Source organism: Pseudomonas sp. PLMAX, assembly GCF_046042685.1.
Classification (GTDB): domain Bacteria; phylum Pseudomonadota; class Gammaproteobacteria; order Pseudomonadales; family Pseudomonadaceae; genus Aquipseudomonas; species Aquipseudomonas putida_AE.
Map to the genome: position 1 here is coordinate 1118187 of NZ_CP064949.1, position 229452 is coordinate 1347638.

Annotated in this window: 212 protein-coding genes, 1 tRNA gene and 4 pseudogenes (2 of these 217 running past the window's edge); 130 read left to right on the forward strand and 87 right to left on the reverse strand. The window is 60.8% G+C overall.

The genetic code is table 11. The features are described 5' to 3' along the window. Positions 1-95, reverse strand: the 5' portion of a protein-coding gene (locus DKB71_RS04995; RefSeq protein WP_408599768.1) for an S-type pyocin domain-containing protein. Its footprint begins 2014 nt before the window's first position; the window shows 95 of its 2109 coding nt (coding positions 1-95); it begins with the start codon at positions 93-95; its stop codon lies beyond the left edge, outside the window. A 719-nt stretch (positions 96-814) separates the two neighbouring features. Between DKB71_RS04995 and DKB71_RS05000 the strand changes: the two genes are divergently transcribed. The 4 genes from DKB71_RS05000 to DKB71_RS05015 all read left to right on the forward strand — a co-directional run bounded on the left by DKB71_RS05000 (position 815) and on the right by DKB71_RS05015 (position 9328). Beyond that, complete coding sequence (locus DKB71_RS05000) at positions 815-2608, forward strand: DUF1302 domain-containing protein (RefSeq protein ID WP_408599769.1); 1794 nt, start codon at positions 815-817, stop codon at positions 2606-2608. Positions 2609-2632: 24 nt separating this feature from the next. Continuing rightward, positions 2633-4003, forward strand: coding sequence for a DUF1329 domain-containing protein (locus tag DKB71_RS05005; protein ID WP_274073974.1), 1371 nt, complete (start codon positions 2633-2635; stop codon positions 4001-4003). Between the two features lie 139 nt (positions 4004-4142). After that, complete coding sequence (locus DKB71_RS05010; RefSeq protein WP_408599770.1) at positions 4143-6698, forward strand: LuxR C-terminal-related transcriptional regulator; 2556 nt, start codon at positions 4143-4145, stop codon at positions 6696-6698. Positions 6699-6886: 188 nt separating this feature from the next. After that, entirely contained in the window at positions 6887-9328 is a 2442-nt protein-coding gene (locus DKB71_RS05015) for a dermonecrotic toxin domain-containing protein (protein WP_408599771.1), read from the forward strand. 5 nt (positions 9329-9333) lie between these two features. Here DKB71_RS05015 and DKB71_RS05020 read toward each other — a convergent pair whose 3' ends face one another. After that, positions 9334-10128, reverse strand: coding sequence for an IclR family transcriptional regulator (locus tag DKB71_RS05020; protein WP_274073971.1), 795 nt, complete (start codon positions 10126-10128; stop codon positions 9334-9336). Between the two features lie 159 nt (positions 10129-10287). Here DKB71_RS05020 and hmgA point away from each other — a divergent pair, with 159 nt between their 5' ends. Genes hmgA through maiA form a run of 3 tightly spaced genes read left to right on the forward strand, consistent with a single transcriptional unit; the run spans position 10288 to position 13548 of the window. Further along, positions 10288-11592, forward strand: a complete 1305-nt coding sequence (gene hmgA / locus DKB71_RS05025) for a homogentisate 1,2-dioxygenase (protein ID WP_274073970.1) — start codon at positions 10288-10290, stop codon at positions 11590-11592. A gap of 3 nt (positions 11593-11595) precedes the next feature. Beyond that, on the forward strand, positions 11596-12900 hold the full coding sequence (gene fahA, locus DKB71_RS05030; RefSeq protein ID WP_406592230.1) for a fumarylacetoacetase: 1305 nt from the start codon (positions 11596-11598) through the stop codon (positions 12898-12900). 12 nt (positions 12901-12912) lie between these two features. Next, positions 12913-13548 (forward strand): maleylacetoacetate isomerase, encoded by a 636-nt coding sequence (gene maiA / locus DKB71_RS05035; RefSeq protein WP_323605595.1) that lies wholly within the window; start codon positions 12913-12915, stop codon positions 13546-13548. 93 nt (positions 13549-13641) lie between these two features. Here maiA and DKB71_RS05040 read toward each other — a convergent pair whose 3' ends face one another. Continuing rightward, on the reverse strand, positions 13642-14445 hold the full coding sequence (locus DKB71_RS05040; protein ID WP_274073967.1) for a SirB1 family protein: 804 nt from the start codon (positions 14443-14445) through the stop codon (positions 13642-13644). A gap of 182 nt (positions 14446-14627) precedes the next feature. Here DKB71_RS05040 and DKB71_RS05045 point away from each other — a divergent pair, with 182 nt between their 5' ends. Then, complete coding sequence (locus DKB71_RS05045) at positions 14628-15647, forward strand: Glu/Leu/Phe/Val dehydrogenase dimerization domain-containing protein (protein ID WP_008054432.1); 1020 nt, start codon at positions 14628-14630, stop codon at positions 15645-15647. Positions 15648-15835: 188 nt separating this feature from the next. Here the strand turns inward: DKB71_RS05045 and DKB71_RS05050 are convergent. Next, positions 15836-16075 (reverse strand): annotated as a pseudogene (locus tag DKB71_RS05050) (YebG family protein); the annotation flags it as partial. 278 nt (positions 16076-16353) lie between these two features. Between DKB71_RS05050 and DKB71_RS05055 the strand changes: the two are divergent. Beyond that, positions 16354-16854, forward strand: a complete 501-nt coding sequence (locus tag DKB71_RS05055) for a phosphate-starvation-inducible protein PsiE (RefSeq protein ID WP_274073966.1) — start codon at positions 16354-16356, stop codon at positions 16852-16854. Here the strand turns inward: DKB71_RS05055 and DKB71_RS05060 are convergent. Continuing rightward, positions 16851-17168, reverse strand: a complete 318-nt coding sequence (locus tag DKB71_RS05060; RefSeq protein ID WP_274073965.1) for a DUF3509 domain-containing protein — start codon at positions 17166-17168, stop codon at positions 16851-16853. The genes DKB71_RS05055 and DKB71_RS05060 overlap by 4 nt on opposite strands. A gap of 244 nt (positions 17169-17412) precedes the next feature. After that, the gene (locus tag DKB71_RS05065; protein ID WP_408599772.1) at positions 17413-18789 is read right to left on the reverse strand and encodes an L-serine ammonia-lyase; all 1377 of its coding nucleotides are present in this window, start codon (positions 18787-18789) and stop codon (positions 17413-17415) included. A gap of 135 nt (positions 18790-18924) precedes the next feature. On the opposite strand from DKB71_RS05065, the gene DKB71_RS05070 reads away from it, so the two are divergent. The 8 genes from DKB71_RS05070 (at position 18925) to DKB71_RS05105 (ending at position 27082) form a co-directional block, all read left to right on the forward strand. Further along, complete coding sequence (locus DKB71_RS05070; protein WP_274073963.1) at positions 18925-19872, forward strand: LysR substrate-binding domain-containing protein; 948 nt, start codon at positions 18925-18927, stop codon at positions 19870-19872. Positions 19873-20086: 214 nt separating this feature from the next. Then, positions 20087-20497 (forward strand): HPF/RaiA family ribosome-associated protein, encoded by a 411-nt coding sequence (locus DKB71_RS05075; protein WP_274073962.1) that lies wholly within the window; start codon positions 20087-20089, stop codon positions 20495-20497. Positions 20498-20681: 184 nt separating this feature from the next. After that, positions 20682-20981: a DUF3649 domain-containing protein gene (locus DKB71_RS05080; protein WP_274073961.1), complete on the forward strand. Its 300-nt coding sequence runs from the start codon at positions 20682-20684 to the stop codon at positions 20979-20981. Further along, a complete protein-coding gene (locus DKB71_RS05085; protein ID WP_408599773.1) occupies positions 20978-22558 on the forward strand; it encodes a PepSY-associated TM helix domain-containing protein in 1581 nt (526 codons plus the stop codon). The genes DKB71_RS05080 and DKB71_RS05085 overlap by 4 nt, the downstream gene beginning before the upstream one ends. After that, on the forward strand, positions 22559-22885 hold the full coding sequence (locus DKB71_RS05090; RefSeq protein WP_408599774.1) for a DUF3325 domain-containing protein: 327 nt from the start codon (positions 22559-22561) through the stop codon (positions 22883-22885). 4 nt (positions 22886-22889) lie between these two features. Beyond that, a complete protein-coding gene (locus DKB71_RS05095; RefSeq protein WP_274073958.1) occupies positions 22890-23456 on the forward strand; it encodes an RNA polymerase sigma factor in 567 nt (188 codons plus the stop codon). Continuing rightward, complete coding sequence (locus tag DKB71_RS05100) at positions 23453-24442, forward strand: FecR family protein (protein ID WP_408599775.1); 990 nt, start codon at positions 23453-23455, stop codon at positions 24440-24442. Before DKB71_RS05095 ends, DKB71_RS05100 begins: the two co-directional genes overlap by 4 nt. Positions 24443-24655: 213 nt before the next feature. Further along, a complete protein-coding gene (locus DKB71_RS05105; RefSeq protein WP_408599776.1) occupies positions 24656-27082 on the forward strand; it encodes a TonB-dependent siderophore receptor in 2427 nt (808 codons plus the stop codon). An 82-nt stretch (positions 27083-27164) separates the two neighbouring features. On the opposite strand, the gene DKB71_RS05110 is transcribed toward DKB71_RS05105, so the two are convergent. Both DKB71_RS05110 and DKB71_RS05115 read right to left on the reverse strand, forming a co-directional pair. Then, a complete protein-coding gene (locus DKB71_RS05110; RefSeq protein WP_408599777.1) occupies positions 27165-27620 on the reverse strand; it encodes a hypothetical protein in 456 nt (151 codons plus the stop codon). Between the two features lie 136 nt (positions 27621-27756). Beyond that, complete coding sequence (locus DKB71_RS05115) at positions 27757-28632, reverse strand: helix-turn-helix transcriptional regulator (RefSeq protein WP_408599778.1); 876 nt, start codon at positions 28630-28632, stop codon at positions 27757-27759. A gap of 138 nt (positions 28633-28770) precedes the next feature. Here DKB71_RS05115 and DKB71_RS05120 point away from each other — a divergent pair, with 138 nt between their 5' ends. After that, complete coding sequence (locus DKB71_RS05120) at positions 28771-29673, forward strand: DMT family transporter (RefSeq protein ID WP_323625995.1); 903 nt, start codon at positions 28771-28773, stop codon at positions 29671-29673. A gap of 12 nt (positions 29674-29685) precedes the next feature. Here DKB71_RS05120 and DKB71_RS05125 read toward each other — a convergent pair whose 3' ends face one another. Further along, entirely contained in the window at positions 29686-30195 is a 510-nt protein-coding gene (locus DKB71_RS05125) for a DUF2165 domain-containing protein (protein ID WP_323625994.1), read from the reverse strand. Positions 30196-30371: 176 nt separating this feature from the next. Continuing rightward, positions 30372-31346 carry a D-glycerate dehydrogenase gene (locus tag DKB71_RS05130; RefSeq protein ID WP_323605602.1) on the reverse strand — a complete coding sequence of 325 codons (975 nt, stop codon included), beginning with the start codon at positions 31344-31346 and terminating at the stop codon, positions 30372-30374. A gap of 199 nt (positions 31347-31545) precedes the next feature. On the opposite strand from DKB71_RS05130, the gene DKB71_RS05135 reads away from it, so the two are divergent. After that, complete coding sequence (locus DKB71_RS05135) at positions 31546-31803, forward strand: hypothetical protein (RefSeq protein ID WP_408599779.1); 258 nt, start codon at positions 31546-31548, stop codon at positions 31801-31803. 28 nt (positions 31804-31831) lie between these two features. On the opposite strand, the gene DKB71_RS05140 is transcribed toward DKB71_RS05135, so the two are convergent. Both DKB71_RS05140 and norR read right to left on the reverse strand, forming a co-directional pair. Next, positions 31832-32581, reverse strand: coding sequence for a YkgJ family cysteine cluster protein (locus DKB71_RS05140; RefSeq protein ID WP_408599780.1), 750 nt, complete (start codon positions 32579-32581; stop codon positions 31832-31834). Positions 32582-32668: 87 nt separating this feature from the next. Further along, positions 32669-34231, reverse strand: a complete 1563-nt coding sequence (gene norR, locus DKB71_RS05145) for a nitric oxide reductase transcriptional regulator NorR (protein WP_274073948.1) — start codon at positions 34229-34231, stop codon at positions 32669-32671. Between the two features lie 156 nt (positions 34232-34387). Between norR and hmpA the strand changes: the two genes are divergently transcribed. After that, complete coding sequence (gene hmpA, locus DKB71_RS05150) at positions 34388-35569, forward strand: NO-inducible flavohemoprotein (RefSeq protein WP_274073947.1); 1182 nt, start codon at positions 34388-34390, stop codon at positions 35567-35569. Between the two features lie 424 nt (positions 35570-35993). Here the strand turns inward: hmpA and DKB71_RS05155 are convergent, their stop codons facing one another. The 5 genes from DKB71_RS05155 to DKB71_RS05175 form a co-directional block, all read right to left on the reverse strand. Next, positions 35994-36635 (reverse strand): transcriptional regulator, encoded by a 642-nt coding sequence (locus tag DKB71_RS05155; protein WP_274073946.1) that lies wholly within the window; start codon positions 36633-36635, stop codon positions 35994-35996. A gap of 92 nt (positions 36636-36727) precedes the next feature. Further along, the gene (locus DKB71_RS05160) at positions 36728-37855 is read right to left on the reverse strand and encodes an FAD-binding oxidoreductase (RefSeq protein ID WP_274073945.1); all 1128 of its coding nucleotides are present in this window, start codon (positions 37853-37855) and stop codon (positions 36728-36730) included. Between the two features lie 144 nt (positions 37856-37999). Next, positions 38000-38944 carry an ornithine cyclodeaminase family protein gene (locus tag DKB71_RS05165; protein WP_408599781.1) on the reverse strand — a complete coding sequence of 315 codons (945 nt, stop codon included), beginning with the start codon at positions 38942-38944 and terminating at the stop codon, positions 38000-38002. Positions 38945-39082: 138 nt separating this feature from the next. Further along, positions 39083-40570 (reverse strand): ATP-dependent RNA helicase RhlB, encoded by a 1488-nt coding sequence (gene rhlB / locus DKB71_RS05170; protein ID WP_274073943.1) that lies wholly within the window; start codon positions 40568-40570, stop codon positions 39083-39085. 98 nt (positions 40571-40668) lie between these two features. Beyond that, a complete protein-coding gene (locus DKB71_RS05175; protein WP_274073942.1) occupies positions 40669-41325 on the reverse strand; it encodes an alpha/beta hydrolase in 657 nt (218 codons plus the stop codon). A gap of 466 nt (positions 41326-41791) precedes the next feature. Between DKB71_RS05175 and DKB71_RS05180 the strand changes: the two genes are divergently transcribed. The 4 genes from DKB71_RS05180 (at position 41792) to DKB71_RS05195 (ending at position 45956) form a co-directional block, all read left to right on the forward strand. Continuing rightward, positions 41792-42823, forward strand: a complete 1032-nt coding sequence (locus tag DKB71_RS05180; protein ID WP_408599782.1) for an amino acid ABC transporter substrate-binding protein — start codon at positions 41792-41794, stop codon at positions 42821-42823. 65 nt (positions 42824-42888) lie between these two features. Beyond that, entirely contained in the window at positions 42889-44070 is a 1182-nt protein-coding gene (locus DKB71_RS05185; protein ID WP_408599783.1) for an amino acid ABC transporter permease, read from the forward strand. A 10-nt stretch (positions 44071-44080) separates the two neighbouring features. Further along, positions 44081-45178, forward strand: a complete 1098-nt coding sequence (locus DKB71_RS05190; RefSeq protein WP_274073939.1) for an amino acid ABC transporter permease — start codon at positions 44081-44083, stop codon at positions 45176-45178. Positions 45179-45191: 13 nt separating this feature from the next. Continuing rightward, the gene (locus tag DKB71_RS05195) at positions 45192-45956 is read left to right on the forward strand and encodes an amino acid ABC transporter ATP-binding protein (protein WP_003171943.1); all 765 of its coding nucleotides are present in this window, start codon (positions 45192-45194) and stop codon (positions 45954-45956) included. Positions 45957-46026: 70 nt separating this feature from the next. Here the strand turns inward: DKB71_RS05195 and DKB71_RS05200 are convergent, their stop codons facing one another. Then, a complete protein-coding gene (locus tag DKB71_RS05200; protein ID WP_274073938.1) occupies positions 46027-46995 on the reverse strand; it encodes a LysR family transcriptional regulator in 969 nt (322 codons plus the stop codon). Between the two features lie 194 nt (positions 46996-47189). On the opposite strand from DKB71_RS05200, the gene DKB71_RS05205 reads away from it, so the two are divergent. The 4 genes from DKB71_RS05205 (at position 47190) to DKB71_RS05220 (ending at position 52083) form a co-directional block, all read left to right on the forward strand. Next, positions 47190-48689: an efflux transporter outer membrane subunit gene (locus DKB71_RS05205; RefSeq protein WP_408599785.1), complete on the forward strand. Its 1500-nt coding sequence runs from the start codon at positions 47190-47192 to the stop codon at positions 48687-48689. A 146-nt stretch (positions 48690-48835) separates the two neighbouring features. Continuing rightward, positions 48836-51028 (forward strand): FUSC family protein, encoded by a 2193-nt coding sequence (locus tag DKB71_RS05210; protein WP_408599786.1) that lies wholly within the window; start codon positions 48836-48838, stop codon positions 51026-51028. Next, positions 51018-51218, forward strand: a complete 201-nt coding sequence (locus DKB71_RS05215; RefSeq protein ID WP_015096751.1) for a DUF1656 domain-containing protein — start codon at positions 51018-51020, stop codon at positions 51216-51218. Before DKB71_RS05210 ends, DKB71_RS05215 begins: the two co-directional genes overlap by 11 nt. 10 nt (positions 51219-51228) lie before the next feature. Further along, positions 51229-52083, forward strand: coding sequence for an HlyD family secretion protein (locus DKB71_RS05220; RefSeq protein WP_274073935.1), 855 nt, complete (start codon positions 51229-51231; stop codon positions 52081-52083). Between the two features lie 151 nt (positions 52084-52234). Here DKB71_RS05220 and DKB71_RS05225 read toward each other — a convergent pair whose 3' ends face one another. The 15 genes from DKB71_RS05225 to yaaA form a co-directional block, all read right to left on the reverse strand. Continuing rightward, positions 52235-53059, reverse strand: coding sequence for an SDR family oxidoreductase (locus DKB71_RS05225; RefSeq protein ID WP_408599787.1), 825 nt, complete (start codon positions 53057-53059; stop codon positions 52235-52237). Positions 53060-53093: 34 nt separating this feature from the next. Further along, positions 53094-53558 (reverse strand): multidrug transporter, encoded by a 465-nt coding sequence (locus tag DKB71_RS05230; RefSeq protein WP_274073933.1) that lies wholly within the window; start codon positions 53556-53558, stop codon positions 53094-53096. A gap of 265 nt (positions 53559-53823) precedes the next feature. Beyond that, on the reverse strand, positions 53824-55275 hold the full coding sequence (locus tag DKB71_RS05235) for a mannose-1-phosphate guanylyltransferase/mannose-6-phosphate isomerase (RefSeq protein WP_408599789.1): 1452 nt from the start codon (positions 55273-55275) through the stop codon (positions 53824-53826). A 226-nt stretch (positions 55276-55501) separates the two neighbouring features. Next, complete coding sequence (locus DKB71_RS05240) at positions 55502-56158, reverse strand: alginate O-acetyltransferase AlgF (RefSeq protein WP_274073931.1); 657 nt, start codon at positions 56156-56158, stop codon at positions 55502-55504. 17 nt (positions 56159-56175) lie between these two features. Beyond that, positions 56176-57351 (reverse strand): alginate O-acetyltransferase, encoded by a 1176-nt coding sequence (locus DKB71_RS05245; RefSeq protein ID WP_408599790.1) that lies wholly within the window; start codon positions 57349-57351, stop codon positions 56176-56178. A gap of 11 nt (positions 57352-57362) precedes the next feature. Continuing rightward, positions 57363-58928, reverse strand: coding sequence for an MBOAT family O-acyltransferase (locus DKB71_RS05250; RefSeq protein WP_408599791.1), 1566 nt, complete (start codon positions 58926-58928; stop codon positions 57363-57365). Between the two features lie 215 nt (positions 58929-59143). Beyond that, a complete protein-coding gene (locus DKB71_RS05255; RefSeq protein WP_408599792.1) occupies positions 59144-60256 on the reverse strand; it encodes a mannuronate-specific alginate lyase in 1113 nt (370 codons plus the stop codon). A gap of 8 nt (positions 60257-60264) precedes the next feature. Then, positions 60265-61713, reverse strand: a complete 1449-nt coding sequence (locus tag DKB71_RS05260; RefSeq protein WP_408599793.1) for an alginate O-acetyltransferase — start codon at positions 61711-61713, stop codon at positions 60265-60267. 10 nt (positions 61714-61723) lie between these two features. After that, a complete protein-coding gene (algG, locus tag DKB71_RS05265) occupies positions 61724-63298 on the reverse strand; it encodes a mannuronan 5-epimerase AlgG (protein WP_274073926.1) in 1575 nt (524 codons plus the stop codon). Positions 63299-63324: 26 nt separating this feature from the next. Beyond that, entirely contained in the window at positions 63325-64809 is a 1485-nt protein-coding gene (locus DKB71_RS05270; RefSeq protein WP_274073925.1) for an alginate export family protein, read from the reverse strand. Continuing rightward, a complete protein-coding gene (algK, locus tag DKB71_RS05275; protein ID WP_408599795.1) occupies positions 64806-66311 on the reverse strand; it encodes an alginate biosynthesis TPR repeat lipoprotein AlgK in 1506 nt (501 codons plus the stop codon). Before algK ends, DKB71_RS05270 begins: the two co-directional genes overlap by 4 nt. A 15-nt stretch (positions 66312-66326) precedes the next feature. Further along, a complete protein-coding gene (locus tag DKB71_RS05280) occupies positions 66327-67496 on the reverse strand; it encodes an alginate biosynthesis protein Alg44 (protein ID WP_274073923.1) in 1170 nt (389 codons plus the stop codon). 36 nt (positions 67497-67532) lie between these two features. Continuing rightward, positions 67533-69014, reverse strand: coding sequence for a mannuronan synthase (gene alg8, locus DKB71_RS05285; RefSeq protein WP_406592065.1), 1482 nt, complete (start codon positions 69012-69014; stop codon positions 67533-67535). 198 nt (positions 69015-69212) lie between these two features. Further along, positions 69213-70529 carry a nucleotide sugar dehydrogenase gene (locus DKB71_RS05290; RefSeq protein ID WP_274073922.1) on the reverse strand — a complete coding sequence of 439 codons (1317 nt, stop codon included), beginning with the start codon at positions 70527-70529 and terminating at the stop codon, positions 69213-69215. A gap of 811 nt (positions 70530-71340) precedes the next feature. Beyond that, positions 71341-72120 (reverse strand): peroxide stress protein YaaA, encoded by a 780-nt coding sequence (yaaA, locus tag DKB71_RS05295; protein WP_274073921.1) that lies wholly within the window; start codon positions 72118-72120, stop codon positions 71341-71343. A gap of 287 nt (positions 72121-72407) precedes the next feature. Between yaaA and DKB71_RS05300 the strand changes: the two genes are divergently transcribed. The 6 genes from DKB71_RS05300 to DKB71_RS05325 all read left to right on the forward strand — a co-directional run bounded on the left by DKB71_RS05300 (position 72408) and on the right by DKB71_RS05325 (position 77742). Beyond that, positions 72408-73532: a polysaccharide deacetylase family protein gene (locus DKB71_RS05300; protein WP_408599796.1), complete on the forward strand. Its 1125-nt coding sequence runs from the start codon at positions 72408-72410 to the stop codon at positions 73530-73532. A 335-nt stretch (positions 73533-73867) separates the two neighbouring features. Continuing rightward, complete coding sequence (locus tag DKB71_RS05305; RefSeq protein WP_046820461.1) at positions 73868-75262, forward strand: PhoH family protein; 1395 nt, start codon at positions 73868-73870, stop codon at positions 75260-75262. Between the two features lie 226 nt (positions 75263-75488). Next, positions 75489-75962: a cyclic pyranopterin monophosphate synthase MoaC gene (gene moaC, locus DKB71_RS05310; protein ID WP_408599797.1), complete on the forward strand. Its 474-nt coding sequence runs from the start codon at positions 75489-75491 to the stop codon at positions 75960-75962. Further along, the gene (moaD, locus tag DKB71_RS05315) at positions 75959-76201 is read left to right on the forward strand and encodes a molybdopterin converting factor subunit 1 (protein ID WP_046820459.1); all 243 of its coding nucleotides are present in this window, start codon (positions 75959-75961) and stop codon (positions 76199-76201) included. Before moaC ends, moaD begins: the two co-directional genes overlap by 4 nt. A gap of 3 nt (positions 76202-76204) precedes the next feature. Beyond that, positions 76205-76657 (forward strand): molybdopterin synthase catalytic subunit MoaE, encoded by a 453-nt coding sequence (moaE, locus tag DKB71_RS05320; protein ID WP_274073918.1) that lies wholly within the window; start codon positions 76205-76207, stop codon positions 76655-76657. 308 nt (positions 76658-76965) lie between these two features. Next, complete coding sequence (locus DKB71_RS05325) at positions 76966-77742, forward strand: ABC transporter substrate-binding protein (protein WP_323625979.1); 777 nt, start codon at positions 76966-76968, stop codon at positions 77740-77742. Here DKB71_RS05325 and DKB71_RS05330 read toward each other — a convergent pair whose 3' ends face one another. Beyond that, on the reverse strand, positions 77743-78681 hold the full coding sequence (locus DKB71_RS05330) for a DMT family transporter (RefSeq protein ID WP_408599798.1): 939 nt from the start codon (positions 78679-78681) through the stop codon (positions 77743-77745). It lies immediately after the preceding gene. A gap of 122 nt (positions 78682-78803) precedes the next feature. Here DKB71_RS05330 and DKB71_RS05335 point away from each other — a divergent pair, with 122 nt between their 5' ends. The 9 genes from DKB71_RS05335 (at position 78804) to DKB71_RS05375 (ending at position 86753) form a co-directional block, all read left to right on the forward strand. After that, on the forward strand, positions 78804-79697 hold the full coding sequence (locus tag DKB71_RS05335) for a LysR family transcriptional regulator (protein WP_408599799.1): 894 nt from the start codon (positions 78804-78806) through the stop codon (positions 79695-79697). A gap of 108 nt (positions 79698-79805) precedes the next feature. Beyond that, positions 79806-80315 (forward strand): disulfide bond formation protein B, encoded by a 510-nt coding sequence (locus DKB71_RS05340; RefSeq protein WP_274073914.1) that lies wholly within the window; start codon positions 79806-79808, stop codon positions 80313-80315. Between the two features lie 805 nt (positions 80316-81120). Continuing rightward, positions 81121-82056, forward strand: coding sequence for a ubiquinol oxidase subunit II (gene cyoA, locus DKB71_RS05345; protein ID WP_046820452.1), 936 nt, complete (start codon positions 81121-81123; stop codon positions 82054-82056). Positions 82057-82059: 3 nt separating this feature from the next. Beyond that, positions 82060-84090 (forward strand): cytochrome o ubiquinol oxidase subunit I, encoded by a 2031-nt coding sequence (gene cyoB / locus DKB71_RS05350; protein WP_077182475.1) that lies wholly within the window; start codon positions 82060-82062, stop codon positions 84088-84090. Between the two features lie 3 nt (positions 84091-84093). Continuing rightward, the gene (locus DKB71_RS05355) at positions 84094-84717 is read left to right on the forward strand and encodes a cytochrome o ubiquinol oxidase subunit III (RefSeq protein ID WP_033038499.1); all 624 of its coding nucleotides are present in this window, start codon (positions 84094-84096) and stop codon (positions 84715-84717) included. After that, positions 84717-85052, forward strand: a complete 336-nt coding sequence (gene cyoD / locus DKB71_RS05360) for a cytochrome o ubiquinol oxidase subunit IV (protein WP_007916940.1) — start codon at positions 84717-84719, stop codon at positions 85050-85052. Before DKB71_RS05355 ends, cyoD begins: the two co-directional genes overlap by 1 nt. A 10-nt stretch (positions 85053-85062) precedes the next feature. Further along, positions 85063-85950 carry a heme o synthase gene (gene cyoE / locus DKB71_RS05365; protein ID WP_274073912.1) on the forward strand — a complete coding sequence of 296 codons (888 nt, stop codon included), beginning with the start codon at positions 85063-85065 and terminating at the stop codon, positions 85948-85950. Positions 85951-86097: 147 nt separating this feature from the next. After that, complete coding sequence (locus tag DKB71_RS05370; protein ID WP_408599800.1) at positions 86098-86442, forward strand: toxin; 345 nt, start codon at positions 86098-86100, stop codon at positions 86440-86442. After that, entirely contained in the window at positions 86439-86753 is a 315-nt protein-coding gene (locus DKB71_RS05375; protein WP_323625976.1) for a helix-turn-helix domain-containing protein, read from the forward strand. Before DKB71_RS05370 ends, DKB71_RS05375 begins: the two co-directional genes overlap by 4 nt. 60 nt (positions 86754-86813) lie before the next feature. On the opposite strand, the pseudogene DKB71_RS05380 reads toward DKB71_RS05375, so the two are convergent. Beyond that, positions 86814-87084: pseudogene (locus DKB71_RS05380) on the reverse strand (DUF3077 domain-containing protein). A gap of 227 nt (positions 87085-87311) precedes the next feature. Then, positions 87312-88730 carry a PLP-dependent aminotransferase family protein gene (locus tag DKB71_RS05385; RefSeq protein ID WP_274073910.1) on the reverse strand — a complete coding sequence of 473 codons (1419 nt, stop codon included), beginning with the start codon at positions 88728-88730 and terminating at the stop codon, positions 87312-87314. A gap of 148 nt (positions 88731-88878) precedes the next feature. Between DKB71_RS05385 and DKB71_RS05390 the strand changes: the two genes are divergently transcribed. The 10 genes from DKB71_RS05390 to DKB71_RS05435 all read left to right on the forward strand — a co-directional run bounded on the left by DKB71_RS05390 (position 88879) and on the right by DKB71_RS05435 (position 98182). Continuing rightward, positions 88879-89979, forward strand: coding sequence for a hypothetical protein (locus tag DKB71_RS05390; RefSeq protein WP_323605641.1), 1101 nt, complete (start codon positions 88879-88881; stop codon positions 89977-89979). A 42-nt stretch (positions 89980-90021) separates the two neighbouring features. Further along, positions 90022-91302, forward strand: a complete 1281-nt coding sequence (locus DKB71_RS05395) for an acetyl-CoA carboxylase biotin carboxylase subunit family protein (protein WP_408599801.1) — start codon at positions 90022-90024, stop codon at positions 91300-91302. Positions 91303-91350: 48 nt separating this feature from the next. Further along, positions 91351-91845 (forward strand): RidA family protein, encoded by a 495-nt coding sequence (locus DKB71_RS05400; RefSeq protein ID WP_408599802.1) that lies wholly within the window; start codon positions 91351-91353, stop codon positions 91843-91845. Positions 91846-91929: 84 nt separating this feature from the next. Beyond that, complete coding sequence (locus DKB71_RS05405) at positions 91930-92415, forward strand: cupin domain-containing protein (protein WP_408599803.1); 486 nt, start codon at positions 91930-91932, stop codon at positions 92413-92415. Positions 92416-92614: 199 nt separating this feature from the next. Then, on the forward strand, positions 92615-93271 hold the full coding sequence (gene yfcF / locus DKB71_RS05410) for a glutathione transferase (protein ID WP_408599804.1): 657 nt from the start codon (positions 92615-92617) through the stop codon (positions 93269-93271). Positions 93272-93305: 34 nt separating this feature from the next. Then, positions 93306-94658 carry a KamA family radical SAM protein gene (locus DKB71_RS05415; RefSeq protein WP_408599805.1) on the forward strand — a complete coding sequence of 451 codons (1353 nt, stop codon included), beginning with the start codon at positions 93306-93308 and terminating at the stop codon, positions 94656-94658. Positions 94659-94689: 31 nt separating this feature from the next. After that, positions 94690-95562, forward strand: a complete 873-nt coding sequence (locus DKB71_RS05420; RefSeq protein ID WP_408599806.1) for a branched-chain amino acid aminotransferase — start codon at positions 94690-94692, stop codon at positions 95560-95562. A 21-nt stretch (positions 95563-95583) separates the two neighbouring features. Then, entirely contained in the window at positions 95584-96342 is a 759-nt protein-coding gene (locus tag DKB71_RS05425) for a TauD/TfdA family dioxygenase (protein ID WP_408599807.1), read from the forward strand. 65 nt (positions 96343-96407) lie between these two features. Next, positions 96408-97367 carry a diiron oxygenase gene (locus DKB71_RS05430; protein WP_408599808.1) on the forward strand — a complete coding sequence of 320 codons (960 nt, stop codon included), beginning with the start codon at positions 96408-96410 and terminating at the stop codon, positions 97365-97367. A gap of 14 nt (positions 97368-97381) precedes the next feature. After that, positions 97382-98182 (forward strand): N-acyl homoserine lactonase family protein, encoded by an 801-nt coding sequence (locus DKB71_RS05435; RefSeq protein ID WP_408599809.1) that lies wholly within the window; start codon positions 97382-97384, stop codon positions 98180-98182. 109 nt (positions 98183-98291) lie between these two features. Here DKB71_RS05435 and DKB71_RS05440 read toward each other — a convergent pair whose 3' ends face one another. The 4 genes from DKB71_RS05440 to DKB71_RS05455 all read right to left on the reverse strand — a co-directional run bounded on the left by DKB71_RS05440 (position 98292) and on the right by DKB71_RS05455 (position 103169). Beyond that, positions 98292-99722: a PLP-dependent aminotransferase family protein gene (locus DKB71_RS05440; RefSeq protein ID WP_408599810.1), complete on the reverse strand. Its 1431-nt coding sequence runs from the start codon at positions 99720-99722 to the stop codon at positions 98292-98294. 200 nt (positions 99723-99922) lie between these two features. After that, positions 99923-100627, reverse strand: coding sequence for a hypothetical protein (locus tag DKB71_RS05445; RefSeq protein WP_274073898.1), 705 nt, complete (start codon positions 100625-100627; stop codon positions 99923-99925). 305 nt (positions 100628-100932) lie between these two features. Beyond that, positions 100933-102453, reverse strand: a complete 1521-nt coding sequence (locus DKB71_RS05450; RefSeq protein ID WP_408599811.1) for a sensor histidine kinase — start codon at positions 102451-102453, stop codon at positions 100933-100935. After that, complete coding sequence (locus DKB71_RS05455) at positions 102450-103169, reverse strand: response regulator transcription factor (RefSeq protein ID WP_274073896.1); 720 nt, start codon at positions 103167-103169, stop codon at positions 102450-102452. The genes DKB71_RS05450 and DKB71_RS05455 overlap by 4 nt, the downstream gene beginning before the upstream one ends. A gap of 285 nt (positions 103170-103454) precedes the next feature. Between DKB71_RS05455 and msrB the strand changes: the two genes are divergently transcribed. Beyond that, a complete protein-coding gene (msrB, locus tag DKB71_RS05460; RefSeq protein ID WP_408599812.1) occupies positions 103455-103973 on the forward strand; it encodes a peptide-methionine (R)-S-oxide reductase MsrB in 519 nt (172 codons plus the stop codon). A gap of 30 nt (positions 103974-104003) precedes the next feature. Beyond that, positions 104004-104711, forward strand: coding sequence for a peptide-methionine (S)-S-oxide reductase MsrA (gene msrA, locus DKB71_RS05465; protein WP_408599813.1), 708 nt, complete (start codon positions 104004-104006; stop codon positions 104709-104711). Between the two features lie 6 nt (positions 104712-104717). On the opposite strand, the gene DKB71_RS05470 is transcribed toward msrA, so the two are convergent. Together DKB71_RS05470 and DKB71_RS05475 are read right to left on the reverse strand one after the other, a co-directional pair. Further along, positions 104718-105731 (reverse strand): diguanylate cyclase, encoded by a 1014-nt coding sequence (locus tag DKB71_RS05470; protein WP_408599814.1) that lies wholly within the window; start codon positions 105729-105731, stop codon positions 104718-104720. A 78-nt stretch (positions 105732-105809) separates the two neighbouring features. Further along, complete coding sequence (locus DKB71_RS05475) at positions 105810-106715, reverse strand: LysR family transcriptional regulator (protein ID WP_408599815.1); 906 nt, start codon at positions 106713-106715, stop codon at positions 105810-105812. A gap of 102 nt (positions 106716-106817) precedes the next feature. Between DKB71_RS05475 and DKB71_RS05480 the strand changes: the two genes are divergently transcribed. Beyond that, positions 106818-108005 (forward strand): aspartate aminotransferase family protein, encoded by a 1188-nt coding sequence (locus DKB71_RS05480; RefSeq protein ID WP_408599816.1) that lies wholly within the window; start codon positions 106818-106820, stop codon positions 108003-108005. Here the strand turns inward: DKB71_RS05480 and DKB71_RS05485 are convergent. From DKB71_RS05485 to DKB71_RS05500, 4 genes are all read right to left on the reverse strand, one after another. After that, complete coding sequence (locus DKB71_RS05485) at positions 107973-108227, reverse strand: Txe/YoeB family addiction module toxin (protein WP_274073890.1); 255 nt, start codon at positions 108225-108227, stop codon at positions 107973-107975. The two genes, DKB71_RS05480 and DKB71_RS05485, sit on opposite strands and share 33 nt — an antisense overlap. Next, a complete protein-coding gene (locus DKB71_RS05490; RefSeq protein ID WP_020795569.1) occupies positions 108224-108478 on the reverse strand; it encodes a type II toxin-antitoxin system Phd/YefM family antitoxin in 255 nt (84 codons plus the stop codon). Before DKB71_RS05490 ends, DKB71_RS05485 begins: the two co-directional genes overlap by 4 nt. Before the next feature lie 153 nt (positions 108479-108631). After that, the gene (locus DKB71_RS05495) at positions 108632-109114 is read right to left on the reverse strand and encodes an adenylate kinase (protein ID WP_408599817.1); all 483 of its coding nucleotides are present in this window, start codon (positions 109112-109114) and stop codon (positions 108632-108634) included. A gap of 125 nt (positions 109115-109239) precedes the next feature. After that, entirely contained in the window at positions 109240-111159 is a 1920-nt protein-coding gene (locus DKB71_RS05500) for an alkaline phosphatase D family protein (protein WP_408599818.1), read from the reverse strand. A gap of 148 nt (positions 111160-111307) precedes the next feature. On the opposite strand from DKB71_RS05500, the gene DKB71_RS05505 reads away from it, so the two are divergent. From DKB71_RS05505 to DKB71_RS05525, 5 genes are all read left to right on the forward strand, one after another. Beyond that, on the forward strand, positions 111308-111760 hold the full coding sequence (locus tag DKB71_RS05505; protein WP_408599819.1) for a hypothetical protein: 453 nt from the start codon (positions 111308-111310) through the stop codon (positions 111758-111760). Positions 111761-111777: 17 nt separating this feature from the next. Then, positions 111778-112146, forward strand: coding sequence for a PH domain-containing protein (locus tag DKB71_RS05510; RefSeq protein ID WP_408599820.1), 369 nt, complete (start codon positions 111778-111780; stop codon positions 112144-112146). Between the two features lie 235 nt (positions 112147-112381). Continuing rightward, a complete protein-coding gene (locus DKB71_RS05515) occupies positions 112382-113269 on the forward strand; it encodes a nitrilase family protein (RefSeq protein WP_408601059.1) in 888 nt (295 codons plus the stop codon). Positions 113270-113286: 17 nt separating this feature from the next. Next, a complete protein-coding gene (locus DKB71_RS05520; protein WP_408599821.1) occupies positions 113287-114486 on the forward strand; it encodes a hypothetical protein in 1200 nt (399 codons plus the stop codon). Between the two features lie 77 nt (positions 114487-114563). Then, positions 114564-115559: an asparaginase gene (locus DKB71_RS05525; protein WP_408599822.1), complete on the forward strand. Its 996-nt coding sequence runs from the start codon at positions 114564-114566 to the stop codon at positions 115557-115559. Positions 115560-115678: 119 nt separating this feature from the next. Here the strand turns inward: DKB71_RS05525 and DKB71_RS05530 are convergent, their stop codons facing one another. The 10 genes from DKB71_RS05530 to DKB71_RS05575 form a co-directional block, all read right to left on the reverse strand. Continuing rightward, positions 115679-115894, reverse strand: a complete 216-nt coding sequence (locus DKB71_RS05530) for a formate dehydrogenase subunit delta (protein ID WP_248687421.1) — start codon at positions 115892-115894, stop codon at positions 115679-115681. After that, on the reverse strand, positions 115891-118773 hold the full coding sequence (gene fdhF / locus DKB71_RS05535) for a formate dehydrogenase subunit alpha (protein WP_408599823.1): 2883 nt from the start codon (positions 118771-118773) through the stop codon (positions 115891-115893). The genes DKB71_RS05530 and fdhF overlap by 4 nt, the downstream gene beginning before the upstream one ends. Beyond that, complete coding sequence (locus tag DKB71_RS05540) at positions 118770-120329, reverse strand: formate dehydrogenase beta subunit (RefSeq protein ID WP_408599824.1); 1560 nt, start codon at positions 120327-120329, stop codon at positions 118770-118772. The genes fdhF and DKB71_RS05540 overlap by 4 nt, the downstream gene beginning before the upstream one ends. After that, positions 120329-120805 carry a formate dehydrogenase subunit gamma gene (locus DKB71_RS05545; protein WP_408599825.1) on the reverse strand — a complete coding sequence of 159 codons (477 nt, stop codon included), beginning with the start codon at positions 120803-120805 and terminating at the stop codon, positions 120329-120331. The genes DKB71_RS05540 and DKB71_RS05545 overlap by 1 nt, the downstream gene beginning before the upstream one ends. Positions 120806-121147: 342 nt before the next feature. Further along, positions 121148-122092 (reverse strand): PDR/VanB family oxidoreductase, encoded by a 945-nt coding sequence (locus DKB71_RS05550; RefSeq protein WP_408599827.1) that lies wholly within the window; start codon positions 122090-122092, stop codon positions 121148-121150. Further along, positions 122089-123519, reverse strand: coding sequence for an amidohydrolase family protein (locus DKB71_RS05555; protein ID WP_408599828.1), 1431 nt, complete (start codon positions 123517-123519; stop codon positions 122089-122091). The genes DKB71_RS05550 and DKB71_RS05555 overlap by 4 nt, the downstream gene beginning before the upstream one ends. A gap of 40 nt (positions 123520-123559) precedes the next feature. Beyond that, entirely contained in the window at positions 123560-124363 is an 804-nt protein-coding gene (locus tag DKB71_RS05560) for an ABC transporter permease (protein WP_408599829.1), read from the reverse strand. A 20-nt stretch (positions 124364-124383) separates the two neighbouring features. Next, entirely contained in the window at positions 124384-125226 is an 843-nt protein-coding gene (locus DKB71_RS05565) for an ABC transporter ATP-binding protein (protein WP_408599830.1), read from the reverse strand. 60 nt (positions 125227-125286) lie between these two features. Then, positions 125287-126312 (reverse strand): Rieske 2Fe-2S domain-containing protein, encoded by a 1026-nt coding sequence (locus DKB71_RS05570; RefSeq protein ID WP_406591658.1) that lies wholly within the window; start codon positions 126310-126312, stop codon positions 125287-125289. 75 nt (positions 126313-126387) lie between these two features. After that, positions 126388-127410, reverse strand: coding sequence for an ABC transporter substrate-binding protein (locus DKB71_RS05575; protein ID WP_408599831.1), 1023 nt, complete (start codon positions 127408-127410; stop codon positions 126388-126390). A 669-nt stretch (positions 127411-128079) separates the two neighbouring features. Between DKB71_RS05575 and DKB71_RS05580 the strand changes: the two genes are divergently transcribed. The 5 genes from DKB71_RS05580 to DKB71_RS05600 all read left to right on the forward strand — a co-directional run bounded on the left by DKB71_RS05580 (position 128080) and on the right by DKB71_RS05600 (position 133243). Beyond that, a complete protein-coding gene (locus DKB71_RS05580; protein WP_408599832.1) occupies positions 128080-128895 on the forward strand; it encodes an outer membrane protein OmpK in 816 nt (271 codons plus the stop codon). A gap of 344 nt (positions 128896-129239) precedes the next feature. Continuing rightward, positions 129240-130652: a PAAR domain-containing protein gene (locus DKB71_RS05585; protein WP_408599833.1), complete on the forward strand. Its 1413-nt coding sequence runs from the start codon at positions 129240-129242 to the stop codon at positions 130650-130652. Next, positions 130649-131032: a hypothetical protein gene (locus DKB71_RS05590; protein WP_408599834.1), complete on the forward strand. Its 384-nt coding sequence runs from the start codon at positions 130649-130651 to the stop codon at positions 131030-131032. The genes DKB71_RS05585 and DKB71_RS05590 overlap by 4 nt, the downstream gene beginning before the upstream one ends. A 752-nt stretch (positions 131033-131784) precedes the next feature. Then, positions 131785-132168: a hypothetical protein gene (locus tag DKB71_RS05595; protein WP_274077276.1), complete on the forward strand. Its 384-nt coding sequence runs from the start codon at positions 131785-131787 to the stop codon at positions 132166-132168. A 490-nt stretch (positions 132169-132658) separates the two neighbouring features. Next, a complete protein-coding gene (locus tag DKB71_RS05600; RefSeq protein WP_408599835.1) occupies positions 132659-133243 on the forward strand; it encodes a hypothetical protein in 585 nt (194 codons plus the stop codon). 194 nt (positions 133244-133437) lie between these two features. On the opposite strand, the gene DKB71_RS05605 is transcribed toward DKB71_RS05600, so the two are convergent. Beyond that, positions 133438-133767, reverse strand: a complete 330-nt coding sequence (locus tag DKB71_RS05605) for a hypothetical protein (protein ID WP_408599836.1) — start codon at positions 133765-133767, stop codon at positions 133438-133440. 163 nt (positions 133768-133930) lie between these two features. Continuing rightward, positions 133931-134015 (reverse strand) — tRNA-Leu (locus DKB71_RS05610). 106 nt (positions 134016-134121) lie between these two features. Between DKB71_RS05610 and queA the strand changes: the two genes are divergently transcribed. The 6 genes from queA to DKB71_RS05640 all read left to right on the forward strand — a co-directional run bounded on the left by queA (position 134122) and on the right by DKB71_RS05640 (position 140226). Further along, positions 134122-135186, forward strand: coding sequence for a tRNA preQ1(34) S-adenosylmethionine ribosyltransferase-isomerase QueA (gene queA, locus DKB71_RS05615; RefSeq protein WP_046820403.1), 1065 nt, complete (start codon positions 134122-134124; stop codon positions 135184-135186). A 14-nt stretch (positions 135187-135200) separates the two neighbouring features. Beyond that, positions 135201-136316 carry a tRNA guanosine(34) transglycosylase Tgt gene (tgt, locus tag DKB71_RS05620; protein ID WP_274077280.1) on the forward strand — a complete coding sequence of 372 codons (1116 nt, stop codon included), beginning with the start codon at positions 135201-135203 and terminating at the stop codon, positions 136314-136316. 43 nt (positions 136317-136359) lie between these two features. Then, positions 136360-136698, forward strand: coding sequence for a preprotein translocase subunit YajC (yajC, locus tag DKB71_RS05625; RefSeq protein WP_016773317.1), 339 nt, complete (start codon positions 136360-136362; stop codon positions 136696-136698). 63 nt (positions 136699-136761) lie between these two features. Continuing rightward, the gene (gene secD / locus DKB71_RS05630; protein ID WP_408599837.1) at positions 136762-138630 is read left to right on the forward strand and encodes a protein translocase subunit SecD; all 1869 of its coding nucleotides are present in this window, start codon (positions 136762-136764) and stop codon (positions 138628-138630) included. A 9-nt stretch (positions 138631-138639) separates the two neighbouring features. Then, on the forward strand, positions 138640-139554 hold the full coding sequence (gene secF, locus DKB71_RS05635; RefSeq protein WP_408599838.1) for a protein translocase subunit SecF: 915 nt from the start codon (positions 138640-138642) through the stop codon (positions 139552-139554). Positions 139555-139674: 120 nt separating this feature from the next. Then, positions 139675-140226, forward strand: coding sequence for a glycine zipper 2TM domain-containing protein (locus tag DKB71_RS05640; RefSeq protein ID WP_323605688.1), 552 nt, complete (start codon positions 139675-139677; stop codon positions 140224-140226). Between the two features lie 46 nt (positions 140227-140272). Here the strand turns inward: DKB71_RS05640 and DKB71_RS05645 are convergent, their stop codons facing one another. Together DKB71_RS05645 and DKB71_RS05650 are read right to left on the reverse strand one after the other, a co-directional pair. Beyond that, positions 140273-140869, reverse strand: a complete 597-nt coding sequence (locus DKB71_RS05645) for a transposase (RefSeq protein WP_408599839.1) — start codon at positions 140867-140869, stop codon at positions 140273-140275. A gap of 393 nt (positions 140870-141262) precedes the next feature. After that, positions 141263-141577 carry a hypothetical protein gene (locus tag DKB71_RS05650; RefSeq protein ID WP_408599840.1) on the reverse strand — a complete coding sequence of 105 codons (315 nt, stop codon included), beginning with the start codon at positions 141575-141577 and terminating at the stop codon, positions 141263-141265. A 393-nt stretch (positions 141578-141970) separates the two neighbouring features. On the opposite strand from DKB71_RS05650, the pseudogene DKB71_RS05655 reads away from it, so the two are divergent. Together DKB71_RS05655 and DKB71_RS05660 are read left to right on the forward strand one after the other, a co-directional pair. After that, a pseudogene (locus tag DKB71_RS05655) lies at positions 141971-142921 on the forward strand (IS110 family transposase). Between the two features lie 154 nt (positions 142922-143075). Further along, positions 143076-144399, forward strand: a pseudogene (locus DKB71_RS05660) (IS4 family transposase). Positions 144400-144441: 42 nt separating this feature from the next. Here the strand turns inward: DKB71_RS05660 and suhB are convergent. Beyond that, positions 144442-145260: an inositol-phosphate phosphatase gene (gene suhB, locus DKB71_RS05665; RefSeq protein ID WP_034150845.1), complete on the reverse strand. Its 819-nt coding sequence runs from the start codon at positions 145258-145260 to the stop codon at positions 144442-144444. A 146-nt stretch (positions 145261-145406) separates the two neighbouring features. Between suhB and trmJ the strand changes: the two genes are divergently transcribed. The 21 genes from trmJ (at position 145407) to DKB71_RS05770 (ending at position 164381) form a co-directional block, all read left to right on the forward strand. Continuing rightward, positions 145407-146177 (forward strand): tRNA (cytosine(32)/uridine(32)-2'-O)-methyltransferase TrmJ, encoded by a 771-nt coding sequence (gene trmJ, locus DKB71_RS05670; protein WP_408599841.1) that lies wholly within the window; start codon positions 145407-145409, stop codon positions 146175-146177. A gap of 2 nt (positions 146178-146179) precedes the next feature. After that, positions 146180-146956, forward strand: coding sequence for a serine O-acetyltransferase (gene cysE / locus DKB71_RS05675; protein ID WP_046820397.1), 777 nt, complete (start codon positions 146180-146182; stop codon positions 146954-146956). A 238-nt stretch (positions 146957-147194) separates the two neighbouring features. Continuing rightward, positions 147195-147686: a Fe-S cluster assembly transcriptional regulator IscR gene (gene iscR, locus DKB71_RS05680; protein WP_007903581.1), complete on the forward strand. Its 492-nt coding sequence runs from the start codon at positions 147195-147197 to the stop codon at positions 147684-147686. Positions 147687-147736: 50 nt separating this feature from the next. Next, a complete protein-coding gene (locus tag DKB71_RS05685) occupies positions 147737-148951 on the forward strand; it encodes an IscS subfamily cysteine desulfurase (protein ID WP_034150842.1) in 1215 nt (404 codons plus the stop codon). A gap of 100 nt (positions 148952-149051) precedes the next feature. Further along, on the forward strand, positions 149052-149438 hold the full coding sequence (gene iscU / locus DKB71_RS05690; RefSeq protein WP_046820395.1) for a Fe-S cluster assembly scaffold IscU: 387 nt from the start codon (positions 149052-149054) through the stop codon (positions 149436-149438). 34 nt (positions 149439-149472) lie between these two features. After that, the gene (iscA, locus tag DKB71_RS05695; RefSeq protein WP_003227904.1) at positions 149473-149796 is read left to right on the forward strand and encodes an iron-sulfur cluster assembly protein IscA; all 324 of its coding nucleotides are present in this window, start codon (positions 149473-149475) and stop codon (positions 149794-149796) included. Positions 149797-149804: 8 nt separating this feature from the next. After that, positions 149805-150326: a co-chaperone HscB gene (gene hscB, locus DKB71_RS05700; protein ID WP_323605699.1), complete on the forward strand. Its 522-nt coding sequence runs from the start codon at positions 149805-149807 to the stop codon at positions 150324-150326. 51 nt (positions 150327-150377) lie between these two features. Continuing rightward, positions 150378-152240, forward strand: a complete 1863-nt coding sequence (gene hscA / locus DKB71_RS05705; protein WP_408599842.1) for a Fe-S protein assembly chaperone HscA — start codon at positions 150378-150380, stop codon at positions 152238-152240. 2 nt (positions 152241-152242) lie between these two features. After that, on the forward strand, positions 152243-152584 hold the full coding sequence (fdx, locus tag DKB71_RS05710; RefSeq protein WP_274077266.1) for an ISC system 2Fe-2S type ferredoxin: 342 nt from the start codon (positions 152243-152245) through the stop codon (positions 152582-152584). A gap of 14 nt (positions 152585-152598) precedes the next feature. Beyond that, positions 152599-152799, forward strand: a complete 201-nt coding sequence (iscX, locus tag DKB71_RS05715) for a Fe-S cluster assembly protein IscX (protein ID WP_274077265.1) — start codon at positions 152599-152601, stop codon at positions 152797-152799. 195 nt (positions 152800-152994) lie between these two features. Further along, on the forward strand, positions 152995-153420 hold the full coding sequence (gene ndk / locus DKB71_RS05720; protein ID WP_024014216.1) for a nucleoside-diphosphate kinase: 426 nt from the start codon (positions 152995-152997) through the stop codon (positions 153418-153420). A gap of 28 nt (positions 153421-153448) precedes the next feature. Continuing rightward, positions 153449-154591, forward strand: a complete 1143-nt coding sequence (rlmN, locus tag DKB71_RS05725; protein WP_274077264.1) for a 23S rRNA (adenine(2503)-C(2))-methyltransferase RlmN — start codon at positions 153449-153451, stop codon at positions 154589-154591. A 16-nt stretch (positions 154592-154607) separates the two neighbouring features. Then, entirely contained in the window at positions 154608-155366 is a 759-nt protein-coding gene (pilW, locus tag DKB71_RS05730; RefSeq protein ID WP_408599843.1) for a type IV pilus biogenesis/stability protein PilW, read from the forward strand. Next, positions 155366-156355 carry a RodZ domain-containing protein gene (locus DKB71_RS05735; RefSeq protein ID WP_408599844.1) on the forward strand — a complete coding sequence of 330 codons (990 nt, stop codon included), beginning with the start codon at positions 155366-155368 and terminating at the stop codon, positions 156353-156355. Before pilW ends, DKB71_RS05735 begins: the two co-directional genes overlap by 1 nt. A gap of 3 nt (positions 156356-156358) precedes the next feature. Next, positions 156359-157468 carry a flavodoxin-dependent (E)-4-hydroxy-3-methylbut-2-enyl-diphosphate synthase gene (gene ispG / locus DKB71_RS05740; protein ID WP_003185136.1) on the forward strand — a complete coding sequence of 370 codons (1110 nt, stop codon included), beginning with the start codon at positions 156359-156361 and terminating at the stop codon, positions 157466-157468. 34 nt (positions 157469-157502) lie between these two features. Continuing rightward, positions 157503-158792, forward strand: coding sequence for a histidine--tRNA ligase (hisS, locus tag DKB71_RS05745; protein ID WP_110660895.1), 1290 nt, complete (start codon positions 157503-157505; stop codon positions 158790-158792). Between the two features lie 41 nt (positions 158793-158833). Further along, the gene (locus DKB71_RS05750; RefSeq protein ID WP_274077261.1) at positions 158834-159475 is read left to right on the forward strand and encodes a tetratricopeptide repeat protein; all 642 of its coding nucleotides are present in this window, start codon (positions 158834-158836) and stop codon (positions 159473-159475) included. Further along, positions 159468-160619 carry an outer membrane protein assembly factor BamB gene (bamB, locus tag DKB71_RS05755; protein WP_408599845.1) on the forward strand — a complete coding sequence of 384 codons (1152 nt, stop codon included), beginning with the start codon at positions 159468-159470 and terminating at the stop codon, positions 160617-160619. The genes DKB71_RS05750 and bamB overlap by 8 nt, the downstream gene beginning before the upstream one ends. A 241-nt stretch (positions 160620-160860) precedes the next feature. Further along, positions 160861-162330 carry a ribosome biogenesis GTPase Der gene (gene der / locus DKB71_RS05760; protein ID WP_274077259.1) on the forward strand — a complete coding sequence of 490 codons (1470 nt, stop codon included), beginning with the start codon at positions 160861-160863 and terminating at the stop codon, positions 162328-162330. Between the two features lie 123 nt (positions 162331-162453). Then, on the forward strand, positions 162454-163602 hold the full coding sequence (locus tag DKB71_RS05765) for a pyridoxal phosphate-dependent aminotransferase (protein ID WP_274077258.1): 1149 nt from the start codon (positions 162454-162456) through the stop codon (positions 163600-163602). Further along, complete coding sequence (locus DKB71_RS05770) at positions 163590-164381, forward strand: amidohydrolase (protein ID WP_408599846.1); 792 nt, start codon at positions 163590-163592, stop codon at positions 164379-164381. The genes DKB71_RS05765 and DKB71_RS05770 overlap by 13 nt, the downstream gene beginning before the upstream one ends. A gap of 201 nt (positions 164382-164582) precedes the next feature. Here the strand turns inward: DKB71_RS05770 and leuA are convergent, their stop codons facing one another. Beyond that, on the reverse strand, positions 164583-166262 hold the full coding sequence (gene leuA, locus DKB71_RS05775; protein ID WP_274077256.1) for a 2-isopropylmalate synthase: 1680 nt from the start codon (positions 166260-166262) through the stop codon (positions 164583-164585). Between the two features lie 389 nt (positions 166263-166651). Between leuA and DKB71_RS05780 the strand changes: the two genes are divergently transcribed. Continuing rightward, a complete protein-coding gene (locus DKB71_RS05780; RefSeq protein ID WP_274077255.1) occupies positions 166652-167008 on the forward strand; it encodes a hypothetical protein in 357 nt (118 codons plus the stop codon). A 109-nt stretch (positions 167009-167117) separates the two neighbouring features. On the opposite strand, the gene DKB71_RS05785 is transcribed toward DKB71_RS05780, so the two are convergent. Next, positions 167118-167939 (reverse strand): peptidoglycan DD-metalloendopeptidase family protein, encoded by an 822-nt coding sequence (locus DKB71_RS05785; protein WP_408599848.1) that lies wholly within the window; start codon positions 167937-167939, stop codon positions 167118-167120. 3 nt (positions 167940-167942) lie between these two features. Next, positions 167943-169322 (reverse strand): exodeoxyribonuclease VII large subunit, encoded by a 1380-nt coding sequence (gene xseA, locus DKB71_RS05790; protein WP_408599849.1) that lies wholly within the window; start codon positions 169320-169322, stop codon positions 167943-167945. 133 nt (positions 169323-169455) lie between these two features. Here xseA and DKB71_RS05795 point away from each other — a divergent pair, with 133 nt between their 5' ends. The 6 genes from DKB71_RS05795 (at position 169456) to tadA (ending at position 176258) form a co-directional block, all read left to right on the forward strand. Continuing rightward, positions 169456-170220: a sulfite exporter TauE/SafE family protein gene (locus tag DKB71_RS05795; protein ID WP_408599850.1), complete on the forward strand. Its 765-nt coding sequence runs from the start codon at positions 169456-169458 to the stop codon at positions 170218-170220. A 61-nt stretch (positions 170221-170281) separates the two neighbouring features. Further along, on the forward strand, positions 170282-170830 hold the full coding sequence (locus DKB71_RS05800) for a sugar ABC transporter ATPase (protein ID WP_274077251.1): 549 nt from the start codon (positions 170282-170284) through the stop codon (positions 170828-170830). 207 nt (positions 170831-171037) lie between these two features. Continuing rightward, positions 171038-172507 (forward strand): IMP dehydrogenase, encoded by a 1470-nt coding sequence (gene guaB / locus DKB71_RS05805; RefSeq protein WP_274077250.1) that lies wholly within the window; start codon positions 171038-171040, stop codon positions 172505-172507. Between the two features lie 99 nt (positions 172508-172606). Then, on the forward strand, positions 172607-174184 hold the full coding sequence (guaA, locus tag DKB71_RS05810) for a glutamine-hydrolyzing GMP synthase (RefSeq protein WP_408599851.1): 1578 nt from the start codon (positions 172607-172609) through the stop codon (positions 174182-174184). A 200-nt stretch (positions 174185-174384) separates the two neighbouring features. Then, positions 174385-175761, forward strand: coding sequence for a multicopper oxidase family protein (locus tag DKB71_RS05815; RefSeq protein WP_408599852.1), 1377 nt, complete (start codon positions 174385-174387; stop codon positions 175759-175761). After that, positions 175761-176258: a tRNA adenosine(34) deaminase TadA gene (gene tadA / locus DKB71_RS05820; protein WP_103394327.1), complete on the forward strand. Its 498-nt coding sequence runs from the start codon at positions 175761-175763 to the stop codon at positions 176256-176258. The genes DKB71_RS05815 and tadA overlap by 1 nt, the downstream gene beginning before the upstream one ends. 131 nt (positions 176259-176389) lie before the next feature. On the opposite strand, the gene cmoB is transcribed toward tadA, so the two are convergent. The 7 genes from cmoB to DKB71_RS05855 all read right to left on the reverse strand — a co-directional run bounded on the left by cmoB (position 176390) and on the right by DKB71_RS05855 (position 183316). Further along, on the reverse strand, positions 176390-177346 hold the full coding sequence (cmoB, locus tag DKB71_RS05825; protein ID WP_408599853.1) for a tRNA 5-methoxyuridine(34)/uridine 5-oxyacetic acid(34) synthase CmoB: 957 nt from the start codon (positions 177344-177346) through the stop codon (positions 176390-176392). After that, a complete protein-coding gene (gene cmoA, locus DKB71_RS05830; RefSeq protein WP_408599854.1) occupies positions 177343-178086 on the reverse strand; it encodes a carboxy-S-adenosyl-L-methionine synthase CmoA in 744 nt (247 codons plus the stop codon). The genes cmoB and cmoA overlap by 4 nt, the downstream gene beginning before the upstream one ends. 202 nt (positions 178087-178288) lie before the next feature. After that, positions 178289-178924, reverse strand: a complete 636-nt coding sequence (locus DKB71_RS05835; protein ID WP_408599855.1) for a lysoplasmalogenase — start codon at positions 178922-178924, stop codon at positions 178289-178291. Positions 178925-178926: 2 nt separating this feature from the next. Next, complete coding sequence (locus DKB71_RS05840; protein ID WP_323605722.1) at positions 178927-179319, reverse strand: protease inhibitor I42 family protein; 393 nt, start codon at positions 179317-179319, stop codon at positions 178927-178929. Between the two features lie 216 nt (positions 179320-179535). Next, the gene (gene lon, locus DKB71_RS05845) at positions 179536-181953 is read right to left on the reverse strand and encodes an endopeptidase La (protein ID WP_408599856.1); all 2418 of its coding nucleotides are present in this window, start codon (positions 181951-181953) and stop codon (positions 179536-179538) included. A 183-nt stretch (positions 181954-182136) separates the two neighbouring features. Beyond that, a complete protein-coding gene (locus DKB71_RS05850; protein WP_274077241.1) occupies positions 182137-182640 on the reverse strand; it encodes a murein L,D-transpeptidase family protein in 504 nt (167 codons plus the stop codon). A 124-nt stretch (positions 182641-182764) separates the two neighbouring features. Further along, positions 182765-183316, reverse strand: coding sequence for an NUDIX hydrolase (locus DKB71_RS05855; protein ID WP_323605726.1), 552 nt, complete (start codon positions 183314-183316; stop codon positions 182765-182767). Between the two features lie 147 nt (positions 183317-183463). On the opposite strand from DKB71_RS05855, the gene DKB71_RS05860 reads away from it, so the two are divergent. The 5 genes from DKB71_RS05860 (at position 183464) to purT (ending at position 186770) form a co-directional block, all read left to right on the forward strand. Next, positions 183464-184063, forward strand: coding sequence for a CoA pyrophosphatase (locus tag DKB71_RS05860; RefSeq protein ID WP_274077239.1), 600 nt, complete (start codon positions 183464-183466; stop codon positions 184061-184063). Positions 184064-184118: 55 nt separating this feature from the next. Further along, positions 184119-184643, forward strand: coding sequence for a gamma carbonic anhydrase family protein (locus DKB71_RS05865; protein ID WP_323626767.1), 525 nt, complete (start codon positions 184119-184121; stop codon positions 184641-184643). Continuing rightward, positions 184640-184855 carry a DUF1289 domain-containing protein gene (locus tag DKB71_RS05870; protein ID WP_408599857.1) on the forward strand — a complete coding sequence of 72 codons (216 nt, stop codon included), beginning with the start codon at positions 184640-184642 and terminating at the stop codon, positions 184853-184855. Before DKB71_RS05865 ends, DKB71_RS05870 begins: the two co-directional genes overlap by 4 nt. Before the next feature lie 167 nt (positions 184856-185022). Next, a complete protein-coding gene (locus DKB71_RS05875) occupies positions 185023-185490 on the forward strand; it encodes a preQ0 transporter (protein ID WP_274077236.1) in 468 nt (155 codons plus the stop codon). A gap of 98 nt (positions 185491-185588) precedes the next feature. Beyond that, the gene (gene purT, locus DKB71_RS05880) at positions 185589-186770 is read left to right on the forward strand and encodes a formate-dependent phosphoribosylglycinamide formyltransferase (protein WP_046820365.1); all 1182 of its coding nucleotides are present in this window, start codon (positions 185589-185591) and stop codon (positions 186768-186770) included. A 119-nt stretch (positions 186771-186889) separates the two neighbouring features. Here the strand turns inward: purT and DKB71_RS05885 are convergent, their stop codons facing one another. The 3 genes from DKB71_RS05885 to DKB71_RS05895 form a co-directional block, all read right to left on the reverse strand. After that, complete coding sequence (locus DKB71_RS05885; protein WP_323626764.1) at positions 186890-188206, reverse strand: MFS transporter; 1317 nt, start codon at positions 188204-188206, stop codon at positions 186890-186892. A gap of 312 nt (positions 188207-188518) precedes the next feature. Further along, positions 188519-189763, reverse strand: a complete 1245-nt coding sequence (locus DKB71_RS05890) for a transporter associated domain-containing protein (protein WP_408599858.1) — start codon at positions 189761-189763, stop codon at positions 188519-188521. A gap of 12 nt (positions 189764-189775) precedes the next feature. Then, positions 189776-190588: an inner membrane protein YpjD gene (locus DKB71_RS05895; RefSeq protein ID WP_274077232.1), complete on the reverse strand. Its 813-nt coding sequence runs from the start codon at positions 190586-190588 to the stop codon at positions 189776-189778. Positions 190589-190783: 195 nt separating this feature from the next. Here DKB71_RS05895 and ffh point away from each other — a divergent pair, with 195 nt between their 5' ends. The 10 genes from ffh (at position 190784) to DKB71_RS05945 (ending at position 199788) form a co-directional block, all read left to right on the forward strand. Continuing rightward, the gene (ffh, locus tag DKB71_RS05900) at positions 190784-192160 is read left to right on the forward strand and encodes a signal recognition particle protein (RefSeq protein ID WP_056726162.1); all 1377 of its coding nucleotides are present in this window, start codon (positions 190784-190786) and stop codon (positions 192158-192160) included. Positions 192161-192410: 250 nt separating this feature from the next. Then, complete coding sequence (gene rpsP, locus DKB71_RS05905) at positions 192411-192662, forward strand: 30S ribosomal protein S16 (protein WP_003198088.1); 252 nt, start codon at positions 192411-192413, stop codon at positions 192660-192662. Between the two features lie 5 nt (positions 192663-192667). Then, positions 192668-193204: a ribosome maturation factor RimM gene (gene rimM, locus DKB71_RS05910; RefSeq protein WP_323605734.1), complete on the forward strand. Its 537-nt coding sequence runs from the start codon at positions 192668-192670 to the stop codon at positions 193202-193204. A gap of 2 nt (positions 193205-193206) precedes the next feature. After that, positions 193207-193959 (forward strand): tRNA (guanosine(37)-N1)-methyltransferase TrmD, encoded by a 753-nt coding sequence (gene trmD, locus DKB71_RS05915; RefSeq protein ID WP_046820359.1) that lies wholly within the window; start codon positions 193207-193209, stop codon positions 193957-193959. 45 nt (positions 193960-194004) lie between these two features. Next, a complete protein-coding gene (rplS, locus tag DKB71_RS05920) occupies positions 194005-194355 on the forward strand; it encodes a 50S ribosomal protein L19 (protein WP_003175895.1) in 351 nt (116 codons plus the stop codon). Between the two features lie 99 nt (positions 194356-194454). After that, positions 194455-195351: a site-specific tyrosine recombinase XerD gene (gene xerD, locus DKB71_RS05925; protein ID WP_408599859.1), complete on the forward strand. Its 897-nt coding sequence runs from the start codon at positions 194455-194457 to the stop codon at positions 195349-195351. Between the two features lie 236 nt (positions 195352-195587). Further along, the gene (dsbC, locus tag DKB71_RS05930) at positions 195588-196319 is read left to right on the forward strand and encodes a bifunctional protein-disulfide isomerase/oxidoreductase DsbC (protein ID WP_408599860.1); all 732 of its coding nucleotides are present in this window, start codon (positions 195588-195590) and stop codon (positions 196317-196319) included. A 133-nt stretch (positions 196320-196452) separates the two neighbouring features. Beyond that, positions 196453-197757, forward strand: a complete 1305-nt coding sequence (locus DKB71_RS05935) for a homoserine dehydrogenase (protein ID WP_046820355.1) — start codon at positions 196453-196455, stop codon at positions 197755-197757. Positions 197758-197823: 66 nt separating this feature from the next. Beyond that, positions 197824-199233 (forward strand): threonine synthase, encoded by a 1410-nt coding sequence (gene thrC, locus DKB71_RS05940; protein ID WP_408599861.1) that lies wholly within the window; start codon positions 197824-197826, stop codon positions 199231-199233. A 267-nt stretch (positions 199234-199500) separates the two neighbouring features. Next, positions 199501-199788 (forward strand): DUF3509 domain-containing protein, encoded by a 288-nt coding sequence (locus tag DKB71_RS05945; RefSeq protein WP_274077228.1) that lies wholly within the window; start codon positions 199501-199503, stop codon positions 199786-199788. Between the two features lie 169 nt (positions 199789-199957). Here DKB71_RS05945 and DKB71_RS05950 read toward each other — a convergent pair whose 3' ends face one another. Then, a complete protein-coding gene (locus DKB71_RS05950; RefSeq protein WP_408599863.1) occupies positions 199958-200926 on the reverse strand; it encodes a TIGR02285 family protein in 969 nt (322 codons plus the stop codon). Then, a complete protein-coding gene (locus DKB71_RS05955; protein ID WP_408599864.1) occupies positions 200880-202079 on the reverse strand; it encodes a CaiB/BaiF CoA transferase family protein in 1200 nt (399 codons plus the stop codon). The genes DKB71_RS05950 and DKB71_RS05955 overlap by 47 nt, the downstream gene beginning before the upstream one ends. Before the next feature lie 147 nt (positions 202080-202226). Here DKB71_RS05955 and DKB71_RS05960 point away from each other — a divergent pair, with 147 nt between their 5' ends. The 3 genes from DKB71_RS05960 to DKB71_RS05970 all read left to right on the forward strand — a co-directional run bounded on the left by DKB71_RS05960 (position 202227) and on the right by DKB71_RS05970 (position 205898). Continuing rightward, positions 202227-202769, forward strand: coding sequence for a YaeQ family protein (locus DKB71_RS05960; protein WP_008057823.1), 543 nt, complete (start codon positions 202227-202229; stop codon positions 202767-202769). Between the two features lie 57 nt (positions 202770-202826). Further along, entirely contained in the window at positions 202827-204536 is a 1710-nt protein-coding gene (recJ, locus tag DKB71_RS05965; protein ID WP_408599865.1) for a single-stranded-DNA-specific exonuclease RecJ, read from the forward strand. Positions 204537-204791: 255 nt separating this feature from the next. Beyond that, positions 204792-205898, forward strand: a complete 1107-nt coding sequence (locus DKB71_RS05970) for an NADH:flavin oxidoreductase/NADH oxidase (RefSeq protein WP_274077224.1) — start codon at positions 204792-204794, stop codon at positions 205896-205898. Between the two features lie 102 nt (positions 205899-206000). Here the strand turns inward: DKB71_RS05970 and DKB71_RS05975 are convergent, their stop codons facing one another. After that, positions 206001-207626, reverse strand: coding sequence for a glucan biosynthesis protein D (locus tag DKB71_RS05975; protein WP_323609410.1), 1626 nt, complete (start codon positions 207624-207626; stop codon positions 206001-206003). A 412-nt stretch (positions 207627-208038) separates the two neighbouring features. On the opposite strand from DKB71_RS05975, the gene DKB71_RS05980 reads away from it, so the two are divergent. Further along, positions 208039-208224: a hypothetical protein gene (locus tag DKB71_RS05980; RefSeq protein WP_274077222.1), complete on the forward strand. Its 186-nt coding sequence runs from the start codon at positions 208039-208041 to the stop codon at positions 208222-208224. A 53-nt stretch (positions 208225-208277) separates the two neighbouring features. Here the strand turns inward: DKB71_RS05980 and DKB71_RS05985 are convergent, their stop codons facing one another. The 10 genes from DKB71_RS05985 to DKB71_RS06030 all read right to left on the reverse strand — a co-directional run bounded on the left by DKB71_RS05985 (position 208278) and on the right by DKB71_RS06030 (position 219042). After that, the gene (locus DKB71_RS05985; protein ID WP_408599866.1) at positions 208278-208568 is read right to left on the reverse strand and encodes a type II toxin-antitoxin system RelE/ParE family toxin; all 291 of its coding nucleotides are present in this window, start codon (positions 208566-208568) and stop codon (positions 208278-208280) included. Further along, entirely contained in the window at positions 208546-208794 is a 249-nt protein-coding gene (locus DKB71_RS05990) for a CopG family ribbon-helix-helix protein (protein WP_274077220.1), read from the reverse strand. The genes DKB71_RS05985 and DKB71_RS05990 overlap by 23 nt, the downstream gene beginning before the upstream one ends. Positions 208795-208997: 203 nt before the next feature. Continuing rightward, positions 208998-210482, reverse strand: a complete 1485-nt coding sequence (locus tag DKB71_RS05995) for an APC family permease (protein ID WP_274077219.1) — start codon at positions 210480-210482, stop codon at positions 208998-209000. Between the two features lie 226 nt (positions 210483-210708). Beyond that, positions 210709-212133: a gamma-aminobutyraldehyde dehydrogenase gene (locus tag DKB71_RS06000; RefSeq protein ID WP_408599867.1), complete on the reverse strand. Its 1425-nt coding sequence runs from the start codon at positions 212131-212133 to the stop codon at positions 210709-210711. Between the two features lie 175 nt (positions 212134-212308). Beyond that, positions 212309-213118 carry an ABC transporter permease gene (locus DKB71_RS06005; RefSeq protein WP_046816458.1) on the reverse strand — a complete coding sequence of 270 codons (810 nt, stop codon included), beginning with the start codon at positions 213116-213118 and terminating at the stop codon, positions 212309-212311. Continuing rightward, positions 213108-214055, reverse strand: a complete 948-nt coding sequence (locus DKB71_RS06010) for an ABC transporter permease (protein WP_408599869.1) — start codon at positions 214053-214055, stop codon at positions 213108-213110. The genes DKB71_RS06005 and DKB71_RS06010 overlap by 11 nt, the downstream gene beginning before the upstream one ends. Before the next feature lies 1 nt (position 214056). Further along, positions 214057-215094: an ABC transporter ATP-binding protein gene (locus DKB71_RS06015; RefSeq protein ID WP_408599870.1), complete on the reverse strand. Its 1038-nt coding sequence runs from the start codon at positions 215092-215094 to the stop codon at positions 214057-214059. A gap of 209 nt (positions 215095-215303) precedes the next feature. Next, positions 215304-216455, reverse strand: coding sequence for a putative ABC transporter substrate-binding protein YdcS (gene ydcS / locus DKB71_RS06020; protein WP_408599871.1), 1152 nt, complete (start codon positions 216453-216455; stop codon positions 215304-215306). 83 nt (positions 216456-216538) lie between these two features. Then, positions 216539-217996, reverse strand: a complete 1458-nt coding sequence (locus DKB71_RS06025; protein WP_323629008.1) for a gamma-aminobutyraldehyde dehydrogenase — start codon at positions 217994-217996, stop codon at positions 216539-216541. A gap of 131 nt (positions 217997-218127) precedes the next feature. Then, the gene (locus DKB71_RS06030) at positions 218128-219042 is read right to left on the reverse strand and encodes a LysR family transcriptional regulator (protein ID WP_323608722.1); all 915 of its coding nucleotides are present in this window, start codon (positions 219040-219042) and stop codon (positions 218128-218130) included. A gap of 189 nt (positions 219043-219231) precedes the next feature. On the opposite strand from DKB71_RS06030, the gene DKB71_RS06035 reads away from it, so the two are divergent. From DKB71_RS06035 to prfB, 9 genes are all read left to right on the forward strand, one after another. Beyond that, positions 219232-219954, forward strand: coding sequence for a tellurite resistance TerB family protein (locus DKB71_RS06035; RefSeq protein WP_408599873.1), 723 nt, complete (start codon positions 219232-219234; stop codon positions 219952-219954). A 198-nt stretch (positions 219955-220152) separates the two neighbouring features. Beyond that, complete coding sequence (locus tag DKB71_RS06040; RefSeq protein WP_274077206.1) at positions 220153-221775, forward strand: methyl-accepting chemotaxis protein; 1623 nt, start codon at positions 220153-220155, stop codon at positions 221773-221775. After that, positions 221775-222311, forward strand: a complete 537-nt coding sequence (locus DKB71_RS06045) for a chemotaxis protein CheW (RefSeq protein WP_408599874.1) — start codon at positions 221775-221777, stop codon at positions 222309-222311. Before DKB71_RS06040 ends, DKB71_RS06045 begins: the two co-directional genes overlap by 1 nt. Then, positions 222308-223579, forward strand: coding sequence for a CheR family methyltransferase (locus DKB71_RS06050; RefSeq protein WP_408599875.1), 1272 nt, complete (start codon positions 222308-222310; stop codon positions 223577-223579). Before DKB71_RS06045 ends, DKB71_RS06050 begins: the two co-directional genes overlap by 4 nt. Then, positions 223576-224259 carry a chemotaxis protein CheW gene (locus DKB71_RS06055; protein WP_274077203.1) on the forward strand — a complete coding sequence of 228 codons (684 nt, stop codon included), beginning with the start codon at positions 223576-223578 and terminating at the stop codon, positions 224257-224259. The genes DKB71_RS06050 and DKB71_RS06055 overlap by 4 nt, the downstream gene beginning before the upstream one ends. Continuing rightward, positions 224256-226529, forward strand: coding sequence for a hybrid sensor histidine kinase/response regulator (locus DKB71_RS06060; protein ID WP_408599876.1), 2274 nt, complete (start codon positions 224256-224258; stop codon positions 226527-226529). The genes DKB71_RS06055 and DKB71_RS06060 overlap by 4 nt, the downstream gene beginning before the upstream one ends. Next, positions 226526-227536: a chemotaxis response regulator protein-glutamate methylesterase gene (locus DKB71_RS06065; RefSeq protein WP_408599877.1), complete on the forward strand. Its 1011-nt coding sequence runs from the start codon at positions 226526-226528 to the stop codon at positions 227534-227536. The genes DKB71_RS06060 and DKB71_RS06065 overlap by 4 nt, the downstream gene beginning before the upstream one ends. Positions 227537-227582: 46 nt before the next feature. After that, positions 227583-228584 (forward strand): PleD family two-component system response regulator, encoded by a 1002-nt coding sequence (locus DKB71_RS06070; protein ID WP_323608729.1) that lies wholly within the window; start codon positions 227583-227585, stop codon positions 228582-228584. A 246-nt stretch (positions 228585-228830) separates the two neighbouring features. Then, a protein-coding gene (gene prfB / locus DKB71_RS06075) for a peptide chain release factor 2 (RefSeq protein WP_109790603.1) occupies positions 228831-229452 on the forward strand; the annotation gives its coding sequence in 2 pieces (ribosomal slippage) (positions 228831-228902 and positions 228904-229452; 1095 coding nt in all); it runs 474 nt beyond the window's last position.

A 229452-nucleotide genomic window follows, 5' to 3' on the forward strand; every position in this document is an offset into this window, starting at 1 on the left:
TCGGGTGCTACCCCGATTGTTACCAGCGGCGTGTCTATTTCAAGAAAGCCGGGTCTTGAATTTTTGTCCTTGGGGCGCGCTGGTGGCCTTTGCATATTAAAATCCTTTTAGTAGGAGCGTGTTTGGGACGCAAACATGTTGGCGCGGTTACGCTACCAACCGTCTCGTCTGGCCACTAAAAAGTTACAGCTAAATTAAAAGTAAGGGGTCTGAGAAGTGCGTAGGCTTTTACAGAGGAAATTGAGAGAGGTTTCGATCCGGCAGGAATATATGCTGGATGATCTTTCTGTGTGGAAAGCTATTTCTTATAGTGTTATAGGAAATTCTTGTAGGACGTACGTTTTAAATTTAGTGGTTGGGAAATTCCGCACAAACCACCGCCCATAAAAAAGGCCGCTGCAAACGCAGCGGCCAAAGAAGACGTTGGATCCAGGAGCTACAAATCAACGTCGATGTACACGGGGTGATGACTCGATACGATCAAATCATCTGAAATCTGTCGCGAACCGCGAGGGCGCTTTGCGGCTGCTTTCCCGAAAGCGCAGGGCAAGAATAAGTCTTTGCCTGCCAAGGAAAAATAGCGATCGCGAAGATGCACCGTTACGGTTGGTGCAACAGTCCTGCCTGCCAGCAGCGTAGACCATGTTTCTGAATGATGCCTTCACATCCAGTGTGTCTATGCCCCGCGCAATCCCCCCGTGCCACGCAGCCATTCATCCTTTCGAGCGACACCACGAATACCTCCTTGGTGCGCTTATCGCTCCCGGCGCTCGGCAGTAGGGTGTGGCCTTCTGTCACTCACCGGGGAAGACGCATGACAAAAACAACAATGCGCGCCATCTTCACACCGCAGGCGCTGGCCGTTGCGGTGGCCTTGGGGTGCTGTGCCCAGGCGCAGGCGCTTTCATTCAACATTGGCGAAATCGAGGGCACGTTCGACTCTTCGCTGTCGGTCGGTGCGAGCTGGGGCATGCGCGATGCCGATGATGCCCTGGTCGGCATCGTCAACGGTGGCAGCGGGCAGGCGTCGACGGGTGATGACGGGCGGCAGAATTTCAGCAAGGGTGAAACTTTCTCGAAGATCTTCAAGGGTATTCACGACCTTGAACTCAAGTACGGCGACACCGGTGTGTTCGTCCGTGGAAAGTACTGGTACGACTTCGAATTGAAGGACGAAGACCGGCCGTTCAAGCCGATCAGCGATCACAATCGCAAGGAGGGTGCCAAGTCGTCCGGCGGGCAGATCCTCGACGCCTTCGTCTATCACAACTATTCCATCGCCGATCTGCCAGGCACGGTGCGCGCCGGCAAGCAGGTGGTCAGTTGGGGCGAAAGCACCTTCATCGGCAACTCGATCAACAGCATCAATCCGGTCGACGTCTCGGCTTTCCGCCGTCCCGGTGCCGAGATCAAGGAGGGCCTGATTCCGGTCAACATGCTGTTCGCCTCCCAGGGCCTGACGGACAAGTTGACGGTGGAAGGCTTCTATCAGCTGGAGTGGGACCAGACCGTCGTCGATAACTGCGGCACCTTCTTCGGCACCGACGTGGTGGCCGATGGGTGTGACAAGGGCTACACCGTGGCCAGCCCGGCCATTGCGCCACTGCAGCCGATTGCCGCTGCGTTTGGCCAGGGTTTCGAGGTCACCCGCGAAGGCGTGGTCGTTCCTCGTGGTCAAGACCGCGATGCCCGGGATTCCGGGCAGTGGGGTACTGCGCTGCGCTGGCTGGGGGATGACACCGAGTACGGTCTGTATTTCATGAACTACCACAGTCGTACGCCCAACGTCGGTACCACGACGGCCGGCCTGTCCACACTGGCGAGCATTCCCGGAATTGTCGCGGCCGCCAACCGTATCGCTCCCGGTAGCGGCTCAGGCCTGGCGCAAAGCGTAATGCTCGGTCGCGGCCAGTATTACCTTGAATACCCGGAAGACATTCGCCTGTATGGCGCGAGCTTCTCCACCACCTTGCCCACCGGCACGGCGTGGACCGGCGAGATCAGCTATCGCCCCAACCTGCCGGTGCAGATCAACAGCACCGACCTGACCCTGGCGATGCTCAACCCGATTGCCGGTGGCGCCGCGTCGCCGATCCAGACTTCACCGGGTGCCGACAACAAAGGCTACCGGCGCAAGGAAGTGACCCAGGTCCAGAGCACCCTGACGCACTTCGTCGACCAGGTCGCGGGTGCGGATCGCCTGACCCTGGTGGGTGAAGCGGCCGTGGTCCGGGTCGGTGGCCTGGAGGCGCGCAGCAAGTTGCGCTACGGCCGCGACTCGGTGTACGGCCAATACGGCTTCGGCGGTGACACCGATGGTTTCGTCACGTCGACCTCCTGGGGTTATCGCGCCCGCGCCATCCTCGATTACAACAACGTCATCGCCGGGATCAATTTCCGTCCCAACCTGTCGTGGTCCCACGACGTCGCCGGCTACGGCCCCAACGGGCTGTTCAATGAAGGGGCCAAGGCGGTCAGCCTCGGCGTCGATGCGGACTACCGCAACACCTACACCGCAAGCCTCAGTTACACCGACTTCTTCGGCGGTGACTACAACGTGCTCGAAGACCGCGATTTCGTCGCGTTGAGCTTTGGCGTGAACTTCTGACCTGGCTGAAAAAGGATGAATTCAATGCGCAAGATGATTCTGCAATTGGGCACCGCCCTGGCCCTGAGCCTGCTGGCCGTCAACGTGATGGCGGCGGTATCGGCCGAAGAAGCCAACAAGCTCGGCACCAGCCTCACGCCCCTGGGCGCCGAGAAGGCCGGCAATGCCGCCGGTACGATTCCAGCCTGGACCGGTGGTATTCCCAAGAATGCGGGTGCGGTGGACAGCAAGGGCTTTTTGGCCGATCCGTTCGCCAATGAAAAACCCTTGTTCATCATCACCGCCGCGAACGTCGACCAGTACAAGGACAAGCTGTCCGATGGCCAGGTCGCAATGTTCAAGCGCTACCCCGAGACCTACAAAATACCGGTCTATCCGAGCCATCGCACGGCGGCACTGCCGCCGGAGGTTTACGAGGCGGCCAAGCGCAGCGCACTGAATGTAACGCCGACCAATGACGGCAACGGCCTGGCCAATTTCACCGGCAATCGCTACTACGCCTTTCCGATTCCGAAGAACGGGGTCGAGGTGATCTGGAACCACATCACCCGTTATCACGGCGGCAACCTGCGTCGCACCATCACCCAGGCCACGCCCCAGTCCAATGGCGATTTCACGGTCATCCGCTTCAAGGACGAAGTGGCGGTGCCGTCACTGCTGGGAGACCTGAAGCCAGGCAGCGATGAAAACGTCCTCAACTATTTCAAGCAGGAAGTCACCGCGCCGGCGCGCCTGGCGGGCAACGTGCTGCTGGTCCACGAAACCCTCGACCAAGTCCAGGAACCCCGCAAGGCCTGGATCTACAACGCCGGTCAGCGCCGTGTGCGCCGGGCACCGCAAGTGGCCTATGACGGCGTGGGCACCTCGTCCGACGGGTTGCGCACCACGGACAACTTCGACATGTTTTCCGGAGCGCCGGATCGCTATGACTGGAAGCTGATCGGCAAGAAGGAAATGTACATCCCCTACAACAGCTACAAGCTCGACTCGCCTAACCTCAAGTACACCGATGTGATCAAGGCCGGGCACATCAACCAGGACCTGACCCGCTATGAGCTGCATCGGGTCTGGGAGGTGGTTGCCACGGTCAAGCCCAATGAGCGGCATGTGTATGCCAAGCGTCACATGTACATCGACGAAGACACCTGGCAGGTGGCCCTGGCCGATCATTACGACGGTCGTGGCCAGCTCTGGCGGGTGGCTGAAGGGCACGCGCAGTTCTACTACGATCATCAGGTCCCGGCCTACACCGTTGAAGCGCTGTACGACCTGATTGCCGGTCGTTACATCGCCCTGGGGATGAAGAACGAGGAGAAGCGCAGCTTCGAATTCAACATCGCCGCCAAAGCCGGGGACTACACGCCTGCAGCATTGCGGAGTACAGGTGTGAGGTAGATTTCCTACAGCGTTTGCACAAAAAGGTGACCTCGTGGTCACCTTTTTTATAGGGCTCGATAAGTGTGTTGAATACTTCTTCAATAAGCGCTCGACAGGGGGCTAGGGTGGCGCCACAAAAATAAAAAGGCGCACCACTATGACTGCCATGACGACGTGTCTGGACCGTCCTGGACACCTGCCCCGATTGTCTCCACATCACTTGTATCGCGCGCGCCTGGTCGAGCCGTTGCTGGCCTCGACGGCGCGGGTGAAATTGCTCTGCGCGCCGGCCGGCAGTGGCAAGAGTGCGCTGCTCGTCGAGTGCATGCTCAATGCGCCTGCAACCTGCCAGGTCCGCTGGCTGCCAATGGCGGGGGAGGCGCTCAGTGTCGATGGCTTTTGCCAGCGCCTGGCGCAGGCGCTGGGACTGGCAACGGCGGATGAGTCGGTATTGTTGGAGTACCTGGCTCGATTACCGACCGCAACCTGGCTGTTTATCGATGACTACTGTCGTGTTCCTCACCCGGCGCTGGACCTGTTGCTCGATCGCTTGCTGGCCGGCAGCAGCCCGATGATCACCTGGTGGTTGAGTGGGCGGCGACGTGCGCAATGCAACTGGCCACGGCTGCTGCTCGGTGACGAGCTGTACGATGCCGAGCCTGCCGCACTGGCGTTCAATCAGGATGAAATCGAAAAACTCTTGCATCACCTGGAGCCGGCCCTGGCCGCGAAAGGTGCCGAGAGAATTTTCAGGAACAGTGGTGGCTGGTGCGCCGGGGTGCGGATAGCGCTGCTGCAAAAATGCGACTGGACCCGCTACGACACCCCAAACGGTCGACCGGATACCCTGCACGACTACCTGGAGCATGAGCTCTTCGCCCATCTGGCGCCGGAGCTTGCCGAGGCCTGGCGGGTGCTGGCGCAGTTGCCACGGTTCAACGCTCGGCTCAGCGATCACCTGTTCGGCGCTGGCGAGGGCGCGCAATACCTGAGTGCGTTGCAGGAGCGGGGCTGTTTCATCGAGCCCTGGCAAGACTCCACAGACTGGTTGCAGGTCTTCGCTCCCCTGAGCCGTTTGATGCGCGATGAACAATGGCCGGCCGCACGCTTCTGGCATCGTCGTGCCTGCCAGTGGTTCGTCGCCGAACAGGACTGGAAGGCCGCGTTTGAACAGGCCTTGCTGGCGCAGGAGTTCGAGGTCGCCGTCAGCCTGTTGCAGCATTTCGGTTTCGAGCAGTTGTTCGAAGAGCAGACCGTCGTTTTGCTCCTGCGTTTGCACGAGCAACGCGGCGAGGAGTTGCTGTTTGGCTCGCCGCAACTGGTCGGCTTGATCACCGCGGCCTTGTTGTTCGCCGGGCGCTTCGAGCAGGCCGCCGAGTGCATCGAACAATTGTCGCGATTCAGCCCCCAGCCGTCGGCATTTCTGCAACGGCAATTGATCGCACGCTGGCAGGCTCAACAGGGTTGGCTCCTGCATTTGTTGGGGCGCATGGATGCGTCCCGGGCGCACTTGCTCGAGGCGCTCGACGAGCTCGACCCCGAATGTTGGCCTGCCCGGCTGATGTGCCTGTCCGGGTTGACCCAACAGGCCTTGCTGCGGGGCGAACTCGACGTCGCACAGGCGCTCAGCCGGGAGGCGTTGTGTCTCGCCCGGGCGCACGGCTCACTGGTATTCGAAGGCTTGCTGGAGCTCGATCACGCGCAATTGCTCGAGCAGCGCGGAGCGTCCGGCAGGGCCGATGACCTGCTCGCCCACATGCACGGCCTGCTCTGCAGCCAGCATGGCAATGCCGGACCCTTGTTGGGGCGGATCGCCCTGCGTCGCGGCCGCTTGAACCTGAGCCTGGGCCGCGAGCAACAGGCGGCCATGTACTTCGAGACCGGTCTGCAGATCTGCTTGCGCAGCCAGGACAAACGCGCGCTGTATGGCTTCCTCGGGTTGGCCCAGCTGGCGGCGAATCGCCTCGATTACGCCCAGGCATTCGACCAGCTGCGCGACGCCGAACGGCTGATGCAGCAACGGCGGATTCCCGAGACCGTGTATCGCGGAGTCTTGCTGCACACCAGTATCCATTTCTGGTTGCAACAAGGGCGACCGCAACTGGCGTACCAGGCCCTGACCCGGGTGTTGCGTCACTATCATGGCCCCTGTGCACGCCAGGCCCCTCCGGCCACGCTGGAGCTGATTGACGGCCTGGAATTCCTGCTGGTCCTGACCGAGGTTTACCTGGGGCAGGCGCAAACGCCCCTGGAGCGGCTTGAAGGGCAACTGCAACGGGCCAGGCAGCGGGGGATGACGGCGCTGCAAGGGCAATTGCATCTGGCGCTGGCTGAAGTCGCCTGGCTTGCAGGCGATGCGGACGCTGCCCGGCAAGCACTGGCGCAAGGACTGGCACTGGTCGAGCGGTGCAACCTGCAACAGGCCCTGCGCGATCTGCAGTTGCGCCAGGCGCAGCTGCCGCAAGCCATTGGCCTGACCGAGTCGCGCGATGATCCCCAGGCGCCGGGTGCGGACCAGAACCGCTTGAGCCAACGTGAAATACAGGTTCTGCGGCTAGTGGCGCAGGGCAACTCCAATCAACAGATTGCCGATCTGTTGTTCATTTCCTTGCATACGGTCAAGACCCACGCGCGACGCATCAACGGCAAGTTGGGTGTGGAGCGCCGGACGCAAGCCGTGGCCAGGGCGAAAGAATTGGGTATTGTTACTTGATGTTTGAATTGGCAGGTACTTTGTCTGTTCATGAATGCACACAAGTTTCGGGGTGTACTTCGCTGGCTGGAGTGTTTATAAAATTTGAATCACCCCGGTAGTGACAGTCATTCAGTTTGAGTTTTTGAACAGGATTGGGGAGTTCGCAGTAACAATCTGCATAATGATGGATGCAAAAAGGACAGTGCATGAATATTAATGGATTAACCAATGAGGCCAAGTACAGGCTTCAAGAAGAAGTGTTACGCCCGACCAGGCAAACACAACAGCTGCCGGATTGGCTGCAGCGTGCAAGTGAGGAGGATCGCCAATACTACTTTGATGCCGAGCAGTCCCTGACAGAAAGTGAACAGGCGCTGGACAAACTGCTGGGGGAAACAAAATCCTTCAAGGCGTTCGCCCGATTTTATGCGCAGGAAGTTGTACGGATTCTCACCGGTGAAGTTCTCGAGCCGGAACATGTTTTCGTCAACGCTCGCCACACATTCTTTGTCGGCAAGCAAAAGGTCGTGCAGGGCAATCGCGTAACGCTTCCCGAATTCATGCTCAACGGATTGTACGGATCCACCGCAATCCCGCTGGAGATCAAACTGGAAGGGGAGGCGCTGCCGTCCGGCATGGATGAGGAAGATCTTCTGGAGCTGATGCTCGACGCAAGCATGCGCAAGCTCTATGCGGAAAAATTCGAAAAGAAATACGCGGATGAAGCCGTGCTTCAGGTCCTACAGCTTCTTTTGGGTTGTCGTATAGCCCTGAGCTCGTTCAGTGCGAAGCTGCAGAGACAAATTAATGACGATAGCCTGAAAATCGTCGCTATTGCCACGCAGGGTGACGAGCAATATTCAATGGGAGCACTCTCGATCGTTGATTCGAAAAGCGGTTTCGAGGGGATGATTGTCTATTGCGGGCCACAGGGTGAAGAAGGCCCTTGTGTACTTTATGCTCCGCAGGGTCCGGGTGGCCGGAGCTGGTATGAGTTCCCGAGCTTCAGGCAGTTGACTTTCCATCTGGCTGACTGGATCGCTCAAGCCGAAGGGCGCAGTTACCTGAGCCGCCAGACCTTCGCCAGTGAACGCGCCAGCATCGACGCGTACATGAGACTCGTACAAGACCTGCCGACTCAGTGGCGTGGCATCCAGCGCAGCCCTTGGTCGAATAGTGCAGAGGGTGCATTGCACAAGGCAGTTATGCAGCATGTCGATTGGCTGCAGGGAGAAATGGACGCGGTAGTGCCCGCAGGCTATCGCTCGGCTACCGCAGCCCAGCGCCAATGTTATGCCCGGCTGAACACCGAGCTCAAAGGTTTAACCCGACTTGCAAGCCGCGAGGCAGCGCTGATCAGTTACGAGGAATTCGCCTATGGGCTGATCAAGAAGTGTGCAGAGGAGGTCCTGGCGCAAAACGGCGAAACAGTCGACATCGATCCTGACCTGATTGTGGTAAGGCTTGATGCCTCGAAAGAGATGACCTTGTCCCGGATGATCATCGAGGAACATCACATTACCGAAGCCAGTGGTCCGGCCCACAACCCCGGAATCTACCCGTCCATTCGTCTATCTCCCGGTCATCCGCCTGTTTCCGACCTGCTGATCGAGTATTTGCCGGGCTGGTCAAGAACGTTGCGCCCAGGTGAGCAGTACATCGCCATGTTGAGGCGCGACTATCTGGATCAGGGCGCCCCGGGTTATGCCTTGAAGCGCGACGTCTTCCTGGATCTGCGGCGACATGAAATGCATCGATCAGCATTGGAAGAATTGTTCAGTGGTCATCTTGAACGCCAACAATTTGAGCAGCTCGAACGGCTCATTGATCAGCTGCGCGAAGCGGAACCTGGCGCAAGCCCTGATTCTGAAGATCCTGATTCCCCTCAACGCGAGGGTGTCTACACGTTTTATCTGCAAGATCGCCAGGTCGACGGCGTTTATATTTTCCGCATCATGCGCAATGGCGTCGCCGAGGATCTGCTGTATACCCCCTATGCACCGGATTGCAGATCGTTCAGACCCTTGGCCGAGTTTGCCAAATCGGTAAAAACGGCGGGCCTTGGCAGTTATTACAGCAAGCGAGTCAAGTACACGCAGCAGAAAGTCGTCGGTGCATACCTCGAGAAAGTGAAGCGCAGCAGCATCGAGGACATCCCTCATTTGCAGTTCGATAGTCGAGTCCGCGATTTCTCCCGTTGCTACACCGATGCAATCGCTCAAATCATTGACGACGTTGATGCCAAGACTACCAGCCTTGGGGAGATCGTCGGCAAGCTGATCTACGATACTGCCGTCGCGGCGGTCGCCATTGCCAGCATTCCTTTTGCACCCATCGGACTCGCATTGAGTGCAGTCGTGATGACGAAAGCGGTATTTGAGGGGGCTAAGGCGTATCAGGAAGGGGACTACGAGAAGTTGTTCTCAAGTTACCTCGATTGCATGATGGAACTGGCCACCATGCGCATCGGCAAATTGGGGTTCTCGGTGGCGCAGAAGGCCATTGCCAAACAGCTCGGGAATGTTAATACCTGCATGGGGGCAATCTCTGCGTGCACCGGCACAACGGTGGATCTGGCCGTTGTCAGCGAACTGATGAAGCAGTCGCTCGCCGAGCCTGATTCCAGCGAGCGAACGATCTTGATGTAATCCGGCTAGCCGATGACGGTGGACGGTTCATACCCCATCCGCCAACTGACGGCCCGGGTCGCCGCCAGCAAGCGCTGGGCCGCCGGGCCGTTTTCGTCGGCATGGAACAACGAGGCCGGGCCGACAATGGTCATCACGGCAGCCACCTGCCCGACGGCGTTGAACACTGGCGCGGACAGGGCATCGACCCCGGGCATCAACAAGCCGTGCACGTGATGCAAGCCGCGGTCGCGGATCTGCCCGCAGAGCGTTTCATAGGCCTGATCATCGCCGAGGGGATGGGCGCTGACGGATTGCAGTTCCTGCTCGCGCAACTCGACGGTTTCGCGCTTGGGCAGGTAGGCGCCGAAGACCAGGCCGGTCGATGAACTGAGCAACGGCAATACCGAGCCCAATTGGGTCACCACCGTCACCGCGCGCACCGCCGGTTCGATATGCACCACGGTCGCGCCCTGGTTGCCCCACACCGCGACAAAGCAGGTTTCGTTCAAGTCGTCGCGCAGTTCGGCCAATGGCAGGGCAGCGACTTTCAGCACGTCCATACTGTTGAGTGCCGCCAAACCGACGCGCAAGGCTTCGCGGCCGAGCCCGTAATGGTTGGTCGCGGCATTCTGTTCGGCAAAACCACTGGCGATCAGCGCCTGCAGATAGCGATGAACCTTGCTCGCCGGCATTTGCACGTGCTCGGCCAGGCGCGACAGCGAAGTCGAGGGCGACAGCTCGGCGAGCGCCTTGAGGATGTCGGTACCCACCTCGGCGGAGCGGACTTTCTGTTTACCGTTGCTTTCAGGCTTTTCCATGGAGGGATCCCGGGACGAATGGGCGTCTTTATAGCTTGACGGTCAATACCAATCAAATTACGTTATGCGTAATTAGATTACGATAAAAACAACCCCGGCGTGCCATGATCGCTGTCATAGCGTGAAGGGCCATTGCCGACTCCCTGTTCAGGAGGCTCCATGAACTCCGATTCAAACGTCCAGGCGCTGGCCTATCAGTCAGGCTTTGGCAACGAATTCAGCAGTGAGGCATTGCCCGGCGCACTGCCCGTCGGCCAGAACTCCCCGCAAAAAGCGCCGTACGGTCTCTACACCGAACTGTTCTCCGGCACCGCCTTCACCATGGCCCGCAGCGAAGCGCGGCGGACCTGGATGTACCGCATTCAGCCTTCGGCCAATCACCCGGCATTCGCCAAGCTCGATCGGCAACTGGCCGGCGGCCCATTGGGCGAAGTGACGCCCAATCGCCTGCGCTGGAACGCGCTGGATATGCCCGACGAGCCGACCGATTTCATCGACGGCCTGGTGAGCATGGCGGCCAACTCTGGCGCGGATAAACCGGCGGGGATCAGCATCTACCAGTACTGCGCCAACCGCTCCATGGAGCGCGTGTTCTTCAACGCCGACGGCGAGCTGCTGCTGGTGCCGCAACAGGGCCGTCTGCGCATCGCCACCGAACTGGGCGTGCTGGAAGTGGCGCCGCTGGAAATTGCCGTATTGCCTCGCGGGCTGAAATTCCGTGTCGAACTGCTCGACCCGCAAGCGCGCGGCTACATCGCCGAGAACCACGGCGCGCCATTGCGCCTGCCGGACCTGGGGCCGATCGGCAGCAACGGCCTGGCCAATTCGCGGGACTTCCTGACCCCGGTGGCGGCCTACGAAAACCTGCAACAACCCACGACCCTGGTGCAGAAATTCCTCGGTCAGTTGTGGGCTTGCGAGCTCAATCACTCGCCGTTGAACGTGGTTGCCTGGCACGGTAACAACGTGCCGTACAAATATGACCTGCGCCGTTTCAATACCATCGGCACGGTCAGCTTCGATCACCCGGACCCGTCGATCTTCACGGTGCTGACCTCGCCGACCAGCGTCCACGGCCTGGCCAACCTCGACTTCGTGATCTTTCCGCCGCGCTGGATGGTGGCCGAGAACACCTTCCGTCCACCGTGGTTCCACCGCAACCTGATGAACGAGTTCATGGGGCTGATCCAGGGCGAGTACGATGCCAAGGCCGAAGGTTTCGTGCCCGGCGGCGCGTCGCTGCACAGCTGCATGAGCGCCCACGGGCCTGACGGCGAGACCTGCACCAAGGCGGTCAACGCCGACCTCAAACCGGCGAAAATCGACAACACCATGGCCTTCATGTTCGAGACCAGCCAGGTGTTGCGCCCGAGCCGCCATGCCCTCGATTGCCCGCAACTGCAAACCAACTACGATGCTTGCTGGGCCACGCTGCCCGCCACTTTCGACCCGACCCGGAGATAGCCCATGACGCAAACTTCCATCACTCGCAGCTGGGTTGCTTCGGCCAACGATCATGCGGATTTCCCGCTGCAGAACCTGCCGCTGGGCGTGTTCAGCGTGAAAGGTTCGGCGCCGCGCAGTGGCGTGGCCATCGGCGACCATATCTTCGATCTGCAAGCGGCACTTGAGGCCGGTCTGTTCGAAGGCGCTGCAAAAGTTGCGGTCGAAGCCACCCGTGGCGGCCAGTTGAATGCGTTCTTCGAGCTGGGCCGCGAGGCTCGCGTGGCCTTGCGTGAACGCTTGATCGAACTGCTCAAGGACGGCAGCACCCTGCACGGCAAGATCGAAGCCCAGGGCGCAAAACTGCTGCCTCTGGCCGCGGATTGCGACATGCACCTGCCGGCGAAAATCAACGACTACACCGACTTCTACGTCGGCATCGAGCACGCGCAGAACGTCGGCAAACTGTTCCGCCCGGACAACCCGTTGCTGCCGAACTACAAGTACGTGCCCATCGGCTACCACGGCCGCGCCTCGACCATTCGCCCGTCGGGCACCGACGTTCGCCGTCCGAAAGGCCAGACGCTGCCGGCCGGCCAGACCGAGCCGACCTTCGGCCCGTGCGCGCGCCTGGACTATGAACTGGAGCTGGGCATCTGGATCGGCCAGGGCAACGACATGGGCGACTCCATCGCCATTGGTGATGCCGCCGATCACATCGCCGGTTTCTGCCTGCTCAACGACTGGTCGGCACGCGACATCCAGGCTTGGGAATACCAGCCGCTGGGGCCGTTCCTGTCGAAGAGCTTCATCACCAGCATTTCACCCTGGGTCGTCACCGCCGAAGCGCTGGAGCCGTTCCGCCGTGCCCAGCCTGCACGCCCGGAAGGCGATCCGCAGCCGCTGCCGTACTTGTTCGACCAGCGCGACCAAGCCGCCGGCGCTTTTGACATCGAGCTGGAAGTGCTGTTGCTGACCGAAGCCATGCGCGAACAGAACCTGCCTGCCCATCGCCTGACCCTGAGCAACTCCAAACACATGTACTGGACCGTAGCGCAAATGGTCGCGCACCACAGCGTCAACGGCTGCCAGTTGCAGGCCGGTGACCTGTTCGGTTCGGGCACCTTGTCCGGGCCGGAAAACGGTCAGTTCGGCAGCTTGCTGGAGATTACCGAGGGCGGTAAAAAACCGATCGAACTGGCCTCGGGCGAGGTGCGCAAATTCCTTGAAGACGGCGACGAAATCATCTTGCGTGGCCGTTGCAGCCGCGAAGGTTTTGCCTCCATCGGTTTCGGCGAATGTCGTGGCACAGTCGTGTCGGCGCGTTAAGAGGATCGGGTCATGGAGCTCTTTACCTACTACCGCTCGACTTCGTCCTATCGGGTGCGGATTGCGTTGGCGTTGAAGGGCCTGGATTACCAGGCCCTTCCGGTCAACCTGATCGCGCCGCCAGGTGGCGAACATCGGCAGCCGCCGTATCTGGCCATCAATCCCCAAGGCCGAGTGCCGGCCTTGCGCACCGATGAAGGCGACCTGCTGATCCAGTCACCGGCGATCATCGAGTACCTGGAGGAACGTTATCCACAGGTGCCGCTGCTGTCCACGGACCTCGCGGCCCGCGCCCGTGAGCGTGGCGTGGCGGCGGTGATTGGCTGCGATGTGCATCCGCTGCACAACGTCAGCGTGCTCAACCGGCTGCGCCAATTGGGTCACGAAGAACCGCAGGTGGTGGAGTGGATCGGGCACTGGATCACTCAAGGCCTCGCGACCGTGGAACAATTGATTGGGGAGGAGGGTTACTGCTTCGGGCCTGAGCCAGGTCTGGCGGATGTCTACCTGATCCCGCAGCTGTACGCGGCTGAGCGCTTCAACATCGCCCTTGAGGCGTATCCACGGATTCGTCGAGTGGCGGGGTTGGCGGCGGCGCATCCGGCGTTCATCAAGGCGCATCCGGCTAACCAGCCAGACACCCCATAAAGCCTCGCATGTACCTGTAGGAGCCCGGCTTGCCGGCGAAGAACGATGACGCGGTATGACAGGTACACCGCAGCGCCGGGTACACCCGCAGGTTCAATGAACGATGGAATTGGGCGGCAGGTGCCCCAGCCGCTCAGTCAGGCGAATCCGCTGGATCGGGTCGTCGCTGAGCAACAGCGCATGTTCCAGGTCGAAGCGCTCGGCATTCGGGCAGTCCAGCCGTTGGTAGAGGCTTGCCCGGGCCAGGTAGTCGGAGGCGCTGGCGTTGCCCAGTTCCAGCACGCGTTCGGCGTCGACCAGCGCGCCAATGTAATCGTCGTGGGAAAGGTGCAGCTGGCGCAAATTACGTGACAGGCGCTGGAGCATTTGCGCGGGGTCGGCGGTGAGCAGGTGCTCAGCGTTGAGTTTCAGGTTCGGGCCGTACTGGCGGTGCAGCAGTTCCCGGCAATCATTGGGGTACAGGCGCCGGCCGCCGCAGGGGTCGAGCAGATGATCGGCGCCTGGCACCCGCAGCAGGAAATGCCCGGGGAAGTTGACGCCGACCAGGGGAATCTCCAGGCCTCGGGCCAGTTCCAGGGCGATCAGCCCCAGGGCCAGCGGTTGCCCGCGGCGACGCTCCAGGACTTTATCGAGCAAGGCCACTTGCGGTCGCAAGGGCGCGAAGTCGTCCTGGGCGAACCCCAACTCGACCATGCGCCTGAGCAGGGGTTGCGCCAACTCGCTCACCGGCAGCATTGGCAAGCCGCCACTGATTCGCTGTTGCAGCTCCTTGAAGTGCGCCAATACCGACTCGGGGTTCACCTGGTTGTCATGTTCGACGGCAATCCACAGCGCCGCCTCGAACAGCGCAGGCGGTGATCGTTGCAAGCAGGCGAAAAACGATTGGCGCGGCGTCATCACAATCTCCGGGCTATGCCTCGTTTTAGACCGGTCTATGCCTTTCGTCCAGTACCGCACAGGCGCAATTGCGGTTATTTCCTAAAGCTTGTCTGGCGCCCTCGCTTATTCCGGTGCGCTTCTGCAATTTTTGGGCGCAAGCCTATACTGGCGTCTACAAGAAGTGATTCGGGAGCCCTACGATGTTCGCTCTCATGCAAAGCACTCGCCTTGAATCGCTGCATCTGAGCGTCGACCCGGCCACCGGGTTGAAGGCGGTCATTGCCATTCATAACAGCCGTCTCGGGCCTGCCCTGGGTGGCTGTCGATACCTTGCCTATCCCAGCGACGAATCTGCGGTCGAGGATGCCGTGCGCCTTGCCCAAGGCATGAGCTATAAGGCGGCGCTGGCCGGGCTGGCCCAGGGCGGCGGCGTGGCGGTGATTATTCGCCCCGTCCATGTGGCCAATCGCGCTGCGCTCTTTGAAGCCTTCGGACGTTGTATCAATCAGCTCGACGGGCGCTACATCACCGCCATTGACAGTGGCACCTCGGTGGCGGACATGGATTGCATCGCCCAACAGACCCAACACGTCACCAGCACCACGTCTGCCGGCGACCCCGCCCCTCACGCGGCGATGGGCGTGTTTACCGGCATTCGCGCCACGGCGATGGCCCGGCTGGGCAGCGATAATCTCGAAGGCCTGCGCGTCGCCATCCAGGGCCTGGGCAACGTCGGTTTTGCCCTGGCCGAACAGTTGCACGCCGCCGGTGCCGAGCTGCTGGTCAGCGACATCGACCACGGCAAGGTCCAACTGGCGATGGAGCAGCTCGGTGCGCACCCGATAGCCAACGATGCATTGCTTAGCACGCCTTGCGACATTCTGGCGCCGTGCGGCCTGGGTGGGGTGCTTAACAGCCACAGCGTGACGCAACTACGCTGCTCGGCGGTGGCCGGTTCGGCGAACAACCAACTGACCCATCTGGACGTCGCCGATCAGCTGGAACGGCGGGGCATCCTGTATGCGCCGGATTACGTGATCAACGCCGGTGGATTGATCTATGTTTCGCTCAAGCATCGTGGTGAAGAGTTGGGAACCATCACCGCGCATTTATCGAAAATAAGCTCGCGACTCACTGAAGTCTTCGCTCATGCCCAGGCGGAAAAACGTTCGCCGGCTCGAGTGGCGGATGAGCTGGCGGAGAAAGTGTTGTATCGATAAGAAGACCAAAAAGATCGCAGCCTGCGGCAGCTCCTACAAAGGCTGCGATCTTTTGATTTTTACGACGTTGACTTCGCTGCTTTTGCAGCCTTGGCAGGCTTGGCCGGTGCCGTTTGTTCGGCAGCTTCAACCCCTTCAGGTACTTCAGGCACTTCAACCTGCGGCGCAGCTTCCGCTGGCGCCGTGAGCAGTTCGGACAAGGCGTCCGGCTGGCTCTTGAATGCCTTGGCGAACACATCGCGGTTCTTCGCCATGTAGATCCCGGCCTCTTCCACTTGCTGTTCGGTCAGGGACGGTACGGCTTTTTGCAACACTTCAGCCAGCAATTCGGCCAGCTCGAGCATTTTGTCATGACGGTCAGCTTCGGCTTTATCCATGAACAAGCGCTCCAGATCTCGGCTGCTGCGGTATACCACTTCGACGGCCATTCACCACCTCACATGCCTTCACATTTGTCAGTCTGATTCGACTACTGTATCTATATACAGCTAAGGATAAGCGAATCCCCGGGGTTTGGGTAGTGGCTTTTCAATGTAGGCCGATTTCGGGATTTGTCAGGCCTCAGGTATGGGTAGCTGCGACCAAACGCCACGGAGCGCAGTTAACAGCGACTCGCCATCATGGTCGTGGCCTTGTTTCTGCATGCAGAACAACCGTCACGTCCAACCTGCATTATCCGGTCGAGTCGACCTAAGGAAGCATCATCGTGAAAATCAACTGGGCCGAAAAGCTGCGGCAGAACGTGCATGAACTGGCCGAGTCGCTGGGCAACCTGTTCGTCGAAACCTTCCACTACCTGGCGCTGTTCGCCATTGGTGCGGTGACCGCGTGGGCCGCGGTGATGGAGTTTCTCGGGATGCTCGAGAAGGGGGATATCAAGATCGATGACATCCTGCTCCTGTTCATCTACCTGGAACTGGGGGCGATGGTCGGGATTTACTTCAAGACCAACCACATGCCGGTGCGTTTCCTGATCTACGTGGCGATCACGGCGCTTACGCGACTGCTGATTTCCAACGTGTCCCATCACAGTCCACCGGATCTGGGGATCATTTACCTGTGCGGCGGTATTCTGCTGCTGGCGTTTGCGATCCTGGTGGTGCGCTATGCCTCCTCGCAATTTCCGTCGGTGAAGATCGAGCATCCGCACCGTAAGACGGGTGCGGGCTCGGGTGAACATCCGGAAGTGGAGAAGGGCGAACTTTAGAGCCTGATGGACGGGCGCGGCCGGTTTTTTACAGAGGGTGGCGGCAGGCTGCGCGTGCCGTCATCGGTCATGGCTTCGAGGATGGCCACCGCGCTGTGGCCCTGTTCGATCGCAATGCCGAACTGAATGCTTTGTACCAGGCGTTTGAGGCGTTGGGGATCGTTGCGTTGCTCGGCACTGATCATGCGTTTGGCTACTACGCGGCCACTGTTGGAGAGGGTCAGCATGATGCTGCCGTCCAGACCCTGAATGCTCAGGTTGATCTGATAATCCGCTGCAAAAGCATCGGTAATGAGCTGAAAAGGGTTGTCCATGATGCGTCACCGCTTGATTGAACGTGCAGTTGTTGACCGGCCATGATCGGGTTGGTTCGCACACCCGGACCATCGGCCATTTCTCGTCAAATCGCCATCATTGTTCCAAGCGGGATGTAGCAAGGGGCATGCCGGAAAGATTGTCGGACAACAAACGGGGGCAAAAACACGGCGGGCACTGTGGTCCGCCTTGTTTTTGCCTACCCGTTTCAGGGCACTGACTGCCCGCATGCCACCAAACCGGTCAGCACTCCACCCAGTTCACTGCCAGGCCGCCACGGGATGTCTCTTTATACTTGTCGTGCATGTCGGCACCGGTGTCGCGCATGGTGCGGATCACCCGATCCAGGGAAATGAAGTGCTTGCCGTCGCCGCGCAGGGCCATCTGCGTGGCGTTGATGGCCTTGACCGCAGCAATCGCGTTGCGCTCGATGCACGGCACTTGCACCAACCCGCCGACCGGGTCGCAGGTCAGGCCGAGGTTGTGTTCCAGGCCGATCTCGGCGGCGTTTTCCAATTGCTCCGGCGTGGCGCCGAGCACTTCTGCGAGACCGGCGGCGGCCATGGCGCAGGCTGAGCCGACCTCGCCCTGGCAGCCGACTTCGGCGCCGGAGATCGAGGCGTTTTTCTTGCAGAGAATGCCGACGGCGGCCGCGCCCAGAAAGAACGCCACGACGTCATCGTCCGACGCATCAGGGTTGAATTTCATGTAGTAGTGCAGCACCGCCGGAATGATCCCCGCTGCGCCGTTGGTCGGCGCGGTCACCATGCGCCCGCCGGCGGCGTTTTCTTCGTTGACGGCGAGGGCGAACAGGTTCACCCATTCCATGGCCGACAGGGTCGAAGTGATGACGTTCGGCTTGCCGATTTCCAACAGGCTGCGGTGCAACTTCGCCGCGCGTCGCGGCACATTCAGGCCTCCAGGGAGGATGCCTTCGTGCTCCAGCCCCTGCTCGACACATTCGCGCATCACCGACCAGATGTGCAGCAAGCCCTGGCGTATTTCTTCGTCACTGCGCCAGGCCCGTTCGTTGGCCATCATCAGTTCACCAACCCGCAGACCGTGCTGGTTGCAAAGCTTGAGCAGTTCGGCGGCGCTGGAGAAATCGTACGGCAACACCACATCGTTGGCAGGCGCCACACCGGATTCGGCTTCGGCCGCCTCGATGATGAAACCGCCGCCGATCGAGTAGTACGTTTGCTCGAACAGTTCGCCAGTCTCGCCAAACGCGGTCAGGGACATGGCGTTTGGATGGTAGGGCAGGCTCTCGTCGAGCAGCAGCAGATCGCGGGACCAGTCGAACGCGATGCTCGCCTGGCCGGCCAGGGACAACTCGCCGGTTTCCCGCAGGGTATGGATGCGGCTGTCGATGGTGGTGGGATCGATACGGTCTGGCCATTCGCCCATCAGGCCCATTACGCAGGCACGGTCGGTGGCGTGACCGACGCCGGTGGCCGACAAGGAGCCGTAGAGGCGAATCTCCACTCGCCGCACATCGTTCAGCAGCGCCTGGTCGACCAGCGCTTGGGCGAAGATCGCCGCGGCGCGCATCGGACCGACGGTATGGGAACTGGACGGGCCGATGCCTACTTTAAAGAGATCGAAAACACTGATAGCCATGCTAAAGCCTATTCCTGCAATGGGAGATGAATCGCTGCCATTTTTGTAGGACAAGCGCAATTTCAGCGATACTGCCTCCCTCGGTCCTACGTGACCAACGAAACTTCCTAAGAGAGCCTTTAGCAGGACTAAACGATGAGCCGTCAATTACACGCCCAGACTTATGTCTGGCTGCAGGTGTTTTCCTGTGCCGCACGGCACTTGTCGTTCACCCGTTGCGCCGAAGAACTGCACATAACGCCGGGGGCGGTCAGTCAGCAGATCAGGCAACTGGAGGAGCGCCTGGGTTTTCGCCTGTTTCACCGGCGTGCCCGGGGCGTGGAACTGAGCGCCGAAGGCCAGCGATTGGCCATAACCGTCAACGAGGCCTACGGCAGCATCGATGCGGAATTGCGCCGGCTGGACGCGGGCATGATCAGCGGCACGCTGCGGGTGCGTTCGATCCCTTCCTTCCTGAGCAAATGGCTCACGCCGCGCCTGCCGCGCTTGCAGCAGCGCTTTCCGGACATTCAGTTGCGCCTGGTGGCCGAAGACAGCAGCGTGCCGTTGCACGAAGGCGATTTCGACCTTGCCATCGACCTCAACGACGGCAGCTATCCGGGCCTGTTATCCACAGCCTTGCTCGACGAGCAGATTTTCCCGGTCTGCGCCCCGAGCCTGTTGCGCGGGCGTCCGCCGTTGCATGGCCCGGCGGACCTGCTGCATTTTCCGTTGCTGCATGACATCACTGCCTGGCGCGGCAGTTACGAATATGCGGAATGGGAGTTTTATCTGGATGCCATCGGCTTTGAAGGCGCGGATGTGCGGCGCGGACACACCTTCAATCGCAATCACCTGACCATCGAAGCGGCCATCGCCGGAATGGGCGTGGCCATCGCCCGACGCACGCTGCTCAATGACGAGCTGGAGCGGGGCGCATTGATCGTTCCGTTCGGCCTGGCGGTGCCCAATCACAAGCGCTACATGGTGCTCTACGCGCCAGGGGCGCTGAGTCATCCGGGGGTGCGGGCGGTGCACGACTGGCTGGTGGAGGAAGCGGGGATTTTTCGCGGCCTGCACCCGCTGTCGGAGGGGCAGATGTGAGGATTAGTGACGAAGGAGCGGGGCGACCCAACTCCCGACCTTAACAGCGCATTTACCGGTTGTCCGGCTTTTTTTGCGAATAGATATTTATCTTTTTCTAGGGGTTGAAATGTTCATCGTACAGACCGATTGTGTAACCAAGAGGTCACGGTGATGACGCCCAAGGGCTTAGCTGACCGGCCTCTCGCGAGCTAGCTGAAATAAGGGATGAACTATGCAAATCCAAGTCAATAGCGATAACCATATTCAAGGCAGTAAACGACTGGAGGAGTGGGTACGTACTACCATTGAGAGCACGCTCGAACGCTACGAAGAGGACCTGACACGCGTCGAGGTCCACCTGCGGGACGAGAACGGCGACAAGCCTGGTCCCCACGATATGCGCTGCCAGCTGGAAGCGCGGCCAAAAGGCCACCAACCGATTTCTGTCACCCATAAAGCCGCCAGCCTGGAACTGGCGATCGACGGAGCCGCCGAGAAACTCGAGCATGCGCTGGAACACCTGTTCGGCAAATTGCGAGGCAAACCACGCGCCGCTGTAGTGCCGTTCGAGCCGAGGGCTCGCGCTGATGTGCTCCTGGAAGAAGAGTTTCTTGAAAACGAACAGGCTGCGCAAAACGCCTGACGCCTGATTCACTTTTTACCTTCCCACCGAAAACGGGCCTGCATTGCAGGCCCGTTTTGTTTTTTGTACCTGCTGGAACCTGATCTCATCCGACAGTTTTGCGTATGAGAATATTTATCATTAATATTGCGCCTTGCTGGCCCCGTGACGTTCATGGGGCCTCACCCGGTTTCAAGGTCGCGACATGAAAGCCAAGACACTCCCTGTTTCCTATCGCCTGGCGGTCACTTCGCGGGTGCTGGCTGCCGTGTTCGGCGGCTATCTGGTGACCACGTTGGCCAGCGTGTGCCTGACGCTTTGGGCCCCCATGGCCCGCACCGAAGCGGTAGTGACCGGGATGATGAGCTCGTTCGTGGTTTATCTGCTGGCGGTGATCTGGTGTTTTGCCTGTCGCTCAGCGTGGCGGGCCTGGTTCGGATTGATCGTGACGGGCCTGGTTTTGGCAGCGGCAGCGGGGATGGGGTACTGGATGGAGCGGTCATGAAAGAGGGCTTTCGCCAGGCCATGGCCTGGCTGCACACCTGGGCCGGCTTGATTTTCGGCTGGCTGCTGTTTGCGATTTTCCTGACCGGCACTCTCGCTTATTTCAAGGACGAGACCAACCACTGGATGCAGCCGGAAATCCCCGCCCGTCCAGTGTCCACCGAGGCCAGCCTGGCGCTGGCCCAGGCCTATCTTGGGCAGCACGCCCCGGGCGCTGCGCGCTGGATCATCGATTTACCCAGTGCCCGCGATCCCCGCCTGTCGGTGCGCTGGCAGCAGACGCCGGCCAAGCCCGGCGAGCGCGGCCAGCTCACGGAGAAACTCCTCGACCCGCAAACCGGCAACCAAGTGCAGGGCCGCGACACTCGGGGTGGCGAGTTCTTCTACCGCTTCCACTTTCAACTGCAAATGCCTTATCCGTGGGGCCGCTGGTTGTCGACCCTTGCGGCCATGGTGATGTTTGTCGCGCTGATCAGCGGCATCATCACCCACAAGAAAATCTTCAAGGACTTCTTCACCTTCCGTCCGCGCAAGGGCCAGCGGTCATGGCTCGACGGGCATAACGCGGTGGGGGTGCTGGTATTGCCGTTCCACCTGATGATCACCTATAGCAGCCTGGTGATTTTCATGGCGATGGTGATGCCGGCGAGCATCGTTGCCGCCTATAAGGGCGATGCCCAGGCGTTTTACAGCGAAGTTTTTCCGGCGGCCAATACGCCGCCATCGGCTGGCAAACCTGCGCCTTTGGTGGCGTTGGCGCCCTTGCTGGAGCAGGCTCGCGGGCAGTGGTCGGGCGGTCGGGCCGCACGCGTGACGGTGAGCAATCCTGGCGATGCGAATGCCTCGGTGATCCTGGCCCGGGAAAGCGCGGACCGGGTGGTCTACGACTATGGCAGCGCCGTGACCTTCAATGGCGTGACCGGTGAACTGCTCGACTCGACACCACCACGAACCCTGCCCATGGCGATAGCCGGCGGATTCTATGGCTTGCACATGGGGCATTTCGCCGGCCCGCTGTTGCGCTGGCTGTATTTCATCTGCGGACTGGCGGGCACGGCAATGATCGGCACCGGGCTGGTGATCTGGCTCGGCAAGCGTCAGCTCAAGCATGCCAAAAGCGGCGTGCTGCCATTTGAGCTGCGGCTGGTGGAGGTCCTTAACATCGCCAGCATGTCGGGGTTGCTGGTCGCCGTCGCCGTATACTTCTGGGCCAACCGGCTGCTGCCGGTCGGCATGGTCGGGCGAGCGGATTGGGAGGTCGACAGCTTCTTTATCGTGTGGGGCTTGAGCCTGCTGCATGCCCTGGTCCGCCGGGGTCGCGCCGCGTGGGTGGAGCAGTTGACGCTGGCGGCGGCGCTGTTTGCCGCGGTGCCGTTGCTCAACGCCTTGACCACGCCCTGGCACCTGGGCGTCTCGCTTGTTGAGGGTGATTGGGCCATGGCCGGTTTCGATCTGGCGTGCCTGGCCAGCGGCCTGCTCCTCGGATGGGCCGCTTGGAAAATGCAGCGCGCAGAGCGGGCAAAAGCCCGTGGACAGCAACGCGCCCGATCGACCCATCTTGAGCAAGAGGCGAACTGAATGTTGCTGGTCTCGTTGCTCTGCTACGCCGGTTTCACGGCACTGTGTTTATCCATGGATCGGCACCATGCCGACTTGCTGGGGCGCAAACCGTCGCAGCGCTTATGCCTGGGATTGAAGCTGGCTGGCGGGCTGTTGCTTGTGCTGTCGCTCTGGATCGCGGTGTCGGTCCCAGGCTGGGCGTTGGGATTGGTGGAGTGGTTCGCGGTGCTGATGCTCAGTGCCTTGCTGCTGGTGTTGTTGCTGCCGTATCGACCGCGCCTGGCGTTGGCGCTGGCTGCGGTGAGCCTGCTGGCCAGCCCGGTGGCCACCATGGCGCAGTACTGAATCGATGACGCCCCCCGAATCCCCTGAGATCGAGCACGCCGAACCACGCTGCGCCCGTGCGCATTTTCTCCAGGTGTTTCTCTCCCAGCGTTCGCAAATGGAAGCGCTGGTGAATCGTCGCGTCGGTTGCCGGGCAACGGCGGCGGACCTGGTGCAGGACCTGTTCGTCCGTTTCTGGCGCCGCCCCCTGGTGCAGGTTGAAGAACTCAGTACCTACCTGTTGCGCTGCGCCGGCAACATCGCCATCGACCATTTGCGCAGTGAAGGCACGCGGGTGCGGGCCAACGAAGGCTTGATGGCGCAACCGTCGGACAGCGTGGGCGGTGAACCGCAAGCGGCGCTGGAGGCGGGCAACGATCTGCGCCATGTCGAAGCGGCATTACGCGCGTTGCCCGAGCGCACGCGGCAGATCTTCCTGCTCAACCGCATCCATGGCCGCAAGTACGCCGAGATCGCCAAGGCCATGGGCCTGTCCCAAAGTGCCGTGGAAAAACATATGATGCGCGCGCTCGAGGCCTGCAAGGCCAGCCTGCGGGAGCCCGACCCGCGCACGCCAGGGAAAGCACCGTGAATAGCATCGAACGCGTCATGCCGACGCCCGCTCAGGAACAGCAAGCGCTGGCCTGGCTGAGTCTGTTGCATGACCAGCCCAGCAGTGGTGATCAGGTCACCTTCAGCCAGTGGTTGCAGGCCGACCCGGCCCATGCCGAGGCGTATGCCCGTGCCCAAGTGCTGTGGGAGTTGAGCGAGGTGCCGGCGCGCACGCTTGCCGATGAGGACGCGCTGGCCTTGCAGGGTTACCTCAACGCGATGAATCGCTCAGGCCGCAGCAGCGTCCGGCGTTGGTCGGGCGCACTGGCCATGGCGGCTTGCCTGCTGCTGATGATCAGCCTCGGCAGCGGTTGGCAGCCGTTGCGCTGGATCGATGACCTGGGCGCCGATTATGTCTCGGCACCGGGACAAACCCGCACCGTCACCCTGGCCGACCATTCGCAAGTCACTCTCGATGCTGACAGTGCGATTGCCGTGGATTTCAGCGGTGGCGAGCGGCATGTGCAGGTGCGGCGCGGCGCCGGATTTTTCAGCGTGGTCCACACCGGAGAGCCCTTTGTGGTCGACGCCGAGAAGGGGCAGGCGCGGGTGCTGGGCACGCAGTTCGAGGTGCGCCTGCAACCCCATGGGGCGCAGGTGACGGTGTTGTCGGGTCGGGTTGGGGTGACGGCGGACAGGAATGCGGAGCAGCAGATCCTGACGGCTGGCCAGCAGGTGGCCTATGGCGAAGGTTCGGCGCAGAAGCTCCATGCGGTGGACAGCGAAGCACAGTTGGCGTGGCGCCAGGGGTGGCTCAATTACTACAAGGCGACGCTGGCCGATGTGGTTGAGGATTTGCAGCGGTATTACCCCGGGCGGATCGTGTTGCTCAATGATGAGCTGGCCAAGCGAACGGTTAGTGGCAGTTTCCCGAGCAAGAATCCGCAGGCGGTTTTGAGTTCCTTGCAGGGGGTGTTGGGGTTTGAGCAGCATCAGGTTCTGGGGCGTCTGATCATTTTGCGGTGAGGCGACTGGCCCTTTCGCTGGCAAGCCAGCTCCTACAGGTTGAACGCGGTCCCCTGTAGGAGCTGGCTTGCCAGCGAAGGCGTCAGATCAAACACCTCAACGTCCAAAAAAAATATTTCAACTTTCTGCTGAGGTAAACCCGAATGCCATCCGTGTAGTGACTGAAACTGCGAGTCATTCGCATCCGTTGCGGTTCTACACAGGTCATGAGTCATGAAGTCCAGGGCAATATCGGGTTCGGTCAAACAGTGGTTGGGTGTGTCTGCGTTGAGCTTCGCGGCGTTGGCGCTGCTGCCGTTGAATGGGGTGATGGCCGCGCAGGCCAACGCCCGGCAAAGTTCGCTGTTCAGCTTTTCGATGGCCGCCAAACCACTGCCCCAGGCCTTGAGCGACTTCAGCCAAGTCACCGGCATCAGCGTGGTCTACACCGATGAAGCGCCTTACGCCCTCAATGCCCCGGCGCTCAACGGCCAGTTGAGTGCCGAACAGGCCCTGCAGCGTCTGCTCAGCGGTTCTGGCTTGACCTTCCGCCGCATCGATGGCCACACCATGGCCCTGGAGCCGCTACCGATCGAGGGCGCGCTGAACCTGGGTGCCACCACCATTACCTCGGTGATGGATCAGTCCACCAGCTACCAGCCGCCACCCACCAGTTCGGTGATGCGCACCTCGACGCCGCTCCAGGAAATTCCCCAGACGGTCAACATCGTCCCGGCCCAGGTCATTCGCGACCAGGCGCCGCGCAACCTCGACGACGCGCTGGCGAACGTCAGCGGCATCACCCAGGGCAACACGCTGGGCAGCACCCAGGATTCGGTGATGACCCGCGGTTTCGGCGATAACCGCAACGGCTCGATCATGCGCGACGGCATGCCGGTGGTGCAGGGGCGGGGCATGAACGCCACGGTGGACCGGGTTGAAGTGCTCAAGGGCCCGGCCTCGTTGCTCTACGGCATTCAGGATCCCGGCGGAGTGGTCAACATGGTCAGCAAACAGCCGCAGCTCGATCCGTACAACGCCCTGACCTTGCGGGGCTCGACCTATGGCGAAGGCAAGAACGGCAGCGGTGGCACCTTTGACAGCACGGGCGCCCTGGGCGATTCCGGCTTCGCCTACCGCATGGTGCTGGACCACGAAGACGAAGAGTACTGGCGCAACTACGGCGTGCACCGCGAGACCCTGGTGGCGCCGTCGCTGGCCTGGTTCGGTGAAAGCACCAAGCTGCTGTTCGCCTATGAACACCGGGAGTTCCTGACCCCGTTCGACCGAGGCACGGTGATCGATCCCCGGGACAACCATCCGCTGGACATCCCCCGGGATCGCCGGCTCGACGAACCCTTCAACAACATGGAAGGGCGCTCTGACCTGTATCACTTCCAGGCCGATCACGAACTCAACGACAACTGGACAGCCCATTTCGGCTACAGCTGGAACCGCGAAACCTATGACGCCAGCCAGGTGCGCGTGACCGCCATCGACACCAACAAGGGCACGCTGACACGCAGCATGGACGGCACGCAGAATGCAATCAGCACCGACCGTTTCACCACCGCCAGCCTCGAGGGCAAGGTCGATGTCGCGGGCATGCAACATGACCTGGTGTTCGGGATCGATGACGAATACCGCAAGATCTACCGCGCCGACCTGATCCGCCAGAAAAGCCTGACCACCTTCAGCTACCTCGACCCGGTGTACGGCCGTGAAGTGCCAGGCACCACGGTCAGCCCGGCCGACAGTGCCCAGACCGACAAGCTGCGCAGCGATTCGGTGTTCATGCAGGACTCGATCCACCTCACCGACCAATGGATCCTGGTGGCGGGCGCACGTTTCCAGGAGTACGACCAGTACGCCGGCAAAGGCGTGCCGTTCAAGGCCAACACCGACAGCAACGGGCAGAAATGGGTGCCGCGCGCCGGTCTGGTCTACCGCTACACCGATGAGCTGTCGTTCTATGGTAGCTACACCGAATCGTTCAAACCCAACTCGACCATCGCGCCGTTGAGCGGCAGCAGCACAGTGCTCGATGGCAGCATTGCGCCGGAAGAAGCCAAGTCCTGGGAAGTCGGGGCCAGGCTGGAAATGCCGGGCCGCGTAACGGGCAACATCGCGCTGTTCGACATCAACAAGCGCAACGTCCTGGTGGCCAATTCCGAAGGCCCGGTGACCCTCTACAGCGCGGCGGGCGAAGTGCGTTCCCGCGGCCTGGAAGTGGATTTGAGCGGCCAGCTCAGCGACCGTTGGAGCATGATCGGCAGCTATGCCTACACCGATGCCGAAGTGACCGAAGACCCGGTCTACAAAGGCAAGCAGCTGCAGAACGTGGCCAGGAACAGCGGCTCGCTGTCGGCGGTGTACGACTTTGGCAGCCTCATCGGTGGCGATCAGTTGCGGGTGGGCGCAGGCGCGCGTTATGTCGGGGAGCGAGCGGGCAATGCCGTGAATGATTTCGACCTGCCGAGCTATACCGTCGCCGATGCGTTCGCCACGTACGACACCCAGCTCGATGGGCAGCGGGTCAAGTTTCAGCTCAACGTGAAGAACCTGTTTGACCGCACCTACTACACCTCGGCGGCGAGCCGGTTCTTCGTGTCGATGGGGGATTCGCGGCAGGTGACGTTGTCGAGTACGTTGGAGTTTTGATGAGGGCCTTGAGTCTTTTTGTACTGCCACTGAGCACCCTCGTCGCGTGGCGACAAGGGTGTCGAGCGCTACTTGCAGTGGGTTACAGCTGAGTTCGATTCAGGTCCCAAACATCAATCGTTCCTTTCGCGTCAGCAATTGAATCCTGGCCTTGCGATTCACGCCAAATGGAAAAATCAAAATGAGCTTTGAGTATCCCTTTCGCAAGATCAATTTCGATAATCTGAATTTTCCCAATGATGCGGGCGGGTGTATAAATCTGATTTGGGTTTTCTTGGACGTACCAGATTCGTTTAATCGCCTGATCCCCAATAAGATAGGTATTGGGTGTGATGCTTTTATCGAAGTTGAAAACCCAATGTCGGTCATTGTCTACGGCTGAAATTTCAACTTGATCGAATTGGGTGGTTCGAAAGAAAACTTTTTGGCTTTTGAACGTTGGGTGGTGGGCGCCAAATACTGCATCCAAAGAGCCGGACGCAGGAGGGAGGTTGGCTAATACTGTAAGGTTTGTTTCGAATTGTTCAGTTTTGGACATAATATATAACTCCGTTGGGGAGTTATAATAATCGGTCCTCAGTGCTGTCATGGCTACTGTCATATCTGACAGGTTTTCAATGAAAACGAATAATAGTTCGCGATAAGTGATCCAATTATTGTCGTGAAAATTCGATCTACCGCAACCAGACCTGCCGATACTCCCCCGGAGTTCCACCTGAAGCCTGCCGAAAGCGATTGGTAAAATGACTCGCACTGGCAAACCCACACGCCAACGCAATCTCCCCCAACGGCTGGGAAGTTGAGCGCAACAATTCCCGCGCCCGGCTCAAGCGCCGTGCCAGCACATACTGATGCGGCGGCAACCCAAAGCTCTCACGAAACATCCGCGCAAAGTGGTACTCCGACAGCGCACACAGCGCAGCCAACTGTCCCAGGCTGATGGCCTCGGCCAACTGACTGTCAATGAACTCCACCAACAGCCGGCGCTGGTGTGCAGCCAAGCCACCCTTAAGACGCAAATCCTGACGAGAACCGACCTGGCTGAGCAGCGCATGGGCGAGCATCTCGTGGGCCAGGCTGCTGGTGAGCAGGCGTTCGCCCGGTTCGTCCCAATTGAGGGTGATCAGCCGCCGAAAACGCGCCGCCTGTTGCGGGTCATCAAGGAAAGTTTGCTCGCGCAACTGCATTTGCCGGGGCTCGCGATCAAGCAGGGTGACGCAGCCGAGGGCAAATTGTTCGGGGCTGAAATACAGGTGGGCCAGGCGAATGTCGCCGTTGATCACCCAGCCTGACTGATGCTCGGCCGGCAGGATGCACAGTTTGTCCGGGCCGCCCTTGGTGCCGGGCTGGTCACGGCGGAAGGTGCCGGTGCCGCCGGCGATGTAGCAGGACAAGGTGTGGTGACTCGGCGCTGCGTAGTCCTGGGCGTCGTGATGGTTGCTCCACAGGGCCGCAGCCATGCCGTCACCGAGCTCGGCGCTGTGCTCCAGGCGAGCATTGGGTGAGCGGTTGAGGGCTTGAAAGACTTGCAGGGTTTCCAGTGCGGGCATGATCGTTCTCTCCAACGCCTTGCATCCTACTCCGTAGGCGTTCGCCTGCCAGCCCGTCGCCGGACAAAAGCGCAAGATTATGCAAGTGCGGCGCATCGTGGCGCAGGACACTGGGCACCTAGCCGAGGAGCCTTTGTCATGAACCTTTCGTTGTACCTGCTGACTGTGTTGATCTGGGGCACCACCTGGATTGCCCTGAAATGGCAACTGGGCGTGGTGGCGATTCCCGTGTCCATTGTCTATCGCTTTGGTTTGGCGGCGCTGGTGCTGTTCGTGATCCTGTTGCTCAGCCGCCGCCTGCAAGTGATGAACCGCCGCGGGCACCTTATTTGCCTGGCGCAGGGGTTGTGCCTGTTCTGTGTCAACTTCATGTGTTTCCTCACCGCCAGCCAGTGGATCCCCAGCGGCCTGGTCGCCGTGGTGTTTTCCACGGCTACGCTGTGGAATGCGCTGAATGCACGGGTGTTCTTCGGCCAGAAAATCGCCCGTAATGTGCTGATGGGCGGCGCCTTGGGCTTGCTCGGCCTGGGCCTGTTGTTCTGGCCCGAGCTGGTCGGGCACACCGCCAGCCCGCAAACCTTGCTCGGCCTGGGCCTGGCCCTGTGCGGCACCTTGTGTTTCTCGGCGGGGAACATGCTGTCGAGCCTGCAGCAAAAAGCCGGGCTCAAGCCGCTGACGACCAATGCCTGGGGCATGGCCTACGGCGCGGCGATGTTGTGTGCGTGGTGCCTGGCCAAGGGCATTGCCTTCGACATGGAATGGAACGCACGCTACATCGGCTCGCTGTTGTACCTGGTGATCCCCGGTTCGGTCATTGGGTTCACCGCTTACCTGACCCTGGTCGGGCGCATGGGGCCCGAGCGCGCAGCCTATTGCACGGTACTGTTTCCGGTGGTGGCGCTGAATGTCTCGGCGTTTGCCGAAGGCTACCAATGGACCGCCCCGGCACTCGTGGGCCTGGTGATGGTCATGCTGGGCAACGTGCTGGTGTTTCGCAAGCCCAGGGCGAGCGCCCACCCCGTGCCGGGAAAGCTGGCTTGAGCAGCAGGCTGTTCAGTTGTCTTTTACGGCGGTGAGATAGATAAGGGCGAGAAACATGTATTCAATGTTTCTTTGTGCCCAATCATTGGCGTAGCGTTGAGCAGAGTACTCCAGGTCAAACCATTCATTGAGTATGGTGACGTATAGAAGTTGATAAACAATGATGCCTATCACGAGACCGGCGATCGCGTATTTTTTTGCCTCGTGAAACTCTGGGCGTGGTGCATCGACTTTTCGGCAAAGCTGATAGGTCCCCACCAGGCAGCTGAAAGTAGAAAGGGTCTCGAGCGAAATGATTGCCCAGTAAAAGCGATGATGAAACATATTTGAGCTGATTGCCCTGTAGCGTCGGGAGTCATTGCCTTCGGTATTGCTCATGCTGATGATGCGCCCGATATAGTCGGCGTATGCCGCATAGTCGGTGACATTGTTAATGAGCGTCATCAGTCCGAACAGTGCCGCTGTCAAGACAATCAGTATTTTGCTCCGCCTTATCACACAGATGGTGGTTAGTTTATTCATGGGGGTATTCTCCGAGTGCACGTTTGGTGCTCTTTTAATCGCTCGGAGTTTATAACTGTTCAGACAAGTTCGGCCGGAGACTGCATTGCAAGTTATGTCGTCTTTCAATAGCCATTCAGCGTTTTTTTAATGTTGCGAAAAGTGGCACGTCCAGCCAGAGACGTGCCATCGTTCAATCAGCCTTTCCAAACCTGCGGGTTGACCAGATCTTGTGGGCGCTCGCCCAGCAAGGCACTGCGCAGGTTCGCCAGGGCACGGTTGGCCATGGCGTCGCGGGTTTCATGGGTGGCCGAACCGATATGCGGCAAGGTCACGGCGTTTTTCAGTTGAAACAGTGGTGATTCGGCCAGCGGTTCTTTTTCATACACATCCAGCCCGGCGCCGCGGATGCGGTTGTTTTGCAGCGCCTCGATCAGTGCCGGCTCATCTACCACCGGACCACGGGCAATGTTCACCAGGATCGCGCTCGGCTTCATCAGGGCCAGTTCGCGATGGCTGATGAGGTGCCTGGTTTTCTCGCTGAGCGGGACCACCAGGACGACGAAGTCGGCTTCAGCCAACAGCTCGTCCAGGCTGCGCATCTGCGCGCCGAGTTCCTGTTCCAGCGAAGTCTTGCGGCTGTTGCCGCTGTAGATGACCGGCATGTTGAAACCCAGGCGACCCCGGCGCGCGATGGCCGCGCCGATATTGCCCATGCCGACGATGCCCAGGGTCTTGCCGTGGACGTCGCAGCCGAACAGCGGGGTACCGACGCTGGCTTGCCATTGACCTGCCTTGGTCCAGGCGTCGAGTTCGGCGACGCGGCGCGCACTGCTCATCAGCAAGGCGAAGGCCAGGTCGGCGGTGCTTTCGGTGAGCACGTCCGGCGTGTTGGTGAGCATGATCCCGCGCTCGTTGAAATAGGCCACGTCATAATTGTCATAGCCCACCGAGACGCTGGACACGACTTCCAGCCGGGCGGCGTTTTCCAGTTGTGCGCGACCAAGCTTGCGGCCGACCCCGATCAAGCCGTGGGCATGGGGCAGGGCTTCGTTGAACTGGGCGTTGATGTCGCCCTTTTTCGGGTTCGGCACGATGACGTCGAAGTCTTGTTGCAGGCGTTCAACCATTTCTGGCGTGACGCGGCTGAAGGCGAGGACGGTCTTTTTCATGGGCAAAGGGCTCTTCGGGCGCAGGAGAATGGGTGGAAAGCTACAAGCTTCAAGCGCCAGGCCGCAAGCTAAAAGCCACCCGCAGCGCTTTTGACTTGAAGCTTGCAGCTTGGAGCTTGCAGCTGCCATTCCGCTATACTGTCGTCTTTCGCGGCTCGCTGACCGGGCCCGTCACAGTGTGCATCACCCGGAGCTTTTCATGACTTCCCCGAAACAACCGCCGGTAGCCGACGCCTTGGGCGCCGAACAGGCAGAGCTGCCAGACAGCGTCGACTCCAGCGCTGACAGCGAGAGCAAACCCGCGATCCCGACGTTCAAGTTCCCCTTCAAGCCGGGTGAGCTGCAGGCCAACAAGGACGCCAGCCAGCCGTGGTTCAAGAATGGCGCAAAGAATGGCCACACCAAGACACCGGGGATGGCGCCTCCGGGTACACGCCGTTCGATGGGCAAGCGTTAGTTTCAGATTTTTCCAGCGGGCCGTGGATTCAAGCCGCCCGCAACGGAATAAACGTGTAGTCGGCGGGTGTCTCGGTTACCACCTGCGCACCCGCAGCCAATACATGCCCCGCCACATCGTCCCCCGATACATGAAACTGCCATTCGCTTTCCCATACCGGTAACGTCTGCCCGGCCAATTCGTCGATGATCGTGGCGAACTCGGTCATGTCCGGCAGGTAAGCGGTAAACCCGTCGCCCTTGAGGGCCGTGGTTCGAATCCCCAATAAGGCGCAAATCGCATCCTTGATGCGGATGTCGTCGCGATCCGCCTGGCGGGAGCGCTGGATAAGTTGTGCCAGTTCCGGATCCACCAGTTGGCCACCGACAATCAGCTGCGGCCCTGTTTCCCACGATTGCGGCGGGCATTCCTTTGCGGCGATGTTCAGGGGAATGTGCGGATTGATCTCCATCGGGTAGATGCGGCACACCAGCGGCCGGCGTTCGTAGATGCGGCACAGGTTGTCCTGGTCCAGATGACGGCAGGCACCGGTGCTATAGGCGGCAAAAGTGATGGCCACGTAAACCTCGCAGGCGCCGCTGCGCACCAGCGCCGAGCGCGCTTCGGCATGCTCGCGTTGCTGCGCCGACAGGCCCAGGCCATTGCTCAGGAAGGCTTCCACCAGCACTATCACCTGGCCACCGTCAGCTGCCCACATCCGGGCTTCGGGCAGGGTCAGGGGCACGTGGTGATCATTGCAGCATTTGCCACAGCCTACACAGGAAAACGTCGTATTCATTGAGCAGTCAGTCGCATCCGAGGACAGTCAGCGGCGTCGGAATGTCGCCGCGAAGGGGGCTCTCGAAGCAAGTTATGCGCCACGGTGCTATTTCATCCCCAGGCGCTTGGCCATCCGCCCGAGATTGGCCCGGTCCAGGCCCAGCTCCCGGGCAGCGCTCGCCCAGTTGTGATGGTGGCGCTCCAGGCAGGCGCCGATCAATTGGCGCTGGTAACGCTCGGTGGCTTCGCGCAAATCTCCCGTCACCGATTCGACGTCGACAACGGCGGGTTGCTCGGCGCTGACTTCGACGCCGGCTTCGACACGGGCATGGGGCAGGTCGAGGTCGGCGGCACTCAAACTGAGGATCTTCGGCCGATCCTTGCAGTTACCCAACGCCTTCAATGCACTGCGGCCGATCAGGTGTTCCAGCTCGCGCACATTGCCGGGCCAGTCGTAGGCCAGCAACGCCGCTTGGGCGTCGGTGCTCAGGCGCAGGCTGTTGAGGCCCATGCGCGAGCGGTTCTGCTCGAGGAAAAAACCGCTGAGCAGCAACACATCCCGCCCGCGATCCCGCAGCGCCGGGACCAGCAGGGGATAGACACTGAGGCGGTGATAGAAGTCGGCGCGGTAACGGCCACTGCGCACTTCCTCGGCCAGGTCGCGGTTGGTCGCCGCGATCAGTCGCACGTCGACCTGATGCTCCTTGTCCGAACCCAGTCGCTGCAGCTGGCCGCTTTGCAGCACCCGCAGCAGTTTGGCCTGCACCGTCAGCGACAGTTCGCCGACTTCATCGAGAAACAGCGTGCCGCCGTTGGCCAGTTCAAACTTGCCACGGCGATCGTTCAGCGCCCCGGTAAAGGCGCCGCGGACATGCCCGAACAGTTCGCTCTCCACCAGCGTATCCGGCAACGCCGCGCAGTTGAGGCTGATGATCGGTTTGTCGGCGCGAGGCGAGGCGGCATGGATGGCCTGGGCCACCAGCTCCTTGCCGACCCCGGTTTCCCCGGTGATCAGCACCGTCAGATCGCTGCCGCCCACCAGGTCGATCTCTTCCACCAGGCGTTTGTGCGCCTTGCTTTGGCCGATCATCTCGCGGTGTTGCTGGCCGCTGGCCTGGCGGTAGACCTCGGCGCGCTGGTGTTCGTCTTCGACTCGGTTGTTCAACCGCTCGATGCGTTCGGCGGCGTTGACGGTGGCCGCGGCGAGGCTGGCGAAGGCTTCCAGGGCATCCAGCTCGACCGGTTCGAACTGTTCCGGATTGAGCGCGTCGAGGGTCAGCAGGCCCCACGGCCGCTCGTCGATGAACAGCGGGCAGCCCATGCAATCGTGGACTTCCAGGTGATCATCGAGACCATCGACCAAGCCGTCATAGGGGTCAGGCAGGTCGCTGTCAGCGGCGAACCGGGTGGGACCGGTGCTGCCGAGCAGGGCCTGGAAACGCGGGTGCTCGCTGACTTTGAAGCGCCGACCGAGGGTGTCGGTGCTCAACCCGTCGACGGCCAGCGGCACCAGCCATTCGCCATCGAGGCGCAGCAGGGCGGCCGCGTCGCAAGGGAGCAGGGCACGCATGGCCTCCAGCAGGCGCCGATAGCGCTCGCCTTCGGGGAGTTCACGGGACAGGTCGGAGACCAGGGGCAGCAGGGCGGTTAACAGGGATTTTGCAGTCATAGTGACTCCATGTAGTCGATGTGACTATAGATCACGCTATGTCGATATGACTACTGTGTCATTAACTCATTGATTTATATGGTTTTAATTCTTGGCACGGAAACTGATAAGCATAGGGCAACTGTTAAGAAACCCTCGTTGCCCAGGAGTCACTCTATGCTCAGCGTTCAAGACCGTGCCATCGTCAAATCCACTGTGCCGCTGCTGGAAAGCGGTGGTGAAGCGTTGATCACCCACTTCTATCGCATGATGCTGTCCGAGTATCCAGAAGTGCGCCCGCTGTTCAACCAGGCCCACCAGGCTTCCGGCGACCAGCCGCGCGCCCTGGCCAATGGTGTGTTGATGTACGCCCGCCACATCGATCAGCTCGACCAACTGGGCGACCTGGTGGCCAAGATCATCAACAAGCACGTGGCCCTGCAGATTCTGCCGGAACACTACCCGATTGTCGGCAAGTGCCTGTTGCGTGCCATTGCCGAAGTGCTGGGTGAAGAAATCGCCACCCCTGAAGTGATTGCGGCATGGGCGGCGGCCTACGGGCAACTGGCGGACATTCTGATCGGTGCCGAAAAAAGCATCTACGACCAGAAAGAGCAGGCACCGGGCGGCTGGCGCGGGGCGCGGGAATTCATTGTGGTGGCCAAGGTCGAGGAGAGTGCGGAAATCACCTCGTTTTATTTCGAGCCGGCCGACAAGGGGCCGATTCTGGCCGCCGAGCCAGGCCAGTACATCGGCATGAAACTGATCCTCGATGGCGAAGAGATCCGTCGCAACTATTCGCTGTCGGCCTTGGCGAACAAGGGCCAGTACCGCATCAGCGTCAAGCGTGAAACCGGTGGTCGGGCCTCCAATCATTTGCACGATCAACTGCAGGTAGGGGCGAGCATCCAGCTGTTCCCGCCATCGGGCGAGTTCACCCTGAGCGCCAGCGACAAGCCGCTGGTGCTGATCAGCGGCGGTGTCGGCATCACCCCGACCCTGGCGATGCTGGAAGCAGCGTTGCAAACCGAGCGGCCGGTGCACTTTATCCACTGCGCGCGCAACGGCAGCGTCCACGCCTTCCGCGACTGGATCGACGGGCTGGCCGAGCGTCATCCGCAACTCAAGCGTTTCTACTGCTATGCCGAGGATGACGGCGTCAGCCCGGCGGCGCACAAGGTCGGGATGTTGAGCCAGGAACAACTGGCCGCCTGGTTACCCGAAGAGCGCGACCTGGACGCTTACTTCCTCGGGCCGAAGGGCTTCATGGCGGCGGTCAAGCGTCACCTCAAGGCGTTGGGTGTGCCAGAGAAGCAGAGCCGTTACGAGTTCTTCGGCCCGGCTTCCGCCTTGGAGTAAACATCGCTCTGTAGGAGCCGGCTTGCTGGCGATGCAGGCACCGCGGACTGTCAGGAACCGTGGAGATGCAATCGCCAGCAAGCCGGCTCCTACAGGCGATGCGGGCACCGCGGACTGTCAGGAACCGTGGAGATGCAATCGCCAGCAAGCCGGCTCCTACAGGCGATGCGGGCACCGCGGACTGTCAGGAACCGTGGTGATGCGATCGCCAGCAAGCCGGCTCCTACAGGCGATGCGGGCACCGCGGACTGTCAGGAACCGTGGAGATGCAATCGCCAGCAAGCCGGCTCCTACAGGCGATGCAGGCACCGCGGACTGTCAGGAACCGTGGTGATGCCGATCGCCAGCAAGCCGGCTCCTACAGGCGATGCGGGCGCTGCGGTCTGTCAGGACGACCGTGGTGATGTGATCGTACGGTATGATTTCAGCCTTTGAGTTCCTTCAAATGCTTGTACACCGTCGCCCGCCCCATGTTCAGCACATTGGCCACATAGTTGGAGGCGCTTTTGCCTTTGAAGGCGCCTTCGGCGTGCAGGGCCAGCACCAGTTCGCGTTTGTGATCGCGGGTCAACAGGTTCAGGCTCAGCTGGCGTTCGCGCAGCCAGGCGTGGAGAAAGGTGTTGATCCGTTCCTGCCAGTCATCGCGGAACAGTGAGTCCGGCTGCGGAATCAGCTTGGTCGGCGACAGGAACAGATCCAGCGCGGCCTTGGCATTCTCGAACAGCGAAATATTCAGGTTGATGCACAGCACTGCCAGCGGGAGTCCCTCACGGTCGCGCAGCACGGTGCTGAGGCTGCGAATCTTCTGACCATCCCAATTGAGCTTTTCGTACGGCCCGATGTTACGTTCGCCGACATCGTCGCCGAGCATGTCATCCAGCGCCGAATCGTCACCGATTTCCCGTTTCGACAGGTTGTTGGCGATGTAGTCGACCTTTTGCGTGCGCAGGTCGTGCAGCACTACTTCGGCGTGGGGAAAAAACAGCGTGGCGATGGCATCGGCAATCGCCCGGAAGTTATCCAGGGACGTGTCGTTCAGGGCAGGATCTTGTTCAGGTGCGTTCATACAATGGGGCTCCGGGGCAGCTTCAGCGCCCCGTTATTCAGGACGCTGAAAGTGTGCCGCAATCGAGTCGGCGCGTCACCTGAGGACAATAGTCAGCCCAGGCGGGCAGGGGACAGCATGCCGGCGTTCAGACCGAAACGGCTGAGGGTTTCGGGCAGGGCTTCACCGCGCACGAGCGCAGCACTGGCCTGGCCCATGGCCGGCGAGGTCTGGATGCCGTAACCGCCTTGTGCCGCCACCCAGAACAGCCCCGGCACCTGCGGATCGAAACCGGACAGCAAGTCGCCGTCGCTGACGAAACTGCGCAGGCCGGCCCAGGTTCGGGTCGGGCGGCGGATGGTCAGGGTGGTGGCTTCTTCGATCTGGTAGATGCCCATGGCGATGTCCAGTTCTTCGGGCTGCACGTCGTGGGGTTCCACCGGGTCGGCGTTGGCCGGCGAGCCGAGGAACATGCCGGCGTCGGGTTTCATGTAGAAGGATTCGTCGAGGCTGACCAGCATCGGCCAATGGTGGATGTCCACGCCTTCGGGGCCGGCAAAGATGAAGGCCGCGCGGCGCTTGGGTTGCAGGCCCAGCGGCCGGGCGCCGGCCATTTCACCGATCTTGTCGGCCCAGGCGCCGGCGGCGTTGATGATGACTGGCGCGCTGAAGGTCTGGTCCTTGGTTTGCACCTGCCACAGGCCTGCGCCATCACGGGTCAGGCTCAGGACTTCGCTGTCGGTATGGACTTCGCCCTGGTTACGGCGGATTCCCCGCAGGTAACCCTGATGCAGGGCATCGGTGTCGATGTCGCTGGCGGTCGGATCGTAGATCGCGCCGTGGACTTTTTCCCGGCGCAGGATCGGCACGAGCGCGCAGGCTTCGTCGGCGCTGAGCAACTGCATTTGCGGCACTGTGGCTTTGGCACTCAGGTACTGGTTATTCAGTTCGGCCGGGTCACCGGTCAAGTCCACGGTCATTTCGCCGCGTGGGGTCAGCAGCGGGTGTTCGCAGAAACCGGTCGGAGGGGCGTCGAAGAAATCCCGGCTGGCCTGGGTCAACGCCCGCACTTGCGGGGTGCCGTAGGCGGCGGTGTACAGCGCCGCCGAACGGCCGGTGGAGTGATAGGCCGGATGGGATTCGCGTTCGAGCACGATGACGCGTGCGTGCTGCGACAGCCAGAAACCGGTGGAAGCGCCGGCTATCCCGCCGCCGATGATGATGAAGTCTGCCTGGCTCATGAATGTCTCCTGTGAAACACAAATGCCGAAGGTTCGATGATCCCTGTAGGAGCCGGCTTGCTGGCGATGCAGGCGCCGCGGTCTGTCAGGAAAACCGAGGTGATGCGATCGCCAGCAAGCCGGCTCCTACAGAGATGTGTGGTGTCAGGGGTGCAGGCGGTAGATGGCATTGGCCAGTGCGATGTCTTCCAGGCCCAGGCCGATGGAGCGGAAAAACACGTGACGGTCGTAGCCGGGGCGCTGCACCTTGTCGCTGAGCAGGTCGGGCAAGTCGCCAACAATCGCCTTGTTATCCCAGCCATGCTGTTCGCCGGCAATCAGCATTTCACCCGCCGAGCCCGGGGTGGTCACTCGGTAGTCGCAGAATACCTGCATGTCGTTGAGGCTTTGCGGCGGCACCTCGTGGGCGCGCGGGGCGTTGGTGCTGATCGAGGTGATCAGCGCCGGTTTGCGCAAGCTCGACGGATCGATCACGGGCCCTGCGGACGAGGTGCAGAGCATGATCACATCGGCGTCCTGAACGGCGGCCTCGCGACTGTCGACGATGTTCAGGCGCGGCTCGATGTTTTTCAGCAGGCTCACCGTTTCAGCATCTTCGCTCAGGCTTGGCGAGTACAGGCTGATGTTCTGCCATTCGCGCAGACCTTTAACGTAATGCAGGTGCGCCTGGGCCACTTTGCCGCTGCCGATGATTGCCAGGCGACTCGCTGTGAGCGGCGCCAGGGCATCGACCGCCACGGCTGTGGTCGCGGCAGTGCGGGCAGTGGTCAGTTCGCCAGCATCACACAACAACAGCGGCTGGCCGGTCTGCATCGACATCAGCAAGGTCCACGCGGTCACCAGCGGCCCTTGCTCGCCCACGATGTAGGGCGAGGTCTTGACCCCGTACACGCCATCTTCGGCCAGCACGCCCAGGTAGTTGATGAAGTCGCCGGCACCCCGGGGAAATTCCACCAGTTGCTGTGCCGGTTGCACGGCTTGCCCGGCAGCCAGGTCGCGGAACAGTTTGCGCAGGATCTGCGGCACGTCGACCTGGGCCAGCAACTCGCGGGCCTGGGATTGGTTGATCACGTAGGGGGTGCTGGCCATGGTGGCTCCGGGAGTGGCGAGTAAACTAATTTGTCCATTATGGACTTTTAGTTATCGCGAGCAAGCGCCTGTTGAAAAAACCAGACGAAAAAAAAGCGCAGTCCGTTTCCGGCTGCGCCTTTTCCTGCAAGTCGCCCGTTACGGCCGCTTGCGCTCAACCGCCCGCAATAGATGCGTCGGTGGGGTTTCACAGCTGATCTTGCGACCCAGTTTTTCTTCGATGGCCGGCAGCTGGTAGGAGTCGTCTTCACCGGCAAAACTGATGGACACTCCATCGGCGCCAGCGCGACCGGTACGGCCGATGCGGTGCACGTAGTCGTCCGGGACTTCCGGCAACGTGAAGTTGATCACGTGGCTGATGCCGTCGATGTGGATGCCGCGACCGGCCACGTCGGTGGCCACCAGTACGCGGATCTTGCCTTCGCGGAAACCTTCCAGGGTCTTGATGCGCTTGTGCTGCGGCACGTCGCCGGACAGCTGCGCGGCGTTGACGCCATCGCGCACCAGGCGTTCTTCGATGCGCCGCACTTCATCCTTGCGGTTGGCGAAGACGATGACCCGCTCCCAGCCGTTGTCGCTGACCAGGTTGTAGAGCAGTTTGTATTTGTCGGCACCGGCTACGGCGTAGATGTGCTGTTCGACGTTTTCGCTGGCCACGTTCTGCGACTCGATCTCGACGATGGCCGGGTCGGTGGTCCATTGCTTGGCCAGGTTCATCACGTCTTCGGTGAAGGTCGCCGAGAACAGCAGGGTTTGACGCTCGTTCTTCGGCGGCGTCTGTCGAATGATCTGGCGTACCTGGGGGATGAAGCCCATGTCGAGCATGCGGTCGGCTTCGTCCAGCACCATGACTTCGACCATGTCCAGGTGCACGTCGCCGCGCTGGTTGAAGTCCAGCAGGCGGCCCGGCGTGGCCACGAGGATGTCGCAGTGGCGAGCCTCGAGGTGCTTGAGCTGCTTGTCGAAGTCCATGCCGCCGACGAACGTCATGACGTTGAGGCCGGTGTACTTGGTGAGGTCAGCGGCGTCCTTGGCGATCTGCACCACCAGTTCGCGAGTCGGGGCGATGATCAGTGCGCGCGGCTCACCCATGTAGCGCTCTTTCGGCGGCGGGGTCTGTAGCAGCTGGGTGATGATCGAGATCAGGAACGCCGCGGTCTTGCCGGTACCGGTCTGCGCCCGGCCGATGGCGTCTTTGCCGGCGAGGGTGAAGCCCAGCACCTGGGCCTGGATCGGCGTGCAATACGGGAAGCCCAGGTCCTGGATGGCGTGCATCAGTTCGGGGGCGAGTTTGAAGTCGTGGAAGCGGGTCTTGCCTTCCTGGGGTTCGACGACGAAGTCTTCGAGTTTCCAGGGAATCACCGGCGCCTTGGGCTTGGGTTCGCGGCGCGGCTTGGCGGGTTTTGGCGCTTCGCTGCGCGGTTGCTCGGCGGCGGTTTGCACAACGGGCTCGGCGACCGCTGCGCTCTTTGGCTCGTGTTTCGGTGCCGCTACCGGGGCGGCCCGACCAGACTGATGACCGTCGGTGCGGTGGCTGGATGTGTGAGACGGAGCGCTGGGGACTGGCGCGAGTTGCTCAGTCTCGCTTTTACCGAACATTTTCTTGAGTGCTTTGAGCACGGTCATCTCATCAATTGGTTAAGGAATGTACGCCGGCCAGTGTAATGCAAGAATCGGGCGCGGCGTAGAGGGATGGATCAAAGGGCGTTTTTAAACATCGATGTCTAGCGCAAACGCTCGGTCAGCCACACGCCGATGTCGCGAATCTCCTCGGGTAACACTTCGTGCCCCATTGGGTATTCCTGCCATGTCACGGTGACACCACGCTGCTTCAGATGCTCGTAGGCGCTACGCCCCATCGAGTTCTGCACCACGTCATCGTACTGGCCATGCAACGACAGCACCGGAATGCGCTGCTGGCTGGCGGACAGTTCCAGCTCATCGCTGAAGGTCGGTGCATAGGTGGAGAGGGCAAGTACGCCACCCAGGGGGCCCTGCCAGTTCAGAAACGCGGTGTGTAGAACCACGGCGCCGCCCTGGGAAAAGCCGGCCAGGAAAATTCGCGAGGCGTCTATTCCGATGGCTCGCTGCACGTCGATCAAATTAACGATCCTCTGCGAGGACTCTTCCAGCTGTTCGCGATTGATCGCCCGCGCCGGGCTCATGGCCAATATGTCGTACCAGCTCGGCATCTCGTAGCCACCATTGATGGTGACGGCACAGGTCGGTGCCTGAGGGAAAACGAAGCGCGTGGTCAGCAGGTTTTCCTGCAACGCTTCGGCCACCGGCAGGAAGTCGTAGCGGTCGGCGCCGAGGCCGTGGAGCCAGATGACGCAGGCATCTGCGGGCTTGATGGGTTCAAGAATCAAGGGCTCGGTCATGGTTGCTCCAATTTTGTGCGGGCGCTCTCATTGAGTGCGAGGGCTGAGGGCGCCTCTGGTTGATCAGTTACGAAGATGTCGCAAGGTTACAAGTTTTGCTATTGACCTGTCGCTTAACCGCTTTAGCAGCCGGTGTGGTACGGGCTTTGCTATGGGGAAGCGGTGCAACTCATCTCGCGCCTGGCGGTAACACTATCAGTGTACGACTGGCCGCGGGATAGCAAAAATCCGGTAATGGATGTTCGCCAGTGGCCGCTACGGGCTTCGCGAACGAGAAAGGGCTACAGCCCGTTCGGCCGATTGGTGAGAAGTGAGTTGTCCATTATGTGGATTTTCTCCTACTAGACTCATGGCTACGGTCCTACGTCGGTTGACCCTAAAAAAAGCCAACACGGGTCACCACCGCCTCAAAAGGGTGCGACTGGACTCACGCTCCGACACAACAAGAGCAAAACTGGAGGTTTGAATGAAGATGTTGAAATCCACCCTGGCAGTCGTGACTGCAGCCGCGGTACTCGGCGTCAGTGGGTTCGCTCAGGCGGGCGCGACCCTGGATGCAGTGCAGAAAAAAGGTTTCGTACAGTGCGGCGTCAGCGATGGCCTGCCTGGCTTCTCGGTTCCGGATGCTACCGGCAAGATCGTCGGCATCGACGCTGACTACTGCCGTGCCGTGGCCGCTGCCGTGTTCGGCGACGCGACCAAGGTCAAGTTCAGTCAGTTGAACGCCAAGGAGCGCTTCACCGCGCTGCAGTCCGGCGAAATCGACATCCTGTCGCGCAACACCACCATGACCAGCTCCCGTGACGCGGGCATGGGCCTGAAATTCCCGGGCTTCATTACCTACTACGACGGCATCGGCTTCCTGGTCAACAACAAGCTGGGCGTCAAGAGCGCCAAGGAACTGGACGGTGCAACCATCTGCATCCAGGCCGGTACCACCACCGAGCTGAACGTTTCCGACTACTTCCGCGGCAACGGCCTGAAATACACCCCGATCACTTTCGACACCTCCGACGAGAGCGCCAAGTCGCTGGAGTCCGGTCGTTGCGACGTACTGACCTCCGACAAGTCCCAACTGTTCGCCCAGCGCAGCAAGCTGGCATCGCCTAAGGACTACGTGGTTCTGCCGGAAACCATTTCCAAGGAACCTCTGGGCCCGGTCGTGCGTAATGGCGACGACGAGTGGCTGGCCATCGTGCGCTGGGTTGGCTACGCCATGCTCAACGCTGAAGAAGCCGGCATCACTTCGAAGAACGTCGAAGCCGAAGCCAAGGGCACCAAGAACCCTGACGTTGCCCGTCTGCTGGGTACCGACGGCGAATACGGCAAAGACCTGAAAGTGAAGAAAGACTGGGTCGTGCAGGTCGTCAAGCAAGTGGGTAACTACGGCGAAGTGTTCGAGAAAAACCTCGGCAAGAGCACTCCACTGGAAATCGACCGCGGGCTGAACGCCCTGTGGAACGCTGGCGGCATTCAATACGCACCACCAGTGCGCTGATGGTTCTATCACCCGGCGGGCCAACCGCCGGGTGATGTTCTGTTCCATTCTTTGCGGGGCACTTCATGCAAAATTCAATCGGCGCACCAAAGCAGAGGCTCAGCCTCAGCGATCCACGAGTGCGTGCGTGGGTATTCCAGATCATCACCATTATCGGTGTGGTCTCGCTAGGCTGGTTTCTGTTCGACAACACGCAAACCAACCTGCAACACCGGGGCATCACCTCCGGTTTCGACTTTCTCGAGCGCAGTGCCGGCTTCGGCATCGCCCAGCACCTGATCGACTACACCGAAGCGGACAGCTACGCCCGGGTGTTTGTCATCGGCCTGCTCAACACCTTGCTGGTGACTTTCATCGGCGTGATCCTGGCGACTATCCTCGGTTTCATCGTCGGTGTGGCACGGCTGTCGAAGAACTGGATCATCGCCAAAGTGGCGACGGTGTACGTGGAAGTCTTCCGTAACATTCCGCCGCTGCTGCAGATCCTGTTCTGGTACTTCGCGGTGTTCCTGACCATGCCGGGGCCGCGCAACAGCCACAACTTCGGCGACACCTTCTTTGTCAGCAGCCGCGGCCTGAACATGCCGGCGGCGCTGATGGCCGATGGTTTCTGGGCGTTCGTGATCGGTGTCGTGGTGGCCATCGTCGCCATCGTGCTGATGTGCCGCTGGGCCAACAAACGCTTCGAAGCCACCGGCGTTCCGTTCCACAAGTTCTGGGTCGGCCTGGCCTTGTTCCTGGTCATCCCGGCGCTGTGCGCACTGATTTTTGGCGCGCCCGTGCATTGGGAAATGCCGCAGCTCAAGGGCTTCAACTTCGTCGGCGGCTGGGTGCTGATCCCGGAACTGCTGGCCTTGACCCTGGCGCTGACGGTGTACACCGCGGCGTTCATCGCCGAGATCGTGCGTTCGGGCATCAAGTCGGTCAGCCACGGCCAGACCGAGGCGGCGCACTCGTTGGGCCTGCGCAATGGTCCGACCCTGCGCAAGGTGATCATCCCGCAAGCCCTGCGCGTGATCATTCCACCGCTGACCAGCCAATACCTGAACCTGGCGAAGAACTCCTCGCTGGCGGCCGGTATCGGTTATCCGGAGATGGTCTCGCTGTTCGCAGGCACGGTGCTGAACCAGACCGGCCAGGCGATCGAGGTGATTGCCATCACCATGAGCGTGTACCTGGCGATCAGTATCAGCATTTCCCTGCTGATGAACTGGTACAACAAGCGCATTGCGCTGATCGAGCGGTAAGGAAAAGCGCATGAGCACTCATACTTTCAAACCTGACATGCCGCCACCGAGTCGCAGCATCGGCGTAGTGGCGTGGATGCGCGCGAACATGTTCTCCAGCTGGCTCAACACCCTGCTGACCCTGTTCGCGTTCTACCTGATTTACCTGGTGGTACCGCCGATCCTGCAGTGGGCGATCCTCGATGCCAACTGGGTGGGCACCAGCCAGGCCGACTGCACCAAGGAGGGCGCCTGCTGGGTGTTCATCCAGCAGCGCTTCGGCCAGTTCATGTACGGCTACTACCCGCCGGAACTGCGCTGGCGCGTGGACCTGACCGTGTGGCTGGCGGTCATTGGCGTGGCACCTTTGTTCATCTCGCGCTTTCACCATAAAGCAGTGTATGGCCTGAGCTTCCTGGTGCTGTACCCGATCATTGCCTGGTGCCTGCTGCACGGCGGCGTCTTCGGCCTGACCCAAGTGGCGACCAGCCAATGGGGCGGCCTGATGCTGACCCTGGTGATCGCCACCGTCGGCATTGCCGGTGCCTTGCCGCTGGGGATTGTCCTGGCGTTGGGCCGTCGTTCGAACATGCCGGCGATTCGGGTGGTCTGCGTGACCTTCATCGAGTTCTGGCGCGGTGTGCCGTTGATCACGGTGCTGTTCATGTCCTCGGTGATGCTGCCGTTGTTCCTGCCCGAAGGCATGAACTTCGACAAGCTGTTGCGGGCGCTGATCGGCGTGATCCTGTTCCAGTCGGCCTACGTGGCTGAAGTGGTGCGTGGCGGTCTGCAGGCGATTCCCAAGGGGCAGTACGAAGCCGCCGCAGCGATGGGCCTCGGCTACTGGCGCAGCATGGGCCTGGTGATTCTGCCGCAAGCCCTGAAGCTGGTGATCCCTGGCATCGTCAACACCTTCATCGCGCTGTTCAAGGACACTAGCCTGGTGATCATCATCGGCCTGTTCGACCTGCTCAACAGCGTCAAGCAAGCCGCCGCCGACCCGAAATGGCTGGGCATGGCCACCGAAGGCTATGTGTTCGCCGCCCTGGTGTTCTGGATTTTCTGTTTTGGTATGTCGCGCTATTCCATGCATCTGGAACGCAAGCTCGACACTGGCCACAAGCGTTAGGAGTTCTCTTCAAATGAGCGAAGCAATCAAACAGCCTGTGAGCCCTGAAGGCATTATTCAGATGCAGGGCGTCAACAAGTGGTACGGCCAGTTCCACGTACTCAAAGACATCAACCTCAACGTCAAGCAGGGCGAGCGTATCGTCCTGTGCGGCCCGTCGGGTTCCGGCAAGTCCACCACCATCCGCTGCCTCAATCGCCTGGAAGAACACCAGCAGGGCCGCATCGTGGTCGACGGCGTGGAGCTGACCAACGACCTCAAGCAGATCGAAGCGATCCGCCGCGAAGTCGGCATGGTGTTCCAGCACTTCAACCTGTTCCCGCACCTGACCATCCTGCAGAACTGCACGCTGGCGCCGATGTGGGTGCGCAAGATGCCCAAGCGCAAGGCCGAGGAAATCGCCATGCACTACCTGGAACGCGTACGCATTCCGGAGCAGGCGCATAAATTCCCGGGGCAACTTTCCGGTGGCCAGCAACAGCGTGTGGCGATTGCCCGGGCGCTGTGCATGAAGCCGAAAATCATGTTGTTCGACGAACCGACTTCGGCACTCGACCCCGAGATGGTGAAAGAGGTACTGGACACCATGATCGGCCTGGCTGAAGACGGCATGACCATGCTCTGCGTGACCCACGAAATGGGCTTCGCCCGTACCGTGGCCAACCGCGTGATCTTCATGGACAAGGGCGAAATCGTCGAACAGGCCGCGCCGAACGACTTCTTCGACAACCCGCAGAACGACCGCACCAAGCTGTTCCTGAGTCAGATCCTGCATTGATCGAACCCAGGCGATGAAAAAACCCGGACATGGTGTCCGGGTTTTTTTTTACCTGTCGTTCAGCTATGTCTCAGGTCGCCATCCGTGCCCCGGCGAGGCTGCCGCTCAATTCATACGCGGCCAGTTCCGCCTGGTGCGCCGCCAGCAACTCCGGCAATGACCCGCGCAGGTATTCCACCCAGGTCTTGATCTTCGCATCCAGGTACTGCCGCGACGGATAGATCGCGTACAGGTTCAGCTCCTGGGAGCGGTAATTGGGCATCACCCGCACCAGCGTACCGTTGCGCAGCCCGTCGATCGCGGCGTATAGCGGCAGGACACCGACGCCCATGCCGCTGGTGATCGCGGTTTTCATCGCGTCGGCCGAGTTCACCAGGAATGGCGAACTGTTGATGGTGACCATTTCCTGGCCGTCAGGCCCGTCGAAGGCCCATTTATCCAGGGGGATGACCGGGCTCACCAGGCGCAGGCAGGCGTGGTTGAGCAGGTCGCCGGGTTTTTGCGCGCAGCCGTTGGCTTTGACATAGGCGGGCGAGGCGCAAACGATGCTGTAGGTAATCCCCAGGCGCTGGGAGACGAAACCCGAGTCCGGCAGTTCGCTGGCGAGCACGATGGACACGTCGTAGCCCTCGTCCAGCAGGTCCGGCACGCGGTTGGCCAGGGTCAGGTCGAAGGTCACGTCCGGGTGGGTCTTGCGATAGCGGGCGATGGCGTCGATCACGAAGTGCTGGCCGATGCCGGTCATGGTGTGCACCTTGAGCTGCCCGGCCGGGCGCGCGTGGGCGTCACTGGCCTCGGCTTCGGCTTCTTCGACGTAGTTCAGGATCTGCTCGCAACGCAGTAAATAGCGCTTGCCGGCTTCGGTCAGGGCGATGCGGCGCGTGGTTCGGTTGAGCAGACGGGTTTGCAGGTGGGCTTCCAGGTTGGAGACCGCGCGCGAGACGTTGGCCGTGGTGGTGTCCAGTTGCACGGCGGCGGCGGTGAAGCTGCCGGCCTCGGCCACGTAGCTGAAGGCGCGCATGTTTTGCAATGTGTCCATGGGGTGCTCTCGGGTTCGATGGCAAATTGTGACACGAAGTTTCAGGGTCTGAGACCCCGACCAAGGGATTATCGCGTTAACGGTAACAAAGATTCACAGGAATCCCAGCTTATCGCCATCCAGACCGCCCCATAGAATTGCCCCGGTCCCACGGGGACCCGTATGCCTCCTCCCAAATTCAGGAAATCGCAGCAGTGCCGCGTCGCATCAGCAGAGCGCTTCAGCCGCTCAGTGTTTTGGTTTTAACCCTGGCAATCAGCGGCTGCATCGGAACCGGAGGTATTGCCCCACAGGGCAAGGCACTGGAGGCCAATTCACTGGCCACGGACGAAGCGATCCAGAGCGCCGCCCAGGACGCGCACTGGCCCACCGCGCAATGGTGGCAGGCCTATGGCGATCCGCAACTGAACCGCTGGATCGACCTCGCCGTGCAAGGCAGCCCGACCATGGCCATGGCGGCGGCGCGGGTGCGCCAGGCCAGGTCCATGGCCGGTGTTGCCGAAGCGGCGGAGTCGTTGCAGATCAACGGCGAGTCCACCCTCAAGCGCCACAACTGGCCCACCGATCAATTCTATGGTCCCGGTGAGCTGGCCAACACAACCACCTGGGACAACAACGCCGCACTGGGCTTCAGTTATGCCCTCGACCTGTGGGGCCGCGAAAGCAATGCCACCGAGCGCGCCGTGGACATGGCCCACATGACGGTCGCCGAAGCGCGCCAGGCGCAGCTCGAATTGCAGAACAACATCGTGCGCGTCTACATCGAACTCTCGTTGCACTACGCGCAACGGGACATCGTCGAAGCGACATTGCAGCAGCAAGAGCAGATCCTCGAGCTGGCGCAAAAACGCTTGAACGGCGGCATCGGCACCCATTTCGAAGTCAGCCAGGCCCAGACGCCGCTGCCGGAAACCCACCGTCAGATTGACGCCCTGGACGAAGAAATCGCCCTCAGTCGAAATCAACTGGCTGCGCTGGCAGGCAAGGGACCGGGGGAGGGCGCGCAGTTGCAGCCGCCGACACTGGCGCTGGGCGCCGCACTCAAACTGCCGTCGACGCTGCCGGCGCAATTGCTCGGTCAACGCCCGGACGTGGTTGCCAGTCGCTGGCAAGTGGCGGCGCAGGCGCGGGGCATTGACGTGGCGCATGCCGGTTTCTACCCCAACGTCGACCTGGTCGGCAGCCTGGGCTACATGGCCACCGGTGGCGGCGCCCTGGAGTTCCTGACCGGCAAGAAACTCAACTACAGCGTCGGCCCGGCCATCTCGCTGCCGATCTTCGACGGCGGGCGTTTGCGCTCGGAGCTGGGCGAAGCCTCGGCCGGTTATGACATCGCCGTGGCCAAATACAACCAGACGCTGGTCAACGCGCTGAAAAACATCTCCGACCAGTTGATCCGCCGCGAGTCCATGGACAATCAGCAAACCTTCGCCGCCGAGTCGGTGGCTACGGCGCAGAAGACCTATGACATCGCGATGATCGCCTACCAGCGCGGGCTGACCGATTACCTCAATGTGCTTAACGCGCAGACGCTGTTGTTCAAACAGCAGCAGGTGCAGCAGCAGGTGCAGGCGGCGCGATTGAGTGCGCATGCCGAACTGGTAACGGCCCTAGGCGGTGGGCTGGGTGCCGGCAACGATGTACCGAAAGACAGCCAGACCCAGGCACCGAAAACCCCGAGCCTTTTGCGTTGAACACAATACCTGTGGGAGCGGGCTTGCTCGCGAAAGCGGTGTGTCAGGCAACATCACCGTCGACTGACACGCCCTCTTCGCGAGCAAGCCCGCTCCCACAAGGACCGGGTTCTCACCGCACAATTTTAGTTAACTGAGCAGGCTTTATGACCCCCTTGCCCGCACCCTTGCGCTGGCTGTACTCCCTCGAATGGCGCCGGGGCTTCTTCGACTGGGCACGCAGCGATGGCGTGACCTGGGTCTATATTTTCAAGGTGCTGTTCGCCGCGTTCCTGACCCTGTGGCTGGCCATGCGCCTGGAACTGCCGCAGCCGCGCACGGCGATGATCACCGTGTTCATCGTCATGCAGCCGCAAAGCGGCCAGGTGTTCGCCAAGAGTTTCTACCGCTTTCTGGGCACCCTGACCGGCTCGGCAGTGATGGTGGCGTTGATCGCCCTGTTTGCGCAGAACACCGAACTGTTCCTCGGCGCGCTGGCGATCTGGGTTGGTATCTGCTCGGCCGGCGCGGCGCGTTGCCGCAACTTCCGCGCCTACGGTTTTGTCCTGGCCGGCTACACCGCCGCGATGGTCGGGTTGCCCGCGCTGGCCCATCCGGACGGCGCGTTCATGGCGGCGGTCTGGCGGGTGCTGGAAATCTCCCTGGGGATTCTCTGCGCGACCCTGGTCAGCGCCGCGATCCTGCCGCAAACCGCCAGTGCCGCGATGCGCAATGCCCTGTACCAGCGCTTCGGTGTGTTCGCCTTGTTCGTCACCGACGGCTTGCGCGGGCGCAGCCAGCGTGAGGCTTTCGAGGCCGGCAACGTGCGCTTCATTGCCGAAGCGGTGGGCCTGGAGGGGCTGCGCAGCGTCACCGTGTTCGAAGACCCGCACATGCGTCGATGCAACGGTCGGCTCAGTCGCCTGAACAGCGAGTTCATGGGCATCACCACGCGTTTCAACGCCTTGCACCAGTTGCTCGAACGCCTGCGCAGCAATGACACCGATCACGCCGTGGCAGCCATCAAGCCCGGTTTGCAGGACCTCGCCGAATTGCTCGACGGCTTCAGCGGCCGCGCGCTGACCAGTGCCGATGCGGCGCGTCTGGTCTCGGCGCTGACCGCCTACAAGGCCGGTTTGCCAGCGCGGGTGCGCAGCCTGCGGGCGGTGTTCCAGGAGAGCGAGCCGAGCGATTCCGAGCTGCTGGATTTCCACACCGCCTACGAATTGCTCTATCGCTTCGTTGACGATTTGCACAGTTATGCACAGACCCACGCTTCATTGGCCGATCACAGCCACGAGCGCGAACGCTGGGACGAGCCCTTCACCCCGCAAACCAACTGGCTGGTGTCGGCAGCCTCAGGGATTCGCGCTGCGTTCATCCTGGTGGTGCTGGGCAGCTATTGGGTGGCGACGGCGTGGCCGAGCGGGGCGACCATGACCCTCATTGCGGCGGCCACCGTGGGCCTGTCCGCCGCCACGCCGAACCCGAAACGCATGGCATTCCAGATGGCCTGCGGGACGTTTCTCGGCGCGCTGATCGGCTTCGTCGAGATGTTTTTCATCTTCCCTTGGATCGACGGTTTCCCCTTGCTGTGCGTGATGCTCGCGCCGGTGATCGTGCTCGGTTCATTCCTGGCCTCGCGCCCGCAATACGCTGGCGTCGGCCTCGGCTTGCTGATCTTCTTCAGCACCGGTTCGGTGCCGGACAACCTCACGGTCTACAACCCCTACAGCTTCATCAACGACTACATCGCCATGGTGCTCGGCATGCTGGTGTGTGCGGCGGCCGGGGCGATCATTCTGCCGCCGAACAGCCGCTGGTTGTGGCAGCGCCTGGAGCAGGACCTGCGCGGCCAGGTGGTCTACGCCATCAGCGGCAAACTCAAGGGCCTGGCGTCGAGTTTCGAAAGCCGCACCCGCGACCTGGTGCATCAGGCGTACGGTTTCGCGACGGGGCAGCCGCAGGTCCAGCGGCAGCTGTTGCGCTGGATGTTCGTGGTGCTGGAAGTCGGGCACGCGATCATCGAATTGCGCAAGGAGCAGGCGATCCTGCCGGTGCATCCGGCCTATGCCGAGTCCCAGCCGTGGCGCCAGTCCATCCGCGTGATGGGGCGTGCGCTGGTGCGGCTGTTCCTGCAACCGGGCCAGAGCAATCTGGAGCGCGCGTTGATCGCCGTCGATCATGCGATCAGCCGCGTGCAAGCCACCGACGAACCCTTCGCCCCGCACTTCGACACCTCGGCGCTGCGCCGGGTGAAGAGCTACCTGCACTTTATCCGCACCTCGCTACTCGACCCGCAATCGCCGCTCGCCTCCTACACGAACACCAAGCCCCAAGGACTTGACCATGCCCCGTGAAATCGCCTTCCACGGCGTTTACATGCCGACCATGACCCTGATGTTTTTCATTGCGGCGGCGCTGGCCTGGGCACTGGACCGCTTCCTGTCCGGGTTCGACCTGTACCGCTTCTTCTGGCACCCGGCGCTGCTGCGCCTGAGCCTGTTTACCTGTCTGTTCGGCGCCATGGCGCTGACTGTTTATCGTTGAGAATGCTCTGATGAAAAAGCTCTTCAGCCTGCTCGCCACCCTGCTGGTTCTGGCCCTGGCGATATGGATCGGCCGCACACTCTGGGTGCATTACATGGAAACCCCGTGGACCCGCGACGGCCGGGTGCGCGCCGACATCATCAACGTTGCTGCGGACGTCACCGGCGAAGTGGTGGACGTGCCGGTGCGCGACAACCAATTGGTGAAGAAGGGCGACCTGCTGATGCGCATCGACCCCGAGCACTATCGCCTCGCGGTCAAGCAGGCGCAGTCCCTGGTGGCGTCACGCAAGGCGACGTGGGAGATGCGCAAGGTCAACGCCCATCGCCGTGCCGACATGGACAACCTGGTGATCTCCCGGGAAAACCGCGACGACGCCAGCAACCTCGCCGACTCGGCCCTGGCCGATTACCAACAGGCCCAGGCGCAACTCGAAGCCGCCGAACTGAACCTCAAGCGCACCGAAGTGCGTGCGGCGGTGGATGGCTACGTGACCAACCTGAATGTCCATCGCGGCGACTACGCGCGCATCGGCGAAGCGAAAATGGCCGTCGTAGACATGAACTCGTTCTGGGTCTACGGCTTCTTCGAAGAAACCAAGCTGCCCCACGTGCGGGTCGGCGATAAGGCCGACATGCAACTGATGAGCGGCGAAGTGCTCAAGGGCCACGTGGAAAGCATCTCCCGCGGCATCTACGACCGCGACAATCCGGAGAGTCGGGAGCTGATCGCCGACGTGAACCCGACCTTCAACTGGGTGCGCCTGGCGCAACGGGTACCGGTGCGTATTCACATCGATGAAGTGCCGGAGGGGGTGCTGCTGGCGGCGGGGATTACCTGCACGGTAGTGGTCAACGCACTGTAGGAGCGAGCTTGCTCGCGATGAACGAGAGGACACCGCGTGTATTCAGAATGTACGCATCATCGTTGACGTCCATCGCGAGCAAGCCCGCTCCCACATTTGAAATGCGTTCCCCTGTGGGAGCGGGCTTGCTCGCGAAGGCGTCGACCGGGGCTCAGAGCTGCCCACGCAACCCGAACCGCCTCATCAACGCCGACTCCAGCAAGCCCTTGGGCAACAACCCTGCCATCAACGGCAACGCCCGGCTGCCATTGCCAAGACGAATCAGCCGCGGCGGTTTGTTCTGCTGCACGGCCTTGAGCAGCCCCGCGGCAAACTCACTGGCCGGCGTCGGATTGTCCTGGGACGCCTTGGCCCGTGCCCGAATGCCTTCTCGCAGTGGAAACCACGGCGATTGTTCGGTGATCAATTGCTCCGCCTCATGCCCGGCATTCCTGGCAAAACTGGAAGCGATGGCCCCCGGCTGCACCTCCATTACCCGCACGCCAAACGGCGCCAGTTCCATGCGCAAGGCATCGCTCAAGGCATGCACCGCGGCTTTCGACGCGCAATAAGCCCCTGCGAACGGCGTGACCAGAACCCCGGAAACGCTACCGATATTGACCACAATCCCTTTCGCTCGACGCAACACACCAAACATGGCGCGGGTCACGCCCACGACTGCGAACACGTTGGTTTCAAACTGGCGCTGCATCGCCTGCACGCCGCCATCGAGCAAAGGCCCCATCGCACCGTAGCCGGCATTGTTGATCAGCACATCGAGGCCGCCGTGTTGCTGGTTGATCCGTTCGCTCAATTGTTCGAGTGCCGGGCCATCGTTGACGTCCAGTTGCACGGCAATAAAACCGGCAGTGGTCAGCGCTGCGACATCTTCAGTCTTGCGGGCACTGGCCCAGACGGTATAACCAGCAGATTTGAAGGCATCGGCCAGGGCGCGGCCGATGCCACTGGAACATCCGGTAATCAACGCAACGGGCATGGCGCGGTCCTTGTGCAAAAAAGTGGGGGAGAGGTCAGTCGGAGAAAGTGCCGTGCAAACGCTCGGCGCGAAACTCCAGGGTTTCCGGGCGATAGCCGGGGCGCAACGGCGGCATGGGCAGGCAATCTTCCCAGCTACCCCCAGCCTGCAATTCGCCAGGCCCGCGATAGCGAGGGGCGGTGTACTGATTGTCGGCCAGGTTGACGGTGTCGCCCGGCGCATAAGCGGCGACGCGCCAGCGCAACTCGGTCAGCGGCACGTCGTTGCCGTTGCTCATGGTCAATTGCAGCGGCCGGTCGGCAGGGCAATGTTGCGGTGCGTAGCTGATGCGCAGCTCCAGGCGTTCAAGCTGTTTGAGTTCGCGGTGGTCCATCCAGATGACCCAAGTGGCGACGATGCCCAGGCCTACGGCGGCGGCCATGGACACGGGCAAGGCTTTGGTCGGATAGCGCAGGAGCAGGATCAGCCAGGTGATGACCAGCAGGACACCGATGAACATGACGTGAAAACCTTGGGGGATGGAGAGACCATCCTACCTAAGCGTAGGGGAGGTTGGCGATGGGCGAGATTTTGTGGCGGATGTGCTGGCCTCTTCGCGAGCAAGCCCGCTCCCACATTCGATCGCATTTCTCCTGGAAAAACTCGGGCTTGCTCGCGAAGAGGCCAGCCTGGGCAACACAAAACCCGGACAAAAAAAGCCCCCGGTCAACCCGCTGCGGATAGGGGACGCAGCGGGTTGAGCGGGGGCTTAAGGTAAACAGTGCTTACTGCGCGATGGTTTTCACCGACACGCCACGCTCAATCGGGGTCGAACGCCCGTAGATGTCTTCGAACCGCTCGATATCGTCCTCACCCAGATAACTGCCCGATTGCACTTCGATGATCTCGAGTGGAATCTTGCCCGGGTTGCGCAGGCGGTGCACCGAAGCAATCGGAATGTAGGTCGACTGGTTTTCAGTCAGCAGGAACACGTTCTCGTCGCAGGTCACTTCAGCCGTGCCGCTGACCACGATCCAGTGCTCGGCGCGGTGGTGGTGCATCTGCAGCGACAGGCACGCGCCCGGTTTCACCGAGATGTGCTTGACCTGGAAACGCCCGCCCATGTCGACCGAGTCGTAGGAACCCCACGGACGATAGACTTCGCAGTGGTTCTGGGTTTCGCTGCGGCCCTGTTCGTTGAGGGTGTTGACCATCTGCTTCACGCCCTGGACCTTGTCCTTGTGCGCGATCATCATGGCGTCCTTGGTTTCGACCACCACGATGTTTTCCAGGCCGATCACCGACACCAGTTTGCCGTTGCCGTGGATCATGCAGTTCTTGCTGTCCTGGATCACCACGTCGCCTTTGGTGACGTTGCCATTGGCATCTTTGGCATTCACTTCCCACAACGACGACCAGCAGCCGACATCGCTCCAGCCCGCAGTCAGCGGTACGACGCAGGCGCGCTGGGTTTTTTCCATGACCGAGTAGTCGATGGAGTTGTCCGGGCAGCAGGCGAAAGTGGCTTCGTCGATGCTCACGGTGTCGGCGTCCTGGGCGCTGCGCTCCAGGGTCAGCAGGCAGGTGTCGTAGATGTCCGGATCGTGCTTTTTCAGCTCTTCGAGGAAGCGGCTGGCGCGGAACAGGAACATGCCGCTGTTCCAGAAGTAACCGCCGGACTGGACGTACTCGGTGGCGCGTTTCACGTCCGGTTTTTCGACGAAGTGCGAAACGCGGCTGACGCCTTCGGGCAGCAGCGAATCGTTGGTCGACTTGATGTAGCCGTAGCCGGTTTCCGGTTTGGTGGCCGGGACGCCGAACAACACCATTTCGCCGTTTTCGGCGGCGACGGTGGCCAGGGCCAGGGCGCGTTGCAGGGCTTTCTGGTCTTCCAGCACGTGGTCGGCCGGCAGGACCAGCATCAGTTCGTCACGACCTTCGTTGACCAGCATCATCGCGGTCAGGGCCACGGCCGGCGCGGTGTTGCGGCCGAACGGTTCCATCAGGATGCGTTGGGTTTCGAGTTTGCGCGCGGTCAACTGCTCGTTGACGATGAAGCGGTGGTCCTTGTTGCAGACCACGATCGGCGTGTCCATGCCGTCGAACACCAGCCGCTCCAGGGTTTGCTGGAACAGGGTGTGCTCGCCGGTCAGGGCCAGGAACTGTTTAGGGAACTGCTTACGGGAAAGCGGCCAAAGACGTGAGCCGCTACCACCTGACAAGATCACCGGAATCATGTTGTTACTCCTTGAAAATCGTTTGGTTAGAGCTACGAACGCTGTGTCGTTTCACTCTTGTTCTTGTTCCGTGTCCCGGCTGACATCTCGGTCCCTTGTAGGAGCGAGCTTGCTCGCGATGGACGTCAACGAAAACGCGTTCTGTCTGGGTAGACGCGTTGCCCTTGCGTTTTTCGCGAGCAAGCTCGCTCCTACAGGGGGTTAATGGGTCAACCGGTTAAATGTGTTAGCGCGTCGATACCGGGCGTTTTACCCAGACCGGCGACAGGCTGCTGCCGCTGCCGGTGACGTACAGCACGGCGGCTTCACCGCGTTCCAGGGCGACCGGTTTCACGTCGCCGACTTTCGTTGCGCCATCGTATAGCGCCAGGCTGACTTTGACCGGGTTGATTTCACGCTCGCCACGGCCCTTGGCGGCCACGTTCGGGACCACGTCGGTCTTGCCGTCGGCGGTTTTCAGGGTCAGCGCCTTGTCGCTGAGGTTCTGCACGCGCACCAGGGATTTCTGCTTGTTCTTGAACGGCGGCTCTTCGATCAGTTGCGGCGCGCCGCTGGCGTTGTTGACCAGGGTGTAATAGTGGTCGCCGGCCAGTTTCACCGGCAGGGTCTGGCTGCCGACCTTGGCGCTGTAGTCACCGCCCGGCATGAAGCTGAAGTCGCTGCTGGACAGCGGCGCGACATCGCTCAGGTTGGTGCTGCCGACGGTGGCGCTGACTTCGGCGTTGCTGGCGTTGTAGATGCGCACGAAGGACGAGCCTTTCGGTGCGGTCGGGCCGTACAGTGCGGCATCGCCACCGGCGAAGGCCTGCATCGAAAGCACACTCATACCAGCAACCAGTGCAAAGGTCTTGGCGAGACGACGAGGAGTAGTCTTGAAAGTCATGGTAGTACCTCTCTCTTTCAGTTTTGCGCCCGGTCGGGCGTCTCGGATTTAGTGTTGATGGCTACGTTTTGTTGGCGGGCGCCGGCTTGTTTAAGCTCTGCGACCCACTGCGGGTCGGCGTCGCCGATTTCGTTGTTCACAGGCAGATAGCGTTCAGGAAACTCCCAGATCAGCACTTGTGGCGGGCTGTTCTTGAAAGCGTCGCTTTTCAGGTAGCTGAGCATCGGCAGGATCGGGCCGTGACCGTCTTCGGCGTAATTGACCACGTCACTGCGCAGCGCTTGTTTCAACGCGCCGACGAAGTTCCAGTTAGGGTTGGCGCTGTAGCTGGTGCCGATCAGTGCCACGGGCACTTCGGTGTTGGCGAACAGGGCGTCTTCAGCGGCTGGCTGGTCATCAGCGGCAACGGTGTTGCGCTTCTGCAGAGGCTCTTGCGCCGGCATCAGGTTTTCGAACAGCGGGTCCAGTGGCAGGAACAGACGCAAGTCGCCCTTGTGGGTGATTTTCTCCGCAGGCTCGGTGACGAAGTTTTGCGGTTCGCCGCTCAGCGGGTACTTGTCGGCAATGGTCCTGGCCAGGCGGTTGGCGGCGATCTCGGCGCCTTCCGGAGTCCAGTGGGTGTCGGTGCGCAGGAACACTTGCTTGCCGTCGCGCTTGGCCGCTTGCAGCGGGCCCAGCAAATCAGGGGCAAGGATGTGGTCCGCGGCCAGGCGCTTGTGGAAGTCCTGGTAGAGGTTGGCGTGGATGCTGGCCGGTTTCACTTCACCGAGGTGTTCCGGGTACAGGCGCACCTTGGCCGGAACCACCGCCATCACCAGTTTCACGCCCTTGTCTTTCAGGGTCTGGCGCACGCCTTCGACCAGCGCGTAGTTGCCTTGCAGGTTCAGCTCTTCGTTGACCGTCGGATGGAATTCTTCATCGCTGTACAGCCACTGGTCGCGACCGAGCACGACGCCCGGACGACCCTCGTTGAACAGCTTGAAGTCCAGCGCGGCCCAGAGGTTGGTGCCTAGGCGCTTGATCGGGAACTCGTCGTCGTAGTGCGTCTCCACGGCCTTGCTCCAGCGGCCATTGAGCACCGTCGCATCGGCGTTGGTGCTGAAGCCGAGGAAGCTGCGGACCGACCACAGGCCCAGGGCCAGCAGCGTCATCAGGAACAGGGCGATGTAGAAGATGCGTAATGAGCGGGTCATGGTCAGATCCCTCAGAACTGGAAGTAAAGGAACGGCGAGAAGCTTTGCGCCGAGAGTTTGAGAATCGAGGCGATGAACAGCAGCAGAACCAATGCGCGCATTGCGTAGCGCGACCAGTCAGCGGTCCAGTAGGCCGGTTGCACCTGGGCATCGACGCCGACGGTGTAGCCAGGCTGGTGGATGCTCGCCGGGTTATCACCAGGCGCTGCCTTGATCAGGCCGGGTTCGCTGGCGGCCGGGCCATCGGCATCGACATTCGCTTCAGGCTTGGTCTTCACTGGTGGCTGGTTGCTGTAGAAATCACGCAGGCCGAAGAACGCCAGGGTCACGTAGGCCACTACCAACGTTGCGATTTGCAGGCCGGTGAGGCTGGCCTGGTTGAGTTCCGACAACGACCACTCGCCGAAGCTGAACATCGCGCCGTACATGCGACCGGCCACGTGCAGGTTTTCCGCCCGGAAGATCACCCAGCCCATCACTACCAGCAGGAAGGTCAGTGCCCAGCGAATCGGGTTGAAGCTGCGTGGCGAAGTGTTCAGGCCGAGGGCTTTCTCGATCGCCAGCCACATGCCGTGCCATGCACCCCAAACGATGTAGGTGATGTTCGCACCGTGCCACAGGCCACCGAGCAGCATGGTCAGGAACAGGTTGCGATAGGTGGTCAGGGTGCCTTTGCGGTTACCGCCCAGGGTGATGTACAGGTAGTCACGCAGCCAGGTCGACAGGCTGATGTGCCAGCGGCGCCAGAACTCGGTGATCGACTGGCTGATGTACGGCTGCTTGAAGTTTTCCATGAAGCGGAAACCCATCATCAAGCCCAGGCCGATGGCCATGTCGCTGTAGCCGGAGAAGTCGAAGTACAGCTGCGCGGTGTACGCCAGGGCGCCGAGCCAGGCGTCACCCGTGGTCGGGTTTTGCAGGGCGAAGCAATGATCGGCCACTACCGCGAGGGTGTCGGCGATGAACACCTTCTTGATGAAACCCTGCATGAACCGCGTGCAGCCTTCGGAGAACTTGTCGAGGGTGTGGGTGCGGTTGTTGAACTGGTCGGCGAGGTCGCGAAAACGCAACACGGGACCTGCGATCAGGTGCGGGAAGATCGCCACGAACGCCGCGAAGTCGATCAGGTTGCGGGTCGCCGGGGTATCGCCACGATAGACGTCGATGATGTAGCTGATGGACTCGAAGATGTAGAACGAGATGCCGATCGGCAGCAGCACATGGGTCAGGATAAACGGCTCCAGGCCCACCGAGGTCATCATGGCGTTGATGCTGTCGACGCCGAAGTTGGCGTACTTGAAGTAGCCGAGGATGCACAGGTCGACCGCCACGCCGAGCAGCAGCCAGCGCTGCGCCGGTTTGGTCCGAACGCCTGCGGCGCCGACTTTCAGGCCGATCCAGTAGTTCCACAGCGTGACCGCCGCGAACAGTGCGAGGAAGTCCACACGCCACCAGGCGTAGAACATGTAGCTGGCGATCAGCAGCAGCAGATTGCGATAGCGTTGCCCGCTCAAGTAGTACAAGCCGAGAAAGATCGGCAAGAACAAAAACAGGAACACGTTGGACGAAAAAACCATCCCGATCTCTCCTTGTTTGAAGCTACATTCAAGGGCCAACGGCCCCCCCAAACCCCCCACGAAAAACCGGGGGATATACACTTGACTCAAATCTTGCACTGGCCCCCTGTGGGAGCGGGCTTGCTCGCGAAAGCGGTGTGTCAGTCGACATCAATGGTGAATGTCAGACCGCATTCGCGAGCAAGCCCGCTCCCACAAGGGGTTATTTTTCGTCTCTAGGAACCCTTGCCCTTTTCGTTGGCCGGGTCGTAGACCTTGGTCAAATCCCCGCCCAGGCGGAAGGTCTTGAACGGTTGCATGTCATGCTTCTTCTCCAGCACCTCCGGCGCGCAGGTGTAGAGGGTGCAAAACGGCTCGAGCCAGGCGAATTTCGAGTCGACCTTCAGGTCGGTCATGTCCTGTTTCTTGCCGTTCTTTTCCTCGAACTCATCCGGGTCTTCTACCCCGGCGAGTACGCGATCACCCAGGCGTTTCAATGCGCCGTTGTTTTCCTGGCGCAAATCCACACCATTGACCTGGGCGAAACTGGCGATCATCGCCAGCGGCGGCAGGGCATAGTTGTGATAGGCGAGGGCGCGTTGCTGGCGCTTGAGTTCGTTCGGCAGATAGCCGTCCGCATCAACCTGATTGGCGCCGACCTTGTATTCCTTCACGGCCCAGTCGAACAGGTCGCGGCGGTTGGTGGCGACCGAGGTCGCCATCACCGACCAGGCGGCCCAGTACGAGTGGTTGTTGGTTTTTTCCAGCGGCAGGTTGTCCCAGTCGCTGACCACCTGATCGGCCATGCGGTTGAACCAGGCTTCGATCAACTGCGACTCCTGCTGATGGTTGGCCAGCGGGTGGGAGTCGGAAAACTTCAGGCGAATGTAGGACGACGCCATGCTGCCCAGCGCCCATTTGCGCATCGACTTGCCGGTGTGGTTGAAGTCCTTGGACATCAACGCATCGGCCTTGGCCCACGCCGTCAACCAGTTCAGGGTGCACTCCAGCTGTTCCGGGCGACCGTCACGCATGAACTGCATGACGCGCTTGCTGGTGCCGCGCTCGAGCTTGGTGATGTCGGCGGTGCTGTCGCGGAAGGCTTTTTCCGACTGCACGTTCAGTGTTGAACGCGCCTTGTCCGAACCTTCGTACTTGCTGCGAAATTGCAGCGAGCCGGTGTAGGGCGTCGGCATGGCATCGCAGCCTTCGCTCCTGTCGCCGGTTTTGACTTTCTCGATCGGCGCAAAATAGCCCTGTGGCGGGCGCAGTGGCGCCGCGGCCTGGGTCGCACCGGCGAACATCGCCAGGCTCAACAGCGTCAGTGTTGCAAGTTTCGGATTTCGCATAGCAGACCTCATTGCCCGGCTGAAGCAGTACGTTGCTCAGCGTTCGGGAATACGTTGCGTTTGCAGATTTTCGCTTCGACTTTCTGTGGCGCGGCGCCCGCTTTTTCAGGGCCCTGGATTTCGACGGCCAGCAGGTTCTGCGAGGCCCAGTCTTCGTCCGTGCGCAACTCGAAGGCGAAACGTCCGTCAGTGTCGGAGGTTTCCGGTTTGTCGATCTTGATGTCCTCGTGGCGCCCGTTCATGTACCAGAGGGTGGCTTGCAAGGTTTTCACCGAGGTGTCGGCGAAGCGGATGTCGACCTGGTGACTGCTGTTTTGCAGGTTCAGGTTTTTGCTGTTGACCATAAGCTCGTTCTTGCCCGGCTTCAGCGTGGTGCTGGCGGACATCTGTGCATCCTTGCCTTCGCAACCGTTGTCCAGCAGCGCCATCATCTGGCGGTAGATGGTTTCCTGGTCGAGGCGATAGAGCGGCGAGAATTCCCAGATGAGAATCTTTGGCGGGTTCTTCTGGAACTCCTCGCTGCCCAGGTACTGCAGCATCGAACCTTCCAGGCCGCCGCCAGGGAACGCCACGTTGAGAATGTCGGCGCCGATGGCCTCTTCGAGGAAACCGGCGAAGTTGTAGTTCTTGCCACTGTGGCTGGTGCCGACCAGGGTGATTTCCGGATTGCCGGAATCGCCGAACAGATCGCCATCGCCTGCTTCGCCTTTCGGCTCGGTGGTGAATTGATCCATGTACTGGATCGCGTAGCTGGTGCCACAGAGTTGACCAGCCATGTTGTGCAATGTTCCGGTCTTGCCCATGCGACCCGACTTGTGGGTCTCGAATTCACGCTTGGGAATGTCGGCGAAGGCCGGGATCTGCTTGACCTTTTCCGCCACGATTTTTGCCGTGCGCTGGGCGCCGTATGGCGTCCAGTGCTGGTCGCCGCGGAAGTAGAAATCGTGGGCGGGCAGGGTGTCGGGCAGCGACTCGTTGGTCAGCGGCGACAGGTCCGGAACCACGTAACCCATCTGCGCGAAACGGCCGAGCATGGTCTTGTAGTTCTTCAGCGCCTTGTCGAAATCGAAGCTGGCTTTTTCTGCCGGGTTCAACTTGTTGCGGTTCACCAGGCCACGAGTCGGCTGGTAAACCACCACCAGCTCCACGCCTTTGCTCTTGAACGCATCGTGCAGTTGCTTCATGCGCTTGTAGCCGGCCGGGGTGGTGTCGAACTCGGTGCGCAAGTCTTCTTGCGTACGGAACAACCAGTCGCCCTGGGCCTGTACCAGCGTGGTGAAGTTCTGCTGGTAGCGCGTGGTGTAGTTCTTCGCGTCGTGGGCGGCGGGGCACAGGCTGCAGCACGGCTCGGCGCTGAATTTCGGTGCTTGCACTTCATCGGCGCGAACACCGCTGGCGGCGAGAATGCCGGCGGTCAGGGCCGACAGGCTGAGTAATTTGATCAAGTGTGGGTGCATAAAATTATCCTCAGTCCCGCATTTCGGTCTGGCGTTCGACAGGGTCGATCAGCACGGCTTTCTGCTGGCGCACCAGCAGGTCGAGAATTTCATCCTGGCGCTCGCCGAGAATCCCCGAGAAGCTGATGCCGCTGGATTTGGTCGGGGCGAGCATGGACACGCGATACAACTCGACGCTCAGCGGCGAGTCGATGGACAGTGGGCCACTGCCATTGGCCGCCAGTTCACCGCCGACCACGATCAGCGACACCTGGGCGTCGAACGGGTCGAGCTTGATGTCACGGTCGGTGTTGGTCAGGTCCTTGATGTGGCCGTAGACGCCGGTCAGGCCGTTGGCCATGGCGACGTTTTCGTACAGGCGAATGTTCACGCTGTTACGAATGCGGATGCCGTGACGACGGTTGCTGATTACCTTGTTGCCCCACAGCAGGTTGTCGGCACTCTCGTAGAGGGTGATGCCGTCGGTGTGGTTCTGGTAGATCTCGTTATGGGCGATCAGGTTGTTCACGCTGTTACGGTCGATCACCAGGCCCGACAACTTGTTGTCGTAGCTGCGGTTGTTGAAGATGAAGCTGTCGTTGACCTCACGGGAAATGATGATCCCGTGCTTCTTCTTGGTCCCGAACACCGTGTTGTCGGCAATGATCAGGCCGTGGGAACGGTCGTGGGGGTCGATGCCGTAGACGATGTTGTCTTTGTAGGTATTGCCCTTGACCACGAAGTCGCGGGTTTCGTAGCAGTAGAAGCCGTACCACATGTCCGAGAACTCGGAACCGACGATCCAGCCGGTCGGCTCAGGACGCTTGAGTACCTTGGCCATGTTCGGCGTGTACTGGGAAATACTCACGCCGTAGGACTTACTGTTGGCGTAGCCGAAACTGGCGATCTTGCTGTTGGCGATGTAGGTCTCGGTGCCGCCCCAGGACAGCAGGAACGGACGGAATTCCTTGGGCGACTTGAAGGCCGCCGGGCCGTTGGCCTTCTCGCTCCAACCCGTGATTTTCGTATCACGCACGAACAACTGGCCGTCGTTGACCAGGAACGAACCGGCCTCCTGGGATAGGCGCAGTTCCTGGGTCTGCTTGTCAATTTCCAGGATGCCCTTGTTGCCCACCACGATCGGCAACTTGGCCAGGAATACGCCCGGCGAGGTTTCGCTGAAGTACTGCTTGGGCAGCTTCTTCGCCAGGTCCTTGAGGTTCATGTAGCCGTCGTCGACGAAGATCGCCTGGGGGATGCCGTGCTGACGCACGACCCACTCGGCCATCTTGTTGTCGCCGCCGATGAAGTCCTTCAGGGCGTCTTCCTGCATCATGCGGCGCACGCTGATCTTGCCGGCCTTGCTGCGCACGACTTTCGCGGCGATGGCTTCGGCGGTGTAGCCCGAGGTGTCCGGCAGTTTCGGCGTGGCCAGCTCCAGCGGCGCGGTCGGTGCGCTGCTGACGGTGTAGGTCTTGGCCTGTTGCAGTTCCTTGGCCATGGTGGCCGGCTTGGCGGCCGGCTCCACATTGGCGAAGGCAGTCGCGCTGGCCAGCAGCAGGGCGCCGGCGAGCAAGGTCAAGGACCCTTTCTTGGCACTGTTCATGTCGGGGACTCCCTTCGCAATGTGCATCAGAAGCGCCAGATCACGTCGACGAACGCGCGGTGCATGTACGAATCGACTTCCTTGCCGTAGGCGTCGCCCGGCTTGAACACACCGCCACGGAAGCGCACCAGGGCCGAAGGCTCATCGATCTTCTGGCTCAATGCCGCCGGCAGCAGGCCTTGCTTGAAGTACTTGGTGACCACCAGATCCATTTCCTGGCCGAGGTCTTTATCACCATCGTTCAGAGGCAGGGACGTGCTGGACAGCACCGCGCCGGTGACGTCGTCGGTGTTGTTCTGCACGGCGTCGATGCCGTTGCTGGTGATCGGCTTGTTGCCGTCGACGCGCCAGAACTTGTGGTAGATCAGGCTGGCGTCGTACTCGTCGTTGAGCATCCACGAACCGAACAGGGTGGCCGATTGCATGTTGTTCATTTCGCCACGGAAGGCTTCGCCGAAACGGTGCACACGCGAGCGGGTACCGGTGTAGCTCGAGCGGTTGCTTTCCAGGCCGTTCTGTTCGTAATCGGCGCTGGCACGGGCGTAGGCCGCACCGACTTGCCATTGCGGATCGAGGCGCAGACGCACGCCCAGGTCGGTGGCCCAGCCATCGACGTCGCCGCTGTGCTTGGCTTGCGCCGGTGCGGTGCCATCGGCGTTCAAAGGGTTGACCGTGTCACGGTCGCCGCTCATGCCGGTGATGCTGCCCCAGTAGTTGACCGTGTTGGTGTTGCGCCAGTTGTAGGCGTCGCTGTTGGCCTGCAGGCCCAGCCAGCTGATGTCACCGTTCTGTTTCTTGTCCAGCGAATCGCCGGCCACGCCCGGCTCTGGATAATCGAGCTTGCCGTCATCGTGGGTGTGATGACCGCGAATGCCGGCCCAGTGGCCCGGTGTCCATTGGTATTCGGCATCGGCGTAGGCGTGCAGGCGATCCTTGTCCTTCGGCGCCAGTTCCTTCAGGTCGGTGCGGTACTCGCTGAAGCGTTCGGCGATACCGGCGTTGGCGCGCAACAGGGTGGTGTCGAAGGTCCAGTTCAGGGCTTCGATGTTGGTGTCGCGCCATTGACCGTCGTCGTTGTGCAGACGCTGGCGGCCGAATTTCAGGATTTCGCCAGGGTAGGGCGTGAAGCCGCTGTAGCCGACCCAGAACTCGCGCATCGCCAGGTAGTTCTTCTTGGTCTTTCGGTCATTGTTGACGGTGTTTTCGGTGCCTTCGGATTGCTGCAGGGTGTCGGTCTCGATGATGTCGGTGGACGTCACGGCTTGACCCATTGCATACGCGCTCCACGCGCCGCTCTCGCCATACACCCACGGGCGCAGGTCGAGGCCCAGGCCATTGACGTCGCCGCCACTCTGGGTACCGAGGTCTCGGTCGTCTTCGGACTGACCGGTGATTTTCACGTCCAGGCCGTAGTTCTTGGTTTCTTCAGTCATCGCCGCCAGCGTCGGGCACGACCAGATCAGCGCGAACGTCAGGCCGATACCGGCCTTCATGAATGGATTCAACTTCATAGGGATTCCTCGCCGTCTTCTTCTTGCAGGGCGTGCAGTTGCAGCGTGTTCTGGCTCAAGTTGCCGCGAACCGCCTGTTCCTGTTTCAACAGGCGCTGGGCCTCGGCCAGCTGCGCAGGCGGCAGTTGGGCTTCGAGGGTTTGCGCAAGCTCGGTGGCTTGCGGGGTGTTCTGGGTCTTGGCCAACTGGCTGAAGACATATGCATTGAGCGGGTCAGGCTTGGTGCCTTTGCCTTGGGAAAACAGTTGGGCGATGGCGAAGTCGGCGCTGTTCTGGCCGTTACGCGCAGCGGTCAGCAGATGATCCAGGGCCTTCTGCGGATAGACCTTGCCCAGGTAGCCACGGCGATAGATCTGGCCAAGGTAGTAATCGGCGGCGACTTCACGGCCGACGGCTTTCTGGAAGTGTTCCTCGGCGACCTTGGCGTCGGCCGGGACCATCTTGCCTTCGTAGTAGAGCTTGCCCAGCAACAGCTCGGCGCGCGGTTGGTCGGCGGCGCGGCCGTTGTCCAGGTACTTCATCATCTGGTCGACATCGCCGAGTTCCGGGAAGTCGTAGATCAGTTGCGCGAGGGTGACCCACGAGGCCGGGTAGCCCGGAGCGATGGGTTCAAGCAGCGACTGCGCGGTTTTTTCGTCGGGCGTGCCCAGGGTCCGATCGGCGAGCACGCGGGCGACGCTGTCGACACGCTGGGCGGAAACGGCGCCGCGACTGTGAGCGGCCTGCATCTGCTTGATCAGCTCGGCCTGTTGCTCCGGCTTGGCCTGTTTCTGGTAGACCGTGGCCAGTTCGACGTAGCAGATGTCGGTGGTGTTGAGCGCGGCCTTGCAGACCTTTTCCACTTCGTCGAGGTGCTGGTCGTAGGTGCCCTGGGTGCGATACAGCAGCACTTGCGCCAGGCCCGCTTCCGGTTTGCCTTCGGCGCGCCATTGGCTGATCTGCTGCTGGGCGTCGACGTTGGGGAAGCTGTGCGGGTATTGCAGGTACAGCATCGCCAACGGGATCAGGGTGTTGCCTTCGCCGGCGGCCGAGGCTTTTTTCAACAGGCCTTCGGCTTCGTGCTGTTCGGCTTCGGTGGAGCCGGGCTTGGCCACCAGCAGGCGACCCAGGCGTGCCTGGGCTCGCGGTGAAACGCTGGCCGCGGCGCGGTAAGTCGCTTCGGCCTGTTTCATCTGCGCCGGGTCGCGGCTGTCGACCTGAAGATCGGCCAGGCCAACCTGGGCTTCGCTGTAGCCCAGGTCTGCCAGTTGCTGGTAGTTCGCCGCGGCAGTGGCGGTATCGCCGCGCTTGAGCGCTTCGTTGGCCAGGCGCTGGTCGGGCAGGCCGGCGCAACCGGCGAGGCTCACCGCCAATGCAACGGCACACAGTGAACCCATGTGGGAGCGGGCTTGCTCGCGAAAGCTGTGTGTCAGCCGGCATTGATTTTGAATGTTGAACCGCATTCGCGAGCAAGCCCGCTCCCACAGGGGATGTGGTGTGTTCACAAGATCTGGCGTCGTCACGTGCATGTCCTCCGGTTACAGACCAGCAGCCATGGCTTTGTCGATCAGCCAGTTCAGGTTCGGGCCACGGTCGCTGTTCACTTCCACCGGACGGCCGGCGAGGCTGCTGTCCAGGGCTTCGTCAGGCTGGATCAGGACGCGGATGTCGGATGACAGGTCGGCGCTTTTCAGGCTGGTGCTGCTGACGATCTTGCCGGTGCGGGTCTTGTCTTCGCCGGCGATCTGGAAGCGCACCGGGGTGCCTGGCAGAACGTCGCCGAACTGGCGATAGGAGAAGCGCGCCTCGACGTTGGCTTCGGTATTGCGTGGCACCAGTTGGAAGATCACGTCGCCTTTGCTGGCGTACTGACCGTCGGCGACCATTTGCTGGGCCACGGTGCAATCGCACGGCGAGGTCAGGGTGCCGGTCATCTGCTTGCCGAACAGCTCTTCAACCTTGGCCGGGGCCAGTTGATCGTCTTCCAGGTGACCCTTGAGCACGTCGAGCATGCTGGTGCTGAAGGTCGCCAGCGGTGCGCCTTTGGCTGCAACGCCATCGCCTTTCACCAGGCTCTGCACGGTGCCGTCGCGGGGCATGGTGATGTTCACGCCCGGCACGCTGACCAGGCCGGCCTGGGCGTGGCTGACGAAGTACATGCCGTACACCGATTTGAAGATGAAGCCGAACGCCGCCAGGCCGACGACGAAAACCCCCAGGCTGAGTGTCACTGCTTTCATGCGCCCGAACGCGCTCATGCCGTGGCCGCCGTCCTTGATCTTGCGCGCCTTGGTGAAGTTGTCGCGCTGCAGGGTCGCCAGCACTTCGCCGATGGTGACGATGTCGCCCGCCAGGTGCGAAGTGATCAGGTGGCGCAAGGTCGAGATGTCTTGTGGTTCCAGGTTCTGGAACTGGCAGCCGGTACGACCGGTCTCGCGATCATGGGAGCGCACCTGCAACTCAACGTCCATGGCCAGGCCGAGGTTGTCGATGACGAATTGCAGGCGGGCCTTGTACTTGTCGCCGATCTTCAGTGGCAGTTGCCCGGCATTGAAGGCCAGGCCACCGGCGGACAGGTCGATCACTCGCGCTTCGACCGGCGTACGGTCAGGGCCGAAGAAACGCAGCTTGGCCGGGATTTTCACTCGGGCGTGTTGGCGCTGGGCTTCGGATTCATGCACTACGTTGGCGTTGACGGCGGTATTCATATGGGCGATTTCCTGGTTAATTCAATAAGGGGGCGGTCAGACCATCATCAGCAGCACGGCGACAAAAATGCTGCCGGCGGAGAAGGTCATGGTCCGAGACGACCAGGTGTTGAACCAACGTTGAAAGCTGGCGAGATCACGGGTCAGGGAAGTGGGCTGGCGAGTCCAGGACTGTTGGTCGAGGCGGAAGAACACGTAGATCTTCACCAGCGCGCCGACGATCTGGTTGTAATAGAGAATCGCCGGGTAAGCCGGGCCGATCCGGTGACCGGAGCAGGACAGCAACAGGGTCAGGATCAGGCGGGTGATGCCGATCCACAGCAGGTACACCAGGATGAACGCGGTGCCGTACTTGAAGCTGGCGATCAGCGCCACGGTCAAGCCCAGCAGGGAGGTCCACATCGACACGCGCTGATCGAACAGCACCACCGAGGTGAACGCACCGAGGCGTTTGACCCCAAGGCCGAGGGCCCGGGAGTTCTGGCGCAGGTTGTTGCCGTACCAGCGGAACATCAGCTTGCGACTGGCCTTGATGAAGCTCTTCTCAGGCGGATGCTCGACGGTGTTGATCGCCGCGTCCGGCACGTAGAAGGTGTCGTAGCCCAGGCGCATCAGGCTGAACCAGCTCGACTTGTCGTCACCGGTGAGGAATTTGAAACGACCCAGGCGCCAGTGTTGCAGCGAGTCGCTTTCCACGTCGGCGATGAATTCCGGGTTGGTGACCACGGTGGCACGGAACACCGACATGCGCCCGGTCATGGTCAGCACGCGCTTGGACAAAGCCATCGAGCACATGTTGATGTGGCGCTGGGCGAAACGCAGCTTGTGCCATTCGCTCATGATGTAGCCGCCGCGCACTTCGCAGAACTCGTTGGTGGTGAGGCCGCCGACGTTGCCGAACAGCTGGAACCACGGCACGGTCTTGCGCACTGTGCCTTCGCCAAGCACGGTGTCGCCATCGATCACAGCCACCACGGCGCGGTCATCCGGCAAGTGGCGGGAGATGGCGCGGAAACCGTAGGCCAGGCCGTCGCGCTTGCCGGTGCCGGGAATGCGCACGAAGTCGAGCTTGACCCGGGCAGGCGGGTTCATCCGGTTCCACAGGCTCTTGACCAGCAGTTCATCGGACATTTCAACGATGGAGCAGACCACGGTGGTTGGCAGCTCGCAGTCGATCGCTTCGCGGATCACCGAGCTGTAGACCTGCGCGGTGGTCAGCGCATCGATACGAAAACTGGTGACCATCAAAAATACATGGGACGGGTCCGCCGCCTTGCCCAGCTTGCGCACTTTGCGCCGCAGGTGCGGGTAGACCACGTACAGGAACAGCATGCCGCGCAGAAAGTGCGTGGCACCCATCGAGTAGCGCCAGATACCGACGATACCGATCAGGAAAATGAAGTCCTTCGACTCGGAGTCGAACGTGGACACAGGCAGCGCCATGGCGATGCCCATCAATAAACTCAGGTAGAACAGCCAACCGGCGGCCTGGAGTAGGCCGTGCTTTAGCCTGTGCATAATCTGCATCCGTCTCGATCTCGGGCGAGCCTGTGGGGTGGCCCGATGGGGTTAAGGCAGGCTTGTGAAAACTGGCGGCACCCGTTCTGGATGACGCCAGAGTCCCTGTAGGAGCTGGCGAAGCCTGCGATCTTTTGATCTTTAGCCATCGCCTGCGCCAAAAGATCGCAGCCTGCGGCAGCTCCTACAGATACCGCGTTACCAGCAGATGCCTTCAGTCCGGCCAGTCACGCTGGTGGCCTTGGACATGAAGCCGACCAGGTCGATCACCTGCTTGCCGTGTGGAACGTTCTGCACCAGGGCGCGGAATTTCTCGTCACGGTTGCCGAGGATGATCACGTCGGAGTTGTTGATCACTTCGTCGAAGTCGGCGTTGAGCAAGGACGAGACGTGGGGGATCTTCGACTCGATGTAGTCCTTGTTCGCGCCGTGAACGCGGGCGTATTCGACGTTGCTGTCGTAGATGCTCAGGTCGTAGCCCTTGCCGATCAGCATTTCCGCCAGGTCCACCAGCGGGCTTTCGCGCAGGTCGTCGGTGCCGGCCTTGAAGCTCAGGCCCAGCAGGGCGACTTTGCGTTTGTCGTGGCTGGAAACGATGTCGAAGGCGTTCTGCACCTGGGACTCGTTACTGCGCATCAGCGAGTTGAGCAGCGGTGCTTCCACGTCCAGGGAGCCGGCGCGGTAGGTCAGGGCACGCACGTCTTTGGGCAGGCAGGAACCGCCGAAGGCGAAGCCCGGGCGCATGTAGTACTGGGACAGGTTCAGGGTCTTGTCCTGGCAGACCACGTCCATCACTTCACGACCGTCGACGCCGACGGCCTTGGCGATGTTGCCGATCTCGTTGGCGAAGGTCACCTTGGTGGCGTGCCACACGTTGCAGGTGTACTTGATCATTTCGGCAACGGCGATGTCCTTGCGGATGATCGGTGCGTCGAGTTCTTCGTACAGCGATTGCAGAACGTCGCCCGAGGCCTTGTCGAACTCGCCGATGACGGTCATTGGCGGCTGGTCGTAGTCGGCGATGGCGGTGCTTTCGCGCAGGAACTCAGGGTTCACGGCAACACCGAAATCGACGCCGGCCTTCTTGCCGGAGCAGTCTTCGAGAATCGGGATCACCACGTTGGCCACGGTACCTGGCAGCACGGTGCTGCGAACCACGATGGTGTGGCGGGTGGTCTTGTCACGCAGGACAAAACCGATCTCGCGGCACACGGCTTCGATGTAGTTCAGTTCCAGATCGCCGTTCTTCTTGCTCGGCGTACCGACGCAGATCATCGACAGGTCGGTGTCGCGAATGGCCTCGGCGAAGTTGGTGGTGCCACGCAGGCGACCGGTCTGGATACCCTGGGCCAGAAGTTCGCCCAGGCCTGGTTCAACAATCGGCGATTTGCCGGCATTGATCATATCGATCTTGTCTTTGGCAACATCGACGCCAACGACGTCATGGCCCCGTGCAGACAGGCAGCCGGCACAGACAGCGCCTACGTAACCCAAACCAAATATGCTGATGCGCATCGCATTTACCTCAGTGTTGATCAAGCCATTAGATGGCCGGAGTTAATGGTGTTCAGCGGTTATAGTGCACGCGGAAGTTACGCCTGGCAGGCGCGACAATACCGCGTGCTGGCATAAAAGTTCCGAGTGTCTAAGTAAGTGCACTCAAGGTGTGCGCAACTAGGCCTTGTTGTTATGACTTGCCCTGTTATGCAGCCCGTCCTCTGTTCAGAAGAAGTTCGTGCAATGTTCCTGCACGCTCGATGTCAGGCCGAAAGCCCGTAGATCAAGCGTTTTGGTGCCCGGGTGAGCACGTTTATAGGGACGCGGCCTTGGCCTTGCAGGGGATATTAATGGTGCGTATCTCCTGTGCGTTCTGGTATTGCCCAAATCATGGGTTAGTCAGTGGAAGTTAGTATTGCAACTTCACTACATGGTTCCCTGATCTGCGTAAGTTATCTCGTACATCCTCGGAGAGAATCGTTACCGGTGGTATGAGCGGTGCATCTGGACATAGTTCCGGTCCGCTCATCACGAAATCTGAAATTTCTTGAAATATTGTCAAAGATGGCACTGCTCTCAAATTGATAGCACTTGCCGTTTCGCCCTTTATATATAGGCGGATTATTGGAGGGGATAGTTTTTTGCCACTATCGATAATTTTTTTCGGTGCCACTACTGAAAAAAATGATCGAAGTCGAGTGAAACTAAAGTTAGAAAATTGACAGGTGGTATTTTGGCGTCATAAAAATGACGAAAAAAGCGGGGGATTTCGAGGGGATCAGTGGGGGCGCACGAGGGGAGCTGGAGGGTCGTGCGCCGACCCGTTGCTTTACTCTGGTGCGTGGTCGCGCAGGAACACCAGGTTGTCCGGTTTAGACTGTTCGGCGCTGTAGCGATAGCCCTGAACATCGAACTGCTTGAGGGCTTGCGGATCGTTGATGCGTTCTTCGATGACGAAGCGGCTCATCATGCCCCGGGCCTTTTTCGCGTAGAAGCTGATGATCTTGTACTGACCGTTCTTCAGGTCCTTGAACTCGGTGTTGATGATGCGTGCGTTCAAGGCGCTGCGCTTGACCGCCGAGAAATACTCGTTGGACGCCAGGTTGAGCAGCACGTCATCGCCCTGGTCGGCCAGGGCTTCGTTCAGCCATTCGCTGATCCGCGTACCCCAGAAGGCATACAGGTCCTTGCCCCGGGCATTGGCCAGTTTGGTGCCCATTTCCAGACGGTACGGCTGCATCAGGTCGAGGGGACGCAGCAGGCCATACAGGCCGGAGAGCATGCGCAGATGTTGCTGGGCGTAGTCGAAGTCGGCTTCGCTGAAAGTTTGCGCATTGAGCCCGGTGTAGACATCGCCCTTAAACGCCAGCAAGGCCTGCTTGGCGTTGGCCGGGGTGAAGGCGGGTGTCCAGCTGCCGAAGCGGGCGGCGTTGAGCCCGCCGATCTTGTCGGAAACGTGCATCAGTTCGCTGATCTGCGCCGGGGTCAGCTCGCGCAGCTGCAGGATCAGCTCCTGGGAATGGTCGAGGTATTGCGGCTGGGTAAAGCGCTGGGTCGCCGGCGGCGTTTCGTAATCGAGGGTCTTGGCGGGGGAAATCACCGTCAGCATGAAGTCGTCTCCTTTAATCGTGGCGGCGATTCTAGGGGGTTGACCGTGTTGACTCCAGCTATCGGTGCGATAGGTGATCGGTGGCGTCATGGGACAAGATCGCAGCCTCGCTTCGCGAGACAGCTCCTACGGGACCGGGTTGGCTTGAAAATGGACCGTACCCGGGAGCGGGTTGGCTTGAACTCGGTACAGCCCCCCCTGTAGGAGCTGTCTCGCGGAGCGAGGCTGCGATCTTTTGATCTCCCCGCGATATAGTGCCGCCCGGGCCCGGTTATGGAGACTTCCCATTGCGCATCGTTTTTCTCATCTCGATCTGGCTATTTAGCTTCGGCGTCATGGCGGCACCCGGTGAAGTAGCAACGCTGGATCGCAGCACCTGGCCGGAAAAACTCGACAACCCGACTCTGTTCGATGTCGCCTCGCGGGCCGAAATCCTCATGTTCGCCCGGGTGCTGCTGGCCAGTGAAGCCCTGGACGAGGCGGCGCTGGCGCAACGCCTTGGCTTGCGCACCATCAACCTGGAGTCGGTCAATCGGGTTCGCCAGCGCCTGTGGCAACGCCTGCTGGCCAACTACAACTTCGCTCAGCAGAGTTGCGACCAGGACGCCTCCTTCTGTTTCCTGGTCGAGGACATGGCCACCCTGCGCGAGCAGGCCGGCAAGTTCCAGCTCAGCGAGGACAGCTACTACACCCGATGGTCCGAGCCGAGTCGCCTGTTCCACACCCAGTACCTGGATGAGCAACTGCGCAAGGCGGCGCTGTTCCCGCAAACCAGCAGCGAAGTCGATCGTTTTGGCGACTATGAACGCAATGGCGACGGCATGCATGATCGGCTGTTTCTATTGACCTTCGACAGCGCCGCCAATGCCACGCCGGACAATACCGACTGGATTGCCGAGTACCTGCGCAAGGCCAACCTCAGTGGCACCTTCTTCGTGCTCGGCAAGGACCTCCAGGCCCGTTTAAACGAGCGTTCGGTGGCCAGCCTGCAGTCGACCTGGTCAACCCAGTGCATCGGCGTGCAGGGCTGGGAATTTCGCTCCCACAGCCACTGGCAGGACTGGCAGGACTCGGTACGCCGCAGCGTCGAGCTGGCCAAAAGCAAGCTGCCGGAGAACTTCGTGCCGCTGTTTCGCCCGCCCGATGGCCAGCGCCGCGCCGACGCCGCCGCTTTCTTCAAGGCCCAGGGCTTGCAGGTCGCCCTGTGGGATATCGATGCCCAGGACGGTGCGGGCAAGCTCAAGGGCAGCCAGAGTGCGCAACGGGTGCTGACCCTGATGCTGCTGTGGCGCCACGGGGTGATCAATTTCAATGTGAAGCAGGAGGGGGTGAAAACGGCGTTGCCCTGGCTGATCACACAAACGGCGCAGAGCGGGATCGGGTGGGAAGACTGTCAGGAGGGATTTCGCTGAAAACCGCCAAAGCCCGTAAACATTGGGTGAAAGGCGATTTTAGAGGTGATTTTGCTGCAGGTTGACTTCCGACTGTAAACGGGTGATGGCAGTCCGCCAAGTGTTATTGGTCATTCTGAAAAATAAACTTCAAAAAAGCGTCAAAGTACTTTTTTCTGTCATGGGTTTTGGAGTATTACGAAGACAGACCGCCGAAACCTGCAACACAGGTGGCGTCTCCCAAGACCCGCATGTATGCAGAACACTTGAGTCCCCGCAGGTGTATTCGGTAGTCACTTCGAGGCGCAGCACCGCCAAGGTATTGCGTCGACTGGCTCCCACAAAGGTGACCGAGTATGGATGATCACGGACGTAGCTCTTCTTCCAACCAGCCAATCCTTTATGTACTCGATACCAACGTATTGATTCACGATCCAAACGCGCTGCTTAACTTCGAAGAACACCACGTCGCGATCCCGATGACCGTGCTTGAGGAACTCGACAAGCTCAAGAGCGGGCATCACAGCGTTGCCGCCGAATGCCGCCAGGCCATCCGGCTGATCGACAAGACCCTGGGCGATGCCTCACCCGAGGACGTCGAGCAGGGTGTGCCGATCCAGCGGGGCAAGAGCGGACCCAAGGGCTTGCTGTCAATTCTGATGAGCAAGCACGCCGAGCCGAACCTGATTCTGCCCGAGCACCTGAACGACAACAAAATCATCAACCAATTGATCGACCTGCACGCGCGCGATCCGCAGAAGCCCGTGGTGCTGGTCACCAAAGACATCAACATGCGCCTCAAGGCCCGCGCCTGCGGGATCGCGGCCGAGGACTACAGCACCGACCAGCTGGTCGACGACGTATCGCTGCTGCCTAATGGCTACCACAACATGACCGGCTCCTTCTGGGACCGCGTGAGCAAGGTCGAAACCCGCCAGGACCACGGCCGCACCTGGCATCAGGTACAGCTGATCGACAATCTGCCCGCAGTGCATATCAACGAGTTCATCATCGACGAGCAGGGGTTCGTCGGCTGGATCAAGGAGATCGAGGAAGACAAGCTGCTGATCCTGGACCTGCACCAGGAACCGCTGCTGCACCAGGAAGCCTGGGGCCTCAAGCCGCGGGACATCTATCAGAGCCTGGCGCTGTATGCCTTGCTCGATCCGGACATCCACCTGGTCAACCTGTCCGGTGCCGCAGGCTCCGGTAAAACCATCCTCGCGCTGGCCGCGGCCATTGAACAGACGATGGTCAGCAAGCGCTACCGCCGCATCATCGCCACCCGCAGCGTGCAAGGCCTGGACCAGGAGATCGGCTTCCTGCCCGGCACCGAAGCGGAAAAAATGGAGCCTTGGCTGGGCGCCATCACCGACAACCTCGAAGCCTTGCACATGGATGACGAAAGCACCCATGGCAGCGTTGACTACATCCTCAGCAAAGTGCCGTTGCAGTTCAAATCCCTCAACTACATCCGGGGCCGCAGCTTCCAGCAGAGCCTGATCCTGATCGACGAATGCCAGAACCTCACGCCGCACCAGATGAAAACCATCATCACCCGTGCCGGTGCCGGTTCCAAAGTGGTGTGCCTGGGCAACCTGGCACAGATCGACACCCCTTACCTGTCCGCGACCAGCTCCGGGCTGACCTACCTGACTGAACGCTTCAAGGACTTCCCGAACGGGGTGCACATCACCCTGCAAGGGGTGCCACGTTCGATCCTGGCCGAATACGCCGAATCGCATCTGTAACCTTCACCCAAAACCGGGCGGCCCCAAAGCCGCCCGGTTTTTTATGGCCGACAAAAACCTTGTAGGAGCTGGCTTGCCAGCGAAGGGGGCTTTGAAGCTTGCATTGAATTCAAGGCCCTCATCGCTGGCAAGCCAGCTCCTACAGGAATGCGTCCATCCGATAATCTGGCGTGCGAAAATCTGACCCACAGGTTTACAATCGAAACTCCTGATCAGGAGTAACCCCGTGCTGACTCATCTCGATTCCCAAGGCCGCGCCAACATGGTCGACGTCACCGAAAAAGACGTGACCTTCCGTGAAGCGACGGCCCAGGCGCTGGTGCGCATGCTGCCCGAAACCTTGCAAATGATCGTCAGTGGCGGTCACCCCAAGGGCGATGTGTTCGCCGTGGCCCGCATTGCCGGCATCCAGGCGGCGAAAAAGACCAGCGACCTGATTCCCCTGTGCCATCCGCTGATGCTGACCGGGGTCAAGGTCGAACTCAGTGCCGAAGGCGAGGACAGCGTGCGCATCGTCGCGTGCTGCAAGTTGTCCGGGCAGACCGGTGTCGAGATGGAGGCCCTGACCGCCGCCAGCGTCGCCGCCCTGACCATCTATGACATGTGCAAGGCCGTGGATCGCGGCATGACCATCGAAAGCGTGCGCCTGCTGGAGAAGGTCGGCGGCAAGAGCGGGCATTTCCAGGCGGATCAGCCATGAACGTGACCGTGAAATTTTTTGCCCGTTACCGCGAAGCGCTGGGCGTTGACGCGGTGAAGGTCGAGGGCGACTTCGCCACCGTCGACGACGTGCGCGCATTGCTGGCCCAGCGCGACGGCGCCGAGGTATTGAGCGAGCAGAACCTGATGTGCGCGCGCAACGAAGATCTGTGCCAGCTCGACGAACCGGTCAGCGATGGCGATGAAGTGGCGTTTTTCCCCACCGTGACCGGGGGCTGAGCCATGGCCATTCGCGTGCAATCGACCGCGTTCGACCCTGGTGCCGAAGTCAACGCCATGCACGATGCCAATGTCGGCGTCGGCGCGGTGGTGAGTTTCGTCGGCTACGTTCGCGACTTCAATGACGGCCTGGATGTCGCCGGGATGTTCCTCGAACACTATCCGGGCATGACCGAAAAAGCCCTCGGCAAGATCGCCACCGAGGCCGAGCAGCGCTGGCCCTTGCTCAAGCTGGAAGTGCTGCATCGCATCGGGGCCCTGGAGCCCGGCGAGCCCATCGTCTTCGTCGGCGCCGCCAGCGCCCACCGCCAGGCGGCCTTCGACGCCTGCGCCTTTGTCATGGACTACCTGAAAACCCGCGCCCCGTTCTGGAAAAAGGAAAACACCAGCGATGGGCCGCGTTGGGTCGAGGGGCGTGACAGCGATCATGCGGCGGCGGATCGCTGGAAGCGGTAATTCCTGCGGCGTTCTTTAGTCAGTCTTCGCGAGCAAGCCCGCTCCCACAGTGATCTGCTGTGAACACAAACTCTGTGTACGACACAGACCCCTGTGGGAGCGGGCTTGCTCGCGAAGAGGCCATCCGCTTCACCCAAGAACCGCTTGATTGACCACCCGACCATCGGCCGGCACGCCACCCATTTACCCGATTGACGCCAAATACATAAAAGTCCAGTATGGAATTCTAAGTACAAAAAAGGCTTCCCCCCAGATTCTGCTCTTTCTTCTGTCTTGCCAAACCAACAACAACCCGCGAGAGAACGAACATGAAGAAACTCCCCCTCATCACCGGTCTGGCCCTGAGCCTGTTGGCGTGCAGCAACCTGTTTGCCGCCGAGAAAACCCTGCGCATCGGTATCGAAGCGGCCTACCCACCATTCGCCTCCAAGACCGACAAAGGCGAGATCGCGGGCTTCGACTACGACATCGGCAATGCCCTGTGCGCGCAGATGAAGGTCAAGTGCGTGTGGGTCGAGGGCGAGTTCGACGGCCTGATTCCTTCCCTTAAGGTGAAGAAGATCGACATGGCCCTGTCGTCGATGACCATCAACGAAGACCGCAAGAAGTCGGTGGATTTCACCCACAAGTACTACTTCACCTCGTCGCGCCTGGTCATGAAGGAAGGCGCGGTCGTCGATGACCAATACGCCAGCCTCAAAGGCAAGACCGTGGGCGTGCAACGGGCGACCACCACCGACCGCTACGCGACCGAAGTCTTCGAACCCATGGGCGTCAACGTCAAGCGCTACAGCAACAACGAAGAGATCTACATGGACCTGGCGGCCGGTCGCCTGGATGCCATCTTCGCCGACACCATTCCCCTCAACGACTTCCTGTCGATGCCACGGGGCAAGGGCTACGCTTTTGTCGGACCAGAGCTCAAGGACCCGAAATACGTGGGCGAGGGCGCCGGGATTGCAGTACGCAAGGGCAACACCGAGCTTGTCTCGGAGCTGAACACCGCGATCGACGGCATCCGCGCCAGTGGCGAATACCAGAAGATCTCTCAGCACTACTTCAAGTCTGATATCTACGGCGAGTGATCAATTGTTCTCGGGGCTTTCTCGCGAAGGCCCCACTGCATTGCAGCTTTTCGAGGGCTGCAGATTGAGCGCCAGTACGCTCGCCAGCACGATGAGCATCCCGGTGATGACCATGATCGACGGGCGCTCAGCCAGAACAACCGAGGCCATCAGCATGGCCGTGGGCGGTATCAGGTAAAGCGAAATGGAAGCGCGACTCACGTTGCTGTGAGTCAGTACGTAGGCCCAGGCGAGGTACGCAAGGGCACTGGGGAAAATGCCCAGGATAAGCACTGCCAGGTTGACCGAAGCTGAGGCGTTCTGCACTTCGCTCCACAAGCCCGGTGTATACACCAGTAATAATGTCGTGCCCGACCAGATGGTGTAACACACCATCGTCAGCCCGTCGTAGCGATGGGAATGGCGTTTTTGCAGGGCGAAATAGAGACTCCAGGACAAGGCCGCGAGCAGGATCAGCAGCCCGTGCGCATCCAGTTCTCCAAAGCCACGATCACCCGTCACCACGACCCCCGCACCGAGCAAGCCGCACAGCACACAGATCCACTGCCAGCTGTTGACCCGGTCCTTGAACACGAAATGCGCCAGTAGGGTGCTGAACAGCGGCGTGGATTGCGCAAGCACACTGGCCGCGCCGGCGCTGACGCCTCGTTGGCCGAAGTTGAGGGCGATGTGGTGCAGGCTGACAGCAAAGAATCCCAGCAAAAACAACAGTGGCAGGTCTTTCAGGCGCGGTAGGGAAATACGCGTCACCAAAGCGACCCCAGCCATGAACGTAGAGGCGATGAGAAAGCGGATCAGCGCCAGATGACCCGGCTCGTAAGCACCCAGGCCGATGCGGATGCCGATGGGGGAGTAGGCCCAGCAGAGGATCACGAAAACCGTCGCCAAGGCGATTTTTACGCCAGGCCTTTCGGCGAGGCGGCGTTGAACAAAATCCATAAGGCGATCCTCTGTGTCCGGCGGAAAAAGGCGTAGTGCAATGCCGACACTCGAATTATCAAAACCCTATGAATTCACTACAAGTGACTTAAAATGACTTAAGTATTCACTTTGGGTGACCTATGGAGCTGTCCCAGCTGCGCATGTTCAACACGGTTCATCACCTGGGCAGCATCGCGCGCGCGGCCGAGGCGCTGCACTGTGTGCCGTCCAATATCACCGCGCGCCTCAAGTCCCTGGAGCGTGAACTCGGCACGCCGCTGTTTTCCCGCGACGGCCGTGGATTGCGGATCACGCCCGCCGGGGAGGTGTTTCTTGATTACACGACGAAAATCCTCGGCCTGGCCGAAGAGGCGCGCAGGGCTTTGGCACCCGGCAGTGCCCCGAGCGGTCCTCTGCGCATTGGTGCCATCGAATCCAGTGCCACGGGGCGATTGCCCAGGTTACTGGCCAAGTACCACGAGCTTTATCCACAGGTGATGCTGGAGTTGAGCACCGGAACCTGGGCTCAATTACTCGACGACACCCAGCATCGTCGGCTGGATGGGGCGTTCGTGGCGGTCAACGTTGATCGCCCGGGACTGCAGCGGGAAGTGATGTACCGCGAAGACCTGATTCTCATCGCATCCGCCTCCCATGGGCCTTTGCGCAAGGCGGCGGACCTGCAGGGCAAGGCGATTTTCATGTGGCCCCCGGGTTGCCCGTACCGCTTCGCGCTGGAACAGTGGCTGTTGCGCCATGACCAGGTGCAACCGATTGTCAGCATCGCCAGCTATGGCACCATCGTTGGCTGTGTCAGCGCCGGTGCCGGCGTCGCGCTGGTGCCCCGGGGAATCTACGAGCAGTATGGTCCCGGCGGAGGTTGCCAAGGCTATGAGTTCCCGGAACTGACGAGCATCGACAACCTCTTTTACTGGCACGAAAATGCGGGTCGGCACCCGGCTCGCGAGGCCTTTGTGAAGTTGTTGCAGGCCGAGTTCGAGGGGCCGGGGTCGTCAGGGTTAATCCCGTCTTAACTGGCCTGTCGTCTATTTCCCCACAATCCGCCAGTGCGCTCCAGCCCTCTCAAAGGTCAAGGCCAGCGTGTAAACTGGCGGGCAATCGATAGTCAAAAGGGAAACACGATGAGCGAGGAAACGATGCGTCTGGGCCGTGAACGGCGCTACCTGGTGCTGTTGGGCATCATCTGCCTGGCGCTGATCGGCGGTGCGCTGTACATGCAGGTGGTGTTGGGCGAGGCGCCGTGCCCGTTGTGCATCCTGCAGCGTTATGCACTGTTGTTGATCGCGCTCTTCGCGTTCATCGGTGCGGCCATGCGCACCCGCCGCAGCATCACGGTGCTGGAGACCCTGGTAGTCATTTGTGCCCTGGCCGGCGTCGGGGTGGCGGGGCATCACGTCTATACGCAGTTCTATCCGGCCGTCAGTTGTGGCATCGATGTACTGCAACCGATTGTCGATGGCTTGCCGCTGGCGAAGATCTTCCCGCTGGGCTTCCAGGTCGACGGTTTTTGCTCCACGCCGTACCCGCCGATCCTGGGCTTGTCCCTGGCGCAGTGGGCGCTGGTGGCCTTCGTGCTGGTGGTGGTACTGGTGCCGTTGCTGACGCTGCGCAATCGCAAGTCGCTGCGCTGATAGGCCAGAAACGCCCCGGTCCTCGATGAGAGGGCCGGGGCGTTTTTGCATTTCCGGGGCCAGGTGAAAAGACCGTGACGAGCGGCAACGAGGGGTGCGACAAATGTGCGACATGTTGTCACATCGCGAGTGTCGCACGGCGCTTTCGAGGGTTGGATTGGTGTGGCGTCCTGCAATGAAATTGGCGTGTTTGAGCGTCGCATGATAATTGCGGGGTCAATCGGGAACAGACAGTTTTAACAGGTTGTGGCGATTTGCCAGAGCCCTTGTCATACCGGGGCTAGGGCGGGGTTGTGGACCCTGTTCAAGCGTCTAAGGCTGTCTGAATCGAGGGTGGTAGCCCTACTATTTTTGGTGTTTTTGTTGAGAATCAATTTCGATAAGATGCGCCACTTTTACACAATTGAGTCAGGATTGTTGCGGTCAGGGATAAAAATTATTTCGGGATAAGACATGGTTTATAAAACGCTACATATCTACAATCGCCCGCACTGAATTCCCGGCACTGCTCACCCAGGCTCTGGTGCATGAGTGGCACGAGGGTGTCGAGAGGCCTTTTGGCCTCATGTGACGCCCAGGTGTCGGTGCCTCCAACTATCCGCACCAAATGGAATTGGGCTGTAACAAGGCCTTTGACCACGAATTCGAATAAGAACTCACCGCTGGCCCAGGATTTGTCGAAACGCCTCTGACGCTCGACGGGCAAGCCCTTATTCAATCCAAGAAAAATGCCAACCCTTGGCAGGGTGAAGTGTTGGCGATCAAAACCCAACTGCATTGCGCAAGCTGCTTTAGAGGTCGTGAGATGAGTAAAAACAGGTACCCCAGACTACTAGGCTTATTGCCGCTGCTCGGCACGTTGTTGCTGGGAGGCTGCAACATGACCTTGCTCAATCCCACGGGCCAGGTTGGCCTGGAACAGCGAAACCTGATCATCACCGCCACGCTGCTGATGCTGTTGGTCGTGGTGCCGGTCATCGTGATGACCTTCCTGTTCGCCTGGAAATACCGCGCGTCCAACACCAAGGCGACCTACACGCCTAAATGGAACCACTCCACCAAGATCGAGATCGCGGTGTGGACTGTTCCGGTGTTGATCATCATTGCCCTGGGTTACATCACCTACAAGTCGACCCACGAGCTGGACCCGTACCGTCCGATCGAATCCGACGTGAAGCCTGTGACCATCGAAGTGGTCGCGCTGGACTGGAAGTGGCTGTTCATCTACCCGGAACAAGGCATTGCCACGGTCAACAAGATCGTGTTCCCGGCGCACACGCCAATCAACTTCAAGATCACCTCCGACGCCGTGATGAACTCGTTCTTCATCCCGGGCCTGGGCGGCCAGATCTACGCGATGGCGGGCATGCAGACCAGAATGCACCTGATCGCCGACCGCAACGCTGAAATGGACGGCATCTCTGCCAACTACAGCGGTGCCGGTTTCACCGGTATGAAATTCAAAGCGATCGCAACTTCCCAGGAAGATTTCGACGCCTGGGTAAGTGAAGTCAAAAAGGCACCTAAACAGCTTGAACAAGCTGAATACGCAGCCCTTTCCAAGCAGAGCCAGAACAACCCAGTCGAGCTCTACTCCTCGGTGACGCCGAACCTGTTCCAGATCATCGTCGACAAGTACGAAGGCATGAAACCTGGTCCTAAGGTCAAGCACGAGAAGAAAGAGAAAGAAGTGGCCGCTACGGACATGAACTCGCATTCAGCTGCCGGGGCAGAGGAGTAAACGATGTTTGGTAAATTAAGTTGGGAAGCGGTGCCGTTCCACGAGCCGATCGTGATGGTGACCATCGCCATGATCGCGCTCGGTGGTCTGGCACTGTTCGCGGGTATCACTTATTTCAAGAAGTGGACCTATCTGTGGACCGAGTGGCTGACTTCGGTCGACCACAAGAAAATCGGCGTGATGTACATCATCGTCGCCATGGTCATGCTGCTGCGCGGCTTTGCCGACGCCATCATGATGCGTACCCAGCTGGCCATGGCCACCGAGGGTTCGCCTGGCTACCTGCCACCTGAACACTATGACCAGATCTTCACCGCCCACGGTGTGATCATGATCATCTTCATGGCGATGCCATTCTTCACCGGCCTGATGAACCTTGCAGTGCCGCTGCAGATCGGCGCGCGTGACGTTGCCTTCCCGTTCCTGAACTCCCTGAGCTTCTGGCTGCTGGTTTCCGGCGTGGTGCTGATCAACCTGTCCCTGGGCGTCGGCGAATTCGCCAAGACCGGTTGGGTTGCCTATCCGCCGCTGTCGGGCCTGCAATACAGCCCTGGCGTGGGGATGGATTACTACATCTGGGCGCTACAGCTATCCGGGTTAGGTACGACGCTGACGGGGGTTAACTTCCTCGCCACCGTGCTGAAAATGCGTACCCCTGGCATGAAGCTGATGGACATGCCGATCTTCACCTGGACCTGCACCTGGGCAAACGTACTGATCGTGGCTTCGTTCCCGATCCTGACCGCTACCCTGGCACTGCTGACCCTCGACCGTTACATGGATTTCCACATTTTCACCAATGAACTTGGTGGCAATCCAATGATGTACGTCAACCTGTTCTGGGCCTGGGGCCACCCTGAGGTTTACATCCTGATCCTGCCGGCATTCGGCATCTTCTCGGAAGTGATCTCGGCGTTCACCGGCAAGAAACTGTTCGGCCACCACTCGATGATCTACGCTTCGGGCGCGATCTCGGTACTGGGCTTCATGGTTTGGCTGCACCACTTCTTCACCATGGGTTCGGGTGCCAGCGTCAACGCCTTCTTCGGTCTGGCGACGATGCTGATTTCCATCCCGACGGGTGTGAAACTGTTCAACTGGCTGTTCACCATCTACCAGGGTCGTCTGCGTTTCACCAGCCAGGTGCTGTGGACCCTGGGCTTCATGGTGACCTTCGCCATCGGCGGCATGACCGGCGTACTGCTGGCCATCCCGGGTGCTGACTTCGTCCTGCACAACAGCCTGTTCGTGATCGCGCACTTCCACAACGTGATCATCGGCGGCGCGGTATTCGGCTACATCGCAGGTTTCGCGTTCTACTTCCCGAAAGCGTTCGGCTTCAAGCTGCACGAAGGCTGGGGTAAAGCAGCGTTCTGGTTCTGGATCTCGGGCTTCTTCGTCGCGTTCATGCCGCTCTATGCACTGGGCTTCATGGGCATGACCCGTCGTCTGAACGCCACCACCAACCCTGAGTGGGTGCCGTACCTGTACGTCGCCATGTTCGGTGCGGTGATGATCGCCTTCGGTATCGCCTGCCAACTGATCCAGCTGTACGTCAGTGTGCGTGACCGCAACAAGCCAGAGAACATGTGCGAACACGGTGACCCGTGGAATGCCCACACTCTGGAATGGTCGACCTCGTCGCCACCTCCGTTCTACAACTTTGCCGTGCTGCCCAAGGCTGACTGCATCGACCCGTTCACCGAAGCCAAGGAAAACGGCACCGCGTACAAGGCTCCGGCCAAGTACGAGCCGATCCACATGCCAAACAACACCGCTACCGGTGTGGTCATGGGCGCTCTGCTGACCGTGTTCGGTTTCGCGATGATCTGGCACATCTGGTGGCTGGCAATCGCGAGCCTGGTAGGCACTGTCGCCTACTTCGTGATCCACGCTGCACGTGACGACCAGGGCTATATGGTCCCGGTTGAAACGATCGAGCGCATCGAAGCCGAGCAGCACAAGCGTCTGGTAGCGGCAGGGAAAATCCCGGCCACCGCCACCCGTGTTGAAACCTCGTTGGAACAGGCTTAAACCATGTCGAACTTAGTGACCAATGTTGGACACGCCCATGGTGACCATGGGCACGATGACCACCACCACGACTCGGGCGAGATGACCGTATACGGTTTCTGGCTCTACCTGATGACCGACTGCATTCTGTTTGCGTCGATCTTCGCGGTATACGCGGTACTGGTTAACAACGTAGCGGGTGGCCCGTCGGGCCACGACATCTTCGAACTGCCCTACGTACTGGGCGAAACAGCTCTGCTGCTGTTCAGTTCGATCACCTACGGCTTCGCCATGCTGGCGTTGTACAAGGGCAACAAGAAGGCGGTGCTGACCTGGCTGGGCATGACCTTCCTGTTGGGCGCAGGCTTTATCGCGATGGAGATCAACGAGTTCCACATCTTGATCTCCGAAGGCTACGGCCCTAGCCGTTCAGGCTTCCTGTCCGCGTTCTTTACCCTGGTCGGTACTCACGGTCTGCACGTGTCCGCCGGTTTGATCTGGATGGCGATCATGATGTATCAGGTGCAGAAAAAGGGCCTGACGTCGACCAACAAGACTCGCCTGAGTTGCCTGAGCCTGTTCTGGCACTTCCTGGACGTGGTCTGGATCTGCGTCTTCACCGTTGTCTACCTGATGGGGACCCTGTAATGGCTAATGCACACTCCCATGACAGCCATGATGCTGGCCACGGCAGCGTAAAGTCGTACGCCATCGGCTTCATCCTGTCGGTGATCCTGACCGTCATCCCGTTCGGTCTGGTGATGTACCCGAGCCTGCCGAAGGCCACCACGCTGGCAATCGTTCTGCTGTTCGCAGTGATCCAGGTGATCGTTCACCTGTATTACTTCCTGCACCTGGACCGTTCCATCGCTCAGCGTAACAACGTGATCGCTTTCGTCTTTACGGCCATCGTGATCGTGCTGCTGGTTGGCCTGTCGCTGTGGATCATGTTCAGCATCCACACGTACATGATGGCGAAGTGAGGTAGACCCGATGTCGCTCAAGCACTTTATCCAAATCACCAAACCGGGGATCATTTTCGGTAACGTGCTTTCTGTGGCAGGCGGGTTCTTCCTGGCCTCGAAAGGGCATGTCGATCTGGCCGTGTTTCTGGCAGCCATGATCGGCACTTCCCTGGTCGTCGCCTCCGGTTGCGTGTTCAACAACTGCATCGACCGCGACATCGACATCAAGATGGAACGCACCAAGAACCGGGTGCTGGTCCAGGGCCTCATCTCCCTGAAACTGGCCCTGATCTATGCGACCGTCCTGGGTGTTCTCGGCGTTGCGTTGTTGTACAAGGTGGCCAACCCGTTGGCCGCTTTGTTCGCCGTGATCGGCTTCGTGATCTACGTCGGCTTCTACAGCCTGTACCTCAAGCGCAAGTCGGTTCACGGCACGCTGGTGGGCAGTCTGTCGGGCGCCATGCCGCCGGTGATCGGCTATGTCGCAGTCAGCAACACCTTCGACATGGCCGCGCTGACCCTGCTGGTGATGTTCAGCCTGTGGCAGATGCCGCATTCCTACGCCATCGCGATCTTCCGCTTCAACGATTACCTGGCCGCATCGATTCCGGTGCTGCCAGTGAAGCGCGGCATCCAGGTGGCCAAGAAGCACATCCTGCTCTACATCCTGGCCTTCCTCGTGGCGACCTTGATGCTGACCTTCAGCGGCTACGCCGGCATGAGCTACCTCGCCGTGGCCGCGGCCATGGGCATGTACTGGTTGTACATGGCCTGGACCGGCTACAAGGCAGTGGATGACACGGTCTGGGCACGCAAGCTGTTCGTGTTCTCGATCTTCACCATTACCGCGTTGAGCGTGATGATGTCCCTGGACTTCAAAGTGCCGACCGAGCTGCTGCTGACGTACGCGCCTTAAGCGTCGGATGCTGTAAAGAAAAGCCCCGCCTTCGAGAGAAGCGCGGGGCTTTTTGTTGGATTTGGGAATAGGGATTCGAAAAGACGGTTCGTCAGGAAGATGATTCGTCGGTTGCATGACTATAGGCAACTTGCCTATAGTTTGCGCATGCGAACCGTATTCTTCAAAACCACGTCCTTCACTGCTACCGTTGGAAATTATCTGACGGACGATGAGTATCGAGCGCTGCAAACCCATATGCAGCTCGATCCGCAAGCTGGGGATGTGATGCCTCGAACAGGCGGTTTCCGGAAACTACGTTGGGCGGATGGGCGTCGAGGTAAAGGCAAGCGAGGTGGCTTGCGGGTTATCTATTATTGGCTTATGAATGATGGTCAGTTCTGGATGTTTGCAATTTATGACAAAGATGAGCTTGAGAATTTGACTGCCGAGCAAGAGAAGGCGCTCAAGAAAGCCATAGAAGCAGAGTTGAAAAAACGAGGTATCCCATGAAAAAACGCGACCTGTTTGCAGAGTTGATGCAGGGCGTTGATGAGATGGCGGCTCAACGCGAAGGCAAGATTACGTTGCGCAACACGACGGTGGGGGACATTCCGGCCCCCGAGGTAGGGGCGCAAGAAATCGTCGCGTTACGGGAAAAGTTACACATGTCCCAGGCCGTTTTTGCCAAGCGGATTCGAACCAGCCCCAGTACTTTGAGAAACTGGGAACAGGAAAAGTCGAAGCCTAATGCACAGGCAGCCTTGTTGATCAGATTGGTGGAGAAATTCCCGGATATGGTTGATCGACTGGCAGTGGTTTGATCGAGCTTAGCGAACACTTGAAAAGCCCCGAGTTTCGAAAGAAACCCGGGGCTTTTTCATTTACGCGCGGTTGTTACACGGTGCTTCGAGCACCTTCACCACGTCATCGATGATCGCCTTGCTCATGTCCTGCAGGAAATGCGAGGCCCAGGTGTGTCGGTCGGAGTCACGGACAATGGCGGCGTCTGAGGCGAGCAGTTTGGCGAGGTGGAGCAGGTCGCAGGCGTGGGAGAGGGCAGAGATGACCGGACACCAGGGTTGATGCGCAACAGTGGTTCGTTGGCGTGGTAGCAGAAGGGGTGAGGCCGATGGTTTTCAGGTCTTGGGGAATTCGAGTTCTCAGGCCCGGTCGCTGAATTGGCAGCGACCGGTCGAAGTTAGCGTGTGGATATCGGAATGCACAATCGTGGCCTTGTGCTGGCCGGGATGGGATTGAGCGCCGCAGGACCCTTGTGGGAGCGGGCTTGCTCGCGAAAGCGGTGTTTCAGGCGACATTGATGCTGGATATAACGCCCTCTTCGCGAGCAAGCCCGCTCCCACAGGATTGAAGACAGTCAGTTATTTGTGTGGTTTATCCAGCAAGCGGAAAAACCGTTCGCGCACCTGCACATGATCACTGTGCGCCACGTTGAAGCGCAGAAACTGGTTGCCATCCGCGGCCTTGCTGAGCATGGTCCCCGGTGCCAGCACCAGGTCGATTTCCAGGCCCTTGCGTGCCAGGGTTTCGGCATCGTATCCATCCGGCAATCGCGTCCAGATGTATAACCCTTCACCGGGCAGTGAGGATACTGAACACCCGGCTTCACCTAGCCACGCCGCCACCCGGCTGTTCGACTCATACAGCCTGTCCACGGTGCGGCGCATGTGCTTGGAGTAACTGCCGTCACTGAGCATGGTGCAGATGATCTGTTCGGCCATTTCCGAGGTCATGCCGCCGCAGGCCATTTTCAGGGTGACCATCCGCGCCGCCAGTTGCGGTGACAGCACCGCGAAGCTGACGCGGCTGTTGGCGGTCAGGGTCTTGGAGAAGCCCGAGACGTAGGACACGTTGTCCAGCCCGCTCGCAGCCAGGCGCGGCGTTCGACGTTGCTGCATGTCGCAGTACAGGTCGTCTTCGAGGATGTGGAAATGGTAGCGATGGCTCAGTTCCACCAGGCGGTAGACCTGCGCCGAGGTGAACGAGTGGCCGGTCGGGTTGTGCAGGGCGTTGTTGGTCATGTAGAGCACAGGGCGGTGGGCGATCAGCAGTTGCTCGAACGCTTCCAGGTCCATGCCGTCGCAATCGCGGCGGATGGTGATGACCTTGGCGCCGTGCCAGGCCAGGTTGGTGTGCATCGTGAAGTAGCACGGGTCGTCGAGCAGCACCGTGTCGCCGGGTTTGACCAGCAGGCGCATCAGCATGTCGATGGCTTGTACGGTGTTGGCGGTGGTGATGATCTGCTCCACCGGCGCTTCGATGCCCAGGGTCGCCATCTTCACCCGCAAGGCCTGGCGCAGTGGCAGGTAACCGCTGGCATTACCGTATTCACCCATGCGCAGCGTGGTGGCGCGAAGGGTGCCGCGCACGGCTTTGAGTAATTCCTCGGCCGGCAACCAGGAGGACGGCAGGAAACCGGCCCCCGGGCGCAGCGCGCCATTGTCCAGCAGCACCGCGCGACGCACTACGCTGAGGGTGTCCTGGGGCAGCAGGTCGGGGCCGGCGCTGGCCTGGAGGGTGGTGCTGGAACGGTGCACGTAATGCCCCGAGCCCTGGCGTGACACCACCAGGCCCTTGGCGCGCAAGCGGTCGAGGGCGTCGACCACCGTGGACTTGCCCACATGCATCAGGTCGGAGAGTTCGCGGATCGGTGGCAGCCTGGAGCCGTGGGGCAGGCCGCCCTTGGTGATTGCCACCGACAACTGATCGACGATCTGCTGCACCAGCGGCACACCCGGCTGGAACTCGATAGCGGCGATCACTGCGCGCTGAGCCTGCATTTTACTGGTCTCTCTGGCAGTAAAGTTCGTTTGATTCTATACGAACTTGCTCTGACCAAGACAAGCATCTCTTTCTACCATCGCCTTACAGAGTTTCTGGAGGGTCGACCTATGCCGGTCGATCGATGCCAGGTTCGTGAGGTGTTGCATGAGTGTCGAAACAACGGTCGTCGCGGCCAAGCCGGTCATCAACCTGCGCTTGTTCACCATCCGGATCATCACCGCCGTGTCGCTGTTTGCGGTGCTGGGCAAGGCCAACGTCTGGCTCGATACCGCCACCAACAGCATCCTGGCCCTGGGGTATCGGGCCTTGTTGCTGCTGTTGCCGTTGACCCTGCTGGTACTCGGCCGCCGCTCCTTGAGCGTTACGCTGCTGTGCGCCGCCATGGGGCTGGTACTGCTGGCGATCACGAGCAACCAGGGTGTGGTCATGTTTGCCGCGGCGTTGTTCGCCTACGGCATTGCGATTGCCGGTTACCTGATCAAGAGCGAAGCGGCGCAGACCAAGGAGGGCGCCGCCTACAACCGTGTCGCCATGAACATGGGCAGCCTGCTGGCAGGGCTGATCCTGTTGTCGCCGCTGCTGACCCCGACCCTGTTCTTCCTGGGCGCCGCCGGTTTCGTCCTGTTGTGCCTGCCGATCGCCATGGGCGCGACCTTCACCTGTGACCCCGTGGTGGCCCGTCCCGCCAGCCAGGACGGCAGCGGCTGGCGCAACAAACTGCCGTGGGTCATCGCCGGCGTCATCATGGGCATCAAGCTGTTCGGCGTGTTCTCGATCCTGCCACAGGCGATCCTGCTCAAGACCGGCGAGCTGCCGGCCTGGTATGGGCTGATGCTGATCCTCAACAGCGCCGTGGTGGTCTTCGCGCAAGTGCCGGTCATGAAGCTGATCGAGAGCACCGGGCGCTTCAAGGTGCTGACGGTGATCGGCATCATTGTCGGCGGTTTTGCCGTGCTGTCGTCGCCTGCCGCGTTCCACGTCGACACCCTGGTCGGCGCGCTGATCTGGGTGGCGCTGCTGTCCATCGCCGAATGCGCCTTCAGCCACCTCGATTATTTCTCGGTCAAGCAGAACAACATGTTCGTCAAGGAAGTGTCCCTGGGCGTCGGCGCCGGGTTGACCGTGTTGATCATGCGGGTCGCGCCACCGCCCTATAACGCGTTGGTGCTGGCTGCCATCGGCGCTGGCGGGATCCTGGTCTGGTACTGGCTCAACCGGCAATCCATCGCGTCGTTGCACGACTGAGTCATCGCTGTTTCGGTTTTCACTTTGCAAGTCGGGGGCTTTATGAATACGACTTCATGCGTAGTAGTGGTGGGGTACAACGGCAGTCGGGTTCACGATATCCAGAAGCTGCGCGATCTGTGCAAGTCGCTGTACAACGCCAGGCTGATCCTGCTGGTCGAGCAGATCCAGCCCTATGACGATCAGGTGGCGGACCATGTCTGCAGCACTTCGCTGGCCGAGCAGGACGTAGCGGCCTCCCTCGAGCTGGTGGTGGGTTGCCTGAACGCCGATCGCTGGAAACTGATCGGCGTGCTGCCGTTTTCCGACCGTGGCGTGCTGCTCGGTGCGGCGCTGGCCAGTCATTTCGGCTTGCCCGGTATTTCACCCGCCGAGGCCCGGGCGGGGTTGGACAAACAGATTTTCCGCCAGCTCGAAGCTTGCGCCAGCACGGCTCCCGAAGATTACCGGCCGGTGGTTTCCAGCCGTATCGAGAGCCTGCCGGACCTGCGTCAGCGCGTGATCGAGCTGGGCGGCAAGGCGTTCATCAAGCCCGCCTGCGAAGGTGCCAGCCGAGGCTGCCGGGTCATCCGACACCCGTCCGAATGCGACGACGCGTGGCAGGCACTCAAGCCTTATCGCGAGGGGGGCATCGTACTCGAAGAGCTGATCCAGAACGCCCGGGAATACAGCTGGGATTATGTCGCCGGAAGTACCTGGATCACCGAAAAAACCACCACCGAAGGCGCCTACCGCGCCGAGATCCAGCAAGTGGTGCCCGCTCCGTTGGCGCCTGAGGTACAGGCTCGACTGAAGGCTGCCGGCCAGCACATGGCGGGGTTGGTTTCCCAGGACAACGGTGCCTGGCACAACGAGGTGTTCTACCGGGCCAACCATCGCACCTCGGCCGTTGAAACCAACATGCGCCCCGGGGGCATGCACATCTGGGACCTGGCACGTCAGGCATTCGTCGATTTCGACCCGTGGGAGCGCTGGGTGCGCTGGGCCGTGGAAGGCCAGGTCGATAATCGGGAGCCGGTGCCGCGCGGCTACTGCGGCATACGCCTGCTGCGGGCGAGCACGGGCGGCATCCTGCGCGATGTACCGGACATCCAGGCCCTGGCCCGCTCGCTGGACATCGACCTGGTGGAGGCGGTGGTAACCAAGCGCATTGGCGATGCGGTCAGCGCGCTGGTGAAAGACAACTTCTCGTTCATCGGCCACATCGTGTTGTTCAACGAAGACTACACACAGCTCAGCAATGACCTGCTGCGCCTGGCCGAGGCCGTTGAGTCGAGCATCGGGATCAACAGCCTGGCGCCACCTGCACGGATGCTGTGTTGAGCATCAGGGATCAATGTTTTTTGCAGTACTGATCAAGAGGTTTGTTAAATGATTGAGCACATGACCTGTGATGAGCGCTTCATCGCGCTGGCGAAGGAATTCGACTACGACATCTACGGCGAAAACAGCGTGGGCGGGCATTACGCTCCGCTGATTCGTCACCACGACGAGTTGCATATCAGCGGCATGGTGCCGCGGGTGAACGGCAAGATCCAATACCCCGGCCGGGTCGGCCTGGACCTCGAGATGGCGGATGCGCAAGCGGCCGCCAGCCTCTGCGCGATGCGCGGGTTGGCGTTGATTGTCGACGCCATCGGATCGCTGGACAAGATCAAGTCGCTGATCAGGGTCTCGGTGTATGTTAAATCCACCGCGGACTTTGTCGACCTCAGCGAAGTGGCCAACGGCGCCTCGGATGTCTTCAGTCACGTACTTGGCGATGCCGGCAAACATACCCGCACTACCGTCGGCGTTTATCAGTTGCCAAAAAACGCGGCAGTGGAAGTGGACATGATCGTGGCGTTGCGACCCTCTGCCTTATAAGTATGAGTTGTTCGGCTTTACAGGGATTAAATGTTCGCCTAAGGTCGGATAACTCAACTCGGCAGAATAAGTTGGAACCCGAACATGAACAGCGTTCAAGGTGCGTTCTTTTCATATAAGGACTTTCGCCAAAGTCTGATTCAACAACCGCTAAAACCACGGGTGTGGAAGGATGTTGAACTAACGGCTATGCGCAAAAGCCTTGAGGCGAGCGATGTCGATATTGTCGCGCTGGCCCACCACAGTAGCCTCGACGGCTGCTCGCTGACCCCCGGAATGGCCGTGTCCATGCAATGGTTGATACCGGGCGCGGAACTCATCGGCCATGTTCATGCCTGGTGGCACCTGTTCATCATCCAGAGCGGCAACGGCACCTTGACCCTGGGCGATGCCGAGGCCGTGGGCGTAGGCAGTGGAGACGTGCTGCTGGTGCCGGCCTGGACCCGCCACGGCTTCGTCAACACCAGCGCCACCGAGCCGCTGGCCATGCTCAACATCAGCAACATGCCCCAGGCGCTGCTGCTCGCCAACTACAACGACAACGTTGGCCTGATCCCCCGCTCGCTGTAATTTCCCCTCCGTTGCCCACCAGGGAGTCCGCATTCGCCGACTCCCTTTTTCATTTCTGCTGTGCCCGCGATGCCATCTGGCAATTTGCCATCTGTATCGATGCAAACGGACAATTTCTGTATCTATTCAACGCCCGGTCAACTTACTACGATCGCCTGGAATGCAACGGATTTATGTGTTTAGTTCAAGGGAGCGTTCTATGGAAAGCAACAAGCTTAAACTCTATGTGGGTGCGGATTTTGTCAGTGCTTTTGCCATGTCGGCGTTTGTGGCGCTCAAGGAAAAGCAACTTTCATTTGAGTTTGTCACGCTGGGTTTAAAAGCGCGCGAGAACTATCAGGATAAATATCGTGATATTTCCCTGACCTGCAAGATTCCCACCTTAGTTCACGCAGGTTTTGCGCTGTCGGAGTCTTCCGCCATCGCCGAGTACCTGGAGGAACTCGCCCCGGGACATACCAGACTCTTCCCGCAAGACATCCAGCAGCGCGCCCGGGCCCGCCAACTTCAGGCCTGGCTGCGCAGCGATTTGCTGGTGGTTCGCAAGGAGCGCCCGTTTGACCTGGTGTACTTCGGCAAGCAACTCGCGCCGCTCTCCGACGATGCCAGGGCCGCGGTCGAACGCCTGTTTTTCGTCGCCGACCGCTTGCTGGAGGAGGGCGCCGAGCACCTCTTCGGCGACTGGAGCATTGCCGACACAGACCTGGCGATCATGCTCAACCGGCTGGTCGCCCATGGCGATCAAGTCCCGGCGCGGCTCGCGGCCTATGTGCGCCGCCAGTGGGATCGCGACAGCGTTCGGGCATGGATGGACATCGAGCGCAAAGCGCCGGCCATCGCACCCGCTGTTGTTTGAGGCGACTGTCAGGGCAATCACCAGGAGCGCTGCCATGCAAGGACTGTCGGAGCACGAACGCTACAAACCCTATAACGCCCGCACCATTCGCGACACGCCCTATTGGCACAAGCTGACGCCTGCGTTGCAGGAAGCCATGACGGTCGTGGCCCGGGTCATGCCGTTTCGAACCAATGAATACGTGCTGGGGACGCTGATCGACTGGAACAACATCCCGGACGATCCGATTTTCCGCATGACCTTTCCCCACAAGGACATGTTGTTGGCGGAGGAGTATGCCTCGCTCAAGCAACTGATCGAACAGGATGACGCCGCCGCGATCAAGCGGCGGATCGAGGCGATCTGGCTGCGCATGAACCCCCATCCGGCCGGGCAGCTGACGCACAACGGCGTGACTCTCGAGGGCAAAGTCCTGCCGGGCATCCAGCACAAGTACCGCGAGACCGTGCTGTTTTTCCCCGGTGCCGGCCAGACCTGTCACGCCTACTGCACCTTCTGTTTTCGCTGGGCGCAGTTCATCGGTGAGGAAGAGCTCAAGTTCAACGCACGGGAATCCCAGGAGCTGGTCAGCTACCTCAAGGTACACACCGACGTCACGGATGTGCTGATTACCGGGGGCGACCCGATGATCATGAACACCCGCTCGCTGGCAGGGTACATCGAGCCGCTGCTGGATCTGCCGCACATCCAGAACATCCGCATCGGCACCAAGTCGGTGGCGTACTGGCCGCAGCGGTTCGTCAGCGACAAGGATGCGCCCGAGTTGCTGGCGCTGTTTCGGCGGATCGTCGCGGCGGGGAAAAACCTCTCGATCATGGGCCACTACAACCACCCGGTGGAGATCCGCCCGGCCATCGCCCGGCAGGCCATCGAGTGCATTCGTTCCACAGGGGCGACCCTGCGCATGCAGGCACCGGTGATCCGCCATATCAACGAAAATCCCGTCGATTGGGCGGACCTCTGGACCGAAGGTGTACGGCTCGGGGCGGTGCCCTATTACATGTTCGTCGAGCGCGACACCGGCCCCAGCCACTACTTCGCGATGCCGCTGGCACGGGCGTTCGAGATTTTCCAGGCGGCCTATCGCACGGTGTCGGGGCTGGCACGTACGGTGCGCGGGCCGTCGATGAGCACCTTCTACGGCAAGGTCCTGATCAACGGCATCGAGACCGTCGCCGGGGAAAAAGTCTTCGTGTTGCAGTTCCTCCAGGCCCGGGACCCGTTATGGGTACTGCGCACCTTCTATGCGCGCTTCGATCCGCAGGCGACCTGGTTCGACGAGCTGCGCCCGGCTTTCGGCGAACGGGCTTTTTTCTTTCAGACCGAGGCCGAGTTGTTGCTGGCGCCTGCGCCGCAGTTGATACCGGTCCTGCTGCAAACGGCGTAAGCCGACGCTTAATTACTGGGGAGACAAGGACATGAGCGGTATCCCGTTTGATCAGCGCGAAGGATGGATCTGGCTTGATGGCGAGTTCGTCGAGTGGTCCCAGGCGCGCCTGCATGTGCTCAGTCACGGCCTGCATTACGCAAGCACGGTGTACGAGGGCGAGCGTGTGTACAACGGCAAGGTCTTCAAGCTGCGCGAACACACTGAGCGGCTGTATCGCTCGGCGCAGCTGATGGATTTTGCCATTCCCTTCGAACCCGCCGAGCTGGAAGCGGCCAGCCATCAATTGCTGCAACGCAACCAGGTGGGCGACGGCTATCTGCGCCCGGTGGCCTGGCGCGGCAGCGAGATGATTTCCACCTCGGCCCGTTTCAATCGTGTGCATGTGGCGATCGCCTGCTGGCAATGGCCGAGCTATTTCGACCCGGCGGCGCGCATGGCCGGCATCCGCCTGAAGACCGCCGCGTGGCGCCGTCCACCGCCCAGCAGCAGCCCCTTCGAAGCCAAGGCGTCGGGGCATTACCAGATCGCCACCTTGAGCAAGCACGACGCCGAAAACCACGGCTATCACGATGCCTTGATGCTCGACTGGCGCGGGCACGTCGCCGAAGCCACCAGCGCCAATGTGTTCTTCGCCAAGGGGCGGACCTTGCATACGCCAGTGCCGGATTGCTTCCTCGACGGCATTACCCGCCAGACCGTCATCGAGCTGGCTCGGGCGCTGGATTACCAGGTCATCGAACGCACGATCCTGCCCACGGAACTGGGCGACTTCGACGAGTGTTTTCTCACCGGCACCGCCGCCGAAATCACCCCGGTACAGAGCATCGATGAACAGCGCTACCGACCGGGCAACGCCTGCAGTGCATTGATTGCCGCTTACACCTCAACCGTCAACGCCTGATAAACCGCCAGGAAACTCACCATGTCAGACCAAGGGATTGTTGCGTGCACACCTTATGTTTCACTGGGCCATCGCCATGAAGAATTGTCGAGTCGTGGCTGGACGGTGCTGACCCCAGGGGAATTCGCCCACGACGTTACGGGAACACTGCATGAGTTCGGCCCGATCATTCCGCAGTTCAATGGCCAGGTGGCGTTCGCCATCACCCGCAAGCCGGGCTACGAGGACTTGCCGTACTCCCAGAGCATGAACGGCATCGGCCCGCACACCGAAGCGCCGGTGTACGGCCCGCCGCCACGCTACCTGGCGCTGCATTGCCATACACAGGCGACTTGCGGTGGCGGGCATACGGGGCTGGTGGACGGCTATGAGTTCCTGAAGTCGCTCGAGCGAACCGAGCCGGAACTGCGCGAGTGGCTCGATGACACGCCGGTGGAATTCGTCGCCACCGCCAAGCCCGGCGAACCGGCGCAAACCCGTGTCAGGGAATACATCCTGACCCCCACCGAGGACGGCGATATCTTTCGCTTCAGCTACAACCAGTTTCACTACGGCGATGTGAATCCGTCGAAGGAGGCGTTGCAGCAATCGCAGGTGGCCAACAGCACGGCGCCGCTGGCAAAATTTGCCGCGCTGGGCGAAGCCTACTTCCTGGAGCACAACATCCCGGTGCTGATTCCCGACGGGTGCCTGCTGATTTGGGACAACTGGCGGATGATCCATGCCCGCAGTCGATACACTGACCCGGCGCGCAACCTGACCCGCTACTGGCTGGCCTGATTTTTCCGTCGCCCTTCTTTTTTCCGCGTACTCCTGGCGGGTACGCGTTCTACAGGTATTGCGTCATGCAAACAGCAATCGAGATTGCCCAGGTCGATCATCAACTGATCGTGCGGCTAAATCAGGCCTGGACCAAACGCGCCGGGGTGTGTGCGCCGGACAGGGGCCAGGTCAACGAAGTGTTCGACCCGGCACGTCCGGATTACCCGGAGTGCATGGTGCCGTTTTTCCATCACCCGACATTCCAGGCCTTGAGCGACGAGCTCAAGAGCAAGGTGGTGACCTGGGGCTGGATCGGCTACAACCTGCGCACCGTCACCGCCGAGGAGCATGTAGTGAACCCGGCGCTGAGCGTCATCGCCCAGCAGTACCTGGGCAAGGACGACTGGCATTTTCGCGAGGCGATGCAGCAGACCCTGATCGACGAGCACTACCACACGCTCATGCACCTGCGCGCCATCGAGCGGACCAAGCTCGATCGCGCCCTCGACCAGGACCTGGATTTGCCGCCCTCGGTGACCTACCTGCGCCTCAAGGCCCTGCGTGAGGAACTGCTCGAACAATGGCAGCGCGACCTGGCGGCGATTACCTTCGCGGTGGTGGCCGAGATCAGCGTCAATGCCTACCTCGACCTGCTGGCGGACGATCAGACCATCCAGCCGCAGAACCGCCGCGTGGCTGAACTGCACAACCGCGACGAATACGCCCACAGCAAGGTGCTGGCCGAAGTCGCCAAGGTGATGTACGCCAACATGCAGCCCGAACAGCGGGAGTTTTTCGCCCGTCACCTGTCGGTGGCACTGAGTGCTTTCATCGCCCAGGACTACTCGATGTGGGAGGCGATCCTCACGCAGCTTGGGGTCGAGGAGGCCCAGGCGATCATCGCCGACACCCGCGAGAGCAACAAAAACGCCACGATCATGCGCGACTACAGTGGCCTGCATAAGCTGGCGCAGGACCTGGGCATCAGCGAGCAGATCGACTTCGATTTCCGTCCGACCCTCAAAGCCACCGCAGCCGCCTGAACCCGGAGGTGACCATGTCCGTTCCCCTGTACGAAGTGTTCGCCATCCGGGTCGGCGCCAACGCGCAGCGCACCGCCCGGGAGAACTTTCTCTACGATGCCTGCTGCGGCGACCCCAATGCGCCGATGCCCCTGGACTACTACTTCTGGGTGATTCGCAACGAGCATCAGGTCATCGTGGTCGACACCTGTTTTCAACCGGCCACGGCGGACCGCCGCAACCGTCAGATGTATCGCCTGCCGGAGGATTCCCTGCGGCAACTGGACATCGATCCGGCGCAGGTCGAGCACCTGATCCTCACGCACCTGCACTGGGATCATGCCGGCAACCTGGGGTTGTTTCCCAAGGCCACGGTGCATTTGCAGGAAGCGGAACTGCGCTTCTGCACCGGGCCGAAGATGGCCCATCACACCGTGAACAAGACCTACGAGGTGGAGGACGTGATGTCGGCGCTACCGCCGCTGTTCGAGGGGCGCATGCGTTTGCACAACGGCACGGTGGAGGTGCTGCCCGGCGTGACACTGCACGCGGTGGGCGGGCACACACCGGGTAGCCAGGTGGTGCGGGTGCACACCGAGCGGGGCTGGATCGTGCTGGCGTCGGACGCGGCGCACCTGTGGATCAATATTCGCGAGCGCAGCCCGTTTCCGATCATCGATGACCTGGCGCAAAGCCTGGAAGCCTTCAGCGAGATCGATCGCCTGGCCGACAGCGAAGACCACGTCATCCCCGGCCACGACCCGCTGATCGCCGAGCGCTTCCCGCATTGGAATGATGACCCGCATATCATCTGCCTACACCAAAACCCCCAATAACACGCAACCCCTGTAGGAGCTGGCTTGCCAGCGAAGGCGGTGTGTCAGGCACCTCGATGCTGGATGTGCTGACGCTTTCGCTGGCAAGCCAGCTCCTACAGGGGGCGTGTTAAGCCTGGTTTTTGAGGAGGCGGGCCAGGGTTTGCAGCGCCTCATCAATCCTTGGCGAATACGGCGCTCCGCAACCTATGCGCATAAAGTGATGGAAACGCCGGGTGTTGGAAAAGATATCCCCAGGTGAAATCTGGATACCGACATTCAACGCGTCGTGAAACAGCGCCATGGACGAATACTGCGCAGGTAACTCCACCCACAGCAAGGTCCCACCCCGCGGGCTGCTCACTCGGGTACCCTCGGGAAAGTAGCGCAAGATCGCCGCGCTCATCTGCTGGCGCTGCTGGGTCAGGGTGTTTCTCAAGCGCCGCAGGTAGCGTTCATAGGAAGGCGTGGCCATGAACGCACTGACCGCCAGCTGCGACAACTTCTCGCAGCCACGGGTCTGGGTGTGCTTGAGCATTTCCACGCGGTCGTGCCATTTGCCGGCGCTGATCCAGCCCAGGCGCAGGCCCGGGGCCAGGGTTTTGTTCAGCGAAGCGCAATAGATCACGCTATCGGTGCGGTCCCAGTGCTTGAGGGTGGACAGCGGTTGCTCGGTGTCCACCAGGTCGCCGTAGGTATCGTCCTCGATCAGCACCGTATCGTGCTCGGCACAGAGTTTCACTAGCCGCGCCTTGTGAGCGTCGGGCATGATGCTGCCCAGTGGATTGTGCAGGTTGGGCATTACGATCAGCGCCTTGATGGGTTCCGGCCCTTGCAGCAGCTGTTCCAGGGCCGGCAGGTGAATCCCCGCAGGGGTCGAGGCCGGGACTTCCAGCACCCGCAGGTTGAGGCTTTCGAGAATCTGCAACACGCCGTAGAAGGTCGGCGACTCCACGGCCACGGTATCGCCGGGGCGGGTTACGGCGCGCAAGGCCAGGTTGATCGCTTCGGTGGCGCCGTGGGTAATCACGATGCGTTCGGCGCTCAGGTGGGTCTTGGCGGTCAGCATCCGCCGGGCCAATACATTGCGCAGGGCACTGTGGCCGCTGGTCGAACTGCTGGTATCGAGCAGATGCGGGTCCTGGCGCAAGGCCTTGATCATGTTGTCCTGCAAGACCTTCAGCGGATAGAGCGGCGGGGCGCAGTAGGCACTGGCGAAGTTGACCTTGACCGTCGCGCGCTGGCTGGCCTTGAGCACCGCTGACACTTGCTCATGGATGCCGACATACACGCCGGTATCCAGCGGCGCGGGCAGGCTGATCGCAACGGCTTTGCCCGGCGTGTCGGGCTGGCGAATGTAATTGCCCGAGCGCGGTCGGGCTTCCAGTACGCCATAGTCCTCGAGCTCGCGGCAGACCTGCACGGCGGTGGACAGGCTGACGGCGTGTTTTTCCATCATCAGGCGGATCGAGGGCAGGCGCTCGCCGGTTTTCAGGGTGCCGCTGCGGATCGCGTCCAGGTAGTGGTTGGCCAACTGACGGTACAAGGGAAGCGTGTTCATGATGACCTCAGCAGTCGCACCACTGAGGTCTGGGCTGGAAAGTGAGTTGACGCTCCCCGCAGGCGGACCCGTGGTGCAGATGGGTGAAGGGAAGTGTTTTTCTGGCCTTGATACTGGAACACTAAACGCGGTTTCGCTGGAATCGCGGGCAATAAAAAGCCCCGCACGGTGGCGGGGCTCTGATGAAGCGCTGGCGGGTGTTACTGGGCGGCGATGCTGTAGCCGTCGAAGGCGGTCTGCTGTTGCAGGGCGGTGATGATGTTCTTGCGGTTGACCGCTTGTTCGGCGCCCTGGTTGTCCAGGAACGTCTCGCTTTGCAGCTCGGCCTCGTCGCCTTCGCCGACGAAGGTGAAACCGAGGAATTCCAGGGCTTCACGGTCGACGCTCAGGCGCGAGCGCGGGGTGCGCAGCGGCAAGGTGACGCTGATGCCGTCCTTGCTGATGGTGAACACTTCGACTTCTTTTTTCGCCTTGGCGGCCTTGCTCTTGCCGCCGCTCGGGTTGCTGATGGCCTGGTGGGTCTGGTTCAGCACCTTGAGGGCCAGGCCGTAGACGATTTCCTGGAACGCCGGATCGTCCTTGAAGCTGGACAGGATGCGGCTGATCGGGAACTTGCTGCTCAGGTCTTCCAGGGCGGCGATGTCGGCGGCCTCGGCGTCCTTGAGCTGCTTGAGCTGGCCCATCAGTTCGTAGGCCTTGTCGTCGTCGAAGCTGTCGTGGGCCTGGCGGATCGCGGCGCGCAGCTCGCGGATCTGCTCGCTTTCGCGGGTGGATTGAAACGCGTCCAGGACCATCTCGCTGATGGTCTTGGCCTGGGAGACGTGCTGTGAAAGATTGATGGAGTTTTCGTATTCCGCTTTGGACGACAGGGTGACTACGGATTCAGCGGTGTTGGAATCTGACATTGAAATTTCACTACTTCTTTGAACTTGAATAGGGGCGAGAAAGCCCGGGGGCTTTTTCAGGCCGCCTAATCTATTGGACCGGGGCGGCGTTGTCACGGCCCAACAGGCCAACGGACACAATCACAACACACAAACCCTGTAGGAGCTGGCTTGCCAGCGAAGGCGTCACTGAACATTGCGCCTGTCTTTCGGACGCCTTCGCCGGCAAGCCGGCTCCTACAGGGGAATTGGGTGTACGCTAAATCTGTGGCCGACCCAAAACACTGTGGGAACCAGCCTGCTGGCGATGCAGTCACCACGGTCTGTCAGGCCTGCCCCGGTGTATTCAGGTTCATCGATCGCACCGCCAGTGCCGACGCGGTCTGATCATCGATCGGCAATGAAAACCGAAACGTCGCCCCACGCCCCGGCCTGTCGATCAACTGAATCTCAAGCCCATGCAATTGCAGGATGCGATGCACAATCCGCAACCCCAACCCACCATCACGCCGTGCCCCACCGATATTGAACGGACGCAAAAACAGCCCTTCGCGCAACTCCGGAGCAATACCCGGCCCGGTGTCACTGACCGTCACTTCAATGAACGACCCCTGCGGACGCAACCCCAGTTCAATCTCGCCCCCTGGCGGCGTATGGCGCAAGGCGTTGTCGAACAGGTTGGTCAACACCCGCTCGATCAATCCCAGGTCCGCACAGGCCGCAGACACGTTGGGGGCGAACGTGGCCTTCAATTCGACCTGGCGCGCCTCGGCGGTCAATTCGAATTTCTGGAAGATGTCCTGGGCCAGGTCGGTCAGGGAAAACCGCTCCAGCACCGGCTGCACGAAGCCATGTTCCAGCCGCACCAGCTCAAGCAGCGACTGCGCCAGACCGCCAACCTTGCGACTTTGGTCCAGGGCGATGCCGAGATAGCGACGACGGTCGTCGGGTGACAGCGTGGCGTCCTTGAGCGACAGGGTTTCCAGGTAGCCATGCAGCGACGCCAGCGGCGTGCGCAGGTCGTGGGAGATGTTCGCCACCAGTTCGCGGCGCTCCTGGTCCTGGCGGGTCAGGGAGCGCCATTGTTCGCCCAGGCGCGCCTGCATCTGCCGGAACGTGGCGTCGAGTATGGCGATCTCGTCATGGCTGGCGGTTTTGTCCACAGTGACGGGCAGGGCCGGCGAGACCGGGACGCCGTCGATGTCGAACTGGCTGACGGTGTCGGTGAGACGGCGCAAGGGGCGGGTGATCAACGCAAACGCAGTGAGGCCGGCAATCAGGCACAGCAGCGCGACCAGGCCGATGGACAGCAGGGCAGTATTCAGTGCCGCGCTGGTGGCGCCGCGCTCGGCCAGGCGATCGTGGTCTTCACCCAACAGCACCACGTAGAGATAACCGACCGGCTTGCCGTCGACCTTCAACGGCGCGGCGCTGAACACCTTGCGCCCATCGACACTGCGCGGGTCATCGCCGGCAATCGGCAAGGCATCGCCCCGCAGCAGGCGCTGGATCGGCGCCAGGTCGACGCGCTCGCGGCGAATCCGGCCTTCGGGGGCAGCGCTGCCGACAATCTTGCCCTCGGTGTCCAGCAGGTAAACCTCGACGCTGGGGTTGACCTGCATCAGCTTGCTGAACAGATCGCGCACGGCATTGGGCATCAGGCCCTGGGTGTCCATCAGCACCGTGTCACTGGCAATGTGCTGCGCCAGGTCCCGGGACAAGCCTTGCACCACTTCCTGTTCATGCATCTGGTTGGAACGCACCTGCAGCCACGCCGAGGTGCCGCAGCACACCAGCAGCAGCACGGCGAACACCAGGGACAGGCGCTGCGTCAGGGTCAGCCTCATGGCTGCGGCTCCTCCCCGGTGGCGAATTTATAGCCGCGGCCCCAGACCGTGAGGATGCGCACCGGTTGCGCCGGGTCGGCCTCGATCTTGGCGCGCAGGCGATTGATGTGGGTGTTGACGGTGTGCTCGTAGCCTTCGTGGCTGTAGCCCCACACGGCATTGAGCAGGTCCATGCGCGAAAATACCTTGCCCGGCTGGCGGGCGAAAAAGTACAGCAGGTCGAACTCCCGGGGCGTGAGGTCCAGGCGGCGGCCGTCGAGGGCCACTTCGCGGGTGATCGGGTCGATGGCCAGGCCGTCGATGAGCAGGCTGCCGGCGTCCATCTTCAGGTTGCGTGCCATGGCCTCCACCCGACGCAGCAACGCCTTGACCCGGGCCACCAGTTCGAGCATGGAAAACGGCTTGGCCAGGTAATCGTCGGCACCCAGTTCCAGGCCGAGAATCCGGTGCACTTCACTGGAGCGCGCACTGGTGATGATGATCGGCGTATAGCGGGCCATGGCGCGGGCGCGCCGGCAGATTTCCAGGCCGTCGACACCGGGCAGCATCAGGTCGAGGATCAGCGCATCCCAGTTGCCCTGTTGCAGCAGGCGCATGCCTTCAGTGCCATCGGCGCTGTGCACCACCTCGAACTGCTCGTCCCGCAGGTGCAGGCAGATGAGGTCGGCGATATGCAGGTCATCCTCGACCACGAGGATGCGTTTGGTCTGTTCCATCCAGCTCAATCCTTCTGCGCAGGGTGCGTAATGCCACTCACTGTAGGAGCTGCCGAAGGCTGCGATCTTTTGATCTTGTTTTTAAAGATCAAGATCAAAAGATCGCAGCCTGCGGCAGCTCCTACAGTTAAATCAGTCAAGTCAGTGAAGTCCGTCAAGGGCCCATTGTGCGGTTTTTTCGGCGCCCGAGTTATCACGAATTGTTTAACTTCCCGTGAGGATTTGGCGATCACCCAAAGCCTAGGCTGTGTTCCATGAAACACCCCTGGATTTCTGGAGACGAGCATGTTTTCACGACGGCAATTTCTGCTAACGAGCGGCGGGGTGGGGGTGGCAGCCCTGGCAATCGGCCTGTTGCCGAAGTTTTCCACAGGCACGGCCTTGATCAGCGATGCCAGCGCCGCCGAGGCCTTCGAAGTGACCCACAGCGACAGCGAATGGCACGCGATATTGAGCGACGAACAGTATGAAATCCTCCGCGAGGAAGGCACCGAACGCGCTTACAGCAGCCCACTGAACAACGAGCACCGCGACGGCACGTTCGCCTGTGCCGGTTGCCAATTGCCGCTGTTCTCCTCGGCGACCAAGTTCGACAGCCACACCGGCTGGCCGAGTTTCTGGGCGCCGCTGGACAAGGCCGTGGCCACCCGCCAGGACCGTTCCTACGGGGTGCTGCGCGAAGAGGTGCACTGCCGGCGTTGCGGCGGGCATCTGGGCCATGTCTTCGACGACGGGCCGAAACCCACCGGCCTGCGCTACTGCATGAACGGCCTGGCGCTGAAGTTCGAGCCCGGCACCGTCTGAATTTATCTGCATCCTTCTGGAGTTTGTGACATGAAAAGTCTGTTCACCTGGCGCCGTACCCTGTTGGGGCTGGCCGCTGCCGGCATCATCGGCCAATGCTCGGCGTTTTCCCTCGGTGGGGCTGAAGAAGGGGTGCTGCTGCCGCCACCGGCCATCGACGAAACCACCCAGGCCCGCAGCGAAACCGCGGTATTCGCCGGGGGCTGCTTCTGGGGTGTCCAGGGGGTGTTCCAGCATGTCAAAGGGGTGAAAAATGCCGTGTCCGGTTACGCCGGGGGTGCCGCCAATACCGCCCAGTACGAACGCGTCAGCGGTGGCGATACCGGGCATGCGGAGTCGGTGGAAGTGACTTTCGACCCGAGCCAGGTCAGCTACGGCACCTTGCTGCAGATCTACTTTTCCGTGGCGCACAACCCCACCGAACTCAACCGCCAGGGTCCGGACACCGGCACCCAGTATCGCTCGGCGATTTTTACCAAGAGCAGCGAACAGCAACGGGTCGCCCAGGCCTACATTACCCAGCTCGATGCCGCGCGTGCGTTCGACAAGCCGATCGTGACCAAGCTGGAAAGCTTCAACGGTTTTTACCCGGCGGAAGAAGAACACCAGGACTTCCTGACCGAGCACCCGACCTATCCCTACATCGTGATCAACGACTTGCCGAAGGTGGCGCAGCTCAAGCAGCTGTACCCGGAGCGTTATCAGGACAAACCGGTGCTGGTGAAGGCGGGGATGTGACGGCGGTTATCCGCTGATCACATTCTTGCCGGCGATTTTCGACCGATACAGTGCCTGATCGGCCCTGGCCATCAGGCCGGTTTTTTGTTCTTCGTCGAAGCGCTGGACCACGCCGAAACTCATGGTCACCCGAAAGTCGCCTACGGCGGGCAAGTCCGCCAGGCCCTCGCGGATTTTTTCGGCCAGGGTTATGGCCTCGGCCAGCGGGGTGTCGGGCAGGATCACGATGAATTCGTCGCCGCCCCAACGGGCCAGCAGGTCATCGTCACGCACAAAGCGCTGCACACGTTCGACCACCTGCACCAAGGCGGCGTCGCCCAGGGCATGGCCGTAGTGATCGTTGATGGTCTTGAAGTCGTCGATGTCCATGGCGATCAACGACAGCGGCTGTCGAAAGCGCTGGGCCCGCTCACATTCCTGGGGCAGGGTCTGTTCCAGGCGATAGCGATTGGCGATCGACGTCAGGGCATCGGTTTGCGCCAGCCTGCGGTTTTCTTCGAGTTGTACCTGCAGTTGCTGATTGACCCTGGACAGCTCACGGGTGCGTTCTTCGACGATGGCTTCAAGGGACTGATTGCGCCGTTCGAGCGCTTCGAGCAGGCGTTTCCTGTCTTCGATGCTGCGGTGGGCGCCGACCATCCGCGCCACCGAACCGTCGGCATTGCGGGCCAGGACGTGGCCGCGGTCTTCGATCCAGATATAACTGCCGTCGTGGGCGCGGCAGCGGTACTCGGCCTGATACACCGGCGTGTGCTGTTTCAGGTAGTCATCGAACAGGGCCATGACCTGCGGGAAATCATCGGGGTGGATGATGTTTTCCCAGGTCAACGCGTTGTTGTCCAGGGAGTGTGGCGTGTAGCCGAGCATTTCGTACCAGCGGCTGTTGCGGTAGACGAAGCCGGTGTTGGCATTCCAGTCCCAGATGCCGTCGCTGACCAACTCCATGATGGCGTGCAGCATGCCTTCGTTCATGTCAGAGACATTGAACTTCAAGGGCTCGATACTCGATGCCTCTCCCATCGCTGCTCCCCCTGACGCCTGCCTGATAGCAAATGCCCTGCCTAGTCAGGGAGAGTAGTTCAAGGCCCGGTGGACCTGCTAGTGCTTGCCCCACATCTGCAGGGCGAAGTCGACGAAACGTCGCAATTTCGGCAAGCGGTAGCGGTCCTGGGCATACATCAGGTTCATCGGCCGGCTCGGCGGGGTGAAGCCGGGCATCAAGCCCAGCAGCTTGCCGTCCTGGATGTCCCGCTCGACCAGGACATCGGGCAACATCACGATGCCCATGCCGGTGCGCGCGGCCTGATGCAGCCCGGCCGAGCTGTTGATCAGCATCGGGCCGCTGACCGCCACGGAGACTTCACCTTCGGGGCCGGCCAGGCGCCATTCCTTTTCCACCGAGTGCCAGTCATCCCCGGCCGGATAAGCGAACGACAGGCAGTCGTGGTGGCGCAGGTCTTCCGGTTTCTGCGGCGCGCCGCGCCGGGCCACGTAGGCCGGGGATGCGCACATGGTCAGGGTGTAGTTGATGAGCGGGCGGGCAATCAGGGTGGTCGCCTCCAGGGCACCCAGGCGAAAGGCCACGTCCAGACCGTGTTCGAGCATGTCCGGGCGACGGTTGGTGAGCATCACGTCGAGTTTTACCCGCGGGTAGAGCAGGGCAAATTCGCTCAGGGCCGGCGCCAGTTTTTCCGTGCCGAAGGTCAGGGGCGCCGAGATGCGCAGGGTGCCGCTGGGTTCATCGACCGCTTGCTCGGCCAGGCGTTCAGAGTCTGCCACCAGCCCCAACACCTCGAGACAGCGCTGGTAATACGCAGTGCCGAATTCGGTCAGCCGCTGGCGCCGGGTGGTGCGGTTGAGCAGGCGCACACCCAGGCGCTGCTCGAGGGCCTTGAGGTGATTGCCGACCATGGTGGTGGACATTTTGCACTGCGCAGCGGCGCCGGTCATGCTGCCGGATTCCACCACCTTGACGTAGACGGTCATTGCCTGGAACAGGTCCATTATCAAGCTCGACTTTAAAATGATTGAAGTATTGCAGTATTTATCCAGCTCAGGTGGCTAACCATACTGCAAAAACACCGACCCTTGATGGAGCCTGATGCCATGACCGCCGCCTGCCTGATGAGCACTTACCAACCCTTGGCCCTGAGTTTCAACAAGGGCCTGGGCACGCGCCTATGGGACCAGGCCGGTCGGGAGTACCTGGACGCGGTGGCCGGGGTGGCGGTGACCAACGTCGGCCACTCGCACCCGAAAATCGTCGCGGCCATCAGCGAACAGGCCGGCCTTTTGCTGCACACCTCCAACCTCTACAGCATCGACTGGCAACAACAACTGGCGCGCAAGCTGACCGGGCTGGCCGGCATGGACCGGGCGTTCTTCAACAACTCCGGGGCCGAGGCCAACGAAACGGCATTGAAAATCGCCCGGCTGCATGGCTGGAGCAAAGGCATCGAGCAACCCTTGGTGGTGGTCATGCACAACGCTTTCCATGGCCGCACCCTCGGCACCCTGTCCGCCAGCGATGGCCCGGCGGTGCGCCTGGGCTTCAACAAGTTGCCGGGGGATTTCATCAAGGTGCCCTTCGGCGACCTCAAGGCGCTGGACAAGGTGCAGCAGGAACACGGCTCGCGCATCGTGGCGATCCTGATGGAGCCGATCCAGGGCGAAGGCGGCGTGCAACTGGCGCCACCCGGTTACCTGAAAGCCGTGCGCGAACTCTGCAACCAGCGCGCCTGGTTGTTGATGCTCGACGAAATCCAGACCGGCATCGGCCGTACCGGGCAGTGGTTCGCGTTCCAGCACGAAGGCATCGTCCCGGACGTCATGACCCTGGCCAAAGGCCTGGGCAACGGCGTGCCGATCGGCGCCTGCCTGGCCCGTGGCAAAGCCGCCGAACTCTTCACCCCCGGCAGCCACGGCAGCACGTTCGGCGGCAACCCGCTGGCCTGTCGGGTCGGTTGCACGGTGCTGGACATCATCGAAGAACAAGGCCTGCTGGAAAACGCCCGGCGCCAGGGCGAACGCCTGTTGACCAGGTTGCGCATGGAGTTGGCCGACAATCCAAACGTCCTGGCGATCCGCGGCCAGGGCCTGATGATCGGCATCGAACTCAAGCAACCGATCCGCGACCTGAGCCTGATCGCCGCGCGGGATCATGCGTTGCTGATCAACGTGACGCGGGGGCAGACCATTCGCTTGTTGCCGCCTTTGACGATTGATGAGCGGGAGGTGGAGATGATTGTCAGGGGGGTGAGTTCAGTAGTGGTATCTGCACATCACAACGCGTAACTCACCGTCTTCGATGGTGTAGACCAAGCGATGTTCAGCCGTGATCCGGCGGGACCAGAAGCCGCTTAAATTGTGTTTGAGCGGTTCCGGTTTTCCGAGGCCCTCGAAAGGTTCACGCTGGATGGCTTTGATCAGCAGGTTGATGCGCTTGAGTCCCGCCTTGTCGTTTTGCTGAAACCACAGGTAGTCATCCCAAGCTTCAGGAGTGAACTCGATGTTCATTCTTCAATGAGTTGCCGTGACTTGGTTTTCCCGGCGCGCAGGTTGCCGATCGATTTGATCAAGCGTTCGGCATTGGCGGGGGAGCGGAGCAGGTAGGCGGTCTCTTCGAGGGCGTTGTATTCGGCTAGCGACATCATCACCACCGGCTCGCCTTTCTGGCGCGTGACCAGCAGCGGGGTGCGGTCTTCATTGACGCGATCCATGGTCTCGGCCAAGTGCGCGCGTGCGGTGGTGTAATTGATGGTGTGCATGGTGAAATCCTCGCTCGATGCAAGGACTGTACAGAAATGAGTACAGGTCGACAAGGCGATATCTCCGAATGGTCATTGCGCAATGAGCGCATCAACGTGTCTTCCGAGTATCGCCGAAAGCTCCTCGGGACGTTTCCGAGAACGCTGTAGTCCTTATCTGATAAAGGCGAAATCTGCGATTTCAGTCCGGTCCATCAATTGAATTCTGCAACCGGTAAACCCGTCGAATAGCCGCTGATGGGCCGTGTATCCGCTGGAACCGTCACGCTGACGATAACTGCCCGCCCACTCCAGCAACGCGATCAGACGTTCATCGTCATTGACTTCACGCTGACGGATATTAGCGACGCACACCTCGTCGGCAACGCTCAACCAGATCAGTGCAGTCGTGCGGGGAAGGAGTTCGCTGGCGATCCAGCCATACACGCCTTCGATCACCCAGCGCTCCTGCTCGGCCGCGATTCGCGCCATGGCCAAGGCTTCGGCGCGGGGACGGGCGATGCTGTGTTCGTCGGACAGCCAGTGAACGCGGTCGAGATCGGTCCAGGGCACCTGCAAACGCTCAGCCAGCCGCTGCGCCAGCCAGCTCTTGCCGGAGCCGGAGTTGCCGATGATCAGGGTTCGGGTTAAATCCATGAGCGACACCGATCAAACTGTGGGAGCGGGCTTGCTCGCGAATGCGGTCTGACAGACACCCCAATAGGGACTGGTAGACCGCATTCGCGAGCAAGCCCGCTCCCACAGGTTCTCAGTCCAGCCCTTCAGATATCACCTTCAGGCGCCACCATCCGCGTCTTCGGCGAGCCATTGGCGTTATGCTGGAAAATATCCCGTGGCTGCCCTTGTTCATTGAAGTACACCTGGCCGATCCCCGCTGAATTCCACAGCCGTTCACCCGCCTCAGCATGTTCCGGCACATGCGGCACGATGCGCATGCGCCGACGCTTGGTCAGCCAGTTCAGCGGCGAGCGCGGTGAGTACAGCCAGCGATTGAGGCGGTCGAACCACTCCAGCAGGGCCGGCGGGAACTCGTTCTTGATGCCGCTGCTGGTGATCTGCCAGATGCGCGGGCCGGCCTTGCGGTGGCGGATCAGCACTTCGTAGACGAAGGAATAATGCACATCGCCGGACAGCACCACGTAGTTACCCGGCGTGCGCGAGTGGCGGAAAATGTTCAGGATCACCTGGGCCGCGCCGCGGTGGGCCATCCAGTTCTCGGCGTCCACCAGCAGTGGATAACCCAGCCAGCTGAACACCCGTTGCACGGTTTCGATCAGCTTGACGCCGAAGATCGGCGCCGGCGAAACGATGATCGCCGAAGGGTGATCGAGCAGTTCCTGCTGCAGTTCGCTGAGGGCTTCCCAGTCCAGCAGGCCCGACGGTTGCTTGAGGTTCATCTCGCTGCGCCAGCGCCGCGTGCGGGTATCGAGCACCACCATGGCCGGCGTGGTGGGCAGCACGTAGTGCCAGTGCTGGAAGCGCAGCAGCTCATCGATCAGCGCGTCCTGGACATCGCTGTCCAGGTAATGGTCATCGCCGGTGGCGCTGAGTGAACGGGTTTTTTCCAGCACATCGACGAACGCATCCGGATTGTTGCCCCAGCCCTGGCACAGCATGTAGGCCAGCAGCGCATTGCCGATGATGCGCCGGGAAAACGGATGGCCGTAGGCCGTTTCCTCCCATTGCGCGGAAAGATTCCAGTCGTCGGTGATGTCGTGGTCATCGAAAATCATCAGCGTCGGCACGTGTGCCAGCGCTCGCGCGACCTTGTCCAGGCCGGCCTTGAACGCGTCGATGCGCGTCTGTTCCAGGGCATAACGCTCGCGTCGTTCCTTGATCAGTTTCGGCGGTTTTGGCGCGATCAAGGTCCAGGGCGTCGGCGACCAGACCAGCAGGTACATGGCCATGACTTCGGCGAAGGTCACCAGGTGATTGTCGGCACTGCTGCTGGTGAAAATCGGCTTGCGCGCACCCCCGAAAAAGCGCTCGCGCAGGGTTTCGTTGCTTTGCAGCGCCGGCAGCAGATCTGCCCGGTGGTAATAACAGGCGGCGTGCCCGTACAGCTCGGCGCTGTCGCTGACGATGGCGCCAGCCAGATGCTCACCGAAAAGCCCCAGCCGTTCGATCAAGGCATGGATCGCCCGCAGGGTCGGCCCGGCGACATCGTCGGCGTAGACTTGGTCGCCGCTCATCATCAGCAGCGCCGGACGCTCGCTGGCCAGGTGCTCTTGCGCCAACAGCTGATCGACGCACAGCAGGCCGTCGGGCGCCGGGTGATGGGGTTTGCGGCAGGAACCGTGAAGCAACTGCTCGATGCGCGCATGCAGGACGAAGTTCGGCGCAGCCGCATCGCCGTACAACAGATGCGGCGCCCAGGTGGCGATGCCCGTGCCGTCATCGATCAACAGGTCGTACTCGATCACCTCATCGCAGGGCAGGGCGGCGTCCAGCGCCACATCGATCAGGTGCACAAACGCATGGGTACCCACCGCAACGACCGTGCATTGTCCGGCATCGAGACGAATAGCGCCCACGCCCTGCAAGCGCAGCGTCAAATCCAGCGCCCGCGAACCCACCAGCCACAGCACCAGCCGCGTCGGTTCCAGGCGCCGCAACAGCGGGCCCGCCAGCACGGGTGGCAGCGATTGAGGGTCTTCAGGCAATGGCAGAGTATCGGACATCCGGGGGCAGGGCTCTTGGGGAAACAGGGCAGCGATGATAACGCAGGTGGGCGCTGCTGCCCTTGTGTACTGACAGACTCAAATGCGTGCGCAGGCTAAAGTGAGTCAGTCATGCTATATGCAGGCATTCGCGAAGAAGAGGGTAAACATGAACAGAATCATCCTGCCAGCGCTGGTTATCCTGCTGACCGCGCAATCCCCGGCCTACGCCATCAACGACAAATACCGCAAGCAACTCGAGCAATCGGGCTGCACCCAGGTCAGCGAGACCCAGGGCTGCGATATCCACAAGAGCAAAGCGGAAAACGCCAAGGCCGGCTTCACCAACCCCGCCACGGACAGCGCGACGACCCAGACCCCGTATGCCGGCCAATGGGTGGCCAAAAGCGATGCAGGCGCGACAGTCGCCACCATCCGCATCGATGCCAAGGAGCAGGTTTGGGTGAACGGCAAACGGGTCGACGCCAAACGCACCGACGGCACCCTGCAATTTCACCAGGGCAAGCTCACCTTCACGATACAGGGCGATCGACGGCTGACGGGCGAGGATTACTGGACCGACAGTGATGCCGGGACCAAGGGGCCGATCGAGATCGAGTAACCAGACAGGAGCGGGAAATGATTGATTTCAACAACAAGGGATTCTTCAAGCTCAAGCAGAACGACGAATACGCCGAGCGTGTAGCCGACCTTTTGCTCGACGGGGAACAGGTCATCGATTCCTACAAATCCATGCGCGATGGCGTGGTCTTCACCAACAAACGCATCATCGCGGTGAACGTACAGGGCCTCACCGGCAGCAAAAAAGACTTCACCTCGTTGCCGTACAAAAACATCGTGGCGTATTCGGTGGAGACGTCGGGGACGTTTGATCTGGATTCTGAGCTGGAGATTTATTTTTCATCGTTGGGGAGAGTGAAATTCGAATTCACCGGCAGGACGTCGATGGTGGCAATTTCCAAACTGATTTCTCAGCATCTGCTTTGAGCTGGCTACAACACTCATGAACGACGCTCCCACAGGGGATTGTGGTGAATTTGAGGGGGCTTCAGCGCATAAAAAAGGGTCTGCAAATGCAGGCCCTTTTTACATTTTCGAACATACATCTTCGGACAAAGACTACAGCACTCAAGGAAGCATCTGACTTACACCCACTGGCATTTCGACTCTCATAAACACGCACTGAAACAGCGTGAAAAACAATAAAAAGAGGTCACCCGAAATGAGCGAGCCAACAAGCCCTGTGCGTGTAGCAGTCGTGCAATTCGATCCACAAGTCGGCATCGAAAATTGCGATGCAAACCTGTGTCGTAGCCTGGAACTGGCGCTGGAGGCGGTCACCGGCGGTGCGAACCTTATTGTGCTGCCTGAGCTATGCAGCACCGGTTATTTCTTCAGCAATCGGCAGGATGCTTTTCAACATGCGCAGTTGATACCCGGCGGGCCAAGCGCGCAACTCTGGATCGACTTTGCCTCCAAACACAGCGTCTACATCGTGGCCGGCCTGGCCGAGCGCGACGGCATGCGGCTGTTCAACACCTCAATACTTGTTGGCCCTGACGGTTTCATCGGCAAGTATCGAAAAGCCCATTTGTGGAACCTGGAGAAACTCTGGTTCACACCGGGCGATCTTGGTTTTCCGGTTTTTGATACGCCCATTGGCCGAATCGGGATGTTGATTTGCTGGGACATCTGGTTTCCGGAGGTACCGCGCATCTTGAGTCAACAAGGCGCCGACATCATTTGCAGCGTCAATAACTGGGTCTGGACGCCTCCGCCGCTGTTCGATGAGGCCGGCAAGTGCATGGCGTCGTACCTGACGATGACGGCGGCACACGTCAACAATGTGTTTATCGCCGCTGCCAGCCGGATTGGTGAGGAGCGAGGTGCCCGCTACCTCGGCTGCTCGCTGATTGCCGGGACCAATGGCTGGCCGATTGGCGCCGTAGCATCGGCAGACCAGCAGGAAATCCTGTTTGCCGATATCGACCTGACCAGCTCCCGCAGCGCCCTCATCTGGAACAACCTGAACGATCTGCACCGTGATCGTCGAGCCGATCTCTACAATCAAATGCTCGGCTACACCCAGCACCCATGTCTCCCACGTTGATAAGGGGGACCTGACCCATGGAAACCACAACCGATAAAAACCGGTTTGCCACCAGATCGCTTTTTGATGTGGCGGTCATCCTGCTGATGATCGGCGCGACACTGCTGATTGTCTGGCTTTCATTCACCAATCGTTCGTTCTGGTCCGCCCATTGGCCGAGTTACAGCGACATGGTGTCGAGTCTTCCCCAGCCGAGTGCCTGGTTACGTTGGCTGCTCGGCGACATCAGCGAGGTGGCATTCTACAAACACGAGTTCGCATCGATCGGACTGTTGGCGGGCGCCTATCTCGCTTACTGGGCGAATCGAACGGGGAGAACCTGGCAAGGCTTCAGCATTTCCTATGGCACCGGGCTATGGCCGTGGCTGATCACCAGTTCGCTGCTCGGGCTGCTGCTGAGTAACGTGCTGTGGGGCTGGACGGTAACCGCCACCAGTTGGCAGCCGACATTTGCCGCGTTCGTTTCGCTGCCAGCGGCGATGGTGCTGATGTTTGGCGGTGGCTGGAAGGTCACGATCAACGGCGCGATCATGGGCGCCTTACTCGTCACGCCCATGTGCCTGCTGATCGTCAATTACCTGTGTAACCCGTTGGGATTGCCGGCGGTGATCGGCAATGTCCTGGGCATGGCGGTCGCCAGCGTCGTGGCTTTTCTGCTGTGCCGCTACCGGCCCAGCCTGATGAAGTCCGAACAATCCGCGACACCACCCTCCAAGCCTCCCGCGCCCGCCACCAAGGCGCCCGACTACGGGGTGATCTGGAGCATGCGCCGGGTCTTGGCAGACTTTTCCGAAGCGCCATTTTTCGGCAATGAACTGGCCAGCCTCGGCTTGTTACTCGGGGTATTGCTCGCCTACAGCATGAACCCGATGAGCCCGGCGTACGGTTCAGGTCTGCTGCTGCACATCATCGCTGCACAGGCGCTGACCTCGGCCATCGGGGTGGTGATCTGGCGTCGGCAATGGATGTTGCGCGGCTGGTACCCCACTTACGTTCCTCTGGTGTCGGTGGTGCCCGCGGCGATTCTGACCCATGGCGGCAGTTGGCTGGTGATCGGTTCGAGTGCATTGCTGGGGGCATTGATCGCACCGCCTCTGGCCTGTGCGATTGCCAAGCGATTGCCGGCCGACATGCATGCCTACATCGGCAATGTCCTGTCCATGGCCATCAGCACGTTGCTGATCGTGCCGCTGATCGGCGTCCTTATCGCGGGGTAAATGCCACCGACCTTTGGGCTGTACCCCGTCCTGAACCGGGTACAGTCACCTCTCTTTCCGAACACATGAGGTATCACATGGAACTGCCCAAACTCGCCATCGCGGCACTCGGCGGCACGGTGAGCATGCAAGCCAGGAATGCCGGCGAAGGCGTTATCCCGACCGTCAGCGGCGAGACTCAACTGGCGTCCGTACCGCATTTGGCGACGTTTGCCCAGGTGACCGTTGAAACCCTTGGACTGCTACCCAGCGCTTCACTGGATTTCGGATTTTTACTGACTGTATTGTCGTGGGCGCAACTCCAAATCAAGCAAGGCGCCGTGGGTGTCGTGTTGACCCAAGGCACCGACACACTCGAAGAAACGGCAACGTTTTTCGATTACCTTTGGCCCCACGAAGCACCACTGGTGCTGACCGGTGCGATGCGCTCGGCAGCACAGCCCGGGGCCGAGGGACCGGCGAATCTGCTGGATGCATGCCACGTCGCCCTGGCCGGGACCAGCCGAAAGCGTGGTGTTCAGGTCGTGATGAACGGGGAGATTCATCAAGCGAGCAGCGTGCGTAAAACTGATTCGCTGGCGTTGCAGGCGTTTACCTCTCCGGTCGTGGGACCTGCAGGCCTGATAATGGAAGACCGTGTTCACTACCTGCGCGCGCCGGATCAGCGTAAGGTTTTGCCCCTGCCGCACCAGACAACACAGAAGGTTGCGATGTTCGAGGCATCCCTCTCGGCTGACACGCTGCTGCTGGAAAACATCCTTGCGCTCGGTTATGACGGGCTGGTGATAGCCGGTTTCGGCGCCGGACATGTCTCGCAGAGCTGGGCGACGGTGATTGAGCACATCGCCGAAAGAATCCCGGTCATCATCGCGACCCGCACCGGTTCCGGCTCTACTGCGCAAGCCAGCTATGGTTTTAATGGCGGTGAGATGGATCTGATTCGCAAGGGTGCATCGATGGCGGGATTTCTATGTCCGCGTAAAGCCAGGGTTCTGCTTTGGCTGTTGCTGGGCTGTCAGCGGCAACATGAGTTGTCGCTCTACCTGAAAAGTGAAAGCCGCATTCAAAATTGATACATAACCCTGTAGGAGCCGGCTTGCTGGCGATGGCGGACGTACAGTCGACACATGTCGCCTGACGAACCGCGATCGCCAGCAAGCCGGCTCCTACAGGGATAGCGTTTTTCCAGGCGCTACCAACCCGCGCCACTCACCGCCTCTTGCACCAACGGATGCAAATCCGCCCCCTGATGCTCCGTCTGCCAGGCCAGCAATTCCTTGCGCATGCTCGGCGCCCAGAACATCTGCAGATGATTACGCACACTGAGCACCGCCTGTTGCTGGTCCGGTTGGCTGGCGAAGTACTGGGCGATCTGGTTGGCCATCTTGATCAGGTTTTCAGTACTCATCGGCGCACCTCCGCCTTATCACCACGGGCGTGGCGGCGATCCTTGAGCAAGCGGTCCTGTTCCTCGCTGAACTCCTGGAAGCGCTTTTGCCACTCCGAAGGGTGATACACGCGGCTGACTTCCACCGCCGTGACCTTGTACTCCGGACAGTTGGTGGCCCAGTCGGAGTTGTCGGTGGTGATCACGTTGGCGCCTGATTCAGGGAAGTGGAACGTGGTGTATACCACGCCCGGCGCAACCCGTTCGGTGATCCGCGCACGTAATACAGTCTGCCCGGCGCGGCTGCCGATGCCGACCCAGTCACCTTCGTTGATGCCACGGCTTTCGGCGTCAGTCGGATGGATTTCCAGGCGGTCTTCATCGTGCCAGGCGACGTTCTCGGTACGCCGGGTTTGCGCGCCGACGTTGTACTGGCTGAGGATGCGCCCGGTGGTCAGCAGCAGCGGATAACGCGTGTTGACCTTCTCCTCGGTCGGCACATAGCCGGTGAGCATGAAACGCCCCTTGCCGCGCACGAATTCCTCGATGTGCATGGTCGGCGTGCCATCCGGTGCCGCGGCGTTGCACGGCCATTGCAGGCTGCCGTGGCGATCGAGTTCGGCGTAGCTGACGTTGGTGAAGGTCGGCGTAAGGCTGGCGATTTCATCCATGATTTCCGATGGATGTTTGTAGTTCATCGGGTAACCCAGGGCGTTGGCCAGCGCCACCGTGGCTTCCCAGTCGGCCTTGCCACCCAGCGGGTCCATGACCTTGCGCACCCGGGAGATACGCCGCTCGGCGTTGGTAAAAGTACCGTCCTTCTCCAGGAACGAACTGCCCGGCAAAAATACATGGGCGAACTTGGCGGTTTCGTTGAGGAAAATATCCTGTACCACCACGCACTCCATGGCCGACAGCGCCGCAGTGACGTGCTGGGTATTCGGATCGCTCTGAGCGATGTCCTCACCTTGGCAATACAGGCCCTTGAAGCTGCCGGCCAGGGCCGACTCGAACATGTTGGGAATACGCAGGCCCGGATCGGGTTGCAGGGTGACGTTCCACGCCTGTTCGAACTGCGCCCGCACCACCTCGTTGGAGATGTGCCGATAGCCAGGCAACTCGTGGGGGAACGAGCCCATGTCACAGGAACCCTGAACGTTGTTCTGCCCCCGCAGCGGGTTCACGCCGACGCCTTCGCGGCCGATGTTGCCGGTGGCCATGGCCAGGTTGGCGATGCCCATGACGGCGGTGCTGCCCTGGCTGTGCTCGGTGACACCCAGGCCATAGTAAATCGCCGCATTGCCGCCGGTGGCATACAGGCGCGCAGCGGCACGGATGTCGGCAGCGGGCACGCCGCAGATCGCGCCAAGCACTTCCGGCGAGTTTTCCGGCCGGCTGACGAACTCGCTCCAGGTGGCGAAATCGCTGCCCTCGCAACGGGCGTCGATAAAGGCCTGGTTGAGCAGCCCTTCGGTGACGATCACATGGGCCAGGGCGTTGAGCATGGCGACGTTAGTGCCCGGGCGCAGGGCCAAATGGTATTCGGCGCGGGCATGCACCGAGTCCACCAGGTCGATGCGTCGTGGATCGATGACGATCAGCCGCGCGCCCTCACGTAGACGGCGCTTGAGCTGGGAAGCGAACACCGGGTGCGCGTCGCTGGGGTTGGCGCCCATCACCAGGATCACGTCGGCCTGCATCACCGAGTCGAAACTCTGGGTGCCGGCTGACTCGCCCAAAGTCTGCTTCAGGCCATAGCCGGTGGGCGAGTGGCAGACCCGCGCACAGGTGTCGACGTTGTTGTTGCCGAACGCGGCGCGCACCAGCTTTTGCACCAGGTAGGTTTCTTCGTTGGTGCAGCGGCTGGAGGTGATGCCGCCAATGGAGTCGCGGCCGTATTTCTGCTGCAACCGACGGAATTCGCTGGCGGCGTAGGTCACCGCCTCATCCCAGCTCACTTCCTGCCAAGGGTCGTTGATGTGCTTACGGATCATCGGTTTGGTGATTCGATCCGGGTGGGTGGCGTAGCCCCAGGCAAAGCGCCCCTTGACGCAGGAGTGGCCGTGGTTGGCCTGGCCGTTCTTGTCCGGAACCATGCGCACCAGCTGGTCGCCTTTCATCTCGGCGCGGAACGAGCAACCCACGCCGCAATAGGCGCAGGTGGTGATCACACTGCGCTCGGGCTGGCCCAGTTCGACCACGCTTTTTTCCATCAGCGTCGCAGTAGGGCAGGCCTGCACACAGGCGCCGCAGGACACGCATTCCGAATCGAGGAAGTTATCCCCACCGGCCGCCGCCACCCGGGATTCAAAACCGCGCCCGGTAATGGTCAGGGCAAAGGTGCCTTGGGTTTCCTCGCAAGCGCGCACACAGCGGTTGCAGACGATGCACTTGCTCGGGTCGTAGTCGAAGTAGGGGTTGGAAGTGTCCTTCACATCGGCCAGATGGTTGTCGCCTTCATAGCCGTAACGCACCTCCCGCAGGCCGACCTGACCGGCCACGGTTTGCAGCTCGCAGTTGCCGTTGGCCGAGCAGGTCAGGCAGTCCAGCGGGTGATCGGAGATGTACAGCTCCATGACATTGCGGCGCAGGGTCGCGAGCTTCGGCGTCTGGGTGTGCACGCTCATGCCTTCAGTAACCGGCGTGGTGCAGGACGCCGGATAACCGCGCATACCGTCGATCTCCACCAGGCACATGCGGCAGGAACCGAAGGCTTCCAGGCTGTCGGTGGCACAGAGTTTCGGAATGGTGGTGCCCAGCAGCGCAGCGGCGCGCATCACCGAGGTGCCTTCGGGCACGCTGATGCTGCGACCGTCGATGTTCAAGGTGACCTGCACCTGGCTGTCGCGGGCAGGCGTACCCAGGTCAATGTCTGTGTTCGGGTCGAAAAGAGTGATCATTGCGAGGCCTCCGAGGGCAACAAGCCGAAGTCGGCGGGGAAGTGCTTGAGGGCGCTGGCGACCGGAAAGGACACCATGCCGCCCAACGCACACAGCGAACCGTATTGCAGGGTGTCGCACAGGTCCTTGAGGATGATCACTTGCTCATCGCGACCGCTCGGGTCTTGCGCGGCCAGCAAGCGGTCGATCACCTCCACGCCCCGGGTCGAGCCGATGCGGCACGGCGTGCATTTGCCACAGGATTCCTCGGCGCAGAACTCCATGGCGAAGCGCGCCATGTGAGCCATGTCCAGCGTGTCGTCCGCCACCACCACACCGCCGTGACCGAGCATCGCGCCGATGGCGGCGAAGGCCTCGTAATCCAGCGGCGTGTCGAATTGCGACGGCGGCACCCAGGCGCCGAGTGGGCCACCCACCTGCGCAGCCTTCAGCGGCCTGCCACTGGCGGTGCCTCCGCCGTAGTCTTCCACCAGTTCGCGCAGGGTCAGGCCAAAGGCCCGCTCCACCAGCCCGCCGCGACGCACATTGCCCGCCAACTGGAAGGGCATGGTGCCCAGGGAACGGCCAATGCCGTAATCGCGATAGAACTGCGCGCCCTTGGCCAGAATCAGCGGCACCGAGGCCAGGGTCAGCACGTTGTGCACCAGGGTCGGCTGGCCGAACAATCCCTTCAAGGCAGGGATCGGCGGCTTGGCGCGGACGATCCCGCGCTTGCCTTCAAGAGAGTCCAGCAGCGCGGTTTCTTCACCGCAGATGTACGCACCGGCACCGACCCGCACTTCCATATCGAAGGCCTGACCGCTGCCGCCGACATTGGCGCCGAGGTAACCATTCTTCCGGGCAATCTCCAGCGCGTTGCGCAGGATGGCCACGGCATCCGGATACTCCGAGCGCACATAGATGTAGCCGTAGGTGGCGCCGACGCAGAGGCCGGCAATGGCCATGCCTTCGATCAGCAGGAAGGGGTCGCCTTCCATCAGCATGCGATCGGCAAAGGTGCCGGAGTCGCCTTCGTCGGCGTTGCACACAATGTACTTTTGCGCCGCTTCGGTCGCGCGCACCGTGCGCCATTTGATCCCGGCGGGGAATGCCGCGCCGCCACGGCCACGCAGGCCTGAGTCGAACACTTCAGTCGCAGTCCGTTCGCCACCGAGGATGACGGCTCTTTTCAAACCCTCGAAACCGCCATGATCCAGGTAATCGTCGATGTACAGCGGCTGTGTGATGCCGGCGCGGGCAAACAGCAGGCGTTGTTGAGTCTTCAGATAGGGCAACTCTTCCACCAGACCCAGGGCCAAAGGATGAGCAGACGGCTCGCCTTTCAGGGCTTCGAGCACTGACGGTACATCGTCAGCAGTCAGTGGGCCGAAGCCGAAACGACCTTGCGGCGTGTCCACTTCCAGCAATGGTTCCAGCCAGTACAGGCCACGCGAGCTGGTGCGGTTTATCACCAGCGGCACGACGCGCCCCCGGCCATGGATGATAAGGGCCTCCACAACCTCTTCGGCACCCACGGCACGGGCTACCGAATCACGAGACACATAGAAAGCGGGCATTATGCGTCCTCCCGGCAAGCATCGAGCAAGGCATCGAGACGCTCGGCACTCAGCCGCGCATGCACCCGGCCATCCAGCTCCAGCGCCGGCGAACAGGCGCAAGCACCCAGGCAATACACCGGCCGCAAACTGATGCTGCCATCGGCGCTGCTGCCGTGGTCATCCAGTTGCAACCGCTCGCGCAACTGCGCCGCCAGCTGCTCGGCACCACGACTCTTGCACGACTCAGCCCGGCACAACCGCAGGATATGCCGCGCAGGCGGCGCAGTACGGAAGTCATGGTAAAAACTGATCACCCCACGAACCTCAGCCTGACTCTGGTTCAGCGCATGGGCAATCTCGGGGACGGCGGCATCGGGGATGTACCCAATGCGCTCCTGAATATCATGAAGAATGGGCAACAGTGCACCCGCAGAGCCCTTGTGGCGCTCCAGCAGGCTGTTGACCAAAGGCAAGTGCAACTCAACATCAGGCATTCAGCAATCCTCACGGTCACGGACAAACCAGAAGGTCGTCGGTCGTCCGAAAGTGTCGGCTGCGGCACTCACACCACGTCACGGCATCGTGGCAATTTCAGGCCGTTGGCCAGGGCACCCTGAGCGGGCATCTTGTTGTGCCCGGCACGGTTTTCGCCGCGCCTCTGAAAGGGCATAAAACCCAGATTGCCACGGGGGCGTTGATTCAGCTGTACCAAAGCGACGTGCTTGGTTCTGTCTGCGACCACCTATTAAGTCTAGAAGAGTGCGGCGCAAATGTTGGGTTGGGCATTTATGGACGGCCCAACCAGGCCCGCTTTGACGGGCCTCATTCCTCACCGCTCAGGCATCCAGCACCAGGCGTGTGCCGCGACTACCGGAAACGCAGGGCGCGATCCATTCACCACTTTGGCGCTGGGCGTCATTCAGGCAGTCGTCGCGGTGTTCCGGTTCGCCTTCAAGGACCCGGCACACACAAGCGCCGCACATGCCCATGCCACAGGAAAATTCCAGATTGACCCCGGCCCGCGAAGCTGCCTGGATCAGGCTTTCCCCGGCTTGCACCTGGACCTCACAACCACTGCGTCTCAACTCCAGTGAAAAGCCCTGCGTCTCAAGGCTCGCGGGCTGCCGGGCCTGGAAGTGCTCGCGATACAGGGCTGGGGCTGGCCAGTTCGCCTTGAGCGCCGCCTGTTCGACGGTGTCCATGAAGCCGGTCGGGCCGCAGCAGTACAGACCGGCTGCGCTTTGCCAGGCGGGAAATTGACTGGCCAGCAACTCGGCGATCTGCCCGGCGCGCAAGCCGCCGAACCAGTGTACGTCGGCGCCCAGACGCTGGATGAAAGGCGCCTGGCGTGCCTCCCGGGTGAAATAGAGCAAGCGCACGGGGCGGCCTTCGGCCAGGCACTGGCGATACATCGGCAACAACGGGGTAATGCCGATGCCCGCCGCCACCAGCGTCACCGGCCCGCTGCCCGGTTGCAGGGCGAACAGGTTGCGTGGCGCGCTGACTTCGATCTGCGTGCCCAGGCGTAGTTGCTCGTGCAGCCAACGCGAGCCACCCCGGGAGGCCGGCTCGCGCTTGATCCCCAGGTACAGGTGACCATCTTCCGGCAGGCTCAGCACCGAGTACTGGCGCACCGCGCCGTTGCCCAGGCGCAGGTCGACATGGGCGCCTGGAGCCCAAGTGAAGGGCAGGGGCGCGGTGTCGACGGGCGCTAACTCGATACCCAGCACATCGTCGGCTTCCAGGCGCAGGCTGCGCACGTGCAGGGCAGACCAGCTCATGCGCGGACTCCTGCGGCCTGCTGCAAGCGGCGCACTGCGTCCCGGGCCTGGGCGCCGAGTTCGGCCAGGTCGAGGTTGGGCAACTGGTCGTTGTCCACGGTCAATCGCCCGCCCACGAGCATGGCGCGCAAGGTTGGGCGTCCACCGCCTGCCACCGGGCCGATCGCCGGGTCGTGCAGGCCGAAGTAGCGCGGCTGGTCCAGGCGGTAGATCGCCAGGTCGGCCGCCATGCCCACCTGCAGGCTGCCGACGGCGTCCAGGCCCAGCACCCTGGCCCCGCCTGCGGTCCCCCAGCGCACCACGTCTTCCACGGTGGCCGCGTGGGCGCCGCCTTCCTCGTCACCGCCGGCATAACGCGCACGGGTGCGTTCGCCGGCCTTGGCCCGCTGCATCAGCCAGGCGGCGTGGGTTTCGCTGATCATGTCGCAAGCCTCGTTGGAGGCGGCGCCGTCCACGCCGATCGACACCTGCATTCCGGCGGCTTCCATCGCCACCACATCGGCGATGCCGCTGCCCAGGCGGCCATTGCTTTGCGGGCAATGGGCGATGCCGGTGCCGCTGGCCCCGAGCATCCGGATTTCTTCGGCGTCGAGTTTCACCAGATGGGCGAACCACACGTCCGGCCCCAGCCACTCCTGCTCGGCACAGAACGCCACCGGCGACATGCCATGGCGTTGCTGTACCTCGTTCTGGTATTCGACGGTTTCGCTCAGGTGGCTGTGCAGGCGAATGCCCAGCCGCCGCGCGACCCGGGCGGTTTCCCGCAGGTGCTCCGCGGGCATGGAGTAGGGCGGGCTGGTGGGCGCCATCACCACACGGCGCCAGGCGTCGGCGGCCGGGTCGTGGTAACGCCGCACCAGGCGTTCAACGTCGCCCAGATACTGCTCCAGGGTCTCCGGCCCGGCCACCGCGTTGCCTTCGGCTTGCCGCGCCTGCGTGGCACCGCCTCGGCACAGGACAAAACGCAGCCCCAGCCGTTCGGCTTCCTCGAACAGCACCTGGGCACTGTCGAAGGCCATGCCCGGCAAGTACAGGTAATGGTGGTCGGCGACGGTGGCGCAGCCGGAGCGCGCCAATTCAACCAGGCCAATGCGTGCTGCCAGGCGAAAGCTCTGCTCGTCAAACGCGCCGCGATAGCGATAGGGCACGGCCCCCAGCCAGGTCCCCAGGCTCTGGTCGATACCTGCAGGAATGCCCTTGAGCAGCGACTGGAACAGGTGATGGTGGGTGTTGACCCACGCCGGGTAGACCACGCAATCGGTGGCATCCAGCACGCGCTCCCCGGGCAGGGCTTGCAGGGCGCCGATGGCGGCGATGCGCCCGTCGATGATGCGAATATCGGGCCCGGCGTGGCGCGCCGCCGCGCCGGACAAACCGGTGAGAATGGCGCTGGCATTGCGCACCAGCCAGCTGTTTTGAATCGTCATGTGAGGCTCCATACGCCGCGCCTGCGGCGGACTCAAAGGGTTAGCCGAGTTCGCTTTCGTGCCAGTTGCGCAGGCTCAACCGGGCCAGCAGGGCCATCAGGCTGAACAGCGCGACACCGGTCAGGGCGATCAGCAGCAGGGCGGCGAAAAGCCTTGGAATATTCAGTTGGAAGCCGGCCTGGAGAATCTGGTACGCCAGCCCGGCGCCAGTGCCCCCGGTGCCGGCGACGAACTCCGCCACCACCGCGCCGATCAAGGCCAGCCCGCTGGCAATGCGCAGCCCGGCAAAAAAACACGGCAGGGCGCTGGGAATGCGCAGGCGCAGCAGTACCTGCCAGCGACTGGCGCGGTTCAGGCGGAACAGATTGAGCAGGCCGGGGTTGACGCTGCGCAGGCCGAGTACGGTGTTGGCGATGATCGGGAAAATCGCCACCAGGGTCGCGCAAATCACCAACGCCAGCGTGGTGTTACTGCACCAGATGATGATCAGCGGCGCCACCGCCACCACCGGCGTGACCTGCAGCAGGATGGCGTAGGGAAACAGGCTGACTTCCAGCACCCGGCTCTGCACGAAGACAAAGGCCGCCAACGTGCCGATCAGTACCGCTAGGGCGAACGAGAAGAAGGTGATCTTCAAGGTCATCCACAACGCACCCAGCAGCATCGGGCCATCGCTGATCAGGGTGCGGCCGATGTCGGCCGGGGAAGGCACCAGGTACACCGGCACCTGCAAGGACACGCAGGCCAGTTGCCACAGGCTAAGCAATACAGCGCCGAGCAGCAGCGGCGAGACGATGCGCAAGACCGTGGGGTGACGCAACCAGGGAGTAAAGGATTGACTCATGATTGGGCTCTCATAGTGAATCAGCAGATGTCGCCATTGGCCTGGGCCAGCAGCCGGGACAGGCGTGCGCACTGCTCGATAAAGGCCGGGGAGGTGCGGTAGGCCTCGTCCCGCTCCAGGGGGCCGTCGATCTCGATGTCGGCGATCACCCGGCCCGGGCGTGCGCCCATCACCACCACCCGCGACGACAGGTACACCGCCTCGAAGATGCTGTGGGTGACGAACACCACGGTCAGGTCGCGGCTGGCCCACAGCTGGCGCAGGTCGCTGTCGAGCTTGTTGCGGGTGAACTCGTCGAGGGCGCCGAAGGGTTCATCCATCAGCAGCAGATTGGGCTCGGTGGCCAGGGCTCGGGCGATGGATGCGCGCATTTGCATGCCGCCGGACAGCTCCCGCGGGTACACCTGGCTGAAGCGGTCCAGGCCGACCAGGGCCAGAGCCGCGTCGACCTTGGGCTGGCTCTGGGCCTTGGGCACACCGGCCAGGTCCAGGGGCAGGCGCACGTTATCGCTGACCCGGGCCCAAGGCATCAGGGTCGCCTCCTGGAACACCATGGCCAGGCTTTGACCCTGCGTCGGGCTGGCCGGGCTGTCCTTGCCCCACCAGCGCACATGGCCGGCAGAGGGTTGTTCGAGGCCGGCGAACATCTTCAGCAAGGTGCTCTTGCCGCAGCCCGAAGGGCCGAGCAACGACACGAACTCACCGCGCTGAATCGCCAGCTTCATCCGGCTCAAGGCCTGGGTGCCATTGCTGTAGGTTTTTTCCACCTGGTTGGCGAACAGCGGTGTTTGCACGCTAACGCTGTCGGTGTCGGGCAATGCCTGTGGCCGGGCGTTGGCCGCCGTTATGGTTTGCATCAACATAGCGCTCTCCCCTGGGGTCATGAGCGACCGGATAAGCCCCGGCGCACCGGGGCGCTGAATTCAGTGGCTGAGGAACACTTCGCTTTCGCCGTGGGCTTCGAGCAGGCCCAGCAGTTGCCGGCGAATCACCAGGCCGGGCTTGTCCGACGGCATATGCAGTTCCACCCGCCGCCGGGTGTCGACACAGGCGTCGTAATCGGTGGCTTCCAGAATGTCGCGGTCTTCGGCGGTGATCGCCGCGTCCCAATCGATCAGTTCCTGGGTCGAGCATTGCTCCTCGCTGTCGTTGCGATACAGCCACTGGACCAGCATCAGGCGCCCGTCTTCCATGGGTGTCGCGCAGTTGTAGATGATGTGGTGGATGCCGCTGTCCGGGTACATGCAGCCAAAGCGCCGAGAAAAGGGCAGGTAATAACGGTTGATCAGATGGCGCTGGGTGATCGGCTCGCGGGTGCCGGTGATGCGAAAGCTTTCTTCGGGGTTGCGGATCGGCACTCGGGTTTCGGCCTCGAAGCCGTAGTCGGTTTCGTGAAACTCGTAGCCGGCCGGCGCCGGCTGGTCGAACAGGCCGAAGTTGGCCTTGTGGACAAAGGAAAAGTGCGAGTTGTCGAAGGAGTTTTCCATGACCCGCAGCGGGCTGGTTTTCCACTCTTCATAAAACTGGAAGATGCGCCGGTAGCCCGGGGCGCCGTCTTCGGGAAACTCAGGGATCGGTTGCAGCGGATCGTCGAGGGCGACCCAGGCGTAGCCGTATTTTTCCTGGCAGTGAAAGGCCTGGACCGAGGCGCCCGGCGGGATCATGCCCGCGGGGTTCTGCGGGATCTTCACGCAGGTGCCGGTGCAGTCGTATTCCCAGCCGTGATAGCCGCAGGCAATGTTGCCGTCCTCGCTGACAAAGCCCTTGGACAGTTTGGCGGTGCGGTGGCAGCAACGGTCGCGCATGGCCACCGGGGTGCCGTCGGGGCGCTTCCACAGCACCAGGGCTTCGCCCAATAAAGTGAAGGGTTGCGGGCCGGCATCCAGCGCGGTCATGGGCAGCAGGGCGTACCAGAAACGGCGCAATACAGGTTGTTTGGTAACCAACATGACAAGTGTCCTCACGGTGTTCGTTCAGCCGGCTCTTGGGCCCGGGCTTTGGGTGCAAAGTTGGTGCAATCGGGCTTAGCGGCTGGCGGCCTGTTCGGCAGTCGGCAGTACCTTCAGGTCCTGAACGAAGCGCGTGGTATAGGCCTTCTGCCAAGGCGCATCGGCACCGAGCAGGCCGGCCTCGACCATGAAATTGCGGGTAGCCTGCCAGCGCGCATCGCTCATCACACCGATGCCCTGGGTGGCGGCATCACCACCGGTGACAAGGCGGTATTGCTTGAGGGTCGACAAGCCCCAGGCGAGCAGCTCATCGCTCATGTTCGGGTTGTCGGCCTTGATCAGATGATTGGCGCTCGGGTTGTCCAGGTAACGCTTCCAGCCCTCCATCGAGGCGCGGACAAAACGCTGGACTCGGTCAGGGTGTTGATCGATCACGTCCTGGCGGGTGGCCAGGGTCGAGCCGTAGGGCGGGTAGCCGGCGTCGGCAAACAGGAAAAAGTTGGCTTTCTCGCCGGTCTTCAGCGCCTGGAACAACTCGGAGCTGGCGTAGGCCTGCTGCGTGGTGTTGGCGTCAGCGAGGAAGGGTTGCAGGTTGAAGGTGTAGGGACGCGCCTGGCTGTCCGAGAGCTGATACTTGCCCTTGAGCCACGGCCACCAGGTTTGCTGGCCCGAGGTGGACACCAGCACCTGCTTGTTCTGCAGGGCGTCCAGGCCGCTGACGTCCGCATGGGTCAGCAACCCTTGTGGGTCGCCCTGGAAGGGCGCGGCCACTGCTACCACGGGCAGGCCTTGCTCCACGCTCTTGAGGATCTGCAAGTCGTAGTTGACGATGAAGTCGGCCTGCTTGTTGACCAGCAACTGCATGCCATTGACCTGCGGCCCACCCATGCGAATGGTCACGTCCAGGCCTTCCTTCTCGTACAAACCATCGGCCAGGGCTTGGTAGAAACCACCCTGTTCGGCCTGGGCATACCAGGAAGTGAGCAGCACCACCTTGTCATTGGCCAGGGCCAGCGGAGACGCTATCAGTGCGGCGGGCACGAGGGCCATGGCCAGCATCGAGCGAAGCGGTTGACCCAAGGCAAAGCGAATTTTCATGATGTGTTCTCCACAACGATTCGAAAACCGCCGCGCGCCAATCGGCACGCCAGCGAGGGACCGATTGGAGAGAACGTGGAAAGAGAGAGGGCGCCAAGGTGTAGACACGCGGCTAACACATCTCTCTTGCCCGGGGCGCTGGCGCCGCGTTCAAGCATCCAATCGGACGTACGCCCATAGGGGAGGGCGCAAGAGCAATGCCCGGTGCCATCGCTGGCACTGACCGCTTCTACTCGGAAGGAGTCATAGCCAGAAGCGTGCCAAGTCGTTGCTGTCGCGCAGTCAGGGGTTTGGGCGTGTCAGGCGCTCGGTGAGCAGTAGGGGAAGACGATTCGTGAAGGTGCGAACTCGGGCGCCCAGGCCTCAATATGGTGCGCAATCCATTGGGTATTCGCGTGTTCAATTTCAGCGGTCGATTGTGCTGAGTATGGCTTGCGGATTGTATTCGATCAGTTGGCACAACCCGTGCTAAGTTCCGGATCGAGTAGAAGCGGTCAGCACTGAGCGGCTCCAACAGGACCCAGGGTGCCGGGCATTGCTCTGGCGGCATTACGCCGCGTACCCGGCAAGGGGCGCCCCTCAGTACGCTGAGGGCCAGAACAGTGGTTATCCCGCAGCTCGGGCATGCCTTGCCGGTGATTTACGCCAATCACCTACCAGGGGCAGTCCATGAAAACATCTCCGTTACTAGCACTTACTCTTTTGCGCCGCAGCCTGCTGTCGCTTTTCGCCCTGGCCAGCGCCAGCGTCGAAGCCGGCCCGCTGCTGTGGAACGACAACAGCCTGAGCTACCTCTACGGCCAGCACTTCAAAGTCGACGGCACCGGCGACGACACCCAGCAAACGATCACCTTCGAACACGCCAGCGGCTGGACCTGGGGTGACGTCTTCATGTTCGTCGACAACAAATGGTCCAACGGCCTCTCGGGTGGAGACGGCCATTCCTACTACGGCGAATTCTCCCCACGCCTGTCCCTGGGCAAAATCAGCGACCGGTCCCTGAGCTATGGCATCGTCAAGGACGTGCTCATCGCCGCCACCTACGAACGCGGCGAAGACCGCAACCGCAAATATCTGCTCGGCCCCGCTGTCGACCTCGCCCTTCCAGGCTTCGATCGCTTCTCCCTGAACACCTACTACCGCAAACCCGACGGCATCACCGGCAAGGCCTCCGGCCAATGGCAGATCAACCCCACCTGGTCCATGACCCTCCCGCTGGGCCGCTCCGACATCCTCTTCGACGGCTACCTGGAGTGGTACGTCAACGACGTCGGCAACAAAGGCACCTCCAACTACGTGGCCAAGAGCTTGCACTTCAACCCACAGATCAAATACGACGTGGGCAAAGCGCTGGGGCAACGGCAGAAGCAGTTTTATGCGGGGATCGAGTGGGATTACTGGTCGAATAAATACGGGATTGAAGACACTTCAGGATTTGAAACAGACCAGAATGCGCTGAGCCTCTTGCTGAAGGTGCATTTTTGACGGGAGAGCGTGACGAGTCGGGCGTTTGACCGGGGTGCGTGGTGCCCCGGTTTCACCCTGTCACAATTTTCGTCGCCGTTTTCTGTACGGCTTGTGGGAGCCCCGAAAACCGCGAGGCCAATCTCAAATCCCAGAACCGAGTACGAATTGGTATTTGTCCTATCTCCATTTTTGTCGCCTTTTTCTGCATGGTTTGTGGGATCTTTCCTGATTTTCTCGACCATCTTGAGTTTCCTCTCTGTCCACGTACTTTGCCTTAAGCCACTCATCTCGAGTCGGCTTATCGATCTATAACAGTGGTGCGCTTTCCATGACTGGAGCGCCAGCAGAGAGGGAGATCAGCAATGGCCAAAGGACATTTCATTCGCCTGGGTGACGACACCACTTGCGGCGGCAAGGTGTTGGAAGCCGACACACGCGTCATGATGTTTGGCATTGCCCATGCGCGTGAAGGCGACCGTGTTTCCTGCGGGAAAAACGACGAAACCTACAAGATCGTGGGAGGCGTCTCCTACATCAACAGTCATGGCAGGATCGTGGCGGGCTCGCTGGACAGCTACAGCACCTGCCCGTGCAGAGCCAGGTTGATCCCGTCGGTGTTCAACGCCACGTATGAATCGAGCCACAGTGCTGCGCCCCAGACCACGAGGGCCGCGTCCCAACCGACCACACCTCTCGCCGGCAATCCGGCAGCGCCTCGGCCAGCTGCTTTCGCGTCTGCGTCGAGCGTGCCCAAGCCAGTGCCCTTGGGCAGTGCAGCGGCGCAGGAACCGGGCTTCTACATCGTGCCCAAAAGCACCAGCCGCGAACAGCTCGAAGCCGACTTGTTCACCCTGCGTGATCCGGCGGTGATGGGCAAATTCAAGCTACTGAACCCCAACCTGCGCGACGTCAAAGCCGGCTCGATGATCGTGCTGAGCGACCCCAAAAATCACCAATGCACCCGTGAAGAAGCGCTGCTCATGGACGTGGCAGCCAAGACCAACCAGATCATTGAAACGCTTAGCCCGGAAGAAGCGGATTTCATGGTGCAACACCGTGATGTCATCCAGGCCTTCCTGACCTACGGCTCGAACGCTATTGGCGTTGGCGCGAGTATTTTCAAGAACAACCTGGATAACGTAGGCAATGCCTTGAGGGATATTGAAGCGTTGCAACAGAATACGCTGCAGAGAGATGGGCACCTGCGCTCGCCAGCATTCTTTGCAGAGCGCCAGCGTCTGTTCGCACAACTGAACAGCCATATGACGGCATTGACCCGCAAGGGCATTGGATTCCCTGACCACATTAACTTGAAAAAAATGTTGGGTATTTCCAGCCAAAGTCTGGTCCACCACTGGACGAATGCCAGTCCCGGGGGGCAAATACCGGGTCATGCCACCCATCTTGAAGGTGTGGCGAAGGCTTCTAAATACGTCAAATACGGAGGTTGGGTAGGGACTGCCGTCGGCGGAGGAGCCTCTGCCATGAAGGTGCAGGATGTGTGTAAGGCGGGAAATACCGAGGCTTGCGAGCGAGTCAGGTTTACTGAAACAGGGGCCTTTGCCGGGGGGATCGGCGGTGGTGTAGCTGCAGGCGCGATATTGTCGGCCCCCGTTGTCGGTGCGCTCTGCATTGGGTTGGGGGGGCCTACAGGCGGGCTAGGTACATTGGCATGCAGTATCGTCGTGGTTGGCATCGGTTCTTATGCCGGCGGCGTATATGGCGGAAAGGGCGGTGAGATAATCGGGGAGGTTATATACGAGTATGCGAGATGACGACGGCCGAATTAATCGTAGGTGGTTTGTGTGGGGTGGTGCTCCTTGGTATCTATGTTTGGATTGGGATTGCACTATACCTTGGGTACACAAAGGGTGAAGAGTTATCGAAGTATTTCAAAAACAGTTCGTCGCTGATTACTGTCGATACGCACAAGCATACAGGCCCTTTTGGGAAGCTGCAGTTGGTCGGCGGCATTGCCAGTGTTGTCACCTTTCCTCGTTTTTTTATAAATCGTGGCATCGCGAGTGCTGCAGATATAGAGGGCTTTCCACTTCCAATAAGGCGCAAATTAATTATTTTGCAATGGAGTGTAATAGGGTTGCTCGCCACTTTGGTTTTCCTGGTTTCATTGTGGGAGTCAGGAGTGCTGAAGTGATGTGATTGTGGGTTTATGTCGTGTGGGGTCGGTAGCTGGCTGGCTTAAGGCTAGCCAGTTCCGAGAACCAAACTGCAAGCTAAAAACTTAGGTTTATTGATTTGTACTGGCAAGAGGACTGGCTGTAGGGTTTGCCCTCGGCGAGACGGATGAAAAAAACTGGCGAAATAATCTACAACGGGGGAACTCGTGGGAGGTTGTTTGTACTGGCTGCCATAATGGGCATGATGACTATGCCTAATTTATATCTTTGCGATGGTGGAGCCAACGCTAAGAACCTGCAAAACTTTCCTAGACGCCTCAGACGAAAACTAATTGTGTTGCATTGGGGTGGGGTAGTTTTTATTGTTCTATTGCTTGGGTTTTTCGCAGTCGCCGCACTTGGCCTCGTTTAGCGGTGTTCGGAATATAGTTGTAGAGTAGTTCCCAGGCGCACGACAGAAAAGGGAGTAGCAAAAGGGGGGAAGGTTTATTCTCTTTAAAATAAACTTGTCCCATTTTTTAAGCATGCGAACGAATCAGGTTCACGGAAACGGGAAGTTTTGCTGGGGGGATCGCTGGTGGTGCCATGGCAGGTGCAATATTAACTACTTCTGCAGTTGGCGGGGTTTGCATTGGGCAGGGTGTAGCGAAAGCTGGTGTCGGTCTGCTGGCGTGCAGTGTCTAGCGGTTGGCATTGGTTCTTTTGCAGGCAGCACGCTTGGTGAGATGGGTGGCAAAATAATTGGCGAACTTGTTTATGAGAATTTGAAATGACTACTGCGGAACTGGTTGTCGGCAGTTCGTGTGGAATTGTGCTCATCAGCATGTTTGTCTGGCTCGCGGTTGCGCTATATCTTGGCTATACAAAAACAGATGTGTTGCTGAATTCTTTCAAAAACAGTTCTTCAGCCATAACCATTTCCACACGCATATATAAGGGGCCTTGGGGAAAGCTGCAGCTAGTGGGTTCAGCATGCAGCGTCGTTACATTCCCCAGCTTTTTTGTAAAACACGGTATCGCCGGTGCTGGAGATATAGAAAGCTTTCCCGTTTCACTCAGGCGCAAGCTAATCGTGCTCATGTGGAGTGCTGTAGGACTATTTACTTCCTTAGCGTTACTCGTGGCGTTGTGGAAATCAGGAGTACTCAAGTGATTTTTGACTGTGGACTTATGTTGTGTGTGGTCGGTAGCTGGCTGGTTTAAGGCTAGCCAGTTTCGAGAACTAAACTGCAAGCTCAGAAATATTGGCATGTTGATTTGTAGTGGTAAGAGGACGCTTGGCTGTAGGGTCTACCCTCGGCAGACCGGTGACAAAAACTGGTGAAATAATCTATGAGATCCTGAAATGAGCGTGAGTGTCGCGCACAAATCGCAGGCAAGGTGTGTGCCTCAGCGATTCTTTCCTCTTCTAGGGACTGTTTCGGCCAATGACGCACATTCAGCCGCTGGTCATGCGGGAGGGGGGCAACCCTAGCGTTTCGTATATTGGTGGCTGAAAATCGGCCTGATCACCCCTTATAGCGCTGGTCGTCGTCCGGGACTTTGTAGGTGGTCGCACGTGGTCAGGTGTTCGTCGCTGGCATCAGGAATGGTGTCGATGCGCTCGCGTGGCTCGATCAGCTCTTTGCGCAGGAGGCATAACGATGCGAGTTCACACGTATGTGATCGCCACGGACGCGGGCTCCGCGCCAAATTACGATCCGCCGGCTGTTACGCTGGCTGTCTGTAAGCCGGGCATCCGCAAGAAGGCGAAGGTCGGCGATCTCGTGCTTGCTTTTGCAGGCGCGGTAGTGAATCCCACCTCCCGCCACAGCGTCGTCTGGGCCGGCATCGTCTCTGAGGTACTGACCTTCACCGAATACTGGAACGACCGCCGTTTCACCTCAAAGAAACCTGACTGTACCGATGTCCCCGACAATTTCTATAAGCCTACCAGCAACAACGGTTTCGCTTGGCAACCCAACCCCGTTCACGGGCCTGAGGCTCAAGTTCGCGACACTGGTGGACTGAACGTCCTCGTGTTTGATCATGCTTGGCGCTTCGGCGCCTTCGGTCCCCTTCTGCCAGAGGACTTTGGTCTGCGCATGATCGACAGCCGGCGCGGAGAGAGGGCTGCCGATCTCACCGACCCCGAGTGGCAGCGCCTCGAAATCTGGCTGAATGCCCAGCCGTTAGTCACCATTGAGTCTACCGGTGATCGCAAGTCGAACCACAGTTGCTCGACTTGAGCGCTGCCGGTCTCACCGCAGCCCGCCACTCCAACACGACGGCGATGCTGACAACCGGTAGCATCTACAGGAGGCTAAAAGGGACAAACTAAAAGAAGCCTAATAAGGGAAATATAATTAAAGTTGGATAGGGCGTGGCAATCACCGTCGGCCCTGCTACCGGATGCTCCCGTTGTAAGACTGCCCACCTTGATTCATTGAATATCTTTCAGATAATCCTTAAGCGCGATAAGGGGGGCATCAAGCTCCTCCATCACCCGAATCCCAGCAAATTCCCTCGCCAACCTCCCCAACTCCCGCCCCAACGGCTTATCCACACCCCCAACCGCCTCCAACGCCAACCCCACACACTCACCCACCTTCACCCGAATCCCCTCAACATCCCCCCGTCGCACCAGCAACTCAAACACATCCCTCTGGTAATCACCCATGACCAGGTCATCCCGCAAAATCGGACTTGAATCTTCCGATTCATAAGCCAGTTTGAGGGAGAAGAGGGCGACGGTTTCCAGGTGCAATTCCATGGGGGGAATCCTTGTGAAATGTTCCGCGGACGTGGCCCGCGTGGAAGAGAAGCAAGATCAAGAGATCGCAGCCTTCGGCAGCTCCTACACAGGTCGGTGGGGTGTCAGGCACATTATTGCGGGCGAAAAAAAAGGCCTTGCTAAGCAAGGCCTTTCTTAATTTTGGTGCCCCGAGGGAGACTCGAACTCCCACTCCTTTCGAAAACGGATTTTGAATCCGCCGCGTCTACCAATTCCGCCATCAGGGCAATGGCCGCGGAGTATAGAGATGAGATAACCGTCGGTCAATCAGGTACATGGAGAATTTTTGATAATTCCGCTAGACTTCCCGACCCTGCTAGACGACACCCCATCATGCGCGTTGCTGACTTTACCTTCGAGCTCCCTGATTCGCTGATCGCCCGCCACCCTTTGGCCGAGCGTCGCAACAGTCGCCTGTTGACCCTGGATGGGGTCAGCGGCGCCCTGGCACACCGTCAATTCACTGATTTGCTGGAGCATTTGCGCCCCGGCGACTTGATGGTGTTCAACAATACCCGGGTGATTCCGGCACGACTGTTTGGCCAGAAGGCTTCCGGCGGCAAGCTGGAAATCCTGGTGGAGCGGGTGCTCGACAGTCATCGCGTGCTGGCGCATGTGCGGTCCAGCAAGTCACCGAAGCCGGGGTCGAAGATCCTTATCGACGGCGGTGGCGAGGCCGAGATGCTGGCGCGTCATGACGCGTTGTTCGAGCTGGGCTTTGCCGAGGAGGTGTTGCCGCTGCTCGACCGCGTTGGGCACATGCCGCTGCCTCCTTATATAGACCGCCCGGACGAGGGCTCGGACCGCGAGCGTTACCAGACCGTGTACGCCCAGCGCCTGGGCGCGGTGGCGGCGCCGACGGCGGGGCTGCATTTCGATCAGCCGCTGATGGAGGCGATTGCCGCCAAGGGCATCGAGACCGCGTTCGTGACCCTGCACGTCGGCGCTGGCACTTTCCAGCCGGTGCGCGTGGAGAAGCTCGAAGACCACCACATGCACACTGAATGGCTGGAAGTCGGCCAGGACGTGGTGGATGCCGTGGCCGCCTGCCGCGCGCGCGGTGGTCGTGTGATAGCCGTGGGCACCACCAGCGTGCGGTCGCTGGAAAGTGCTGCGCGCGATGGCGTGCTCAAGCCGTTCAGCGGCGATACAGACATTTTCATTTACCCTGGCCGGCCGTTTCATGTGGTCGATGCCCTGGTCACCAACTTCCATTTGCCCGAATCCACGCTGTTGATGCTGGTTTCGGCGTTCGCCGGTTATCCCGAGACCATGGCCGCCTACAAGGCCGCCGTCGATAACGGATACCGCTTTTTCAGCTACGGTGATGCGATGTTCATCACTCGCAACCCTGCGCCGACCGCCCCTGAAGAATCGGGCCCAGAGGAAACTGTATGAGTCGCACCTGTCGTATGTCTTTCGAGCTGCTGGCCACTGATGGCAAGGCTCGTCGCGGTCGTTTGACCTTCCCGCGCGGTACCGTCGAGACCCCGGCTTTCATGCCGGTGGGCACGTACGGCACGGTCAAGGGCATGCTGCCACGGGATATCGAGGCGACCGGCGCTGAAATCATTCTGGGCAACACCTTCCACCTGTGGCTGCGCCCTGGCACGGAAGTGATCAAGAAGCACGGCGACCTGCACGATTTCATGCAGTGGAAAGGCCCGATTCTGACCGACTCCGGCGGTTTCCAGGTGTTCAGCCTGGGCGCCATGCGCAAGATCAAGGAGGAGGGCGTGACCTTCGCTTCCCCGGTCGACGGCGCCAAGGTGTTCATGGGCCCGGAAGAGTCGATGCAGGTCCAGCGTGACCTGGGCTCGGACATCGTGATGATTTTCGACGAATGCACGCCGTACCCGGCTGACGAAGACGTCGCCCGTATTTCCATGGAATTGTCCCTGCGTTGGGCCCAGCGCTCGAAAAACGCCCATGGCGAGAACACGGCGGCGCTGTTCGGTATCGTCCAGGGCGGCATGCACCAGGACCTGCGCATGCGCTCCCTGGAAGGCCTGGACAAGATCGGCTTCGACGGCCTGGCCATCGGCGGCCTGTCGGTGGGCGAGCCCAAGCACGAGATGATCAAGGTGCTGGATTACCTGCCGGGCATGATGCCGGCTGACAAACCTCGTTACCTTATGGGCGTTGGCAAACCGGAAGATCTCGTGGAGGGTGTGCGCCGCGGTGTGGACATGTTCGATTGCGTGATGCCAACCCGTAATGCCCGCAATGGGCATCTGTTCATCGATACCGGCGTGCTGAAGATCCGAAACGCGTTCCATCGCCATGATGATTCGCCGCTCGATCCGACCTGCGATTGCTATACCTGCCAGAACTTCTCCCGCGCTTACCTGCATCACCTGGACAAGTGCGGCGAAATGCTGGGAAGCATGCTCAATACCATCCATAACTTGCGTCATTATCAAGTGCTTATGGCTGGTTTGCGCGAGGCTATTCAACAGGGTACATTGGCCGCCTTTGTCGATGCCTTCTACGCCAAACGCGGGCTACCCGTGCCGCCTTTGGACTGAGTTTCCTGACCCCAAGATTCAACATTTGCAACTGGAGTGCTAAATGAGCTTTTTTATCTCTAATGCCATGGCTGACGCTGCTGCACCTGCTGCTGCCAGCCCAATGGGTGGCGGTTTTGAGTGGATTTTCCTGGTCGGCTTCCTGGTCATCTTCTACCTGATGATCTGGCGTCCACAGGCCAAGCGCGCCAAAGAGCAGAAAAACCTGCTGAGCAGCCTGCAAAAAGGTGACGAAGTTGTGACCACCGGCGGCATCGCCGGCAAGATCACCAAAGTGGCTGACGATTTCGTGGTTCTGGAAGTTTCCGACACCGTCGAAATGAAGTTCCAGAAAGGCGCCATCGCCGCCACGCTGCCAAAAGGCACGCTCAAAGCGATCTAAGTTTCAACTTCTACTCAATCGACGGGGCGCGCAAGGCGCCCCGCGTCATAAGCGGGCGGCGTGATGCTGAACAAATACCCTCTGTGGAAATACATTCTGATCCTGGCGGTGCTGGCGATCGGTCTGATTTATTCCGCTCCCAATCTTTATCCTGATGACCCGGCCATTCAGGTCAGCGGTGCAAGCACTGCGCTGCAGGTCAATCAGGCTGATCTGGATCGTGTGAGCGCAGCGCTCAAGGAATCCGGGATCAACGTCAAGGCTGCCACGCTGGCGGCGGGCGGCAAGGGCGGTCTGATTCGCCTGACCAAGGCTGAAGACCAGCTGCCGGCCAAGGACGTGGTGCGCAAGGCGTTGGGTGATGACTACGTCGTTGCACTGAACCTGGCACAAACCACTCCGCAATGGCTGCGCAACCTCGGCGCGCACCCGATGAAACTGGGTCTGGACTTGTCCGGTGGTGTGCACTTCCTGCTCGAAGTGGACATGGACAAGGCCCTCGACGCACGCTTGAAAGTGTACGAAGGCGATGTGAAGAGCCTGTTGCGTAAAGAGAAACTGCGCTATCGCAGCCTGCCGCAACTCAACGGCGCCATTCAGCTGGGCTTCTCCGATGAAGACAGCCGTGAACAGGCCCGCGCTCTGATCCGCAAGAATTTCAACGATTTCGACATTGTTCCGGCCGACCTCAACGGTCAACCGGTGCTGCGTCTGGCGATGACCCCGGCCAAGCTGGCGGAAATCCGCGAATACTCCATCAAGCAGAACTTGACCACGGTACGTAACCGCGTCAACGAGCTGGGTGTTGCCGAACCGATCGTCCAGCGTCAGGGCGCCAACCGCATCGTGGTTGAGCTGCCGGGCGTGCAGGACACCGCGGAAGCCAAGCGTATCCTCGGCAAGACGGCCAACCTCGAGTTCCGTCTGGCGGCTGAGCCGGGTGCTTCGAAAGCCACCTCCGAATCCTTTGAGTTCCGTGAGGGCAACCGTCCGCCAGCGCAGATCGAGCGTGGCCTGATCATCACCGGTGACCAGGTAACTGACGCCAAGGCTGGTTTCGGCGAGCACGGCACGCCAGAAGTGAACATCCGCCTGGATGGCCACGGTGGCGAGCTGATGAGCCGCGCGACCCGTTCGAACGTCGGTCGCAGCATGGCGGTGATCTTCATCGAGCAGCGTCCGGTCACCACTTACACCAAGCAAATGGTCAACGGTGTCGAAAAAGACGTCGCGGTTCAGACCTTCAAGGAAGAGAAGAAGATCATCAGCCTGGCGACCATCCAGTCGCCGCTGGGTGCGCAGTTCCGCATCACCGGCCTGAACGGCCAGGGCGAGTCGTCCGAACTGGCGCTGCTGCTGCGCGCTGGCGGCCTGGCTGCACCGATGTACTTCGCTGAAGAGCGCACCATCGGCCCGAGCCTGGGTGCCGACAACATCACCAAGGGTATCGATGCATCGCTGTGGGGCATGCTGTTCGTCTCGCTGTTCATCATCGCCATCTACCGCTTCTTCGGCATCATCGCCACCGTCGCTCTGGCGGTGAACATGGTGATGCTGCTGGCCCTGATGTCGCTGCTGGGGGCAACGCTGACCCTGCCGGGTATCGCCGGTATCGTGTTGACCATGGGTATGGCGGTCGACGCCAACGTGCTGATCTTCTCGCGGATTCGTGAAGAGATTGCCGCGGGCATGACCGTGCAGCGCGCAATCAATGAAGGCTTCGGCCGGGCATTCACCGCGATTCTCGACGCCAACCTGACAACACTGTTGGTCGGCGGGATTCTCTTTGCCATGGGCACCGGCCCGGTCAAGGGCTTCGCAGTGACCATGTCCCTCGGGATCTTTACCTCGATGTTCACGGCCATCATGGTGACCCGCGCGATGGTCAACCTGATCTTCGGCGGACGTGACTTCAAGAAGTTGTGGATTTAAGGGGCTGCCATGTTACGTACAATCAACTTCATGGGCGTCCGCAACGTTGCGTTCGGCGTCACATTGTTCCTTACCGTGCTGGCCTTGTTCAGCGTTGCCACCAAGGGCATGAACTGGGGCCTGGACTTCACCGGCGGTACGCTCATCGAGCTGACCTACGAGCGTCCGGCCGACGTCACCCAGGTGCGTGAGCAACTGGTCAAATCGGGTTATCACGAAGCCATCGTGCAGAACTTCGGTGCCACCACCGATCTGCTGGTGCGCATGCCTGGCGAAGACCCGCAACTGGGTCACCAGGTGGCCGAGGCCTTGCAGAAGGTAGGCGGCGAAAACCCGGCAACCGTTAAGCGCGTCGAGTTCGTCGGACCGCAGGTGGGTGAAGAGCTGCGCGACCAGGGCGGCCTCGGCATGCTGATGGCGCTGGGCGGCATCCTGATCTACCTGGCTTTCCGCTTCCAGTGGAAGTTCGCGGTCGGTGCGATCGTGTCCCTGATCCACGACGTGATCGTGACCATCGGTATCCTGTCGTTCTTCCAGATCACCTTCGACCTGACGGTGCTGGCGGCGGTACTGGCGATCATCGGTTACTCGCTCAACGACACCATCGTGGTATTCGACCGGGTTCGTGAGAACTTCCGGGTGCTGCGCAAGGCCAGCCTGATCGAGAACATCAACATCTCGACCACGCAAACCCTGCTGCGCACCATGGCCACTTCGATCTCCACCTTGCTGGCGATCGCGGCCCTGCTGTTCTTCGGTGGCGACAACCTGTTCGGCTTCTCCATCGCCCTGTTCATCGGGGTGCTGGCGGGTACTTATTCGTCGATCTACATCGCCAACGTGGTGCTGATCTGGCTGAACCTGAGTTCCGAGGATCTGATTCCTGCTGCCAACACCGAGAAGGAAATCGACGACCGTCCTTGAAGGGCATTTCCTTCAGCGATGTAGTCCAAAAAAGGCGCGAGTTGAACTCGCGCCTTTTTTTATGCTCCAAGGCTGGGAGAAGCGCGGACAAGTGCCGCATGTGATGGTCAGGAGGTTCATGTGAACAAGTCGATGCTGGTTGGTGCGGTATTGGGTGCTGTCGGTGTAACTGCCGGAGGCGCTGTGGCCACCTACAGCCTGGTTAAAGATAACGGTCCCGAGTACGCGCAAGTACTCGCCGTTGAGCCGGTCAAGACACAAATCAAGACTCCACGTGAAGTGTGCAAGGATGTAGCTGTGACCCGGCAGGCGCCGGTGAAAGATCAACACCAGATCGCTGGTACCGTGGTAGGTGCACTGGCGGGCGGTCTGTTGGGTAACCAGATCGGCGGCGGCACCGGCAAGAAGATTGCGACGGTTGCAGGCGCTGTCGGTGGTGGTTATGCCGGTAACAAGGTTCAGGAGGGCATGCAGGAGCGTGACACCTACACCACGACCCAGACCCGTTGTAATACGGTGAATGACATCAGTGACAAGGTCGTGGGTTACGACGTGCGTTATTCGCTGGATGGCAAGGAAGGCAAGGTGCGGATGGATCGTGATCCGGGGAATCAGATTCCTGTGGATAAGGAAGGCAAGTTGGTTCTGTCGGAGAATCAGCAGGGGCAATGATCTGCTGGTAACGAGTTAAAAAAAGCACCCTGTGGGGTAATGCCAGTCAGTTAAGCTGACTGGCATTTTTATTTCTGATCGGATACTTCGGCGATTTGAGCCGGATGGCTCGGGGATAAATACGCTCCTCTCGCCGATGAGGCAGGACATAGTGCGGCGCTGAAGCATGAAGCTCGGCCAGGTATTTGGGGATGTTCCCGGAGCGGTCGGCCGAGACGCTGTTGATAAACCCTAAAATTGCCCAGGTGCAGGCGGTAAAACTCATTTCGCACGGGTAAATTCCCGGACAGTGACGGCTCATTTCTACCATCTGATAGCGCAACAGGTTGTAGCCCAGCAACACGCCCCACAGCTCCTGCTCGATCATCTCGGGTGTCTTGCTGCGCAAGGTATAGCTGCTGTTGAGCAGCGTCTGTTTCATCTCCCGAAAGCCCAATTCGATCTCCCATCGCTGGCTGTACAGGTCGACTATTTCGTCAGACGGGAAGCGCAGCGGGTCGGTCATCGACGTCAGGATCTGACACCACCGTTTGCTCGAAGGCGCGCAATCAGGCTCGGGTAGTCCGGCCATTGCTTGCGGTTTGGCGATGCTTAACGAGACCATTGCATCCTGACGGCCCAAACGCACAACTTCGTACTGCACTCACGCGTGGATCTTCCAATGGCGCTCGGTGCCTGCTTGCTGCCACTGTTTGCAGCAATCCCAGGGTAGAAACCTCGATCGAATAGGGTCAACGAGCGTGATCGGGCGTGGTGTCGATCAGTTGTTCGCCAGTTCTTTCGTTGCTGCGATAGCCATCATGCGCTGCCGATCAACATGTGGCTCGTCAATTCCATCCTGACAGACCATGCGTACCTGGGAAAACCGGTGTCGCGTTGGTTACTGGCCGAATCGGCGCCGATTTTTTCGCGGGTGTCAGGCGTTCGCCGACGACACCGTCGACGCTCACAAGCGCAAACCGGCCCAAGTCGGATGCTCAGCTGCTTCATGCCAACTTTTCTGAGTCAGGTCGAAGACTTGTCCGTACGGCTTCTCCTAGTTCTGACGTGCCTGAACTACGGCGCTGGAGAATAACGGGCGTTGCCCCGGCAGCATGATGTTCATGCGACCGACCACATCCCACGCCGACATGCGCCGGAAAGAACGCGGAAAATCACGCACCAGAGCATCATTTCCAGCGGCAAGCGCCGCTTGCGCAGCGTCGCCACGCCGGCCTGTTCGCGCCTGCTCGACCAAAGAAGGATCGAGTAAGGAATCCAATCCTCGATTGAGTTTGGAGTGGAAGCGAAGTTGTGGGTCAGTTCCAGTGCCCGAGCGAGACGCATAAAAATCCGATGCCAGTTCAGGCATCGGATTTTTGATTTCTTGCGGCCAAAAATTAGAGATGGCTTAACTGATCGGCATTAGCCTGTGGGGTGCTTTTTGTGCCCTATTTAAGCATCCCCACCAATCCCCCTGTGGGGCGGGCTTGCTCGCGAAAGCGGTCCGTCATTCAAAATCTATGTTGGCTGACCCGCCGCCTTCTCGAGCAAAGCCCGCTTGTATGTTTAGACTTGTAGGGGTGGTGGGACTAAAAGCCAGCATCTGACTCGTAGCCAGTACCGATGGAGACTTCGCCCCACCCCTTCACCAAAAGCGCCGATAAGGAATGCATCGGCCATGACCGACGATAGAAGCAAGCCAGCGCAATGGTGAAGCCCCGACAAGCCTTTAAACCCTAACCCGGAGCTTTCTTTGTGGCGAATGAGTGTCTCGCGTTCTGTAGTCGGAGTGGATGTCGCCAAGGCCGAAGTGGTGGTCTATCAGGCCGAACGGATCTGCTGTTGCCCGTGTCAACGATAAACCGTCTTTACAAAGTGGCTGAAAACGTTACCTGCAAACAGCGCCACCGCGATTGAAGCCACCAATATCCTATCACCTGGATACGGTTGAGCGGGCACGTAATGGGACATGTCGTCTATGTCATCGACGGTTTCGTTTGAGTAACTACCGCAAAGGGAGTGGGTGGCCGCGCCAAAACAGATGCCAGCGACGCGCGTTTACTGGCGCGTTACTTGAAGAACGAAGAGAAGAGCTATCGTCCTGAGCCCGCCGCCGAAGGTCTATACCAAGCTTCAAAGCCTGCTTCGAAGACGAGCGACATTGGTCCAGGCGCGTGTCAGCCTGACTCAAAGCTGGAACGACGAGCCGCTGCTGAAAGCGGCATTCAAACAACAGATAGCTGCCATGGGTCGATTGGATTTACTCATCCAGAAGAAGCTGTTGGAAGTCGTCAAAGAGGCGGGTCTGTTGGATCAAGTCAAACGCTGCCAGGCCGTAGAGGGGGTCGGTTTTCTTACCGCCACCGCACTGACGATGGCATTTCAACGTGGCGACTTCGCCAGTGGTGACGCCTATATCGCGTTTCTTGGAATGGATTTGAGAGTCTCTGATTCGGGGCAGATGAACGGACGTCGAAAGCTGACCAAGAAAGGTGACTCAGAAATACGGCGTCTGCTGCATAACGCCGCGATGGCTGCCAGTCGCTCGAAGACCTGGAAGCCATTTTACGAACGCTATCTGGAGCGAGGATTAAAGACGACTCAAGTGCTGGTCATCCTGGCTCGAAAGCTGGCACGAGTGGCGTTCGCCCTGATGAAGAACCAGAGCGAGTATCAGCCAAATCCAGTCTTGGGGGCTTCCCCCCAAACATAGAATCTCCCACATTGGGTTTGTGGTGTGTCAGGGGGTGAATTGCGGGCATAAAAAAAGCACCCCTAAGGGTAATGCCGATCAGTTAAGCCATCTCGCTTGACCTTTGGCCGCAAGAAATCAAAATCCGATGCCTGAACTGGCATCGGATTTTTTTATGCGTCTCGCTCGGGCACTGGAACTGACCCACAACTTCGCTTCCACTCCAAACTCAATCGAGGGATTGGATTCCTTACTCGATCCTTCTTTGGTCGAGCAGGCGCTTGAACAGGCCGGCGTGGCGACGCTGCGCAAGCGGCGCTTGCCGCTGGAAATGATGCTCTGGTGCGTGATTTCCATGGCGTTCTTCCGGCGCATGTCGGCGTGGGATGTGGTCAGTCGCATGAACATCATGCTGCCGGGGCAACGCCCGTTAGTGGCCCCCAGCGCCGTAGTCCAGGCACGTCAGAGACTAGGTAGCGAAGCCGTACGACAAGTCTTCGACCTGACTCAGAAAAGTTGGCATGAAGCAGCTGACCATCCGACTTGGGCCGGTTTGCGCTTGTTGAGCGTCGACGGTGTCGTCTGGCGAACGCCTGACACCCGCGAAAAATCGAGCGCGCTACGATTCGGCCAGTAACCAGCAACGGCGACACCGGTTTTCCCCCTGGTACGCATGGTCTGTCAGATGGAATTGACGAGCCACATGTTGATCGGCAGCGCATTTGATGGCTATCGCAGAACGATGAAACTGGCCGAACAACTGATCGACACCACGCCCGATCACCGTTGACCCTATTCGATCGAGGTTTCTACTCCCTGGGATTGCTGCACCAGTGGCAGCAAGCAGGCACCGAGCGCCATTGGCTGATGCCACTGCGCAAGGGTGCGCAGTACGAAGTTGTTCAGCGTTTGGGCCGTCAGGATGCCATGGTCTCGTTAAGCACTTCGCCGCAGGCCCGCAAGCAATGGCCGGGACTGCCCGAGCGCCTGATTGCGCGCCTTCTGAGCAAAACCGTCAAGGGCAAGGTGCGTCAGATCCTGACGTCGATGACCGACCCGCTTCCGTCCTGACGAAATAGTCGACCTGTACAGCCAGCGATGGGAGATCGAATTGGGCTTTCGGAGATGAAACAACGCTGCTCAACAGCAGCTATACCTTGCGCAGCAAGACACCCGAGATGATCGAGCAGGAGCTGTGGGGCGTGTTGCTGGGCTACAACCTGTTGCGCTATCAGATGGTAGAAATGAGCCGTCACTGTCCGGGAATTTACCCGTGCGAAATGAGTTTTACCGCCTGCACCTGGGCAATTTTAGGGTTTATCAACAGCGTCTCGGCCGACCGCTCCGGGAACATCCCCAAATACCTGGCCGAGCTTCATGCTTCAGCGCCGCACTATGTCCTGCCTCATCGGCGAGAGGAGCGTATTTATCCCCGAACCATCCGGCTCAAATCGCCGAAGTATCCGATCAGAAATAAAATTGCCAGTCAGCTTAACTGACTGGCATTACCCCTAAGGGTGCTTTTTTCTGTCGCCGCAAGCTTAGCGCTTCAGCGAGGCCGGCAGGTGCGGCTGGATGGCCGTCAGCACTGCCTTGAAGCACTTGGTGTTACCGGCAACGACGTGGCCCTTTTCAAGGAAGTCGTGACCGCCGGTGAAGTCGCTCACCAGGCCGCCTGCTTCCTGGATCAGCAGGGCGCCAGCAGCCATGTCCCACTCGGACAGGCCCGACTCCCAGAACGCGTCGAAACGGCCGGCAGCCACGTAGGCCAGGTCCAGGCTCGCTGAACCTGCGCGGCGGATGCCGGCGGTCTGGCCTACCAGGGCGCGGAACATGCCCAGGTAGTTGTCGAGGTTGTCCATCTGGTCGTCACGGAACGGGAAGCCGGTACCCAGCAGGGCGCCGTCCAGACTGGTGCGGCCGCTGACGCGCAGGCGACGGCCATTCAGTTGGGCGCCGCGACCACGGCTGGCGGTGAATTCTTCCTGGCGAACCGGGTCCAGGACCACAGCGTGTTCCAGGCGACCGCGGTATTTGCAGGCGATGCTGACAGCGAAGTGAGGAATGCCGCGCAGGAAGTTGGTGGTGCCGTCCAGCGGATCGATGATCCACAGGTACTCTTCGCCTTCGATGCCACTGCCGGCGTGCAGGCCGGTCTCTTCACCCAGGATCGAGTGATTCGGGTACGCCTTGCGCAGTGCGTCGATGATTTTCTGTTCGGCGGCGCGGTCCACCTCGGATACATAATCCTTGGCGTCTTTTTCGTCGACCTTGATGGTATCCAGGCGCTCGATGGAGCGGAAGATCAATTCACTGGCGCTGCGGGCGGCGCGCAGCGCGATATTCAGCATGGGCTGCATGGATGTGTCACCTAAGGTTGTTAAAGAAAGCCGGGCATTCTATCAGAAAGTTTCTACAGGAGAAGGACGACGTTCGCTTTCATGGCTTAACGGTAGCTACAGCTGTAAGATTCGGCTCCCGATTATCGTGTTCGAGAGCGCCTCCCTTGCTGCAAAACATTCGTATCGTCCTGGTCAATACCAGTCATCCGGGCAATATCGGCGGGGCTGCGCGTGCCATGAAGAACATGGGCCTGTCGCGCCTGGTGCTGGTTGAGCCGCGCCTGTTCCCGCACCACGAGGCCGATGCCCGCGCTTCCGGTGCCGGTGACATCCTTGAAAACGCGCAAGTCGTCGCCACCTTGGAAGATGCCCTGGTCGGTTGCAACCTGGTGCTCGGCACCAGCGCCCGCGACCGGCGCATTCCCTGGCCACTGCTCGATCCGCGCGAATGCGGCACGAAGGTGGTCGAGGAAGCCGGGCAGGGCGCCGAGATCGCCCTGGTGTTCGGTCGTGAAGATTCCGGCCTGACCAACGAAGAGCTGCAGCGATGTCATTATCATGTGCACATCCCATCAGACCCTGAGTTCAGTTCGCTGAACCTTGGGGCGGCGGTGCAGGTGTTGAGTTATGAAGTGCGCATGTCCTGGTTGGCGGCCCAAGGTCAGCCGACCAAGGTCGAGAAGGAAGAAGTGGCATCGGTCAAAAGCGCTGAGCTGGCGACCATGGATGAGTTGGAGCGATTCTACGAGCACCTGGAGCAAACCCTGGTGGCCATCGAATTCCTCGATCCGGAAAAACCACGGCACTTGATGGCGCGCCTGCGCCGGTTGTACGGACGCAGCTCGGTCAGCCGGGCGGAAATGAATATTTTGCGTGGCATCCTCACGGAAACCCAAAAAGCGGCCCGTGGTGAGCTTCTTAAGCGGAAGGATTAATGATGTTTGAGCGTTTGCGTGAAGATATCCAGAGCGTATTCCATCGAGACCCGGCGGCGCGTAACGCTTTTGAAGTCCTGACTTGCTATCCCGGTATGCATGCCATCTGGATTCACCGTCTGTCGGCCATGCTGTGGCGCGCAGACCTGAAATGGCTGGCGCGGCTGGTGTCGAACTTCGGTCGCTGGCTGACCGGGATCGAGATCCATCCGGGGGCCAAGGTGGGTCGACGTTTCTTCATTGACCATGGCATGGGCATTGTCATTGGTGAAACCGCCGAAATCGGCGATGACGTGACCATTTATCAGGGCGTGACCCTGGGTGGTACCAGCTGGAATAAAGGCAAGCGCCACCCGACGCTGGGTGATGGCGTGGTGGTGGGTGCCGGCGCCAAGGTGCTGGGGCCGTTCACGGTGGGTGCGGGTGCCAAGGTCGGCTCCAACGCCGTGGTGACCAAGGAAGTACCGCCGGGCGCCACTGTGGTGGGGATTCCGGGGCGGATCATCGTCAAGCCCGACCAGGAGCTGGACGCCAAGCGCAAGGCCATGGCCGAGAAGATCGGTTTCGATGCCTACGGTGTGACCGAAGACATGCCGGACCCGGTGGCTCGCGCCATTAACCAGCTGCTTGACCACCTGCAGGCGGTCGATGGGCGTCTGGAGGGGATGTGCGGGGCGTTGAAGGATCTGGGCAGTAATTACTGTGCGAAAGATCTGCCTGAGCTGCGCGAAGAAGACTTCGCCTGTGTGAAGGACAAGGATCAGAGTCAGGCCAGCTAGACCGCGTCGACCCCTTCGCGAGCTAGCCCGCTCCCACATTTGAAATGCATTCCAATGTGGGAGCGGGCTTGCTCGCGAAGAACGATAACGCGCAATTGCTGGCTGTTCACCCCCAGCCTTTGCTATGATGCGGCCGCTCTTTTGCGGGTAAACCTGACTAAAGTACTAGGTCTTATAGTTGACTTAAATACTCGGGAATTGCATACTCGCCTCATTCCGAACTCCGTGGTAATTGTCCATGCGACTGACTACAAAAGGCCGATACGCCGTGACCGCCATGCTCGACCTGGCGTTGCACGCGCAGCACGGGCCCGTGTCCCTGGCCGATATCTCCGAGCGCCAAGGCATCTCCCTGTCCTACCTTGAGCAGCTGTTCGCCAAATTGCGCCGCAGCAATCTGGTGTCCAGCGTTCGCGGTCCAGGCGGCGGCTACCAGCTGTCTCGCGACATGCAAGGTATCCAGGTCGCCCAGGTGATCGATGCGGTGAACGAATCGGTCGATGCGACCAAATGCCAGGGCCAGGGTGATTGCCATCAAGGCGACACCTGTCTGACCCACCACTTGTGGTGCGATCTGAGCCTGCAGATTCACGAATTTCTGAGCGGTATCAGCTTGGCTGACCTTGTGACTCGCCGTGAGGTGCAAGAAGTAGCCCAGCGTCAGGATCAACGCCGTTGCAACAGCAAGGCGCCACGCCTGGACAAGATTGAAGCGTCCGCCGTCGAATGACAGCCAGAGAGCTAGCGGCACGCCAGCCAGCCTGATTTAGGAGATAGTCCATGAAATTGCCGATTTACCTTGATTACTCAGCGACTACCCCGGTTGATCCGCGTGTCGCGCAAAAGATGAGTGAATGCCTGCTGGTCGACGGAAACTTCGGTAACCCGGCGTCCCGTTCCCACGTGTTTGGCTGGAAAGCCGAAGAGTCCGTCGAAAACGCCCGTCGTCAGGTGGCCGACCTGGTCAATGCCGACCCGCGCGAAATCGTCTGGACCTCCGGTGCCACCGAATCCGACAACCTGGCAATCAAGGGTGCGGCACATTTCTATGCCACCAAAGGCAAGCACCTGATCACCACCAAGATTGAGCACAAGGCTGTCCTGGACACCATGCGCCAACTGGAGCGTGAAGGCTTCGAAGTGACCTACATCGAGCCTCGCACCGACGGCCTGGTCACTCCAGAGATGATCGAAGCCGAACTGCGCGACGACACCATCCTGGTGTCGGTGATGCACGTGAACAACGAAATCGGCACCGTCAACGACATCGCTGCGATCGGTGAACTGCTGCGTTCCAAGGGCATCCTGTTCCACGTCGACGCCGCCCAGTCCACCGGCAAGGTCGAGATCGACCTGCAGAAGCTGAAAGTCGACATGATGTCGTTCTCCGCCCACAAGACCTACGGTCCTAAAGGCATCGGCGCCCTGTACGTAAGCCGCAAGCCGCGCGTACGTATCGAAGCGACCATGCACGGCGGCGGTCACGAGCGCGGCATGCGTTCGGGCACCCTGGCGACCCACCAGATCGTCGGCATGGGCGAAGCGTTCCGTGTGGCCAAGGAAGACATGGCTGCCGAGAACGTGCGCATCAAGGCCTTGAGCGACCGTTTCTACAAGCAGGTCGAGCACCTGGAAGAGCTGTACGTCAACGGCAGCCTGACTGCCCGCGTTCCGCACAACCTGAACCTGAGCTTCAACTACGTTGAAGGCGAGTCGCTGATCATGGCGCTCAAGGACCTGGCGGTTTCGTCCGGTTCGGCCTGCACCTCGGCGTCCCTGGAGCCTTCGTACGTACTGCGCGCCCTGGGCCGCAACGACGAACTGGCACACAGCTCGATCCGCTTCACCTTCGGCCGTTTCACCACCGAAGAAGAAATCGATTACGCCGCGCAGAAAGTCTGCGAGGCCGTTACCAAGCTGCGCGCTCTGTCGCCGCTGTGGGACATGTACAAAGACGGCGTCGATATCTCGAAGATCGAGTGGGCGGCACACTAAATATAGAAGCCGCCAGATACAGCTCCTGTAGCGACGCGGCGACTGACGCAGCGCAGCTACAGGGTCTCAAGAGCGGCCCTGATGAGTGAGGATTAGAATCATGGCTTACAGCGAAAAGGTCATCGACCACTACGAAAACCCGCGTAACGTCGGCAAGATGAATGCCGAAGACCCGGATGTCGGAACCGGCATGGTCGGCGCCCCGGCATGCGGCGACGTGATGCGCCTGCAGATCAAGGTCAACGAAGCCGGCATCATCGAAGATGCCAAGTTCAAGACCTACGGCTGCGGTTCGGCCATCGCTTCCAGCTCCCTCGCCACCGAGTGGATGAAGGGCAAGACCCTGGACGAAGCGGAAACCATCAAGAACACCCAGCTGGCTGAAGAGCTGGCCCTGCCGCCAGTGAAAATCCACTGCTCCGTGCTCGCCGAAGACGCCATCAAGGCTGCCGTTCGCGATTACAAGCAGAAGAAAGGCTTGATCTGACTTTCAGTTTTTGGCGACGAGTAAGGAGTCACCGATGGCTATCAGCATGACAGAAGCGGCTGCTCGACACGTGCGGCGCTCCCTCGACGGGCGCGGCAAGGGTGAAGGGATCCGCCTGGGTGTTCGCACCACAGGCTGTTCCGGCCTTGCCTACGTGCTGGAGTTTGTCGACGAGGTGGTTGCAGAGGACCAGGTGTTCGAGAGTCACGGCGAGAAAGTGATCATCGACCCGAAGAGCCTGGCCTACCTGGACGGCACCGAGCTCGATTTCGTCAAGGAAGGGTTGAACGAAGGCTTCAAGTTCAACAACCCCAACGTGCGCGGTGAATGTGGCTGCGGCGAAAGCTTCAACATCTGAGGCTTGTCGTGGGTACTCCTTGTCATTTCGCTTTATTCGAGCTGCAACCGAGTTTCAACCTGGATCTCGACCAGCTGGCTACGCGCTACCGTGAGTTGGCGCGCAGTGTTCATCCGGACCGCTTTGCCGACGCTTCCGAGCGGGAGCAGCGGCTGGCGCTGGAGCAATCCGCGAGCCTCAACGAGGCCTACCAGACGCTCAAGAGCCCACCCAAGCGCGCGCGTTACCTGCTCGCCTTGAATGGTGGCGAGCTGCCGCTGGAGGTCACGGTGCATGATCCGGAATTTCTGCTGCAACAGATGGAGTTGCGCGAAGAGCTCGAAGACCTGCAGGACAGCGCCGACCTCGATGGCGTCGCCGTCTTCAAGCGCCGCCTGAAGGCTGCCCAGGATGAACTGAACCAAAGCTTCGCAGCTTGCTGGGACGATGCCGTGCACCGCGAACAGGCCGAACGCCTGATGCGGCGCATGCAGTTCCTCGACAAGCTCACCTACGAAGTGCGCCAGCTGGAAGAGCGCCTCGACGATTAACCCAGTGCCGCTCCGGTCGCACGCCTGATATACAGATAAGTCCTGATAACGATGGCCCTACTGCAGATCGCCGAACCCGGCCAAAGTCCTCAACCGCACCAGCGTCGTCTGGCTGTGGGAATCGACTTGGGCACTACCAATTCGCTGGTCGCTGCATTGCGCAGTGGTCTTTCCGAGCCTCTGGCCGACGCGCAAGGGCAGGTTATCCTGCCGTCCGCCGTGCGTTACCACGCCGATCGCGTCGAAGTTGGCGAATCCGCCAAGCTGGCGGCCGCCACCGATCCCCTGAACACCGTGCTGTCGGTCAAGCGCTTGATGGGCCGTGGTCTGTCCGACGTCAAGCAGCTGGGTGATCAGCTGCCGTACCGCTTTGTCGGTGGCGAGTCGCACATGCCGTTCATCGACACCATCCAGGGCCCGAAAAGCCCGGTGGAAGTGTCCGCCGATATCCTCAAGGTCCTGCGTCAGCGCGCTGAAGCGACCCTGGGCGGCGAGCTGGTCGGCGCGGTGATCACCGTTCCGGCCTATTTCGACGACGCCCAGCGCCAAGCTACCAAGGACGCGGCCAAACTGGCCGGCCTCAACGTGCTGCGCTTGCTCAATGAGCCGACCGCAGCAGCAGTGGCCTACGGTCTGGATCAGCATGCCGAAGGCCTGGTGGCGATTTATGACCTGGGCGGCGGCACCTTCGATATCTCTATTCTGCGCCTGACCGGCGGTGTCTTCGAAGTCCTGGCTACCGGCGGCGACAGCGCCCTGGGCGGCGATGACTTCGACCACGCGATCGCTGGCTGGATCATCGAGAGCGCCGGCCTGTCCGCCGATCTCGACCCGGGCGCGCAGCGTCAACTGCTGCAAACCGCCTGCGCGGCGAAAGAAGCGCTGACCAATGCTCCGTCGGTCGAAGTGGCTCACGGCGACTGGAAAGCCGAGCTGACCCGCGAAGCCTTCGATGCCCTGATCGAGCCGATGGTCGCACGCAGCCTGAAAGCCTGCCGCCGTGCGGTACGTGATTCCGGTGTCGAGCTGGAAGATGTGCATGCGGTGGTCATGGTCGGCGGTTCGACCCGCGTACCGCGTGTTCGCGAAGCCGTGGCTGAAGCCTTCGGTCGTCAGCCGCTGACCGAAATCGACCCGGATCAAGTGGTGGCCATCGGTGCCGCGATCCAGGCCGATACCCTGGCCGGCAACAAGCGCGATGGCGATGAACTGCTGTTGCTGGACGTGATTCCGTTGTCCCTGGGCCTGGAAACCATGGGCGGCCTGATGGAGAAGGTGATTCCGCGCAACACCACCATCCCCGTCGCTCGGGCCCAGGACTTCACGACCTACAAAGACGGCCAGTCGGCCATGGCGATCCACGTGTTGCAGGGCGAGCGCGAGCTGATCAGCGACTGCCGCTCCCTGGCGCGCTTCGAATTGCGCGGTATTCCGGCGATGGTCGCCGGTGCGGCGAAGATTCGCGTGACCTTCCAGGTCGATGCCGATGGTTTGCTCAGTGTTTCCGCCCGCGAACTGGGTTCGGGCGTGGAAGCCAGCATCCAGGTCAAGCCGTCCTACGGCCTGACCGACGGCGAAATCGCCAAGATGCTCAAGGATTCGTTCCAGCACGCCAACGACGACAAGGTTGCCCGCGTACTGCGTGAGCAGCAAGTCGACGCCCAGCGCCTGATCGAAGCGGTGCAGGCGGCTCTTGAGGCTGACGGCGAGCGTTTGCTCGACGCCGACGAGCGCCTGGTCATCGACTTGCAGGTGCAGGAACTGACCGAACTGATGAAAGGTACCGATGGTTTCGCCATCGAGCAGCAGACCAAGCGTCTGTCGCAAGTGACCGACGCCTTTGCTGCCCGCCGCCTGGACTCGACGGTGAAAGCCGCGCTGGCGGGGCGCAACCTGAATGAGATTGAGGAATAACGATGCCGCAGGTCATTTTTCTGCCACACGAAAAGTTTTGCCCGGATGGCATGGTCGTGGAGGCTGAGCCAGGTATTTCCATCCTCGAACTGGCTCATGAACACCATATCGAGATGGAAAGTGCCTGCGGCGGCGTCTGTGCCTGCACCACGTGTCACTGCCTGATTCGCGAGGGTTTTGACTCGCTGGAAGAAGCTGACGAGCTGGAAGAGGACTATCTTGATCGGGCCTGGGGGCTTGAGCCTGTGTCCCGCCTGGGCTGCCAGGCCAAGGTCGGCACCGAAGACCTGACCGTTGAAATTCCGAAGTACTCGCTCAACCACGCAGCCGAAGCGCCGCACTGATTCAAGGAATTGTCATGAGTCTCAAGTGGACTGATGTGCTGGAAATCGCGATCCAGCTGGCTGAAAGCAAGCCTGAGGTCGACCCTATGTCGGTCAACTTCGTCGATCTGCGTAAATGGGTGATGGAATTGCCCGAATTCGACGACAAGCCTGAGCATTGTGGCGAAAAGATCCTGGAGGCCATTCAGGCCCACTGGATCGAAGAACGCGAGTAGGAGCTGACTCGCGAAGCGAGGCTGCGATCTTTCCGGTGCCACTTGAATCTCAAGCGAAAGGCCAGGATCAAAGGATCGCAGCCTTCGGCAGCTCCTACAGAGCGGGCGACCTGTACACAGTTAGGCAATACCCAAGAACCCGCGTATAATTCGCGGGTTTAATTTTTCGCAAATTACCGTTTCTGGAGTTACACCATGGCTGTTCAACGTACTTTCTCCATCATCAAGCCTGACGCCGTTGCTAAAAACGTGATCGGCAAGATCACCACTCGCTTCGAAGACGCTGGCCTGCGCGTTGTAGCTTCGAAACTGAAGCAACTGTCCAAAGCCGAAGCCGAAGGCTTCTACGCTGAGCACAGCGAGCGCGGTTTCTTCGGCGACCTGGTTGCCTTCATGACCTCCGGTCCGGTTGTTGTTCAGGTTCTGGAAGGCGAAAACGCTATCGCTCGCAACCGTGAGCTGATGGGCGCTACCAACCCTAAAGAAGCAGCTGCCGGCACCATCCGTGCTGACTTCGCTGAATCGATCGACGCCAACGCTGTACACGGTTCGGACTCCGAAGCCGCTGCCGCTCGCGAAATCGCATACTTCTTCGCAGCTACTGAAGTAACCACTCGCTAAGCATTGGCTTAAGAGTGAAGGTGAATCCATGACTACATCGACTGTAAAAACCAACCTGCTGGGTCTGACTCAACAGGAAATGGAAAAATTCTTCGACTCAATCGGGGAGAAGCGTTTCCGTGCCGGTCAGGTAATGAAATGGATTCACCACTTTGGCGTCGATGATTTCGACGCCATGACGAACGTCAGCAAGGCCTTGCGCGAAAAGCTCAAGGCTGTTGCTGAGGTCCGTGGTCCGGAAGTGGTCAGCGAGGACATCTCCAGCGACGGCACCCGTAAGTGGGTGGTGCGCGTGGCGTCCGGCAGCTGCGTCGAGACCGTGTACATTCCCCAGGGCAAACGCGGCACCTTGTGCGTTTCGTCCCAGGCAGGCTGTGCCCTGGATTGCAGTTTCTGCTCCACCGGCAAGCAAGGCTTCAACAGTAACCTCACCGCCGCCGAAGTCATCGGCCAGGTGTGGATTGCCAACAAATCCTTTGGCAGCGTCCCGGCAACCGTCGACCGTGCCATCACCAACGTGGTGATGATGGGCATGGGTGAGCCGCTGCTGAACTTCGACAACGTCGTCGCGGCCATGCACCTGATGATGGACGACCTGGGCTACGGCATCTCCAAGCGCCGTGTGACCCTGTCGACCTCCGGCGTGGTGCCGATGATCGATGAGCTGTCCAAGCACATCGACGTCTCCCTGGCGTTGTCCCTGCACGCACCGAATGACGCATTGCGTAACCAATTGGTGCCGATCAACAAGAAGTATCCGCTTAAGATGCTCCTCGAGTCGTGCCAGCGCTATATGTCGTCCCTGGGCGAAAAGCGCGTGCTGACCATCGAGTACACCTTGCTCAAGGACATCAACGACAAGGTCGAGCACGCGGTCGAGATGATCGAGTTGCTGAAAAATATCCCGTGCAAGATCAACCTGATCCCGTTCAACCCGTTCCCGCATTCCGGGTACGAGCGGCCGAGCAACAACGCCATTCGCCGGTTCCAGGATCAGCTTCATCATGCCGGTTTCAACGTCACTGTTCGCACCACCCGTGGTGAAGACATCGACGCGGCCTGTGGTCAATTGGTAGGGCAGGTGCTGGATCGCACCCGTCGCAGCGAACGTTATATCGCCGTGCGTGAACTCAACGCCGACAACGATATGGCGTCGAACGCTGCGAAGTAATCAAGAGAGGATCTCCATGTCCCTGCGCTTTGCGCTGCTTTTGCTACTGGCCAGCCTCTGTGCTGGCTGTGTGCTTTCGGGCGACTACAACCCGATGAAGACCAGCAAAGGCCGTGACGAGGCGCGCGATGCCTACGTGCAGCTGGGCATTGGTTATTTGCAACAAGGCATGACTGAGCGCGCCAAGGTGCCCTTGAAAAAGGCACTGGAACTGGACGCCGCCGACCCGGACGCCAATGCGGCGCTGGGGCTGGTATTCCAGGCTGAAATGGAGCCCGACCTGGCTGACCAGCATTTTCGCAAGGCGCTGTCTTCCCGCCCCACCGATGCGCGAATCCTCAACAACTACGGCAGTTTTCTCTTCGAGCAGAAACGTTACAAGGAAGCCTACGAGCGCTTCGAGCAGGCCGCCGCCGATACCCTGTATCCTGAGCGTTCACGCGTGTTCGAGAACCTGGGCATGACGGCCTCGATGCTCGGCCAGCGCGAGTTGGCCCAGCAACAACTGGAAAAAGCCCTGCGCTTGAATCGACAACAGCCTCGTGCATTGCTGGAAATGGCTGAGTTGTCTTACGAAGACAGGCATTATGTGCCCGCGCGTGACTATTACGATCGTTTTAGCCTGCTTACCGAGCAAAATGCACGTAGTCTATTGCTCGGCATTCGCCTGGCCAAAGTGTTTGATGATCGCGACAAGGCCGCCAGTGCTGGCCTGCAATTAAAACGACTCTATCCCGGTACACCGGAATATCAGCAATACCTGTCGGAGCAATGATGAAAGCGGCGCATCCTGAAGTTGTAGCAGCGAATCGCGTTAACCCCGGTGAGACCTTGCGCCAGGCCCGCGAAAGCAATGGCTGGTCGCTGGCCGAAGTGGCCCTCAAGCTCAACCTGACCGTCAGCTCCCTGAGCAATCTGGAAGCCGGTGCTTTCGACAAGCTGCCGGGGCACACCTTTGCCCGCGGTTACATTCGCACCTATGCCAAATTGCTCGGCATGGACCAGGCCGTCCTGGTCCAGCAGTTCGACCAGTCCACCGGTACCGATTCCAAGGGCAGCAACGTGCACAGCCTGGGCCGTATCGAAGAGCCGGTGCGTGTGTCCCATACCATCCTGCGCATTGTCAGCCTGTTGCTGCTGGTGGCCGTGGTGGGTGGCGGTTTTGCCTGGTGGCAGGACCAGACTTCGCAGCGCACCAAGGATGTGGTCAGCCTGACCCCGGAACACGTTGAAGTAGAAGGCGCCGACGGCACCACCCAGATTCATCCGCTGGACGAGCCGGAAGACCAGGCTGTCGCGGAAGGTCAGACGGATAATGCAACGGCCCTGGCTTTGCCACAGGCCGAAACCGCGACCCCGGCACCGGCTGAAACGCCAGCGCCTGTTGCGCCAGCTGCCGCTCCTGTCGTCGCCACACCTGCAACGTCAGCGCCGGCTGCTCCTGTCGCTGCAGCACCGGCTGCTCCAGCTGTGCCAGCGCCAACCGCTGCCGCTCCAGCGCCAGCAGCGCCTGCTGTTGCAGGCCAGGGCCAGGTGCAATTGCAGTTCACCGCCGATTGCTGGACCCAGGTGACCGACGGCGCCGGCAAGGTGCTGTTGAGCGGTCTGAAGCGTAAAGGCGATAGCGTTTCCGTCAGTGGCAAGCCGCCGTTTTCCGTACGCCTGGGCTACGCCCGTGGCGCTCAGGTCAGCTACAACGGCCAGGCGGTCAATGTCGCTCCGTTCACCAGTGGCGAGACTGCTCGCCTGAAGTTGGGTCAATAAGTCATGCACGGCGAATCTCCAATCAAACGTCGCGAATCACGCAAGATCTGGGTCGGTAACGTTCCTGTTGGCGGCGATGCGCCCATCGCTGTGCAAAGCATGACCAACAGCGACACCAACGACGTCGCTGCGACCGTTGCCCAGATCAACCGTCTGGAAGCCGCGGGCGTCGATATCGTGCGGGTGTCCGTGCCGGACATGGACGCCGCCGAGGCCTTCGGCAAGATCAAGCAGCTGGTCAAAGTACCTTTGGTTGCCGATATTCACTTCGACTACCGTATCGCGTTGCGCGTAGCCGAACTGGGCGTCGACTGCCTGCGGATCAACCCGGGCAACATTGGTCGCGAAGACCGCGTGCGCGCGGTGGTCGATGCCGCCCGTGACCGCGGCATTCCGATCCGTATCGGCGTGAACGCCGGCTCCCTGGAAAAAGACCTGCAGAAGAAATACGGCGAGCCGACCCCGGCCGCGCTGGTCGAATCGGCCTTGCGCCACGTCGAGCACCTCGAGCGCCTGAACTTCCAGGACTTCAAGGTCAGCGTGAAGGCCTCCGACGTGTTCATGGCCGTCGAAGCCTACCGCTTGCTGGCCAAGGAAATCGTCCAGCCGTTGCACCTGGGGATTACCGAAGCCGGTGGTTTGCGTTCAGGCACAGTGAAATCTGCCGTGGGCCTCGGTATGCTGCTCGCCGAAGGGATTGGCGATACCATTCGCATCTCGTTGGCGGCTGACCCGGTCGAGGAAGTGAAAGTCGGCTACGACATTCTCAAGTCCCTGCACCTGCGTTCCCGTGGCATCAACTTCATCGCCTGCCCGAGCTGCTCGCGGCAGAACTTCGATGTGGTGAAAACCATGAACGAGCTGGAAGGGCGCCTCGAAGACCTGCTGGTGCCGCTGGATGTCGCGGTCATCGGTTGCGTGGTCAACGGGCCGGGCGAAGCCAAGGAAGCCCATATCGGCTTGACCGGCGGCACGCCAAACCTGATTTACATCGACGGCAAGCCGTCGCAGAAACTGACGAATGACAATCTGGTGGATGAGCTTGAACGCTTGATCCGCCAGAAAGCGGCCGAGAAGGTCGAAGCTGACGCAGCGGTTATCGCGCGCGGCTGAGCCCGACTGAGCCGAACGAATTTAAGGATTTAATGTGAGCAAGTCTCTGCAAGCCATTCGTGGCATGAACGATATCCTGCCCGAACAGACCCCCCTGTGGCGTCATTTCGAAGGCACCGTTTCGCGTTTGCTGGATAACTACGGTTACAAGCAGATCCGCATGCCGATCGTCGAGTTCACCGAGCTGTTCAAGCGCTCCATCGGTGAAGTGACCGACATCGTCGAAAAAGAGATGTACACCTTCGACGACCGCAACGGCGACTCCCTGACCCTGCGCCCTGAAGGCACGGCGGCCTGCGTGCGTGCGGTGCTCGAGCACGGCATCACCGGCGGTGGCCAGGTGCAGAAACTCTGGTACATCGGCCCGATGTTCCGCCACGAGCGTCCGCAGAAAGGCCGTTATCGCCAGTTCCACCAGATCGGTGTCGAAGTGTTCAATCTCGACGGTCCGGACATCGACGCCGAGCTGATCGTGCTGACATGGCGCCTGTGGGGCGAGCTGGGCATCCGCGATGCGGTCAAGCTCGAACTCAACAGCCTGGGCACCAGCGAGTCCCGTGGTCGCTACCGTGAAGCGCTGGTCGAGTACCTCTCGGCGCATCTGGACAAGCTCGACGAAGACAGCCAGCGCCGTCTGAAAACCAATCCGCTGCGGGTTCTTGATACCAAGAACGCCGACACTCAAGCGGTACTGGTCGATGCGCCGAAAATGGCCGACTACCTCGACGAAGAGTCCCGCGTGCACTTCGAGGGCCTCAAGGCTCGCCTGGACGCCGCCGGCATTCCTTACGTGATCAACCCGAAGCTGGTTCGCGGGCTGGATTACTACAGCAAGACCGTTTTCGAATGGGTCACCGACAAGCTCGGCGCCCAGGGTACCGTGTGTGCCGGTGGTCGTTACGACGGCCTGGTCGAGCAGATGGGCGGCAAGCCTACTGCCGGCGTCGGTTTCGCCATGGGCATCGAGCGCCTGGTGCTGCTGCTCGAAACACTTGAGCAGATCCCTGAAGAAATCTCCCGTCAGGTCGACGTCTATCTCTGCGCCTTTGGTGAGGCCGCCGAACTGGCCGGCCTGACCCTGGCCGAGCGCGTGCGCGACCAGTTGCCCAACCTGCGCCTGCAAGTCAATGCCGGCGCCGGCAGCTTCAAGAGCCAGTTCAAGAAAGCCGACAAGAGCGGTGCGCTGTACGCACTGATCCTCGGTGACGACGAGATGGCCCAGCAAGTGGTAGGTTTCAAACCCCTGCGTGGCCAGGGCGAACAACAAAGCATTGCCTGGGATGCGCTTGCCGCTCACCTGGCCACCTGCGTCGTGCAGGGTTGAAGCTGTCTTAACAGCCGAATTAGCGATTAAGGAGTATTGGGGTGTCGAGTACCGAAGACGAACAGCTGGCGGATTTTAAGGAATGGTGGTCACGCAACGGCAAGCCCCTGGTTACTGGCGGCCTGTTGGCGCTGGTCATCGTGTTCGGTTGGCAGGCGTTCCAGAAGTATCAGAGCAACCAGTCGCAAGGCGCCTCGATGCTCTATCAGCAATTGCTCGAAACCACGCTGACCCCTGACGGCAAGCCTGATGCGGCGCGTGTTTCGGACCTGGCTGGCAAGCTCAACAGCGAGTTCGGCGGCAGTGCCTACGCGCAATACGGCAGCCTGTTCGTGGCGAAAGTCGCGGTCGACAGCGGCAAGCTCGATGACGCAGCCACCGAACTGAAAGCCATCATCGCCAAGCCGGCCAACCCGGCACTGGGCGAAATCGCCCGTCAGCGCCTGGCGCAGGTACTGGCCGCGCAGGACAAGGCCGATGAAGCCCTGAAACTGCTGGAAGGCGATGCCGACAAGGCGTTCCTGGCCACTCGCGAAGAACTCAAGGGTGACCTGCTGGTGCAGCTGGGTCGTCCCGACGAAGCACACGCGGCGTATCAAAAAGCCAAGGCGGCACTGTCGGACGAAGCGGCGGTCGGTGGCCTGCAAATCAAGCTGGACGACCTGGCCAAAGGGGATGCGTGACGTGATTCGTTGGAAGCATGCAGCATTGCTGGCCCTGGCCATTTTGGCCGCGGGTTGCAGCAGCAACAGCAAGAAAGAATTGCCACCGGCCGAGTTGACCGACTTCAAGGAAGAAGTGGTCCTGCAAAAGCAGTGGAGTCGTTCGATCGGTGACGGTCAGGGCGAAACCTACAACATGCTGGTTCCGGCCATCGAAGGCGATACCATCTATGCCGCCGATGTCACCGGTGTGGTGATGGCGCTGGATCGCAGCAACGGCGACGTCAAGTGGAAGAAAGATCTCGAACTGCCTGTTTCCGGCGCCGTTGGCGTGGGTTACGGTCTGCTGACGATCGGTACGATCAAGGGTGAAATCGTTGCCCTGGACGCCATCAACGGCGAAGAGAAATGGCGCGCTCGCGTGTCCAGCGAAGTCCTCGCACCGCCGGCCAACAATGGCGATGTGGTCGTGGTCCAGACCCAGGACGACCGTTTGATCGGTCTGGATGCCGCCACCGGCAACCAGCGCTGGTTGTATGACAGCACCCCGGCGGTGCTGACCCTGCGCGGTACCAGCGCACCGATCGTGACCAACCGCCTCGCAGTGGCTGGCTTTTCGACCGGTAAAGTGGTCGCTCTCGACATTTCCAACGGCGTGCCGGTGTGGGAACAGCGTGTAGCGATCCCGCAAGGTCGTTCGGAACTGGAACGCGTGGTCGACATCGACGGCGGTTTGCTGCTTTCCGGCGAGACCATCTATGTCGCCAGCTACCAGGGTCGCGTTGCGGCACTGGACCTGCAAAGCGGCCGTCAGCTGTGGCAGCGTGATGCTTCCAGCTACGCCGGTGTCGCCCAGGGTTTTGGCAGCGTCTACGTGAGTCTGTCTTCGGGCACCGTTGAAGGCGTCGACGAGCGTTCCACCACAGCCTTGTGGAGCAACGATTCGCTGGCCCGCCGCCAACTGTCGGCTCCGGAAGTGTTCTCCAGCTACGTTGCAGTGGGTGACCTGGAAGGTTACCTGCACCTGTTGAGTCAGGTGGACGGTCGCTTCGTCGGCCGTGAGCGCATCGACAGCGACGGCCTGCGCGCGCGTCCGCTGGTGGTGGGTGACACGATTTATGTGTATGGCAACAGTGGCAAGCTGGAAGCCCTGACCATCAAGTAAAGGTTTGACTATGCTTGGGGTTAATCCCCCAGGCTGCTTCACCGTTTGTAGGGCTGTAGGAGCAAGCTTGCTCGCGATGGACGTCAACGATTACGTTGGCGATCTGGAGAAACGCGGTGTCCTGGCGTTTTTTGCGAGCAGGCTCGCTCCCACAAAAAACACACACGGTGATTGCCCCGAGCACCAGCCGCTGCCTAGCAGCGGCTTTTGTATTTTCTGAAATAACGAAGTGGAGAGCCGCATGGTTCCCGTAATCGCCCTGGTGGGCCGACCGAACGTCGGCAAGTCCACCTTGTTCAACCGCCTGACCAGGACTCGCGACGCCATCGTCGGCGACTTGTCCGGTCTGACCCGTGATCGCCAATACGGTGAGGCCAAGTGGCAAGGGCGTTCCTACATTCTGGTCGACACCGGCGGTATCTCCGGTGACGAGCATGGTATGGACGAAAAAATGGCCGAGCAGTCGCTGCTGGCCATTGAAGAAGCAGATGTTGTTCTATTCCTGGTAGATGCCAAGGCCGGTTTCACCGCCGCCGACCAGATGATCGCCGAGCATTTGCGCAAACGTAACAAGCGTTCCTACGTGGTTGCCAACAAGGTCGACAATATCGACCCTGACATGGCCCGCGCCGAATTCGCCCCGTTGGGCATGGGCCACGCGATCCCGATCGCCGGTGCCCATGGCCGTGGCATCACGCAGATGCTGGAAATCGCCCTGAGCGAATTCCCGAAAGACGAAGAAGAGCCGGAAGAAGGCGAGGAAGAGATCGTTGCCGAAGGCGAGGAAGCCAAGCGCATTCCTGGCCCGAGCGAAAAAGACGGGATCAAGATCGCCATCATCGGCCGTCCGAACGTGGGCAAGTCGACCCTGGTCAACCGCATGCTCGGTGAAGACCGGGTGATCGTGTACGACCAACCCGGCACCACCCGCGACAGCATCTACATCCCGTTCGAGCGTAACGACGAGAAGTACACGCTGATCGACACCGCCGGTGTGCGCAAGCGCGGCAAGATCCACGAAGAAGTCGAAAAGTTCTCCGTGGTCAAGACCTTGCAGGCGATCAAAGACGCCAACGTGGTGATCTTCGTGATGGACGCCCGCGAAGGCGTGGTCGATCACGACCTCAACCTGCTGGGCTTCGCCATTGAATCGGGTCGTGCGCTGGTTATCGCGATCAACAAGTGGGACGGCATGACCCCGAGCGAGCGCGACTTCGTGAAGGTCGAGCTGCAACGTCGGCTGTTCTTCGTCGACTACGCCGACATCCACTTCATCTCGGCCCTGCACGGCACTGGCGTGGGCAACCTGTACGCCTCCGTACAGAACTCGTTCAAGTCGGCTGTTACTCGCTGGCCAACCAACCGCCTGACCCAGATCCTGGAAGATGCGGTTGGCGAGCACGCGCCGCCGATGGTCAACAACCGCCGGATCAAGCTGCGTTACGCTCACCTGGGTGGCGCGAACCCGCCGATCATCGTGATCCACGGTAACCAGATCGAAAAAGTGCCGAAGTCGTACGTGCGCTATCTGGAGAACACTTACCGCCGTGTGCTGAAGCTGGTCGGTACGCCGATCCGCATCGAGTTCAAGGGCGGCGAGAACCCGTACGAAGGCAACAAGAACTCGCTGACAGACCGCCAGGTCAACAAGAAGCGTCGCTTGATGTCGCACCACAAGAAGGCCGACAAGAAGCGCCGCGACAAGCGTTGATTCAGGTTTTTCCCGTGGGATCGAAAGGGCGCCGATGGCGCCCTTTTTCATGCCTGCCGTTTGGGCTATCCTCGGGCTCTCCCGCGCCGACGTTAGAGCCGGGTGCAGAGCAGGGATTCCTCGATGATCACCAGTAAGCTGCCGAATGTCGGCATCACCATCTTCACTCAGATGTCTCAGCTCGCGGCGCAAACCGGGGCGCTCAACCTGTCCCAGGGTTTCCCCGATTTCGATGCCCCGCAGGCCCTGTGCGATGCGGTCGGTCGGCATATTGCCAGTGGCCACAACCAGTATTCGCCGATGACCGGCCTGCCGGCGCTGCGTCAGCAGATTTCGGCAAAGATTGCTCGTAGCTATGGCGTGAACGTCGATGCCGACAACGAGATTACGGTCACTCCAGGCGCGACCCAGGCGATCTTCTGCGCGATCCAGGCGGTTATCCGCAGCGGCGACGAAGTGATCGTCTTCGATCCGTGCTACGACAGCTACGAGCCCTCGGTGGAACTGGCCGGCGGTCGTTGCGTGCATGTGCAGCTCGGGCTCAATGATTTCTCCATCGACTTCCAGAAACTGGCCGAGGCGCTTACCCCGCGCACGCGCATGATCGTGCTGAACTCACCGCACAATCCAAGCGGGGCGCTGATCAGCCGCGCCGAGCTGGATCAGTTGGCGGACCTGATTCGTGATCGCGATATCTACCTGGTCAGCGACGAAGTCTACGAACACCTGGTGTTCGACGGCGTGGCCCACGCCAGCGTACTCAATCATGAAGAGCTTTATCAGCGTGCCTTCGTGGTCAGCTCGTTCGGCAAGACCTATCACGTCACGGGTTGGAAAACCGGCTACGTGGTCGCACCAGCGGCCCTCACGGCGGAACTGCGCAAGGTGCACCAGTACGTGAGTTTCTGCGGCGTGACACCGCTGCAATACGCCTTGGCCGACTTCATGGCCGAGCATCCGGAACACGTCGAAGAATTGCCGGCGTTCTACCAGGCCAAGCGCGATCTGTTCTGCGATCTGCTGGCGCCTTCGCGCTTCAGTTTCACCCGGGCTACCGGTACCTATTTCCAGCTGGTCGACTATTCACAGATCCGCCCCGACCTCAATGACGTCGAAATGGCCCTGTGGATGACCCGCGAACATGGCGTGGCGAGTATTCCGATCTCGGTGTTCTACCAGACGCCACCGGTCGGCCAGCGCCTGGTGCGCCTGTGCTTTGCCAAACGTGAGGAGACCCTGCGTGAAGCAGCGGAAAAACTATGCGTGATCTGAGTGCACTGCCGAACCTGACCGTTGCGCTGATCCAGACCACCCTGGCCTGGCACGACCGCCAGGCCAACCTGGAGCATTTCGAAGCGCTGCTGGAGCAGGCCCGTGGCGCTGACCTGATCATTCTGCCGGAGATGTTCACCACCGGTTTCTCCATGGAGTCCGAGACCCTCGCTGAAGCGGAAAACGGCCCCACCAGCAAATGGCTGCGGGCTCAATCAGCGAAGCTCGATGCGGTGATCACCGGCAGCGTGATTGTGCAGGCCGCCGATGGCAGTCATCGCAACCGCCTGTTGTGGGCACGCCCGGACGGCGAAGTGTGGCACTACGACAAACGCCACCTGTTCCGCATGGCCGGTGAACATAACCACTACACCCCGGGCGAGCGCCAGGTGCAGTTCGAGCTCAAGGGCTGGCGAGTACGGCCGCTGATCTGCTACGACCTGCGCTTCCCGGTGTGGAGTCGCGATGCCCAGGACACGGACCTGTTGCTGTACACCGCCAACTGGCCGGGCGCGCGGCGCCAGCACTGGAACCGGTTGCTGCCGGCGCGGGCGATCGAGAACTTGTGTTATGTGGCGGCGGTGAATCGCGTCGGCTCCGACGGCAAGGGCTTTGCTTATACCGGTGACAGCCAGGTGCTGGATTTCCAGGGGGAGACCTTGCTCAGTGCTGGGGAGGCGGATGGGGTGTTCAAGGTGACGCTGGATGCGGCGGAGTTGGCGGCTTATCGCACGCGGTTTCCGGCGAATCTGGATGCCGATACCTTCGAGTTCACCTGAGATTTTTGCTGCCTGACATGGCCCCTTCGCGAGCAAGCCCGCTCCCACAGTGGACCGTTGCGAACACAAATTTTGTGTACACCCACATACCCTGTGGGAGCGGGCTTGCTCGCGAAGGAGCCAGTTCAGACAGCACATAACCCGTAGGCAAAAAAAGGCCCCGAGGTTCTTACCTAGGGGCCTTTTGCTTTTCAGCATCGCTTAGGCGGCTTTAGCTTCCGGCTGGCTCAACGAGCGGTTCAACGCGCTAAACAGGGCCTTGAAGCTGGCAGTAGTGATGTTTTCATCAATACCCACGCCGTGCACCGCACGCTCACCATTCACACGCAGCTCGATGTAGGCCGCCGCCTTGGCATTGGTGCCCGCGCCGATGGCGTGTTCGTTGTAGTCCATGATTTCCACCGGAATCGGCAGACCGGCCACCAGTGCTTCCAGGGCGCCGTTGCCCTTGCCGCGCCAGTGCAGGTTGGTTTCGCCCTGGCCCTTGCTCGCCACTTCCACTTCGACGGCGCTGTTGCCGTTTTCTTCCTGCAGGCGATGGCTGACCAGCGCGTACGGGGTGTTGGCTTGCAGGTACTCGCTGATCAACAGCGAGTGGATCTGCTTGGCGGTCATTTCCAGGCCCAGGCGATCGGTTTCACGCTGCACGACCTGGCTGAACTCGATCTGCATGCGACGTGGCAAGCTGATGCCGTATTCCTGCTCCAGCAGGTAGGCGATACCGCCCTTGCCCGACTGGCTGTTGACGCGGATGACCGCCTCATAGCTGCGGCCGATGTCGGCCGGGTCGATCGGCAGGTATGGCACTTCCCACAAGGCATCGGATTTCTGCTGGGCGAAGCCCTTGCGGATCGCATCCTGGTGCGAGCCGGAGAACGCGGTGTGCACCAGGTCGCCGACGTACGGGTGACGTGGGTGCACCTGGATCTGGTTGCACTCTTCGACGACCTTGCGCACGCCGTCGATGTCGGAGAAGTCCAGCTGCGGGTCGAGACCCTGGGTGTACATGTTCAGGGCCACGGTCACCAGGTCGACGTTACCGGTACGCTCGCCGTTGCCGAACAGGCAGCCTTCGACACGGTCGGCACCGGCCATCAGGCCCAATTCGGTGGCCGCAACGCCAGTACCACGGTCGTTGTGGGTGTGCAGGCTGATGATCACGCTGTCACGACGGTTGATGTGACGGCCGAACCATTCAATCTGGTCGGCATAGATGTTCGGGGTCGCGCATTCGACGGTGGCCGGCAGGTTGAGGATCATCTTGTGCTCGGGCGTCGGGTTCCAGACCTCGATCACCGCGTCGCAGACTTCCTTGGCGAATTCCAGTTCGGTGGCGCTGAAGGTTTCCGGCGAGTACTCGAAGGTCCACTCGGTGTCCGGCTGCATGGCCGCGTACTTGACGAACAGCTTGGCCGCGCTGACGGCGATTTCCTTGATCCCGTCCTTGTCCTGGTTGAAGACAATGCGGCGGAAGGAAGGGGAGGTCGCGTTGTACAGGTGCACAATGGCTTTCTTCGCCCCGCGCAGGGATTCGAAGGTGCGCTCGATCAGGTCTTCACGGCCCTGGGTCAGCACCTGGATGGTGGTGTCGTCCGGGATGTGGCCGCCTTCGATCAGGGTGCGCACGAAGTCGAAGTCGGTTTGCGAAGCGGCCGGGAACGACGCTTCGATTTCCTTTACGCCGACCTGCACCAGGGTTTTCCAGAAGCGCAGTTTCTTGACCGCGTCCATCGGCTCGATCAGCGACTGGTTGCCATCACGCAGGTCGGAGCTGCACCAGATCGGCGCGGCGGTGATGGTCTTCGACGGCCAGGTGCGGTCCGGGATATCGATGGTCGGGAACGCGCGGTATTTCGAAGACGGGTCTTTGAGCATGCTCATCGGGAAATCCTTATTGTGTGGGCCGAAAAAAGGCGGCCTGCCGGTGGATCAATATGTTCTTGGAGTAACGCTGGGATGAGGCGCCGCGATTCAGCCCGGCAGTCGAGCGCTGACAAGGCACAGACTGCGGTGCTGACGAAGCTGAATGAGGGTGTGAGAGGTTTTCATGCCTTCAACCCTAACCGCGGGGGGGAAGGATGGCAAGCAGTCGAAAAAAATTGAGAGGAATCCTCTTCAGGGCATCTGTAACGAGATTTTATTGCGGTGAATCCGGGTGATCATCAGGTTGCTTGCGCGAGGTTTGAGCGATGCGCAATTGAAGGTTTCAGCGCCGGCTGTTGGTGGCGGGGCTATTCTTAAAGCCTCGACTGGCAAACAAGGAGTCGGCAATGAACGAGTACGATTGGAAGCTATACAGCGTATTGCGACCGCTGGCCCATGAGCGGATGTGCACCCGGATCATGTCCGACGTCGAAAAGATCGTGCTGGACAAGAGCGTCGCACCCTATGAACGGATCGATGCCAGTGAGGAGTTGCTCAAGGCTGGGCAAAAAGAGCTGTATTGGGCCTTTGGTGTGTTCAGGTTTTCACGGCATGAAGCGCGGTCGCATTTGCTGGGGCTGTGCGCGCGGGAGTTGATCACGGCCGAGGAGCTGAGCGGGTTTTCGCCGGAAACACAGGAGTGGGTGAGGCACTGCCTGGCGGATCGGGAGGCTCATGGGATTGAGGATCTGGATGCGGAATAAATGGTTGCCTGTGACGCCGCCTTCGCGAGCAAGCCCGCTCCCACATTAGAACGCATTTCAATGTGGGAGCGGGCTTGCTCGCGAAGAGGCCGGTCGCCTCACCGTACTGTTAAGGCTGAAACGCGCCGATAAAGATCGCCGGATCTACCCGCGCATCATTCAAGCTGACATTCCAGTGCATATGCGGCCCCGTCGCCCGGCCAGTCGCTCCAACTTTACCCACCACGCCACTGCGAGCCAGCTGCTGGCCCACCTTCACGTCAATCTTCGACATGTGGCAGAACATGCTGATGAAGCCTTGGCCATGGTCGACAAACACCGTGTTGCCATTGAAGAAGTAGTTACCAATCAGGATCACCTTGCCTGCGGCCGGGGTCTTGATCGGCGTGCCGGCTGGCACGGCAAAATCCAGGCCCGAGTGCGGATTGCGCTCTTCACCGTTGAAGAACCGGCGCACGCCGAACTTGCTCGACAGCGGGCCGTTGACCGGCTTGTCCAGCAGCAGGTTGCTCGGTGTATTCGGGCTGAACGTGCGGTAGGCCGCGATCTGCTCGGCCAGCTCGCGCTCGATGCGCTTGAGATTGTCCGGGTCAGGATTGACCTGTTGGGTGTTCTTGAGGGTGATGCGCTGTTCCGGGTACTTCTTGTTGCCAACGGTGAAACCCAGGTTGCGCCCGCCGCTGCTGATCGACTGTGCACCCGGCTTGACGGTCAGCGGCACGCCAACGATGGCCAGCCAGTTGTTCTGTTCCTTGACCACCAGCACCGGTTTGCCCTGGTAGCTGGCTTTAGGCGCTTGCGCGGAACTGCCCAGGTCGACCACCGCCACACCGCCCGGCACCGGTTTGTTCAACAGGCGGGTGATGTAGCTGTCGGCGTGGGCGTTGAGGGTCAGGCACAGCAACAACAATGGAGCTAAAAAGCGCGGCATGGATCAATCCAGTAGAGAAAGTGTGACGGGCGTCAGGTGATTGTCTTCGACCCGCACGTGCAGTTCGCCTTCACCCAGTTTGGCCTTCAGGCGCTGGCCCGTGTGGGTCTGAGCGGCGCTGCGGATCGCCTGGCCACGCTCGTCGAGCAAAATGCTGTAGCCACGGCCGAGCGTCGCCAGGGGGCTGACCACATGCAGCGTCTGCATCTGGCTCTGCAGTTGCAGGCGCCGGCTTTTCAGGCCCTCGCGGATGGCCCGGGGCAGGCGTTCGGCGAGGCTGTCGAGACGTTGGCGCAGCATCGCCAATTGCCGGCCCGGATGCTGCCCGGCCAGGCGGGTTTCCAGGCGGATCAGTCGTTCGCGGCGGGTGTTGAGGCTGCGTTCGAAGGCGCGGCGCATGCGCATGTCGAGGTCATCCAGGCGTTGCGCTTGCTGGCGCAGGCGTTCGCCGGGATGGCGCAGGCGCCGGGAAATACCTTCCAGGCGCAGCCGGTCGCGCATCAGGCGATCGCGCATGCGCATCACCAGGCGTCGATGCAGGCTTTCGACGCGGCGCACCAGGTCGCTGGAGTCCGGTGCGAGCAATTCGGCGGCGGCCGATGGCGTGGGTGCGCGCACGTCAGCGACGAAGTCACTGATGGAGACGTCGGTTTCATGCCCGACGGCGCTGACGATCGGCGTCACGCAGGCATCCACGGCGCGGGCCACGGCTTCTTCGTTGAAGCACCAGAGGTCTTCCAGCGAACCGCCGCCGCGGGCCAGGATCAACGCGTCGAAGCCGCGCGCATCCGCCAGTTTCAGGGCGCGGACAATCTGCGTGGTGGCTTCACGCCCTTGCACGGCGGTCGGGATCAGGGTCAGTTGCACCTGCGGCGCGCGGCGGCGGAACACGCTGATGATGTCGCGGATGACCGCGCCGGTGGGCGAGCTGATGATGCCGATGCGCTGCGGATGCGCCGGCAGCGGTACTTTTCGCTCGGCGCTGAACAGGCCTTCGGCGCTGAGTTTTTCCTTCAAGGCATCGAAGGCCAGGCGCAATGCGCCATCACCGGCCGGCTCCACGGTATCGAGGATCAGCTGGTAATCGCCGCGTCCTTCGAACAGCGAGACCTTGCCCCGTACCTTGACGGCCAGGCCATCCTTCAAGGCTTGCCGCACCCGCGCGGCGTTTTGCCGGAACAGTGCGCAACGCACTTGGGCGCCGCTGTCCTTGAGGGTGAAATACACATGGCCCGACGCTGGACGGGCGAGGTTGGAGATTTCGCCTTCGACCCAGATGTTGCTGAAAACGTCTTCAAGCAACACCCGTGTGCGGCCGTTGAGCTGGCTGACGGTGAGGACTTCGCGGTCCAGGCCGAGTCTTGCAAAGGGATCTTTAATCATGGGCGCATGATAAAGGTCTCCTGCCCAATGCACGACCCCCTTGTAGGAGCTGCCGAAGGCTGCGATCTTTTGATGTTGATTTTCAAGAGCAAAAGATCGCAGCCTGCGGCAGCTCCTACAGGGATAGGTGGACATGTTGGTTGATTTGCTTGGGCAATGGAATTTTGGGACTGTGGACTGGCTGGTAATCGGGCTAGGCATCGCCCTGGCCTACATCGTGTTCGGCATCGCGGGCTTCGGTACCGCGCTCGTGGCCGGGCCGATTTTGCTCCTGTTCATGCCGCTGTCGAAGATCGTGCCCTTGCTGGTGCTGCTGGATTTTGTCGCGGCCTTCGGCAATCTGTTGCCTTCACGGCGCGATGTGGCAAAACCGGAGCTGCTGCGATTACTGCCGTGCATGGCTGTGGGCTGCACCCTGGGCGTGATCTTTCTGTTGAACCTCAAGTCCGATCTGTTGCTGCTGTTGATGGGGCTGTTCATCAGTGCCTATGCCATCTACAGCCTGTGGATCAAAACCCGCCCGGCGCAATTGTCTGCCGCCTGGGCCTTACCGATGGGCACCGTGGGCGGGATGTTCGGGGCGTTGTTTGGCAGTGGCGGCTTTCTCTACGCGATCTATTTGAACAGCCGCTTGCCCAAGGAGGCGGCCCGGGCGACCCAGAGTGCGCTGATCAGTTGCAGCACGGTGGTGCGCCTGAGCCTGTTCATTGTCGCGGGCGTCTATGCCGAGCTACCCTTGTTGGTGCTGGCGCTGTGTTTGCTGCCGGCCATGGCCCTGGGCCTGTGGATCGGTCGACGGTTGACCATGAAGTTGTCGCGCGAAGCGTTCGTGCGGCTGGTGACCTGGCTGGTGCTGGCCAGTGGCATCGCCTTGATCGGGCGTTACTTGAGTACTTGACCTGTGAATCCCCGGGCTTAAGCTGCCGGGCTTCTTTCAAAGCGTTGCAGCAGGCCGCCCCATGAATTCCCAAAGCATCATTGTCCCGAAAATCTCCACGCTGCCGGTGCACGAGCCCCGGGCCCGGGCGATCGTGCGTTGGCTGGTGCGCAAGAACATCATCAACGAAGAGCTGACCACCTGCGGCCGCACCGGCAATCGCATGGCCCACGCCATCGGCGAGGGTGCCCGGGAGGTGGTCCTGCACCCGCAAGCCCTGCCGTTCGGCGAGCCGGTCAATGGCCTGGAGATCGTCACCAAGCGCTGCATCTATACGCCGGCCAAGGGATTCCTCGGCGAGGCCGGTTGTGCCGAGTGTCGCAAGGAGATCGGGGAAGCGCTGTTCGAAAGCCTCGAAGACTGGATGCCCGGGCGTACCGACAACTTCACTTGCCCGGAATGCGGGCACGAAGACGACATCAACGGCTTTCTGTACCTGCAGGAGTGCGGCTTTTCCAACCTGGGCTTCATCTTCAACAACTGGGCCGAGGCGGGGTTCAAGCAGAGCTTTCTCGACGAGTTTGCCGATTGGCTGGATCAACCGGTGAGTTGGGTGAAAGTGGAGTTGTGACAGGTCTGATGGACCGCGTTATCGTTCATCGCTGGCAAGCCAGCTCCTACAGGATCGCGTCGAATTTGTAGGAGCCGGCTTGCTGGCGATGCTCTTCAAATGTCCCGTCGATCACCGTATCGATAATAGACAGAGTTTTACATTGAACCCGAGGGGGTGTCTGACTATAATGGCGCGCTTCCATTTTCCCGCTCGGGAGCCCCCGCGATGCTGCGTATCAGCCAAGAAGCTCTGACATTCGACGACATTCTCCTAGTGCCCGGTTATTCCGAGGTGCTTCCTAACGAAGTCAGTCTCAAGACCCGCCTTACCCGTGGCATCGAGCTGAATATTCCACTGGTTTCCGCCGCCATGGACACCGTCACTGAAGCCCGTCTGGCAATTGCCATGGCTCAGGAAGGTGGTATCGGTATCATCCACAAGAACATGACCATCGAGCAGCAAGCTGCCGAAGTGCGCAAGGTCAAGCGTTACGAAGCCGGTGTGGTCAAGGACCCGATCACCATCGACGCCGACGCCACCGTGCGCGAATTGTTCGAACTGACCCGCATGCACAACATCTCCGGCGTTCCGGTGCTGCACAATGGCGACCTGGTCGGCATCGTGACCTCCCGTGACGTGCGTTTCGAGAACCGTCTGGAAGCCACTGTCCGTGAAGTGATGACGCCTAAAGAGCGTCTGGTCACGGTCAAGGAAGGCGCCGACAAGAACGATGTGCGTGAACTGCTGCACAAGCACCGCATCGAGCGCGTGCTGATCGTCGACGACAAATTTGCCCTCAAAGGCATGATGACCGTCAACGACATCGAAAAAGCCAAGGCTTACCCGCTGGCCAGCAAGGACGATCAAGGTCGTCTGCGCGTGGGTGCTGCAGTCGGTACCGGTAAAGACACCGGTGACCGCGTTACCGCGCTGGTCGCTGCCGGCGTTGACGTGGTGGTGGTCGACACCGCCCACGGTCACTCCAAAGGCGTGATCGACCGCGTTCGCTGGGTCAAGCAGAACTTCCCTGAAGTGCAGGTGATTGGCGGCAACATCGCCACCGGCGCTGCCGCCAAGGCCCTGGCCGAAGCTGGCGCTGACGCAGTCAAGGTCGGTATCGGCCCAGGCTCGATCTGCACCACCCGTATCGTCGCCGGAGTCGGCGTCCCGCAAATCAGTGCCATCGCCAACGTCGCCGCTGCCCTTGAAGGCACTGGCGTACCGTTGATCGCCGACGGCGGCATCCGTTTCTCCGGTGACCTGTCCAAGGCCATCGTAGCCGGTGCCTCCTGCGTGATGATGGGCTCGATGTTCGCCGGTACCGAAGAAGCGCCGGGCGAGATCGAACTGTTCCAGGGTCGTTCGTACAAGGCATACCGCGGCATGGGTTCGCTGGGCGCCATGTCCCAGGCCCAGGGCTCCTCCGATCGTTACTTCCAGGACTCTTCGGCTGGTGCCGAGAAACTGGTTCCGGAAGGCATCGAAGGGCGTGTGCCGTACAAGGGCACCCTGAGCGCGATCATCCACCAGTTGATGGGCGGCCTGCGCTCCTCGATGGGCTACACCGGCAGTGCCGACATCGAAGAGATGCGCACCAAGCCTGAGTTCGTGCGGATCACCGGCGCTGGCATGGCCGAGTCCCACGTCCACGACGTGCAGATCACCAAGGAAGCGCCAAACTACCGCGTAGGTTGAGCCTTCAAGCAACACATCAAGCAACCGGGGCTGTTTTATTCAGCCCCGAGTTGTTTCTGAATCACGACTGTGTCCGAATTTTTTAGACGAGACTGAATCATGGCCCTCGACATTCACGCCCACCGCATCCTGATCCTCGACTTCGGTTCCCAGTACACCCAACTGATCGCCCGCCGCGTGCGTGAAATCGGCGTGTACTGCGAACTGCACCCGTTCGACATGGACGAAGATGCGATCCGCGAATTCGCTCCTAAAGGCGTCATCCTCGCCGGTGGCCCAGAGTCGGTTCACGAAGCCAACAGCCCTCGCTGCCCGCAAGCTGTTTTCGACCTGGGCGTGCCGGTCTTCGGTATCTGCTACGGCATGCAGACCATGGCCGAGCAACTGGGCGGCAAGGTTGAAGGCTCCGAGCTGCGTGAGTTCGGTTACGCCCGCGTCGACGTGGTCGGCAAGAGCCGCCTGCTCGACGGCATCGAAGACCACATCGACGCCGACGGCCTGTTCGGCCTCGACGTGTGGATGAGCCACGGTGACAAAGTTACCCGCATGCCGGAAGACTTCCATATCCTGGCCAGCACCCCGAGCTGCCCGATCGCCGGCATGTTCAGCGACGAGCGTCGTTACTACGGCGTGCAGTTCCACCCGGAAGTGACCCACACCAAGCAGGGCGGTCGCATCCTGTCGCGTTTCATCCTCGACATCTGCGAGTGTGAAGCCCTGTGGACCCCTTCGAAGATCGCTGAAGACGCCATCGCCCAGGTTCGCGCCCAGGTCAGCACCGACAACGTCCTGCTCGGCCTGTCCGGCGGTGTGGACTCGTCCGTGGTTGCCGCGCTGCTGCACAAGGCCATCGGCGACCAGCTGACCTGCGTATTCGTCGACAACGGCCTGCTGCGCCTGCACGAAGGCGAGCAAGTGATGGCCATGTTCGCCGAGAACATGGGCGTCAAGGTGATCCGCGCCAACGCCGAGGAGCAGTTCCTCGGTAACCTGGCCGGCGAAGCCGACCCGGAGAAGAAGCGCAAGATCATCGGCCGTACCTTCATCGACGTGTTCGATGCCGAATCCTGCAAGCTGGACAACATCAAGTACCTGGCCCAGGGCACCATCTACCCGGACGTGATCGAGTCGGCTGGCGCGAAAAGCGGCAAGGCCCACGTGATCAAGTCGCACCACAACGTGGGCGGCCTGCCGGAAGAGATGAACCTGAAGCTGGTCGAGCCACTGCGCGAACTGTTCAAGGACGAAGTCCGTCGTCTGGGCCTGGAACTGGGCCTGCCGTACGACATGGTCTACCGTCACCCGTTCCCGGGCCCGGGCCTGGGCGTGCGCATCCTCGGTGAAGTGAAGAAGGAATACGCCGACCTGCTGCGTCGTGCCGACCACATCTTCATCGAAGAACTGCGCAAGGCCGACTGGTACCACAAGGTCAGCCAGGCGTTCGTGGTGTTCCAGCCGGTGAAATCGGTTGGCGTGGTGGGCGATGGCCGTCGTTACGCCTGGGTCGTGGCCCTGCGTGCCGTGGAAACCATCGACTTCATGACCGCACGTTGGGCACACCTGCCTTACGAACTGCTGGAAACCGTTTCCGGCCGTATCATCAATGAAATCGAAGGCATCTCCCGCGTCACCTACGACGTGTCGAGCAAGCCGCCAGCGACCATTGAGTGGGAGTGATCCCGCACCAGCCTTGAAGGGTTGATCGCAGGATAAAAAGCCGTGTGAACGAGAGTTCACGCGGCTTTTTGCATTGGAGCCGGCCGTACCTGCGGCCCGTCGTCACGTCCGCTTTGCTGTTTCTTTCGCAACTGCGGGTGTATCGTATTCGCCTTTTGCGGCCCCCGGGCCTGTCGTTGAAACGTGAGGTAGTTGAGTTCATGTCCTTTACCCGTCGCCAAATCCTCGGTGGCCTGGCCGGTCTTGTAGTCGTTGGTGTCGGTGCGGGGGGCGCGTCGCGTTACTGGCTGGGCAAGATGGCTGACGCGGATGCCGGTCACGACTATGAACTGATTGCGGCACCGCTGGACGTCGAGCTGGTGGCCGGGCACAAGACCCCGGCCTGGGCGTTCGGCCCGTCGGCGCCAGGCACCGAATTGCGCGTGCGCCAGGGTGAATGGCTGCGGGTGCGATTCATCAACCACCTGCCGGTTGCCACCACGATTCACTGGCACGGCATCCGCCTTCCGCTGGAAATGGACGGCGTGCCTTACGTGTCGCAGTTGCCAGTGTTGCCGGGTGAATACTTCGATTACAAATTCCGTGTGCCGGATGCCGGCAGCTACTGGTATCACCCGCACGTGAACAGTAGCGAAGAGCTCGGTCGTGGCCTGGTCGGCCCGCTGATCATCGAGGAGCGCGAGCCCACCGGTTTCAAGTATGAAAAGACCTTGAGCCTGAAAAGCTGGCACGTCGACGACGTCGGCAATTTCGTCGAGTTCAGCATTCCCCGGGAAGCCGCCCGTGGCGGTACGGCGGGGCGCCTGGCGACCATCAATGGTGTGCCGCAGGCGGTGATCGACTTGCCCGCCGGACAGATCACCCGGGTACGCCTGCTCAACCTCGACAACACCCTGACCTATCGCCTGAACATCCCCGGCGTCGAAGCGCAGATCTATGCGCTGGATGGCAATCCCATCGAGCCGCGACCGCTGGGCAAGGAATACTGGCTGGGCCCCGGCATGCGCATTTGCCTGGCGATCAAGGCGCCGCCGGCCGGTGAAGAGTTGTCGTTGCGCAATGGCCCTGTACGCCTGGGTACGTTCCGCTCGGTGGCCAATACCGACGCACCGACCCAATGGCCGCCGGCGCTGCCCGCCAACCCGGTCGCCGAGCCGGACCTGGCCAATGCCGAGAAACTCAACTTCAATTTCGAATGGGTCGGTTCGGTGTCGGTGAACGTCGACAACGGCAGGCCGCCGAGCCTGTGGCAGATCAACGGCAAGGCCTGGGATATCACCGACAAGACCTGCGCCGACCGCCCGATTGCCAAGCTCGAGAAGGGCAAGAGCTACATTTTCGAATTGAAGAACATGACTCAGTATCAGCATCCGATTCACCTGCACGGCATGAGCTTCAAGGTGATTGCCTCGAACCGGCACAAGGTCATCCCGTATTTCACCGACACTTACCTGTTGGGTAAGAACGAGCGGGCGCAGGTGGCGCTGGTGGCGGATAATCCTGGCGTGTGGATGTTCCATTGCCATGTGATCGACCACATGGAAACCGGCCTGATGGCCGCTATCGAGGTGGCGTGATGCGTCAGATTCGTCCCGCCGCCATCATCGACCGCAGCCGTGACCGCGACTTCATGCGTGAAGCCCTGGCGCTGGCGGCCCAAGGCGCCGCCCTGGGCGAAGTGCCGGTGGGCGCCGTGTTGGTGCAGGACGGTGAAATCATCGGCCGTGGCTTCAACTGCCCGATAAGCGGCAGCGATCCCAGTGCCCACGCCGAGATGGTCGCGATCCGCGCTGCCGCTCAAGCTGTGAGCAACTATCGTCTGCCGGGCAGTACGCTGTATGTGACGCTGGAGCCGTGCAGCATGTGCGCCGGCTTGATCGTGCATTCGCGGATTGCACGGGTGGTGTATGGCGCGCTGGAACCCAAAGCCGGGATTGTTCAGAGCCAGGGGCAGTTTTTTACCCAGGGATTTTTGAATCACCGGGTGTTGTATGAGGGTGGGGTGTTGGCGGAGGAGTGTGGGGCTGTTTTAAGTGAGTTCTTCAAGGCCCGTAGAGCCAAACCTTCAGACTGAACACTGAACTAATGTGGGAGCGGGCTTGCTCGCGAAGAGGGTGTGTCAGTCGACATGGTTGTTGTCTGACACACCGCTTTCGCGAGCAAGCCCGCTCCCACATTTTGATCTCCATTGATCTGGAGAATGGCTTACTTGCGAGCGACGATGACTGCCCGCATCGGCGCCGGCAGCCCTTCAATGGTCTTGCTGTGATCTTGCGGATCAAGGAAATCACTCAGCGACTGATACTTCATCCACTCGGTGCCGCGCTGTTCCTCGACCGTGGTCACACTCACGTCCACGCATTTCACATCGCTGAACCCGGCACGCCGCAGCCACAATTCCAGGGCCGGCACCGACGGCAGGAACCAAACGTTGCGCATCTGCGCGTAGCGGTCTTCCGGCACCAGCACTTGGTGTTTGTCGCCTTCGACCACCAGCGTCTCCAGCACCAGTTCACCACCCTTGACCAGGCAATCCTTCAGCGCCAGCAAATGCTCGATCGGCGAGCGGCGGTGGTAGAACACGCCCATGGAAAACACCGTGTCGAACCCTTCGAGGTTCGGCGGCAGGTCCTCGAACGGGAAGGGCAGGTGCCAGGCATTCGGCTCTGACAAGTAACGTTGAACCGCCTGGAACTGGCAGAAGAACAACCAGTTCGGATCGACGCCGATCACGCTGTCGGCGCCAGCACCGAGCATGCGCCACATGTAATAGCCGTTGCCGCAGCCGACATCGAGGATGCGCTTGCCCTTGAGGTCCAGGTGCGGGGCGACCCGCGACCATTTCCAGTCCGAGCGCCATTCGGTGTCGACGTGCACGCCAAACAGGTCGAACGGCCCTTTGCGCCATGGTGACAAGCCCATCAGCGCGGTGCGCATCTGTGCGCGGGTTTCATCGTCGCAATCGGTGTCGAGCTTCAAGTCGTTGAGCAAATCAACTTCACTCGGCTGGATCTTCGGTAGGGCGTCCAGCGCGCTCTGCCAGCGTTCCAGGTCGCCGTGGCCCTTCTCCATTTTCTTGTCGAGTTGCTGCTGCAGGGTGTTGGCCCAATCAGCCAGCGGCGTGCCGGCCAGACGACGGGCGAGGGGGGACAGATCTATCATGGCAAGGCAATCAACGAGGCAAAGTTAAGACACTGGAACCACGGCACGACTTTCGAGAACCCGGCTGCCAGCAGGCGTTCGCGGTGTTCTTCGAGGCTGTCGGGCTTCATGACGTTTTCGATGGCGCTGCGCTTCTGGGCGATTTCCAGTTCGCTGTAGCCGTTGGCGCGCTTGAAGGCGACGTGCAGGTCGGTGAGCAATGCGTGCTCCTGCTCGTCTTCAAAGCGCAGTTTTTCCGAGAGAATCAATGCGCCACCGGGCAACAGCGATTGGCGGATGCGCGACAGCAACGCGGTACGCTGGTCTGGCGCAATGAATTGCAGGGTGAAGTTCAAAGCCACCACTGAAGCCGGTTTGAACTCCAGGGCGAGGATGTCGCCTTCGATCACGTCCACCGGCAGCAACTCCTGGAACATCGAGTCCTGGCCGTTCAGATATTCACGGCACCGCTCGACCATCGCCGCGGAGTTATCCACAGCGATAACGCGACAACCCTCGGTGCGCACATGCCGACGCAGCGCCTGGGTCACCGCGCCCAGGGACGAACCGAGGTCGTAGAGCACGCTGCCCGGCTGGGCGAACTGCGCGGCGAGCACACCGAGGTTTTCGACGATGGTCGGGTAACCCGGCACCGAGCGCTTGATCATGTCCGGGAACACCCGCACCACGTCCTCGTTGAAGGCGAAGTCAGGCACCTGGGCCAAAGGCTGGGCGAAAAGGCGATCGGATTCTTTGCTCACGGCGGTTCCGGCGGTGGAGGTGGAAAAGGCCGGCATTTTAGCCAAGTTGGCGCGGGGATGCGCGGGTTGTCTGATAAACCGAAGGGGGGCAGTTCTGAAATCGGCGTGTCCAGTCCGACCGCCTTCGCGAGCAAGCCCGCTCCCACAGTGGTTTTGTGTGCGACACAGATTCAATGTGGGAGCGGGCTTGCTCGCGAAGGGGTCAACGCGGTTTCTGATCGAACGCCGATGCCGTGATGCCCCATTGGCCAAGCCAATAGCTGAGGATGATCACGTAGGGCGCCGCATCAAACGGAATCACAAACCGACTGATACCAATCACGCTATCCGAAAACACAAACGCCACGGCGCCAGCAGCGGCCAGCAGCGCCGAACGCTTGGGCACGTCAGTACCGAGTCGGGCCAGCGCACGCCAGAGCATGGCGCTGATCGCCAGGCCGTAGACGATCACCGGAATCAGCAAGGGCCCCAGCCCGTGAGAGATCAGGATTCCCAGCAACACCACGCCAACGCCGAGGGCCAGCATCAGTGGCAACAGGGCCAACTGCTTGCAGTCACTCAAGTAAGCTTTCAGATACGCCAGATGCGCGACCAAAAACGCCCCAAGGCCAAACACGAACAAATCCCCCGGCCATGCCAGCAACACGTCGCCGACCAAGGAGAAAATCAAGCCAAGGCTGATCCAGCGCCGATACTCGCTGGGCGGTGCATCGTGCAGCCAGCCGAGCAGGGCCAGGACCGGCAGCGGCTTGACCAGCAGGCAAAGCAGGGAGGCGTGAACGCTCAGGCCATAAAGAAAGGTCACCGCGCCCATCAGCGCCAGAATCAGCCAGCCCACGGTCAGTTGACCGAAATGGCGCAGTCGAAGGCATCCGCCGGCAGCACTTCCGGTGCCCAGGGTTGCTGCGACGTCAGGCGCAAACGTCCCGTGCCAGTGGCGAACGCCTGGAACCGCCAGGTCGACACACCGGCAGCGCCGACGACGCCGGCATCTTCCGGATTGCTGTAGACCTCAGGGCTGAGCGCGTGCAACACGCCACCGGCCGAATCCTGGATGGACCAGCGATAACCCGTGGTCGGATTGCTCGGCAGGGTCAGGATCAGGTTTTGCCCGCTGGTGAGTTTTACCGGGCATTCGCTTTGTTTTTCCACAGTCACGTTGTGCGCAGGTTGCGTGGCGCAAGCGGCCAGCAAGGCGAGTGCGAGGGGGATTAACAGGCGAGTGGGGGACATAGGTTCAGCGGCTCCGGCGTTCACGACGAACGGCGAGCATAACCGAGATGAGACAAATTGTGACAGTCGCCGAAGGTAGCGGTGGCAGGGCTGACGCCATCGCTGGCGAGCCAGCTCCTACAGGGTTTTGCGGTGGACACACCTTTAGTGAGCACCGCCGGCCACTGTAGGAGCTGGCTTGCCAGCGATAGCGGTAGCGCAATCGCTACAGCAACATCAGAAAAGCACCTTCGCCACATCCGCAAACCGCTTGGCGAAATGCACGGTAATGCCCTCCTTCAGATACTCCGGCAACTCCTCGAAATTGCCCCGGTTCGCCTCCGGCAGTATCAGCTCGAAAATCTTCTGCCGCCGCGCCGCTATCACCTTCTCACGCACCCCGCCAATCGGCAGTACATGCCCGGTCAGGGTCAGTTCGCCGGTCATGGCCACGCCTTTTTTCGGTGGCTGGTTGCGGGCCAGGGACAGCAGGGCGCTGGCCATGGTCACACCGGCGCTCGGGCCGTCTTTCGGCGTGGCGCCTTCCGGGACGTGCAGGTGGACGAACGCTTCGTCGAAGAATTTCGGATCACCGCCAAACGACTTCAGGTTGGAGCTGACGTAGCTGTAGGCAATTTCCGCCGATTCCTTCATCACTTCACCCAGTTGCCCGGTGAGTTTGAAGCCGCGGTTGAGCGTGTGGATGCGCGTCGCTTCGATCGGTAGGGTGGCGCCACCCATGCTGGTCCAGGCCAGGCCAGTGATCACGCCGGTGCCGGAAAGCACTTGCTCGTTACGGAACACCGGTTTGCCCAGGGACGATTCGAGGTCTTTCGGGCCAATCTTGATTGTTGCTTGCGGATCTTCGAGCAGCTTCACCACGGCTTTGCGCACCAGTTTGCCGAGGTTTTTTTCCAGCTGACGGACCCCTGCTTCACGGGCATAACCGTCGATCAGCGCCTTGAGGGCATTGTCGCTGATGCTCAGGCTGCCTTTCGATACGCCGGCCTTCTCAAGCTGTTTCGGCCACAGGTGACGCTTGGCGATGGCGACTTTTTCTTCGGTGATGTAACCCGACAGGCGGATCACTTCCATCCGGTCCAGCAAGGGACCGGGAATCGAATCCAGGGTGTTGGCGGTGCAGACGAACAGCACTTTCGACAGGTCCATGCGCAGATCGAGGTAGTGGTCGAGGAATTCGACGTTCTGCTCAGGGTCCAGGGTTTCCAACAGCGCCGAGGCCGGATCACCCTGATAGCTTTGGCCCATCTTGTCGATTTCGTCGAGCATGATCACCGGGTTCATCACTTCGACGTCTTTGAGCGCCTGCACCAGTTTGCCCGGTTGTGCGCCGATGTACGTGCGGCGATGGCCCTTGATCTCGGCCTCGTCGCGCATGCCGCCCACGCTGAAGCGGTAGAACGGTCGACCGAGGGATTCGGCGATGGATTTGCCGACACTGGTCTTGCCCACGCCCGGCGGCCCTACCAGCAGCACGATGGAACCGCTGATTTCGCCCTTGTAGGCACCGACCGCGAGAAACTCGAGGATGCGGTCCTTGATGTCGTCGAGGCCGGCGTGGTGGTTGTCCAGCACCTTGCGCGCGTGCTTGAGGTCGAGCTTGTCCTCGCCGTATACGCCCCACGGCACCGAGGTCGCCCAGTCGATGTAATTGCGGGTGACCGCATATTCCGGCGAGCCGGTCTCGAGGATCGACAGCTTGTTCATTTCTTCTTCGAGGCGTTTCTGCACCTGCGCTGGCAGGACCTTGCCCACCAGTCGCTGTTCGAACTGTTCGAGGTCAGCGCTGCGGTCGTCCTTGGTCAGCCCCAGCTCCTGCTGGATGACCTTGAGTTGTTCCTTGAGGAAGAACTCGCGCTGATGCTCGCCGATCTTGCGGTTCACTTCGGCGGAAATCTCTTTCTGCAGCCGCGCGACCTCGACTTCCTTGCGCAGCATCGGCAGGACTTTTTCCATGCGCTTGAGCATGGGCACGCAGTCGAGCACTTCCTGCAGTTCGCTGCCGGTTGCCGAAGTCAGGGCAGCGGCGAAGTCGGTCAGTGGGGATGGATCGTTGGGGCTGAAGCGGTTGAGGTAGTTCTTCAGCTCTTCGCTGTACAGCGGGTTGAGCGGCAGCAGTTCCTTGATCGCATTGATCAGCGCCATGCCGTAGGCCTTGACCTCGTCGGTCGGCTCGGTGGGCTGGTGCGGGTATTCGACTTCCACCAGGTAAGGCGGGCGATGGTGCTTGAGCCAGGTCTTGAGGCGCACACGGGTCAGGCCCTGGGCAACAAATTGCAGTTTGCCGTTTTCGCGACTGGCGTGGTGCACTTTGACCAGGGTGCCGTACAGCGGCAGGGCCGAGGTATCGAAATGGCGCGGATCTTCCTGGGGGGTGTCCATGTAGAACAGGGCCAGGGAGTGGTGATCGGATTTGGCGACCAGGTCGAGGGTTTCAGCCCAGGGTTCTTCATTGACGATGACCGGCAGGACCTGGGCCGGGAAGAAGGGGCGGTTGTGAATCGGAATGATGTAGACCTTGTCCGGCAGGTTCTGGCCGGGCAGGGCCAGGCCCTTGCCGGTGGTGTGGTGTTCGGTGGTTTCCGGGTCGGCGTATTCGCTGGGGTCTTCGGGGAAGGCTTGCTGGTCGCTCATGGGGCACCTGCGCAATGGGGTATGGGTCTTAGATGGGGCAGGCCTTGTGTGGTTTCAATGGGGGAGGGGATATTCGGGGAGCGTTCAGGATCTGGACAGGTCCTGGCCATTTGCCCGTGCAGGCATGGCGCGTCGATCAGAACGGACAGCGTTCCCACGGCATGGGAACGCTTCTGCGGGATGTCAGGGGCGAATCTCGATCATCGTGCCGTCCGGCACCAGGTTCCAGATCTCGCGCATGTCCATGTTGCGCATGGCGATGCAACCGTCGGTCCAGTCCAGAGTGTGGAACAGGTGCTCGGGGTTTTCTTCGGTGTCTGGGGTGCCGTGGATCATGATCATGCCGCCGGGATCGACACCTTCGCGTCGTGAGCGGGCGGAATCGCTGATGTTCGGGTAGGAGATGTGCATGGCCAGGTTGAAGCGGTCGCTGACCTTGCGCCAGTCGATCCAGTAGAAACCTTCCGGCGTGCGTTTGTCGCCTTCCATCAGTTTCGGTCCCTGGGGCCTTTTGCCCAGGGAAATGCGATAGGTCTTGAATGGCTTGCCGTCGTTGATCAATTGCAATTGATGGGCAGACTTGAGAACCAGGATTTTCTCGATGACCTTGCCGTTCATGGGCTCCATGGCAGTAGCCTGGGACACCGTGACGAACGACAAGAAGAACAGGGCAAGCAACCAGCGCATTGAAACGATTCCCCAAGAGGTGTCGCGACTATATATCTATTTATAGGTGTTTTTGCAGGCGCTGCCGAGGGTTCGGCCGAGTTCGGACGATCTGTGCGCGCCTAACGATGATACCAAGATGACATCAACTGATGACAGGCTGGGCCAGCGGCGGGATCGATTCGGACCGCACGGGGTAGACCTCGGTCCGCCGGTCAGCGAAGAAGCATTCTAAGGTACGGCCCACCGTGCGGAAAGCCAGCTCGTCCCAAGGAATGTCGGCTTCGTCGAATAGTTGCACTTCCAGGCTCTCTGGGCCCGCCGCAAAATCCAGGTCCGCCAACTCGGCGCGGAAGAACACATGCACCTGGCTGATGTGCGGTACGTCGATCAGCGTATAGATGCTCAGGTTGCGCACCCGCGCACAGGCTTCCTCGGCGGTCTCGCGAATGGCCGCCTGCTCGATGGTCTCACCGTTTTCCATGAAGCCAGCAGGCAGGGTCCAGTAGCCCCGGCGCGGCTCGATGGCGCGGCGGCACAACAGCACCTGGGTGCCCCAGGTCGCCACGCAACCGGCGACGATGTTGGGGTTCTGGTAATGGATGGTGTGACAGCTGTCGCAGACAAAACGCAGGCGTGAATCGCCTTCGGGAATGCGCTGGGTCACCGGGTTGCCGCACTGACTGCAAAATTTCATGCTTGGGTTCCTGAATGCTGCGCCTATCTTGGCGTGCGGCGGTGGCTGTCGGCAAGTTGTCGTTTCGCGACATGCCACTGTCCGGGGGGTTGGGCGACCTAAGCGATTAGTGCATGATGCAGGGTAAGGCACTGATCGAGAACACTCATGCTGGACGAGCTACTGCATCGGGTAAGTCACCACACACCGCGCACGCTGGAGACTGACCGACGTTTCCCCGAGGCCGCCGTCCTGGTGCCGATTACCCGCAGTGACGAGCCGGAGCTGGTGTTGACCCTGCGCGCCAGCGGGCTGTCGACCCATGGTGGCGAAGTCGCTTTCCCCGGTGGTCGACGCGACCCCGAAGACCCCGACCTTGTTTTTACCGCCCTGCGCGAAGCCGAGGAAGAGATCGGCCTGCCACCGGGACTGGTCGAAGTGATCGGCCCGCTGAGCCCGTTGATCTCCCTGCATGGCATCAAGGTCACGCCTTATGTCGGGGTAATTCCGGACTTCGTCCAATACCGCGCCAACGATGCCGAGATCGCCGCCGTGTTCAGTGTGCCCCTGGAGTTCTTCCGCGAGGACCCGCGCGAGCACACCCATCGCATCGATTATCAGGGGCACAGTTGGTACGTCCCGAGTTATCGCTACGGCGAATTCAAGATCTGGGGTTTGACGGCAATCATGATCGTCGAGTTGATCAATCTGCTCTATGACGCGAAAATCAGCCTGCACTCGCCGCCTAAAAGCTTTATCAATACCTGAAGCCATCATTCGAATGGCCTGAACACGCCGCTGCCTGAGCCTTGAGGACAACACGATGAAATACCGCCTGGGCGACGCCCGAGTCGAGACCCACCCACAGAGCTGGGTCGCTCCCAATGCCGTGCTGGTGGGCAAGGTCAAGCTGGAAGAGGGCGCCAACGTCTGGTTCAACGCCGTGCTGCGGGGCGACAACGAACTGATCCTGATCGGCAAGAACAGCAACGTCCAGGACGGCACTGTGATGCATACCGACATGGGCTACCCGCTGACCATCGGTACCGGCGTGACCATCGGCCACAACGCCATGCTGCACGGCTGCACCGTGGGTGACTACAGCCTGATCGGCATTAATGCGGTGATCCTCAATGGCGCGAAAATCGGCAAGAACTGCATCATCGGCGCCAATTCGTTGATCGGTGAAGGCAAGGAGATTCCCGACGGTTCGCTGGTCATGGGCTCACCCGGCAAGGTGGTGCGCGAACTGACCGAGGCGCAGAAGAAGATGCTGGAAGCCAGCGCCGCTCACTACGTGCATAACTCGCAACGTTATGCCCGCGACCTGGCTGAGCAGGAAGAATGACGACGACCGAACGAGCAGTGCCATCGCCCTGCGTGAACATTTGCGCGCTGGACGACGATGACATCTGCACGGGGTGCCAGCGCACGGTGGAAGAGATCACCCGTTGGAGCCGGATGGACAACGAAGAACGGCGCAAGGTGTTGGGGTTGTGCCATGAGCGGGCCAAGTCCAGTGGGTTGGTGTGGATGATTGGGGTAAGGCCCGAAAAATGAGGCGAGGCCTTCGCGAGCAAGCCCGCTCCCACATTTGACTAGTGTTGCTCATACATGTTGTGACCGATCCTGAACAATGTGGGAGCGGGCTTGCTCGCGAAGGCGTCAGCACTGTCACCACCGCCTCCTGTGAAGTACCCTGTGCGCCAAATTGACAGGTGCCCCCCATGTTCTTCCTGATCGCCTACATCGGCAGCGTAGTGCTGACCAACTACGCCTTCTCCACTGCCCCGCACCTGGACATCATCTGGTCGGCGTGGGGTGGCCTGGTGTTCGTGTTGCGCGACATGGTGCAAACCCGCTTCGGGCACGGCGCGATTGCGGCAATGCTGGCGGCGCTGGTGCTGTCCTACATCACCTCCGATCCCTCCATCGCCCTGGCCAGCGCCACGGCGTTCGCGGTATCGGAGTGCATCGACTGGCTGGTGTTCAGCATCACCCGTCGTCCGTTGCACGACCGGCTGTGGATAAGTTCGGCCCTGAGCATCCCGCTCGATACCTTTATCTTCTTCGGCATGATCGACGCGCTGACTCCCGGTGTGATTCTCACCGCCCTGGGCTCGAAGTTCGCCGGCGTCACGGCCGTCTGGCTGATCATGGCCTGGCGCTTGCGCAAACAGGCGCTCGTCAGCTGAGCCAAACCCTGCGGTTCATGTAAAATGCCGCGCTTTCTCCCCATGGGAAGCGCGCCAGGCGCCGCATCCCTCGATGATCCGCTTCTTGAGGACTTGAGATGACCCGTATCGGAACTCCATTGTCGCCCACCGCGACCCGCGTATTGATGTGTGGCTGTGGCGAACTGGGCAAGGAAGTGGTGATCGAGCTGCAACGCCTGGGCGTTGAGGTGATTGCCGTGGATCGCTACGCCAATGCCCCGGCCATGCAGGTGGCGCATCGCAGCCATGTGATCAACATGCTCGATGGCGCGGCCCTGCGCGCGGTGATCGAAGCCGAAAAGCCGCACTTCATCGTGCCGGAAATCGAAGCCATTGCCACCGCCACCCTGGTGGAACTGGAGGCCGAAGGCTTCACCGTCATCCCGACCGCGCGTGCCGCACAGCTGACCATGAACCGCGAAGGCATCCGTCGCCTGGCTGCCGAAGAGCTGGACCTGCCGACTTCGCCTTACCACTTCGCCGACACCTTCGAGGACTACAGCAAGGCCGTCGAGGATCTCGGTTTCCCGTGCGTGGTCAAGCCGGTCATGAGTTCTTCGGGCAAGGGCCAGAGCCTGCTGCGCAGCGTCGATGACGTGAAGACGGCCTGGGACTACGCCCAGGAAGGCGGGCGTGCTGGCAAAGGCCGGGTGATCGTCGAAGGTTTTATCGATTTCGATTATGAAATCACCCTGCTGACCGTGCGCCACGTCGGCGGCACCACCTTCTGCGCGCCGGTCGGCCATCGCCAGGAGAAGGGCGACTACCAGGAAAGCTGGCAGCCTCAGGCCATGAGCCCGGTGGCTCTGGCTGAATCCGAGCGCGTGGCCAAGGCCGTGACCGAGGCCCTGGGTGGCCGTGGCCTGTTTGGCGTCGAGCTGTTCATCAAGGGTGATCAGGTGTGGTTCAGCGAAGTGTCGCCGCGTCCGCACGACACTGGCCTGGTCACGTTGATTTCCCAGGACCTGTCGCAGTTCGCCCTGCATGCACGGGCGATTCTGGGCCTGCCGATTCCGTTGATCCGCCAGTTCGGCCCATCGGCCTCGGCGGTGATCCTGGTGGAAGGGCAGTCGACCCAGACTGCTTTCGCCAATCTGGGCGCGGCCTTGAGCGAGCCGGATACGGCGTTGCGTCTGTTCGGCAAGCCTGAAGTGAATGGCCAGCGCCGGATGGGGGTTGCATTGGCTCGTGACGAGTCGATCGAAGCGGCTCGTGCCAAGGCGACCCGTGCATCCCAGGCTGTTGTGGTAGAGCTCTAAACCGAGTCGAAGCCATTCGCGAGCAAGCCCGCTCCCACATTTGGACCGCGTTCTATCAGACAGAATGCGTCCAAATGTGGGAGCGGGCTTGCTCGCGAAGCTTTGGCTTTTGCCTTTCTTCAGGCAACCCGATTCAAGTCGTTATTACGCGTCTCCTTCAGGCACAGCACGGCAATCAGGCTGAGCACCGCCGCCCCCGACACATACCCGCCGACATAACTCAATCCGCCCATCGCTACCAGTTTCTGCGCGAAGAACGGTGCGGCCGATGCCCCGACGATCCCGCCCAGGTTGTAGGCCGCCGATGCGCCGGTATACCGCACGTGGGTCGGAAACAGCTCTGGCAGCAGCGCACCCATGGGCGCAAAGGTCACGCCCATCAGGAACAGCTCGATGCACAGGAACAGCGCCACGCCCCAGGTCGAACCCTGGGTCAGCAGCGGTTCCATCAGGAAACCGGACAGGACCGCCAGCACACCCCCGATGATCAGCACCGGTTTACGCCCGTAACGGTCGCTGGCCAGGGCTGACAGTGGTGTGGCCGCGGCCATGAACAACACCGCGAAACACAGCAGGCCGAGGAAGGTTTCACGGCTATAGCCGAGCGTCGCCACGCCGTAACTCAGCGAGAACACGGTCGAGATGTAGAACAGCGCATAACACACCACCATCGAGCCGGCGCCCAGCAGCACTGGCATCCAGTATTGGCTGAACAGCTCCACCAGCGGCATCTTCACCCGCTCCTGGCGCGCCATGGCGTTGGCGAACACCGGTGTTTCGTGGAGCTTGAGGCGCACATACAGACCAACCATCACCAGCGCGGCGCTGAGCAGGAAGGGAATCCGCCAGCCCCAGGCGCGGAACTGTTCATCATCCAGGCCCATGGCCAGGGTCAGGAACAGGCCGTTGGCCGCAAGAAAGCCGATGGAGGGGCCCAGTTGCGGGAACATGCCGAACCAGGCGCGCTTGCCCTTGGGCGCATTCTCGGTGGCGAGCAAGGCGGCTCCGCCCCATTCGCCGCCCAGCCCCAGGCCCTGGCCGAAGCGCAATACACACAGCAGGATCGGCGCCCAGGCCCCGATGCTGTCGTAACCCGGAAGTACGCCGATCAGCGTGGTGCACACGCCCATCAGCAACAAGGAGGCGACCAGGGTCGATTTGCGCCCAATGCGGTCGCCAAAGTGCCCGAACAAGGCCGACCCCAGGGGGCGTGCAAGAAATGCGATGCCGAACGTGAGGAAGGCCGAGAGCATCTGGGCCGTGCCGGATGTCTGTGGGAAGAACACAGGGCCAATCACCAGCGCGGCGGCGGTGGCATAGACGTAGAAGTCGTAGAACTCGATGGCCGTGCCGATGAAACTCGCCGTGGCCACGCGGCTGGCGGAGTTCACCGGTTGCGCGGGGGTGGAGTCGTTATAGGTTGTGCTGGTCGTCATGCGGTTATCCCTGACAGTCATGGGCCCCAGTGGAGCGAATTATTATGGTCGATTACCCAGGGATGTGGGTGGAGGCGCGGTCGCTGTTCCAGGTAGGAACAGGCGTCGGTGTGCAGCGGACGTTTCTGGTGGTCAGGCCGGAACTTGCGGTGTGCGGGGTAAGCACGGGACGGCGAGGCTTGTGTAAGCGACTCGATTATAGAAAGGTGGCTAACGATTCAACAAGTGCAAAAAGATCGCAGCCTTCGGCAGCTCCTACAGGAGCGCGCGTTCCAATGTAGGAGATGCCGAAGGCTGCGATCTTTTAACAATCTAGAGGGTGGGTAGAGCAGCGGGAGCCGGGTTGATATGCCAGATCAACACCTGAGTCACCCGATTGTCCTCGGTCTCAAGAATTTCCAGCCGATAACGACCGATTTTCAAGCACACAGGGCAGTCCGGGATAGTTTCCAATGCTTCTGTCACCAGCCCGTTCAGGGTTTTCGGGCCGTCGCTGGGCAGGTGCCAGCCGAGGCTCTTGTTCAGCTCGCGGATCGAGGCGGCGCCGTCGATCACCAGGCGGCCATCGGCCTGGGGGTGGATATGCGGGTTGTCCAGGCTTTGCTGGCTTTCGAATTCCCCGACGATTTCTTCGAGAATGTCTTCCAGGGTAACGATGCCCAGAACCTCGCCGTATTCGTCGACCACCATGCCCAGGCGCCGCTGCTGCTTGTGGAAGTTCAGCAGTTGCAGTTGCAGCGGGGTGCTTTCAGGAACGAAATACGGTTCGCGACAGGCCGCCAGCAGCGCTTCCAGGGTCAGGCTGCCGTCGGGGAGCAAATGGCCGATTTGCCGGGTATTGAGCACCGCTTCGACCTGGTTGATGTCACTGTGGAACACCGGCAGACGCGTGCGCTGGTTGTGGCGCAGTTGCTCGATGATGTCTTCGATCGGGTCGTCGAGGTTGATCCCTTCGACCTCGCTGCGCGGTACCAGAATGTCGTTGACCGTGATGTTGTCCAGCGCATGGATGCCCGGCAGCGGGTGCGGGCGGCTGGCGGCTTGCTCGTGATGGTCGTGGCGCTCCAGCGCCGGCTCGTCTTCGCTCTGTTGCACGACATTGGCCTTGCGGGCGAACGGGCGCATCAGCAACTGGCTGATGGCATTGAGCAGCCAGGCCGCCGGGTAGATGAGCTTCAGTGGTATGGCCAGCAGGTTGTTGCCCAGTGCCAGGATCGCGTCCGGATGCCGGGCGGCGAGGGCGCGGGGCAGGTAGTCGGCGAGGATCAACAGCAGCGCGCCCGCGCCGAGACAGGCCAGCCACGGGCCGTTTTCGGCCCAGGTGAAAATCGCCAGCAAGGTACAGATGACCATCACCAGGGCGCGGCACAGGGTATTGCAGAAAATCAGGCTGACGAGGGGAAAGCTCAACCGGGCCAGCGGTTTGTCGCTGGCGCGCGAGGCGTTGCGCTGGGCCAGCAAATGCTGCTGCGCCGCTTCTATGGCAGTGAACAGCCCTGACCATAAAATCAGCAAGGCCACTACTGCAAGCATCGGCCCTATGGGCAAGTCGTCCATTATTGCCGCCCGTCAGATGTGCAGGATGTATTCGCGAACCAGCTTGCTGCCGAAATACGCCAGCATCAGCAGGCAGAAACCGGCCAGGGTCCAGCGGATGGCCTTGTGGCCGCGCCAGCCAAGGCGGTTACGGCCCCACAGCAGCACGCTGAAGACGATCCAGGCCAGGCAGGCCAGCAAGGTCTTGTGCACCAGGTGCTGGGCGAACAGGTTATCGACAAACAGCCAGCCGGAGATCAGCGACAGCGACAGCAGCGTCCAGCCGGCCCAGAGGAAGCCGAACAGCAGGCTTTCCATGGTTTGCAGCGGCGGGAAGTTCTTGATCAGCCCGGATGGGTGCTTGTGCTTGAGCTGGTGATCCTGGACCAGCAGCAGCAACGACTGGAACACCGCGATGGTGAACATGCCGTAGGCAAGGATCGACAACAGGATGTGGGCGAGAATGCCTGGCGCTTCGTCGATGATCTGCACGGTGCCGGCGGGGGCGAACTGCGCCAGCAGCGCGGTCAAGGCGCCCAGGGGGAACAGCAGGACCAGCAGGTTCTCCACAGGTATTCGTGAGCAGGCCAGTAGCGTCAGGGCGATGACCGCGGCCGCAATCAGGCTGGCGGCACTGAAAAAGTCCAGGCCCAGGCCAATCGGGGTCAGCAGGTGGGTCACCAGGCTGGCGCTGTGGGCCAGCACCGCCAGCACGCCGAGCGTAACCAGCAGGCGCTTGTTGGCCTTGGCGCCAGTGGCCAGGCGAGTGCCTTGATAGAAAGTCGCAGCGGCATACAAGCAGGCGGCGGCGAGGGTAGTAAGCAAACTGGGTGACAAGGGGAGCATAAGTCCTGTTAGGCAAGCCCGAAAGGCGCTGAGTTTGGCATAGAACCCACGCGACACGAAAGTGCGAGGTGTCCGCCAGACGCAGTCTTCGCTATAATCCGCGACCTGCCCACGCCGCAGGCTCGCCGAGCACACGTTTAGTCCGGTCTGGGCCGCCATTATCCCGGTCTACACAGGGCCTGAAAGGATCGCGCAATGTTTGAAAACTTAACCGACCGTCTCTCGCAGACGCTGCGCCATGTCACCGGCAAGGCCAAGCTGACCGAGGACAACATCAAAGACACCCTGCGCGAAGTGCGCATGGCGTTGCTCGAAGCCGACGTCGCCTTGCCGGTGGTGAAAGACTTCGTCAATTCGGTCAAGGAACGCGCTGTCGGCACCGAGGTGTCGCGCAGCCTGACGCCGGGCCAGGCCTTCGTGAAGATCGTCCAGGCCGAACTCGAAAGCCTGATGGGCGCGGCCAACGAAGATTTGAACCTGAGCGCCGTGCCGCCAGCGGTCATCCTGATGGCCGGTCTGCAGGGCGCGGGTAAGACCACCACCGCCGGCAAGCTGGCGCGCTTCCTTAAAGAGCGCAAGAAGAAGTCGGTCATGGTCGTGTCCGCGGACGTTTATCGTCCGGCGGCGATCAAGCAGCTGGAAATGCTCGCCGGTGAAGTGGGTGTGACCTTCTTCCCGTCCGACCTGAGCCAGAAGCCGGTCGAGATCGCCCAGGCAGCTATTAAAGAAGCAAAACTCAAGTTCATCGACGTGGTCATCGTCGATACCGCCGGTCGCCTGCACATCGATGAAGAGATGATGGGCGAGATCAAGGCGCTGCATGCCGCGATCAACCCGGTCGAGACCCTGTTCGTGGTCGACGCCATGACCGGCCAGGACGCCGCCAACACGGCCAAGGCCTTTGGCGATGCGCTGCCACTGACCGGTGTGATCCTGACCAAGGTCGACGGCGATGCCCGTGGCGGTGCCGCCCTGTCGGTGCGCGCCATCACCGGCAAGCCGATCAAGTTCATCGGTATGGGCGAGAAGAGCGAAGCGCTCGACCCGTTCCACCCTGAGCGTATCGCCTCGCGCATCCTCGGCATGGGCGACGTGCTCAGCCTGATCGAGCAGGCGGAAGCGACCCTCGACAAGGACAAGGCCGACAAGCTGGCCAAGAAGCTGAAGAAGGGCAAGGGTTTCGACCTCGAAGACTTCCGTGACCAGCTGCAACAGATGAAGAACATGGGCGGCCTTGGCGGCCTCATGGACAAACTGCCGAACATGGGCGGTGTGAACCTGGCGCAGATGGGCAATGCCCAGGGCGCGGCAGAGAAGCAATTCAAACAGATGGAAGCCATCATCAATTCCATGACGCCGGCCGAGCGCCGTGACCCTGAGATGATCAGCGGTTCGCGCAAACGTCGTATCGCCATGGGGTCCGGCACCCAGGTGCAGGACATCGGTCGCTTGATCAAGCAGCACAAGCAGATGCAGAAGATGATGAAGAAATTCTCCGCGAAAGGCGGAATGGCCAAGATGATGCGCGGCATGGGCGGTATGTTGCCCGGCGGCGGCATGCCCAAGATGTAAAGAATCCGCGCCGGTCATCGCACCGGCGCAGACCCGCAAGGACGCGGGATCTACAGCAAACCCGCACTTGGCGGGAGCTGACTGGCCGTTTTAAACGACGGCTCTATAGCAAATCTGGATGGCGTCCGATAGGCCGCCGGAAAAAGTCATTTGCAAAAGTCCGGATATTCCTTAGAATATGCGGCCTTTCGGGCACCTATGCCCGCTGTGCCTTTAGATTTGCAGCACCGACTACAGGAACGATGTTCACATGCTAACAATCCGTCTTGCCCTTGGCGGCTCCAAAAAGCGCCCGTTTTACCACCTGACCGTAACCGACAGCCGCAACCCGCGCGACGGTTCGCACAAGGAACAGGTTGGTTTCTTCAACCCTGTTGCTCGTGGCCAGGAAGTTCGTCTGTCCGTGAACCAAGAGCGCGTAGCCTACTGGCTGAGCGTTGGTGCACAACCTTCTGAGCGCGTTGCTCAGTTGTTGAAGGAATCTGCCAAGGCTGCGGCCTGAGCAATATGAACGCGACGCCAGCTGTTGCTGATGATTTGATCGTTATCGGCAAGATTTATTCGGTTCACGGCGTTCGCGGCGAAGTGAAGGTGTATTCCTTTACTGATCCGATCAAGAACCTGCTGGAATACAAAACCTGGACGCTCAAGCGTGACGGCAATGTAAAGCAGGTAGAGCTGGTCAGCGGACGCGGGAACGACAAGTTCCTGGTCGCAAAGCTCAAGGGTCTCGATGATCGTGAAGAAGCTCGTCTTCTGGCCGGTTATGAGATCTGCGTGCCACGCAACCTGTTCCCTGAACTGACCGACGGCGAGTACTACTGGTACCAGCTGGAAGGTCTCAAGGTCATCGACACCCTCGGGCAACTGTTCGGGAAGATCGATCACCTGCTGGAGACCGGCTCGAATGATGTAATGGTGGTCAAGCCTTGCGCTGGCAGCCTGGATGATCGCGAACGCCTGTTGCCCTATACCGAGCAATGCGTGTTGGCCGTCGACCTGGCCGCAGGCGAGATGAAGGTGGATTGGGATGCGGACTTCTAAGCGTGGCTAACTTGCGCGTAGAAGTGATCAGTTTGTTTCCCGAGATGTTCTCCGCCATCAGCGAGTACGGCATCACCAGTCGGGCGGTGAAGCAGGGGCTGTTGCAGCTCACCTGTTGGAATCCGCGGGACTACACGACGGATCGACATCACACTGTGGATGATCGCCCTTTTGGCGGTGGTCCTGGCATGGTGATGAAGATCAAGCCCCTGGAAGATGCTCTGGTTCAGGCCAAGGCAGTCGCCGGGGAGGGAGCGAAGGTGATTTACCTGTCCCCCCAAGGCCGTCAACTGACTCAGTCGGCGGTACGCGAGTTGGCGAATCTGGATGCATTGATCCTGATTGCCGGCCGCTATGAAGGCATTGACGAGCGTTTTATTGATGCTCATGTCGATGAAGAGTGGTCGATTGGCGACTATGTACTGTCTGGCGGCGAGCTGCCGGCGATGGTCCTGATCGATGCGGTTACACGACTGCTGCCTGGAGCTTTAGGGCATGCGGACTCCGCCGAGGAAGATTCCTTTACGGATGGTTTGCTGGATTGCCCGCACTACACCCGACCGGAGGTGTATGCGGATCAGCGTGTTCCCGACGTATTGCTAAGTGGCAATCACGCGCACATCCGGCGTTGGCGTTTACAGCAGTCCCTTGGTCGGACCTATGAACGACGCGCCGATCTTCTGGAAAGCCGCTCGCTTTCTGGAGAAGAGAAGAAGCTGCTCGAGGAATACATCCGCGAGCGGGACGATAGTTAACAACGTATCGATGGTAGATCCGACGATTTACCTTAGGAGCACAGCATGACTAACAAAATCATCCTTGCACTCGAAGCAGAGCAGATGACCAAAGAGATCCCTACCTTTGCCCCGGGCGACACCATTGTCGTTCAGGTGAAAGTGAAGGAAGGCGACCGTTCGCGTCTGCAAGCGTTCGAAGGCGTTGTAATCGCCAAGCGTAACCGCGGCGTAAACAGTGCATTCACCGTGCGCAAGATCTCCAACGGTGTTGGCGTAGAGCGTACTTTCCAGACCTACTCCCCGCAAATCGACAGCATGGCTGTCAAGCGTCGCGGTGACGTACGTAAAGCCAAGCTGTACTACCTGCGCGACCTGTCGGGTAAAGCAGCTCGCATCAAGGAAAAACTGGCTTAAGTCCAGCTTCCGATGCAGAAAAAAGCAGCCTACGGGCTGCTTTTTTGTTGCCTGCGATTTATCTTCCCTGGCCGTACTGTCGGCCTTGCCTGAGTCTTTATGCCTGCCATCGATCATCCCTTGATTGACCAGTTTCTCGACGCGCTGTGGCTTGAGAAAGGTCTTTCCGATAACACCCGCGATGCCTATCGAAGCGATCTGGCCCTGTTCAATGGCTGGCTGCAGGAAAAAGGCCTGGAGCTGCTCAACGCCGGGCGCGAATTGATCCTCGATCACCTGGCCTGGCGCCTGGAGCAAAACTACAAGCCCCGTTCAACGGCCAGATTTCTCTCTGGCGTGCGCGGCTTCTATCGCTATCTGCTGCGGGAAAAGCTGATCGCTGTCGATCCGACGTTGCGCATCGATATGCCGCAACTGGGCAGGCCGTTGCCCAAGTCCTTGTCGGAAGCTGATGTGGAAGCGCTGCTGAAAGCACCGGATCTGAGCGAAGCCATCGGCCAGCGCGACCGCGCCATGCTCGAAGTGCTTTACGCCTGCGGCCTGCGGGTGACGGAGCTGATCAGCCTGACGCTGGAGCAGGTCAACCTGCGCCAGGGCGTGCTGCGGGTGATGGGCAAGGGCAGCAAGGAGCGACTGGTGCCGATGGGCGAGGAGGCGATCGTCTGGGTCGAGCGTTATTTGCGCGACGGTCGTGGCGAGCTGCTGGGCGGGCTGCCCAGCGATGTGTTGTTCCCCAGTCAGCGCGGCGAGCAGATGACCCGCCAGACGTTCTGGCACCGGATCAAGCACCAGGCCAAGGTCGCCGGCATCGGCAAATCGCTGTCGCCGCACACCTTGCGCCATGCCTTCGCTACGCATTTGCTCAACCACGGCGCCGATTTGCGGGTGGTGCAAATGCTGCTCGGCCACAGCGATCTGTCGACTACCCAAATCTACACTCACGTTGCGCGGGCGCGTTTGCAGGACCTGCATGCCAAACACCACCCCCGCGGTTGACGCCGTCCCCCTGTAGGAGTTGCCGCAGGCTGCGATCTTTTGATCTTAAAGATCAAAGTCAAAAGATCGCAGCCTGCGGCAGCTCCTACAGGGGGGTGTGATGTCTTGTATCAGGTGCATTCGGCCACACGAACCTTATGTGGTAGGCTTTGCCAGTTTGCACGATGGGCGTTTATGACCCGGTGTTTCGGCACTGGCGTTCTGAGCGTCTCATTTGTCCGCCTTCAGGAGTTCTCATGCGTTTGACCCAGATTTTCGCCGCCGCCGCCATCGCGTTGGTCAGCACCTTTGCTGTCGCCGATGACGCGGCCGATAAAGCCATTCGTAAAAGCCTGGAAAACCTCCAGCTCGAAGTACCGGTAGAAAGCATTTCCGCCAGCCCTCTGCCAGGCCTGTACGAAGTCAAGCTGCAAGGCAGCCGCGTACTCTATGCCAGCGCCGACGGCCAGTACGTGGTCCAGGGCTACATGTTCCAGCTCAAGGACGGCAAGCCGGTCAACCTGACCGAGAAGACCGAGCGCCTGGGTGTTTCCAAACTGGTCAACGCCATCCCCGTCGCGGAGACCGTGGTGTACCCGGCCATCGGTGAAACCAAGTCGCACATCACCGTGTTCACCGACACCACTTGCCCGTACTGCCACAAACTGCACGCCGAAGTGCCGGAGCTGAACAAGCGCGGCATCGAAGTGCGTTACGTGGCGTTCCCACGCCAGGGCCTGGGTTCGCCGGGTGACGAGCAACTGCAGGCGGTCTGGTGTTCGAAAGACAAGAAGGCGGCCATGGACAAGATGGTCGACGGCAAGGAAATCAAGGCCGCCAAGTGCGAAAACCCGGTGTCCAAACAGTTCGCCCTCGGCCAGTCGATTGGCGTGAACGGCACGCCGGCCATCGTTTTGGCTGACGGCCAGGTCATTCCGGGCTACCAGCCGGCGCCACAAGTCGCCAAACTGGCGCTCAGTGCCAAGTAATTCGTATCGTCACGGTCAGCCGTTGACGAGCGTGGCCCGGCGGCAGTTCCAGCCGGGCCATCAATAGAGAGCCGCGAGTTTGCGGCTGTTTTCACGGCCGGCCTCGAGTCGGCCGTTTTATGGGGAGTTCACAGTGAAACCGGTCAAAGTAGGCATCTGTGGGTTAGGGACCGTCGGTGGCGGTACCTTCAACGTACTTCAGCGCAACGCCGAGGAAATTGCTCGTCGTGCCGGGCGTGGAATCGAAGTGGCACAAATTGCCATGCGCACGCCAAAGCCTCAGTTCCAAACGACCGGTATTGCGATTACCACCGATGTCTTCGAAGTGGCCACGAACCCTGAGATCGACATCGTCATAGAGCTGATGGGCGGCTACACCGTTGCCCGCGAGCTGGTACTCAAGGCCATCGAGAATGGCAAGCATGTGGTCACCGCGAACAAGGCGCTTATCGCCGTTCACGGTAATGAAATTTTCGCCAAGGCTCGCGAGAAGGGCGTGATCGTCGCGTTCGAAGCGGCCGTGGCCGGTGGCATTCCGGTGATCAAGGCGATCCGTGAAGGCCTGTCCGCCAACCGTATCAACTGGGTGGCCGGCATCATCAACGGCACCGGCAACTTCATTCTCACCGAGATGCGCGAGAAAGGCCGGACCTTCGAAGACGTGTTGGCCGAAGCGCAAGCCCTGGGCTATGCCGAAGCCGACCCGACCTTTGACGTTGAAGGCATCGATGCGGCGCACAAGCTGACGATCCTGGCGTCCATCGCATTCGGCATTCCGCTGCAGTTCGACAAGGCCTACACCGAAGGCATCACCAAGCTGACCACCGCCGACGTGAACTACGCCGAAGCGCTGGGTTATCGCATCAAGCACCTGGGCGTGGCGCGCAGCACCGCTGCGGGTATCGAGTTGCGCGTGCACCCGACGCTGATCCCGGCCGATCGCCTGATCGCCAACGTCAACGGCGTGATGAACGCGGTGATGGTCAACGGCGACGCCGCCGGTTCGACGCTGTTCTACGGTGCCGGCGCCGGCATGGAGCCGACCGCTTCGTCGGTGATCGCCGACCTGGTGGACGTGGTTCGCGCCATGACCTCGGACCCGGAAAACCGCGTACCGCACCTGGCCTTCCAGCCGGATTCGCTGTCGGCGCACCCGATCCTGCCGATCGATGCCTGCGAAAGCGCGTACTACCTGCGGATCCAGGCCAAGGACCATCCGGGCGTACTGGCCCAGGTGGCCAGCATCCTGTCCGAGCGTGGCATCAACATCGAGTCGATCATGCAGAAGGAAGCCGAGGAGCACGACGGCCTGGTACCGATGATCCTGCTGACCCACCGCGTGGTGGAGCAGCGCATCAACGATGCGATCGCTGCCCTCGAAGCTCTGGCAGGCGTAGTCGGTCCGGTCGTACGGATCCGCGTCGAGCATCTGAACTAAGCCGTTATCGTTCGCCGGGCCAGTGAGCTGGCCCGGCATTACGAACACTGTCCATTGGAGTCAGTCATGCGTTACATCAGTACCCGCGGCCAGGCACCGGCCCTGAATTTCGAAGACGTCCTGCTGGCAGGCCTTGCCACCGACGGCGGTCTGTACGTCCCGGAAAACCTGCCACGCTTCACCCAGGAAGAAATCGCTTCCTGGGCCGGCCTGCCGTATCACGAGCTGGCCTTCCGGGTGATGCGCCCGTTCGTGACCGGCAGCATCCCGGATGCCGATTTCAAAAAGATTCTCGAAGAAACTTACGGCGTGTTTGCCCACAACGCCGTTGCACCGCTGCGCCAGTTGAACGGCAATGAGTGGGTGCTGGAACTGTTCCACGGCCCGACCCTGGCGTTCAAGGACTTCGCCCTGCAACTGCTCGGTCGCCTGCTCGACTACGTGCTGGAAAAGCGCGGCGAGCGCGTGGTGATCGTCGGCGCCACTTCCGGCGATACCGGCTCGGCTGCGATCGAAGGCTGCAAGCACTGCGAAAACGTCGACATCTTCATCCTGCACCCGCACAACCGTGTCTCCGAAGTGCAGCGTCGGCAGATGACCACCATTTTCGGTGAGAACATCCACAACATCGCCATCGAAGGCAACTTCGATGACTGCCAGGAAATGGTCAAGGCGAGCTTCGCCGACCAGGGCTTCCTCAAGGGCACTCGCCTGGTGGCGGTGAACTCGATCAACTGGGCGCGAATCATGGCCCAGATCGTCTACTACTTCCACGCAGCCCTGCAGCTGGGCGGTCCGGCGCGCTCGGTGGCGTTCTCGGTGCCAACCGGTAACTTCGGCGACATCTTCGCCGGTTACCTGGCACGCAACATGGGCCTGCCGATCAACCAGTTGATCGTCGCCACCAACCGCAATGACATCCTGCACCGCTTCATGAGCGGCAACCAGTACGTCAAGGAAACCCTGCACGCGACCCTGTCGCCGTCGATGGACATCATGGTGTCCTCGAACTTCGAACGCCTGCTGTTCGACCTGCACGGTCGCAACGGCGCGGCGATTGCCGGGCTGATGGACAGCTTCAAGCAGGGCGGCGGTTTCAGCGTCGAGCAGGAGCGCTGGACTGAGGCGCGCAAGCTGTTCGACTCGCTGGCCGTGGACGATGCGCAAACCTGCGAAACCATCGCCGAAGTCTTCGAGCAGACCGGCGAAGTACTGGACCCGCACACCGCGATCGGCGTCAAGGCCGCACGGGAATGCCGTCGCAGCCTGGATATCCCGATGGTGATCCTGGGCACGGCCCATCCGGTCAAGTTCCCGGACGCCGTGTTGAAAGCTGGCGTAGGAAAAGCCCTTGAGCTTCCTGTGCATCTTTCTGATCTGTTCGAAAGAGACGAGCGTTGCACCGTATTGCCGAATGACCTCAAGGCCGTGCAGGCCTTTGTCAGCCAGCATGGCAACCGCGGTAAGCCTTTGTAACAGGCAAACCTTGTCACACAAGAAAGCCCGTCTCCTGACGGGCTTTTCTGTTGGTGCATTCCAAATTCCCGGCAGTCCTCGCGGATGAATACGGGGCAGGCTTGACGCTGTTGTTTTTTCTCTGTCATCTTCAGCGTGCATGCTCTATCGACCAGAGGCGCAGGTTCACCTGCACTCGGTCTTCAGAACTTTCTACCCGGGCCAGCGGTCATTTACTGTACACACGCCCCCAGGCACTTTGTTTTCGGACTATTGAGTGGTGATCGGATGGAAAGTATCAGTCTCTTGCTCGGTGAGGCTCTGAGCCCGTACCAGGTGACGTTGACCCCGTCGGGCATTCACGGTGAATGCCGGGTGACATTGAAGAACGCAATCGGCGCCATAGTGGTCGATCGGGCGTTCAACCAGGCACAGTTGAGTGACAAGCGCCAGCTGACGGATGTGGTCGACGGCTTGCACCGCGACGTGCTGATTGCTGAAGGACGCCTGGAACCCTGTGTGATCGCGGCGTTGCGCAATGCGGCACAGGACAAGCTGCTGGCCAGCCGAAATTGAATTGTCGGATGTGGGAACCTTCCTGCATCCCCATCGTCAGACCTAGTAACAGCAAGATCAAGCATTGTGCTCCGGTGCTTGCCGCTTGCCGTTACGGGTCCTTGAAAAGACCACGTTTAACCCCGAGTCGTCTCCCCACTTCTCGGGGTTTCTTTTTGCCCGGAAATTGTCAGTAGCCGCTCTGGTGCTCGAAAAAATCCCTGGCCGCTTGCAGGTAGTCGCTGCGACTTTGCGGGTCGAGCCAACCGGCGTACGCCTCGCTCAAGTGATCCCGGGGCAGGGCACGCAGCAGCTGGTTGATCTCGACGATCGCCTGGCGGCCCTGGGGCGTGTTGGTGCAGCCTATGTAGCCGGACAGGTACTTGCCGGTGCCACGAATCGGGAAGAACTCCAGTTCATCTTCAGCGATGCCTTGTTGCTGCGCCTGATAACGAATTTCCGGGCGATAGCCCAAGAGCAATTGCAGGCGACCCAGGCGTTGCATCTGCAACAGGCTGCCCAAGGCGTCGTTGCCGTAGTGCGAGGTCAGCACCTTGCCCGGCGCCTGCTTGAGCAAGGTGTCGAGAAAGTCGCCGTAGTTGCGTTCGGCAACAATGCCCAGTGTCACGCTGCCGGTGGCCAATAGAGCCGCCAGGTCCACCTCGCCATCCTTGAGAAAAGGCGTCAGTACTTCCCGATTGTTACGCCGTATGGCCAGGCCATTGCTCATGGCGCGAAAAACCGGGAGGGAAAAGGCGATCCAGCTTTCGCGCTCCTTGCTCCAATTCAGCGCCGCATCGCAGGTGAGGGCCGGTTCGTGGAGCATCTGCAAGCCACGGGCTCGATTGACCTTCAGCACACTGTGCTGGTACTGCGGCATGCCGGCGATCAGTTGGCGGAGCAGTTGGTCGATGACCCCCTGGCCTTTTTGCGGGCCGTCGAAAATGAACAGCGGTGGTAGATCGCGTTTCAGCCAGACCAGGGAATCCTTGGCCTGCGCCGATACCGGCGCGGCCAGGGTGATGATCAGGAACAGGCTCGCCAACGCGCCCAAGCGCCGGCCGTCCAGCAACAGGCAGGGCTTGATGAGTAGCGCAAACAGACGCTTGAGCTCAGATGGCTCCGTCTTTGCGCAGCTGTGCGATCTGCGACGCGTCATAGCCAAGTTCCTGGAGTACCTGGGTATTGTGCTCGCCCAGTTGTGGCCCGACCCATTCACAATCACCGGGTGTCTCTGAGAGTTTCGGCACGATCCCCGGCATCTTGAAGTCCTTGCCATCGGGTAGCTTGGCCTGCAGGAACATTTCCCGGGCGAGGTACTGTGGATCGCTGAACATGTCTTCGGCGCTGAAGATTCGGCTGGCCGGTACATCGGCCTGATTCAACAGCTCGATGACGCTGTCCAGGGGCAACGAATTGACCCAGCGATCGATCACCCCGTAGATTTCGTCGCGACGGCTGTCGCGGCCGTCGTTACTGGCCAATTGCGGGTCGTTGGCCAGGTCTTCGCGGCCTAAGACCTGCATGAAACGCTTGAAGATCGCGTCGCCATTGGCGCCGATCTGTACATGTTTGCCATCGGCACTGGTGTGGATCGAGGAGGGCGTGATGCCCGGCATGATGTTGCCGGTGCGTTCGCGGATGAAGCCGAACACGTCGAACTCCGGCACCATGCTTTCCATCATGGCGAAGATCGCCTCGTAGAGCGCCACGTCCACCACTTGCCCCGCACCGCCATTGACCTCGCGATGACGCAGGGCCATCAGGGCTCCGATCACGCCCCATAGCGCAGCAATCGAGTCACCGATGGAAATCCCGGTGCGCACCGGTGGCCGGTCCTCGAACCCGGTGATGTAGCGCAGGCCGCCCATGGATTCGCCGACCGCGCCAAACCCGGGTTGGTCCTTCATCGGGCCGGTCTGGCCGAAGCCCGAGAGGCGCACCATGACCAGCTTGGGGTTCAGCGCATGCAGTACATCCCAGCCCAGTCCAAGCTTTTCCAGCACGCCGGGGCGGAAGTTTTCGATCAGGATGTCCGCTTCGCTGAGCAGTTTTTTCAGGATCTCCAGGCCGTCCGGGTGCTTGAGGTTCAGTGTCAGCGACTTTTTATTGCGCGCCTGGACGAACCACCACAGCGAGGTGCCCTCGTACAACTTGCGCCATTTGCGCAATGGATCGCCGCCGTCCGGCGATTCGACCTTGACCACATCGGCACCGAATTCAGCGCAGATGCGCGAGGCAAACGGGCCGGCGATCAAGGTACCCAGTTCGATGACTTTCAGACCTGAGAGCGGTTTGGCAGAAGACGGCATGCGGGTTCCTGTAGGACAAAGATTGAGCGAGTACAGAGTTTTAACATAGCCGACTGTCAGGCGCCCAAGGGAGATCTGCTTCTATTCGTTGATTGGCGGCTGCATCGGTTAGACTTGCCGCCTTTCCCCGTATCAAGAAGCCCGTTCATGGCCCAGCCGTCCACGACCTACAAGTTTGAACTGAACCTCACCGACCTCGATCGCAGCGTCTACGAGTCCGTCAAGCAGACCATCGCCCGCCACCCTTCGGAAACCGAAGAGCGCATGACCGTGCGCCTGTTGGCCTACGCCCTCTGGTACAACGAGCAGCTGTCGTTCGGCCGTGGTCTGTCGGACGTGGATGAACCGGCCCTGTGGGAAAAGAGCCTGGACGACCGTGTCCTGCACTGGATCGAAGTCGGCCAGCCGGACGCCGATCGCCTGACCTGGTGCTCGCGCCGTACCGAACGTACCAGCCTGCTGGCCTACGGCAGCCTGCGGGTCTGGGAAGGCAAGGTGATCCCGGCGATCAAGAACCTGAAAAACGTCAACATCGCGGCGGTTCCCCAGGAAGTCCTGGAAACCCTGGCCAAGGACATGCCCCGCGTCATCAAGTGGGACGTGATGATCAGCGAAGGGACGATTTTCGTCACCGACGACCGTGGTCAGCATGAAGTCCAGTTGCAGTGGCTGTTGGGCGAACGCGGCTGATCAGTCGCGGCCTCACCGGTTTTATCCTACATATTGAAGAGAAGCCCCTGTCACCCCATGCGCATCGAACCTCGCCTGCTGCCCGACACCCTGCCATTCCTCGGTGATATCCCGCCGCTGCTGACCCGGCTGTACGCCGCGCGGGGCGTGTTAACCGAAGCCGAACTGGACAAGAGCCTGGCGCGGCTGATTCCGTTCCAGCAGCTCAAGGGGATCGAGGCGGCGGTGGACTTGCTGGTGACCGCGCTTGAACAGCGTCAGCGGATCCTGATCGTGGGCGACTTCGATGCCGATGGCGCCACAGCCAGTACCGTGGGCACCCTGGGCTTGCGCCTGTTGGGTGCAGCGCACGTCGACTATCTGGTGCCCAACCGGTTCGACTACGGCTACGGCCTGACCCCGGAAATCGTCGCGGTGGCGCTGGAGCGCGAGCCTCAGTTGCTGATTACCGTGGACAACGGCATTTCCAGTGTCGAAGGCGTGGCCGCGGCGAAAAAGGCCGGGCTCAACGTGCTGGTCACCGATCACCACTTGCCCGGCGATGAACTGCCGCTGGCCGATGCCATCGTCAATCCGAACCAGCCCGGTTGCACCTTCCCGAGCAAGGCGCTGGCTGGAGTCGGGGTGATCTTCTATGTGCTGATGGCCTTGCGCGCGCGTTTGCGCGAACTCGGCTGGTACACCAGCAAGCCGCAGCCGAACATCGGCGAGTTGCTCGATCTGGTGGCGCTGGGCAGCGTGGCCGACGTGGTGCCGCTGGATGCCAACAACCGGATCCTGGTGCATCAGGGCCTCGAACGGATTCGCGCCGGACGTGCCCGGCCGGGAATCAAGGCGATTCTCGAAGTGGCCAAGCGTGATCATGCGCGCATCACCTCCACCGACCTGGGGTTTATCGTCGGCCCGCGCCTCAACGCCGCCGGACGACTGGATGACATGAGCCTGGGCATCGAATGCCTGCTGACCGACGACGCGGCGCTGGCCCGTGAGATGGCGGCGCAGCTGGACGGGATGAACCAGGACCGTAAATCCATCGAGCAGGGCATGCAACGTGAAGCGCTGGCCCAGCTCAAGGATCTGCCGGTGGAATCGATGCCGTTTGGCTTGTGCCTGTTCGATCCCGAGTGGCACCAGGGTGTCATCGGTATCCTCGCGTCGCGCATGAAAGAGCGTTATTTCCGCCCGACCATCGCCTTTGCCGATGCCGGCGACGGCTTGCTCAAGGGCTCCGGGCGTTCGGTCCAGGGCTTTCATATCCGCGACGCCCTGAGCGTGGTGGCGGCTCAGCATCCGAACCTGATCACCAAATACGGTGGCCACGCCATGGCCGCTGGCCTGACGCTGCCGGAGGCGAATTTTCCGCTGTTCGCCGAGGCCTTCGATGCCGAGGTTCGGCGTCAATTGCGCGACGAAGACCTGACCGGGCGCCTGTTGTCGGACGGCACCCTGGCGGTCGAGGAGTTTCACCTGGAACTGGCCCGTGCCTTGCGCCATGCCGGCCCTTGGGGGCAACACTTCCCGGAGCCGCTGTTTCATGGGGTGTTTCAGTTGGTCGAGCAGCGTGTCGTCGGTGAAAGGCACCTCAAGGTGGTGCTTCGCAGCGAGTGCGGTTCGGTCAAGCTTGACGGCATTGCATTCGGGATCGACCGTGAGGTGTGGCCGAATCCGACCATCAAGTGGGTGGAATTGGCTTACAAACTCGACGTCAACGAGTTCCGCGGCAATGAGACTGTTCAACTGATGATTGCCCACATCGAACCGCGTTGACCCCTCGTTCCCACAGGATTTGAGCGAACCCTGTGGGAGCGAGCTTGCTCGCGATGGCAATCTTTGCGACACCGAATCTCTCTGAATCCTCCCTCATCTCCCGATGTCGACTAGGCTCTAAGCACTGCTTGATTATCCTTGTGACGTCTTGTCAATTTTTTTGCCCGCGGGGGCGGGTGCTGCATCCTTTTCCTGTCACTCGTCGACTACTCAAACAGAACCCTGGAGCCTGACCACTGATTTGAGAGGTGCCCCATGAGTCTGCTGCTTGAACCCTACACCCTTCGTCAATTGACCCTGCTCAACCGCATCGCGGTATCGCCGATGTGCCAGTATTCGAGTGTCGACGGCCTGGCCAATGACTGGCACCTGGTCCATCTCGGCAGCCGCGCGGTCGGCGGCGCGGGCCTGGTATTTACCGAAGCCACGGCGGTTACCGCCGACGGGCGCATCACCGACCAGGATCTTGGCCTGTGGAACGATGAACAGATCGAACCCCTGCAACGCATCACTCGCTTCATCGCCGCTCAGGGCGCCGTCGCCGGCATCCAGCTGGCCCATGCCGGACGCAAGGCCAGTACCTATCGACCCTGGCTCGGCAAGCATGGCAGCGTGAAAATCGACGAGGGCGGCTGGCAGCCGGTGGGCCCGTCACCGATCGCCTTTGACCCGCAGCACACACAACCCAAGCAGCTCGACGAAGGCGAGATCGCTGACGTCATCCAGGCCTTTGTCGACGCGGCGAAACGCGCGTTGACCGCCGGTTTCAAGGTGGTCGAAGTGCACGCGGCCCATGGCTATCTGCTGCACCAGTTTCTGTCGCCCCTGAGTAATCAGCGGCGTGACCAGTATGGCGGATCCTTCGAAAATCGAATTCGGCTGGTGCTGCAAGTCACCGAAGCGGTGCGGGCAGTCTGGCCGGAAGAATTACCGCTGTTCGTGCGGGTGTCGGCCACCGACTGGGTGGAGGATGGCTGGAACCCGGATGAAACCGTCGAGCTGGCGCGGCGCCTGAAAGACCTCGGCGTGGACCTGATCGATGTGTCGTCAGGCGGTACGGCGGTCAACGCGGAAATCCCCACGGGCCCGGGTTATCAAACCCGGTTTGCCGAACGTGTGCGCAAGGAGTCAGGCATCGCCACCGGCACTGTAGGCATGATCACCGAGCCCGCACAGGCCGAGCATATTCTGCGCACCTGTCAGGCGGACATCATCTTCCTCGCTCGCGAGCTGTTGCGTGATCCTTATTGGGCGCTGCATGCCGACGATGACCTCGGTGGGCGCAAGGCCATATGGCCAGCGCAGTATCACCGGGCGACCCATCGCGACCAACCGATTCATGAGTCGGATTTGCGTGATTGAGTGAGGTTTTTTAACGTCAAAAGATCGCAGCCTGCGGCAGCTCCTACAGAGGAATACGATCCCCTGTAGGAGCTGCCGAAGGCTGCGATCTTTTGCTTTTCCTCAAGTATATTTGCGCTTGTCCGGTGCCGGCGGGAAGTACTGGTACAACCAGGTCTCACTCAGCGTCCGGTCATTGGTGCGAATGAACAGGCGCAGCTCCACCGGCTCGACACTGTCGTTGGTCGGGTACCAGTCAAAGGTGATGCGATAGCCCTTGATGTCATCGAGCACCAGCACGTTGAACTCCTTCACCTCGCCGTTCGAACAGGTGACCACCGGTTCGATGCCGGTCCCCGCCGGCAGACGATCCAGACCGCCTCCGTTGAAGTCCACGGCAAAACGGCGGGCCCAGACTTCCGGATAATGCTCGCCCGGTGCCCAACCTTCGGTGAATCCGCCCATACCCGACCGGGTCGCGTTGACCCGTGCCAGCGGCGTGCCGACGGGCGGCAGGGCGCTCCAGTAGAGTTTGTAGCCGTAGTTCAACGAGTCGCCGGCCGCGACCGGTTTTTTCGGGGTCCAGAAGGCCACGATGTTATCGAGGGTCTCGCCGGTGGTAGGAATTTCCAGCAGATCGATAGAGCCTTCACCCCACGCGGTCGTTGGTTCGACCCACAGGCTCGGGCGTCGGCTGTACCAGTCAACGGTGTCCTGATAGCTGGCGAACTCGTGATCGGTCTGCACCAGGCCGAAACCTTTCGGGTCCTTGTCGGTGAAGGCGTTGAATTGCAGGGTGGCCGGGTTGTTCAGCGGGCGGCAGATCCACTCGCCGTTGCCCCGCCACATCGCCAGGCGATCTGAGTCGTGGATCTGCGGGTGAATGGTGTCGCACATGCGGCGCTCGTGGGTGCCGCAACTGAACATGCTGGTCATCGGCGCGATGCCCAGTTGTTCGATGGCGGTGCGCGCGTTGACATGGGCGTCGACCTCCATCACCACGCGCTCGGCCTGGCAATCGATGTCAAAACGGTAGGCGCCGGTGGCGCTCGGCGAATCGAGCAGGGCGTAGACCACGAACCGCGTGCTGTCCTTGCCTGGCGTCTCGAACCAGAACTTGGTGAAGTCGGGGAATTCTTCGCGCTTCTTGGCATAGGTGTCGATGGCCAGGCCGCGGGCCGACAGACCGTACTGGCCGCTGGCGTCTACGGCGCGGAAATAGCTGGCGCCGAGGAAAGACACCACGTCGTGTTTGTCCAGTTCCGGCGCCTTGAACAGCTTGAACCCGGAAAAGCCCAGGTCGCCCTTGAGCTGCTGGGTATCGACCGAGGTATTTTCATAGTTGAACAACGAAGGGCGGAAATGCACTTCGCGGGCCATGCGGGTCTTGGTATCGACGCTGTACATGCGCACCGGCTGGCGGAAACCCATGCCGACATGGAAAAACTGCACATCGAGCTGACCATTGAGGTCATTCCACAACGAATGCTTGCCGTCATAGCGGATGGCATTGAAATTCTGCGGGGTCATGGTCGCCAGGGTGGGCGGCAGCACCTGCTTGGTGTCCTGGTAGCGATTGCTGGCCAGTTGCTTGGCCTGGGCCTTCAGCGCTTCGAAGTCGAACGCCTGAGCCTCGCCATCCGCCGTGCCATTGCTTGCCCAGGCTTGGGCAGCGAGCAGGCCGGTGGCCGACAAACCGGTGTAGGCCGCGATGGCCATGGAGGCTTTGAGCAAATTCCTGCGATGCATAAGTACAACCTGTCGTGAACGATCCCGCGCCGTTCCTGGCACTGCTGGATCAAGAATATCGGTTCGGACATGCCTTCGGCCAAACGCAACTGCCTTTAAACAGATAACGAATAGCTTAAACCGTTCGGTTGTGCAGAAAAAATGATTGATGGCGTGACGATGGCGCGGCAATGAAACAAGAGATGTCGGTTAACGTTTCCGACAGTAACTTCTGATTTACAGGGCATTTCTGCTTTTTTTGACTAATTACTCTAAAAACCGCTTTTCAGCGCCCGGATAATTCCTATTCTATGGACATGACCGGTTTCTGCCCTTCGGGCCGGTGGCTTCAGCGGGCACAGGGTGGCCGCTGAAAAGGGGTAGGGCGATGCGGTTTCTGAAGTTTTCTTTGACGTAGAGAAGGACATCGTCCATGTCGAAAGTACAAGGCATCACCGAAATCCTGGGAATCTTTGCGTGCCTGTCAACTGGCCGGCGAAGACGTCGGCTCAATAGCGAGGAGATTAAGTTGGTGGAACGCTATCGGGAGTTGTCGGAGAGTGACCGCATTGCGATGCGTTATCTGGTGGATGCGATGCGCAGTGTTTCGCGGTTTTGAAGAAATAGAACCTTCAGTCGCGGCAACTTTGCCGCGGCTGGATGTTCTCCCCTCTACCAATCCTCAGAGCGTTCGGAGCGCTGATGCAGCACTCTCAACACCTGTATCTGGCCATTGGCAAATCGATACGTGGCAATGAAGGGATAACGGCCAAGCACTAACTCTCGGACATCAGGCATGACGGAAGGCCTGCCTGAACCGGGAAACTGCTCCAACTGCCGAAAAGATTGCAGCATGGTTGCAATGATTTCGATGGCACTACTCGCGCCTACGACCTCTCGGTAATGCTCATGGATGGCATTCAGGTCGCTTTCGGCTTTCTCAGTCAGTACTACGCTCGGCACGTTTTGCCCACTTAGCCTTCACGGCGTCCAGATCGGTCAGTTTTCCGGCATCGGCATCGGCTATGCCGTCGCTGATGGCTTGCAGATGCCAGGACTCGGCTTCCACGTATCGAACCAGTGCACGCTTGAGGTGGTACTGACGGTCGCGGTCAGTGGCCGCTGCCAGCTGATCCAGCTGTTGGGCCAGAAGTTCTTCGACACGAAAAGACAAAACGGGCGAGGCCATGGTGGCTCTCCTAAAGGTGTATACGCTGTAAACGACGTAAACACGCTAGGCTCTGTTGCGTCTATCGTCAACCGATACCGCGTGCTTGGTTGAGGAAACTCTAGCCGGGTAAACATTCGCAGGTAGCGAGGAACTGTTTCGAAATGCTTGCCTGTTGCAGGCTCGATGAACCCCGGTACCTGCCGGCACCGGGGCAACTTCCGTTAGCGACTGACTTTCCACGCATCCCCGGCAGGCGCCTTACCGTGGTCATACGGCTTGGCAATCCACATGTAGAGCAACCCCAGGCCGATGACGATGGCGGTACTCAGGACCATGGCGTAGTTGATGTACCACGCGGCGTCCGGGGTCCGTGGCCAGGCCATGTTGATGATCGCGCCGACGCCATAGACCAGCGCGCCGATGTTCACTGCCCAGCCCCAGGCGCCGAGGGTGAATTTGCCGCTGGGTTTCCAGCCTTTGAGGCGGGCATACAGCGCCGCGAGCACGATCATCTGGAAAGCCAGGTAAATACCGATGGCGGCGAAGCTGACGATGGTGGCGACCGCGTCCTGCAGGAAGAAGCCGAGGATGATGATCAGCGCTGGCAGGACGCCGGACACGAACAGCGCCGCAACCGGAACCTGAGTGGTAGGGGAAATCTTCTTCAGCAGTCGGCTGCCGATGACCATTTCGTCCCGGGCGTAGGAATAAAGCAGGCGACTCGCCGCCGCTTGCAGGCTGATGACGCAGGAGATGAAGGAAATCATCACCACGCCCATCACCATTTTCGAACCGACCGGGCCGAAGGCATTGTTGAGGATGGTGCCGACCGGGTCCTTGTCGGTGCCATCGATCACCGCTTGCATGTCCGGCACGGCGAGGATCAGCGCCAGACAGGCGAACATCGCCGCCACGCCGCCGATGTAGATGGTCATGCGCATGGCCACCGGGATCTGCTTGCTCGGGTTCGGGGTTTCTTCGGCTACGTCGCCGCAGGCCTCGAAGCCGTAGTACAGGAACATCCCCGCCAGCGATGCAGTGAGGAAGGCCGGCAGGTACGAGCCGTTGACGCTGATGTCGAAGGTGTTGAACAGCACGCTGATCGACTGATGGCGTTCGAAGACCAGCAGGTAGACACCGACGATCACCGCACCCACCAGTTCGCAGAGGAAGCCGAACATGGCAATGCGCGCCAGCACCTTGGTGCCGCTGAGGTTGACCAGGGTGGCGAACAGCGTCAGTACCAGGGCAATGATGATGTTGGTGTTGTTGCTCGGTTCAAAACCGAGCATGGCGGCCAGGTACGGGCCGGCGCCGACGGCTACGGCGGCAATGGTCACGCACAGGGCGATGGAGTAGATCCAGCCGACCATCCACGCCCAGCGCTTGCCCACCAGGCGACGCGCCCACGGGTATACGCCACCGGAAATCGGGAACTGCGAAACCACTTCACCAAAGATCAGGCACACCAGCAACTGGCCGCACCCGACCAGCAGGTAGGCCCAGAACATCGGCGGCCCGCCGGCGGCGAGGCACAGGCCGAAGAGGGTATAAACCCCTACGACGGGTGACAGATAAGTGAAGCCCAGGGCGAAGTTTTCCCACAGGCTCATGCTGCGATTGAAGTTGGACGTGTAGCCCAGTTTTCGCAGCTGCTCGGCGTCGCTGTCGGCGATGGCGGACGAGAGATCGGGTGATGCACTCATGTGTGTTTCTCCGGAAAATCGGCAGATTTCGGATGCCCGAGACCGTGACGGGGCTTGGAGGCGCCGCCCGGGTCGGTGGTTATTGTTTTGATTTCTTTGGTCTGGAACCTGGTGGTGCCTAATGCCGGTTTCGACCTTGAAACCGAGGTGACGCAATCGCCAGCAGGCTGGCTCCCACAGGGAAATGCATTCCCAAATGTGGGAGCCAGCCTGCTGGCGATGCTTTTTAGTGCTTGAACATCACATGCCTGACAACGGTGTAATCCTCCAGCCCATACATCGACATGTCCTTGCCATACCCGGACAGCTTCTGCCCGCCGTGGGGCATTTCGCTGACCAGCATGAAGTGCGTATTCACCCAGGTGCAGCCGTACTGCAAGCGCGCCGACAGGCGATGCGCACGACCGACGTCGGCGGTCCACACCGATGACGCCAGGCCGTAGTCCGAGTCGTTGGCCCAGCCCAGCACCTGCGCCTCATCGGTGAATTTGGTCACCGACACCACCGGCCCGAACACTTCGCGGCGCACGATTTCGTCGTCCTGTTGTGCATCGGCCAACACCGTCGGTTCGAAGAAGAAGCCATTGCCGTCCACCGCTTTACCGCCGGTGATCAGGCGGATGTGCGGCTGCGCCACGGCGCGCTCGACGAAGCCGGCCACGCGGTCGCGGTGCTGCGCGGTGATCAGCGGGCCGAGCTCGGTCGCCGGATCGTCCTGCAAGCCGTACTTGATGCTGCTGACCGCCGCGCCCAGCTTCTCCACGAATTTGTCGTAGATGCCTTCCTGGGCATAGATGCGGCAGGCGGCGGTGCAGTCCTGGCCGGCGTTGTAGAAACCGAAGGTGCGGATGCCTTCCACGGCGGCGTCGATGTCGGCGTCATCGAAGATGATCACCGGGGCCTTGCCGCCCAGTTCCATGTGCATGCGCTTGACGCTGTCGGCGGTGCTGGAAATGATGTTCGAGCCGGTGGCGATCGAGCCGGTCAGCGACACCATGCGCACTTTCGGGTGGGTGACCAGCGGGCTGCCGACCGTGGGACCACGGCCAAACACCAGGTTGAGCACGCCAGCGGGGAAGATTTCCGACGCCAGTTGTGCCAGGCGCAGGGCGGTCAACGGCGTCTGTTCCGATGGCTTGAGCACCACCGTGTTGCCGGCGGCGAGGGCCGGGGCGATTTTCCAGGCGACCATCATCAGCGGGTAGTTCCACGGCGCGATGGAGGCGATCACCCCCACCGGGTCGCGGCGGATCATCGAGGTGTGGCCGGGCAGGTATTCGCCACCGGCCGAGCCGCTCATGCAGCGGCTGGCGCCGGCAAAAAAGCGGAACACGTCGGCGATCGCCGGAATCTCGTCGTTGAGCGCGGCGCTGTAGGGCTTGCCGCAGTTGTCCGACTCCAGCTTGGCCAGCTCTTCGCCGTGGGCCTCGATGGCGTCGGCGAGTTTGAGCAGCAGCAGCGAACGTTCCTTGGGCGGGGTCTGCGACCAGCTGTCGAACGCGGCATCGGCGGCGCGCACCGCGGCATCGACCTGGGCTTCGCTGGCTTCGTTGATTTCCACCAGCACGCGGCCCAGCGCCGGGTTGAACACCGGTTGGGCGGGGCCTTCGCCGTTGATGAGTTGGCCGTTGATCAAGAGTTGGGTTTGCATGTTCTTGTCCTCTTTGGAACTGTTGTTTTACCTCTGAAGGAACCGGCTCAAAATGTGGGAGCGGGCTTGCTCGCGAAGGGGCCATCACCTTCAACATTGATGTCGGCTGACACACCGCTTTCGCTGGCAAGCCAGCTCCTACAAGATTCGGTTTCTTCAGTGGCTGAGTTGTCTGTTATTTCCCGCCGCTACCCGCCACGCTCTCACCGCCCCGCGTCAGGTAATAGGCGCCGAGAATCGGCAGCATGGTCACCATCATCACCAGCATCGCCACGACGTTGGTCACCGGCACGTCCCGGGGGCGGCTGAGCTGGTTGAGTAGCCACAGCGGCAGGGTGCGTTCATGGCCGGCGGTGAAGGTGGTGACGATGATCTCGTCGAACGACAGCGCAAACGCCAACATGCCTCCGGCCAGCAGCGCCGAGCCCAGGTTCGGCAGGATGATGTAGCGGAAGGTCTGCCAGCCGTCGGCACCGAGGTCCATCGAGGCTTCGATCAGACTGTGGGAGGTGCGGCGCAAGCGGGCGATGACGTTGTTGTAGACGATCACCACGCAGAAGGTCGCGTGGCCGACGATGATGGTGAACATCCCCGGCTCGATGCCCAGCGTCTTGAACGTCGCCAGCAGCGCGATCCCGGTGATGATGCCTGGCAGGGCGATCGGCAGGATCAGCATCAGCGAGATGCCTTGCTTGCCGAAGAAGTCCCGGCGATACAGCGCCGCCGAAGCCAGCGTGCCGAGGACCATGGCGATCAGCGTGGCAATCGAAGCGATCTGCAACGACAGCTTGATCGCTTCCAGTACGTCGGGCCGCGAGAACGCCACGCCGATCCACTTCAGCGTGAAGCCCTTGGGCGGAAAGCTGAACGCCGCGTCTTCGGTGTTGAAGGCATACAGGAAGATGATCAGGATCGGGAAGTGCAGGAACACCAACCCGCCCCAGGCTGCAATGCGCAAACCCAGGGATGCTTTTTCAGAGTGCATCGAAGGCCCCCAGTCGTTTGACGATGGACAGGTAAATGGCGATCAGCACGATCGGCACCAGGGTGAAGGCGGCCGCCATCGGCATGTTGCCGATCGCGCCTTGCTGGGCGTAGACCATGCTGCCGACGAAATAGCCCGGCGGGCCGACCAGTTGCGGCACGATGAAGTCGCCCAGGGTCAGCGAGAAGGTGAAGATGGAACCTGCGGCAATGCCCGGGATCGACAGCGGAAGTGTCACTTGCATGAAGGTCTGGCGTGGCTTGGCGCCGAGGTCTGCCGACGCTTGCAGCAGCGATGGCGGCAGACGTTCCAGCGAGGCCTGGATCGGCAGGATCATGAACGGTAGCCAGATGTAGACGAACACCATGAAGCGTCCCAGGTGCGAGGTCGACAAGGTACTGCCGCCGACGCCGGGAATGCCCAGGATGAACTGCAAGACCGGCTCCAGCCCCAGGTGCTGGACGAACCACTGCGCTACGCCACCCTTGGCCAGCAACAGGGTCCAGGCATACGCCTTGACGATGTAACTGGCCCACATCGGCATCATCACCGCGATGTAGAAAAACGCCTTGGTCTTACCGGTGGTGTAGCGGGCCATGTAGTAGGCAATCGGGAACGCGACGATGGCGCTGGCGATCGAGACGACGACCGCCATGCTCAAGGTGCGCAGGATGATGTCGAAGTTCGATGGCTGGAACAGTGCGGCGAAGTTGGCCAGGGTCAGGTCGGGGGTGACCGCCATGGTGAAGTCGTCGAAGGTGTAGAAACCTTGCCACAACAGGGTCAGCAACGAGCCGAGGTAGATCGCGCCGAACCACAGCAGCGGCGGCACCAGCAGCATCGACAGGTACAGGTTCGGCCGGCGATACAACAGGTTGGAAAATCGGCGCAACGGCGAGCCACTGGCCGGGTTTTGCGGGAGAGCGACGCTGGTCATTTCACGCCCCACCCACGATGGTGTCGTGCAACGGGATCATCGCTTCGCGCGCCCAGCGTGCGCTGAGGCGTTGCCCGGTCTGATGTTGCGCGCTGGTATCGAGCCACTGATTGTTGGCCTGGCTGATGTTCAGGGTCTGGCCATTTTCCAGCTTCAGTTCATAACGTGTGGCGCTGCCCTGGTACTGGATGTCGTGCAGTAAACCGCTGACTTCGATTTCGTGCGCGGCCAGTGGGCCTTCGGCGAAACGCACGTGTTCCGGGCGAATCGAAAACGGTTGTGGATTGCCGCTCAACTGCTGCGCCAGATCGCCGCGAATCACGTTGGACGTGCCGACGAATTCGGCGACGAAGGTGGTCGCCGGTTTCATGTACAGGATACGCGGCGAATCGACCTGTTCGATGCGACCCTTGTTGAACACGGCGACGCGATCGGACATCGACAGCGCTTCGGTCTGGTCGTGGGTGACGAAGATAAAGGTGATGCCGAGCTGGCGTTGCAGCTTCTTCAGTTCACTCTGCATTTGCTCGCGCAGCTTCAGGTCGAGCGCGCCCAAGGGTTCGTCGAGCAGCAGCACACGCGGACGGTTGACCAGGGCGCGGGCAAGGGCTACGCGCTGGCGCTGGCCACCGGACAGTTGCACCGGTTTGCGCTCGCCGTAACCGCCGAGGGCGACCATGTCGAGGGCTTCTTCGGCGCGTTTGCGGCGTTCGGTTTTGCCGACGCCTTTGACTTTCAAGCCATAGGCGACGTTGTCGAGTACGTTCATGTGTGGGAACAGCGCGTAATCCTGGAACACGGTGTTCACGTCACGCTGGTACGGCGGCAGGCCGGCGGCCTCCTCGCCATGAATGCGGATCGAGCCCGCGCTCGGTTGTTCAAAACCGGCGATCAGGCGCAGGCAGGTGGTTTTGCCCGAGCCTGAGGGCCCGAGCATGGAGAAGAACTCGCCGTCCTGGATGTCGATGGAAACCCGGTCAACGGCTTTCACTTCGCCGAACTGACGGGAAACGTTGGTGAACTGGACTGCAAGCGTCATGGTGCGGTGCTCCGAAAAGGCGAGGGCCGTCGCAGCGGCCCTGCCTGGACTTCTGAAAAATCTGAATCGAATACGGTGTACTGGCTGTAGAGATCCCCTGTGGGAGCGGGCTTGCTCGCGAATGCAGTGTGTCAGGCAACATCAATGCTGGATGTGATGGCCTCTTCGCGAGCAAGCCCGCTCCCACAGGGGCGGTGTCATCTCACAAACTATCTGCCGCCCATGATCGCGATGTAGTCCTGGGTCCAGCGGCTGTACGGCACGAACTTGCCGCCTTCGGCCTGTGGGGTTTTCCAGAAGGCGATCTTGTCGAACTGGTCGAACCCATTGGTCTTGCAACCTTCGGCGCCGAGCAATTCGCTTTCCTTGCACGCGGCCGGTACCGCTGGCAACGAACCGAACCACGCCGCCACGTCACCCTGGACTTTCGGTTGCAGCGACCAGTCCATCCATTTGTAGGCACAGTTGGGGTGCTTGGCTTCGGCATGCAGCATGGTGGTATCGGCCCATCCGGTGGCGCCTTCCTTCGGGATGGTCGAGGCGATCGGCTGTTTCTCGTTGACCAGGCCGTTGACCTGATACGGCCAGGCCCCGGACGCCACCACGCCTTCGTTCTTGAAATCACTCATCTGTACGGTGGTGTCGTGCCAGTAGCGGTGGATCAACGGCTGCTGCGCGCGCAACAGATCGAGCACCGCCTTGTATTGCGCTTCGGTCAGTTCGTAGGGATTCTGGATGCCCAGTTCCGGCTTGGCGGTCTTGAGGTACAGCGCCGCGTCGGCGATGTAGATCGGGCCGTCATAGGCCTGAACGCGGCCCTTGTTCGGCTTGCCATCCGGCAGGTTTTCGGCATTGAACAACACGCCCCAGCTGTCGGGCGCGGTCTTGAAGACGTTGGTGTTGTACATCAATACGTTAGGACCCCACTGGTACGGGGTGCCATAGGTCTGGTTGTTGACCACGTACCACGGCGCATCTTTCAGGCGCGGGTCGAGGTTCTTCCAGTTCGGGATCAACGTCGTGTTGATCGGCTGCACTCGCTTGCCGACGATCAGGCGCAAGGAAGCGTCGCCGGACGCCGTCACCAGGTCATAACCGCCCTTGGCCATCAGGCTGACCATCTCATCGGAGGTCGCCGCGGTTTTAACGTTCACCTTGCAGCCGGTTTCCTTCTCGAAACCGGTCACCCAGTCGTAGGCCTTGTCGCTTTCGCCACGTTCGATGTAGCCGGGCCACGCCACGATATCGAGTTGCCCTTCGCCGGCACCGACAGCCTGCAACGGCTCGGCGGCCTGGGCACTGGCACTGGCCAGCAGCGCGGTGGTGATTGCACTGAGCAGTGCGGTCTTGTGCACGAACATGGAATTTCCCTCTTCTTCAAATTATGGTCGGGGCAGTGGTGAACGTGGTGAAGCATGCCGCTATCGGCTTGTTATTAGCGTAGTCAGAGATGCTGCCCGTGGCGGGCCATGATGTGCCGCACCACGCTGTAGTCCTGGAGCGAATCGCTGGACAGGTCCTTGCCGTAGCCCGATCGCTTGAGCCCGCCGTGGGGCATCTCGCTGACCAGCATGAAATGGCTGTTGATCCAGGTGCAGCCATACTGCAAGCGCGCCGCGACCTGCATCGCCTTGTCCAGGTTCTGGGTCCAGACCGAGGAGGCCAGGCCGTATTCCGAGTCGTTGGCCCAGTCCACGGCTTGTTCGAGTTGATCGAATCGGGTCACGGTGACCACCGGCCCGAACACTTCGCGCTGGACGATTTCATCGCCTTGCTTGCAACCGGCGAGCAACGTCGGCTGGTAATAGAAGCCGGCGCCGGAATGCACCGCCGCACCGGTCACCCGTTCGATATGAGGCTGGCCGAGGGCGCGTTCGACGAAACTGGCCACGCGGTCGCGCTGGCGGGTGCTGATCAGCGGGCCGATTTCGTTGTCGGCATCGCGTTTGCCGGCGAAACGCAGGCTGCTGACCGCCGCGCCGAGTTCGGCCACCAGGCGGTCGTGAATGCCGGCCTGGGCATACACCCGGCAAGCGGCGGTGCAATCCTGCCCGGCGTTGTAGTAGCCGTAGGTGCGCACGCCTTCGACCACCGCCTGGATGTCGGCATCGTTACAGACGATCACCGGCGCTTTGCCGCCCAGTTCGAGGTGCGTGCGCTTGAGGGTTTTTGCCGCGGCCTGGAGGATTTTCTGCCCGGTGACGATATCGCCGGTCAGCGACACCATGCGCACCTTGGGGTGGCTGACCAGATGACTGCCGACGCCTTCGCCGCCACCGCAGACAATGTTGATCACGCCGGGCGGCAGGATCTCGGCCAGCGCCGGGGCCAACGCCAGGATCGACAGGGGCGTGTGCTCCGATGGCTTGAACACCAGGGTGTTGCCGGCGGCCAGGGCCGGGGCGATTTTCCACGCGGCCATCATGATCGGGTAATTCCACGGCGCGATGGACGCAACCACTCCAATAGGATCACGACGCACCATGCTGGTGTACCCGGGCAGGTACTCGCCGCTGAGCTGGCCGGTCTGGCAGCGCACGGCGCCCGCGAAAAAGCGGAACACATCGACCGTGGCGCTCAGGTCGTCCTGGCGGGCCAGGTGCAACGGCTTGCCGCAGTTCAGGGATTCGAGGCGGGCGAGCAGGTCGGCGTTTTTTTCGATGGCGTTGGCGATATCGAGCAACAGGTTCGAGCGCTGCTGCGGCGTGGTTCGCGACCACCCGGCAAAGGCGCGGTGGGCGGCGAGGATGGCGGCTTCGACTTGTTCGGTGCTGGCTTCGGCGATGTGCGTCAGGACTTCGCCTGTGGCCGGGTTGAGAATCGGTTCGACACGGCCTTGCCCGGCGACCAATTCACCCTCGATCAACAATGCGGTGAACAACGGGGTCTGCGCGCCAGCCATTTTGCGGGTTCTCTTTTCTTGTGTGGCCATGTTGCTCCCTGTGACTGGGGCTGGCCGTCTTATATGGATGCATCAAGACTAGTGCGCAGACCCGAGGTCGACAAATTCTAAATACTGAAGGCGGCGTTCGATTAAATAGATGGCTTGCGCCCGCCGTGGGGTTGCTCGCGGGCGACGGTCAGGAACGGGTCCACCAGGGCCGGGCGCGCGGTCCCGCGGCGCCAGGCCAGGCCGACATCCAAGGTATGGCTGAGGTCGGCAATCGGCCGCGCTTCGATGATGTCGCCCTCCAGTGACCATGGCCGGTAAGTCATGTCGGGCTGGATCGACACGCCAAGGCCGGCAGCCACCAGGCTACGCACCGCTTCGGTCGAGGCGGTGCGCAGGGTGATGCGCGGTTGCAGGGAGGCGGCTGTCCACATGCGCTGGGCATTGCGGTCCATTTCATCGACGTTCAATTGAATCAGCGGTTCGCGGGCCACGTCGGCAAGGTTGATGCTGTCGTGTTCCAGCAGCGGGTGCTGGGCCGGCAGCCACAGCCGATGGGGCGAATGGGTCAGCACTTCGGTCTGCAGGGCGTGGCGGTCTTCGAGGTTGGAGAGGATCAACACGCCAACATCGATCTCGCCGCTGACCAGCAAGTGTTCGATGTAAGGGCGTTCGTCTTCCATCACGCGGATTTCGACGTTGGGGTAGGCGCGCTGGAAACGCGTGAGCAGGTCCGCCAGGTAGTAACCGGCCACCAGGCTGGTCACCCCGACGATCAATTGCCCGGCCACCTGGTCGGTGCTTTGTTGCAGGCTGCGCTTGGCGTTGTCCACGGTAGCCAGGATCAAATGCGCCTGGCGCAGGAACTGGTGCCCCTGATGGGTCAGGGTCATGCCCTTGGCGTGGCGATTGAACAGGCCGACGCCGATTTCCTGCTCCAGTTGCTGGATCGCCAGGGTCAGGGTGGACTGGGAAATGAACGCGGTTTGCGCGGCGGCGGAGATCGAGCCGGTCTCGGCCACGGCAATGAAATGACGGATTTGACGCAAGGTCATCATGAAGAGCGTACCCGGTGGGCAGTTTTATAGATTTTATCGAGTGTATATCGTTTTTTTAGAGGGTATCTGTAAGTCACCCGCGCAAAGCGTGAGCAACATCTGGAAGCAATCTAACAGGCCGTTTTCGGGCACTTTCGATCTAGGCTGGTGGCCTTAAGGTCTGGTTGTACCTTTTAGTGGAGGCGGAAAATGAACACCCGTGGATTGCTCGACCAGCTACTCAAATCCGGTCAGGACATGTTGCAGAACAAGACCGGTGGTGCCCGTAACACCTCGTCCAACGCAGGATTGGGCGGGTTACTCGGCGGCACCGGAGGCTCGGGCGGTCTCGGCAGCCTGCTCTCCGGTGCGGGCGGGGGGGCGTTGGCCGCCGGGGCCATGGGCCTGCTGCTGGGTAACAAGAAGGCGCGCAAGGTCGGGGGCAAGGTCGCGGTCTATGGCGGTCTCGCTGCATTGGGCGTGCTGGCCTACAAGGCCTACGGCAACTGGCAGGCCCAGCAGGGCACGGCGCCGAGGACCGAACCGCAAACCCTCGATCGATTGCCGCCGGCGCAAGTCGAGCAGCACAGCCAGGCGATTCTCAAGGCCCTGGTGGCTGCGGCCAAGGCCGACGGTCATGTCGATGCGCGCGAACGCGAGCTGATCGAAGGCGAGTTCAGCAAGCTCGACAACGACCAGGAGCTGCAACACTGGCTGCACGCCGAACTGAACAAACCGCTGGACCCCAGTGATGTCGCCCGCGCTGCCAGCACTCCGGAAATGGCTGCGGAAATGTACATCGCCAGCGTGATGCTGGTGGATGAGGAGAGCTTCATGGAGAAGTCCTACCTCGATGAACTGGCGCGCCAGCTCAAGCTGGAACCGGGATTGAAGGCCGAGCTGGAGAAACAGGTTCGCCAGGCTTCCCTGTAGGCGTCTGCCTTGAAAGATCGCAGCCTGCGGCGGCGCCCACAGGCGCGTAGGAGCTGCCGAAGGCTGCGATCTTTTGACTTTGATCCTGTCAATCACGCTTTTTTGCCCACGGGATAAGAACTGGCGCAACCGTCTTATAAATGAAACAGTGCCCTCGGCTATACTCCCCGCATTTCGAAATGCCCCCGAGGATTGACTGTGAAGAACTGGACGTTGCGCCAACGCATTTTGGCGAGCTTTGCGGTAATTATCGCCATCATGTTGCTGATGGTGGTCGTCTCGTATTCGCGCCTGTTGAAGATCGAGAGCAGCGAAGCCAGCGTTCGTGAGGATGCGCTGCCGGGGTTGTATTACAGCTCGATGGTGCGCGGCGCCTGGTCCGACAGTTATCTGCGGATGCTGGAGATGCTCGGCCTGGAACAGGGGCAGGGCTTCACCACCAAGGATGCGTCAGACTTCAAGGACTTCTCCGCGCGTCTGCTGGACCAGATGGAGCTTTATCGCCAGACGGTCACCACGGACGAGGACAAGGTCGAGTACGCCGCCTTTGAAAAACTCCACGCGGATTACCACCGGATCCTGATTGCCGTTACCGAGTTGCATAAACGCAATCAGGACGCCGAAGCCATCAGGATGTTCAACGAAGAGCTAACCCCGACCTGGACGGCCGGGCGCATGAAGCTCAGCGAAATTCTGCGTCACAACAAAGCCGTGGCAGACCAGGCTGTTGCAGCCATCGACGATGCGGTGATCACCGCGAAAGTCATCATGGGTATTTCCCTGGTGTTCGCCGTGCTGGCCGCCGGCCTCTGCGGCCTGCTGTTGATGCGCGCGATCATGGCGCCGATGAATCGCATCGTGCAAATCCTCGAAATCATGCGCACGGGCGATCTGAGCACGCGCCTGAATCTTGAGCGCAAGGACGAATTTGGTGCCGTGGAAACCGGCTTCAACGACATGATGGCCGAGCTGACCTCCCTGGTGTCCCAGGCCCAGCGCTCGTCGGTGCAGGTGACCACCTCGGTCACCGAGATCGCCGCGACCTCCAAGCAACAACAGGCCACCGCCACCGAAACGGCCGCGACCACCACTGAAATCGGCGCGACTTCCCGTGAAATCGCCGCCACCTCCCGTGACCTGGTGCGCACCATGACCGAAGTGTCCACCGCCGCCGACCAGGCCTCGGTGGCCGCCGGCTCCGGGCAACAGGGCCTGGCACGCATGGAAGAAACCATGCATTCGGTGATGGGCGCGGCCGACCTGGTCAACGCCAAGCTGGCAATCCTCAACGAGAAGGCCGGCAACATCAACCAGGTGGTAGTCACCATCGTCAAGGTCGCCGACCAGACTAACCTGTTGTCGCTCAACGCGGCGATCGAAGCCGAGAAGGCCGGCGAATACGGTCGCGGTTTTGCCGTGGTCGCCACCGAAGTCCGGCGCCTGGCTGACCAGACCGCCGTCGCCACCTACGACATCGAACAGATGGTGCGCGAGATTCAATCGGCGGTGTCGGCCGGTGTGATGGGCATGGACAAGTTTTCCGAGGAAGTGCGCCGTGGCATGTTCGAGGTGCAGCAGGTCGGCGAACAGCTGTCGCAGATTATCCATCAGGTCCAGGCGCTGGCGCCGCGGGTATTGATGGTCAACGAAGGCATGCAGGCCCAGGCCACCGGCGCCGAGCAGATCAACCACGCGCTGGTGCAATTGGGCGATGCCAGCAGCCAGACCGTCGAATCCCTGCGCCAGGCCAGTTTCGCTATCGACGAGCTGAGCCAGGTGGCCGTCGGGCTGCGTAGCGGCGTCTCGCGATTCAAAGTCTGATGAGCGAACTCACGGTCAAGCGCGTCGTCGTGAAACAGGCGGCGCATGCGTTGTTTCTGGTGTTTCGCATCGGCCACGAGCGTTATGCCTTGCAGGCGATCGAGGTGGCGGAAGTGCTGCCGCGCCTGCCATTGAAGCCGATTGCCCAGGCGCCGCACTGGGTGGCCGGGGTATTGGCCTATCGCGGCGCGGTGGTGCCGGTCATCGACCTCAGCGCCCTGGCTTTTGGCACGCCCGCGCAGGCGCGCACCAGCACGCGGTTAGTGCTGGTGCATTACCGCCCGGAGGCAACCGCCGAGGCGCAATTGCTCGGGCTGATCCTGGAACGGGCCACCGATACCTTGCGTTGCGACCCGGCGGATTTTCAGCCCTATGGCCTGGACAATCCCCAGGCGCGGTATCTGGGGCCCGTGCGTGAGGATGCCCAGGGATTGTTGCAATGGGTGCGGGTGGCCGAGTTGCTGGACGATCAGGTGCGTGCGCTGTTGTACCCGACGCCACCCCTGGACCTGACCGGGCTGGAGGCGCAGCGATGAGCAGCGACCAGCGCTTTTTCGATTTCCTCAAGGAACGCATCGGCCTCGACGTGACGTCAGTCGGCCCGGCGATCATCGAGCGTGCGGTGCGTCAACGCAGTGCTGCGTCCCAGGCGCAAACGGCCGACGAATACTGGCACACCTTGCAGCGCTCAAGCGACGAGCAGCAGGCGCTGATCGAAGCGGTGATCGTCCCCGAGACCTGGTTTTTCCGTTACCCGGAATCCTTCGCCACCCTGGCGAAACTGGCGAGCAGACGCCTGGCCGATCTCAACAACATGCGCGCCCTGCGGATTCTCAGCCTGCCGTGTTCCACCGGTGAAGAGCCTTATTCGATCGCCATGGCACTGCTGGATGCCGGGCTCAAGCCGCATCAGTTCAAGGTCGACGGCATGGACGTCAGCCCGCTGTCGGTGGACAAGGCGCGACGTGCGTTGTACGGCAAGAATTCCTTTCGCGGACAGGACATAACCTTTCGCGACCGCTATTTCAGCGCCGAGAACGACGGCTATCGACTCAGCGCGCGGGTTTTGGATCAGGTGCACCTGCAGGTGGGCAATCTGCTCGATCCGGCCTTGCTCGCCACCGAGCCGCCCTACGACTTCGTGTTCTGCCGCAATCTGCTGATCTACTTCGACCTGCCGACGCAAAACCAGGTTTTCGAGGTGCTCAAGCGCTTGACCCATGTCGACGGCGTGCTGTTTATCGGCCCGGCCGAAGGCAGCCTGCTGGGGCGCCTGGGCATGCGCTCGATTGGCATCGCGCAGTCCTTTGCCTTCAGTCGTCATAGCGCTCCAGAGCCCGAACCTCTGCCGGCATTCGTCCCCACGCCGTTGCCGATGCCGCAACCTGTGCGCCGGATTGCGCCGGTACCGACTCAACGGCGCCCGTTCGCCAGCGTTGCGCAGGCATCGCACCCGCTTAAACCGAACAACTTCGAGGCCGCCGCATTGCTGGCCAACGTCGCCGCGCTGGCCAACGAAGGCAAGAGCGCCGAAGCCCGCGCCGCCTGCGATCAATATCTACGCCACCACGAGCCGGTGGCCCAGGTGTTCTATTGGCTGGGACTGCTCAGCGATGTCGCCGGCAGTGTCCTCGAAGCCCAGGGTTTTTATCGCAAGGCGTTGTACCTCGAACCGCAACATGCCGACGCGTTGATGCACCTTGCCGCCTTGCTGCAATCCCAGGGCGATACCGAAGGAGCCAGACGATTGCAGGACCGCGCCGCCCGCAGCGAGCGCGCCGCTGACAGTGAGCGTAAACGATGATCGCCTCCGACTCCTTGAGCGTCACCCATGAAGATGCCCAGGCCATCGATGATTGCTGGAACCGTATCGGCATCCATGGCGACAAGTCCTGCCCGCTGCTGATCGAACACATCCATTGCCGCAACTGCGCGGTGTATTCGGCGGCTGCAACGCGTCTGCTGGACCGTTACGCGTTGCAGCAAGAGGACCGCGGCTCAGTGTCCGTTGAGGTCGAGAGCGAGGTGCAAACCCGTTCGCTGCTGATGTTTCGCCTCGGCGAAGAATGGCTGGGGCTCGCCACCCGCAGCCTGGTGGAAGTGGCGCCGTTGCAAACCATTCACTCCTTGCCGCATCAGCGCTCCCGGGCCTTGCTCGGGGTGGCGAATGTGCGGGGCGCGCTGGTGGCGTGCCTCTCGTTGGTCGAGTTGCTGGGGCTCGATAGCGTCGGCAGCGTGGCCACTGGTGCGCGGGTCATGCCGCGGATGCTGATCATTGCCGCCCACGGCGGTCCGGTGGTGGTGCCGGTAGACGAAGTGGACGGGATTCATGCCATCGACGAACGCATCCTCGACGCGGCGTCCCGCTCTGGCGCGCAGGCCAGTGCCAAGTACACCCGTGGCGTGCTGCAATTCAAAGGTCGCAGCCTGCGTTGGCTGGATGAACAGCAGTTGTTGTCCGCCGTGACCCGGAGCCTCACATGACCCCCGAGCAAATGCGCGACTCCTCTTTGTTGGAGCTGTTCAGTCTGGAAGCCGAGGCCCAGACCCAGGTGCTCAGCGCAGGTCTGTTGGCGCTGGAGCGTGATCCGACCCAGGCCGATCATCTCGAATCGTGCATGCGTGCGGCGCATTCGCTCAAAGGCGCGGCGCGAATCGTCGGCGTCGATGCCGGCGTCAGCGTCGCGCATGTCATGGAAGATTGCCTGGTCAGTGCCCAGGAAGGGCGCCTGTACCTGCGGCCGGAGCACATCGACGCGCTGCTGCAAGGCACCGATTTGCTGATGCGCATCGCGACGCCGAACAGTGTGTCGGGGCCTGCGGAAATCGACGCCTATGTCGCGTTGATGGGGCGTTTGCTCGATCCGATGGCTGCCGAGGTAGCGAACCTGGTACCCGCCGCGCCGCTGATGGCAGAGCTGCAATTCGAAGCGCCCGCACCGGTGTTGGAAGAGCCGGAGCCGCTGCCCGTCTCGCCGAAACAGCCCCGGCGCACTACCGAAAACGGCGAGCGCGTGCTGCGGGTCACGGCCGAGCGCCTGAACAGCCTGCTTGATCTGTCGAGCAAATCCCTGGTGGAGACCCTGCGGCTCAAACCGCACCTGGCCACCATGCAGCGGCTCAAGCGCATGCAGAGCAACAGCCTGCGGGCCCTGGAAAACCTCAACGTCCATCTCAAGGACCAGGCCCTGAGCCTGGAAGCCCGGGAAACCCTCGAAGATGCCCGCCGGCTCCTGGCTGAGTCCCAGCAATTATTGGTAGAAAAAAACGCCGAGCTGGATGAGTTCGCCTGGCAGGCCAGCCAGCGTGCGCAGGTGTTGTACGACACTGCCCTGGCCTGTCGCATGCGGCCGTTCGCCGATGTCCTGACCGGCCAGGTACGCATGGTTCGCGACCTCGGTCGTAGCCTCGGCAAGCAGGTGCGGCTGGAAATCGAGGGCGAGAAAACCCAGGTCGACCGTGATGTACTGGAGAAACTCGAAGCACCCCTGACGCACCTGCTGCGCAACGCCGTGGATCACGGAATCGAAACCCCGGAACAACGCCTGTTGGCCGGCAAGCCGCAGGAAGGCCTGATCCGTCTGCGCGCCTCCCATCAAGCCGGCTTGCTGGTGCTGGAGCTGAGCGATGATGGCCATGGCGTCGATCTGGAAAAAGTGCGGCGCAGCATCGTCGAACGCCAGTTGTCCCCGGCCGATACCGCCGCGCAACTGAGTGAAGAGGAGCTGCTGACGTTCCTGTTCCTGCCTGGCTTCAGCCTGCGCGACAGGGTCACCGAAGTCTCCGGGCGGGGTGTCGGCCTGGATGCGGTGCAGCACATGGTCCGCCAGTTACGCGGCGCGGTGGTGCTGGAGCAGACGGCGGGCCAGGGCAGCCGCTTCCATCTCGAAGTGCCACTGACCTTGTCGGTGGTGCGCAGCCTGGTGGTGGAAGTGGGCGACGAGGCCTATGCCTTCCCGCTGGCTCACATCGAACGCATGTGCGATCTGGAACCGGCGGATATCGTCCAGGTCGAGGGGCGCCAGCATTTCTGGCACGAAGGCCGGCATGTCGGACTGGTGGCGGCCAGCCAGTTACTGCAGCGCCCGGCGAACCAGCTGGCTCAGCAAACCCTGAAAGTCGTGGTGATCCGTGAGCGCGATACGATTTATGGCGTTGCGGTCGAGCGCTTTATCGGTGAGCGGACCCTGGTGGTGCTGCCCCTGGACGAGCGTCTGGGCAAGATCCAGGATATCTCCGCCGGGGCCTTGCTCGACGACGGTTCGGTGGTGTTGATCGTCGATGTCGAGGACATGCTGCGCTCGGTGGACAAACTGCTCAACACCGGGCGCCTGGAGCGCATCGCGCGTCACAGCAGCCAGGCCGTCGAAGCGGCCCGCAAGCGGATCCTGGTGGTCGACGACTCCCTGACCGTGCGTGAGCTGCAGCGCAAGTTGTTGCTCAATCGAGGTTATGACGTGGCCGTGGCGGTGGATGGCATGGATGGCTGGAACGCCTTGCGCTCGGAGGATTTCGACCTGCTGATCACCGACATCGATATGCCGCGCATGGACGGCATCGAGCTGGTGTCGTTGTTGCGCCGGGACAATCGCCTGCAATCGCTGCCGGTGATGGTGGTGTCCTACAAGGATCGTGAAGAAGACCGTCGTCGTGGACTGGACGCCGGGGCCGACTATTATCTAGCCAAAGCCAGCTTTCACGACGATGCCCTGCTCGATGCAGTGGTTGAGCTCATTGGAGGAGCACGGGCATGAGGATCGCAATAGTCAACGACATGCCCATGGCCGTGGAGGCCTTGCGCCGGGCATTGGCCTTCGAGCCGGCACACCAGGTGATCTGGGTGGCGGGCGATGGCCGGGAGGCGGTGCGAAAGTGTGCCGAACAGACGCCGGACCTGATCCTGATGGACCTGATCATGCCGGTGATGGACGGCGTGGAAGCCACCCGGCGCATCATGGCTGAAACGCCCTGCGCGATCGTCATCGTCACCGTCGATCGCCAGCAGAATGTGCATCGGGTATTCGAGGCCATGGGCCATGGCGCCCTGGACGTGGTCGACACACCCGCCCTCGGCGCAGGCAATCCCCAGGAAGCGGCGGCCCCGCTGTTGCGCAAGATCATGAACATCGGCTGGCTGATCGGCGACAAGGGCAATCGGGAGCGACCGGCACCGAGTCCCGCGCGCAGTAGCGGCCCGCGCCAGAGCCTGATCGCCATCGGTTCATCCGCTGGCGGGCCGGCGGCCCTGGAAATCCTGCTCAAGGGCCTGCCCCGGTATTTTTCCCCGGCCATCGTGCTGGTGCAACACGTCGACCAGGTCTTCGCCGCCGGCATGGCTGAATGGCTCGGCAGTGCCAGCGGCCTGAGAGTGCGCCTGGCCCAGGAGGGCGAACCGCCGCAAAGCGGCACCGTGCTGCTGGCGGGCACCAATCACCATATTCGTTTGTTGAAGAACGGCACCCTGGCCTACACGGCCGAACCGGTCAACGAGATCTACCGGCCCTCCATCGACGTGTTTTTCGAGAGCGTGGCCAGTTACTGGAACGGTGATGCGGTTGGCGTTTTGTTGACCGGCATGGGGCGTGATGGGGCGCAAGGGCTTAAACTCATGCGCCAGCAAGGTTACCTGACCATCGCGCAGGACCAGCAGAGCAGCGCGGTGTACGGCATGCCCAAGGCGGCTGCGGCCATCGATGCCGCTGTGGAAATACGCCCGCTGGAAAAGATAGCGCCTCGTTTGCTGGAGCTTTTTCCCAAATGACCCTCTCAACAGCAATCCTGGCCCAAGTAGTTTCAGGTGAACGCACATGAATGAATTACAGCTCGACGACTTCAAGACTGACGAAAATGCCGCCATGGTGCTGTTGGTGGACGATCAGGCCATGATCGGCGAGGCAGTTCGACGTGGGTTGTCGAACGAAGACAATATCGACTTCCACTTCTGCGCCGACCCGCACCAGGCCATTGCCCATGCCGTGCGCATCAAGCCGACGGTGATCCTGCAGGACCTGGTCATGCCCGGCCTCGACGGCCTGAGCCTGGTGCGCGAATACCGCAAACACCCGGCGACCAAGGACATTCCGATCATCGTCCTGTCAACCAAGGAAGACCCGCTGATCAAGAGCGCGGCGTTCGCGGCCGGGGCCAACGATTATCTGGTCAAGCTGCCGGACAACATCGAACTGGTCGCGCGCATTCGCTATCACTCGCGCTCCTACATGACGCTGCTGCAGCGTGATGCGGCGTACCGCGCCTTGCGGGTCAGCCAGCAGCAGCTGCTCGACACCAACCTGGTGCTGCAACGCCTGATGAACTCCGATGGCCTGACCGGGTTGTCGAACCGTCGGCATTTCGATGAATACCTGGAGCTGGAATGGCGCCGTTCGCTGCGCGAGCAGAGCCAATTGTCGCTGCTGATGATCGATGTGGACTACTTCAAGACCTACAACGACACCTTCGGCCACCTGGAAGGCGACGAAGCCCTGCGCCAGGTCGCCGCGGCCATTCGTGACGCCTGCGCCCGGCCTTCCGACCTGCCGGCCCGCTACGGCGGCGAAGAGTTCGCCCTGGTGCTGCCCAACACCTCCCTCGGCGGCGCGCGCCTGGTGGCGGAAAAACTACGGATGACCGTGGCGGCGCTGAAGATCCCGCATATAGCCCCGACCGAAGGCTCGAGCCTGACCATCAGCATCGGCCTCTCGACCATCACCCCGACGGCAGGCAGCAATTGCCGGGAATTGATCTCGGCGGCGGACAAGGGGTTGTATCTGGCGAAGCACAATGGGCGGAATCAGGTGGGGATTGAGTGATCTGCAATTTCTACCAAACGACATAGAACCTGTGGGAGCCGGGCTTGCCCGCGATGACGGTATGTCAGTCGACGAAAGTATTGGCTGTCAGGCCTTCATCGCGGGCAAGCCCGGCTCCCACAGGGTTCTGCGTCATCGCAAAGATCCCCTGTAACCACGTCTTTTCGGCCAGGCGGACTGCCGTTTTCGGCCGTTTGCCGGTATACTCGCCGGCTTTCAAAAGTTCGCCAACGAGTGCTGCCCGCCATGGAAATCAACCCGATCCTTAACACCATCAAGGACCTGTCCGAGCGCTCCGAAACCATTCGGGGGTATCTTTGACTACGATCAAAAGCATGAGCGTCTGACTGAAGTCAATCGCGAGCTTGAAGATCCGAGTGTCTGGAACAAGCCTGAATACGCCCAGGAGTTGGGGCGCGAGCGCGCTGCGCTGGCGCAGATCGTCGACACCCTCGACGAATTGAACACCGGTCTGGCCGATTGCCGTGACCTGCTGGACATGGCCGTCGAAGAAAACGACGAAGGCGCAGTGGGCGATGTCGTCGCCGAGCTGGCCCGTCTCGAGGAAAGTCTGGCCAAGCTGGAATTCCGCCGCATGTTCAGCCACGAAATGGACCCGAACAACGCGTACCTGGACATCCAGGCCGGTTCCGGCGGCACCGAAGCCCAGGACTGGGCCAACATTCTGCTGCGCATGTACCTGCGCTGGGCCGATAAACGCGGTTTCGACGCGACCATCATGGAGCTTTCGGCCGGTGAAGTCGCCGGTATCAAGGGCGCGACCGTGCACATCAAGGGCGAATACGCCTTTGGCTGGCTGCGTACCGAAATCGGCGTGCACCGCCTGGTGCGAAAAAGCCCGTTCGAC

Bases quoted from the DNA above. Each gene is read 5' to 3' on its own strand.
- DKB71_RS05195 (WP_003171943.1), top strand. From the start codon at position 45,192: ATGAGCGAAGCAATCAAACAGCCTGTGAGCCCTGAAGGCATTATTCAG.
- DKB71_RS05125 (WP_323625994.1), bottom strand. From the start codon at position 30,195: ATGAATAAACTAACCACCATCTGTGTGATAAGGCGGAGCAAAATACTG.
- ffh (WP_056726162.1), top strand. From the start codon at position 190,784: ATGTTTGAAAACTTAACCGACCGTCTCTCGCAGACGCTGCGCCATGTC.
- fdhF (WP_408599823.1), bottom strand. From the start codon at position 118,773: ATGATCACTCTTTTCGACCCGAACACAGACATTGACCTGGGTACGCCT.
- guaA (WP_408599851.1), top strand. From the start codon at position 172,607: ATGGCCCTCGACATTCACGCCCACCGCATCCTGATCCTCGACTTCGGT.
- DKB71_RS05225 (WP_408599787.1), bottom strand. From the start codon at position 53,059: ATGCCCGTTGCGTTGATTACCGGATGTTCCAGTGGCATCGGCCGCGCC.
- rhlB (WP_274073943.1), bottom strand. From the start codon at position 40,570: ATGACCGTGCTCAAAGCACTCAAGAAAATGTTCGGTAAAAGCGAGACT.
- DKB71_RS05840 (WP_323605722.1), bottom strand. From the start codon at position 179,319: ATGTCCCCCACTCGCCTGTTAATCCCCCTCGCACTCGCCTTGCTGGCC.
- DKB71_RS05990 (WP_274077220.1), bottom strand. From the start codon at position 208,794: ATGGCCTCGCCCGTTTTGTCTTTTCGTGTCGAAGAACTTCTGGCCCAA.
- DKB71_RS05475 (WP_408599815.1), bottom strand. From the start codon at position 106,715: ATGGACCTGTTCCAGGCAATGACCGTCTACGTCAAGGTGGTGGAATCC.
- DKB71_RS05095 (WP_274073958.1), top strand. From the start codon at position 22,890: ATGACGCCCCCCGAATCCCCTGAGATCGAGCACGCCGAACCACGCTGC.
- DKB71_RS05115 (WP_408599778.1), bottom strand. From the start codon at position 28,632: ATGCCCGCACTGGAAACCCTGCAAGTCTTTCAAGCCCTCAACCGCTCA.
- DKB71_RS05800 (WP_274077251.1), top strand. From the start codon at position 170,282: ATGAATTCCCAAAGCATCATTGTCCCGAAAATCTCCACGCTGCCGGTG.
- DKB71_RS05140 (WP_408599780.1), bottom strand. From the start codon at position 32,581: ATGAATACGACGTTTTCCTGTGTAGGCTGTGGCAAATGCTGCAATGAT.
- DKB71_RS05815 (WP_408599852.1), top strand. From the start codon at position 174,385: ATGTCCTTTACCCGTCGCCAAATCCTCGGTGGCCTGGCCGGTCTTGTA.
- rlmN (WP_274077264.1), top strand. From the start codon at position 153,449: ATGACTACATCGACTGTAAAAACCAACCTGCTGGGTCTGACTCAACAG.
- DKB71_RS05155 (WP_274073946.1), bottom strand. From the start codon at position 36,635: ATGAACGCACCTGAACAAGATCCTGCCCTGAACGACACGTCCCTGGAT.
- DKB71_RS05515 (WP_408601059.1), top strand. From the start codon at position 112,382: ATGAGCGAGCCAACAAGCCCTGTGCGTGTAGCAGTCGTGCAATTCGAT.
- fdx (WP_274077266.1), top strand. From the start codon at position 152,243: ATGCCGCAGGTCATTTTTCTGCCACACGAAAAGTTTTGCCCGGATGGC.
- DKB71_RS05885 (WP_323626764.1), bottom strand. From the start codon at position 188,206: ATGACGACCAGCACAACCTATAACGACTCCACCCCCGCGCAACCGGTG.
- DKB71_RS05595 (WP_274077276.1), top strand. From the start codon at position 131,785: ATGACTACTGCGGAACTGGTTGTCGGCAGTTCGTGTGGAATTGTGCTC.
- DKB71_RS05650 (WP_408599840.1), bottom strand. From the start codon at position 141,577: ATGCCTGAACTGGCATCGGATTTTTATGCGTCTCGCTCGGGCACTGGA.
- DKB71_RS05505 (WP_408599819.1), top strand. From the start codon at position 111,308: ATGAACAGAATCATCCTGCCAGCGCTGGTTATCCTGCTGACCGCGCAA.
- DKB71_RS06005 (WP_046816458.1), bottom strand. From the start codon at position 213,118: ATGCACTCTGAAAAAGCATCCCTGGGTTTGCGCATTGCAGCCTGGGGC.
- DKB71_RS06070 (WP_323608729.1), top strand. From the start codon at position 227,583: ATGAATGAATTACAGCTCGACGACTTCAAGACTGACGAAAATGCCGCC.
- DKB71_RS05850 (WP_274077241.1), bottom strand. From the start codon at position 182,640: ATGCGCTGGTTGCTTGCCCTGTTCTTCTTGTCGTTCGTCACGGTGTCC.
- DKB71_RS05060 (WP_274073965.1), bottom strand. From the start codon at position 17,168: ATGGACAACCCTTTTCAGCTCATTACCGATGCTTTTGCAGCGGATTAT.
- secD (WP_408599837.1), top strand. From the start codon at position 136,762: ATGCTGAACAAATACCCTCTGTGGAAATACATTCTGATCCTGGCGGTG.
- DKB71_RS05015 (WP_408599771.1), top strand. From the start codon at position 6,887: ATGAATATTAATGGATTAACCAATGAGGCCAAGTACAGGCTTCAAGAA.
- DKB71_RS05490 (WP_020795569.1), bottom strand. From the start codon at position 108,478: ATGCACACCATCAATTACACCACCGCACGCGCGCACTTGGCCGAGACC.
- leuA (WP_274077256.1), bottom strand. From the start codon at position 166,262: ATGAGCATGCTCAAAGACCCGTCTTCGAAATACCGCGCGTTCCCGACC.
- ispG (WP_003185136.1), top strand. From the start codon at position 156,359: ATGCACGGCGAATCTCCAATCAAACGTCGCGAATCACGCAAGATCTGG.
- DKB71_RS06010 (WP_408599869.1), bottom strand. From the start codon at position 214,055: ATGACCAGCGTCGCTCTCCCGCAAAACCCGGCCAGTGGCTCGCCGTTG.
- DKB71_RS05135 (WP_408599779.1), top strand. From the start codon at position 31,546: ATGACTTCCCCGAAACAACCGCCGGTAGCCGACGCCTTGGGCGCCGAA.
- DKB71_RS05175 (WP_274073942.1), bottom strand. From the start codon at position 41,325: ATGACCGAGCCCTTGATTCTTGAACCCATCAAGCCCGCAGATGCCTGC.
- DKB71_RS05590 (WP_408599834.1), top strand. From the start codon at position 130,649: ATGACGACGGCCGAATTAATCGTAGGTGGTTTGTGTGGGGTGGTGCTC.
- DKB71_RS05540 (WP_408599824.1), bottom strand. From the start codon at position 120,329: ATGCCCGCTTTCTATGTGTCTCGTGATTCGGTAGCCCGTGCCGTGGGT.
- rplS (WP_003175895.1), top strand. From the start codon at position 194,005: ATGACTAACAAAATCATCCTTGCACTCGAAGCAGAGCAGATGACCAAA.
- DKB71_RS05405 (WP_408599803.1), top strand. From the start codon at position 91,930: ATGAACAGCGTTCAAGGTGCGTTCTTTTCATATAAGGACTTTCGCCAA.
- DKB71_RS05210 (WP_408599786.1), top strand. From the start codon at position 48,836: ATGACCCCCTTGCCCGCACCCTTGCGCTGGCTGTACTCCCTCGAATGG.
- DKB71_RS05070 (WP_274073963.1), top strand. From the start codon at position 18,925: ATGAGCCGTCAATTACACGCCCAGACTTATGTCTGGCTGCAGGTGTTT.
- DKB71_RS05020 (WP_274073971.1), bottom strand. From the start codon at position 10,128: ATGGAAAAGCCTGAAAGCAACGGTAAACAGAAAGTCCGCTCCGCCGAG.
- DKB71_RS05010 (WP_408599770.1), top strand. From the start codon at position 4,143: ATGACTGCCATGACGACGTGTCTGGACCGTCCTGGACACCTGCCCCGA.
- DKB71_RS05580 (WP_408599832.1), top strand. From the start codon at position 128,080: ATGAAAACATCTCCGTTACTAGCACTTACTCTTTTGCGCCGCAGCCTG.
- DKB71_RS05440 (WP_408599810.1), bottom strand. From the start codon at position 99,722: ATGAACACGCTTCCCTTGTACCGTCAGTTGGCCAACCACTACCTGGAC.
- lon (WP_408599856.1), bottom strand. From the start codon at position 181,953: ATGAGCGACCAGCAAGCCTTCCCCGAAGACCCCAGCGAATACGCCGAC.
- secF (WP_408599838.1), top strand. From the start codon at position 138,640: ATGTTACGTACAATCAACTTCATGGGCGTCCGCAACGTTGCGTTCGGC.
- maiA (WP_323605595.1), top strand. From the start codon at position 12,913: ATGGAGCTCTTTACCTACTACCGCTCGACTTCGTCCTATCGGGTGCGG.
- hmgA (WP_274073970.1), top strand. From the start codon at position 10,288: ATGAACTCCGATTCAAACGTCCAGGCGCTGGCCTATCAGTCAGGCTTT.
- DKB71_RS05865 (WP_323626767.1), top strand. From the start codon at position 184,119: ATGAAATACCGCCTGGGCGACGCCCGAGTCGAGACCCACCCACAGAGC.
- DKB71_RS05390 (WP_323605641.1), top strand. From the start codon at position 88,879: ATGAGTGTCGAAACAACGGTCGTCGCGGCCAAGCCGGTCATCAACCTG.
- DKB71_RS05875 (WP_274077236.1), top strand. From the start codon at position 185,023: ATGTTCTTCCTGATCGCCTACATCGGCAGCGTAGTGCTGACCAACTAC.
- DKB71_RS05770 (WP_408599846.1), top strand. From the start codon at position 163,590: ATGCGTGATCTGAGTGCACTGCCGAACCTGACCGTTGCGCTGATCCAG.
- DKB71_RS05895 (WP_274077232.1), bottom strand. From the start codon at position 190,588: ATGCTCCCCTTGTCACCCAGTTTGCTTACTACCCTCGCCGCCGCCTGC.
- bamB (WP_408599845.1), top strand. From the start codon at position 159,468: ATGCGTGACGTGATTCGTTGGAAGCATGCAGCATTGCTGGCCCTGGCC.
- queA (WP_046820403.1), top strand. From the start codon at position 134,122: ATGCGCGTTGCTGACTTTACCTTCGAGCTCCCTGATTCGCTGATCGCC.
- DKB71_RS05090 (WP_408599774.1), top strand. From the start codon at position 22,559: ATGTTGCTGGTCTCGTTGCTCTGCTACGCCGGTTTCACGGCACTGTGT.
- DKB71_RS05560 (WP_408599829.1), bottom strand. From the start codon at position 124,363: ATGAGTCAATCCTTTACTCCCTGGTTGCGTCACCCCACGGTCTTGCGC.
- DKB71_RS05080 (WP_274073961.1), top strand. From the start codon at position 20,682: ATGAAAGCCAAGACACTCCCTGTTTCCTATCGCCTGGCGGTCACTTCG.
- DKB71_RS05190 (WP_274073939.1), top strand. From the start codon at position 44,081: ATGAGCACTCATACTTTCAAACCTGACATGCCGCCACCGAGTCGCAGC.
- DKB71_RS05455 (WP_274073896.1), bottom strand. From the start codon at position 103,169: ATGGAACAGACCAAACGCATCCTCGTGGTCGAGGATGACCTGCATATC.
- thrC (WP_408599861.1), top strand. From the start codon at position 197,824: ATGCGTTACATCAGTACCCGCGGCCAGGCACCGGCCCTGAATTTCGAA.
- DKB71_RS05000 (WP_408599769.1), top strand. From the start codon at position 815: ATGACAAAAACAACAATGCGCGCCATCTTCACACCGCAGGCGCTGGCC.
- DKB71_RS05520 (WP_408599821.1), top strand. From the start codon at position 113,287: ATGGAAACCACAACCGATAAAAACCGGTTTGCCACCAGATCGCTTTTT.
- hscA (WP_408599842.1), top strand. From the start codon at position 150,378: ATGGCCCTACTGCAGATCGCCGAACCCGGCCAAAGTCCTCAACCGCAC.
- DKB71_RS05240 (WP_274073931.1), bottom strand. From the start codon at position 56,158: ATGACTTTCAAGACTACTCCTCGTCGTCTCGCCAAGACCTTTGCACTG.
- moaE (WP_274073918.1), top strand. From the start codon at position 76,205: ATGGCCATTCGCGTGCAATCGACCGCGTTCGACCCTGGTGCCGAAGTC.
- DKB71_RS05495 (WP_408599817.1), bottom strand. From the start codon at position 109,114: ATGGATTTAACCCGAACCCTGATCATCGGCAACTCCGGCTCCGGCAAG.
- DKB71_RS05335 (WP_408599799.1), top strand. From the start codon at position 78,804: ATGGAGCTGTCCCAGCTGCGCATGTTCAACACGGTTCATCACCTGGGC.
- DKB71_RS05235 (WP_408599789.1), bottom strand. From the start codon at position 55,275: ATGATTCCGGTGATCTTGTCAGGTGGTAGCGGCTCACGTCTTTGGCCG.
- DKB71_RS05120 (WP_323625995.1), top strand. From the start codon at position 28,771: ATGAACCTTTCGTTGTACCTGCTGACTGTGTTGATCTGGGGCACCACC.
- DKB71_RS05480 (WP_408599816.1), top strand. From the start codon at position 106,818: ATGACCGCCGCCTGCCTGATGAGCACTTACCAACCCTTGGCCCTGAGT.
- rpsP (WP_003198088.1), top strand. From the start codon at position 192,411: ATGCTAACAATCCGTCTTGCCCTTGGCGGCTCCAAAAAGCGCCCGTTT.
- DKB71_RS05485 (WP_274073890.1), bottom strand. From the start codon at position 108,227: ATGAACATCGAGTTCACTCCTGAAGCTTGGGATGACTACCTGTGGTTT.
- DKB71_RS05305 (WP_046820461.1), top strand. From the start codon at position 73,868: ATGGATGATCACGGACGTAGCTCTTCTTCCAACCAGCCAATCCTTTAT.
- DKB71_RS05105 (WP_408599776.1), top strand. From the start codon at position 24,656: ATGAAGTCCAGGGCAATATCGGGTTCGGTCAAACAGTGGTTGGGTGTG.
- DKB71_RS05415 (WP_408599805.1), top strand. From the start codon at position 93,306: ATGCAAGGACTGTCGGAGCACGAACGCTACAAACCCTATAACGCCCGC.
- DKB71_RS06025 (WP_323629008.1), bottom strand. From the start codon at position 217,996: ATGGCTGGCGCGCAGACCCCGTTGTTCACCGCATTGTTGATCGAGGGT.
- DKB71_RS05500 (WP_408599818.1), bottom strand. From the start codon at position 111,159: ATGTCCGATACTCTGCCATTGCCTGAAGACCCTCAATCGCTGCCACCC.
- ndk (WP_024014216.1), top strand. From the start codon at position 152,995: ATGGCTGTTCAACGTACTTTCTCCATCATCAAGCCTGACGCCGTTGCT.
- DKB71_RS05510 (WP_408599820.1), top strand. From the start codon at position 111,778: ATGATTGATTTCAACAACAAGGGATTCTTCAAGCTCAAGCAGAACGAC.
- algG (WP_274073926.1), bottom strand. From the start codon at position 63,298: ATGAACAGTGCCAAGAAAGGGTCCTTGACCTTGCTCGCCGGCGCCCTG.
- DKB71_RS05375 (WP_323625976.1), top strand. From the start codon at position 86,439: ATGAAAAAACGCGACCTGTTTGCAGAGTTGATGCAGGGCGTTGATGAG.
- DKB71_RS05445 (WP_274073898.1), bottom strand. From the start codon at position 100,627: ATGTCAGATTCCAACACCGCTGAATCCGTAGTCACCCTGTCGTCCAAA.
- DKB71_RS05605 (WP_408599836.1), bottom strand. From the start codon at position 133,767: ATGGAATTGCACCTGGAAACCGTCGCCCTCTTCTCCCTCAAACTGGCT.
- DKB71_RS05585 (WP_408599833.1), top strand. From the start codon at position 129,240: ATGGCCAAAGGACATTTCATTCGCCTGGGTGACGACACCACTTGCGGC.
- DKB71_RS05200 (WP_274073938.1), bottom strand. From the start codon at position 46,995: ATGGACACATTGCAAAACATGCGCGCCTTCAGCTACGTGGCCGAGGCC.
- DKB71_RS06015 (WP_408599870.1), bottom strand. From the start codon at position 215,094: ATGACGCTTGCAGTCCAGTTCACCAACGTTTCCCGTCAGTTCGGCGAA.
- der (WP_274077259.1), top strand. From the start codon at position 160,861: ATGGTTCCCGTAATCGCCCTGGTGGGCCGACCGAACGTCGGCAAGTCC.
- cyoB (WP_077182475.1), top strand. From the start codon at position 82,060: ATGTTTGGTAAATTAAGTTGGGAAGCGGTGCCGTTCCACGAGCCGATC.
- rimM (WP_323605734.1), top strand. From the start codon at position 192,668: ATGAACGCGACGCCAGCTGTTGCTGATGATTTGATCGTTATCGGCAAG.
- DKB71_RS05600 (WP_408599835.1), top strand. From the start codon at position 132,659: ATGCGAGTTCACACGTATGTGATCGCCACGGACGCGGGCTCCGCGCCA.
- iscX (WP_274077265.1), top strand. From the start codon at position 152,599: ATGAGTCTCAAGTGGACTGATGTGCTGGAAATCGCGATCCAGCTGGCT.
- DKB71_RS06030 (WP_323608722.1), bottom strand. From the start codon at position 219,042: ATGATGACCTTGCGTCAAATCCGTCATTTCATTGCCGTGGCCGAGACC.
- DKB71_RS05215 (WP_015096751.1), top strand. From the start codon at position 51,018: ATGCCCCGTGAAATCGCCTTCCACGGCGTTTACATGCCGACCATGACC.
- DKB71_RS05075 (WP_274073962.1), top strand. From the start codon at position 20,087: ATGCAAATCCAAGTCAATAGCGATAACCATATTCAAGGCAGTAAACGA.
- DKB71_RS05230 (WP_274073933.1), bottom strand. From the start codon at position 53,558: ATGTTCATCGGTGTCCTGCTGGTCATCACCTGGCTGATCCTGCTCCTG.
- DKB71_RS05255 (WP_408599792.1), bottom strand. From the start codon at position 60,256: ATGCGAAATCCGAAACTTGCAACACTGACGCTGTTGAGCCTGGCGATG.
- iscU (WP_046820395.1), top strand. From the start codon at position 149,052: ATGGCTTACAGCGAAAAGGTCATCGACCACTACGAAAACCCGCGTAAC.
- DKB71_RS05735 (WP_408599844.1), top strand. From the start codon at position 155,366: ATGAAAGCGGCGCATCCTGAAGTTGTAGCAGCGAATCGCGTTAACCCC.
- DKB71_RS05325 (WP_323625979.1), top strand. From the start codon at position 76,966: ATGAAGAAACTCCCCCTCATCACCGGTCTGGCCCTGAGCCTGTTGGCG.
- xseA (WP_408599849.1), bottom strand. From the start codon at position 169,322: ATGATTAAAGATCCCTTTGCAAGACTCGGCCTGGACCGCGAAGTCCTC.
- cysE (WP_046820397.1), top strand. From the start codon at position 146,180: ATGTTTGAGCGTTTGCGTGAAGATATCCAGAGCGTATTCCATCGAGAC.
- DKB71_RS05860 (WP_274077239.1), top strand. From the start codon at position 183,464: ATGCTGGACGAGCTACTGCATCGGGTAAGTCACCACACACCGCGCACG.
- DKB71_RS05330 (WP_408599798.1), bottom strand. From the start codon at position 78,681: ATGGATTTTGTTCAACGCCGCCTCGCCGAAAGGCCTGGCGTAAAAATC.
- DKB71_RS05975 (WP_323609410.1), bottom strand. From the start codon at position 207,626: ATGCATCGCAGGAATTTGCTCAAAGCCTCCATGGCCATCGCGGCCTAC.
- DKB71_RS05180 (WP_408599782.1), top strand. From the start codon at position 41,792: ATGAAGATGTTGAAATCCACCCTGGCAGTCGTGACTGCAGCCGCGGTA.
- alg8 (WP_406592065.1), bottom strand. From the start codon at position 69,014: ATGCACAGGCTAAAGCACGGCCTACTCCAGGCCGCCGGTTGGCTGTTC.
- DKB71_RS05525 (WP_408599822.1), top strand. From the start codon at position 114,564: ATGGAACTGCCCAAACTCGCCATCGCGGCACTCGGCGGCACGGTGAGC.
- cmoB (WP_408599853.1), bottom strand. From the start codon at position 177,346: ATGATAGATCTGTCCCCCCTCGCCCGTCGTCTGGCCGGCACGCCGCTG.
- DKB71_RS05370 (WP_408599800.1), top strand. From the start codon at position 86,098: ATGCGAACCGTATTCTTCAAAACCACGTCCTTCACTGCTACCGTTGGA.
- DKB71_RS05555 (WP_408599828.1), bottom strand. From the start codon at position 123,519: ATGACGATTCAAAACAGCTGGCTGGTGCGCAATGCCAGCGCCATTCTC.
- DKB71_RS05005 (WP_274073974.1), top strand. From the start codon at position 2,633: ATGCGCAAGATGATTCTGCAATTGGGCACCGCCCTGGCCCTGAGCCTG.
- DKB71_RS05280 (WP_274073923.1), bottom strand. From the start codon at position 67,496: ATGAATACCGCCGTCAACGCCAACGTAGTGCATGAATCCGAAGCCCAG.
- cyoE (WP_274073912.1), top strand. From the start codon at position 85,063: ATGTCGCTCAAGCACTTTATCCAAATCACCAAACCGGGGATCATTTTC.
- DKB71_RS05400 (WP_408599802.1), top strand. From the start codon at position 91,351: ATGATTGAGCACATGACCTGTGATGAGCGCTTCATCGCGCTGGCGAAG.
- DKB71_RS06000 (WP_408599867.1), bottom strand. From the start codon at position 212,133: ATGCAAACCCAACTCTTGATCAACGGCCAACTCATCAACGGCGAAGGC.
- yajC (WP_016773317.1), top strand. From the start codon at position 136,360: ATGAGCTTTTTTATCTCTAATGCCATGGCTGACGCTGCTGCACCTGCT.
- moaD (WP_046820459.1), top strand. From the start codon at position 75,959: ATGAACGTGACCGTGAAATTTTTTGCCCGTTACCGCGAAGCGCTGGGC.
- DKB71_RS05395 (WP_408599801.1), top strand. From the start codon at position 90,022: ATGAATACGACTTCATGCGTAGTAGTGGTGGGGTACAACGGCAGTCGG.
- DKB71_RS05890 (WP_408599858.1), bottom strand. From the start codon at position 189,763: ATGGACGACTTGCCCATAGGGCCGATGCTTGCAGTAGTGGCCTTGCTG.
- DKB71_RS05570 (WP_406591658.1), bottom strand. From the start codon at position 126,312: ATGTTGGTTACCAAACAACCTGTATTGCGCCGTTTCTGGTACGCCCTG.
- DKB71_RS05870 (WP_408599857.1), top strand. From the start codon at position 184,640: ATGACGACGACCGAACGAGCAGTGCCATCGCCCTGCGTGAACATTTGC.
- ydcS (WP_408599871.1), bottom strand. From the start codon at position 216,455: ATGTTCGTGCACAAGACCGCACTGCTCAGTGCAATCACCACCGCGCTG.
- DKB71_RS05435 (WP_408599809.1), top strand. From the start codon at position 97,382: ATGTCCGTTCCCCTGTACGAAGTGTTCGCCATCCGGGTCGGCGCCAAC.
- DKB71_RS05340 (WP_274073914.1), top strand. From the start codon at position 79,806: ATGAGCGAGGAAACGATGCGTCTGGGCCGTGAACGGCGCTACCTGGTG.
- purT (WP_046820365.1), top strand. From the start codon at position 185,589: ATGACCCGTATCGGAACTCCATTGTCGCCCACCGCGACCCGCGTATTG.
- DKB71_RS05945 (WP_274077228.1), top strand. From the start codon at position 199,501: ATGGAAAGTATCAGTCTCTTGCTCGGTGAGGCTCTGAGCCCGTACCAG.
- DKB71_RS06035 (WP_408599873.1), top strand. From the start codon at position 219,232: ATGAACACCCGTGGATTGCTCGACCAGCTACTCAAATCCGGTCAGGAC.
- DKB71_RS05385 (WP_274073910.1), bottom strand. From the start codon at position 88,730: ATGCAGGCTCAGCGCGCAGTGATCGCCGCTATCGAGTTCCAGCCGGGT.
- DKB71_RS05420 (WP_408599806.1), top strand. From the start codon at position 94,690: ATGAGCGGTATCCCGTTTGATCAGCGCGAAGGATGGATCTGGCTTGAT.
- DKB71_RS05065 (WP_408599772.1), bottom strand. From the start codon at position 18,789: ATGGCTATCAGTGTTTTCGATCTCTTTAAAGTAGGCATCGGCCCGTCC.
- DKB71_RS05355 (WP_033038499.1), top strand. From the start codon at position 84,094: ATGTCGAACTTAGTGACCAATGTTGGACACGCCCATGGTGACCATGGG.
- DKB71_RS05960 (WP_008057823.1), top strand. From the start codon at position 202,227: ATGGCCCAGCCGTCCACGACCTACAAGTTTGAACTGAACCTCACCGAC.
- DKB71_RS06055 (WP_274077203.1), top strand. From the start codon at position 223,576: ATGATCGCCTCCGACTCCTTGAGCGTCACCCATGAAGATGCCCAGGCC.
- msrA (WP_408599813.1), top strand. From the start codon at position 104,004: ATGAAAAGTCTGTTCACCTGGCGCCGTACCCTGTTGGGGCTGGCCGCT.
- DKB71_RS05270 (WP_274073925.1), bottom strand. From the start codon at position 64,809: ATGAAGTTGAATCCATTCATGAAGGCCGGTATCGGCCTGACGTTCGCG.
- DKB71_RS05290 (WP_274073922.1), bottom strand. From the start codon at position 70,529: ATGCGCATCAGCATATTTGGTTTGGGTTACGTAGGCGCTGTCTGTGCC.
- DKB71_RS05250 (WP_408599791.1), bottom strand. From the start codon at position 58,928: ATGGTTTTTTCGTCCAACGTGTTCCTGTTTTTGTTCTTGCCGATCTTT.
- pilW (WP_408599843.1), top strand. From the start codon at position 154,608: ATGTCCCTGCGCTTTGCGCTGCTTTTGCTACTGGCCAGCCTCTGTGCT.
- DKB71_RS05425 (WP_408599807.1), top strand. From the start codon at position 95,584: ATGTCAGACCAAGGGATTGTTGCGTGCACACCTTATGTTTCACTGGGC.
- DKB71_RS05160 (WP_274073945.1), bottom strand. From the start codon at position 37,855: ATGAGCCAGGCAGACTTCATCATCATCGGCGGCGGGATAGCCGGCGCT.
- DKB71_RS05685 (WP_034150842.1), top strand. From the start codon at position 147,737: ATGAAATTGCCGATTTACCTTGATTACTCAGCGACTACCCCGGTTGAT.
- DKB71_RS05130 (WP_323605602.1), bottom strand. From the start codon at position 31,346: ATGAAAAAGACCGTCCTCGCCTTCAGCCGCGTCACGCCAGAAATGGTT.
- suhB (WP_034150845.1), bottom strand. From the start codon at position 145,260: ATGCAGCCCATGCTGAATATCGCGCTGCGCGCCGCCCGCAGCGCCAGT.
- DKB71_RS05550 (WP_408599827.1), bottom strand. From the start codon at position 122,092: ATGAGCTGGTCTGCCCTGCACGTGCGCAGCCTGCGCCTGGAAGCCGAC.
- DKB71_RS06060 (WP_408599876.1), top strand. From the start codon at position 224,256: ATGACCCCCGAGCAAATGCGCGACTCCTCTTTGTTGGAGCTGTTCAGT.
- cyoD (WP_007916940.1), top strand. From the start codon at position 84,717: ATGGCTAATGCACACTCCCATGACAGCCATGATGCTGGCCACGGCAGC.
- DKB71_RS05980 (WP_274077222.1), top strand. From the start codon at position 208,039: ATGTCGAAAGTACAAGGCATCACCGAAATCCTGGGAATCTTTGCGTGC.
- yaaA (WP_274073921.1), bottom strand. From the start codon at position 72,120: ATGCTGACGGTGATTTCCCCCGCCAAGACCCTCGATTACGAAACGCCG.
- recJ (WP_408599865.1), top strand. From the start codon at position 202,827: ATGCGCATCGAACCTCGCCTGCTGCCCGACACCCTGCCATTCCTCGGT.
- DKB71_RS05530 (WP_248687421.1), bottom strand. From the start codon at position 115,894: ATGAGTACTGAAAACCTGATCAAGATGGCCAACCAGATCGCCCAGTAC.
- dsbC (WP_408599860.1), top strand. From the start codon at position 195,588: ATGCGTTTGACCCAGATTTTCGCCGCCGCCGCCATCGCGTTGGTCAGC.
- DKB71_RS05780 (WP_274077255.1), top strand. From the start codon at position 166,652: ATGAACGAGTACGATTGGAAGCTATACAGCGTATTGCGACCGCTGGCC.
- DKB71_RS05040 (WP_274073967.1), bottom strand. From the start codon at position 14,445: ATGACGCCGCGCCAATCGTTTTTCGCCTGCTTGCAACGATCACCGCCT.
- DKB71_RS05085 (WP_408599773.1), top strand. From the start codon at position 20,978: ATGAAAGAGGGCTTTCGCCAGGCCATGGCCTGGCTGCACACCTGGGCC.
- DKB71_RS05260 (WP_408599793.1), bottom strand. From the start codon at position 61,713: ATGCACCCACACTTGATCAAATTACTCAGCCTGTCGGCCCTGACCGCC.
- DKB71_RS05855 (WP_323605726.1), bottom strand. From the start codon at position 183,316: ATGAAATTTTGCAGTCAGTGCGGCAACCCGGTGACCCAGCGCATTCCC.
- DKB71_RS06045 (WP_408599874.1), top strand. From the start codon at position 221,775: ATGAGCGAACTCACGGTCAAGCGCGTCGTCGTGAAACAGGCGGCGCAT.
- DKB71_RS05220 (WP_274073935.1), top strand. From the start codon at position 51,229: ATGAAAAAGCTCTTCAGCCTGCTCGCCACCCTGCTGGTTCTGGCCCTG.
- tadA (WP_103394327.1), top strand. From the start codon at position 175,761: ATGCGTCAGATTCGTCCCGCCGCCATCATCGACCGCAGCCGTGACCGC.
- guaB (WP_274077250.1), top strand. From the start codon at position 171,038: ATGCTGCGTATCAGCCAAGAAGCTCTGACATTCGACGACATTCTCCTA.
- DKB71_RS05575 (WP_408599831.1), bottom strand. From the start codon at position 127,410: ATGAAAATTCGCTTTGCCTTGGGTCAACCGCTTCGCTCGATGCTGGCC.
- iscA (WP_003227904.1), top strand. From the start codon at position 149,473: ATGGCTATCAGCATGACAGAAGCGGCTGCTCGACACGTGCGGCGCTCC.
- DKB71_RS05165 (WP_408599781.1), bottom strand. From the start codon at position 38,944: ATGGCCAGCACCCCCTACGTGATCAACCAATCCCAGGCCCGCGAGTTG.
- DKB71_RS05045 (WP_008054432.1), top strand. From the start codon at position 14,628: ATGTTCGCTCTCATGCAAAGCACTCGCCTTGAATCGCTGCATCTGAGC.
- tgt (WP_274077280.1), top strand. From the start codon at position 135,201: ATGTCTTTCGAGCTGCTGGCCACTGATGGCAAGGCTCGTCGCGGTCGT.
- DKB71_RS05950 (WP_408599863.1), bottom strand. From the start codon at position 200,926: ATGACGCGTCGCAGATCGCACAGCTGCGCAAAGACGGAGCCATCTGAG.
- DKB71_RS05245 (WP_408599790.1), bottom strand. From the start codon at position 57,351: ATGACCCGCTCATTACGCATCTTCTACATCGCCCTGTTCCTGATGACG.
- norR (WP_274073948.1), bottom strand. From the start codon at position 34,231: ATGACTGCAAAATCCCTGTTAACCGCCCTGCTGCCCCTGGTCTCCGAC.
- DKB71_RS05450 (WP_408599811.1), bottom strand. From the start codon at position 102,453: ATGAGGCTGACCCTGACGCAGCGCCTGTCCCTGGTGTTCGCCGTGCTG.
- DKB71_RS05795 (WP_408599850.1), top strand. From the start codon at position 169,456: ATGTTGGTTGATTTGCTTGGGCAATGGAATTTTGGGACTGTGGACTGG.
- DKB71_RS05185 (WP_408599783.1), top strand. From the start codon at position 42,889: ATGCAAAATTCAATCGGCGCACCAAAGCAGAGGCTCAGCCTCAGCGAT.
- DKB71_RS05110 (WP_408599777.1), bottom strand. From the start codon at position 27,620: ATGTCCAAAACTGAACAATTCGAAACAAACCTTACAGTATTAGCCAAC.
- hmpA (WP_274073947.1), top strand. From the start codon at position 34,388: ATGCTCAGCGTTCAAGACCGTGCCATCGTCAAATCCACTGTGCCGCTG.
- DKB71_RS05765 (WP_274077258.1), top strand. From the start codon at position 162,454: ATGATCACCAGTAAGCTGCCGAATGTCGGCATCACCATCTTCACTCAG.
- DKB71_RS05565 (WP_408599830.1), bottom strand. From the start codon at position 125,226: ATGTTGATGCAAACCATAACGGCGGCCAACGCCCGGCCACAGGCATTG.
- DKB71_RS05470 (WP_408599814.1), bottom strand. From the start codon at position 105,731: ATGGGAGAGGCATCGAGTATCGAGCCCTTGAAGTTCAATGTCTCTGAC.
- xerD (WP_408599859.1), top strand. From the start codon at position 194,455: ATGCCTGCCATCGATCATCCCTTGATTGACCAGTTTCTCGACGCGCTG.
- DKB71_RS05955 (WP_408599864.1), bottom strand. From the start codon at position 202,079: ATGCCGTCTTCTGCCAAACCGCTCTCAGGTCTGAAAGTCATCGAACTG.
- fahA (WP_406592230.1), top strand. From the start codon at position 11,596: ATGACGCAAACTTCCATCACTCGCAGCTGGGTTGCTTCGGCCAACGAT.
- DKB71_RS05970 (WP_274077224.1), top strand. From the start codon at position 204,792: ATGAGTCTGCTGCTTGAACCCTACACCCTTCGTCAATTGACCCTGCTC.
- iscR (WP_007903581.1), top strand. From the start codon at position 147,195: ATGCGACTGACTACAAAAGGCCGATACGCCGTGACCGCCATGCTCGAC.
- DKB71_RS05785 (WP_408599848.1), bottom strand. From the start codon at position 167,939: ATGCCGCGCTTTTTAGCTCCATTGTTGTTGCTGTGCCTGACCCTCAAC.
- DKB71_RS05545 (WP_408599825.1), bottom strand. From the start codon at position 120,805: ATGCCTGATGTTGAGTTGCACTTGCCTTTGGTCAACAGCCTGCTGGAG.
- cyoA (WP_046820452.1), top strand. From the start codon at position 81,121: ATGAGTAAAAACAGGTACCCCAGACTACTAGGCTTATTGCCGCTGCTC.
- DKB71_RS06050 (WP_408599875.1), top strand. From the start codon at position 222,308: ATGAGCAGCGACCAGCGCTTTTTCGATTTCCTCAAGGAACGCATCGGC.
- DKB71_RS05995 (WP_274077219.1), bottom strand. From the start codon at position 210,482: ATGAGTGCATCACCCGATCTCTCGTCCGCCATCGCCGACAGCGACGCC.
- DKB71_RS06065 (WP_408599877.1), top strand. From the start codon at position 226,526: ATGAGGATCGCAATAGTCAACGACATGCCCATGGCCGTGGAGGCCTTG.
- yfcF (WP_408599804.1), top strand. From the start codon at position 92,615: ATGGAAAGCAACAAGCTTAAACTCTATGTGGGTGCGGATTTTGTCAGT.
- msrB (WP_408599812.1), top strand. From the start codon at position 103,455: ATGTTTTCACGACGGCAATTTCTGCTAACGAGCGGCGGGGTGGGGGTG.
- DKB71_RS05430 (WP_408599808.1), top strand. From the start codon at position 96,408: ATGCAAACAGCAATCGAGATTGCCCAGGTCGATCATCAACTGATCGTG.